Source organism: Halobacillus halophilus, assembly GCF_020171985.1.
Lineage (GTDB): Bacteria > Bacillota > Bacilli > Bacillales > Halobacillaceae > Halobacillus > Halobacillus halophilus_A.
In genome coordinates this window covers 115,343-346,028 of record NZ_JAIVAL010000001.1, presented here as the reverse complement: position 1 = coordinate 346,028, position 230,686 = coordinate 115,343, and the positions used below count along the sequence as shown (strand labels likewise).

The following is a 230,686-nucleotide window of genomic DNA, read 5'->3' as shown; positions in this document are numbered from 1 at the left end:
GAAAGGAGTGGATAATTGCGATTCATCTAATTTAGGAGCACTTGAAATATAATAAGCGAACAATCCTCCAGTACTGATCATTAATACAAGACCAACGATTAAGATGGTTAATAATATTTTCTTAAATAACGGCTTTCCTTTCTTTTTCTTAGAAGCCTTCATCTGATTTCTTCTTGCTGTACGTGATTGGCTTTCATTTGCCATTTAGTTCTCCTCCAATTCAGAAATAAGCTTATCCAGAGCAGCAGCGTAATCAACTCGTGCCTGGAAATGGAAAGGAATGTGGTAACCTTCCTTTTTAATAAAAGCGTAGGGAATTGATTTTCTTCCGCCTTTCCACTGCTCATCCCAAAATATAAATAGTTGCTTGGAAGGAAGTAAATATACTTCCTCAAGCGGAGCAAACTTGATGATCATAAAAGAGATGCCACCTTGTTGATCCACTGCTTTCATATGGTCAATTTGGTGTTGATGGACGTTGCTTAATGGAAATGACGTCTTATTTCTTGTTTCTTTAGCTTCGAAATCAATATACTTACCGCGATAAACCCCATTAAAATCTGTGGTAGAAGCCTGCTTAAAATAGGCTTCTTTTATTACAGCAGCACTTCTTTTGGGATAATCCACATTAACAATCTGGACAGGGGTTGGTTTCTTATGAACTACTGCGATTTGAGACTCTAAGTAGTATTGGTTCGTTACACTGATATCTTCTTCCAGCGTCATTCCACGATTGCTGAACGTAGTCTTTTTTTGCTGTAAAGGTGTGGAACCTTTTTTTGCATTAGCCGACCGTTTTCCATTGGGATATTTCATTCATTATACCTCCCTGCAGCCATGAGAGTATCATACCAAAAAATGACCTCCAAGGATATATGTGAAGACTTCAATTTTTTAGACGTATAGACAACTAAAAGGTTTCATTTATTTTAAGTATTCGACAAAAAGTTCAAATCATGGACAATTATACCATTTATTTTCCGAACTAATTATTCTATTCGAAAAAAATAACTTGTTTAAGGGGGATTAAAAAAAGCTGCTGCTAATTAATTCAGCAGCAGCCCTTTTATTAAGTGGATGGACGGTTTTCACCAGCAAGCTTCGGGTTATCTGTTTTCGCGGGTTCAGGTTTTTTAGGCTTTTGTTCTTTCTTTCTTGGCATAAGAAGTCCTCCTTTACTGTCGAAGGTATTTGTTCAATTTGACTTGTTTTGTAGCATTAGTTCTAGTCTTGTCATTGAGGAAGGAGTTATACATAAACAGGAGAATTAAAAGGGTATCAGGGTAGAGGAGGAGATGAATGTGCAAATATATCGCACTTCTTCAGAATTCGAGGAGCAGCTGCTTAAGTTGAAAGATAAAATGTCAGGTTTAAAGCATCAGGTAGCCATAAAAACGGATGAGACGATATTTAGTATGGCTGTAGCCCATAGAAAAGAAATGGATGATCTTTATGATGGATTATTTCATTTAAAACAGCAGATTGAAGAAGTAAGGCTTGACCAGGAAGCTCAAGTTAGAGAGAATTATCATCTGCCAAAGGATCAAGTTTCAGCTATATGATTCGTTGATATAAAAGATCTTATCGTGGTAAGGTAAACTAAAAAGGTGTGAACATATTTTGGCTTTAGAAAAACATACAAAAGATTTGAAACAACTGATCGATCAACTCCATACTCAATTTCTTGAAACGGAGGGTCCCGTCGATAAAAAAAATCACGCTTTTTTTGAAAAAGTGAAGGAAGAAACCTCACCTATGTTTGAACTTAACCGTGTGTGGAGTGAAGAAGCTGAAGAGTATGTGAAAAATCGAGGGGCAAGCGTACATCCTAATCAGATTAAGTCTACGAGTGAAAATATCGAGATGATCATTTTGCACAGCTATTATGTGGATGTACACCGTAAAAGGTTTAAGGAACTTTATCAATCTGTTCACTACGTTCTGGATATGATATTGAACGATATAAAAAACAGCTAGTAAAGCTAGAAGCCTCAGTGTAGCCACTGAGGTTTTTTACTGGTTTACGATGGTTTTCATAAGAGGGGAGAGGCTGATAATCTTCGTTGAAATAGGTTTGATGGGGGTGAATAGTAAAGGACAATTCGAAGCTTACAATATAAAAAGCTGCCGGGGCTGCCGGCAGCTAAGTTTTTCTAGTAATGTTAATTCTTTTTAAAACATAGAAGCTTTATTCGTGTGTTGTTTTCTTTCCCGTAATTTTTACGATAATTAAATAGAAGGCAGGTACGAGTAACAGGGTGAGTATAGTTGAAAATAATAAGCCAGATACAATAGATACCGCAAGTGGCTTAAATAAGACATCCCCTGTGAAAATAATCGGCGTCAAAGCTGCAATTGAAGTGAGAGAAGTAAGGACAATTGGTCTAACTCTGGCACGCCCGGCTTCTATAACAGATTCAATCGTAGACGAATAGGTTTCTTTATTCTGCTCAATAAATTCAATCAATATAACAGAATTGCGAACAACAATACCCGATAATGAGACAATTCCCAGAACGGCTAAGAAACTTAGTGGCTCGCCGGAGACGAATAGACCAATAATAGCTCCTGTAACGGCCAAAAATACAGTTCCGGTTATTAATACTGGCATTAATAACGAGTTGAATTGGATTGCGATGGTCAAGTAGATCAGGAATAAGACGATTACAAACAGTTTAGCAACTTCAACAAAGAACTCTGTCTGGGCGTCTGTTTCTCCGCTTTCCACAAGAGAATAACCTTCTGGTAAGTCTTCTTTAATGGCAGATACAATATCATTCGCCTTACTAGTAAATGCTTCTTCAGCACCCTCTTTTGGATAAGCTTCGACCGTAATGGTACGTTCGCCATCCAGATGAGGAATAGCCCCAACCTGTTCTACCTCTTCCTCGGAAATGAGTTCATCTAAGGAGAGGGAAGCAGGTGGTTGACCTTCACCTGGATTCTGCTGGCTGACCACGGTTAAATTTTCTAAATTAACCCCATCTGGATCTCCGTCATCAAGTATAATTTCCAGAGGTAGACGTTCCACCCCATTATCAAAGGTTCCAAGGGGCACCCCTGTGTTAGCAAGCTGAAGCTGAGAAGTAATCTGACTGATCGGTATATTATTATCCGCTAGCTTATCACGGTCTGGATTAAATTGTGTAAATGGTTGTCCGGCTCCAGCATTAATGGTGGCAATTTCTGCTTCATCGATGTCGGCGAGCCGATCCCTTGCATTTCTCGCTTCCTGGATGAGCGGCTCTAATTCTGGTCCCTGAATTTTCACCTGAACCGGTGGGGATGGAGGAGGACCAGACACGATGGTTTCCAGAAATACTTCTGCATTTGCAAACTCTTCTCTAAGAGGCTCTTCCCAATCATTAATGAAGGTAGATGCGCTGGTTTCTTCACGATCTACTCTAACTAAAAGCTGCCCTGTATTCTCGCCTGAACGAGTCAGGGAGGAATTGAAAATACCAGGAAGTCCTGTACCCGTATAGATCGCGGATTCCGTAATATTATCTTCCTTACTAGTTAAGAAGTTATTCATTTTTTCAAGCTGCGCTTGTGTTTCTTCAATAGGCGTTCCCTGAGGATATTCCACCGATATCGTCACTTCTGGACGATCTGCAGAAGGAAAGAACTCAAATGGAATGCGAACAACAAGTGTGGCAAGCAGGGCGCATAATATTAAACCTGTAAGCGCAGTAAGCCATGGTTTTTTAGTAGTCTTAGGCAGAATGGAATCTGCGTAAACACGTTCAATCCAATTAAAGAACCCGCCAAGTAGACCTGCTTTTGATTTTTTCTGCTTTTTCTGCCTGCGTTTTCTTGCATATTGAACGGTTGGGACAAAAGTTAAAGCAATAATAGTTGAAGCAAGGATCGTAAAGATTAGCACGGTAGGCAAAGCCCGAATAAAATCACCGTTTGACCCTGATAAGAAAGTTAATGGAAAGAAACTGAAGATGATCATAAGCGTAGAGGTAACAATCGATTTTCTTACCTCTTTAATTCCGCGTATAGTACCTTCTAAAGGACCATCCCCAAGCTGAAATCTTCGCTGAATATTATCATTAACCACAATCGCATCATCCACAAGTATTCCAATAGCAATAATCATTCCAATAATGGAGATCTGATTTAAATCTACTCCTACATAAGGGAGTGGAATAAGTCCAATAATAATGGAAATCGGAATTGACAAAGCTACCAGAATAGCAGAAGAAATAGGTAACCCTAACACCATAATGACAATTACTGCAAAAAAGGAGATGGAGAACGAAGTAATTAAATTTGTAAAGACCTCTTCTATAATTGTACTTTGAGTGTAGAATTGATCCACCTCAATAGCAGATGGTAATTCGCCAGAGAGGGTATTAATTCTAGAGGTGATACTATCCTGTAAAGCAGATATATTTACTCCTTCCTTGGCTAGTATTGTTACTGATAACGCGGCTTTTCCATCATAAGAGATCAGATCATCTACTTCTTCGATGATCACATTGATAGATCCTATATCTTCAATAGTTATACTTTCACCTTCATTATTTTGACCAATGGATAGTTGAGATAACTCATCAATATTGGAGTATTTATCAAGGATAAGCTGATAAATTTTGTTATCTTCCTGCTCAGTTCCTATGGCCGCAGGTGCAATTTCGTTCTGGATAGATGAGATGACCTGTGAGGGAGATAATTGATTTTCTTTAAGCTGATTATTATCTAAACTGACGGATACTTTCTGCCCAGGCAAGCCTTTAATAAGAATAGACTCTACGCCGGAGATTTCAGTTAATTCTGCCCGCCAGGTTTCTAATGTATCTCTAAGATTATATAGGTCTTCCTCATTGTCAGCGAGTAAATGATAGGAAGCGACAGAGGACGAATTAAGGTCTGTATTTACATCAGGATCCTGTACTTCTTCGGGGAACCCGCGTGAAACGTCAGAGACCACCTGTCGAATTTTTGAATTCACTGTATTCGGTTCAGCGTCCCCGGTAAGTGTAGTGGTAATAGAACCAAAACCAGTGGTGGACGCTGATGTGACTTGGTCTACCCCTTTAATGTTTAATAATTCTGTTTCCAATGGATTAATAACGGTTCGTTCTACTTCCTGAGGAGTGGCCCCTGGGAATACGGTAGAAATCGATGCTACATTAACATTAATCTCGGGGATTTCTCTTTTTGGGAGCTGAAGATAAGTAAAGATACCTGTGAAAATTAACAGAATGATGAAAACCCAGATGATCTTATTGAATTGCAGTATTTTGGACATCTCTTTTCCTCCTTATTACCTAAAATATTAATCATCTATTTTATGTGATTATATCAAGTATAAACTTTTTTTTGACACATGTGTCAAATATTAATGTCCTGAATGTGTTTTTAAAAGAGATTTTTTCATTTTGTAATCGCTTTACATATATATTGAATTGTTTTATAATTATCTTCCCAATAAAAGGGAGGTTATATTATGAACCAGGAACAGTTAATTCAACATGCTAAAGACATTCGGGAAAAAGCTTATACTCCCTATTCTAAATTTCCAGTAGGAGCAGCACTGCTTACAGCAGATGGCACTCTGTACACCGGATGTAATATTGAGAATGCGGCTTACCCGGTAGCCTGCTGTGCAGAGAGAGTGGCCATTTTTAAGGCCATTTCAGAGGGTCACGTTAAATTTCAGGAGCTGGCTGTAGTTGCAGATACAAAACGTCCCGTTCCACCATGTGGTTCATGCCGTCAAGTAATGAGTGAATTCTTTGATTCTAACGTGAAGATTCATGCTTCTAATCTCTTGGGAGATTACAAAACGGTATCTATGGATGAATTACTGCCATTTTCTTTTTCATCAGACGATCTGCCGGAGGAATCTTCTTAGGTAATAGCTTTACATAGAAGGAGGGATCTGATCCTTCCTTTTTTTCTTTTATGATTGAAGGGGAAGTTCTTAATTAATATGATAATATCGCCCAGTACATCTTGAAGATGCATGACATACGCTGATAAGGAATAGACGATAAGGAGTGAAAGTTGTATGCATCACCATTCAATGCAAGGTCAAGGCGCTCATTCCTGCGATAGGCGTCCGATCGTTTGCCCGGTTCAGCAATGTGTAGTAGACAATTACTTTGTAGAAAATCAAGATTATATTCACCCGACGCACATATTAGTTCAAAACCATCATTTACTAAATAATTTTCATTATTTCCCTTATATGACTTCGGAGGCTAACTCGTTCCAAACTCAGGATTACGCCTTTCCTCAAGGATCTTCCCCGGATTATAACTGGATGGATTACATGTCTCAAAACCAGATGGGTCAGGGGCAGATGCCAATGATGCCTCAGGAGCAAATGGGAATGGGTCAGGGGCAGATGCCAATGATGTCTCAGGAGCAAATGGGAATGGGTCAGGGACAGATGCCAATGATGCCTCAAGGTCAAATGGGAATGGGCCAGGGTCAAATGCCAATGATGCCGCAAGGACCAATGGGACCAATGGAATAAATTAAAATAAGCCACTAGCCGTGGCTTATTTTTTCATATAGGAAGAATGAAAGGTTTCTTTTTCTGTCTAATTAAACAAAAGGGAGACAAATCATGAAAACGATTGTTGTTACAGGCTACAAACCTATGGAACTCGGGATTTTTAACCCTGAAGATGCGAAAGTAAGCTTTATAAAAGAAGCCATTAAGAAAAGGATTCTATCCTTATTAGATGAAGGACTGGAATGGGTACTGATTTCTGGCCAGATGGGAGTAGAACTCTGGACCGCAGAAGTTGTACTCGATTTAAAAGAAGATTATTCGATTAATCTGGGTATAATACCGCCATTTGAAAATCAGCAGGAAAGATGGAAAGAAGTTTACCAACTGGCATATGAAGAAGTAACGATGATGGCGGATTTTTATAAGCCGGTATATAATAAAGGATATGAAGGGCCTTATCAGTTTCGAGCGAAAGACCAGTTTTTAGTGGAACATTCCGATGGATGCCTGGTATTGTATGATGAAGACACTAAGGGGAGCCCGGATTATTTTTTAACAGCGGCTTCTAACTATGCTGCTTCTCATACTTATCCTATTCTCTACATAACTCCATTAGATTTGGATGATATAGTGGAAGAACTGAGGATGTCGAACCCAGATTACTGGACCCAATAATTTTTTCTAAATACTAAATTGACATTTCCGTCAGCTTTTGAAAAAATAAACGTAATGTGCTGAACAGAGGTGAAGATAATGAACTTAGAGAATATCCACTTAACAAGTAAAGAGATTCTTGAAAAAGATTTTAAAACGTCCATGAGAGGTTATAACCAAGAAGAGGTGGATGAATATTTAGATTTAATCATCCAGGATTATGACCTTATGCAACAGGAAATGGAAAGATTACAGCAGGAAAATGATCGGTTGAAACGTATGTCATCCAGAGAATCGACACAACGTGTAAAACAACCCGCCAATAATAATCATCAGGTTAATTATGATATCTTAAAGCGTGTTTCTAATCTGGAAAAAGCCGTATTCGGAAATAAATTTGCTGATTGATTCCACTAATTGCCACGTGACAGCGTGGTGAGAATCTGGTACACTGATTTAGTGCGTCTCTTAAAGACGCTGACGAATCCAATGCATAAAGTAATTTTGAATACTCGGGTAATCGCTGTATGGTTTTCATACAGAGGAAAGTCCATGCTCGCACAGTCTGAGACGACTGTAGTGTTCGTGCCTGACGAAACCATAAGTCAGGGTAGCTTACGTCTAAGCTAACGGCAAGGAAAATTCCTAAGTCTATTTTAGATAAGGAATGAATACTTTGAAAGTGCCACAGTGACGAAGCCAAAATAGAAATATTTTGGGTGGAACGAGGTAAACCCCGCGAGTGAGCAACCCAAATAAAGGTAGGGGCACTCTCTTAATGGAAAATGAACCAACCGAGAGGCCGGCAAACAGTCGGCAGATAGATGATTGCCACCGGAGTACGAGGTTGACCGCCGTTTGCAGTACAATGGAACAGAACATGGCTTACAGAGTATTCAAAGGTCACTTTAATTATTACAGCACACACCCTTCTGAAAAGCCATCATTGCTTTTTAGAAGGGTTTTTTTATGATACATAGTGGAGGAGATGAAGAAGATGGATCAACAAGTTACTTTGATTGCTACTGCGGCCATGGGCCTTGAAGCAATTGTTAGTAAAGAAGTGAAAGAACTTGGTTATGAAGACGTTCAAGTAGAGAACGGCCGGGTAGTATTTACAGCAGATGTATCAGCTATTCCAAGGGCTAACCTCTGGTTAAGAACGGCTGACCGCGTTAAATTGCTGGTGGGTAAGTTTAAAGCTGTTACATTCGATGACTTATTCGAGCAGACAAAAGCTTTACCATGGGAAAATTTTATTACTGAAGATGGTGAATTTCCTGTGGTCGGTAAATCAGTAAAATCAAAGCTGTACAGTGTACCTGATTGCCAATCTATCGTAAAGAAAGCCATCGTTGAGCGTTTGAAGCAAAAATACGGTGTGGCTTCCTGGTTAAAGGAAACAGGGGCATTTTATCGTGTGGAAATTGCCCTTCATAAAGATGAAGCATTACTGACTATTGATACATCAGGCAGCGGCCTCCATAAACGAGGCTATAGAGTAGGACAGGGGGAAGCTCCTTTGAAAGAAACTCTGGCTGCTGCACTCGTTCAAGTGACGAACTGGCACCCGAATGAACCTTTCGTGGACCCTTTCTGTGGATCAGGAACCATAGCGATTGAAGCTGCCTTAATCGGCCAGAATATTGCTCCAGGTTTCAACCGGGAATTTGCTTCTGAGGATTGGTCGTTTATTCCACAAAAGGCCTGGGATGAAGCCTTTCAAGAGGCTGAGGACAGTGCAAACTATGATCAGCCTTTAAATATTACAGGATCAGATATAGATCCGGAATTAATTGATATTGCTAAAAAAAATGCTATGGAAGCGGGTCTTGGTGATCTTGTGACTTGGAAACAAATGCAGGTAAGGGACTTCAATCCTAAGCAGGAAAATGGTTATTTAGTTTCAAACCCTCCTTACGGTGAGCGAATGGGTGAACGGCCGGAGGTGGAAGAGATGTATCGAGACCTGGGTGTTATTATGAGAGATCACCCCTCCTGGAGCGTGTATATCCTGACTTCCCATGAAGGATTCGAAAAACTTTATGGGCAGGAAGCTACGAAAAAGCGTAAGCTATTCAATGGATTCATTAAGACTGATTATTATCAATACTTTGGAAAAAAGATACGTTAAATATAGAATGATGGATTAGACTCTCCATAATTATAGTTTCCTTTTATTTTAGGTTTGATTTGAAAATTATATAAATCATTAATACTTCTGGTAAAGGTGGGTGACCGCAGTGACGCAAACTGTTAAAGAAAAATTTCTTGACCTTTTGAAAGAACAATCTTCTTATGAAGAAGCCATTGGTTTAATGGCGTGGGATATGCGCACAAAAGCTCCAAAAAAAGGTATGGATAATCGTTCTGAGGTTTTAGGAGTGCTATCAGAGAAAGTACACGAAATACAAACCTCTGATGAAATGAAATCTTATATCGATGAATTGAAAGGGAAAGTTGAAGATCCAGTACTCGTTAAGTCACTGGAAGAAGCAGAAGAAACTTATAACAAGACAGCTAAAATTCCTGGAAAAGAATATCGTGACTATGTAACGCTGCAATCAAAAGCGGAATCCATGTGGGCAGAAGCAAAAGATAAGAACGATTTTGAAAGTTTTCGTCCTTATTTAGAGAAGCTGGTGGAATTTAACAAGCGGTTTGCGGAATACTGGGGCTACAAAGAACATCGCTATGATGCTCTTCTTCACAATTATGAACCAGGAATTACCGTATCTAAACTAGAAGAAGTTTTCCCAAGAGTGCGGAAGGCGTTAACGGATTTGTTAGATCGAATTAAAAAAGCACCTATGCAGCCCGATCCTTCTGTGCTTGAAGGGCATTTTCCTAAGGCTCAACAGGAGAAATTCAGCGAAGAAATACTAAAGCGAATGGGGTACGATTTTGAAGCCGGCCGTTTAGATGAAACCGTTCATCCTTTTGCTATCGGTTTAAATAGCAATGACGTTCGTGTTACGACTAAATATGATGAAAAAGATTTTAGAACCGCTGTATTTGGTACCATCCATGAAGGCGGCCACGCACTATATGAACAAAATATAGATCCTAAACTCACTTTTACTCCACTTGCAACTGGAACTTCCATGGGTATTCATGAGTCCCAGTCTTTGTTCTGGGAGAACTTTATTTCAAGAAGGGAAGCCTTTTGGCAGAATCATTACGAGTTGTTCAAAAGACACGCACCGGAAAAATTCGAGTCACTGCCACTGGATCAATTTTACAGGGCGATTAACGAGGTAAAGCCGTCTCTTATCCGAATTGAAGCTGATGAATTGACTTATTGTCTTCATATAATGGTTCGTTACGAACTCGAAAAAGCTTTAATAGGCGAAGAAATAGAAGTGAAGGATCTGCCGGAGTTATGGAATAAAAAAATGGAAGAGTATTTGGGTGTTAAGCCTGAAATGGATTCCGAAGGCGTGCTGCAGGACATTCACTGGGCCGGGGGAGATTTTGGATATTTTCCGTCTTATGCTTTGGGGTATATGTATGCAGCCCAAATTGAAAAACAAATGAGTAAAGAAATAGATATTAATCGAGTAATTGAACAGGGAGATTTCAAACAGATACAAGAATGGTTGACCTCTCGTATACATCAGTATGGCAAGATGAAAAAGCCGCTTGAACTCCTGGAAGAAGTAACTGGGGAAGGGTTAAACCCTGATTATCTAGTAAACTATCTAACCAACAAGTATAAACACATTTATCAATTTGAATATTGATATTAGTTACAAAACCCAGCTGTCAGTCCTGACAGCTGGGTTTTATTTAATTAAGAAAATTCTTTTTTTAATTCAGGTTTTAATAATCCAGCATCTTCATAAACAGGAGCTATTTGTTCTGTAAACTCCGAGAATTTTTCATCAGCTTGCGATAAATCTGCCTCTTCTACGTTAGACTCTAGTGCACTTGCAACTTCTTCGTAGTAAGATTTAAGAGAAGGAAGGGCTTCTTCATATGTAGTGACTACATCTTCAGGCAGGTCGGCTTCTATTGAATAATTTGACGCTGCATCGGCAGCTTCTGCTGCGGCTGCCTGAGCTTCTTCTCCAGCAGATTTAATAGCTTCTGGGTCCGGCTCTTCGGCCACCATGGCTTCTTCATAAGCAGCAATTTTAGATTGATATGGCTGGAAAGTGTCCTGCATATTCATCTGGACGCTCATGATTTCTTTCTTCATTGCCTGATCATCGTTTTTGCTATCTTCTTCACCTGATGATTGCTCTTCCGACTGATTTTCAGAATCACTGCTTGATTCCTCAGAAGAGTCATTATTACATCCGGCGATAACCAGCGTACCAGCGATGCCCAGCATCAGTAACCACTTCTTCATAATAATCCCCCTTTGATTTATGTATCACGTTTATTCTAGGGGAGGCAGGAATGAATGTAAAGAAATTGCAAAAATGTTATAATATACTGAAAATTTAATTTTATTTTTACCTAGGGAGGCCTTAGTAATGTATCTACCAGATTTTCGATTAGATAATAAACTTGCTGTTGTCACAGGCGGCACAAAAGGCATTGGAAAAGCAATCGCTCTTGCTTATGCTGAATCAGGAGCCGACGTAATTTTAATTGCTCGCAATGAGAAGCATCTCAACAAAATGAAAGACGCAGTTGAATCTCTAGGTCAGCAAGCTTATACGATTTGTAAAGATATCCAGCAATATGATGCGATTAAAGAAGAAGTGGAAGAAATCCGTGGTGATCGAGCTATAGATATTTGGGTCAATAATGCAGGGATGAACATACGCTCAGAAGCTGAACACGTAAGTGAGGAAGAATGGGACCAGATTGTTTCAACCAACATGAAAAGTGCGTTTTTCTTGTCTCAGTATGCCGGGAGGGTAATGAAGCAGCATAAACAAGGGAAGATTATTAATATTTCTTCCGTAGGCGGTCATACCGCGTTAAGAACCGGAGTTGTATATGCTATGACCAAGAGTGCACTTATTCAAATGACGAAAAATCTTGCTCTGGAGTGGGGAAAGTATCAGATTAACGTGAATGCAATCGGTCCGTGGTACTTTCCGACTTCATTAACGGAGCAGTTGTTACAAGATGAAGATTATGTTCAATCCATTCTTGAAAGAACACCGTTAAATCGAATAGGGAAGCTTGAAGAACTTTCGGGTGCCGCAGTATTTCTTGCTTCAGATGCAGGTAACTATATGACAGGCCAGACGCTGTTTGTAGATGGCGGAATGACGATTTATGGATTTTAAGTGTATCGAGCAATCAACTCTGGTTGATTGCTCGTTTTTATTTTAAGTTGAAAAGTGTAAGGCAGCTTTCTTTAAGCTCATAATCAAGCCGGGTTAGGAGCATATTAAGAATAAGGAGGTTGTCAAATGGCCTATATACTTTCAACCGGATTGCAGGAAGCTGAATACGAATATACTCAAGACACAGTACAATCACTTATTTACAATCTTTTCCCTCTCAAATCACATGAAAAAAAACGGCTGCTTCCAATCTTCGAGCACGCTCAAATAGATAGAAGGCAGTTCTCAGCAAGTTTGGAGTGGTTCGAACACCCGCATGGATTAAAGGAGAGAAATGAATTATTTCACGACAAGGCGTTGAAATACGCTAAGGGTGCTATTGAGTCGTGTTTATCTAATCTTCAATTCTTAAAGCAAGAAGTGAATCCTTCTATAATAGACCATATTATCTTCGTATCTTCTACTGGGATCAACACCCCTACATTGGATACTTACTTTATTAATGATTTAAATTTCAAAGAAACAGTAAAAAGGACTCCCATGTTTGGATTAGGATGCGCCGGAGGTACGAGTGGAGTGGCAAGAGCGTATGAATGGCTTCAAGGTCACCCTGAAAAAAATGTTTTAGTAGTATGTGTGGAACTTTGCAGTTTAACCTTCCAATTAACCGATCAGCGAGTGAGTAACTTTGTAGGAACTGCCTTATTTGGAGACGGTGCATCAGCGGTCCTCATGAGTGGAGAACGTTCAAATCTTCGAGAAATGGCTTGCCTGCCCACAGCTAAGGTATTGAATTCAAGTTCCAGACTTAAGCCATTCAGTACAGATGTAATGGGATGGAGAGTAGTGGATACAGGATTTGAAGTGATTTTTAATAAAAGCATCCCCAAATTAGTGAAATCTTTTTGGAGTCTTCATATGAAGGATGTGTTAGATAAAAACCTTTGGGAAAGCAATGAGTTACCGTTTATAGTTGCTCATCCCGGTGGAAGGAAAGTGCTGGAAGGTTACAAGGAAGTGTTTGAATTATCCGATCATACGTTAAAATTTTCAGAGAATGTGTTGAGGAATCACGGAAATATGTCTTCCCCTACCGTGCATTTTGTATTAAAAGAAGCAATGGCGAGTGAACCTGAAAAAGGTACAAGGTCCTGTATGACGTCTCTCGGGCCTGGTTTTAGTTCGGAAATAGTAAGTTTGGAGTGGGTTTAATGGAAGGGTTTTTATGGATTCTTTTTACATTTTTGGTTATTCAAAGACTAGCAGAATTAGCTGTGGCCAGGTCAAACCGAAAATGGATGTTGACCAGAGGAGCCATTGAATCAGGAGAAAATCATTACATTTTGTTTATTGTGCTTCATACGTTGTTCTTTGTTTCCCTTTTTACAGAGTTTGCTTTTACTTCCTATCATTATAGTCGTTTTTTTTATCTCTTTCTAAGTATTTTTATCCTTCTACAATTGTTAAGGATATGGTGTATCTCAAGTTTAGGGCGAAGGTGGAATACACGAATTCTAGTCTTGCCTGATGAAAAGCCTATCATAAAAGGCCCATACAAGTATATTCCTCATCCCAATTACGTTATAGTGTTTTTTGAATTACTATTTATTCCTCTGCTGTTTCAGGCCTATATAACGGCAATTGTTTTTCCATTTCTGCATTTGCTTGTGCTCATGGTACGCATACCAGCAGAAGAAAAGGCTCTGGAAGAGAGAGTTTAAGACTTATGGACAGTTGCTTTTTACAGAACAGATCTGCTATAATCTAATTAGTATTGAAAATCATTATCATTTAGAAGGGTGCGGGAACATTATGATGGTGCTCATCTTCTTAGTTGTCGCTGTTTATAGTTACTTGATGGTTTGGGTATTGGCAAAGGTGGGCTCAATACCTGCTCGCTCGGTTATGGATATAGTAAAAGGGAATGTAAAACCAACTCCTTCACAAAATAGAAAATCATATGAACGAACAATTTCAGCCAGGTAAATACACCTGGCTTTTTATTTTTGCTATAATAGAGAATAAGAAGGAAAATTGTCGAAAGCTGATTACTGTCTAATTCATTAGAATAACTTTTAAAATTTTGAATTAATCTTACCTTCGTGTTCCTAGTTTAAAGAAGCGCTGGTCGTTTATACATATTAACCGTTAAGCGTAAACGACCGATTTAAAAGGCAGTAAAATGTAAGGAGTGACTTATGAAAAAAAACCATGCATTAGCCTACTTTTTAGAGGATTTGTGGACGAGGGGATTTAAATTAAGTGATGAAGATGTAAGATTTATTTATTTTGGGAAGAATTCAACCAATGCGTCCGAGTGGAAAACCATTATTGCAGTAAAGATTACATTAAAATTCCAGCAAGCTTTTGATCCAAGTTTTTTCATAAGTGTATTAGAACATATTGCTAAGCCGCATATTAATACGAAACATCAGGCTTATCGCTCTATAGAAGAGCGCGTTTCTTCTTCGGGACTTCCTTTAAATTAAGGATCTGTAAACTTTCTGAAACGATATAATAGGAAGCAGGTCTCTGTTATAAAGCAGTACGTTAAAAGTACATACCCTATCTGTGGAACTTTTACTTATCCTCTTGCTCTTTCCTCGCGCATTATGGCATGATAAGCGTTAAAACAGATAAAAATCTTACCTAAGTGATCATGCTGAATCAACCACTTATCAAAAATCCTCTTGGGCATAAAATAAAAACTTGTAGAGAAAGCTGGGTTTCTCTACAAGTTTTACCATCTGTTTTCAGGTTTTGTATATTTTAAGAGCGCAGCGCGAGCAATTCGATCTGCGTTTTTATTTTGCTTTTCTGGTATCCACTTATAAAATACGTAAGGAAACGATTTTTCTAATTCCTGGATGGTCTTAAGAAAAAATGAAAACTTTTCATTTTTGGTATAGCCTTTTTCAATGGTATCAATAACTATTTTTGCATCAGATCGAATAGATATGATTTCTTCAGGGAAATCTTGTCTGCATACTTCCAGGGCCTTAATTACGGCTAAAAATTCAGCTTCATGGTTATTTCTTTCATTTAAATAGAAGCTATGTTCTATAAGTGTGGCTCCTTGTTTGATAATTACTCCAGCAGCACTAGGGCCTGGATCACCGCTTGCCGCAGCATCTGTATAAACTTCGATCAATTCAAACAGCTCCTTCAATATTCAGCGTGCTTAAACCTTTTGGCTGCATATAAAAATGGGGTATCGATAGCAGCTACAATAAATTTAATAATATAAGTTGTCAAGAATATTTCCAGCCAAACTTCGAAAGGATAGAGTCCTAAGAACGCAATAGAGCAGAAGATTGCGCTGTCTAAGAGCTGGCTGACCATTGTGCTTCCATTATTTCTTATCCAAAGTGTTTTATTACTTGAGAATAATTTCTTCAAGCTTGCGTACATCCATACGTCAAAATACTGACTGATAATATAAGCTGTCAAGCTTCCAAGAGCAATTCGGGGGACGATGCCGAACAAACTCTCTAGAGCGGGCTGAGCCACATCATTTTCTCCTGGCGTGAACTGAATAGCCAGCTGCATCATGATGGTTAAAGCAATCAGGGTAGAAAATCCCATCCAAACAGCTTTACGGGCATCTTTCTTTCCGTACTTTTCATTTAATATATCTGTGGCTAAAAAGGCTGTTCCATAAATGATATTTCCAAGCGTAGCATTTAAGCCGAATAACTCTATTGTTTTGACTACCTGAATATTGGCCACTACCGTGGACATTCCTATCCATACAAAAAGACCGGGTTTACCAAAGATGCGGTAAACCATTAATAGTAGGCTAAAATTTATGAGAGCGAATAAAATCCATAACCACTCATTACTCATTTAATTACCTCCTTAGTTTTGATAACGCGGGAGTTTGCGAACCGCGCTCCTAGACTAACAGCCGTTAATTATACGAGGGAGGGCTTTTTTTTTCAAGGAAAACATAAAAAAAGCAGCCTCTTTTAGAGGCTGCTTTGGAATTTTAATTATTGTTTTTCAACATTAGCTGCTTGTGGTCCGCGGTCGCCTTCAACAATTTCAAAAGAAACGGTTTGACCTTCTTCTAAAGATTTGAAACCTTCTTCTTGAATTGCAGAGAAGTGTACGAATACATCGTTTCCACCTTCTACTTGGATGAAGCCGTAACCTTTTTCCGCGTTAAACCATTTTACTGTACCGTTTTGCATGATATGAATCCTCCTAAAAACTTCTTACACGTAATACGTGATAAATTACAAATGATGATGAGAACATGAAAAATCCATAGAAACTCGGAACAATAAACTCCAGAGTACTTCTATGGGAACTACCTTGCATTTATGTTTCCGATCACCTTATTTGCTTATTTATAATATAACGTATCGATAAAGTGACGTCAACAATATGAATATGATTTTTTAAGGGATAACTAATGAAAAGTTAATGATGTTTACTGCTAGCTTCCCTGAAGCTTGAAAGAGCGTGATCTATGGAAGTCCATTTCTTATTCGCGTTAAGTAAAGTATAGGCAATAAGTTTCAAGTTAAGTCAGCTTCTAATGAGACCAGTCTAAACTTTTTGAAATGATGTAAAAAAAAGGTAAGATGGTTATAAAGGGAGTGAAATTATGAAAACAGATATCGAAATTGCTCTTGAAGCCAAGATGAATCCTATTTCCTTAATTGCAGAACAGATGGGACTGACAGAAGAGGATTGGGAACCTTTTGGACATTATAAAGCCAAGTTATCCGATCAGCTGCTAAACAAACTGGATGATCGACCAAATGGAAAGATTATTCTTACCACGTCGATAAATCCTACTCCTGCTGGTGAAGGTAAATCCACTGTAACGGTAGGACTGGGGCAGGCGTTAAACCAGTTGAATAAAAAAGCGGTTATTGCATTAAGAGAGCCTTCACTTGGGCCAACGATGGGTCTTAAAGGCGGTGCTTGCGGAGGGGGGCATTCCCAGGTTGTTCCTATGGAAGAGATCAACCTGCATTTTACTGGGGATATACATGCTATAACAACTGCAAATAATGCGTTATCCGCATTTATAGATAACCATATTCATCAGGGAAATCAGCTGAATATAGATCCTAGAAGAATTACATGGAAACGGGCGTTAGATATGAATGACCGCTCTTTACGCCAAGTCGTGGTAGGTTTAGGTGGTGCGGTTAGAGGAGTTCCCAGGGAAGATGAGTTTACAATCACAGTGGCTTCTGAGATTATGGCCATACTTTGTCTGGCTGCTGATCTACAGGACTTAAAAAGGAGGCTTTCCAGAATTATTATTGGCTATACATATAAGCAAGAGCCGGTCACTGTTAATCAGCTGGGTTTTCAAGGTGCTTTAACTTTATTATTGAAAGACGCCATGAAGCCCAATCTTGTCCAAACATTGGAAAACACACCTGCCATTATTCATGGAGGACCATTCGCAAATATTGCTCACGGGTGTAACAGTGTAATGGCTACAAAGATGGCTGCAAAGTTAGGTGACTTTGTGGTAACTGAATCTGGGTTTGGGGCTGATTTAGGCGCAGAGAAGTTTCTAGACATCAAAACCCGGGCGGGAGATTTTGAGCCTGATGCTGTCGTAATAGTAGCTACGATTAGAGCGTTAAAAATGCATGGCGGTTTGAATAAAAAGGATTTGCACCATGAGGACTTGAGTGCTCTCGAAAAAGGAATGGAGAATCTTGAAAAACATCTGGAAACGGTTCGTCAATTCAATCTTCCTTTTATTGTAGCTGTTAATCAATTTTCTTCGGACACTCAGGCAGAACTTGATTACTTACGGAAATGGTGTGAGGAAGAGGGTGCACCTGTATCGGTCATTGATGTATTTACTAGAGGAGGGGAAGGAGGCATTGATCTAGCTGAGAAAGTGATTAAGGTCTGTGAAAGTAAATCTGCACCTCTTACTTATACTTATGATTTATCCGACAGCATAGAGGAAAAGATCCAGAAGATTGCTTTGAAAGTGTATGGAGCGGAAGGAGTTCATTTTTCCACTCAAGCGAAAAAGCAATTGCATCAAATAAAACAGTTAGGATATGGACAATTGCCCATCTGTATGGCCAAAACCCAGTATTCTCTTTCGGACGATCCCTCTCAGCTTGGCCGGCCGAGAAACTTCCATATTACAGTTCGTGAGTTCAGACTTTCTGTAGGGGCTGGTTTCATTGTTGCTATGACCGGTGAGGTAATGACCATGCCAGGTCTCCCTAAAAAGCCGGCAGCTCTTCAAATGGATGTAACCGAAGATGGTACGATTAAAGGATTATTCTAAAAAGTGTCAGCCCCTGGCTTTTTCTAGTCAGGGGGATGTTTTTTTTGCTACAATGATTTTAATTACATAAGAGGACAAGGAGGAAGAGGATTGGCTATTCAAATTGGTTTGACTGGCTGGGGAGATCATGCTTCCCTATACTCGCATCAAACAAAAGGAAATGAAAAATTACCTGAATATGCTTCTCACTTTCCTGTGGTAGAAGTAGATACCGCATTTTATGCAATACAGCCGCAGTCCCACTACGAAAAGTGGATGAAACAAACCCCGGAATCATTTAGATTTGTTATAAAAGCTTTTAGCCATCTGACAGGACACGATAGACAGGAACGTACAAAACAAGAAGTAAAAGAATTAATGAAGCAGTATGAAGAATCGATACAACCCGCCTGGGAAAAAGGTAAAATCAATGCTCTTTTATTCCAATTTCCACCGTGGTTTGATGTAAAAAAACAAAACATACAAAAACTGCGCTTTATTAGAGAGTGGCTGTCCGATTATCCTCTTGCTCTTGAATTTAGAAACCAAAGCTGGTTCCAGCCCCAGTATAAAGAACAGACCTTATCATTTATGAAAGATCAACAGTGGATTCATACCATTTGTGATGAGCCTCAAGCTGGAGAAGGTTCTGTGCCCCGCGTTTTAGAGCCCACCCACCCGAGTAAATCACTTGTCCGCTTTCATGGCCGTAATATTCACGGATGGAATAAGAACGGCAGAGAAGATTGGAGAAAAGTTCGTTTTCTTTATAGATATAATGAGGAAGAACTGAAGGAATGGGCTGAAAGAATCCATGAACTAAAAAAACAAACCCCGGACATTACTTTACTTTTCAATAATAATTCCGGCGGCGATGCTGCGGATAACGCTAAACAAATGCAGGACATTTTAGGGGTCACTTACAACGATTTGAATCCTAGACAAATGGACCTGTTTCAATTTTAGGAGGATTTATGGAGAAAGACCACCGACTCAAAAGAATGGAAACGTATGTAAAAAAACAGTTCGAGCAGGATACGACAGGACACGGTTTTGACCATATGAAGCGTGTGGCACTCTGGTCCCGTAAGCTCGCTGATGAAGAGGAGGTTGATCCAGTACTTGCAGAAGCAGCAGGCTGGCTTCATGATATAGGAGATGAAAAATTATTTATAAATCCTGATAAGGCAGTAGAAGAGAGGAATCGATTACTACTCGAATGGAATTTCACACCTTTCCAAAAAAATGAGATTGAGAAAGCTATAGAGACCGTTTCCTTTCGAAAAGGGAAAAAGCCCTCGTCCTATTTGGGCGCTGTTGTTCAGGACGCAGACCGGTTAGATGCCATCGGTGCTATCGGTATTGCTCGTGCATTCACATATGGAGGAGCAAAGGGCCAGAGGATCGATAATGAAGAAGGGGATGCTTCCTCTTCTATCCAGCATTTTCACGATAAATTATTAAAGCTTTCCGGGATGATGAATACAGAAAGTGGACGACAGGAAGCTGAGCGCAGACATCGTTTTATGGAAGAATATTTACTGGAATTTAAGAGAGAAAAGCAGCTAGATTAAAACATTCACCCAGAGGAGGAAGCATAGTGGTTAAAAATGAACAAGCGTATTTAGATTTATGCCAGCACGTCCTGGATGCAGGACATGAAAAAGGAGATCGAACAGGAACGGGAACCTTTTCTGTATTTGGACACCAGCTCAGGTTTAACCTTGAGGACGGTTTTCCGCTTTTAACGACCAAAAAAGTACCCTTTCGGTTAGTAGCAAGTGAATTGCTGTGGTTTATCAAAGGTGATACGAACATTCGTTATCTTCTTCAGCATAATAACAACATATGGAATGAATGGGCTTTTCAGGCGTGGGTGGAAAGCGATGAGTACCACGGACCAGATATGACCGATTTTGGAAGAAGAAGTTTAAAAGATGAAGCATTTAAAGGACAATATAATGAGCAAATGGAACATTTTAAAGAAAAGATTCTCACAGATGATTCGTTTGCTGAACGATTCGGTGACCTGGGTAACGTTTATGGAAAGCAGTGGCGTGCGTGGAAAACCTCTCAGGGTCAGACGATCGATCAGTTGAAAAACGTTATTGAAGGGATTAAGAGTAATCCCGATTCAAGGCGGCATATCGTAACAGCCTGGAATCCGGAGGATGTACCATCTAACATGGCTTTGCCGCCCTGCCATGCAATGTTTCAATTTTATGTAGCTGATGGGAAACTGTCCTGCCAGTTATATCAAAGAAGTGCGGATATATTCTTAGGCGTCCCGTTTAATATTGCTAGTTATGCACTACTCACCCATTTAATCGCCCGTGAATGTGAGCTGGAACCTGGAGAGTTTGTTCTTACTCTTGGAGATGCCCATATTTACAGCAATCATATAGAACAAGTGCACAAGCAGCTGAATCGAACACCTAAGGCACTGCCGAAAATCTCATTAAATCCTGAAAAAGATCGTGTATTTGATTTCGAGATGGAGGACATTTCCATAGAAGGGTATGATCCGTATCCTGGAATCAAAGCTCCCATAGCTGTATAAAATCAAACGAGGTGAAGGTAATGATATCATTTATTTTTGCAATGGATAAAAACCGCTTGATCGGAAAGGATAATGATCTTCCGTGGCATATTCCGAACGACTTTAAATTTTTTAAGGACAAGACCTGGGGACAAACGATTATCATGGGAAGAAAAACATTTGAATCATTTGGTAAACCTCTTCCGGAGAGGAAGCACATCGTAATAACGAGCAATGAAAATTATTCTCGTGAAGGTTGTGAAGTTATTCATTCGATTGAAGATATAATTAATCTGGAAAAAGAACATCCCGAAAAAGAATGGTTTATCATCGGAGGAAGCGTACTTTTTGAGAAAATGTATCCTTATGCTGATCGGATGTACTTAACATATATTGATGCTGAGTTTGAAGGCGATACGCATTTTCCACCATTTAATATAGAGGATTGGAAACTCATTGATGAAAACAAAGGAAAAAAAGATGAGAAAAACCCGTACGATTATTATTTTAGAACCTACGATCGGAAAAAAGCATGAGTAAAGAGTTAAACGCTTGCGGTGTTATCCTTGCTGGCGGAGGCTCCACGAGGATGGGAAAAGATAAAGCCTGGCTGAATTTGGGCGGGCAGCCCGTAGTGGCCCGTATATTAAAAGAACTGCAAAAATCTGTATCAACTGTAGTGATGAATCAGAATAAAGGGCCGGATTTACCCATTCCCTCCATCCAGGATATTTATCAGGATGCCGGGCCGCTTGGTGGTCTTCACACCGTAATGAATGCTAGAGGGGAAGAATGGTTTTTCTTATCAGCATGCGATACTCCGTTTATTCATGAGAGCGTCTATAACTACCTATCCTCCTTCGCAGACCAAACGATTGATGCTGTAGTCCCGGAATATGAGGGTCGTCTTCAGCTGCTATCTGGTATTTACCGTAAATCCTGTCTTCCGATTATTGAAACTTTACTTCTTAATGGAGAGCGCAAGGTAAGTCTATTGCTTGAGCAGGTCCATTCGGTTTATGTAACTGATTTTCAACCTCTTTCGAGGGAAGTGGTGAACCGCCATTTTTTTAATATGAATACCCCGGAAGATTATCGGAAGGCTCAGGAGATTTGCAAAATTTTATGAAACCAAGACATTTGGACAAGATCGTGATATGATAGGAAAAGAGCCGTTAAATGACAATTTGATGTGTAGTTTTTCTATATAACGATTGATCATCCAGATTTACTATTAAAAGGCGGTGAAAGATATGCTCTCAAGTATTGGAATCCCAGGCTTGATATTAATTTTAACCATTGCACTTGTTATTTTTGGACCTAAGAAACTTCCGGAGATTGGCAAAGCAGCGGGGGAAACGCTGAAGGAGTTTAAGAATTCCGCTCGTGACTTGACAGATGAGGAAAAAGATAAACCGTCTGACCAAAAAAACATTTGATACTTAAGTTACCATACTGCGAAAGAACATAAGAATTGGAGGGATGAACTATGTTATCGAGCATTGGTGTGCCAGGACTCATCCTGATATTAATTATTGCGCTGGTTGTGTTTGGACCATCGAAGCTGCCGGAAATTGGCAAAGCTTTTGGCAGTTCCCTGAAAGAGTTTAAAAAAGCGACTGGGGACATTATGTCCGATGGAGACAGCAGTAATAAATCCGAAAACAAAAATAAAGACGAATAAATGAATAAAGAAGGTGTAAGGGCCTGATCCTTACATCTTCTTTTTGTCAGGCTGCGTCTTAAAGCCTGGAGGTGGATGATTTGGCAGCAAATAAAATCAGTCAAGATATAGAAATGAATGTAACGGATCACTTAACCGAATTAAGAAAGCGGATTATTTGGACGCTTGTATTTTTTATAGCGTTCTTTGCAGCTGGCTTGTATTATGTCAGGCCGATCCAGGGATTTTTTGTGAATGACCTTCCTTTCGAACTTCATATGACAAGCCCTGGGGAAATTATATGGATTGTTTTTACGATTGCTAGTCTTATTGCAATTGTAGGAACGCTGCCTATACTAACTTTACAAATCTGGCTGTTCGTTAAACCGGCGCTGACCCCTAAGGAAACGCGGGTGTCTTTATCTTATATTCCGGCTATTTTCCTGTTGTTCATAGGTGGTTTAGCTTTTGGTTATATGGTGTTTGTTCAGTTCATATTGCCGTTCCTTTTATCCTTAAACGATGGCATGTTCAATGAAATTTTCACGGTGGAAAGATATTTTCGTTTTTTATTTCGAGTAACGATTCCATTTGCGGTTCTCTTTGAAATTCCTATTCTGACCATGTTTCTAACGAGTCTTGGAATAGTGAACCCGGTATTGTTAGTGAAAATCAGGAAATACGCATATTTTGTACTCGTAATTATTGGCACCATTATTTCCCCGCCTGACTTTATTCTTCAGCTGGTAGTGGCTGTGCCATTAATTGTGTTATATGAAGTAAGTATTATACTATCGCGTATCGTTTACCGAAATAAATTAAAAAACCATCAGGAATATATGGAAAAAGAAGAAGAATAGCAAAGTAAGAATCCTCTGAAAAACTTAACGGGGATTCTTTTTTATAGGTATCATTTTGAAGTTATGGGGTGTCCATGATAAAACTAAGGTACAAAAATTCAGGAGGAAAATTAATGAGATCCTTTTATCACTATATGATGCGTTACCGAGGAAACCGGACAGAGAATGATGAGAAAAAGCTGGCAGATTGGATGTTTCAGGATCATAGCTTCCCTAAACAAGCCAAGACGTACGATGAGATCAGCCGGTACTTAGAGTGGAATATCCCTTTTCCGAGCGCTCTATCGGTGTTTGATCGCTTATATGACACCTATTTGATAGAGGAAGACAATTAAAAAGAGAAATGATTGCGAGAAAGGAGTATAGCTAACATGAAAATATTGCACACAGCGGATTGGCATTTGGGTAAAATAGTAAACTATGTCCATATGACGGACGATCAAGCGTTTATTTTGGATAGATTTATAGAGATGGTGGAGGAAGAACAACCGGATGTGATCATTATTGCCGGCGACCTTTATGATCGTTCGATTCCTCCTAAACAGGCCGTTGATCTACTGAATCAAGTGCTAACCAAATTAATCAATGATTTTCAAATTCCTGTGCTCGCGATTTCGGGCAATCATGACAGTCCCGACCGATTGGAGTTTGGATCCCAATTGTTTCGGAGACAAGGTTTGTTCTTAGATACAAAGTTAAAAAGATCCCGTGAGCCCGTTACTCTTTATGATTCGCATGGACCTGTACATTTTCATCTTATTCCGTATGTAGAACCTGCAGAAGTGGCTGCTTTATTTGAAGATGAAGAGATTAAGAGCCACCAGGAGGCGGCCTCCAGATTAATAGAGGATATCCAAAAGAGGTATAACATGGCGGAAAGGCATGTGTGGGTCGGTCATGCTTTCTTAGCAGGCGGAATGGAGAGTGAATCCGAGGAACGGTTATCCATGATTGGCGGGAGCCCCTACATAGATGCACAGCTGTTTAAAGATTTTTCCTATGTAGCTTTAGGTCATCTTCATCAACCTCAAAGAGTGGCCTATGATCATATACGATACAGCGGCTCCATTCTTAAATACTCATTCTCAGAGGTGCGTCACCAGAAATCTGTGACCATTATCGATTTGCAGGAGGATAACGAGCTTACTTTTAAAAAGAAACCTTTATACCCCATCCGGGATTTTGAATTAGTGGAAGGGTATTTTGAAGATTTACTCTCTGGGGAGGCAGCAGCAAGTCCTCATAACTATCTTCATATTAGACTATTGGATGATGGGCAGCTGATTGATCCCATGGGAAAACTTAGAAAAGTATATCCGAACATTCTACACCTCGAGAGGCGAAGATCGTCTGTAAATACGCAGATCGATGAATTAAATAAGGTTAAAGAGCGTCAGAGACTTTCTCACGAAGAATTGTTCCGCTCATTTTATGAAGATATTAAAGGGGACGCGATTTCTGAACATAGAAAGAACTTAATCAATCAAGCAATTGATGCTTTGAGAGAAGAAGAAAGGGGGCAGTAACCTTTGAGAGCCATTACATTAACCATGCAGGCTTTTGGTCCCTATCGAGATAAACAAAAAATAGACTTTTCCTCCCTTGGAGAAGAAGCCATCTTCTTGATTACGGGCCCTACAGGGGCGGGTAAAACGACGATATTTGATGCGATGTGTTTCGCCCTATACGGTCGTGCAAGCGGAAGTGATCGTGATCAAGACTCTATGCGCAGTCATTTTGCGCAAGAAGGCGAGTCTACCTATGTTGAATTTCTCTTTGAACTAAGAGGAAAATTGTATCGTATTGTCCGCATGCCTAAGCAGATGAGAAGGAAAGAGCGTGGCGAGGGCTGGAAAGAAGAACCAGCTAGAGCAGAACTCTACATCACATATTTGGATAATGAAAAACTTTTGGCAACTAAAGTAAAAGAAGTAAATGATTATATTGAAGAAGTAATGGGGCTTGACTATGATCAATTTCGGAAAATGATTATGATCCCTCAAGGTGAATTTAGAAAGTTGATTTCAGAGAATAGTAAAGAGCGGGAAGATATACTGCAAAAAATATTTAAAACACAATTCTATTCCGAGTTAACCGATTACTTGAAAGATCAGTCCAAAACACTTGAGAAAGAAATTGGACAATTTCAATGGAAAATTGAACAGGAAGTCGGCAAAATCCATTGGGGAACGGAAGCGGAAGTTACTTTGGAACAGGAAGAACCGCGTAAAATTATCGACTTACTAAGCAAACGAATGGAGCGACAAAATAGTTTAATCAAACAGGAACAAAATCAATTAGATCTTTTGTCGTCATCTGCGGATAAATTACAGACCCAATTCCATGAAGCGAGACAGCTGCATGAACAATTTACTGAACAGCAAAGACTCTTAGAAGAGAAAAAAGTCCTGCAATCGCAGGAAAACTCAATGAATTCTATTCAAGAAGAGCTCAAATGGGCCAGACAGGCAGATGAAGTGAAGGGGTTTGAACAACAGTGGAAAGATCGAGAAGAGGAAAGAAAGAAAGCTGAAACAGACCAGGAAGCAAAAGCCCAGCATAGAATACGTATGGAAGATGAATATTCTAATATAGAAAAGGAGTACAAAGAACTTGAAGAAAAGGAAGAAAAACGCCAGAATTTAAAGAAAAAATGGGAGCAAAAAGAGGAAGAAAGAAAGAAATTAACTCATTTCCTAAAACTCGAAAGCCAGTTATCTGACATGACTCAAAAACTTACCAGAAGCAAGGAACAAGTAACTTCTTTAGAGCAAGAGCTTAAGCACCTAAAGTCAGAACGGCATAAACTAAAAGAAATAAGTAAAGATGAGCGTAAAGTTACCAGTCAACTGTATGAAGTTAAGAATGATGTTGTACAACTGACGAAACAGTTGAAGGATTTAAAGCGTTTAGCAAAAGAGTGGGATGTATTAAAAGAGATGAGAACATCCTATCAGCAGTTTATGAGAGAGTTCAGGCAGATAGAGAAAGAGCAGAAAAATGCTGAAAGCTATTATGAAAAAGCGCTCGAAGAGATTCGTGAGCACCATGCTTATACCCTGTCTCTCCAGCTGGAAAATGGGGCTCCTTGTCCGGTTTGTGGAAACTCTCATCATCCTTCACCGGCTGTTCAGCCTGCCCAGGTTGTCAGTCAGACCCGGCTTGAAGAGTTAAAGCAAGAGGCTGATGAAAAACAAAAATCCTTTCAGCAGATGCAGGAGGAAGCGGTCCAAGTTAAGTCCAGAGGAGAAACGCAGCGGCAACTGATGGATACTCTTTTTGAGGAGTATAAAGAAGTGATAGGTGCTATGGATGAACCCTCAATTCAAAGCGCGGTCAAGCAAAGTGAGCAAAGCTTAGATACCAAAAGGAAGTATTCGGAAGAGCTGGCCAGGCAGGCTGAGGAAATGGAGCAGTCTGTGAAAAAGCTTGAAAATATAGAAAAGCGTGAGGAAGAGCTGAATAGTAAAATTGAAAAGGCTCAGCATGAGTGGCAAACGAGCTATCAAGAGCAAACTCGATTACAGACACAAAAAGAGTCTTTCCAGGAAAACTACTCTTTTGAAACGACCAACCCACAAAAATTAAAACAACTAACAGAACAAGCAGAAGCTTCCTATAAAGAAGAGCTTAAGAAGTGGGAAAACGTTCAAAAAAGCTATACTAAACTGCGCGATAAGCTGCAGCAGGCTAAAGTGGCTGAAGAGGAAGGCAATAAATATGTAAAGCAGGCACAAGAGGCAGAGGAAATTCGAAAGCAGAAGTTTAATCAAACGCTCGTTCAATTTCAGTTTTCCAGTGTCGAAAGTTATCATAATTCTCTGCTGTCTAAGGAGTCTATTGATGAAAAGCAGGAAAAGATTGATCAGTATAAGCAGCAGAAAGCAATTATTCAAGAACGTCTGCATAGTTTAAATGAAAAGCTGGCTGATCAGGAAAAACCTGATTTAGATGTTCTTCATAATGAATGGGAAGTAGAAAAACAAAAGTTGACTAAACAGCAGCAGACCGTGAATGAATTGGAAATGGCTTTGTCACAAAATAAACAGGTGTACAGCACTATGGAAACGTTGTTATCAGAACAGGGTGATTTAGCTCAAGCCTACTATGATATTGCAGAACTTGCTCAGTTATCCAGAGGTGATAATCATCTTCGCTTGTCACTTGAACGATATGTTTTAGCTGCTTTTCTAGATGAAATAATCGTTCAGGCAAATATAAGACTTGATCAGATGACAGACCATCGTTATCAGCTCGTGCGCAGTGATGCTCTAGCTAAACGAGGAGCGCAAAGCGGTTTGGATCTCGAAGTTATTGATCATCACACGGGCCAAAAACGTTCCGTGCGGACTTTATCTGGAGGAGAAGGATTTAAAGCTTCACTTAGCCTGGCGCTTGGCATGGCCGACGTTGTCCAGTCACACGCGGGAGGAGTGCAGCTTGACACGTTATTTATAGATGAAGGGTTCGGTACTTTAGATGAGGTATCGCTGGAGCAGGCTATCGATTGTTTAAGAAGTCTTCAGGATGGCAATCGAATGTTAGGAATTATTTCTCATGTGCCGCAGTTGAAAGAAGAAATTCCGGCTAAGTTGCAAATCCAATCAGGACCTTCTGGCTCCTCAGTCGAATTTGTCTTTCAATAAGAGAAGAAAGAGAGGGGAAGAGGAGATGGCCACACCTTTATCAATGGAATGGATTTTGATAACGAATGGGAAAGAACAAAGGTTAAATGAAGAAGATAATTTATTTGAGATCGTGTTTGAGGGATATCGAATATTTCCATTAAATGAAAAGCTGGACATTAAACGCACGTTACAATCTGAACAGCTGGGGGCGGGAATAATCGAGGAATTAACCTTTAAAAATCATTTCACCTATTGTAAATACCGTCTCGTTTCATTACATTCCGTCAATTAGTGATTAAATGTGCAGGGGTAGATGTCGCATTATGCGCTTACCCGGGAAATAGTAGACCGATGATAAAGGAAATAATTTCACTCTTCCACCTTCGCACTACGATATTCTAATAGAATGAGAGGTTATTTCCATGAAAGTTCTGGAAAATGATTGGGGAAATCTTCTGGAAGAAGAATTTCATAAACCCTACTATTTGGATCTTCGGGAAAAATTAAAAAAAGAGTATGGCAATTATGATGTGTATCCTGATATGTATGAGATTTTTTCGGCTCTGCAATATACATCTTATGAAAACGCAAAAGTCGTCATTTTAGGGCAGGATCCTTACCATGGACCTGAACAGGCCCATGGGTTCAGTTTTTCTGTTAAGCCAGGAGTAACCATTCCTCCTTCCCTGAAAAACATTTATAAAGAATTAAAAGAAGATCTTGGAATCGAACCACCTTCTCATGGCCATTTAGTTTCCTGGGCTAAAGAAGGAGTGCTCTTACTTAACAATGTACTAACGGTAAGAGCACACCAGGCACATTCTCATCAGGGGATGGGGTGGGAAAAGTTCACCGACGAAGTGGTTCGTATGTTAAACCAGCGGGAAAAACCTGTTGTCTTTATTCTTTGGGGTAAACACGCTCAAAAGAAAGGGAAATCCATCGATCGCTCTAAACACAAAGTTTTAACAGCCCCTCATCCGAGCCCGCTATCGGCTCATCGAGGTTTCTTTGGAAGTCGTCCTTTTTCACAAGCGAACCAATACTTGGAGGAGATTGGAGAGGAGCCCGTTAACTGGGCGCTTCCTGCAAATCCTAAAGATCCGTAAGCCCATACCAAGTTACGGAATCGGGCATATGCTACAGTATCTTAAGTTACGGAGGGGTTATGAATGTTTCCAATAGGTCAACCGCCTTTCCCTCCTATGGGTATGTTTCCCGGACCACAGTCATACATGGCACCACAGGGTATGATGAGGTCAATGGCACCTTTATTTAATCAAGGAGTTAGAAGTGCTGGAGGTTTTCCTGGTTTTGGTGCAGCGGGAATCGGCGCCCCAGGATTCGGGGGCGCAGGTTTAGGGACACAAGCTTTAGGAGCGGCTGGCAATGCAGCTAAAGCAGGCGGGGCAGGATGGTTAGGGCATATGCAGACGGCATTAAAAGCTATGCAAAGTGCGGCACCTATGGTGCAGCAGTATGGACCGATGGTAAAGAATATTCCTGCCATGATTAATATGATGAAAATTATGAATGAACCAGATGAAGAAGATGGGGAAGAAGCAGAAGAAAGTCTCGGGTCTGAATCCATATCAAGCGCGAAATCTGAATCGTCCGGACAATCCAAAAGCACCAGTTCTTCTTCTAAAAGAAGGCGTCAAGGCACATCACAGCCCAAGCTTTACATCTAGGCTGTGCGTGTGGCTTGATTTTTTTTCTTTTATTAGCAAGAATAAGGACATGCTTACATGTAGCAACCTACGCATTGGAGGTTTTATTAATGAATAATGAATTGAAAATAGCAACATTTGCAGGTGGATGTTTCTGGTGCATGGTTGAACCATTTGATGAAAGACCAGGAATTGACTCTATTGTTTCCGGATATACAGGAGGTCACACGGAAAACCCTACCTATATGGATGTGATCACCGAGCAGACGGGTCATAAGGAAGCGGTGCAAATTACGTATGACCCCAACGTTTTTCCATACGAAAGACTGGTCGAACTATTCTGGCAGCAAATTGATCCAACTGACGATGGCGGTCAGTTTGCTGATCGCGGAGAATCATATACGACAGCGATTTACTATCACGATGAAGAACAGCGTCAAGTCGCTGAAGCAAGCAAACAAAAGCTTATTGAATCAGGTAAATTCAAGCAGCCAATCGTCACTCCAATTCTTCCTGCTGAGACATTCTATCCAGCAGAAGATAAGCACCAGGACTATCATAAGAAAAACGCTTTTCATTATAAACGGTATAAAAAGGGGTCTGGGCGTGCAGGTTTTATTAAAGAACACTGGGGCTATAAAAAGGATCAGGAAGAGTTGAAGAAGCGCCTGAGTGATATTCAATATAAAGTTACTCAGGAAGATGCTACGGAAAGACCTTTTCAAAATGCCTATCATGATCATGAAGAAGAAGGTATTTATGTTGATGTTGTCTCGAAAAAACCTTTATTCAGTTCCAAAGATAAATATGACGCGGGATGCGGCTGGCCGAGTTTCACGAAACCTATCGAAACCCAGGAAGTAAAAGAGAGTATGGATACTTCTCATGGAATGAGACGAACGGAGGTGCGAAGTGAATACGCTGACTCCCATCTTGGACATGTTTTTGATGATGGACCGAAAGAACAGGGGGGAATGCGTTACTGCATTAACTCAGCTGCTTTAGAATTTGTTCCTAAACATGAAATGGAAGAAAAGGGATATGGATATCTAACTTATTTATTTGAATAGAGAGCGAGAATAACCGTTCCTTTTAACATGTATAGAGCTTATCCTCCTTCCCTCTGTTTTTGCAGGTAGATGCTATAATAATATAAGAGGGGAGGGGTTCTTATTGGGACGAAAGAAAGCTTTAACGAAGCAGGATGTATTAGATGTAACGGGAGAAGTACTGCAAGCAGAGGGCTTACATGGTGTGCATTTCAAAAAGATAGCTGATTTACTGGAAGTTGGACGAAGTACACTCTATGAATATTTCAAAAACAAAGATGAACTTCTGCTGGCCTATATGAAAAATATGATGAAGGAAATGAATGATAAAGTTGATCGAATTCCTTCTGATGATCCTCCTAATCAGAAATTGTTCCAATTGCTGCAAATCATTTTAGAACACGCTCAAATTTATCAAATTGACAAGATGATTCAGGATCTGCAGTCAAGCGATAAAAGTGCAGCGATACATTACAAAAATGAATTAGATGTAGATCTAATGAAAACCTATGATCTGATGATGCTTTGGATTTCTGACGCAAAAGAATCGGGCATATGGAATGAAAATACAGATTCAGGTTTGATCGGTGACTTGATTTTTCACTCCATTCTATTCCCTAACCGAAAGAGAATGGGAGTAGATGAATTAGCTACACAGCTTTTTAGGATGATTGAACATGGTGTTGCCCATAAACCTGGTCAATAAAAAAGCCGCAGCCAATACTGGAAGCGGCTTTTTCCTGAATTAACTGTAAAAGGGGTTGCGCCATTCTGTTAGTAATCCGTAATGGCAGGACTCTTCATCCTGAATGTAATCAGCCATCGGTTTGATGGGGGAACGACCAGATTTTAATAAAAATGTTATTACCGGGTCCTTAATCTCTGCCCGGATGACAAGATTCACATATTCTTCAGGGGTGAGTTCCTGATGGTATTTATGGTACAGGGGCATCCTTGCACCACCAACTAGACGTTCAAGATTCAAATGAACGACGTTCTCATACATGGCTTGAGTGAGCTGCCGGCCAAGACCCAAAGAACGGTACTCGGGGTCCACACATAGATCAACTACATAAAGAGTATTTCCTTCTGGATTATGCGTGCTCATGGTTCCTTCACCGGTCATTGAATCCCAGGAATGATCGATGGTTTCATTGGTCATATCCGTTATCATTGTGGTCATTGAACCTGCTACGACCCCATCTACCTCTATGCAAATACATCCCTGTGGGAAAATTTCCAAATGATTAGCCAGTTGTTTTTCGTTCCACCATAGTTCTGGTGGAAAAGGGGGAGGAAAGGCTTTTTTTTGAATTTGAATTAAATCTTCAAAGTCACTCTCGAAATAATTACGCAGGTGTAGATGATTAAAACGGGAGCGAGCACGATCGTAACCGTAAATCCATTTATCCATTTAGCAAACTCCTTTCTAAACTTATTATATATGTACAGGATTGTGCGAACAGTTTGTGAGGTCCAATTAGAGAAGTGAGGAGGTGCTATATATTTCTATCCAAAAGTCTATTCTTACCTATGGGTTAGCATTAATTGCCGGGATACTATTCTGGCTGCTGAAGCTTCCTCTTCCCTGGATTCTTGGTCCAGTGGCCGGGCTGGTGTTGCTCAAATTCTGTTGGAATTATGAAACAACTAGTCACGTATCGCTAAGAAACGTAGCATTTGCACTGCTTGGTATTCAGATAGGTCTCACTTTTACAACACAAACGTTTGCTTTAGTTGTTCCTTATTTTATTCCTTATACATTACTCTCTCTTGTGCTTATTTCTCTCAGCATGTTTTTAGCCTATCTCATCTCAAGAAAAACAGCAATCGATATCTCAACCAGTTTAATTGGGAGTGCACCTGGAGGGCTTTCTGCGATGATGGCAGTCAGTGAATCATTAAAAGCAAATACAGTTCTCGTTACTATATTTCATACCATACGCTTGATATGTGTATTATTTATTATTCCCTTTGCAGCTACCCATTGGTTTTATCAATCCTCTTCTTCAATAATGAACTCCAACATGCAGGAAGAATCGTTATGGACTATAGCCATCTATGGCGGAGTATATTTTATCGCATACTTCCTAAAATCAAGGATTCCAGCGGCTTTAGTTATTGTTCCTATGCTCATTATAGGCCTGCTTCAATCTATTGGTACTCCGCTCTATGAAATGCCGGATTTATTCTTTGTTGCTGCGCAAATCATGATAGGTGTTCATCTCGGCCATTCCGTTTCTATAAACGATATCGTGCAAGCGGGGAAATATTGTCTGCTTTATTTTGGATTGGCTATTATAATTATAGCAATTGGAATTGCTCTTGGATTTTTGCTTTCCGGGTGGACAGGTATGGATTTGGTAACCGCTGTGCTAAGTCTTGCTCCAGGCGGATTGGTAGAAATGGCTCTTACGGCTCAGGCAGCAGGTGGACAGCCGGCCATAGTAAGCTCATTGCAAATGATACGTCTCCTTACTATCGTAATCATCCTTCCAATTTTTTACCAAAAGTTCTTACCCAAAAGCGCATAGATCTTCTTTTTGACTATATCTCGAATTAAAGATAAACTGATAATCGACGATAACCTAGTTAAAGAATAACGCAAAGGAGAAGCGATCTACTATGAAAATGAAGCATATATTCGAGCAGGGAAAGCCTGGAAATGAACGTGTCCTTCTGTTGCTGCATGGCACCGGCGGAACGGAGAAGGATTTACTTCCTGTCGCTTCCATGATTGATCCTGACGCCTCCGTCTTATCAGTCAGGGGAAACATATTGGAAAATGGAATGCCGCGTTTCTTCAAACGTTTACGTGAAGGAGTTTTCGACGAAGAAGACTTGCTCATTAGAACGAGAGAGTTAAATGAATTTCTTGCTGAAGCTGCAAATGCGTACGATTTTGACCGCAATAAAGTAGTAGCTATTGGTTATTCGAACGGAGCCAACATAGCTGGAAGTTTGCTATTTCATTATGAAAAAAGCCTGGAAGGAGCCTTATTATTTCATCCAATGGTTCCAAGGAGAGGTATTCAGCTCCCTGATCAGGAAGCCTTGCCTGTATTTATTGGAGCGGGCGAAAATGACCCCATTTGTCCAGCTCAAGAAACACTTGATTTAAAACAACTACTGGAACAAGCAGGCGCACAGATCACAGATCACTGGGAAAGCTCAGGACATCAGCTGACCGAATCAGAAGTGAAGGCAGGTAGAGAATGGTATGAAACATACCTAACCTAATCTGTTGATGAAAGTGTTTGGAATGAATGATTGAGTCCTTTCTCCATTTCAAGGTATGATAGAAATACAGAAGAATAAGGAGGATGAAAAGTATGATTCATAAGACTTGGGAAAACAACCCGACTATTAAGCAAATTGAATGCGTCCATAATAATGCGGCCAAATTCGTAGTAGACAATGTTTTAACGCCTGGTAAAAGGTATGATGTAAAAAATGAAAGTGAAGAATTTTATTTTGTTATTGATAATTCGGGTCGTATGGGCGGCTTTTACAAAGACTACTTTAAAGAAGTATAATCTCACGGCAGTGCTCACGCGCTGCCGTTATTTATGTTTAGTGTGCAGGATATCGGGAAGTTAAGGATATAGAATATTAGGTATAAAGGAGCAATTATTATGGTAATAGATAATGTTAGAATTTACGATCCATCAGCCCAATACGATCAAGACACCCGATATGCTGTAGAAATAGAAGCGGACAAAATTGCGGCCATTTATGACAGTCCTTATAAAGGAGATAAACAGGTGAAAGATGGAGAAGGGAAGGTGTTGGCCCCTTCTTTTAATGACAGCCATATGCATTTGTTAAGGTTTGGTCTCTTAAAGAAGGAATTGGATTTAACAGAGGTAACCAGCTGGCAAGAAATGAAGAACCTTGTAGAGACCCACTATGATGAGTTGGAAGAATATGATTGGATTTTCGGAAAAGGTTTTAATGATGCTCAATTCGATGATATTGATTATTTGCTGACAGCAAAGGACTTAAGTGAAATACAGGTGAACTCTTATATTTACTTCATGCATCAGGATGGACATGAGTGTGTCATTAGTGAGCAGGCTATGGATCTGCTTAGAAACGATAAAGGATTTGAACAGGAACCAGAAGAATTTAAGGAAAAAGATGATCAAGGGAACTGGACCGGTCGTTTCAAAGATACCGCCGTCCATTATATCAAACACCATTTCTGGGGACGTTCAGTAGAGGATGCGAAAGAAGCCTTAACAGCTGCAGTCCCTTACTTAAGCGAAGTGGGTGTTACTTCCGTACACAGTGACGACATTAATTTTATAGGTTCTTATGACAAACTATGGCAGGCTTATACTGAATTAGAGCAGGAAGGTACGCTTCCGATTGATGCACAACTCCATCACTATATCTTCAATATAGATGATTTGCATCGTTTTCTAAATAAAAGCACTATGCGAACAGGAGATGGAACGGATCAAGTAAAAGTGGGTGCTATTAAAATCTTTCTAGACGGCACACAGCGTTTGTTTACAGCAGCCATGAGAAACCCTTACCCAGAAGCTCCAGATACACAAGGAACATTAATTTATTCCCAGTCGGAGTTAAACGAGATGGTAAGAACAGCTTCCGAAAACAACATGCAGGTTGCTATGCACGCCATAGGTGACAGGGCAGTGGAACAAGCTATCGAAGCCCTTGAACAGGATGGAGTGGATACTAGCAGCCGCAGACATCGGATCATTCATGCTCAGACACTAGCTCCTGATCTGTTCCGCCGATTAACAGATTTAAAACCCTATATCGAAACCCAGCCTTCTTTTCTTTTAGGTGAATGGGACAAAAAAGAAAAATGGACGCCTGAAGAACTTGTTCCTTACTGCGATGCTTTTCAAAGCTTATATAAAGCTCAAATTCCCATTACACTCAGCTCAGATCTTCCGATTGGAGCTATTAATCCGCTAGTTTCCATTTATACGGCAGTGAATCGGATGGATCTGGATGGTCAGCCGCCAGGCGGGTGGATGCCTCAGGAAAAACTTTCGGTGGACGCTTCATTCTCTGGTTTCTACAATACCCCGGCAGAACTTGAATACAGAGAACAAGATAAGGGCAGAATAGAAGCTGATTACCAGGCTGACTTTATCTTATTAGATCGGCATCCTAAAGAAGTTGCTGTAGAAGATCTTAATACTATAGAAGTTGTAGAAACCTGGCATAGAGGGAAAAGAGTGTATAAAAAGTGACATTTTATCCTGAGCTTCCTTGTCAACACTCCTCCCATCAGCGATAATAAGGATAAGGTTAATTTAAGGGGAGGATGGAGAAAATGGACAAATTGATTTTAGTACGCCATAGTGAAACAGAAGGGCAGCACGAGGATTCCCCGCTGACGAAAACTGGGGTCCGCCAGGCTCAGGTATTAGCTAATTTTCTTGACCAATCCGGTTATGAAATTGATCATATAATTTCAAGCCCTTTTTTACGAGCGATCGAAACAATTAAGCCTTTTGCCTTAAGTAAAGGATTGTCCATAAAAACGGATGAGCGTCTAGAGGAGCGAATCCTAAGCCATGAACCCCTTGATGACTGGGAAGAAGTTCTGCATGATACGTTCAAAGACCCTGAATTAAAGTTTTCAGGCGGCGAGTCATCCCAGGAAGCTAAAAAGAGAATCCTCTCCCTGGTAGATGAGCTTGAACAAGAGGATTGTGGGAATGTCCTGCTTGTAACACATGGAAACCTTCTTGCTTTGCTGCTGCAAAAATATAACCGGGAAATCGGTTTTTATGAATGGAAACGTCTATCGAACCCTGATATGTTTTTAGTACAAAAGCAGGGAGGAGAATACATGGTAGAGCGAATTTGGCAGGAGAGTTACTAGACCCCGGGAAATTTGTTCAATTTAGTCGAATTTTAGCGGAAGTAATTGCTAATTTATACTATAGTCGTTATCATAGAATTTAGTGTTTATCCAAACTAGTTAACGTGAATAGTTACGTAAACACATTTAACAACTAGAAGGAGGAGAATATCTATGGCATTTGTAATTACATCCCCTTGTAAAGATGAAAAAGCCGGGGAATGCGTGGATGTGTGTCCTGTAGATTGTATAGAAGAAGGTAAAGATATGTTTTACATTGATCCTGACATTTGCATCGACTGTGGCGCCTGTGAAGCTGTATGTCCGGTTGAAGCGATTTATATAGAGGATGAAGTACCAGAAGAAGAAAACAAATACATCGAGTTAAACCGTAAGTTCTTTGAAGAACAATAACATCCATACTTAAAACCGTCTCTATTTATAGAGGCGGTTTTTTATAGTTCTCGACTTTGCGATCGTCCCAGGTATGAATAAGATTGAATTAAAAAGGGTAAATATCTTGAGAAGCTTTTAATAGGAGGGAACATTATGACTACACTAAGCAATAAAGTAGCGATCATTACAGGGGCAAGCAGTGGAATAGGAAAAGCTATTGCCCATCATCTTGCAGACACAGGTGCCAATGTGGTGCTTGCAGCACGGCGATCCGAGAGATTGCAGGAATTAGCGAATGAAATTACAGAATCCTATAATGTTGAAGCTAAAGTAGTGGAAACAGACGTTACCAAAAAAGAGGATGTAGAGCAGCTTGTAAAAGATACAAAGGATCAATTCGGAAGCGTTGATATCCTTGTTAATAATGCCGGTGTCATGCTCTTATCCTTCTTAAAAAATGACCATGTAGATGAGTGGGAGCAAATGGTTGATGTGAATATTAAAGGAGTATTGTTCGGCATTCATGCCTCTCTTCCTGTTATGCTGGAACAGGATGCTGGACACATAATTAACGTTTCTTCTGTGGCCGGACACGAAGTATTTCCTTCCAGCACAGTTTACAGTGCAACGAAATATGCTGTCCGTGCTCTATCCATGGGGATGGAAAAAGAATTGTCACGCTCTGGAGTACGAGTGACAAACATTTCCCCGGGAGCGGTAGATACAGAATTGACCGATCATATAACAGATGGAGAAGTGCTGGACATGTTCAAGGACAGCAGCATGGATCCACTGGAAGCGAACGACATTGCACGAGCACTAGCTTATGCGGCAACGCAGCCTGCTAATGTCAATGTGAATGAAGTTATTGTGCGGCCAATGCACAAAAAATAATAGAAAATAAATAATCTTGACCGCAGGTTATCCTGCGGTCAAGATTATTAAATGGTTCGAAAACTATCATAACTATTGGTTGCTTCTTTCTCGGTAATGTCTAAAGCTTCAACTTTGGCAAAGGGAGTAGGACCTTCATTTATTTTATCTATGAATTTCTTTAACTGATGGTCTTCGCCTTCAGCATCAATTTCAACTGTTCCATCTGACTTATTTTTAGCCCAGCCTGTTATATCAAGCTGGTCAGCAATTTGCTTGGCTGAGGCTCGAAAACCTACGCCTTGTACTCTGCCATGAACAATTAAATGATTTCTTTCCATTTAGAAGCACCTCCTGCATTTGATATATTGAAGTTTTCCCCATTCTTTACTACATAAAAACTAAAAGGGGCGAAAGATATGAAAAAGATCGAATTAAAGGACATAGAAGGGTTCCATATCGGTCAGGCTAAAGATCCTCATGCGATTACAGGTTGCACCGTCATTATTTGTGAGAGAGGAGCAATAGGAGGTGTTGACGTTCGCGGGGGTTCACCTGGTACTAGAGAAACAGACCTGCTCCGTAGTGAAAATCTGGTGGAGCAAGTACACGCTGTGTTTCTTTCGGGAGGAAGTGCATATGGGCTCGATGTGGGAACGGGCGTGATGCAGTTTCTTGAGGAGCGCGGCATTGGATTTGACGTGCAGGTTGCCAGGGTGCCGATTGTACCTGGTGCCATTCTGTTTGATCTTCATACAGGTGATGCAGGGGTTCGACCGGACCGGAAAATGGGTTATCAAGCCAGTACAAACGCTTTTGCTTCTATTCCTTTTAAAGAGGGTGCAGAAGGAGCAGGCGCAGGCGCAACGGTTGGGAAAGTTCTCGGGGCGGAGCATGCCATGAAAGGCGGAATAGGCAGTTATGCGGTTCAGGCAGGAAATTTAAAAATAGGAGCTGTCGTAGCTGTGAATAGCTTTGGTGACGTCATTAATCCGGAAACAGGACAAATTGTTGCGGGTGTTCAGAAGGATGGGCGCTTTTTAGGAACGGAGGATGTGCTGATTCAATCCATAGAAAAGACAGATACAAACCGATTTAGTGGAAATACAACAATAGGATCTGTTATAACTAATGCTAAATTGACCAAACCACAAGCTAATAAAATAGCTGCCCTTGCTCACGATGGACTTGCAAGAACCATTCGTCCTTCTCATACATTTGTAGATGGAGACACATTATTTACATTAACTACAAATGAAGTAGAGGTGGATCTAAATGGTCTATCAAGCTTAGCGGCTCATGTTGTAGAGCAAGCTGTACTTCGTGCCATTCAAGGGGTTCAAGCTATAAATGATAGTTGAATTGGAGTTAATGTAGAAACAAGGAGGCAGGAATTTGTACGCGTTTGTTTATGGATCATTACGCAAGAATGAACAAAATCACCATTTCCTCGAAGGAGCTTCACTTATATCAGAACAAGCCTGGACCACTGGCGAGCTTTATTCAGGATCTTCTTATTATCCCCTCTTAATAAAAAATGAGGCTTCTCTTGCTTATGGGGAATTGTACGAAATTAATGAAGGAATGTTACAACAGTTAGATCAACTGGAAGGATACCGAGAGAAAGACCCAGATTCACTCTTTAAACGAGAAACAGCAGAGGTTCATACGCAGCAAAAGAGCTATTCTGCTTATGTTTACTATTATCCGCATCCCCCGGAAGGAAAGCGTGTTGCCCATCAGGACTGGAAGGTGGAGCAACTATTAAAAAAGGAATCTTATTATTATTTTGCTTTCGGTTCATGTATGGATCAGGAACGATTTTGCAGAAGCGGCGTGCAGGAATTATTTCAGGAAATTGAAGGCGGAGCGGAATTGAGAGGGTATCATCTCGGCTTTTCTTACCACCGTGCGGACGGAGGGCGAGCAGACATTATTGAGAGAAGCGGAGACGCAGTTGAGGGCGTAGTATACAGGATTACCGGAGAAGCCCTGGAATATTTATATCGTCGTGAAGGTGTAACGAACCAAGTCTACAGACCGGTCGTAGTTGAAGTGACTCTTCATGATGGCCCTGTGATAGAAGCTCTTTCATTTACGGTTATTCACAAAAAAGAAAGTCTTACTCCTCCCCTGCATTACGCAAGAGAGATTCACCGTGGAGGACGTTTTTATCTAAGTAAAAATTACATGGAACGATTGGAACAGCGGCTTCAGCATGAACTCCCTGTAAATGAATTCACAAAATACCTCCAGCAAATGGAATAGAGGAGATCAAGGCATGGTACAAACCAACTGGAAAACATATATGGCAAGAGATTTTTCCCATTTACATTATGTCTCTTTTGAAAAAGCCAGACCAAAAAATCGAGCTGTGATCCTAATCCATGGCATTACCGCTGAGTTAAACCATCAGGAAAAATTTGCTGAATCAATGGAATTGGAAGCTGACGTTTTTTTACCCATATTAAGAGGATATGATCAATTGAACCCTCGCGGCGACCTTTCTTATATGGAGCAGTTTGATGATGATCTGTTTGACTTCATCCATTTTGTTAAGAAAAAAGGGTATGATCAAATATTATTAGTTGGTCATTCGATGGGCTGTGCTAATTTGTTAAGGCTGATTCATAAGAATCCAAAGGCAGCTGATCATTACTTATTTATTTCTCCCTTTTTTCACCCTGCCCTTTCTGTTTACCGTAATGATGCTACGGATCAATTTAAACCTTCTACAGATGTGGACTATGTGGTGTATCAGAAAAAGGCAGGAACTCTTATGGTATTGTACAAATTAGGAGTGAAGCGCATAGTAAATTGGACGGTTGCTCAAATCCCGGACGAATTCCATCATTCAGGAAGACTATCCCTCAGCTTCCGCTTGATGATGTCCCGCTTTCTGGAGAGTGTGCCTTCAGACTTATTTTGCGGAATGGAAGATCGAGTATATACCTATGTAGGAGAGCATGATGAAGTAGTGGACCCAGAGCGTTTAAGCGAATGGTATAAAAATACGTTTGGAATGAACCTGACGATTGTTAAAGACACCGATCATAATCATATTCTGCACAATCCTGCTTTTCACACGTCTGTTAAAGAGTGGATTAAAGGGTAGGAGCTCAAGGAGATAAAGATGAAACAGATTTATTCAGACGTTATTCAGTTTAAGGGAAGTCATTATGCATTCGGGCGTTTTCAGGCCGAGCAGCTAAAAGAAAGTCTGCTGCTAACGAAATACCGAAAGCGAAGAACCAAATCCGTGCGTAAATACAGGGTCAATCAAATAGAAGCCAAAGCTTTTTTTATGAAATATTCAAGCGGGCTTTGGGCTGAATTAGAAGGAATTTCAGCAGGTTTAGGGTGGCCGCTGGAGGAAGTCGTTCATGAATTCAGCGGCTGGCAGCAGGATTGGGTACAATCAGGATGCTCCATCATAGCTAAAGAGAACTTCTTTGCTCGTAACTACGATTATCACCCGAAAACCTATGAAGGACGTCTTGTTCTATTTCAGCCTTCGGAAGGTCCTGCTTTGATTGGTCCTTCTCAACGTATTATCGGAAGAACAGATGGAATGAATGAATACGGTCTTTGCGTAGGGTATAATTTTGTTAATCGAATTAAACCAGGAGACGGTTTGATCTGTTGTCTTTTAACACGAATATTACTTGAAAATTGTAAAACAACGGATGAAGCGGTGGAGTGGTTAAAGGAGCTTCCCCACCGTCATTCCTTTAATTATGTACTTTATGATCGGAGCGGGAATTCAAGAATTGTAGAGGGTTCGCCCAGGGGGATTCGTGTACGGCAGGAAAGTGTATGTACGAATCACTTTGAAGTCATTCCTCAGGAAAACCGTCGCCACGTGGAAGAATCCCATACCCGACTCCGTTCGTTGAGAGAAGGACATCCGCAAATTTCCACAGGAAGAGAAGCTTTTAAGTACCTGAATGACACGGGGAACCCTATTTTTTCAAAGCGGTACAGCCAGTGGTCAGGTACTATTCATACAGCTTGTTATTACCCTGAGTCTCTATCTATGCTTTTCGGGCTTGGCGGGGATAGTAAGCCTGTCACATTTAATCTGACCGATTGGATGAAAGGGAACAGGTCACCGATTAAACAAGTGATCGGAAAGTTAGATACGAAAGAACCATTTCCTTATATCGACGAATGATTTTCTTGAATAATCTTGTGAATCATACTCCATCGAACTAATAACATGATACACTATACTCAAAAAGGGGAAAATGGCATGACAGCAACGAGAGAGACCGTTACACAATTACAGAATCTCTATCAATACTTAAAAACAGAAGATCCTGCTCAGAGTGAGAAGGTTCTGGATGTAATCAATAAATTAATGCATGAAAAAGTGATGGTAGGGTTTGGGGGACATTTTTCCGCTGGTAAATCCACGTTAATTAATCATCTGCTCGATAAACAAATGCTGCCTTCAAGCCCCATACCAACCAGCGCCAATATTGTGGAAATTAAGGCTGGTGAACCTTATACCATGACGTATTTCCATCATGATCTTCCGGAAAAGTATGAGGGGGAAACGGATTTTGAAACAATACAGGCCTTGTGTAAGAATGGGAGTGATATATCGAGGGTTGTTATCAGCCGTCCTGACTGCAATTTGCCTGAGCATGTCACCGTATTGGATACTCCGGGAGTAGATTCGACGAACGACGCGGATCGCTTAATTACAGAATCCTCCCTGCATTTAATGGACGTTCTGTATTATGTAATGGATTATAACCATGTACAATCCGAAGTCAATGTAAAGTTTTTAATGGAGATGCAAGAACGCGGCACGCCATTCTCTGTGGTGATTAATCAAATTGATAAACACAACGAAGCGGAACTGTCATTTGAAGACTTCAAACAGAGTGTCGAACATTCGTTCTCATCTCGTGGAATTAAGCCTGAAGCCATTTATTATATCTCTCTAAAGGACTTTTCTTATGATAAAAATGAGTATGAATCGTTAAAAGAAGCGTTTACCCAATTGTATTCTTCTTCTTATGTTCGGGTACAGGAGCAGGCGCTTAAGGCTGCAGAAACCATTATTGAGGAAAGTGTACATAATCAATCGAATGAATTTTTTCAGCGGAAACAGGACTTAAAAGCTCGTAAAGAATACTTAGATGAAAGTATGAGTGAAAGCTATCTTACTCAGGAAGATCGAAAAGATACAGAACAAGTCATTTCAGAAGCTGCTGATTTTTTTAAGCGGCGTGTATCTTCATTTATTCCGAACGCTTATCTCATGCCGAGTTCTTTACGGGACGAAGCAGAAAAATTTCTTGAATCCAGACAGAGAGGCTTCAAGGTAGGAGTATTATTTGCCAAAAAAAAGACAGAAGAAGTGAAAGAAGAGAGAGAATCTGCTTTTTATGCCGAGGTTCTCGAGAGCATTGAAAAGAACTTAAAATGGCCGCTTAAAGAACGTCTTCTGGAGGTTACGGAAGAGCTTTCGATTACTGATGAAGAGCTTCAGAATGACATCCAGCGTTTTAATTTTATTTATGAGAAAGCTAAACTTCAGGATATGATAGAACCAGGTGCTTCTGTCACTGGTCCTTATATTCTTCGATATACGGACCAATTGTCCAATGATATCAAGAAAGAAATGCGACAGTATGTGAATCAATGGTGGGAGCAAGTCGAGAGACATATACGAAATGAAAAGAAAAGAGAGTACGAAAAAAACAAGACTGTATTTCAGGCTATGGAAGAAAAAGAGCATATTGTAAAAGAATTGGAACAGATGGAGAAAAATCTTACTTCCTACCGAAAGAATTTGTACAAGAGCCTTGAAAATGAGACGCTTTCTTCCATGGTTAAGGATTCGGTTAAGAACGACTTGGAGGAGCGGGCAAAACGCGTTCAGCATAAACAGATTACAAATGAATCGTTGACAAAGAGTGTAGAAGGAAACTTTGATGAAAACCCGGCTCCGGAGTCTTCGCTCACCGAGGGACCTGCCTCCATTGATTCCACAATGGAAAGAGTAACAGAGGCTCTATCGATTGTAGAAGATGTTGAAGGCATGGACGAGTTCATTCAACAGCTTCGGGATAAACAGGATCGATTACGTAATAGACATTATACGGTAGCTTTATTTGGAGCTTTTAGTGCAGGGAAATCATCCTTCGCCAATGCTCTTCTAGGAGATACTTTGTTACCAGCCTCTCCCAACCCGACGACGGCGACCATTAATAAAATATCGCCTTCGAGCGACGATCATCCTCATGGATCGATTCAGGCGGTTGTAAAGAAAGAAAAAGAATTGTTAGATGACTTAGAACCGATTTTTACAAAGTTGGAATTGCGCAGTGAGACCCTTTACGGTTATGTAAAACAGTTGGAAACTGTACAGAGTTGGAGCCGCCTGGAGCACAAATCAGCTTCATTTTTAGAGGCTTTTTTAAATGGATATAACTCGATGAAAGATGATTTAGGTCAGTCAATTTCCATCCCGTGGGATGAATTTTCTATGTACGTAGCTGAAGAATCTAAATCGTGTTTTATTGAATCTGTCGAAATCTTTTACGATTGCTCTTTCACGGAGGCAGGAATTACGCTGGTGGATACTCCAGGCGCGGATTCAGTGAATGCCAGACATACCGATGTATCCTTTGAATATATTAAGGATGCGGATGCTGTCCTTTTTGTCACATACTATAACCACCCATTCTCCAAAGCTGATCAATCTTTTCTTACGCAATTAGGACGTGTCAAAGATAGTTTCGCTATGGATAAGATGTTCTTTATTATTAATGCGGTGGATTTGGCCTCATCAGAAGAGGAAGTAAAGTATGTAGAAAACTATGTGGCTGATCAGCTGGGTGGCTTTGATATTCGGAATCCACGTCTTTTTTCCCTATCCAGTCTGAAGGGGTTACGAGAAAAAAAGGGAGAGCCTGGCCAATCTTCCGGTATTAACAAGTTTGAAGCTCAGTTTAATCAGTTTTTGCATGGAGAACTTGCTGAAGTTTTAACTCAGTCTATGGAGCGGAACCTAAGTGAATTAAAAGATACACTCGCCACGTTTATTGACAACAATCAACTCAACGAAGAAGAGCGGAAGCAGTTCCTGAAGAAAGCAAGAGCACAGCGCGAGGAAGCGCTTGATGTAATAAAAGACTTCGACCGCATGAAAGAAAAAGAATCCCTTAAGAATAAAATAGACAAACAGCTCTATTATGTTCATCACCGTATGATGCTGAATTTTACGGATTATTTTAAGCATCATTTTAATCCGGCCACCATCAATGGAAAAGATCAACCTATTCCCGATCAACTTAGAGAAGCACGTGATAATTTGATTCAGGAAATAGAATTCGAGATGAATCAGGAGTTTAAAGCGGTTGGCGTTAGAATTGAGCGTCTGCTTGATGGTTTGATTGATCAAATACAACAGGAATCTGAAGCCGAGTTGAAGAAAGTAAGAAATCATCTTAGATTGGAGCGCCGGGAATGGACATCGATTCCTTTGCCATCGTTCTATGGAGAACTTGTGATCGATGAGCGGCAAACCTCATCCATATTGAAAAAGTTTAAAAGTGCCCGTGCTTTTTTTGAGCTTAATGAAAAAGAGGAGATGAAAGATGAACTCGCTGACCTTATCTCTCCCATCTTAAAAAATCAGCTCGACAAAGCGAATAACATTATGAAGGACTATTATGAGCAGCAATGGCTATACCTGTTGGACGAACACGTACATGAGTGGCGGCATCAAATTGATGCTTCCTTCAACAGCCTGCTATATAGTGTAGAACACCCGGCTGATATTGCTCCTCTAGAGAGAAAGTTTGAACAGATAAAAAAATTGGTCTAATCTGAACAAATTATTCATAAGCTAGAGCAAGTGAAAAGATATCTATGTGTAAGGACTTCTTCCTCCTTCTTACACAGCGAATCTTTGAAAATCACATCTCTGTAAAGGGTCTGAATTTCTTTCAGGCCCTTTTTGTATGTAGACAGAGAGTAACCATCACTTATGCGATGTAATGAATTTACTATCATGAAGTCTCTAGGTTAAGCATATTTATAAGGACAAAGGAGGTCGAAGAGTATGTATTCGTATTATTCCTACTCACCTTACAGGACACCTTATACTTCCGAGACGGCTAAGGTAACTTTTAGGAGCAGTCCGCTCGCACCCGATTTAAAAGGGGCCATGTATTTTTATGAAATGCCATATGGGGTGGAGGTCTTTGTGCAAGTCGAAGGTTTACCTGAATTCCAGATACTAAAGGATGGAACGCAGGTCGGCCCTCATGGATTTCACATTCATGAAAAAGGAATTTGTGAATTAGGAGAAGGGAAAGATCCATTTGCTTCGGCCGGAGGCCATTGGAACCCAGATCAACAACCACATGGAAACCATGCAGGTGACTTCCCCGTGTTGTTTTCTAATCAAGGAAGGGCTCGAATGATTTTCTTTACGGACCGTTTTCGGGTTAGGGATATTATCGGAAAATCGGTCATCATCCATCAACAGCCGGATGACTATCGGTCTCAGCCTAGCGGGAATGCCGGAAAGAGGATTGCCTGTGGAATCATAGAAAAATCTTGAAAAAGAGGAATAAATATTTTCAGAATTGGATATACTTAACTGTATAAGATGTTAAGAATCACTACTTGACTTAACCGGTGAGTCATAGTATTATATTCTATATAAGAAATACCGCTTACCAATTAATAAGAATCACCTATTATAAAGAGTGATCAAGCGTTATTGGTACTTTTTATAATATGTGATTTTTTCAGTATGGTAAGCACATATTAATTTTAGAAATATTGGAGGATCCATTCCTATGAAAACAGGTACAGTGAAGTGGTTTAACGCGGAAAAAGGTTTTGGTTTTATTGAGGTTGAAGGAGAAGACGATGTATTCGTACACTTCAGCGCGATCAACGAAGAAGGCTTTAAGTCTCTAGAAGAAGGTCAATCTGTGGAATTCGAAATCACAGAAGGTAACCGCGGACCACAAGCTGCAAACGTAACTAAATTATAATTTAAAAAATAGAAAGAGACTGGCTTCAGAGTCAGTCTTTTTTACATAATTTATGTCTAGAGGAGGCTTCAAACATGGCTTTCGGTAAAAAGAATCAGGCAGAAATTAAAGAAGAAGAAACTAAAATTTGGGTTTGCACATCTGACGACTGTAACTGTTGGATGAGGGATAACTTCAGAACAAATGAAGAAAATCTTTGCCCTAAATGCGGCAATCCGATGGAACAGGAAAACAAAGTCCTGCAAGTAGTAGAGAACAATAGCTTGTATTATAAAAATTAAGATAACGAAGCGGCCGCCTTTCGAGCGGTCGTTTTTTTGTTTATAATGAAGCATGAAGTGGAGAAAGTGACAACAATTATTCATTATTCATGGGAGGGGTGCTATATGGATCCGCAGCTGGAACATATATTATCAACCAAGAAAAGACTCAGAAAAAACACACTGGGCACGATACTTGAGCAATTCGACGGAAGTATTATGAAGTTATCCCAGTCCAGCCGCAAAAAGAAATATCAGAAAATGAGAGAAGATTCTTACAGCTTTTTTAGAGGCAGCGCATATTTATTCTTCTTTGATGTGACTGAATACCCCTTTACCTTTCACACTCCAAAAGATAAACCCACGTGGATTATGGGAGACATGCACTTTGATAACTTTAGTGCCTTCTTAAATGAAAACCATGATATTGTGTTCGATGTAGATGATTTTGACGAAGGTTATTTAGGGTCTTATTTATACGATATTCTTCGAATGGTTGTCAGTATCCGCCTTATGTCTGAAAAGCAAGGATTTTCAGATAAAGAGGAAGATGAACTTGTTGATCAATATTTAAAAGCGTATCGTAAGCAGCTGAAAGCCTTTCAAGAAAAAGACGAGGACCCTCAAACCCTTCAATTTACTTCTGAGAACACAAAAGGACCGATTAAGAAAACTTTGAAAAAAATTGAAGAAAGACATGCTTCTCATGAACTTGATAAACAAACCGTAGTCGATCATAACTCTATCCGCTCATTTGATATTGGAAAAGACAAACTTTCATCCGTATCGAAGCAGGAAAGGAACAAACTTGAATCCGCTTGGAAAGAGTATTTGTTATCTATAAATCCAGAAACGAAAAAAAATGATTCATTCTACAATATTAAAGATGTTGTAAAGAAGAACGGTTCAGGTATTGGATCGACAGGCCTAAAGCGTTATTACATCCTGATAGAAGGTCAAGAGGATGAGGTGCACCACGATGATATCATTTTAGAAGCTAAAGAGGCACGATCTCCGATTCCAGCTTATTTCTTCCCTTATGATGAACAATTTTGGGAAGATAACAAACATCAGGGAAGAAGAGTTGCACACACTCAGCACGCCATGCACCATCAGGCAGATCCATATTTAGGGTACTTTCGAATGGATGGGCATGATTTCTATGTGCGTGAAAGGTCACCTTTCTCTAAGGACTTAAGGGAAAAGAATCTGGATGATTATAAGAAATTTACACAGACGATCAAAACAATGGCTAAAATTAGTGCGAAAATACATGCGCGCGCAGATGCAGATATCGAGAATGGGATTATGGATTATCACAGCGAAAAAGCCATTCTTAAAGCGATAGGCTCTAATCAGAAATTGTTTCGCCATCAACTAGGTTTATGGTCTAGACATTATAAAGAAACAGTGGAGAATGATTTTGAGTTATTTAAAGAATGGTTGATTGAACAAGATTATTTTAAATCATAAGTGAGACCTGTTATATCTTTCGTATGAATGGTATAATGTCTTAATGTTATACATTCGAATACTGGAGGATTTTTAATGTTAAATGTAAATAATGTTAGTCTTCGTTTCGGCGATCAAAAGTTATTTGAAGACGTCAATATAAAGTTTACCCCTGGAAATTGTTATGGACTAATTGGTGCTAATGGTGCAGGTAAGTCGACTTTCCTGAAAATTCTAAGTGGAGAGCTCGAGCCTCAGACTGGTGAAGTTTCCCTAAAGAATAACCAGCGTCTGTCTGTTTTAAAGCAAAACCATTTTGAGTACGATGAGTATCAAGTTCTGGAAACAGTCATTATGGGTAATACTCGTTTGTACGAAGTCATGAAAGAAAAAGATGCCATTTATATGAAAGGTGATTTCACTGAAGAGGATGGTATGCGAGCAGCTGAACTAGAAGGTGAATTTGCGGAAATGAATGGTTGGGAAGCGGAATCAGATGCCGCTCGTCTTCTAACAGGTCTTGGTATTAAAGAGGATCTGCAAGAGAAAAAGATGAGTGAACTTGCAGGATCTGAAAAAGTAAAAGTTCTGCTTGCTCAAGCTCTATTTGGCAACCCGGATGTTCTATTATTGGATGAGCCTACCAACCATCTGGATATTAAAGCGATTCAATGGTTAGAAGACTTCTTAATCGATTTCGAAAACACCGTTATTGTAGTTTCTCACGACCGTCACTTTTTGAATAATGTGTGTACTCACATTGCTGACCTTGACTATGGCAAGATTCAGGTTTATGTCGGGAACTATGACTTCTGGTATGAATCAAGTCAGCTTGCCACAAAAATGGCTGAGGAACAAAATAAGAAAAAAGAAGAGAAAATCAAAGATTTAAAAGAGTTTATAGCCAGGTTTAGTGCAAATGCTTCCAAGTCTAAACAAGCTACGTCACGTAAAAAACTGTTGGATAAAATTACGCTGGATGATATTCAGCCTTCATCGCGTAAGTATCCTTACATTGCTTTTACAGCTGAACGGGAAATAGGCAACGATCTACTAACAGTAGAGAACTTATCTAAAACCATTGATGGGGTTAAAGTTCTGGATAATATCAGCTTTACACTTAATAAAGATGATAAGGTGGCATTAGTCGGAGCTAATGAAACGGCCAAGACTACTCTCTTTCAAATTCTTATGGGTGAAATAGAGCCTGATGAAGGAACGTATAAGTGGGGTGTCACTACTTCACAGAGTTATTTCCCGAAAGATAACTCGAAGTTCTTTGAACGCTCTGATTTGAACCTCGTTGAATGGCTTCGTCAATATTCTCCTGAAGATGAAACAGAAACGTTCTTAAGAAGTTTCCTTGGACGGATGCTGTTCTCAGGAGAAGAAGCTTTGAAGAAAGCAAATGTTCTTTCAGGTGGAGAAAAGGTTCGTTGCATGCTCTCTAAGATGATGCTTTCTAAAGCCAATGTGTTACTATTAGATGAACCTACCAACCACTTGGATCTCGAATCCATTACTTCTTTAAACAAAGGGTTAATTCGATTTAAGGGATCTGTCATCTTTGCTTCCCATGACCATGAGTTCATCCAGACAATTGCCAATCGAATTATTGAAATTACTTCGAATGGTATTGTGGATAAAGAAATGAGTTACGATGAGTATTTAAATGATCCAGAGGTTCAAAAGCAAGTAGCAGCATTAGCTGAATAGTAAAAAAGCCTGGCCCATGAGGGCGGGCTTTTTTTATGTTTAAGATGGGGTTTAGAACTATCCGATCAGTTATCCGATCAGTTTGTGGAATAATTGGAAAGTTATCTATCTCATCATTAAGAAAAGCTGAATTTGTCATAATTTCACTGGTATACATGTTTAATGCAGAGGTTTGTAATCTATATGAAACATAGATGTTACCTTTGAAATCAAACTGTTAGGTGTTTGTTCTTAAAATATAAAGAAATTCTGATAGTCTTGTAGTTAGTGAAATAAACAACGTGTTTTTTGGAATTAATTAGAGGAGGCATTAACTACATGAAAAAGAAAATTTTCTCAGTAGCAGCTACAGTAGCATTAACAGGTGCATTCGCGACTTCTGTGAGTGCTGAAGAATATACGATTGATAAAGGTGACACGCTTTGGGGCATTTCAAAAAAATATGATGTATCCGTAAATCAATTGAAATCTTGGAACGACTTGAGTTCAAATTTAATTTACCCTAACCAACAGCTTACGGTATCAAAAGAGTCGAGTTCTTCTTCTAAAAAAAGCAGTAATGACACTACTTATACGGTTAAATCCGGTGATACTTTATACAAAATCTCTAACAAATATGGTATTAGTGTAGATGATCTTATGGATTGGAACAATCTTGATTCCACTCTCATCTATCCAGGAGATAAGTTTAAAGTAAGTGGACAAGCTTCTTCTGAACCTGAAGTTTCAGCGAGCTCAACCAACCATGATGATTCATCAAGTAATGAAGCGGCTTCTGAATCCAAATCTGAAGAATCTAGTGATTCAAGCAGTGATGTAGTGAAAGAATTCACGGCAGAAGCTACAGCGTACACCGCGTTCTGTACTGGTTGCAGTGGAGTGACGGCTACAGGTGTAGACCTTCGCGCTAATCCTGATCAAAAAGTTATTGCAGTGGATCCTGATGTGATTCCACTAGGATCTAAAGTATATGTAGAAGGTTACGGTGAAGCTATTGCAGCAGATACAGGTGGAGCAATCAATGGCAACCGCATTGATGTCTTTATTCCAGAGCGCGAAGATGCTCTTGATTTCGGCAGACAGTCTGTGCAAGTTAAAGTCCTAAGTGAATAATAACAGCATTCTCCCCCTAAGAAATTGCTATTATTCTATACTCAAGCCCATTTCTGTTCATTACAGAGATGGGCTTTTATATATTCTATAGCTGGCAGGTGCAGGTAAAAGGAGAAAGCTTACAGGGACAACTTCGGTTTTCACAATGGACTGTCGCCGTTATACTCGTCAATCATTTAAGAGAGCCGTCTAGTTTTTCTCAGAAGCTTTTCTGTAAAATAGTTTTTTTAAAGGCTTGGCAAACAGCTCATGTGTAAGTAAATGCCTAGAAAAAATGCCAAACCATCTCCTCTATAGCAATCTAAAGTTACCGACACTACGAAGTTTAGAATGGAATTGTTTCAATAACCGTTTTAAAGGAAAAGAAGGCATCCATGGAGAGTGAGATGCTCTCTCCCTAAAACTCTTTAAGTAACCTGCAACAGTGGGAAGTAGTGGATAGTTCCCAAGTTAATTGATAGACTTGTTAAGAATCATTCATTGGAAGGAGTGCTGAATATGAAAGCAATAGTACATGAACAAATAGTTGGAATCGAAGGGTTAACGGTAAAAGAAATGGAAGAGCCGAGGCTAGGTGAAAAGGAAGTGAAAGTTAAGGTACATACAGCTGGGTTGAACAGGCGTGATTTGGCGGTCATTACTAAACGACACCAGCCGGAAGATCCTGCGTTAATTCCAGGTTCAGATGCCGCAGGTACAGTGATGGAAGTCGGAGATAAAGTAAGCAGATTTCAAATCGGTGATGAAGTTGTAGTTAACCCGGGGTTAGGCTGGAAGAAAAACAGCTCCGCCCCTCCGGAAGGATTCGAAATCGTAGGCCTGCCAGATCACGGAACATTTGCGCAGTTTTATACTAGTGATGAAAATCACTTCGAGGCTAAACCTTCACATTTAAGCTTCGAGGAAGCCGGAGTTTTATCTCTAGCTGCTTTAACGGCTTATCGAGCTTTATTTACTCGAGGTAATTTGCAGAAAGACCAAACGGTTATGCTTCCTGGGATAGGCAGTGGCGTACTGACTTTTGCTTTAAAATACGCAAAAGCTATAGGAGCACGGGTTATAGTTACTTCTCGTTCTGAAGATAAGCTTCAACAGGCGCTAGCCTTAGGTGCGGATCGAGCTATTCATACAGAAGACGGCTGGAATGAAGCACTTCATGATGAGTCTATTGATTTATTAATTGAAAGTATAGGGAAGGCCACATTTGATAAATCACTGAATATTATACGAAAAGGAGGAACGATCGTAACATTTGGGGCTACGACAGAAGATCAAATTCAAATTGATATTCGAAAGTTTTTCTACGGACAGTACAATTTGCTGGGTTCTACTATGGGCAGCGCAGAAGAGTTAAGAGAGATGCTTCAATTTATTGAGAAACACAACATAAAACCTCAATTAGATCGTGTATATTCATTAGATGAGTACAAAAACGCCTTTGAATACTTAAGAGACACAAAAAACTTTGGAAAAATTGGAATTTCATTCAAATTAGATTAAATGGCTGTAATGTAATCAACATGTTCTTTCTTCAAACTTAGTAGCAACTCCGAAACAGTAAAAAAACACCAAAATAACCGAACGAATGTGCGTAATAGTAGACAAACCATCTACTCTTTATTGTAAAATGGAGGAAGAAGCTTATACCTAAGGAGTGGATAAGGATGTCTCATAAAAATAATCCTAAGCGATTCGCCTTAAACATGAGCGCCGCTCAATTTACGAAGTTTTATATAATGCATTTACTTCAAATTCATCAACCAATGATTAGTGAACATTTTAAAACAGAGTTTAAACAATTAACGAAGAACTGGATTCCCGCACCTTCTACATTACTGGATACTCTTCACGAGATGACGGAAGAAGGTCTTCTATACAGACGAGAAGATTATAAGTCTCATGATAAGAAAAGACAAAAAGTGTACTGGTATTACCTGACTGATAAAGGGAAAGAAGAATTTGATGTATTAAAAAAACGGTACAAACTCTTATTTGAGGAGCAGTTACAAATCTTACAGCAAATCATGAAAGATGTATATAAATAAATTTTACGGTAACTGCTGGTTTACTTGAAAGGAAGATCATCATGAAGCTCAGTGTTTTAGATCAAAGTCCTATTTCTAAAGGAGAAACTGCAAATGTAGCCCTCCAGCATTCGATTGAACTTGCAAAGTTTACAGAGGAGTTAGGCTACCATCGTTATTGGGTGGCTGAGCATCATAGTACAAATGGTCTAGCGAGTTCTTCTCCTGAGATTCTCATCAGTCAAATCGCCCAAGCTACTAATACTATTCGTGTGGGGTCTGGAGGCGTCTTACTCCCTCAATATAGCCCATTGAAAGTAGCCGAGAGTTTTAGAATGCTTGAAAATTTCCATCCCGGGAGGATTGATTTAGGTTTGGGCCGTTCACCTGGCGGGGGCAAGAAAACCAGATTAGCTCTTACAGATGGTATTGAAAAGCCCTTAAGTTCCTTTTCAAGACAGGTGAAAGAACTTCAAAAGTTTTTATTTCAGTCTATGGAAAAGGGAGATCCCTATTTTGGTGTTACGGCACGTCCAGATAGTTTATATCAGCCGGAAATCTGGATATTAGGTTTAACGGAACGTGGAGCCAAACATGCAGCTTTGCATGGAACAGGTTTTACTTTTGGTCATTTTATTAATCCGGATCATGCCGCCGAAACGCTGCAGACCTATCGAGAAAAATTCAAGCCTTCTTTAGCTCGTAGTCAACCTGCAGTAAATGCTTGTGTGTTTGTGGTCTGCGCAACTACACAAGAGGAAGCAGAAGAGATCGCCAAAAGTCAGGATATGTGGCTCTTACAAGTTGAAAAAGGTCTGGAGACTAGAATCCCTCCTGAGAACGAAGTTCGTCATGATACTTTGACGGAAATGGAAAAGGATAAAATACGTAACAATCGAAGAAGATGTATCATAGGAGATCCTGTACAAGTAGTAGATCAATTGGAAGGATTAGCTGATGAGTATAGTATTGATGAATTTTTATTGATTACCAACATTTTTGACTTTGAAAAAAAGAAGTCTTCTTATCAACTGATTGCCAATGAATTTGCAAATAGGGCAAGCCATAACTGAGAAAAACTCCTCCATTCACCCATACCGTCTTTCAAGCTTCTGCATATATAATTAGTGAAAGGGGGAATTAATGTGAGTAGAGGATATGGTGGAGGCTTTGCGCTAATCGTCGTGTTGTTTATTCTCCTTGTTATCGTAGGAGCTGCGTGGTTTTATTAATCGTTGAAAGTGTGGCATACGCCACACTTTTTTCTATGGATTTCAAACTGGAATAGACGTAATAAGTTAAGTTCTCAAGATCTTTGTTTTAAAAAAATTTCATCTAGGCTATAATGGGTTACATTACGTTACAAAGGAGCGAACAATCCCCATGGATCATTCCCTGATTGGAACAATACAGAATTGTAAAGTATCAAAGAAAATAACCAATGGATTTATATTGAAATACAATGACACAGAAATTGTGCTGCCGGATGAAGCAGTACATAAAGAGATTGATTTAGATCAATTTATTACGGTATTTCTATACACAAATAAAAAAGGACAAGCTGTTGCAAGCATGACTATTCCTGAAGTAACCCGTCATTCCTATGGCTGGGCCGAAGTCGAAGAAGTCGTGCCAAACATGGGTGTGTTCGTGAATATAGGGTTAGAGGATAAGGAGATTCTTGTTTCAACGGATGACCTTCCACTTCTAAAATCAGTCTGGCCGAAGAAAGGCGACTTTTTATTTGTCAGCTTAGAATTAGATAAAAAAGGGCGTCTTCTAGCTGAACCTATTACCGAGCAGGAAGTTTGGGATGATTTAGAACCCGCACCCGCTTCTATTTTAAATACTGAGACTCAAGGAAGAGTCTACCGCTCAACAAAAGCTGGCTCATCTGTGTTAACAGAAGAAGGGTATAGAGGTTTTATCCACCCCAATGAACGAAAAGAGGAACCAAGATTAGGAGAAACTATAATAGCAAGGGTAATTGATGTGAAAGATGATGGATCAATTAACTTATCTTTACGTCCAGTTAAGAAAGAAAGTAGAAAAGAAGATGCTGACGTGATCCTTGAGTACTTGAAGGAAAACGATGGAATCGTCTATTTAGATGACAACAGCGATCCTGAGAAGATACGTGATACTTTTCAAATTAGTAAGTCAGCATTTAAAAGAGCCGTAGGCAAATTAATGAAAGAAAATCAAGTGGAGCAGAAAAATGGAGCCACGAAATTAACCCATAGTTCTGATTAATACTTAGTAGCAACTCCGAACTAGAATTAAAAAATAAACCCTCAATAATATTAAAACCGCCAGCTGTGATAACAATTGGCGGTTTTAATACTTAATCCTCGTATGTTATTTCGGTACCATCCTGATAGGTAACTTCTAATTTGAATTCCTTATAAGGAGCTTCGAGTCCAAGCACTGTTAGCACTTCTTTAATTACTTCGTCTTCTGGTGTCTCCTCATCAAAACTCATTTCTTTAAAATGGGGGGAAAGCTGGTTAAATGCTTCTTCTCCAGTAACTTTCTGCCGATCGAAATCGTCAATACGCGCTTCTTTTCTGTTTTCTAAATTAACATAATCGACGTGGTAAGATAGGCGATCTACATAATCAACTTCCAGCTCAAACCGATTAAAGTTAAAAGGCCGTGTCTCATTAATTTGCTGATAAGAAATACTTTCTGGCGCTGGTTCATTTTGAGAGGGTTCACTGGATTGATTATTCGCATTGTTACATCCTACTAACAATATAAGCAGCAAGATAAAACCGGTACTCCATAATTTCACTAAAATCACTCCAATCTTTAATTATCTATAGGATTACCAAAAAAGTCGGTTTTCATAATTTATATTCCAAGCACAATAATTAGCTGGAGCGTTTGCTCATGTTATGATTAATATATAGTCGTAATTCCTCTAAGACTATTAAAGGAGAATCTGCCCATGAAGAAAAAAGTTTTATATGGGATGTTGTTTGTATTAATCGGGTCATTAATTACAGTGTCTGTAGCAAGTGGACACTTATCCGGACAAGAAAAACATCAGAACGAAGAGGAAGGTGATCTAACCATGACTAACTATAACGGAGAAACTGTCACTTATTCCAAAAAGGAATTAAAAGACATGTTAACGTCAGTTCAATATAAGGTTACGCAAAAAGATGGTACGGAACGAGCTTTTGAAAATAAGTATTGGGATAACACCGATGAGGGAATCTATGTAGATATCATTTCGAAAGAACCTTTATTCAGTTCCGTGGATAAGTACAAATCTGGAACTGGATGGCCAAGTTTTACTCAACCGCTTTCGGAAGAGAACATTGTAACTAAAAAAGATCAAGGTATATTTGGTTCCCGAACTGAAGTCAGAAGTAAGGAAGCAGATTCTCATCTTGGCCATGTATTTAAAGACGGTCCCCAGCCAACAGGTCTAAGGTACTGCATGAATTCAGCCGCTCTAGAGTTTATTCCAAAAGAAGAGATGGCTGAACGTGGCTACGAAAAATATTTGGATGAATTCGAACAGTAAATATTAAGAAGCAGGAATATCCTGCTTCTTTTTTTATGTTGCAATGATAATGATTATCATTGACTTTCTAATTATCATTCTCTATACTGACTATTGATAATGATAATCTTTATCAATAGTCAGTGATACATATAATTGCTGAATTACTCCAACTGAAAAAGGGGATTAAACTTTATGAAAAAGCTTAGCATTTTAGGAGTAGTGTTATTTTTAGGCATTTTGGTGGCATGTAGCGATAATTCCGCCCCATCAAGTAAAGAGGAAAAAGCCGCTTCGACGGATTCCGAATCAATTGAGGATAATAGTACAGGCTCTATCACATTTGAAGACGGAGTAGGTACAATGACTATCGATGGGGTTCCTAAAAAGGTAGTTGTATTAGAGTGGACATATGTAGAACACTTATTACCATTAGGTGTGGAGCCTGTAGGAGTTGCAGACCTGGAAGGTTATAAAAAATGGGTGAACGTGGGAGAGCCTCTAAGTGACTCTGTTACGGACGTGGGCACAAGATCAGAGCCCAATTTCGAGGCGATTTCCCGATTGGATCCTGATTTAATTATTGGTGCGAAATATCGCCATGAAAGTTTTAAAGATCAATTGGAGAGTATTGCTCCTACCGCCTTATTTGCTCCATATTCTGAAAACGGGGCGGAGAATCAATACCAACATCTCCTAAGCGAGTTTAATACGCTGGGTAAGGTATTCAATAAAGAGGAAAAAGCAAAACAGTATATCAAACAAATGGAGGCAACTTTTAAAGAACAGGGAGAACGTATTCAAGAAGCTGGTTATGAAAACTTGAATGCAGTAGTAGCGCAGGCTTTTACTTCTCAGAACACACCTACTATGCGGTTATTCACCAACAACTCGGTGCTCGCTGGAGTTCTCAATAAGATGAATGCAAGTAATGCGGTTAAAACCGAGAAACCTGAAATATATGGTTTCATCTCGACCAACGTCGAAGCCTTACAGAATTATCAGGACTCTCACTTTTTTTATCTAGTCCAAGATGACGATCCTATCTTCGATAACCTGGCGGATAATCCGGCGTGGACAAATCTTAATTTTGTGGAAAAAAATCATACTTATGAGTTACCAGGAGATATGGGAACATTTGCAGGACCGCTTTCAGCAGAAAGGTTTTCTAAAGAAATAGCAAATGCACTAGTAGAAAAACAATAGGTTTAAAAGAGGACCACTTTGATATTAAAAGTGGTTTTCTTATTATAACCAGATTTTGTCCTAAGTTTTCTAATATTGTACTATATTATATACAGGGAGGTTTCTTATGAAATTCGAAGGGTTTTCAGCTTCACAAATTAGAGTAGCGAGGCCAACCGATCAATTACCAGAAATTATATCTTTTTATGAAGAAGGAATAGGATTACCTAAATTAACTTATTTTATTAATCATGCTGGCTATGATGGTGTGGTTTTCGGCTTACCCGATTGTCAGTATCAATTAGAGTTCACTACTCATGAAGAAGGGAGTCCATGTCCTGCTCCCAGTAAGGATAATTTATTGGTGCTTTACATAGCTGAAAAAAAAGAAATCCAATTGATAGAAAGCCGATTAGCTAATCTAGGTTTCCATGCGGTAGCACCCGAAAATCCCTATTGGGAAGAAAAAGGGATAACTATTGAAGATCCTGATGGTTGGCGACTGGTACTTATGAATACCGAGGGTATATGAGAGGGGGAATTTAGTTTTATGCTTAATTTAAACGAAATGAAGCCAATAGTCTTCGATGAATTAATGAAAGTGGAAGTACAAAATTATGCAGATGAAAAGGTTAAAGCTGGAACCTGGACGCAAGAAGAAGCTCTACAGAAATCAAAAGAATCATTTCAACTTCTCTTACCGGAAGGGCTTAAGACGGTTGATCATTATTTATTGTCTTTGAGTAAACCTGATACGAACGAATCTATTGGGTATTTCTGGTACCATTTTGATGAAAATCACCCTCAAAAGGAAGCTTTCATTTACAACTTTGTAATTTTTGAACCATACAGAGGACAGGGTCTTGGACGGAGAGCCCTAGAAACCTTAGAAAAGCATGTAAAAAAGCAGGGAGTAAAGAAACTTTCCTTACACGTTTTTGCTCACAACGAACGTGCCATCCATCTCTATAAAGAGTCTATGTACCACATAACAGACATTACTATGTCAAAAGTCATTAGATAACTAATTGACATTGCAAGTGAGAATGATTATCGTCTATGTTAGAAAAAAATTATATAAATGTAGGTGAAACCATGGATCAAAATAAAAGTGAATTAGCCAGAATTATTCGTGAACGCCGCTCCGTAAAAAGTGGTTATGTAGATAAAGAAGTTCCTGAATCCTTAATTAAGGAACTCTTAGAAGATGCTCGTTGGGCCCCAACACATGGATTAAGAGAACCTTGGCGTTTTATATTTATTCCAACAAAAGAAAAAGATCAGTTTGTGGAAGATATTGTGCAGACTTTTCCGAAAGATAGGCAGGAAAATAGAAGAAATTATTACAGCCAGCCTAAAGCTTTTTTAATTGCTGTAATGGATGAAGATCCTCGTCAGAAACAATGGGAAGAGAATTTTGGGGCCATCAGTTCTCTTATACAAAATTTCCAGTTACTGGCATGGGAAAGAGAGTTAGGAGTTGTTTGGAAAACAAATCCACAAATCCACGAGCCAAAGGTTCGTGATATGCTGGGGGTGCAAGCTGGTGAGAAAATAGCTGGCTTTCTCCATCTGGGTTACTTTGATCAGAAGCCGAAAACCAAACGTAGAACTCCTATAGAAGAAAAACTTACTGTATATAAAAAGAAATAATGTTTACCGGCCTCCTTATTACAGGAGGCTTTTTTAGATCTATACACTATAGAAACCACTGTAGTAGAAGCAGACTTATGTCAAGTCGAAGTGAATGTAACCATATCAAAGAATTGAAGTCTATTAATCGTACACGAAGACTTTATGATAGACTCAAGGCATAGTTGGTTTTATGATAAAAGTAAAGATGTTCATAAAAGGGGATTCTCAATGAATTTTGTAGCACTTGATTTTGAGACAGCCAATTCCTCACGAGGGAGTGTCTGTTCAATCGGATTAGTAGAGTATGAAAACGACGAAGTAAAACATGAATACTATCGTTTGGTAAAACCTAAAAAAAATTATTTCTCCTCGCGTAATGTGAGTATACACGGGATAACCAAGGATGATGTAGCTGATGCGTACGAGTTTGATATCTTGTGGAAAAATGAAATCCAACCAATGGTGGAAGGTAAGTTTCTAGTGGCGCATAATGCGCAATTTGATATGGGTGTGCTACGTGCCGTTCTCGATGAATACCTGCTTCCATATCCACTGCTTGCTTATAACTGTACTTTAAATATCTCTAAGAAAACTTGGGAGCTGCCGCGTTACAATTTAAAGTCTGTATCAGATCATATTGGTTTTCGATTTAATCATCACCACGCGCTGGAGGATGCACAAGCCGCAGCTCATATTTTACTTAAGGCTTGCGAAGAGCTAAAGGTTGATGATACTAAAGATCTTGTTGAGAAGACACAGACAACGAACGGCATGATGTATGATCAGCAATATGAACCTGCACGATTGAATAAGAAGAAAAAAGCAAAAAAGCCTTATAGTTTAAGTTATGCCGCAGCAACTAAAGAAACCGATCCGAGCCATACCTTCTATGGTGCTTCATTTGTGTTTACAGGAAAGCTATCATCTATGAATCGGGAAAAGGCTATCCAGACTGTAGATAACTTTGGCGGCCATACCTATTCAACGGTTGAAAGCAATACCAATTACTTAGTGGTAGGTAACAAAACGTACGAACAATATCTACAGGGAAAGAAAAACAGTAAGCTAGATCGTACAGAAACGTTACTAAGTCAAGGTCATTCCATAGAGATTCTTCCTGAAAATGAGTTCCTAAAATATTTATAAGGATTATGAGACTTTAAATTACAAGTTTTTAGCCACACAGTTCAAGTGTCTTTTATCTTTTAATAAGATCGGGTGAATGGCTAGGGAATGTTCTGATAGGCGTCCTAAATTTATACCTGCTCCAAAATAATAGGACTGCCACACAATTTTTGTACAATATTGTTCATGATCACTATAGCCGAGCGGTGTGAATACTTTATAAGCCGCTTTTGGATAATTGGTATGAAGATAGTCAAGGTATGCGCAGGCTTTCATCCCACTTTGGGGTTCTTTAGCAGAAAAAATAGTAATCGATCGGAATTTATTAAAATAACGGCTAATAGGGTCTTTCATTAATCCGGAAGGGATGGAGTGAATAACTTCTCTCCGGGAATTTACTATTCCGACATGGCCAGCATATTTTGATTCGCTTTTTCCAATGGGAGTAAATAATAAATCACCCGGGGTTATAATTACATTTGTACCAGGATACGTAAGAGATATCATATTCTCATTAGTCGGGGCTTGAACTTTTCTAGGCTTTACTGCATAAGCTGCTACTCCTGCAAAAACTGCTAGGAAAATAGAGTATAGGCGTTTTTTCATAACTTTTCCTTTCTAATTATAAATATTTTTACATTCATGATATCACATTAAGAATTTAACGGGTGAGGAGGGAAGGTAATTTCATATGGGAGGGTAATGTGATGAGATCAGATAAAGAGATGATGCAACTGATTCTATCGGTTGCTGAAAAAACCAGTTCTGTTAGAGGGGTAATAATGAATGGATCACGAGTTAATCCGAAGGTTAGTCCTGATCCTTTTCAGGACTATGATATTGTCTACGTGGTTACGGAGTTATCCCCCTTTTTGGCAGATCATTCCTGGGTAGATGTTTTTGGTAAGAGACTTATCATGCAGATGCCGGATGATATACAATTGTACCCCGGTGATCATGAACAGGGGTACAAATTTTCCTACTTAATCCAGTTTATGGATGGAAACCGAATTGATCTCACGTTATACCCTGAAAATTATCTTCCCAAGAAGCTGGATAGTTTGAGTGTTGTTTTAATGGATAAAGATAACAAACTGCCTGAATTACTAGCACCTGATGAACGGGATTATCTAGTTAAGAAGCCATCTTATGATGATATTAAGCACTGTACTAATGAATTTTGGTGGGTAAGCACATATGTGGCTAAAGGACTGGCCAGACAACAATTTCCATATGCCAAAGAAATGATGGAAGGCCCCGTAAGAAAAATGCTTAAACGCATGATCAGCTGGTACATAGGTGCAAATAATAACTTCCAGGTAAACGTCGGCACTGCCGGTAAATACTTCGAATATTTTTTAGCAGCTGACGTTTGGAAGGATTATAAAAGCACGTATGCAGATGGAGATTATCATAATATGTGGAAGGCATTATTCCAAATGTGTGAGTTATTTATAGTCATAAAACGAGAAGTTACTTCTTATTTGGATTATACGTACTCAGAATTAGAGGAAACTCGCGTTTATGAATACTTAAAGCGCGTTTTTAACAAATCAGCTCAGCAGGACTAAAATCAATCAATAGGATCTTCTGCTTTCCCGTATCGGATGACATCATATACAGCCAAGCCGTCGCTTGGTTTTCCGTCGTCATCTCGGTAAGGAAAGAGTGAAAAGAAAATAAAGTAAACTGAGAAATATGAATATTGATAGAAAAATAAAGCAGGCGGCAATATATCTGCAAAGATAAGATAATTAATCGTTAGAATGACTATCATGTTAAAGACACTACCAGCCAAATATATACTGACATGCGCCCACGTTTTATTATAAGTTAAGTCTTCATATTGGCACCACCCTTCCATGAAATACTTCTTCTTAACTTCTAATTTTCCAATATTGAAAATCGTTTTCCCTGTACCAATACAAAAATGAATCTTACCACCAAACAAACGGGCTATCCAAACATGCCCTGCTTCATGGACGAGAGTAACGATTGGTAATATGAAAAAGAAATTTATAAAGAACATCGGTAAGTCACTTAAAGTAAACATCTGCAAAACCTCCATATTTTAGCATTTTCCAAATTCCTTTAATAGTAAGACACAAGGCAAAGCTTACCCCAATTTCTTAAATAAAAACTATTTTTCTCGAAAATAATGATAAATAGGAAATATATCACCGGTTATTTTTCAAATATAGGAATATTTTTTTCAAAAGTGCCTTTTATCGGATTTATTGAAAAGGGTTATGGATCATTTATTATATAGAAAAGGTAAATGAAGGTTAGTTTAGTGAATATTTTTTAGCTTAGTGCCAAATTTACAGGTCAGGAACATATGTTCCTGTTTTAATGTTTAGAAAAGTCATCCTTTAAATAAGGATGACTTTTATGTTTGAGCCATTTAATTAATATAAAGCTCCAGTTGTTAAAAAAGCTTTTATGAAAGGACTACGGAACAATATAAACGACCATAGTATGTAAGATAATATTTAGAAGCAAAAGGCGAGGATTAGCTACGTAATGTAAACTTTCGTATAACATATTTTCAAATATACGCAGAAGATGGTACTTAAAATCTAAAAAAGTAAATGAACTATTTAAAAGTTTTAATCATTAAGCTTTCCTGTCAGGTTTACTGCTTAAGAGAAGGTAGCAAATTTAACTCTACAATATAATAAAATGCTAAAATCACGGGATAGGAACAAAAGTTCGTAATGAGGATATTTGGTGAATGGAATGAATGGATTAAACAAACTCAAATTTATTCAAAGAACTATAAACAATTTAAAAAAGTAATCCAGAAGAAAGATGAAAACAAACTAATGTAAGAGATACATGAACGCTTCAAATTCTAGTATAACTTGCAATCTTCACATGACTCGTAACGTTCAATTTGTGTCACACAAGAAAGAAGAAATACTCGCTCCAGGATTTATGATGAGTATGTATAAACAGGTATTGCTGAACTCGAAAAACGATCTATCATTTTAGCGGGTGGAGTAGGTATTAAATAAAATGTTACATGTAATGATTATTTTTAAAATCCTAGTTTACATAATATATATTATAGGAAGTTAATTAAATTCAAACTATTATGTCTCAAAAATCAAGTTTACTTATGATAGTGAGACAGAATGAAATTTCATTGTAGATCATAAAATTTTTGGATTATCTGGTATCCATACTGCTTATGATCAGTCAGTTCGAATCAAATTAACATTTAACCAACTAATATTATGATTCATTGTTTTATCTCTTCAGCTTTAAATTCTCACTATGCGATTATTACTTAAATAATTATTAGTTTCTCGTTACATTATATTCATTCCAGCCAAGTATTTTTGCAGCTCGCCTGTTTATATACTTAATTTGCGCTTATTGTGTTTATCTAATCATTTATTTTCTTTGGAACCTTTTGTTACTTAATTAATATTTTATTGACTATTAAATTTTTTTGCTCTAGATTTTTTTGTTTAAAAATGTTTATTGTATTTATGGATTGTTTTTTATTTTGTTTTCGGAGTTGCTACTAAGTTTTAAGTCAAATCATTTAGCATTATTACCCCCTGCTACGGTTAGCCAGATTGTTTTATTAGGTTTTACTATTAAAAGTTGTCTGGATCCCGTCTTTAACAACCTATACTTTTATGCTTCGTCCTTCTGGCACTACTGTTTATTTGTTATTTTCTGTTTAATTATGTATTCTGTTTTTTTATAATTTAATTGGAGTTGCTACTAAGTTGTATGTAAGAGTTATAAAGCTTATATCTTTTACTATTTAATTCGTTATAAAGAACGTTTAAACTAACTTCGTTTTACCCTTCATTTCGGAGTTACTACTAAGTAATTTGTAGTACTATCTCTCCAATTTATTGGAAATTCCCCACTCAAATTAAAAGTCACAGAGTATTTACTCTGTGACTTTAACCTTTGATTTTTTAGTCGAGTACTCTTCATTTTCTCCAAATACCCGTAAGGTTTCATGGTAATAATCCAGTATCTGTTCAGATGGTTTTTGCCAACTGTGTTTTTCTGCTTCGGCTCTTGCGTTTTTACATAAGTACTTATAAAGCACTTCGTCTTCCAGACGGTTAATAGCATCAATCATACTATCCGTATTTTCATTTTCAAAAAGAATGCCTGTTTTTCCGTCTTCCACCTGTTCCATCGTAGGGCCGCTTTTTGCAGCAATAACCGGAAGGCCTGAAGCCATGGATTCTAAGATGACGAGTCCCAAAGTTTCCGTTACAGAAGGAAAAATCAGAGCGTCCGATGAAGAAAATGCTTCTCTTAGTTCTTCCCCATGTAAAAGACCAGTAAAGACGGTATTGGTTCCCTCAAAGGTGTATTCAAGTTCTTCTTTAACAGGGCCATCCCCCACAATAGCTAAGGATAAGTCTTCCCTTTGATCAAGCAATGGTCTGATTTTGTGAATTTCTTTTTCGGGCGCCAAACGACCGACAAACACGAGTAATTTATTCTCAGGTTTTCCGCCAGAAAGCCGCTCACGCATTTCTTCTGTCTTATGCTTCGGGTGATAATGATCTACTGCAACCCCGCGATCCCACACGTTTACATTATGGAAGTTTTTGTCGTCGAGCTCTCTTTTGATTGCTTTAGAAGTGCATAAATTAACGTGCGCATAATTGTGAAGTTTACGAAAATACCACCATACGAGAGGCTTAAAGGGATATAGTCGATAAAAATCCAGATACTTAGGCACATGCGTATGATAAGAAGCAATTAACGGATAATTGAGCTTATTTGCGTAATACACTCCTGCCACCCCAACGATAGCTGGGTTAACGACATGAACAAGATCCGGATTATGTTTTTGCAGTAAGTCTTTTACCTTCCGTTGAGGTAAGGAGAACTCTTTCGAACGATAAAAAGGCAATTTTGTTGCTTTAACCCCTTCTACAATCGCACCTTCATACTCCTTCACACCAAGGTCCGGAGCTATCACGACCACTTGATGTTCTTGACTTTGCAGGTATTTGATGGCTTCCTTCAGTCTGGTTACCACTCCATCTGTTGATGGGAGGAACGTTTCAGTAATGATGGCGATTTTCAAAGTGGAAAACTCCTTACTTCCAAGTGATTGATGGTAATACGTTTTCAGCAATAATACGGTCTTTATGTTCAACTGCTGTACGCAGAATATCTCGAATAACGTCATCTGTTAATAGATGAGGTTCTAAGCCTAGATCGCGAAGTTTCGTGTTAACTGCATTATAATAATGGTCTTCATTCTCAATTCTAGGGTTCTCAATTTTCTTAACTTGAGTATCCAAACCTTCTTCATGAGCAATCTTTTGTACACGGTCAGCTAGTTCCTGTACAGAGAACCATTCAGTAAACTGGTTAAATACACGGAATTCTCCGTTGTCAGCCGGGTTTTCTGCAGCAATTTCTACACAACGAACAGTATCTTCAATATTAAGGAAAGCTCTCGTCTGACCTCCTGATCCATAAACCGTAATGTCATGACCAATGGCTGCCTGATTAGCAAAACGATTCAAGGCTGTACCAAATACTCCATCATAATCTACGCGGTTTACTAACATTGGATCAAGTTTTGTTTCTTCTGTATGTAGTCCATACACGATACCCTGGTTAAGGTCTGTCGCACGGATACCCCAGATCTTACAAGCAAACATAATATTGTGGCTATCATGAACTTTGGAAAGATGATAGAAAGAACCAGGTTGTTTAGGGTAAGGAAGCGTATCTTTTCTCCCCTTATGCTCTATTTCTATATATCCTTCTTCAATATCAATATTTGGAGTTCCGTATTCTCCCATCGTACCTAATTTAATTAAATGGCACTCCGGAGCGAATTCTTTAATGGCATATAGTACATTCAAATTTCCAATAACATTATTGGTTTGTGTATAAGCAGCGTGCTCACGATCAATCATGGAATATGGAGCTGAACGCTGTTCAGCAAAGTGAACGAATGCTTCAGGCTGCACCTGGCGGAATACTTCTCTTAAGAAATCATAGTGATTTAAATCGCCAATGAAAGTACGAATTTCATTTCCCGTTACCTCTTTCCACTTAGCCACTCGGTCTTCTAATGAAGCTATGGGCGTTACTGAATTGGAATGAAGTTCTTCGTCGATTTTTCTGCGTGCTAAATTATCAACAATAGTTACATCGTGTCCTTGTTTGGAAAGGTATAATGCCGTTGGCCAACCGCAAAAACCGTCTCCTCCTGCTACAATAATTCTCATAATCTACCTCCTAGTTACATCTAGCCTTATCGTATTCCCATTATAGAATAACATTCTTTTCTTAATGAATGGTAATGTTTTAATGCCGGGCTCTTGAGCCTTATTCTACAACAGTAATGAGTATCTCCGATTTTGACTTTACCATTAATTTAAGTTTGAAACAATTAATTAATTGTTAAAGTCCCTCGAAAGAAGTCGATATTTAAATTATTTGGAATCTTTTATCCAAATTAAGGGGATTTTCGTGAGAAACACTATCTTTTTACAAATTTTTAAACACCTGAATCTTTGAACGTTATTATTACCAAATTTTTTTAGAATACACTTTTTATTCAGGTTTATATCCCATGAATCACCCTTGTGAAAAAAGTACAATCATTCATTAAAGCCTCCATCTCCGGTATAATAGAAGGTGAGATTAAAGTACATTAAACTGGAGGCGGAAATCTACATGAATACATATGAAAAAGCATGGATTCCATCGAAAAGTCAAATTAACAGTACGCGGTTGTATCAATGGATGCAAAAATTAGGATACGAAGATTATGATGCTTTTCACAAAAAATCTATAGAAGAAATAGAATGGTTCTGGGATGAAGCCTTGAAAGAATTAGGAATAGAATGGGACCAATCGTATGGTAAAACGGTTGATTTATCCAGAGGAATTGCTTATCCGAAGTGGTTTACTGGAGGAAAGATGAATGTAGCCCACAATGCTCTCGATAAATGGGCCACAAATGATAACAAAAAGGACACCGTGGCACTCTACTGGGAGGGTGACAACGGAGATACGATTCAATTTACTTATAAAGAGTTACTCCAGGAAGTAAATCGTGTCGCCAATGGATTACACAAACTGGGGATTGGCAAAGGAGATATTATTACGCTTTATATGCCTATGATCCCGGAAACTCTCATTTCAATGCTTGCCATCTCAAAAGTAGGGGCAATATTCTCTCCCGCATTTTCAGGCTATAAAGCGGATGCGATTGCTACAAGAATTCAGGCTGCCCGCTCCAAAGCTCTTATTACAGCTGACGGATTCTTTAGAAGAGGAAAGACCATTCCGATGAAAATGGAAGCAGACCTTGCCTGTGACCAATGCCCTTCTTTAGAACATGTAATAGTAGTCGAGCGAGCTGACTGTGAAATTGATTGGAATGAATACAGAGATACCCCATGGTCTCGATTGCTCGAAAATGAAACCGTTTACAATACAAAGAGTATGGAATCAGATGATCCTTTTATGATTATTTATACTTCAGGCACCACAGGGAGACCAAAAGGAGCTGTGCATACGCATTCGGGCTTTCCAACAAAAGCAGCATTTGATGCTGGAGTATGCATGGATGTTACCAGCGAGGATACTCTATTTTGGTACACGGATATGGGTTGGATGATGGGCCCCTTTTTAGTTTATGGTGGCCTGGTTAACGGTTCATCTATAGTCATGTTTGAAGGCACCCCTGATTTTCCTGAGCCTGATCGCCTGTGGAGTTTAGTAGAAAAATATAATGTAACCCATTTAGGTATTTCTCCTACTCTTGTTCGATCCATGATGAAGCACGGGGAAGAATGGATTCAAAAACATAACTTAAGCTCTCTTAAACTAATTGGTTCCACAGGAGAGCCCTGGAATCCTGAACCATGGCGCTGGCTGTTTAAACAGGCAGGCAACTCCAACGTCCCTATCTTTAACTACTCAGGGGGCACTGAAATTTCAGGAGGTATTCTTGGGAATGTGCTGATAAAGCCTATTCAGCCGGTTACATTTAATGCTGCTTTGCCAGGAATGGATGCAGATGTTTTCGATGAAACAGGAGATCCTCTCAAGAATCAAGTAGGTGAATTAGTGTTACGGAAACCCTGGGTTGGCATGACCAGTGGGTTCTATAACGAAAACGAACGTTATGAAGAGACCTATTGGAACCGCTTCAAAGATACCTGGGTCCATGGCGACTGGGTCATTCTTGATGATGAAGGTTTTTATACTATAACAGGCCGCTCCGATGATGTTCTTAATGTAGCGGGCAAGCGGCTCGGTCCGGCAGAGGTTGAATCCGTACTAGTTGAACATCCTTCCATTACAGAAGCGGGAGTGATTGGTGTACCACATGAAGTTAAAGGAGAAGAGGCAGTAGCATTTGTCGTACTTAATCCCAACACTAAAAGATCAGATGAGCTAATAAGTGAATTTAAAAGCCACTTAGCTAATAAGTTAGGAAAAGCCCTTGCTCCAAAAAAAATCTATATTGTTGATGATTTGCCTAAAACGAGAAATGCAAAAGTAATGAGACGAGCTATTAAATCTGCTTATTTAAACAAACCTGCAGGTGATTTAAGCGCTCTAGAAAACCCGGACACCATAGATCAGATACAAATGATTGGAAAAAAATCTACTCCATCTACCTAAATACAAAAAATCTCCTGATCAAACTGATCAGGAGATTTTTTTATACAGGATAGACTCCGTGTTTTCTTTCCGTGAAAGTTACATCTTTATTCTGGTAGGCTTCATATCGAATTGCAAGTTCTTCTCTCAGCCGGTCAGGCTGGATAATATCATCGATCACGAGTTCAGAAGCTAAGCGATAAATATCGATATTCTCTTTATATTCTTCGTGTTTTTCTTTAATAAACGCGGGTCTTTCTTCTTCAGGAAGTTCAGCTATTTTGTTCGCATATACTGCATTTACAGCCGCTTCAGGGCCCATTACAGCAATTTGAGCTGTTGGAAGAGCTATACACGCATCCGGCTCAAAGGCAGGACCTGCCATAGCATAAAGCCCTGCACCATAAGCTTTTCTTACAATAACAGAGATCTTAGGAACGGTCGCTTCACTCATGGCTGACAACATTTTAGCTCCGTGCCGGATAATACCCGCTCGTTCCACCTTCGTACCAATCATGAATCCTGGAATGTCGACCAGGAATAATAAAGGGATATTAAAGGCATCGCAAAGCTGAATAAATTTAGCGGACTTATCGGCCGAGTCCGGAAATAGCACTCCGCCTTTGGCTCTCGGCTGGTTGGCTATAATACCGACCACGCGACCGTCTATTCTCGATAAACCGGTAATAAGTTCCGGGGCAAATTTCTTTTTAATTTCACAAAAAGAACCTTCATCGATAATACGGTCAATTAACTGATACATATCAAAAGGGGCATTTTGATTTTCTGGAATCAATTCTTCTATGGATTTTTCAAATGCTACTGGGTCAATACTTTCTTTTTGAGCTGGAGCTTTTCGGTAATTCGCTGGAAAATAACTCATGTATTTTCGTGCAAATGATATAGCTTCCTGCTCATCCTTAGCAAGTACATCCCCACATCCCGAAACGGAGCAATGCATCTTTGCCCCTCCCATTTCTTCAAGGGATACCTTTTCTCCAATCACTTTCTCTGCCATTCTCGGTGATCCAAGATACATCGAAGCATTTCCGTCGACCATAACTACAATATCGCAGAAAGCAGGTATGTAAGCTCCTCCAGCGGCTGAGGGTCCGAATAATAAACAGACTTGAGGAACCCGGCCGGATAACTTTATCTGGTTATGAAAAATGCGGCCGGCTCCCCTCCGATTAGGAAACATATCTACTTGATCGGTGATTCTGGCTCCAGCAGAATCTACGAGGTAAAGCATCGGTAGCTGCAGTTTCATAGCTGTTTCCTGAATTCGAATGATCTTTTCAACAGTTCGTGCTCCCCATGATCCTGCTTTAACAGTAGAATCATTGGCCATGACACAAACCTGTTCTCCGTTAATTTTACCTATGCCTGTAACCACTCCATCAGCAGGAAGTTTATCGTCCTGATTATTGGCGAAAAAAGCATCCTCAATACTCATATCATCATCGAATAATAACTGTAGACGCTCTCGTACAAACATTTTTCCTTTTTCTGCATTTTTAGCATGGTACTTTTCTGCTCCACCCGAGGAAATATGCTTTCTTTTTTCTTCTAACGTCTGATTCTTCGCCATTCTTTCCCCTCCTTACTTTCCTTTATATTCTGGTTTCCTTTTCTCTTTAAATGCTTTCAGACCTTCTAGCCGGTCCTCTGTGTCAATCGTTTTTTGATAGCATTCCTTTTCAATTTGAAGCCCTGCAGATAATTCCTTGTCATATCCATCATGGATAGCTTTTTTAGCCTGTCTAAGTGCAATAGGCGCATTGCGTGCAATGGAAAACGCAATGTCTTTTGCTTCTTCTAACAGTAACTGAGGCTCGTACACATATTCCGCAAGTCCGATCGCATGGGCCCGCTGAGCTTCGATTGGGCGGGCTGTGTATATCATTGCTTTCGCTTTTCCGAGTCCAATTAACCGGCTGAGCCGCTGGGTTCCTCCTGCTCCAGGTATGATTCCAAGAGAGGTTTCAGTGAGCCCCACTCTTGCTGAATTACTCATAATACGCAAATCGCAAGCTAAAGCAAGTTCAAGCCCCCCTCCAAAAGCAACCCCATTGATCACAGCGATGGTAGGCACAGAGATTTGTTCGATCATCTGAATGGTATTGCCAATTTTTTCAACCGTTTGAATAACTTCCTGCTCGGACATATTCGCGCGTTCCTTTAAGTCTGCTCCAGCACAAAACACTTTCGTTCCGCTTCCCGTAATCAATACTGCCCGCACGTCAGTACGCTGGTTAATTTCTTTTGCTCGAGCTGCTAGCTGATCCAGTAACTCCCTTGAAAGAGCATTTGCTGCTTCTGGACGATTTAAAGTTAGTAATAAGACATGCTCATTTACCTCTTTTAACGTAACAAGTTCGCTCATCTCACAGCCTCCTTTCTCACCTTGATCGTTCTATCTGCATCACATGACTGGCTAACGGTTTATTTAATGTACGTTGAATAAAGGAAGCAGCCTGTCTGAGTTTAGGTTCGTCTATACCCGTTGATACACCCATCTGGTGCAGCATATGAACGAGGTCCTCAGTAGCCAGATTGCCTGAAGCACCCTTTGCATAAGGACAGCCTCCAAGTCCACCAAGCGAACTGTCAAACGTGGTAATCCCATGATCTAACGAAACCAGAACATTTGCTAGAGCCATTCCTCTCGTATTATGAAAATGCATAGCAATATCCTTGAAGGATAACTGCTTCCGAATTTCGTATAGGGCCATGTCTACCTGCTTAGGATTGGCAACCCCAATGGTGTCCCCTAAGGAAAGTTCATCTACCCCCATATCAAGCAACTGTTTGCTAACGTCTATGACCTGTCTAACCGGAATATGGCCTTCATAAGGACAGCCAAATACGGTAGATACATAGCCGCGGACCGTTTTTCCAGCGCCCTTTGCTTCCTGCACAACTTCCCTCAGGACAGGATAAGTTTCTTCGATCGATTTGTTTATATTTTTTTTATTATGACTTTCACTAGCTGACATAAACACAGATACTTCATCTACGTCTGTTTCCAGCGCTGTTTCAAGCCCTTTCATATTGGGTACCAGTGCTGCGTAAGTTATACCTGGTTTTCTCTCAATAGATGAAGCTACTTGTTTCGCATCCTTTAACTGGGGTATCCATTTCGGATGGACGAAAGAACTAAATTCAATGTAGGAATAACCGGCTTCTGACAATTGATTTATCCAGGAAATTTTATCTTCTGTCGGAACTTCCCTGGACTCATTCTGTAGGCCATCCCGGGGACCTACCTCTTTGATCGTCACTTCTTCTGGTAACTCCAGCATAATATCCGCTCCTGTTATTCTATAATGGCAATAACGTCGCCTTCATTCACAAAATCACCTTCACTGACCTTTAATTCTTTTACACTCCCTGATGATTCTGAAGGGATGGGGATTTCCATTTTCATAGATTCTAAGATAGCTATGTCCTGACCTTCACTGACTTCTTCGCCTTGCTGAACGACTAATTTCCATACACTTCCTGCCATCGATGCTTTTACTTCATTCATCATTCATCTCTCCTTATTGGTTGGTTAACGTAGGTAAGTAATAATCCTGGATAAAGGTTGTTTTTGTATTTCCTTTTTTGTATTGGTCGTGCGTAATAATACGTTTTAACATAGTTAAGTTTGATTTAATTCCTTCAATTTCATATTTATGGAGAGCCTTTGCCATCAGATCAATCGCCTGCTCTCTCGTCTCGCCATGTACCACCAGCTTCGCAATCATCGGATCGTAAAAAGGAGTGACCTTCGAACTTCCATTTACAGCCAGTTCATGCCGGATGTTTTCACCTTCCGGCAATTCCAGCTTTGTAAGCTGGCCCGGAGAAGGATAAAACGTGTTCGGATCCTCTGCATAAATACGAACTTCAATCGCGTGACCTTGAATCGAAAGATCTTCCTGTTTAAGAGAAAGAATCTCGTTTGAAGCGACTCTTAACTGCTGCTCGACCAGATCTACACCTGTAATTTCTTCTGTTACGGGGTGCTCTACTTGAAGACGTGTATTCATTTCAAGAAAATAATAGTTTTCCTGTTCATCTACCAAAAATTCAATGGTTCCGGCATTGGAATAACCAAGTCTTTCTACTGCTTTTAATGCGCTTTCCCCCATTTGACGTCGTGTTTTCTCAGTAAGTACAGGTGAGGGAGCTTCTTCCACCACTTTTTGGTGCCGTCTTTGAATCGAACATTCTCTTTCAAATAAATGCACAGCATTACCATGGTGGTCAGCAAGCACTTGCATTTCGATGTGCCTTGGATTCTCAATTAGTTTTTCAATAAACATTTTCCCGTCGCCGAAAAACGTCTGCGCACGCTTGGAATTCCCCTCAAAGGCCTTCTCAAGTTCTTCATCGGAATAGACGGCCTGCATCCCTATACCGCCTCCGCCTGCTGCCGCTTTTAACATGACAGGATAACCAAATGATTGAGCGATAGATAAGGCAGCTTCAGCAGAGGCTACTGCTTCATCTGTCCCGGGTACGATCGGTACACCAGCCTGACTCATCTCATGACGAGCTGCAATTTTGTCTCCCATCTTAGCAATGACTTCTGGTCTTGGTCCTATAAATACAAGCCCAGCTTTAGTTACTTTTTCAGCAAATTCAGCACTTTCACTAAGGAGCCCGTAGCCTGGATGAATAGCCTCTGCCCCCGATTCCCTGGCAGCTTTCAAGATTTTATCGATATTTAAATAGGATTCACTTACCCTTGGCTTCCCTATTAAATAACTTTCATCCGCTTCTTTTACATAAGGGGCCTCCTGGTCCGCTTCTGAATAGACGGCTACAGTGCTTATATTCATCTTTTTACACGTACGTATGACACGAGCTGCTATTTCTCCCCGATTGGCAATGAGTATTTTCGTAAACACCATTCTCCACCCCTTTTTACGATTTCAAATCCATCATGTCCAGCGCATCTTCCCTCAGTTTAAACTTTTGAATTTTCCCACTTGCGGTCATCGGATACTCATCTGTAAACATGATGTATCTTGGAATTTTATGCTTAGAAATTTGACCTTCACAAAATTCACGAATATCAGTTTCTTCGATTGACTTTCCTTCCTTAGGAATGATCCAGGCCATGATCTCTTCTCCGTATTTCTGATCGGGAACACCGACTACTTGAACATCCAGCACATCTGGATGCTGATATAAGAACTCTTCAATTTCACGTGGATATACGTTTTCTCCGCCACGAATAATCATATCCTTCATGCGCCCGGTAATTTCAATATATCCATCTTCATCCATCACAGCAATATCACCAGTATGAAGCCATCCTTCTGGATCAATTGCTGTATCCGTAGCTTCCTGGTTTTTGTAATAACCTTCCATAACAAGATAACCCCGAGTGCAGAGTTCTCCAGGTATCCCTGCTTCTGCTTCATCTCCAATAGCCGGGTCAATGATTTTCACTTCTACGTTCGGATGTGCCTTTCCGACACTGGAAACACGAAGCTCAATTGGATCATCCGCCTTGGTCTGGGTAATAACGGGAGAGGATTCAGTTTGACCATAAGCAATGGTAATTTCCTCTGCTCCCATATCCTCCATCACACTTTTCATAACTTCCATAGGACAGGTGGATCCTGCCATAATTCCTGTTCGAAGAGTGGTCGGTTTCCATTCTTTAAACTCAGGGTGATTAAGTTCAGCAATAAACATCGTGGGCACTCCATGAAGCGCTGTACATGCTTCTTCTTTTACCGCCTTTAAGACCTGTAAAGGTTCAAATTGTTCAAGAATAACCATGGTTGCTCCTTTAGATACCGCAGCAAGCGTTCCTAATACACAGCCAAAGCAATGGAAAAAAGGAACAGGGATGCACAATCGATCTTCATTGGTGAGCCTCATACAGTCCGCGACCTGATTGCCATTATTGACAATATTATAATGGCTCAGCATCACACCTTTAGGAAAACCTGTCGTTCCTGAAGTGTATTGCATATTGATCACATCTTTGTAAGATAGAGATTTTTTACGTTCTTCTAGTTTTTCTTCACTTGTGGATCGGCTCATATCAATTAAGTCATTCCACGTGTAGCAACCTGGATGTTCCTTATCACTTAAAGTAATAATATTTTTCAGATGAGGAAGCCGCTCGCTTTGCAAATCTCCTTTTAAAGAGGAGGAAAGCTCTGGGCAGATCTCTTTCAAAATATCAATATAGGAGGTGCCTCTAAAATCTTCCGCTAGTATTAAAGTGGTTGCATCAGATTGTTTTAAAAGGTATTCAAGTTCCTGCGCTCTGTAATTTGTATTTACGGTAACGAGAACCCCGCCCATTTTTCCTGTGGCAAACTGAGAAAGAAGCCACTCCGGCTTATTATCTGACCATATAGCTATGTGTTCTCCTTTTTCTATCCCTAATGACATGAGACCTTTAGCTGTCTTATCAACCATGTCATTAAATTCCTTATAGGTCTTTCGCAGTTTCTTCTCAGGGTAAACAAAAGCTTCCTGTTCAGGAAATTGACGAGCCTGTTCCTCTAATAGTTCTCCTACGGTTGCTTCCAAAAGGGACATATACGAATTCCTCCTCTTTATTTATTAGCAGCCTAGCTGACGAGCGATAACCAAACGTTGAATCTCAGACGTTCCCTCTCCAATTTCAAGCAGTTTAGCATCACGAAGATAACGCTCTACTTCATATTCCCTCATATAACCGTAGCCTCCGTGTATTTGGATGGCTTGATTGGATGATCGGAAAGCGGTTTCAGAAGCGAACAGCTTAGCATACGCTGATTCTTTCGTGAAGTTTTTCCCTTGATCTTTTAACCAGGCAGATTTTAGTACCATATTTCGAGCTAGTTCCACTTCCATGGCCATATCCGCTAATTTAAACTGAATGGCTTGAAAATTGGAAATTGGCTGGCCAAATTGTTTTCTTTCTTTTGCGTAGGCCAGAGCACGATCCAGCGAAGCCTGCGCGATGCCTACAGCAAGAGCAGCAATGGAAATTCTTCCTCCATCTAGCGTGTAAAGGAACTGTTTAAACCCTTTTTCTGGATCTCCAAGAAGATTTTCCTTGGGTACTTTCACATCTTCCAGGATGATTTCGGAAGTATTGGATCCCCGGACACCCATCTTTTCATAAGGACTGCTGATCTTCATGCCCGGAGTATCTTTAGGGATGATGAAAGCTGAAATAATATTTTTACCATCTTCCCGTTTACCCGAGACGGCCGTTACAGTGATAGATCGAGCATATTCTGCATTCGTAATCCAGCATTTTTCTCCATTTATAACGTAATGGTCTCCTTTAAGTTCAGCTCTTGTTTTCGTTCCCCCTGCATCAGAGCCAGCATTTGGTTCTGTTAGCCCAAAAGAGGCGAGTGCCTCTCCCTTGGCCAGTGGAGTTAAGAATTCCTGTTTCTGTTCCTCTGTGCCGAAATAATAAATGGGGCTTGCTCCAAGAGAAACGGCAGCTGCATAACTAAGTCCAGTAGAACCGCAGACACGACCAATTTCTTCCACAGCTAAGGCATAAGTAACCGTATCCCCGCCGGATCCACCATATTCTTCTGGAAATGGTATACCAAGAAGCCCGAGTTTTCCCATCTCTTTAAAAATATCTTCTGGAAATTCTGCTTTAGTATCAATATCTACCGCGCGCGGATGAATAACCTCCTCAGCAAAATCACGAACCATTTTTCTAGTCATTTCCTGTTCTTTCGTTAATTCAAAATTCATATGATTCCTCCTCAGGGAATTAAGACCGACTGGTTGGTCGGTACGTAGTCAAAAAAATATATGAAAGCGTTTACTTATTTTCATAAAAAAAAGGAACGTGGATCAGTTGATTCAAGTAATCCGTCTCTTCTTTCCCGGCCAGTAAAAAGTGCAAAATCAAATCCGTGAAAACATCTGAAATCTCATGGATCGAATGTGGGCCATCCCGTTTATACCACTTATAAATCCAATTCACCATTCCCAGAATCGCCATACCTGTAATAGACACTGGCAGTTCTTTGCGAAAATGGCCCGACTCCTGTCCTTCTTCGATGACTTGAAAAACCATCTTTTTAAACTCATCCCGTTTTTGCTTAATCTGTCGTTCGTATTCAGGTTTAAGATAATTACTCTCCTGATAGAAAACAGATATATGAGGTTTGTATAGATCGAAAACTTGAACAAACGCATGGATGATAGCCTGAATCTTTTTTACAGGAGAAGAGTGAGTGACATTAGCTGATTGAGCTTCTTTCAATACATATGTAATGAAGGTATCGTGAATGACGAAAAGGAGTTCGTCTTTGGAGCTGAAATGATGGTAAAAACCGCCTTTAGACGTACGGGATAATTCTACTATTTGATTGACACTCACGCCGTGAAAACCATAACGATCAAATAATTCAAGCGAGGTTTGAATTATGTCTTCTTTTAAATCTCTCATACACCATCCCCAATCCGCTGAACTTACATTCATTTTAGCATAATTTTTTGAAAATACAAACGAATCTAAGGAAATATTGGTAGTCAAGAACTTTTAGAATATAGTAAAAGACAGCCTCCATAGAGACTGCCTTTTCTTTAATTGCTATCCGGATCCTTAGATTGAAACGGGTTTTCATAAACAGGCTTAACCCATGCTTCGGATATTTTTCCGTTCTGGTCTGTATCCATAACATAAGAGCCGTTACTGTAACGGTCGTTAGCTTTGAAGTCCATGACGTTCAACGTAATCGATACCTCTTTTTCCGTTTTCAATATCACTTGATCATCTCGCTGAACTAAATGAACATCAATCAGACGGTGAGGATTGTTTTTTAATTCGCGCAGCATAATGACACCTCGTTTAGCACGAGAAGCCTTTTCAAACTCTTTCAGACGCATGCGTTTAACGGCAGCACGATGCGTAGAAAGAAATACGGAAGGATCTTCATCTTTTTGGAAGATCTGCCCTGAAATAACTTCTTCTTCTTCTTTCAAATGAATAGCTTTTACCCCGGCAGCACGCTGACCCACAGCATTAACTTCTTCCTCAGAATACCATAAACCATAAGCCTTGTTGCTGGCAATGAAGATTTCAGAATGACCATCCGTGACGTGCACATCCACTACTTCATCATTTCCTTTTAGATTAATAGCTACGAGAGCCTTAGAATGTCGCTGAGCCTGATACAGCTTCAATTCACTTTTCTTTACCATCCCGTTTTTGGTGAAGAAAAGTAAATACTGGTCTTCATTGAATTCGCGGACCGGGATCGCTTCCACAATAAACTCATCTTTCTCCACCTGGACAATGTTCGAAATATACTGACCTAAATCCTTCCATCTGATGTCTGGAAGTTTATGAACAGGCAGGAACAGGTATTTACCGAGATTCGTAAACAGCAAAATAGTATCCGTTGTATTGATTTCAAGAAGTCTTAAGAGATGATCGCCTTCTTTTGAAGCGAAATCTGCTCCGTTAGAGGCCGCATATGAACGAAGGCTTGTACGCTTCAGGTAGCCGTCTTTTGTAACAGAAACAAGTACATCTTCGCTGGCCACCGTTACTTCAAGATCCACTTTAAGTTCTTGTACTTCATTTTCTATTTTGGTTCTCCGGTCTTCGCTGTATTGTTTTTTCATGCTTCGAAGGTCGGACTTGATAACTTTCATAAGTTCATGTTCACTGGCGAGTAATTTCTCTAAATAAGATATTCGCTTGCGAAGCTCGTCCGCTTCCGCTTCAAGAGCCGTAATATCCGTATTCGTTAAACGATAAAGCTGAAGCGTGACGATGGCCTCTGCTTGAGCTTCTGTAAACGAATACTGATTCATTAATTGCTGTTTGGCATCTTGCTTGTCTTTAGAGCCGCGAATGGTCGCTATGACTTCATCAAGAATCGAGATGGCTTTGATCAGTCCCTCAACAATATGCGCCCGCTTTTTAGCTTTGTTCAAGTCATAGACGGCCTGACGGGTGACAACTTCCTTCTGGTGGGATATATATGCATCCAGCATCGTTGGCAAACTCAGGAGTGTAGGAGTCCGATCATGAATAGCAACCATATTAAAGCTATATGATATTTGAAGATCTGTATGCTTATAAAGATAGTTAAGCACACCTTCACTATTGGCATCTTTTTTCAGTTCAATCACGACCCTGAGACCAGTCCGATCCGTTTCGTCTCGTACTTCCGAAATCCCCTCTACCTTACGATCAATACGCAGTTCATCCATACGCTTAACCATGGTAGCTTTATTAACTTCAAAAGGAATTTCATCAATGACAATCTGCTCTCGTCCACCGCGGACTTCCTGTATTTCCGCACGTCCTCTAAGTACGATTTTTCCTTTTCCGTTCTCATACGCTTTCTGAATACCTTCCACACCCTGAATCGTTCCTCCGGTCGGGAAGTCAGGACCTTTCAGCTTAGTCATTAATTCAGGTACGTCTGCTTTTGGTTTATCAATCTTCATAATTACGGCATCAATAACCTCGCCGAGATTGTGCGGAGGTATTTCAGTGGCATAACCTGCCGAAATACCTGTAGAACCATTCACAAGAAGATTTGGAAATTTAGCTGGTAGAACAGTCGGTTCTTCAATAGTGTCATCAAAGTTTGGTATGAATTCTACGGTTTCTTTTTCGATATCGCGCAGCAGTTCGGATGAAATGGCGGAAAGTCTGGCTTCGGTGTAACGCATAGCGGCTGGCGGATCTCCGTCCACGCTTCCATTATTTCCGTGCATTTCCACGAGAGGTTTTCGTAATTTCCACGTTTGGCTTAGACGTACCATCGCTTCATAAACAGAAGAGTCTCCGTGCGGGTGGTAATTACCAATTACAGTACCGACTGTTTTAGCCGACTTTCTGTATGCCTTATCATGTGTATTTCTTTCCTGATGCATTGCAAATAAAATACGACGCTGTACGGGTTTTAAACCGTCCCTCGCATCGGGAAGAGCACGTTCCTGGATGATATATTTACTGTACCGTCCAAAACGATCTCCAAGAACTTCTTCCAATGGTAAATCTAAATATTTCTCTGCCTCTGCCAACAGAATATCCCCCTTTTATGTTTGAATTTTGTCGTTTTCCAAAATATTAGCTTCGTCTTCCATACCGAAGGCGACATGGGATTCAATCCATTTGCGGCGAGGTTCTACTTTATCGCCCATCAATGTGGTTACACGCCTCTCTGCGCGTGCCAGATCATCTATTGTTACCCTTATCAAGGTTCTGGATTCAGGATTCATCGTGGTTTCCCAAAGCTGATCGGCATTCATTTCACCAAGACCTTTGTAACGCTGAATGGAGTAGCCGTTCTTGAACTCTTTAAGAAGCTTATGCATTCCTTCTTCATCCCAGGCATATTCGGTTTGTTCTTTCTTGCCTTTACCCTTAGATACCTTATAAAGCGGAGGCAGTGCAATGAATATTTTCCCTGCTTCGACAAGCTGTCTCATATAACGGTAAAAGAATGTCAGCAGTAATACTTGGATATGGGCTCCATCCGTATCCGCATCCGTCATAATGACAATTTTATCGTAATTACAGTCTTCCAGGGTGAAATCGCCGCCTACACCGGCACCGATGGTATGAATAATCGTGGAAATCTCTTCATTTTTAAAGATATCAGCTATTTTCGCTTTTTCAGTATTGATAACTTTTCCTCTTAAAGGTAAAACCGCTTGGAATTTACGGTCTCGTCCCTGCTTAGCAGAACCTCCTGCTGAATCTCCCTCCACGAGGTAAAGTTCATTTTTCTGAGGGTTTCTGGATTGAGCAGGCGTTAACTTCCCACTCAGTAAAGTATCTTTTCTTTTTTTCTTCTTTCCGGATCTTGCGTCTTCACGAGCTTTACGTGCCGCTTCTCTTGCTTCCTTCGCTTTTACAGCTTTCTTAATAAGCATAGAAGCTACATCAGGATTTTCTTCAAGAAAATAAGATAATTGCTCAGCCACTACAGCGTCCACCGCTGAGCGTGCTTCTGAAGTTCCTAATTTACTTTTGGTCTGACCTTCAAATTGAAGAAATTCCTCAGGGATTCGAACAGAGATCACTGCGGTGAATCCTTCACGAATATCATTTCCTTCCAGGTTCTTATCTTTTTCCTTAATTAATTGAGCACGACGCGCGTAGTCATTAAAAATTCTTGTAATCGCCGTTTTCGCACCTGATTCGTGCGTACCTCCATCTTTTGTACGAACATTATTAACAAAGGAAAGGATATTCTCTGCGAAACCATCATTGAATTGGAATGCGAAATCAGCTTCGATGTCTTTATAGCTACCCTCGAAGGATACTACGGGGTGAAGAGTATCTTTCTCTTCATTGAGGTAAGAAACGAAGGATTCAATGCCATCATTATACTGGTAAACCTCTTTAACCTTCTCACTACGTTCATCAATTAAATTGATTCGAAACCCTTTTAAAAGAAAAGCAGCTTCCTTCAAACGCTCCGATAAAGTTTCGAAACTGAACTTCGTTACTGAAAAGATGCCTGGGTCTGGTTTAAAACGAATGGTTGTTCCTGATTTCCTTGTCGTTCCCTTATGCTCCAGGGAAGTTACGGGGAGGCCTCCGTTTTCAAAACGTTGATAATACCTTTCTCCATCCCTGCATATATAGACTTCCAGCCATTCAGACAAGGCATTTACGACAGAAGCTCCGACGCCATGAAGACCTCCGCTTGACTTATAGCCCCCCTGTCCGAACTTTCCCCCCGCGTGAAGCACAGTCAAAATTACTTCGGGTGTAGGCTTTCCTGTCTGGTGCATTCCGGTCGGCATCCCTCGCGCTTCATCCTCTACAGAAACACTGCCGTCTTTATGAAGAGTTACCGTCATTTGATCTCCATGCCCGGCTAATGCCTCGTCTACAGCATTATCCACGATTTCGTGTACCAAGTGGTGGAGGCCGCGGTGATCTGTAGATCCAATATACATCCCCGGTCGTTTTCGGACCGCCTCCAAACCTTCTAGTACTTGTATGGAATCATCTGAGTATGTTTGATTCTGCTTCGCCAATTTACCATCGGCTCCTTTCTCGTCAACTTCATCTACTACTATAATAGAACAAACGTTCGTTTGTGTAAACGCTCAATAAAAAATGCTGCTTGTTATATTGTAGCGATTTTATAAGGTTTCGCAAACATTATTCTAATATCAACATGAAAAAACCCCTGTTTAGACAGGGATTTTTTTTAAAAAAAGTATATTCTTTTACATATAAACTGCATGGGCAACTTTAATGCAAACATCCATGATCACGGTCATATCTTTGTCCTTTAACTCGTCGTAAGCATCTTCGTGAATAACCCCTTGCTGCCCCCAAAAAGCTTGAGCAGGGATAGCAGAAGCCTCTTTAGCAACTTCAGGAAGAAATTCTGACCTTCTGAACACGTTTATGATATCAATAGGTTCGGTAATATCACTTAATCGAGCCACAGCTTTTTCACCTAATGCTTCACTGATGGTTGGGTTCACAGGAATAATACGGTATCCCGCTTCCTGCATAGCTTTACTGATTTGATAAGAAGTGCGGTGCGGCTTGTCTGATAGACCGACGACCGCAATCGTTTTAGAATTTCTTAAAACTTCCGCAACTTTTTCGCGTGAAGGATTTTTAAATGTCATATTCTACCTCCTATTCTTCAATTAAGCCTTCGCTCACTAAATACTCGCGTGCAACTTCTTCAGGGCTTCGATCTTCATAATCTACTTCATAGTTCATTTGACGCATTTTATCACCAGTTATTTTTCCGCCTAATTGATTAAGAGCATCTTTTACTTCAGGATATCTATCCAAAGTCTCCTGCCTCATTAGGGGGGCGCCCTGGTAAGGCGGGAACAAGTTCTCAGGATCTTCAAGAACCTTCAAGTTTAAGTCTACCATATATCCTGATGTGGCATATGCATCAATAATATCCACACTGCCATCTTTGATAGCGCCCTGACGCAATCCCGGATCCATCGTTCGCACTTCATCAATATTTAAATCATATACTTCTTTCATTCCCTGATAACCATCCTGACGATCATTGAACTCAAGAGTGAAACCGGCAGTGATCTGGTCTTCCACCTGTTTTAAATCCCCAATCGATTCTAAGTTGTATCTTTCAGCAAGCTCCTGTGTAGTAGCTACAGCATACGTATTATTAAATTCCATAGGCTCTAAGAACGCCATATCATAGGTTTCAGCCATGCCCTCTTTAGCCTGCTGATAAACTTCCTGCGGCTCATTGCTATTCGCCTGTTCATCCAGCAAGGATACGATAGCCGTTCCTGTAAATTCGGGATATATGTCTATACTGCCCTCCTGTAAGGCACTGAATACAAGATCTGTTTTCCCTAAGTTTGGTTTTAGTCCTACAGAAAGATCTGTTTCTTCTTCAATGAGCATTTCATACATGTTAATCAAAATAGCAGGTTCCGAGCCTAATTTTGCTCCAAGCACGAGATCATTTTTAGCCTTGCCGCCAAACGCTAATGGACCTACAGCTATTAATGCTGCAATAACCAAAAGACTTACGAGAGACCGAAAACCAGACTTGGCGGATGTTCTCTCGAATAGTCGGAGGATCACATCTAATATAATAGCTAATAGAGCGGCTGGTACAGCTCCAAGAAGGATGAGGTTCACATCACCTCCGCGGTCAAGTCCGAGAAGAATTAAATCACCTAAACCTCCAGCACCAATTAAAGCAGCGATGGTGGTTGTACCTACAATTAAAACCATAGACGTACGAATTCCCGCCATAATGACCGGCATAGCAAGTGGTAACTCTACACGGGATAAGCGGCGAAAAGAATTCATTCCCATCCCTGTAGCTGCTTCTTTAAGAGCAGGATCTACTTCTTTAATTCCTGTGTACGTATTTCTAAGTATAGGCAGCAGGCCATAAGCTGTTAAGGCAATAACGGCAGGCGTCTGTCCAATACCGAACAAAGGAATTAAAAACGCTAAGACTGCGAGACTCGGGATGGTTTGTAGAATCGCGGTGACCCCAATAACCGGTTCAGCAACTTTGTGCTTTCGAGATAATAGTAATCCTAGAGGTACGGAAATAAGCGTAGCAATCACTAAAGCAATAATGGAGATCTGTAAATGTTCCCAAATCTTTTCGAGTAAGACATCCTGGCGTTGAATAAAAACCTCTTTAAATTGGTTCATAGCTGTCCCACCCCTTTTTCATGGTGGTTTTCTTTCAAATAAAAGACGATATCTTTGTAAGAGAGGGTACCTAGAAGCTGATCCTGTTTAACTACAGGAAGCATTGGATAATCTGTTTTTTCAAAAACGGCTGTAGCCTCTTTTAAAGTCATTCCATTTTCCAGAGCAGGAAGGTCCAATGTCTTGCCATCATGAACCGCAGTGGCATAGGTACCATCAGGATTTTTTAATGCAAATGTTCCTTTATGAGGAACTGTTCCTTTCTCTAATTCTGCCACAGGGTACATTTGATTTTTTGTCCGGTCCATAATGACGTCCACCGCTGTTTCCCATGGAGTTTTACGGCTTCCTATGAAATCTTTCACAAATTCATTTGCCGGATTTAGAATTAAATTCTGAGGAGTGTCTAATTGAACAATCTCTCCAGCCTGCATCACGCAAACTCTGTCACCTAGAGCCATAGCTTCATCCATATCATGAGTCACAAATACAATTGTCTTCTGAATTTCCTGTTGTAACTGTCGAATATCCTTCTGTAGCTGCTCACGACTAATTGGATCCAGGGCACTGAACGGTTCATCCATTAATATAATATCCGGATCAGCAGCCAGAGCCCTTATCACTCCTACCCTTTGCTGTTGACCGCCCGATAATTCGCTTGGTTTCCGCTTCCGGTGCTTTTCAGCATCTAACCCTACCATACGCATCAGTTCATCAATACGGTTAGAAAGGTCTTTCTTTTTCCACTTCTTCATTTCAGGAACAATAGATATGTTCTCTTCTATCGTCATATGAGGAAACAAAGCAATTTCCTGTAATACATAACCAATATTCCAGCGGAGCTCGTGAATGTTATATTCGCGAATATCTTTATTATGTATAGTTATCGACCCTTCTGTAGGATGGATCAATCGGTTAATCATCTTCATCATTGTAGTCTTACCGCAGCCACTGGGACCAATTAGCGTTAACAGCTCCCCGTCATTTACGTGCAACGCAATGTCTTTCAGAGCTGTGGTCCCGTCAGGATACGTCTTTGTTACGTCTTTAAACGTAATCATGGTCTTCCCCCTCTTTAATCTAATAAAATATGAATTTTATATTTCCACAATTCCACAATTTCAAACATATTGCAAAGATTCGAAATCATTCAGAACACATTGAGAAATTATTTTTTATATCTTCTCCTTACTGGAACTTTGCGAGAAACTTCTTGTCACACGGTTATGAATTGGTATAATAGGAAGTTGTTACAACTAGGAATTTTAATACATAAGTTCTGATCTATTAATCGTAAATTGAAAATAACTTTAATTGCTTAAATCTATACGTTTAATCTTTACAATGAAGCTGCCGGGTTCTTTCATCAAATCTCTCATGGTAAAATAGAATAAAGCAACGAAGGAGATGAGCGGCATGGAATACGCTTTATTTGCTATTATCGCGTACTTGCTTGGGTCCATTCCATCAGGTCTGATAATAGGGAAATATGGCTATGATACAGATATCAGAGAGCACGGAAGCGGTAATTTGGGTGGGACCAACACTTTTCGTGTATTAGGTATTAAAGCAGGTTTAATTGTAACTTCAGCGGATATCCTTAAAGGGACATTTGCAACCGTCCTTCCTTTACTGTTTGGAGCTGAAGTCATTACCCTAATCATCGGGATTTTTGCCGTGATTGGTCATATGTACCCAATCTTTGCAGGTTTTAAAGGCGGAAAAGCTGTTGCCACGTCCGCAGGCGTGATATTGGGAGTTAATCCTATCATTTTCTTTATACTATTAGCCACTTTCTTCCTGGCTTTATACATTAGTAAATATGTATCTCTATCTTCTATGATCAGTGGTGTCGTCGGGATAGTGGCTACTCTTATCGCCCGGGATTTCGGGTTGACCATTGTCATTACTCTTTTCACGCTATTCGTGATCTACCGTCATCGATCGAACATTAAAAGGATTATGAACAAAACGGAACCAAAAATCACTTGGATGTAACCTGCTTTTCACGAGGTCTGTGCTAAAAAGCATAGACCTCCTTTTTTGTGGAAACGATAGTAAAACAACCATGGGGACAGGTTCTATCCTGTTTTTACCAACACATTAATAAAAGCATTAAATTGTATAAATAGATTTACATATTGTATACTTTGACTTAGAAATGAAGGCCTGAAAGGAGTCTTTTACTATGAACAAAACTGAACTAAACCATAATAAGCAATTACCTTCCAAAGAAGAACGCCACCAATTATTTGGATCTGTGAAACCAGGTCCACGTACCAAACCGGTGGATAAAGATAAAATGGCTGATTTACAAAATTCGAAAAAAGATTTCCTTTTTGATATCGATATGGTAGGAATTTCAAACGTCAAGCATCCTATTCGTATTCCAAGCAAACTGACGCCGGAAATTCAGACAACGATTGGCACGTTCTCCTTTGGCTCCTCCATTATGAAAGGAAGCAAAGGCACGAATATGAGCCGCTTCACTGAACAATTAGATAAATATCACAACGAAGGATTTGCCATTGATATTGCGACTTTGAAAGGTTTTACCGAGGAACTTGCTGGTCGTTTAAAACAAAAAGATGCTGAAGTGGAAGTACATTTCCCCTGGTTCTTTGAAAGAAAAGGGCCTTATTCAGATCTTACTGGTATGAACTATGCAGATGCTACCATCCGTGATGAATATAAAGAAGAAACCGGGCATGATGTTACCGTTACGTTAACGGGCAAAATTACGACTCTTTGTCCTTGTTCAAAAGAAATCAGTGAGTACAGCGCCCATAACCAGCGAGGAAATGTATCTATGACTGTTACCTTAACGGATGATTTCGACGAACAGAAAATTGACTGGAAAGCCGCTTTGCTTGAGGCTGCCGAAAGTAATGCAAGTGCCCGCATTCACCCCGTTTTAAAAAGACCAGATGAAAAAATGGTTACGGAGCAAGCTTATGAGAATCCTCGTTTTGTAGAAGACATTGTTCGTTTGGTTGCAGCTGATTTATATGAATATGAATTTGTGGAAGCCTTTAGTGTAACTTGTCGAAATGAAGAATCTATCCATCTGCACGATGCAGTAGCCACTCTAAGTTATGATAAAAAACAAGAGATTGAATAAGGGCTTATTTTATGAAAAGTGTCATGATTGCACTTATAAAATTTTATCGTAAAGGAATCAGCCCTTTCTTCCCTCCCAGCTGCCGTTTCCAACCGACTTGTTCCGAGTATGGGCTGGAGGCCTTCAAGAGGTTTGGTTTTTTAAAAGGGGCTTATTTGACCATTAAGCGGATTTTGAAATGCCATCCTTTTCATAAAGGTGGTTTTGATCCGGTTCCTGATAAAGATAAGAAAGACAACCATCTGTAGGTGATTGTCTTTCTATTTTATTAGGTTTATCTATACCTATTTCCGGATACATCATATAAGACGACCATAGAATAGAAGGAGTTGAATAATGAATGGATCTTACCGTCACAGAAGAAGCAGCTAAATGGTATGAAGAAGAACTAGATGTAGATGACAATACAAACCTTCGATTTTATGTCCGTTATGGAGGAACAGGTGGTCTCCAGCCAGGATTTTCTTTAGCAATTCGCATAGAAGAACCATCTGAACCTATTGCGGAAACAAAAGTTGGAAAGATCACTTATTTTATAGAGGAAGATGATGAATGGTACTTCGGAGGACACTCATTACAAGTAGAATTCAGCTCTAAATGGGAAGAACCAGACTTCCAGTACCAATAGTCCTTACATCAAACCAGAAACTCTTCAGCTCTAAGCTGAGTTTCTGGTTTTTCTTCATCTATTACGAAGTTCCCTTCTTTTGGATAAAAAAAGCCGCCCCAAAAGGGCAGCTCCACAACAAAATTAAGGACTTAGATTGAAGCGTTCAATATGTTCCCATTTTTGTTCTTTCATTAAGATTTTATATTGGTGGTCCCCAAATAAATCGAAGTGAGGAAAGCGCGGATCATGATGAATCCAACGGGCATTAAGCCCATATTGAGCTCCCCATTGAGTTAATTTCTCAATATCAGAACAGCCCACTTTAGTAACCGTATCGCACCCCGGGAACCGATCATCAAGCCAGAAGTGAGTTAAAAACGCTATTTCCCCTCTCTCTACTTTTCTTTTCCAGTCAACTAATTCCTTTCTTTTCACCCCAAAAGCCATTAGTGCTCTCCTTCCATAGCCGCTAAATAAGCTTCATGCCAATCTGGAAAGCTTCGTCTTATAGAAACTGGGCGGAAGTTTTCTTTTTTTACAATGACATGCTTCGTTTGTCCTGACACGGCTAGACTTCCATCTCCATGAACGACTTCATATCCATAGGTGACACGCAGACCATCATACTCATCGACCCATGTTTTTACAACGGCTTCATCACCATAGCGAACAGGATGTTTAAAGCTTATATTAGCATCAATAACAGGAGAAACAACTCCTAGTTTCTCAATTTCCGAGTATTTGAAACCAAGCTCTTCAATAAAAGCAGTTCGACCAATTTCAAACCATACTAGATAATTGGCATGATAAACTACGCCCATCATATCTGTTTCTTGATACCTTACCTGTATCGGTGTTTCTACGACTTTCATCTTTTAGGACTCCCTTCGAACGGCCTGCCAGGCTTTTTCAAGATCGTTTACGATTAATTCATTCATATCTGCAGCATCATTTTCTACAATTCGCGTCGCCTGATACTGAATAGCTTCATTAACAAGATTATTTACAAATCGTCCGTTTCCACGAATTCGGTGATTTTTATATTTCTCAAGCAGGAACTCTTCCGTCCACTCGTTAAAAGTGTACGCAAATTGGTGCGCTTGGAAATGGGTCATTTCCAATAGTTCCTGTTCATTGTAATCAGGGAAATGAAAATATTTCTTAAACCTCGAAGATAGTCCTGGATTGCTTTCAACAAGCTGTTCCATTTCATGCTGATAGCCGGCCAGAATCACGACGAGGTTTTCATTATGCTTGGTCATTTCATCAACCAGGGTTTCAATCGCCTCTTTACCAAATTCATCCCTTCCTCCGTTATAGAGAGAATAAGCTTCATCAATAAAGAGTACTCCTCCAAGAGCTTCCCGGATTTTCCGCTTCGTTTTCATTGCCGTTTGGCCGACATATCCTGCCACAAGATCGCTTCTGGATACAACAACCATGTGACCTCTTTTAAGAAGACCACACTGTTTTAAAATATCCGAATAGATTTCTGCAACGGTCGTCTTACCCGTACCTGGATTTCCCGAAAACACAGAATGCAATTGAATAGGTACGACCGGATATCCATTCTCTTTCCTCTTTTGCTGAGCCTGGACAAAAGAAGATAATTTTCGCACCTCCGCCTTTACGTTATCGAGGCCGATTAATTCATCTAAACGATTTCTGGGTGATGTCTTCTCGTCGGCAGCCGAAGTGTCCCATGCCAGGTCATTTTCATCAATTCTCATATGATCGAGCCAGTGAGTTTTATCACGCTCTGCCTCCTGGGCCCCTTTTTGGAAAATTGTTTTCATAACCAGATTTTTTACAGTCCTGGCATTGCCAAAGGAATCGTCCACACGCTCTCGATCAATGAGAGAGGTAAACTCATTTAGTGCGCTTACTGTAAAAAAGAAATCATTATCAATAGCCGTCTGTTCGGCAATAGTAATCAATTCTTCCATTTTATAATCAGGAAGAGAGATGTGGTTTTGTTCAGGAAAACGGCTTCGCAGCCCAGGATTTGACCATAAAAACTGCCGCATCTCTTCTGGGTACCCTGCTAATATTACAGCGAATTTTCCTCCAAACTCTTTTCCAGTCATGGCTGACACCAGCGTATCGATCACAGCTTGTCCATAATCATTACCCGTCTGGCCCTCGCGCTTTAAACTGTAGGCCTCATCAATAAAGAGAACTCCACCAATTGCTTGCTTCACATAATTCATCGTATTTTCTTCACTTTGACCGACATAAGAGCCAACCAGATGGGAGCGGTTGACTTCTACAACTTCTTTAGTATCAAGAATCCCCAATTCGTGATATATATTGGCTAGTAAACGAGCCATCGTCGTTTTGCCTGTCCCTGGATTGCCGGTAATAATCATGTGCAGACCTGGTTCATCTACCATGGAGAAACCAAAATTTTTTCGGTGCTGCTGGTATTTTAGAAAATGGTAATACCGTCTAATATACGTCTTTACGTCTTTTAGACCTACCATCTGATCAAAAGCTTCCAATGGATTACCAGAAGAAGCATCTGTTAAAAACCGGGGCAGTTTTCTATACAATTCATCCTGGTGGTCAGAAAGTTCTCTAGTACGCTCGTTAATTTCTTTAACCGGGAGACGAATTCGCCGATTTTCAATTGAATTAAGCGCCTCCGTCATTATCTTTTCTAAAGCGTCTAATTGTTCATATACTTCCTGATATAATTTCATACGGTTAGTAGCGTCTATTAATGTTTTAGAAGCTAATTCTGAATCCCATTGGGCTTTCAGTTTAGTTACATCTTCATATATAGATCGAGCTTTTTTTGCTTTAGCTGAATCATGGTCTGTTTCATGAAGCACCCACTGTTCAAGTGGTGTGCGCTTTAAGTGAGTATAGGCTTGCATCATCTGCTTCGATTCATATAAATCCGTGACCAGTGAATGATTACCTGCGAGCACCCTTGCTTCATCGATAAATTGATCAGCTAATTTCTCGTGCTCTGGATGACGTTTGATCCGATGATAGGCTAACGTCACATAAAGGAGAGCCTTTAGTTCTGTGTCTTGTATTTCCTCTTGATTAAAATAACGAAGAGCTTCTACTTCTGAAAGCGGAGGCTTTTCGTCGATGCTTTTCCATTGTTTTAACTGTTCGATCATGTCTTCACTTCCTTTCCTATCACCGTTATATATTTTATCATAGTGAACTGTTTATGTAGATGAACTCGATTCCCAACCTATTCTTTCAATACATGATAAAACCGCTCCAGCTAAGCTAGAAGCGGTTTTATCATTAATACTTTTGATTACGAGCCTCGTCTTTAATCTCTTCACGCATTGCATAAATAGATTGGTTTCTCCGTTTGTTTTTATCTTCGATGTTCTTTTTTTCTTCTTCTGTAGCAAACTTAAGAGAGTCATGGGAAGCTTCAATGTTTTCAATGGTATTGGTTACTTTTTCCTGCAATTTCCCTACATTATCCGACCGGTTATCTGGATTAGATCGATGTGTCATGAGTTCGCCTCCTTCTAAACCTTAGTTTGGCTTTGTTTAATAAAGCCAATCCTTAATTTTCCCACTTGGAAACCTTTTATACCATACAAAAATCCCACCGTTTATGATGGGATTTGCTTTATTCTTTCATTATGTCTTTGTTCTATCCGCTCATCAATTTGATCCATCAACTGCTGATCTTCCTCTATAGAGCGAATGTTCTCTTTAACAAGATCTTCAAAAGATAACGTTCTCTGTTTTCTCACGGAAATCTCTCCTTTTTTGTTAAGGATTTCCATTTAAAACATGTATTATACCTATTCTAAAGTATTTTTCATTTCTATCATGAAATCATACGACATCGGACCAACTTTTCTGGGTTCCTGGATTACTCCATTTGTTCCTATAAAATAAGTGGTGGGGATGGAAATCGTTTGATAAGTCTGGTGTAACTCTAAATCTTTATCCAGGAGTATAGGAAAGCTATAACCGCCCTTATCTATATATGATTGGACCTCACCTATACTGGTTTCAGACCCTGTTCCATTTACAGCTAGTACGGCGACTTCCTCACCATACTTCTGTTGAAATCGTTCCATTTCAGGCATCTCGTCACGACAAGGCGGACACCACGTGGCCCAAAAGTTCAAAAAAACTTTCTTTCCTTTGTAATCCGAAAGCTTAACCTCTTCACCTTTTAAGGTCTCTAATGTGAAGTCCGGAGCTTTTTCGCCTTCCTTTAATCCGCTCGGAGCATCAGGAGAAGTCATGCCTGTACCTTTTTCTTCCTTGCTGGCTTCATATGTCTGTAATTCGCTGTCTTCAGGGCTTGTCTCTCTTTCACTCCACACGTTATAGGCAACAAGAGATAAGAGAGCCAATAAAAATACAGAAGCAAGAATTTGTTTAATCAATTGGTCCACTCTCCCAAAATCATTCTACATGTACTAAGTATAAGAATATAGAAATCCAAATATGTCTGTAAAGATAAATGAAGAAATACTAGAAATATTGTCACACTCGTATGCAAAAAAGCCGCCTTATGAATAAGGCGGCTTTCCAATAAGAAAGTTAACTGATTTTGTTACGCAGAACCATTTGAAGAATGCCTCCGTGACGATAGTAGTCAACTTCAACTTCACTATCAAAACGAGCTACAACTTCAAATTCTTTCTTGTTACCATCTTCATCCGTTGCTGTAACTGTAACAAGATCGTGAGGTTTTACATCTTCCCCAATTTGTACATCGTAAGTTTCACGGCCAGTTAACCCTAGAGATTCAATTGTATCTCCAGATTTAAACTGTAGAGGAAGAACGCCCATCATAACCAGGTTAGAGCGGTGAATACGCTCAAAGCTTTGAGCAATTACCGTCTTAATACCTAAAAGATCAGTACCTTTAGCAGCCCAGTCACGTGAACTTCCCATTCCGTAATCATCACCTGCGATAACTAGAAGAGGTGTTTCGTCCTGCTGGTATTTCATAGCAGCTGTATAAATCGGCATAACTTCTTCTGTAGGCCAATAAGTAGTGAATCCGCCCTCAGTGCCTGGCGCTAGTTCATTACGAATACGAATATTAGCAAATGTACCACGCATCATAACTTCATGATTACCACGTCTTGATCCATAAGAGTTAAAGTTACGCGGACTAACTCCTTTTTCCTGCAAGTACTCACCAGCTGGCATGTCTTTAGGGATAGCACCTGCCGGAGAGATGTGGTCTGTTGTTACAGAGTCACCGAATTTACCGATCACCCGCATCCCGTTAAGCGGTTTAACGGACTCAGGATCACTTGATAATCCCTCAAAGAACGGCGGGTTCTGGATATAGGTAGAATCATCATTCCAGTCGTAAAGCGGCTCATCCGTTGTGTCAATCTCGTTCCATTTATCATTGGAGTTGAAGACATTTTCATATTCTTTACGGAAAATCTCTGGAGTAACAACTCGTGCAATCTCGGCTTTGATTTCTTCCTGAGAAGGCCAGATATCGTCAAAGAATACATCATTTCCATTCTGGTCTTGACCGATTGCTTCTTTTTTAAGGTCAATATCCACAGTACCTGCTAAGGCATAAGCAACTACTAATGGCGGTGAAGCCAAATAGTTAGCTTTAACGAGCGGATGAATTCGACCTTCGAAGTTTCGATTACCGGAAAGTACAGAAGAAGCGATCAAGTCATTGTTAGCAATCGTTTCTTCAATTTCAGGAAGAAGTGGTCCGGAGTTACCTATACATGTAGTACAACCGTAACCTACCAGGTTAAACCCTAGTGTATTTAAATGCTCCATCAGACCTGAATCCTCTAAATAGCGGGTAACTACTTTAGATCCCGGCGCAAGAGAAGTTTTTACGTAAGCTGGTACATCAAGACCTTTTTCAATAGCTTTTTTAGCTACAAGTCCTGCGCCGAGCATAACGTGCGGGTTTGAAGTGTTGGTACAGGAAGTAATAGCGGCAATAGCCAGTGCTCCCGTCTTCATAACCGCTTTTTCCCCACTTTCAAATTGAACTTCAGCTTCTTTTTTGAATTCTGATTTATCAAGACCAAAACCATGATTTCCGGCTGGACCTGTTACAGCATCTTCAAAAGAATTTTTCATTTTGGAAAGCGGAATTAAATCCTGCGGACGCTTTGGACCAGACAAGTTTGGTTCCAATTCTCCGAGATCGATTTCAACTAGTGAAGTAAACTCTGGATCTTCTTGAGATGGATCATACCATAACTGGTTTTCTTTACAATATGTCTCTACCAGAGAAATTTGTTCTTCGCTGCGGCCTGTTAAACGTAAGTATTCAAGTGATTCTCCGTCTACTGGGAAGAATCCGCAAGTTGCTCCATATTCAGGAGCCATGTTTGAGATCGTAGCACGATCAGCCAGCGGCATTTCCTGTAACCCAGGACCAAAGAATTCTACAAATTTCCCAACTACATTCTGCTCACGAAGTTTTTGCGTAACTTTCAGAGCCAGGTCGGTAGCGGTTGTTCCCTGTGGGAAACTTCCATTCAATTTCACACCAATAACTTCTGGCGCCGGGAAGTATGAAGGCTGTCCAAGCATTCCTGCTTCAGCTTCAATTCCACCTACACCCCAGCCAAGAACTCCTAGCCCGTTGATCATAGTGGTGTGGGAATCTGTACCGACAAGTGTATCGGGATAAGTATCATAAGCACCGTTGCCATCCTCTTTAGCATGGACAACATTCGCGATATATTCAAGGTTTACCTGGTGAACGATTCCTGTTGCTGGTGGTACGGCACGATAGTTATCAAAGGCTTTCTGAGCCCAGTGAAGAAATTCATACCGTTCCTGGTTACGTTCAAACTCGAGCTCCATGTTAATGTTAAGAGCATCTGCTGTACCATATTTATCAACCTGTACAGAGTGGTCAATAACGAGATCTACCGGAACTTCGGGATTAATCTTGTCAGGACTTCCGCCCATGTCCACCATTGCTTTTCTAAGAGAAGCAAGGTCTACTACAGCTGGTACACCAGTGAAATCCTGCAGTATTACACGGGAAGGCTTAAATGGTACATCTTCCCCTTTAGATTTACTAGTTCCCCAGTTTGCAAGACTCTCCACGTGCTCATCTTTAATCACACGGCCGTCATGTTGGCGCAGAAGAGATTCAAGCAGAATACGGATAGAAAAAGGCAGACGGGAAATCTTGCCCTGCCCCGCATCTTCTAAGGCTTTTAAGTCGTAATAGTTGTACGTTTGGCCATTTAGTTCAAATTGTTTGCGAGAATTATATGGATTGCTAGCCATACTTCCTTTTACCCCCTCATCATAATTTAATGGAGAGCCGTATAAAATGGCTTCCCCATTCCCCAATTATAGTACATTTGCGACCTTTAATTGGATAAGTTCACAAATCTGCACCCCTTATTGTAAATGAAAACGATTTATAAGTAAAATAATTAGACACTATTTTTTATATTTCGACTTATCCTTGGAATAGTACAAGTAGCATCCTTCTTTTCGTTGTCAACGTTCTTGTATTTCCTGGAGGTTCCTCTTATAATTAAAGTAAGTTTATATATGAATGAAACAGGTGATAATATGTCAGGCGGATTTGCCCTTTTTATCGTTGCTTGGACCGTTGTTTTAATTACGTTAATGGGGATCGGCGGCTTCTTTATGTTTCGTAAGTTCTTAAAACGGCTCCCTAAAGAAGACGGGAAATCGATCATTGACTGGGAAGAATACTACGTGGATAAAACACGTAAGATGTGGACACAGGAACAAAAGGATCTCTTAGAAGAGTTAGTTTCTCCGGTTCCAGAATTATTTCGTGACGTAGCCCGGCAGAAAATTGCCGGAAGAATTGGTCAGGTAGCTTTGGAAAAAAGACGGAAAAAAATAACCCAAGAAGTGATTATTGAAGGTTATATTTTAGCAACTCCCAAACGGGATCATAAATTTTTAATTAAAAAACTTGAAGAGAAAGATATCGATCTGGAACCATATCAGCCATTATTTGATCGTTAAGAAGACCCGGCACACCATCTGCCGGGTCTTCTTTTATGTTTCTATCGATTTTTCAAGCCGCAAATATTGCCGGAGCATAGCGAGCCTCCAGGTAAGAATCATTCCTAAAGCAAGTAAAAAGAACATTCCGCTCGTTTCACCGAAGGAAATGGTTTGTCCGATTATTAATTTCAGGATAACGCGTAGAATGAGTAACCCGAATAAGATAAATACAAACGCTTTAGATGGTTTAAGATAGATATCACCCTCTCGCACCTCCAATTTGGAAGTGCGAATCAAAAAGATTGAAAAAAGCATTCCTACTGATACAGCTTCAATCACCTGGGTCCACTCCAGCCGGAAAGCAGGAAAAATGAACATAAAAGCACCAGTACTCATAAAAAACGGCGGGAGAATGATTTTTTTTATACTGGCCGGCTGCCTGGCTGCCCTCATTCTAATAAAAATCATAGCAGTAGCCATACACGCCGCAACCAGTGTACTTGCTATTAACCAAAACATAAACATTCACACTTTCTTTTCTGATCGTCCGTACCTAACTTAACACACGTTCAATGGCTTCGAGTACCATTCTTTCATCAAATGGTTTAGCAATGAAATCTTTAGCACCTTTTTCTATCGGTTCAACAATCAATTTTTGCTGACCCATAGCAGAACACATCACCACTTTGGCATGCTGGGACTGAGTCTTAATTTGTATAAGAGCTTCAAGCCCGTTCATCCCGGGCATGGTAACGTCCATGGTTGTCAGATCTGGCTGAAGCTCAAGATGCAACTCTACCGCTTTTTTACCATCTGCCGCTTCTCCTACAACTTCGTGATTCGCTTTTTGAAAAATATTCGTAAGCGTCAAGCGTGCAAACTTGGCCTAGTATCCGAGCCATACAAACTCCCCTTCAACATCTCAACTTCGATCATTTGCAATTGTCAGTATAATAGTCATTGTTATACCAACAACCGTTAGATACACACCCAGATCAAACAGTAAGGCTGTGGCAAGTTCCGTTTTACCTAGGATTGGAAGTTGAAAGTAAGCGTATGTTTGACTCAAAAAAGGCTGACCAAAAATAAATGAACCAATGCCTGTTCCTAAAGCAATGATTAATCCAGCAGGAATGATATAGCGAAAGTTAATCGGCAGTATCTTTTCCATAGAACGTATGCCATACGCCATATACATAAGTACAAAAGCAGCGGAAGTCATTAAACCGCCGATAAAACCGCCTCCCGGGGCATTGTGTCCAGCAAAGAACAAGTAAATGGAAAATCCTAAAATAATAAACGCGATTAGTGTAGTGGTAGCTCGTAAAATAATGTCATTGGTGCGGGTCATATTCATACTCCTTTACTGTTTTATTCCTGAATTCATCATAATATAAAGTTTCTTCAAAATCCATTTCTTAAAAGCCCTGAAATCCAAATAAACCAACTAAATAAGACGTCAAGGCTGTCATCCAGTCAAAATATAAAGCGATTCCCATCATAATCATAATATAACCACCTACTCTCACAATAGTGCCACTGTGCTTTCTTACCCAGTTTAGTTTTCCTACAAAGAAGGATAGTACTAAGAAAGGAACTGAAAAGCCGAGTGAATAGGCAAGCATCATAACCATAAATAATTCAGGACTATCAGCAGCTAAAACTAAAACAGCTGACAAAATTGGACCTGTACAGGGGGTCCAACCTAAAGAAAAAGTTAGTCCAATTAGAAAAGAGCCAATAAAGCCTGCAGGTCTATTTTTAAAAGATATTTTTCGATCTTTCATTAAGAATTGGAAATTGAATACCCCAATGATTACAAAACCGAAGAAAATAATTAAAATAGCTCCTAACCGCCTTATGATGGTATCATTTTGGATAAGAAACTGAGATAAAAAGGATCCTGAAAACCCTAGCACTAGAAAAATTGTAGTAAACCCTATTAAAAATGATATCGTGTGCAATAAGCTTTTCCGCTTCAGCATGGCGTTTTCTTCTTTTAACTCACTTACACTCATTCCTGTTATGTACGATAGGAATGCAGGGTATAAGGGAAGTACACACGGAGATATAAATGATAAGAAACCGGCCCCGAAGGCAATAAATATATTTATTTCTGACATAATGCTTCCTCCAAAATTATACTAGATCACTATTGTATCAAACCGTATTTGAAAAAACGATGAATCAAGTGTGAACTTTAGATTAACTGAACCATAAGAAAAGCCTTCTTTCCTTAAACAGAAAGAAGGCTTTATTTTGATTATTTCATTTGATTGTTCATGGAACGCATCATTTGATTAATCTTCTTCTGCGATGGCTTCTGTCCCATCTGCATCATCAATGTGCGAAGCATTTGCTCATTAATTGGCGGGTTTTTCTTCAAATAGTTCATCATATACTTTCTGGCAATGAAAAAGCCAAGAGCTACTCCTCCGATGAGAGTGAGTACAGCAATGACGATAACCCATATAATACCCAAAGTCATGTCTTCGTCTTCCTCCTTCGTGTTATCTCCCATAACAGTATAGTAAATGGTCCACAGAAATACAATAGTCGTTTACGATAATAAACTTTCGCCTGCCAATGGGAATACCCAGCCATAATGATCTTCGTCCAGTCGACGTTAAAAAATGAGCGGGAAGACATCCTATAATGGCTTAAACACGACATTATCTGTCTGCCACAGACTTTCACACTGAAAAAGACAACAATAATTCTTATTATCTATTATATCATATTGTGAGTTTTTATCGAACAACGGAAACGAAGCTGATAGGTAATTTTTTATCCATCAACTATCTTATTTTACCTCAGAATGTGTGAGAAGTTTATGGAGAATAATTTTAAACTTATCTATCGATACGTGCGCTGTTCACTACCCGGAGGTTATATATAAAACAAGCTGCCGGATATACCGACAGCTTGTTTATATGATCTTTAGGCGTTCATTAGGTTCTCAGCGTGTTTAACTACATTGTCTACAGTAAACCCAAAGTTTTCGATGATTGTATCACCTGGGGCTGAAGCTCCAAAGCGGTCGATGCCGAGCACCGTACCGTCGAGGCCTACGTAGCGTTCCCAGCCAAATGATGCAGCCATCTCTACAGCTAGACGTTTACGAACGCCGGAAGGAAGGATGCTCTCTTGATAGTCTCTGCTTTGAGCATTAAATCGATCGAAAGAAGGAATACTTACGACGCGAACGTCATATCCTTTTTTCTTAAGTTCATCTTGTGCTTTAACAATTAATTGTACTTCAGATCCTGAAGCTAATAAAATGGCATCTGGCTCTTCCTTATCAGAATCACTCAAAATATACGCACCATGCTTAACCCCTTCATAAGCGTTTTCTGCCGTGCCTTCAAGTGTTGGAAGACCCTGACGAGTTAATACTAGCGCATTTGGAGTGGTATTAGATTCTAAAGCCAACTGCCATGCCGCACTGGTTTCATTCCCATCAGCGGGACGGATTACGGAAAGATTTGGCATTGCACGAAGAGATGGCAATTGCTCAATTGGCTCATGAGTTGGTCCATCTTCTCCTACAGCTACAGAGTCGTGGGTAAAGACATAGTTTACCGGAAGATTCATTAGTGCAGAAAGACGCAGTGCTGGTCTCAGGTAGTCACTAAATACAAAGAATGTTCCGCCATAAACTTTAAGTCCACCATGTAAGGCCATACCATTTAAAGCTGCGGCCATTGCAAATTCTCTTACGCCAAACCAGATATTTCGGCCGGCATAGTTGTTGCGAGAGAAATCTTCCTCTTCTTTTACAGTTGTTTTGTTTGAACCTGCCAAGTCTGAGCTTCCTCCGAAGAAATATGGAACTTTAGCGGAAAGAGCATTAATAACATCACCTGACGCAGCACGAGTTGCCGGGCTGTCTTCACCTGCTTGATAGGTTGGAAGTTCTTGCTTCCATCCTTCAGGAAGCTCTCCTTTAATAGCCGCTTCAAGTTCTGCAGCCAGTTCAGGGTAGCTTTCTTTATACTGTTTCATAAGTTCATTCCAGGATTGTTCTTTCTCTTCTCCATTTTGTTGAACTTTTTCATTGAAATCCTGATATACTTCCTCTGGTACATGAAATAGTTCTTCATGCTCCCACTCATAATGAGCTTTCGCTGCAGTAACTTCTTCTTCTCCAAGGGGAGCCCCGTGAGAAGCAGACTTGCCAGATTTATTTGGTGAGCCGTAGCCAATTACTGTTTTAACTTCGATCATCGTTGGTTGATCCGTGTTCTGCTTGGCTTTTTGAATCGCGTTTGCAATTTCTTCGGTATCTGTTCCGTCCTCGACACGAATAACTTGCCAGCCATATGCTTCATAGCGCTTTTCAACGCTTTCACTAAAGGAACGGTCTAAATCTCCATCTAAAGAAATATCATTTGAATCATACAAAACGACTAATTTGCCAAGTCCAAGGTGACCTGCTAAAGAAGCAGTTTCCTGGGAAACACCTTCCATTAAATCACCATCACCACAAATAGCAAAAGTGTAATGATCCACTACGTTATAGTTCTCACGATTGTATTTAGCACCTAAGTGAGCTTCAGCCATTGCCATACCGGTCGCCATGGATAAACCTTGACCAAGTGGGCCCGTAGTTGCTTCCACCCCATCTGTATGTCCGTATTCAGGATGCCCTGGAGTTTTAGAGTCCCATTGACGGAAAGATTTAAGATCATCGATCGTCACATTGTATCCTGATAAATGCAGCAGGCTATATAAAAGCATAGACCCGTGCCCCGCTGATAGTACGAAGCGGTCGCGGTTAAACCAGTCAGAATTCTTAGGATTGTGGTCCATAAACTTTGTCCAAAGGGTATACGCCATAGGAGCTGCTCCCATTGGCATTCCTGGATGACCAGAGCTTGCTTTTTCAACGGCATCGATTGTGAGTGTTCGGATCGTATTTATTGAAGTTTGTTCAAGGCTGTTTGCCATAATCGTCTTTCCCCTTTCTTTTTCGAAAATATGTACAAGTATTATCCTATAATGAATTTAGGTTTGAAACAAGCACAGGGGCAATATTTCAAAAAATCCCAGTACTTAAATTAATTTTTCCCTGAAAAGGGTTTCTTAAACAAAATAAATCCGTACATAAGCTGTACGGATTTAAAACTCAATTTTTCTTTTCGTTTTCCTGCATTTCTCTTAATTTCTTAGGTGTCACATCTTTTCCTTCAGGGTCAATAACAGTAACACCTTTTAACTGGTTCTTAAAGGATTTACGAACATTTTTCAAGTATTCCTGTCTTAACTCCTGTTGTTCTTCTTTTTCCTTGGCAGTTAATTCCTCTTGTTTTGATTTATTAGCCAGTTCATTTATACGATCAATCTTTTCTTTAGATAACATAGATCATACCCCTTTATATTTATATTGTGACTTACAGGATCGATTCATGTGTGAACAAGAAAAAGACAAGAGGCCACGTGACCCTTGTCATTTATTTAATCGTAACCTTTGTCTTCGTTTTTTTCAAGTAATACGTGCTCCTGATATCTTCGATGGACTGTTGCTTTTGATACATCATATCCAAGTCCACGAAGAGTGGCGGCTATATCTTTAAATGACAGCTTGTTCTGGCGCAAGCGAACAACCTCGTGTATGGGAAATTCAATCCTTTCGCGACCAGGAGCCAAGTGCTGATTTGAAAGATTAGATGCAGGATTATAACCTTCCTCGACCGCCTTCCTCATTCCTCTGCGGATCTTCATATTATGTATTTTACGCTGATATTCTTCTACGATGCCCACTATTTGTAGAACCATAGAGTCAGATTCGGCTATCTCCAGTTCTCCTTCATGGGAAAGTGAATAGATTTGAACCTTTAACTTATTTAATTGATGAAATAAAGCAATTTTGGTGTTTCCTCGTCCTAGCCGCGTTTCATCTTGTATTAATAAGGCGTCTGCTTCCCCGCTTGAAAAATATTCAAGCAAGCGGAAAATTCCCTCCCGTTCGATTTCATACCCGCTTGCTTGTTCCTCTATACAATCTATCACTTCCATGCTATGGTGTTCGGCCATCTGATTTAATTCATTTCTCTGCCTGTTCAATGAAGAAACTTGCGCTTCTTTTTCTGTACTAACGCGACAATATAGGATAACTCTCATGATGTTCGGCCCTTTCTATTAAGTGTACTTATTAAGCATATAATAGATTATCCAATGGAGACCATTGAAAAGTAAAGAAAGGCTAAACTTGCGATAAACAGTACAAGGTACGTGATATCAAGCTTTGACAGTTTGTTGAACATGATTAGACCCTCCAATTTAGGAACGAACGTTCTTAAGAACTAATGTTCGCTTTTTCTAATACCTATTATATACGAACAATAGTTCTTGTCAACCTGGTTTTTCGAACGCTTGTTTGTATTATTTAAGTAAGCATGGTACAATGTGGTTACTATAAATCCTATGTACGAGGTGTAAATCTATGAGTAAACTTTCAAAGAGGCAACAGGAAATATTAGATTTTATTAAAGAGCAAGTCATTATGAAAGGTTATCCGCCTTCGGTCCGCGAGATCGGTCAATCCGTTGGCCTGGCATCCAGTTCAACGGTTCACGGCCATCTATCCCGTTTAGAAAAAAAGGGGTACATTCGAAGAGACCCTACTAAACCAAGAGCTATTGAAGTGATAGAGTTAGAGGAAGATCACAGTATTCCTAGAAGCGAAGCCTCCTATGCACCTGTCATTGGTAAAGTTACAGCTGGTTCTCCGATCACCGCAGTAGAGAATATTGAAGAATACGTGCCCCTTCCGGACTCTTTAGCCGGTACGGACGATAATACGTTTGTGCTTGTAGTACAAGGTGAAAGTATGATAGAAGCTGGTATTCTGGATGGTGACATGGTAATTGTAAGACAGCAGCAGACTGCTCAGAACGGCGACATTGTAGTAGCCATGACTGAGGATGAGGAAGCTACAGTTAAGCGCTTCTTTAAAGAGAGAAACCATATCCGCCTGCAGCCTGAAAACGCTACGATGGAACCTATTCTTCTGAATGACGTATCGATTTTAGGACGGGTAGTAGGTCTTTATCGTACTGTTCATTAATTAAATAAAAAGGGCAGCTCTTAAGAGCTGCCCTTTTTTTGCGCCTTTTTCTATTAAGTACTGCTGAAGAGTAATTTTAAAAATAAGTTCCTGTTCCGTTCTTCCTCTACAGTAAGGTTGAGTTTCCTTAAAAAGAGATGGTTTACCAAATGTTTGATTCAGGGTACGTAAATTCAAACGGTTTACCGAAGTTAAGGTCATCCTTAAAGCATGATTAATAATAGATAAGGAGTTGAGTAATATGGGATTAAAGTCAAAACTCTCAAAAATCCTTAGAATCTGGAACGATGTGGATGCTGTTCGTCATAACCGAATTGGCCAGCGAGTCAGCAGAAGAGCTGCAGGTAAAGTCAGCGGAAAGCTAATTCGTAAGATATTTAAATAGGAACTTCCTATAATCTAGAGATAGTAAAAGCCCTTAATTAAAAGGGCTTTTTTTGTTTGTATCATTCTATCCATTTATTTACTTCATACCGTTATTCCTTAAGTAATCAATTAAAGCGAATAATATCTGTTCTTTACGCTCTTTATAATGAGTATCCATTTTTATACGCTGGCTGCTGAAAAGAAAAGCATCATGCAAATAAAAGATGCGAGGCGTAGCTTGCCAGGTATGCTCAGTAATCCTATTCCAAATATAAATTTCAAACTTTTCAGAATAATTTTTTTGTTTAATACAGGAGCGTACGTCCGTTTTTTTAACTTCTACAGATCCTTCAAACATATTTTTGCGAGCAATTTCCCACCACATTTCAGCTCTATAAAATTCTCGAGCATCATCTTCTTTCACAACATTTGTTGCATTTGATTCTTTTGATTCTTTGACCAGTGTACGTTCCTCGATGAACGACCATAGATCATCTTTATTAATTCGCCAGCCGTCCTTTCGTGTCGCAGGTTCTACGCCTTTAATAGTGCCATTTCTCAGCCACCGTCGAAGGCTCTCCTTATGTGTCGTAATTTTATATTGGATTAACTTTTCCAGTGCTTGGTCGACAGTGTATTGTTCCATTCTACATCCCCTAACAAATCAATTGTTGTATATAAATCATAACACAACACGTGTTGCAATACACTTAAAAGTGGGTTGTGTATATGGTTTTGCTTATTTTTATAGTAAAATTCAGCAAGGAGTTAGACATAATGAACAATGTCGTTTTGGATAGACGCCACTTTTAATTATCCAATTTTTCGAGGGGATTTTCAGCATGCCTCTGCTAACTAATTGAAGGACAAATCTTCTGAGGACTATCGATTATCCCGGATATTAAAATAAAGGATTTTTAAATCTCATTCATCATCAAACTTACCAAGCACTCCCTATAAATTTAAGAGAACACTGGTTGTTATTGAAAAACTCTATATGTATATTCTCACTAATTTAATAAATACAATATTCTGCCATAGGCTATGTAGAACGGGTGAGTTTAGTATTAACGTAAAAATATAATTTTCGATTGAAGTTGGTGTGAGGTATAAGGATAGAACTTCTAACTTCTAGTCCCTTGATATATGAAAAACCCTGACGCTTCAGCGTCAGGGCTTGATGAGGTTTAATATGTTTGTAGATATTGTTCGCGCTCCCAAGGATGTACTTGCGTACGGAACATATCCCATTCAATTTCTTTCGCTTCAATAAAGTGTTCAAACAGGTGCTCGCCAAGAGCTTCGACCATAATTGGATCTTCCTGCAATTCTTCCAGTGCATTGTAAAGCGTGGCAGGCAGGTCTTTAATGCCGTGTGCTTCACGTTCTTTCTTATTCATAACATAAATGTTGCGGTCAACAGGAGTTGGGGCTTTCAATTTATTTTCCACACCGTCAAGACCTGCAGCTAAAAGTACAGACATTGCCATATATGGGTTTGCGGCAGGGTCTACACTTCTTACCTCTATACGAGTACTTAACCCACGAGAGGTAGGAACGCGTACAAGCGGACTGCGGTTCTGGCCGGACCAGGCAACATAGCAAGGTGCTTCGTAACCAGGCACTAGACGTTTGTAAGAATTTACCGTAGGGTTTGTAATCGCTGTGAAGTTTGTGGCATGTTTAATGATACCAGCTGTAAACTGATAAGCGATTTCGGATAATTCTTTATCACCGTTTTTATCATAAAAGGCATTTCCATCCTCATTAAACAATGACATGTTTGCATGCATTCCCGACCCGTTCACACCAAATAAAGGTTTAGGCATGAAAGTAGCGTGAAGACCGTGCTGACGAGCGATCGTTTTTACAACTAGTTTAAATGTCTGAATATCATCACAGTGTTTCACAGCATCGGAATATTTAAAATCAATTTCGTGCTGGCCAGGCGCTACTTCATGGTGGGAAGCTTCTATTTCAAATCCGATTTCTTCAAGTTCAAGCACAATATCCCGTCGGCAATTTTCACCTAAATCAGTTGGCGCAAGGTCGAAATAACCGCCTTTGTCGTTCAGCTCCATCGTTGGTTCGCCTTTTTCGTCCAGCTTAAACAAAAAGAATTCAGGTTCTGTTCCTATGTTAAACGCTGAAAAACCAAGCTTCTCCATTTTTTTAATATTACGTTTTAAGTTATAACGCGGGCACCCTTCAAAAGGTGTCTTGTCCGGGTTGTAAATATCACAAATGAAGCGGGCTACTTTTCCTTTTTCAGATGTCCAAGGAAAAACCACGAATGTATCCAGATCTGGTACTAAGTACATGTCAGATTCCTCGATGCGTACGAACCCTTCAATAGATGAACCATCAAACATCATCATACCCTCTAAAGCCTTATCCAATTGACTTAGCGGAATTTCGACATTTTTGATAGTCCCAAGCATATCCGTAAACTGCAATCGAATAAAACGGACATTTTCCTCATCAAGTTTCTTGTAAATTTCTTCTTTCGTTAACCCCATAGTTCCAGTCTCCTCTCAACACAATTTAATGGAAGAATCTAGATAATTCCCCCTGCCTAATTCCAAGTTTACCTTGCCTTCCCGCGGTGAAAAGTTCTTGCTGCAGCATACGACGCAGTTCTTTCTCTGTTAGTTCACTATGAACTTCCTCGACTCGCTTCTCGTCGTATACCTCGTTCTCCGGCTGATCTGTCAGCTTAAGAACCTGCTTTATCCCTGCCATATTAACGCCTTGTTCAATGAGGTCTTTAATTTCCAGCAGTCGATCTACATCATTGAATGAAAACAGCCGGCGGTTCCCTTCTGAACGGGCAGGTTGTACTAGCTGGTGCTGCTCATAATAACGGATCTGCCGGGCAGAAAGGTCTGTCAGTGATTGAACAATCCCCATCGGGAACAACGGCATGGAACGACGAATCTCATCACTCATCGTGTGCCACCTCCCCATAAGAATGATACTGCTTTAATTATACGATAAGTAGAGGATATGTCAACATATGTGAGGAATGTTCACACATATATATTGATATAGTAAATAAGGTAAGAAAACCTCTCATTTTCAGGGTGAACTAACCTTCACATACCCCTCTTCCATAAGACGTTTAATTGCTGCAGTTACAGCTATCTTTACGTGAGAATAGGTTAGCCCGCCTTGGATAAAAGCCGTATATGGAGGTCTTATAGGGCCGTCGGCCGTGAGCTCAAGACTAGCCCCCTGGATAAATGTACCCGCAGCCATGATGACATGATCATCATATCCAGGCATTGGGCTAGGCTCTGGACTAACATGCGAATTTACCGGAGAAGCACGTTGAATGGACTGGCAAAATCGAATCATTTGCTCAGCTGAATCAAAATTCACAGACTGAATTAAATCAGTCCGTGCAGCATTATATGCAGGGTTCGTGTCAAAACCAAGCAGGCTAAGAAAATGAGCCGTAAACACCGCTCCCTTTAGTGCTTCTCCTACTACATGAGGTGCTAGAAATATGCCTTGATACATTTCTTGAAGGCTATTAAGGCTCGCTCCCGTTTCTTTGCCTAATCCAGGAGCCGTTAAACGGTAGCTGCATAGTTCAATCAGTTCTTCCTTACCGGCTATGTAACCTCCCATTCTAGCAATTCCGCCTCCGGGGTTTTTAATTAATGACCCGGCGATTAAATCAGCTCCTGCTTCAAGGGGTTCTTTTATTTCAACGAACTCTCCGTAACAGTTATCAACAAAAATAATAATATCCTCTTTCACTTCCCTGATTTGTTCGATGATAGAAGTAATATGTTTAATAGTGAACGATGGTCGATCTTCATAGCCTTTGGATCGCTGAATTCCTACCATCTTCGTAGCAGAAGAGATGGACGAAAGAATTTCCTCAACCTGAAAATCCCCATCCTTGGTTAACGGTATGGACTGATAAGAAATCCCAAAATCTCTAAGCGATCCCATGTCCTTTTTCCGCCCTGTCCCTATAACATCCCTGAGAGTGTCGTAGGGATCCCCAGTGATGTATAAAAGCTCATCCCCGGGCCGAAGAACGCCAAATAAAGAAGTCGTAATCGCATGGGTACCTGAAATTAATTGCGGCCGGACAAGGGCGTCCTCTGCCTTAAAAATTTCTGCATATAGAGATTCAAGTGTATCTCTCCCAAAGTCATCGTAGCCATAGCCGGTTGTGGGGTTAAAATGAGAATCACTTACCCTTAATTTTTGAAAAGCATGGAGTACTTTCTCCTGATTAAATTCAACAATTTGATCAATTCGTTTATGCTCGGGTGCTATTTCTTGTTCACTTTTCATTTTAATGGTTTCGATATTCATGATGGTGTCTTCCTAACTTTTTATAGTATCTGGTGTTTCAGCGGATGGTCCGGATGTATGAATCCATGAAGAGCATACCCCTCTTTATCTTCATAGAAATCCATGCTGGTAATCATGCTGAATTTTTTGAATTGCTGCAGACGTTTTCCTTCTGAGGCAGGAATAAACACATCGTATTCATGCCACTCTTCCTTTAAGACCATTTCTATCTTATCTAAGATCCTCTTCAAATCAATCCGGTCGTGTACACTAACGGTTAAAGATGGATGAGTTTCGGGGATAAAATCCTCACGAAGTAAGTCCTTTTTGTTATAGACCGTAAGCATTGGCAACTGACCTGCTCCTAATTCATCAAGCAGCCGCAGAACTGTTTTTTCCTGCTGCAGGTGGTCAGGGTGAGAGGCATCCACCATATGAAGAATAAAATCCGCTTCAGTCACCTCTTCAAGTGTGGACCTGAAAGCAGCAATCAAGGTAGTCGGCAGGTCTTGAATAAAACCTACAGTATCGGAAATAAGGGCTTGAAATCCTGATGGAAGACTCATTTGTCTCGTCAAAGGATCAAGAGTAGCAAACAACAGATTTTCTTCATATGAATCACTTTCCGTCACACGATTAAAAAACGTAGATTTCCCTGCGTTGGTATAACCTACAATCGCAATTTGAAAAGCCTTATTTTCTTTACGACGCTGGCGATACTGTTCCCTCTGTTTGACTACAGAATTCAAACGCTTCTTAATATCATCAATTCGGCGTCTTATGTGACGGCGATCGGTTTCGAGTTTTGTCTCTCCTGGACCACGTGTTCCGATTCCTCCGCCCAATCGGGAAAGCTCTGTACCCTGCCCTGCCAGACGAGGCAATAAGTACTGCAGCTGGGCTAATTCTACCTGAAGTTTACCTTCCTTAGTGCGGGCACGGCTGGCGAATATATCTAAAATAAGTTGACTTCTGTCAAGCACTCGTCGTTCAACTTTATCTGAAATATTCCTTAGCTGGCCCGGAGTAAGCTCGTCATTAAAGATTATTAACTCAGCTTCTGTTTCCAAAGCTGCCGCTTTAATCTCTTCTAACTTCCCCTCACCCAAATATGTAGCCGGGTGCACCCGGTCCCTTTTTTGTGTGATTACTCTGCAGACATCTCCATCAGCCGTTTCCGTTAAGGATTGGAGTTCTTCTAGAGAGGAATGAAAGCGATCTTCTTCCTCGTTAGGATCTTTTCTGGCTACTAGGATCACTCGTTCTTTACCTTGCATAAATCCACCTTCTTTTCTATATACCTGAATGATTCCATTCCTATCATACCAAAAAGTACCGCAGATAGATAACGGTACCATTAGGGGGACGGGAATGAGTTTGTTACCGAAAAATCTTCCGCTTCTAAAGTCATTAATGCTTCTTTCTTTTGATTCGGACTGCTAATTACACGCCAGGCGTGTTTGCGTATGGCTTCTTCTATTACATTGCGTACGTACCGAGCGTTTGAAAAATTACCGGCTTTACGGGAACAAACATAGGATAAATGCTGATATAATTTCCTTTCTGCGTCAGCTGTCAGACAATAATCACGATCACGAAGCATGCCGTGTGCAATAGCTGCTAATTCGGAGGCGGAGTAATTCGAAAAAGATAATTGAATAGGAAAGCGGGAGGCTAAGCCCGGGTTGATTTGCAGAAAATCATCCATTTCTTCCGGATATCCCGCTAGAATAATAATGAATTGATTATGATGATCCTCCATGCATTTCACTATCGTATCAATAGCTTCCTTGCCGAAGTCCTTTTCCCCGCCTCTTGCCAAAGAATAAGCTTCATCAATAAAGAGGACGCCTCCGAGTGCCTTATGGATTAAGTCTTTTGTTTTTTTGGCCGTATGCCCTATATATTCTCCAACAAGATCACTGCGGTCCACTTCGATAAAATGACCCTTCTCAAGCACTTCAATTTCATAAAATAGCTGGGCTACCATTCTGGCAATCGTTGTTTTCCCTGTACCCGGGTTTCCTTTATAAACCATATGGAGTACCTGTTGATCAGATTTTAAACCTAGTTCTTTCCGTTTATGAGCAATTAATACCTGAGCATAAATTTCTTTAATGCGAACTTTCAAATCCCCAAGACCCACGATCGATGAAAAGAAATCATCAATTCTACGAAAAGGTGTTAAAGGCTGCTCTTTAGGGCGAACGTGCTGGATGGGCACAGCTTTAGGCTTCGTATCATTTAGAACAATGTTAATTGTTCCTGGCTTAGCTGTTTTTGCTTGTGAGTGCACATGGATCCCTCCTCGTTTCCATTCATCATACGCACTTAAAACCAAACCTGTGACAAAAGCCTATATAAGAGTGGCCAAAAACGGTCAAAATAAAACGGACGCTTAAACAGCGTCCGTTCTTTAAATATTCTATTCTTTCTCCAATGAAACATTTTTCATCGGAGCAAACGTTGAAATTGCATGTTTGAAAATTAACTGCTGCTTCCCATCGGTCTCGAGAAGGACAGTAAAATTATCAAATGCCTTCACAGTCCCGCGAAGCTGGAAGCCGTTAAGCAGAAAGACAGTCACTTGCATACGATCTTTTCTTAGTTGGTTTAAGTAGTTATCTTGGATATTTACGGATTGAGCCATGGATTTTCCTCCTCTATTCTATCTGTATTAGTACCATTCTATTTCTCACTTCATCATTCCTGCTAAATCATTTAAAATTGTTTCAAATTTCTCCTCATACTCCTGCTCTGAAATCAAATACCAGCGGACATTCATTTTATTACGAAAATAAGTGTACTGCCTCTTAGCATAGCGTCTGGAATTCCTTTTGAGCAGCTCCACTGCACGATCCACATTGTATTCTCCATTAAAGTAAGGGATAAACTCTTTGTAACCAATGGCCTTCATCGCCTGTGTATGTTCATATCCTTTATCGTATAAACATTTCACCTCTGCGATTAAACCCTCTTCTACCATTTGATCGACCCTTCGATTAATTCGGTTATACAACTCTTCTCTTTCCATTTCAAGACCAACAATGACAGGGCGGAAAGGTGATTCATTGCTCTGCTGTTTCTGATAATCACTCATCACTTTGCCTGTAGTTTCATAAACTTCCAACGCTCTCAATACACGCCGTTCATTGTTTGGGTGGACTTTTTCTGCCTGTTCAGGATCGACCGATTGCAAACGTTGGTACAGAGCTTCCATACCATACTCGGAAGCTTCCTTTTCCAGACGCTTGATCACCTGCTCATCCCTTTTTTCCTCAGAAAAATTAAAATTGTAAAGCGTAGCCTGTATGTATAATCCGGTACCGCCAACAATCACGGGTACCTTTCCCCGAGAACTGATCGTCCGTATAAGACTTTGAACCTTATTCTGAAATTCAGCTACAGAAAAACTTTCGTCCGGTTCTTTAATATCAACCAGGTGATGAGGAATACCTTGCATTTCCTGTTCCGTAACCTTAGCCGTTCCAATATCCATCGATTTATAAATCTGCATTGAATCTCCGCTGATGACTTCTCCTCCAAAACGTTTCGCAATTTCAACCCCAAGTTTTGATTTACCAACAGCCGTTGGGCCAACTACAGAAATGACTAATGGCTTCATATTTTCACACCTCCATCACTGTTACCCATTATACATGAATCGCATAGGAATCATACCTCAGAGCATAAACTAACGTAATCCGTTACCACTACTAACGAAATCCGTTAGTATAAATCAAAATATTCGTTAGTTATACTATCGAGATTCGTTAGTTTGTGTTATAGTATAAAAAAGGAGGCGTCCACAGTGGTTCATGAAAGAATTCGTTCATTAAGAAAAAATCGAAGGTTAACCCAATCGAACTTGGCTGAAAAGGTCGGTGTCTCTCCGCAGGTCGTGTCAAACTGGGAAAGGAATTACACTTCTCCAGATTTGAGTGATTTAACAAAGATTGCTCACGCGCTTCAAACCACTGCCGATTACTTACTGGGTATGAGCGATGAAAAAGAAGATGAAATTAGAGAGATCAAACAGCTCCTTGAAACAAAAGGATATGACAAACCTGTCTTTTTTGATAAAAAGGCCTGGTTCGGCATCCAGCCTGATGATATAAAACAAATTGACAATTACTTCCGATTTTTATTACAGCAAAAAAATATATCGTAAGCCCCCCTCCCCTATAAAGCGGATAAAAAGCCAACCTTAATTGATCATAAATATATTATGTCAATTAAAGTTGGCTTTTTATTTTTCTGGAATATATATCCATAAACAGGTAATTATTAGTTTCTGTCGAATCCTAGTATAAAGGAGGAGATATAATCTATGGATGCTAAAGAAAAATTTAAAGGTCAAAAAGTGAATTTGCAGTGTCCTCATTGTAATGAAGACATAGAGATTGGTACGAGCTCCGTTTTCGGAACGGACCAAACCATCACCTGCCCAGCATGCCAGACTGAAATTCATCTGGAGAATTCTGAAGCCTTGAGTAAGCTCAGAAAACAATTGGACGGATTGAAAAAATGGACAAGATCTTAATAATAAAAAAAGGTCAGCACCCGCGGTATAGGTGCTGACCTTTTTTAAGTGTCCATTACATAACCCTTTTAAACATCTTCTCCATTTCATACTCTGAGAAGTGAACGATAATTGGACGCCCGTGCGGACACGTAAATGGATCGGTGGACAATCTTAAATCCTCTAATAACCTGGACATCCCCGCCTGATCCAAATAATGATTCGCTTTAATGGACCGTTTGCAGGACATAAGAATAGCTGCTTCTTCCCTTAATTTAAGCACATTAATCCGATCTTCATTCATTAACTGATCAATTATCTCGTGAATAACTTCTTCTTCGAAACCTTTCGGAAACCACTGTGGATGACTTCGGATAATATAACTTTGCTCTCCGAATGTCTCAAAGAATAAACCAACTTTTTCAAGCTCATCTTTGTATTCCTCAATTTTTAATGATTCCTGTCTACTGAAATCAAAAGTGAGCGGCACTAGTAATTCTTGAACTTCATGATCTACTTCTGCTAGTTTATCTCTGAAAAATTCATATTTAATTCTTTCTTGTGCGGCGTGCTGATCTACGATGTACATTCCATCTTCATTTTGAGCAATGATATAAGTGCCGTGCACCTGCCCAACAGGATGCATTGCCGGTACACGGCTTGGCACCTTCTCTTCTTTTATAGAAATGTCTTCGCGATCCTGTTCTTCATTGACAGGGCTTTCCTCAGTCTCAAATACAGGCACTTCTTCTTTTACTAGTGTATCCTGCTGTCTGTAAAGGGAAGCCCCCTCCTGTGCATCCTTATAATCTGAGACATCATTTGTAATAGAATCCATTGAACGCCTTGCAGCATCTTGAGCTGCGCTTTTATGCTCCGTATAAAAATCAAAAGACCCTTGAGTGGATTTCTCTTTCTTTTCCGGTTTAGGGTTAGCATGCTGAACCTCAGGAATTAGTCTTTGCTCTCGAAATGCTTTTGTAATGGATTCCTGCAAGGCTTCAAATAATTCCTTTTCTTTACTGAAGCGGACTTCTAATTTAGCGGGATGCACATTCACATCTACCAGTATGGGGTCCATTTCAATATTAAGCACCACAATTGGACTTTTCCCAATCGGGAGTAAAGTGTGGTACCCCTGTAATATTGCTTTGTTCAAGGGAACGCTGCGAATAAAACGTCCATTAATAATAGTTGACATATAACTACGGGAAGCACGGTACACTTCAGGTTTTGCAATATAGCCAGTTACTTTGAAGTCCAGCGTCTCCGCTTGTATAGGGATCATTTTCCTTGCTACATTCACACCATATATTTTTGCAATTACCTGTAGCAAGTCTCCCCTGCCATTGGTCTGAAATATTTCTTTATCATTATGAATGCATTTAAATTTAATTTCTGGATGAGCGAGCGCCATACGGTTTAGAACATCCGTAATATGACCAAGCTCTGTGTGGATCGTCTTCATATATTTTAAACGAGCCGGAGTATTAAAGAACAGTTCTTCGACGGTGATGTCCGTTCCCTGCCTGGCATCACTTTTGCTTTTGTTCATTAATTTTCCGCCCTCTAAGTCGAGTTTCGTTCCAGCTTGGTCTCCTGTAGATGTTTGAACCCTCAAGCGGCTTACGGCTGCAATACTGGCCAGTGCTTCCCCGCGAAAGCCCAATGTCCGTACGTGAAATAGATCATTCTCACTACTGATTTTACTCGTAGCATGACGGTAAAAAGCTCTTTCACAGTCTTCCTCTTCCATCCCTGCCCCATTGTCTGTAATGCGTATCTTTTGTAAACCAGCTTCCATTAGTTCAATTGTAATCCAAGATGCGCCTGCATCAATACTGTTCTCAGCGAGTTCTTTGACAACAGAGGCTGGCCGCTCCACAACTTCTCCAGCAGCTATTTTATTGGATAAATGGTCAGGCATAAGTTGAACATGCGCCATCTCTGTTCCTCCTTTATGATTTGATTCGTTTTTGTAATTGATATAGCTCATTCATAGCATCCATCGGTGTCATTTCCATTAAATCCAGTCCTTTAAGGTAGGATTCTACATTTGACTTTGATTTCGTTCCTTTTTTCGCGTTAGGTTTCTGCTCTTCTACAAACATGGTAAGCTGCTCCTCTTCTAAGGATGCGCTCGATTCTGGAGAAGACGAATTGGAATTTTCGAATTGCGTGAGAAGAGCGGTGGCGCGATTAATTAAAGAATGAGGGAGATCTGCAAGTTTCGCTACGTGAATACCGTAACTCTCATCTGCCGGGCCATCTTTAATCTGATGGAGAAACACCACATTTCCTTCGTATTCTTCCGCACGAACATGGACATTTTTCAATCGCTCAAGCTGGTCTTCTAGAGAAGTTAACTCATGATAATGCGTGGAGAACAATGTTTTTGCACGTATATGCTCGTGGATATGCTCCACGATCGATTGTGCAAGTGCCATACCATCGTAAGTGCTTGTACCGCGTCCTATTTCATCAAGCAGGATCATACTGTGTTCTGTCGCATTACTAAGCGCATGGTTCGCTTCAAGCATCTCGACCATAAAGGTACTTTGACCGGAAACAAGATCATCCGCCGCTCCGATTCTAGTAAAAATTTGATCAAATATTGGAAGAGTAGCAGATTCACAAGGTATAAAACTACCCATTTGGCCAAGAATTGCGATCAGCGCAAGCTGCCTCATGTACGTACTTTTACCTGACATATTCGGGCCCGTAATAAGAAGAACGTCTGTATGTTCATTCATATAAATATCATTAGGAACGAAGGTTTCATCTTTAAGAACATTTTCTACCACAGGGTGACGCCCCTGCTTGATGTCGACTAATCTGGCTTCTCGGTATACAGGGCGGACATACCCATTTGTTTCAGCAATTTGAGCAAATCCCTGAAGTACATCAATACGACTAATTTGTTCAGCTAATCGCTGAAGTTCCTGAACATACGTTTTCACTTTTTCCCTTACTTCAAGAAAAAGTTCATATTCTAAATCCACACTTTTCTCCTGGGCTTCAAGAATCATAGTTTCTTTTTCTTTTAACTCAGGTGTAATAAACCGTTCGGCATTCGTCAATGTCTGCTTCCGTTCGTACATTCCTTCAGGAAGGTGACGCAAATTCGCCTTCGTTACTTCAATATAATATCCGAACACACGATTGTAGCCGATTTTAAGAGACCTGATTCCAGTGGCTTCTCTTTCTTTTTTCTCAAGTTGTGCAATCCATTGCTTCCCATTTCTTGAAGCATCCCGATATTCATCCAGCTGCTGATGAAAACCGTCTTGAATTAGTCCACCTTCTTTAATCGTGATCGGCGGGTCCTCCGCTATACTGCCTTCTAATAATTCTTTGAGTTCATGAAGCGGATCTATTTTTTCGTAGAGATGCTTCATAGAAGGGTGATTGAAGGATCCTAGCGTTTCCAGAATTTCAGGAATTTTTCGCAACGAATTTCGCACTTGAATTAGATCTCTGGCATTCACATTACCGTAGGCTACACGACCCGCGAGCCGTTCGAGATCATACACTGAAGTTAATTGCTCTCTAAGGGTTTCCCGCTCGAAAAACTGATCCAATAACCCTTCTACCTGATCATGCCGATCTTCTATCGCTTGCTTTGTAAGAAGAGGACGTTCCATCCATTTCTTTAACATCCTTGCTCCCATAGCTGTAATTGTCTTATCAACCACCGACAATAAGCTGCCAGACTTTCCTTGTTTACGGAGAGTTTCGACTAACTCCAGATTTCTTTTTGAATACATATCAAGGGTCATATACTGATTTAATTCAACGACTCGAACAGGCTGCAAATGATCCAGGGAGCGTTTTTGAGTTAATTGAATATATTGCAGCAAACGGCCAAAGCCAATCAGAAGCTTGTCTTGATGAACCTCTTTTACTAGTTCTTGAAATTCTTCTTGTATGGATGTTTCATCCTGATGAGAAATAGTATAACCGAGTCGATCTTTAAGGATTTCCTGCTGTTCGTGATTAAAGTCACTTGCTACCACAATTTCTTTCACAGGTCGACTGTACAATTCACTGATTGCTGCATCAAACCCTCCAGTAATTAATGCCACATTGTTTTCTCCTGTGGTCAGGTCGTTGTAGCTTACCGTGTACGTACCATCATTAAACTCACTGAGGGATGCAAGATAGTTGTTTTCCTTTTCCTCAAGCATACTGCCTTCCATGACTGTCCCGGGAGTAATCAGCTGTACTACCTCACGCCTTACCACTCCCTTGGCCACTTTTGGATCTTCCACTTGCTCACAGATCGCTACTTTAAATCCTTTTTCAACTAGTTGCTTTATGTAATTTTCAGCCGAATGATAAGGAACTCCGCACATGGGTATCCGATCTTCAGCCCCGCCATCCCGGCTTGTTAATGTAATTTCGAGCTCTTTGGAAGCACGAAGCGCATCGTTAAAAAACATTTCATAAAAATCTCCGAGACGAAAGAAAAGAAAAGCATCTTTATTTTCAGCTTTGATCTTTAAATATTGCTGCATCATAGGTGTATATTGTGCCATAAAGTCAATCCTCCAAAACGTTCTGTGTTCATACTGCTCCAATTATAGCACACAACCTTATCTCTCTTGAACGAAAGCATACTCAACTCAAGAAAGGAAAATGTTACCCTCCCCTTTCTAAAAAAACCTGTCGTCAACTTTCAGAAATCCTTAGAGTTACGATACATCTATGCTAAGCTTTGACTGTTAAAAAAAAGAAAATCCTCGCTGAAGTCAGCAAGGAATCTGTATCTAATCGTGCTTATCGTCGTCACTGCTGGATGAAGGAAGAAAATCAGTTTCAATAGTTGAAAAATCATCAGATGATAGCTCATATTCATAATCTTCATCCTTATCACAGCCATGCGGGTCAACTTTCACACAAAGTTTAGTTTCTCCAATAACATCCACTGTAAATTCTCTTTCCACTTCTACCACGATCTTTTGACCATTGGCCGTTATATTTGCCTCTAAGCAATTAGGCTGTTGAACAACTTTAGCAATAACTTCCACGTCGTCATGAATACAATTGTCATCTTTAATAGAGAGTTTAACAAGATCACAATAGTTCACTCGTTCTGTGACTACTTCGGTTTTCGTATTATCATTATACGAATACCAGACATTTACATCATAGCTTCCCGAGACCTCCACATGCTCCCCTTTTTTCTTTGCATTGTAAATGTGATTGATGACCCAACAACCCAGGATACTTGTCGGGCGGTGCGAGGGGCTGATCGTGTGCGTGGATTCTGTAAACTTTTTACCTTTCCCAATTACAGCTTTAGTAATGATCTCCCTGTAATCACGCTCAAAAAAAGACATAGGGTTTCACTCCTCCTTATTCTACCACCCATCCTATGCAGGGGTTGGGCGAATGGTTACTAACATGATAAAGACCTAAGGACGTGTTTAATTCATTCTATGCAAGAGCCCAAAAAACTGTACGAAAAAAATTCCGCCAAAGGGATAAACCCTATGGCGGACATGTATTTGAGCGAAAAAAATATTTTTTTGTGATATCAAATCAGGGAATTAGCCGCAGCTGCTTCCTTTTGTTTTTGATCCCGTTTCACCTTTAAGCAGGTCCCCGCCTGTAGAGCGGATGACTTCGTTTGTCACTTCACGCGAAATGGTGCTCGATACCATTTGCAGGATATCATTAATGACGGTTTGACTTTCTTTAAATTCAGCTACTACAGGAATTTCATCCAGCTCATCCTGCAGACGATCAATTTCTTTTTCTACACGCTCTAATGCTTCTGACTTTCCATAAGCCTGGAAGTTTACAGCTTGTTTTTGTAACGCTTTAATCTTTTTTATATGAGATTGAACTTTCTGGTTTTCATTCAACTTCGCTTCCAACTGCTTGAAGCGGTCGATTTCTTCTATATTCGCCATCATATTGGCTAGTTTGTGAGCTTCATCTACTACTTGCTTTCTAGTGTACTCTGCCATTTACTTCACCTCTACGCTTGCTTCCACCATTTCTCCATCTAGAGACCAGGTTTTCGCTTTAGTTATTTTCACCGGTATAATCTGCCCGATGGATGATCTAGGAGCACGGAAATTGACTAGTTTGTTTCGCTTCGTGTATCCAGCCAGTACTTCCTCATTATTTTTACTTTCACCCTCCACAAGCACATGAACGATCTCGCCTTCATATTGCTTCATCGCTTGAGCTGATTGTTCATTAACCAGCTTATTCAAGCGTTGCAGACGATCTTTTTTCTCTTCCATAGAAACGTTATCTTTCATTTTAGCAGCTGGAGTATTTTCTCTTGGAGAATAGATAAATGTGTAAGCCGCTTCAAATCCAACTTCTTCTACAAGGGACAGAGTATCCTGGAACTGTTCTTCAGTTTCATTTGGGAAACCAACGATAATATCTGTCGTGAGAGTAGCGTCGGGCATAGCTTTTCTTATTCTTTTCACAAGCTCCAGATATTCTTCTCTGGAATATTTACGGCCCATGATTTTAAGGACATCTGTATTACCTGACTGGACAGGAAGGTGAATATGATCAAGCATATTACCGCCCTTGGCAAGCACCTCAATGAGACGATCATCAAAGTCACGAGGGTGAGAGGTCGTAAACCTGACGCGCGGAATATCTATGCTTCGCAGCTCATCCATCAAGTCCCCAAGGCCGTATTCTAAATCAAGGTCTTTACCGTAAGCGTTCACGTTTTGACCAAGTAACGTAATTTCTTTATATCCCTGGGCAGCCAAGTGCCTTACTTCCTGAATTATATCAGCTGGTAATCGGCTGCGTTCTTTGCCTCGTGTATAGGGAACAATGCAATACGTGCAGAACTTATCACAGCCGTACATGATATTCACCCATGCTTTAATCTTGCCTTTACGGGAACGCGGAAGGTTTTCGATGATGTCTCCCTCTTTGGACCAAACATCAATAACCATTTCTTTTCCGAACATAGCTTCTTTTACAAGCTGAGGCAGCCTGTGAATGTTATGTGTCCCAAAAATCAAATCAATGAATGGGTGTTTCTTCAAGATTCGATTTACAACGGATTCTTCTTGAGACATACATCCACAAACCCCAATGATTAAATTCGGGTTTTCCATTTTTAATGGTTTTAAATGACCAATTTCACCAAAAACCTTGTTCTCGGCATTCTCTCTTATCGCACAAGTATTAAGAAGGATAATATCCGCTTCTTTTGTATCCGAAGTAGACTCATATCCCATTTCTTCAAATATTCCGGCCATAACCTCTGTGTCATGTTCGTTCATTTGACACCCGTATGTACGGATCATATATTTTTTTCCTTTACCAGACTGATCCATATCTTCAGGTATTGTAAAATCATAATGCACATCTGTTTCTTTTTTCTTTCTGCGCTGCGCATCCCTCATATTTGGAGGCTGATAAGTAGTTTCAAAATATTTCATGAAATCTTCACTAGTTTTCTCTTTCAGACGATTCAAATTATCTCTATCTGATGCCGATTCTTCGGGATTAACCTGACGAATTTGCGACATGTCTTTTCGCTGTTGTTCGTTCATTGCGATCTCCTTTCAAGCCGAGCCTTCTAACTGTCTTATTATATCAAGTTTTTCTCTGAATTTTAAGTAGAATAGAGAATTTATCTTCATTCTCCAAAATAGTATCAGTTTTTATGAAAAAAAGCCACCATGACTAATGATCATAGCGGCTTACCAAGTAATTATATAATCCCTAATTTTTTACCAACGGCTTCAAATGCATCCAATGCTTCTTTAAGCTCTTCTTTTGAATGCTCTGCTGTTACGATGGTACGAACCCTTCCCTTTCCACGCTGTACAGTTGGGAAGACAATCCCTTGAGCGAATACCCCGTGTGCAAATAACTCATCAGAGAATTTATGGGTCAGGGCATCGTCTCCAATCATAACAGGCGTGACTGGGGTCTCACTGATGCCTGTATCAAACCCGAGAGAAGAGAGTCCGTCTTTAAAGTATTTTGTGTTATCCCAAAGCTTTTCAATTAATTCCGGTTCATCCAGAAGTACATCGATAGCTGCATCGTTAGCCGCTGTAACTGCAGGCGGATGAGAGGTGCTGAACAAAAATGGACGTCCTTTATGAATTAAGTATTCCCTGAGTGTTTGCGTACTGGCAACATATCCACCAAGTACCCCAATCGCTTTACTTAAGGTACCCACTTGAATATGAACACGACCATCAAGATTAAAATGATTTACTGTTCCGCGTCCATTATCTCCCAGAACACCGCTCGCATGGGCATCATCAACCATAATAAGGGCATTATACTTTTCGGCAAGATCGACAATTTCCGGCAGCGGTGCAATATTACCATCCATGGAAAACACTCCGTCCGTTACGACCAAACGTGTACGGTATTCAGAACTTGCCTGCAGGGCTTCTTCTAAAGACTTCATGTCCACATGCTTATAAATTTTTCGATCTGCTTTCGTTAAGCGAATGCCATCGATAATGGAGGCGTGGTTCAATTCATCAGAAATAACTACATCTTCTTTTCCTAAAATGGAAGAAAGTACTCCCTGGTTGGTAGTGAATCCGGATTGAAACACAAGAGCTGCTTCTGTGTGTTTGAATTTTGCAAGTTTCTTTTCAAATTCTTCATGCATTTGCAATGTTCCCGCAATGGTACGAACAGATCCTGTACCAACCCCGTATTCTTCGTTAGCTTTTTCCGCAGCCTTCTTCATCTTTGGATGAGAGGTTAAACCTAAATAATTATTAGAGGAAAGCTGAATGACTTCTTTTCCTTTAATCTTCACTCTCGACCCTTGAGCTGACTCCAAAGGAATCAAACTTCTAAATGTTCCTTCATTCTTCATTTCATCTAATTGTTCCTGTAAATATTCAAAACCCTTCATGATAATTCCTCCTTAACAATTATGGGTGCAGTACAACTTTCCCGCATTCGCCTTGATTCATTAAGTCAAATCCTTTTTCAAACTCTTCCATTTTTAAGTGATGAGTAATCATTGGTTTCACATCCACCTGTCCTGATTGAAGCAGGCGGGAAACTTGCTGCCACGTTTCATACATCTTGCGGCCTGTTATGCCTTGAACTTCTATTCCCTTAAAAACAATGTCATTTGTTACATCAAGGCTCACTCTTGTGGTGGGCAGGCTTAAAATGGACACGCGTCCTCCGTTTGTGATCATTTTAAATCCCTGATCCATGGCTACAGGATGGCCGCTCATTTCACAAACCACATCTACCCCATGTCTATCGGTTAAATCTTTAGCTTTAACTACAGGATCTTCCTCCCTTGAATTAATCGTTGTAGTAGCTCCCATTTTTTCAGCTAATTCCAGACGATAATTGTTGAGGTCAAAAGCCATGACCTGGGACGCTCCCGCTGCTTTAGCAACACCCACAGCCATTAAACCAATAGGCCCACACCCAATAATAGCCACAGATTTACCTGCCACATCGCCGTTTAGGACAGTATGTACAGCATTGCCCATCGGCTCCTGAATGGAGGCTATATCTGTCGGGAGATCACTAGGATTACGCCATAGGTTACTAGCAGGCAGTGCTACATACTCTGCAAAGCATCCTTGCGTATCCACTCCAATAATCTTAGTATTTTCACAAATATGAGATTTACCCGTCAGGCACTGGGGACAGTGACCGCATACTAAGTGTGTTTCTGCACTTACATAATCACCTGCTGTGAAGTTATTTACTTTTTCTCCAACTTCAACGATTTCACCTGCAAATTCATGGCCGAAAACATAAGGCGGCTGAACCCGGCTTGCGGACCACTCATCCCAATTATATATATGAACATCTGTTCCACATATGGAAGTTGCCTGAACACGTATTAATACTTCATCATCACTAATCGAAGGAATCGCCACTTCTTTAAGTTCTGCTCCCTTACCGCGATGGTGTTTAACAATTGCTTTCATTGTTCCATTCACAGTGAACACCCCTAATCATTAATTCAAGTTATAAAAGCTGTTTATATCACAATTTTAACATGATTAGTTTTTTTATCAACCTAACCTGTCCACTCTAAAAATACATATGCACATAAAAAAAGTCGTACTCCAGAGAGTACGACTTCGGCTTGTATGAAGGTAAGCTTTATATTAATGCTATCGAGGTTCGACGATCAATTTGATCGCCGTACGTTCTTCCTCGTCGATCATAATGTCAGTAAAGGCTGGAATGCAAATCAAGTCTAATCCACTAGGGGCTACAAACCCTCTAGCAATTGCCACTGCTTTAACTGCCTGGTTTAATGCACCTGCACCAATGGCTTGAATTTCAGCAGTGCCGCGTTCTCTCACAACGTTGGCTAAAGCTCCTGCTACTGAATTAGGTACGGATTTAGCTGATACTTTTAATACTTCCATTACTAGCTCCTCCTTCAATCACTATAGTTGTTCCATAACTACTATATTCTTGGAGATGTAGAATATTACCTTTTCATTATGAATCAATTTGTCACAAAATTCAAATAATCATTCGAAGAAAGGATGATCATCATTGATCTGAATTCGATTTACCTTTTTAGCTTTTCCTGTCCGTTCGTCCACATCTACCAAAAATCCACTTAATTGTGATCTTCCCTTTTTTGGAACTTCAAAACGTACAGGTAGATTTGTTAGAAAGCGTTTAAGTACAGCCTCGCGATCCATTCCAAGAATTCCATCGTAAGGACCCGTCATTCCCACATCCGATATATAAGCCGTGCCACCAGGAAGGATCCTCTCATCTGCGGTTTGAATATGAGTATGGGTCCCGACATTCACACTTACTCTTCCATCCACATACCAGCCCATCGCCTGTTTTTCACTTGTAGCTTCAGCATGAAAGTCTAGAAAAATAATGGACGTTCGTTTTTTTGCCTCTTCTATTAATTCATCTACTTTTCTAAAAGGATCATCATTTGGAGACAGGAAAGTTCGCCCTTGCAAATTAATGACGGCTACCTCAGTTTTAGGGGTTTTAACAAAGGTTAGACCTTTTCCAGGAGTACCTTCTGGAAAATTAGCCGGACGAACGAGGTACTGTGCATCGTCTATAAAGTCAAAAATCTCTTTCTTATCCCAAGCATGGTTTCCTAAAGTTACAGCCTGAGCTCCTTTCTCCAGAAAACGACGATAGATTTTTTCTGTGATTCCTTTACCTGAAGCAGCATTTTCTCCATTGATAACCGTTACAGTAGGCTGGTATTTTTGTTTCAGTTTTGGCAAATACTCATCCACCATATCTCGGCCTGGTGAGCCTACTACGTCTCCTATAAACAATATTTTCATTATTGATCCCTCTCTATTTCTATTATCATTGTATTGAAAACATAAATGAAGCGGCCGCGCGGGCCGCTTCATATCTTTTATTTCGCATACTCCACCGAACGTGTTTCACGAATAACTGTTACTTTAATATGACCTGGATAATCGAGTTCTCCCTCGATTCGGTTTCGAATATCTCGGGCTAATCTAGTAGCTTCAAGATCATCAATTTCATCAGGACGAACCATTATACGTACTTCACGACCAGCTTGAATGGCAAATGATTTTTCGACCCCTTCGTAGGACTCAGAGATTTCTTCGAGTTTTTCAAGACGCTTAATATAATTCTCAAGTGTCTCACTTCTAGCACCCGGACGAGCCGCTGATAAAGCATCCGCAGCAGCTACTAGTACAGAAATGATTGAGGTAGGCTCTTCATCACCATGGTGTGAAGCAATCGCATTGATTACCGTTTCATTTTCTTTATACTTGGTAGCCAGTTCTTTACCAATCTCTACGTGACTTCCTTCGACTTCGTGGTCAATCGCTTTACCTATGTCGTGCAGCAATCCTGCCCGGCGGGCAAGCATTTCATCTTCACCTAACTCTGCAGCAAGTAAACCTGATAAGTAAGCAACCTCTGTTGAGTGTTTAAGGACATTCTGACCGTAACTTGTACGATACTTCAAGCGACCCAGAATTTTAACAAGGTCAGGGTGTAAACCATGCACTCCAACTTCAAAGGTCGTTTCTTCACCTACTTCACGAATGTAGTCATCTACCTCTCGGCGTGACTTGTCCACCATTTCTTCAATACGTGCCGGGTGGATTCGACCATCCTGCACAAGTTTTTCGAGAGCCATTCGGGCAGTCTCACGGCGGATTGGGTCAAACCCTGAGAGAATGACAGCTTCCGGTGTATCATCAATAATCAAGTCAATACCTGTTAACGTTTCTAAAGTACGGATATTACGACCTTCACGGCCGATAATACGTCCTTTCATCTCATCATTTGGCAAATTGACTACTGACACAGTTGTTTCTGCCACGTGATCGGCAGCACATCGCTGTAAGGCAAGTGAAAGAATGCTTTTCGCTTTTTTATCAGCTTCTTCTTTAGCACGGTTTTCTGCTTCTTTAATCATAAGAGCTGACTCGTGTGATACTTCTTGCTCAACTCGTTCTAAAATAACCTGTTTCGCCTGGTCTGATGTCAAGCCTGATATGCGTTCAAGCTCGGTTTGCTGCTCTTGAAGCATAGCATTCACTTTGCTTTCCATTTCTTCAATTTGTTGTTGTCTCTCGGCAAGAGTTCCTTCTTTCTTTTCGAGTGAAAGATCACGCTGGTCCAGCATATCACTCTTACGATCGAGATTCTCTTCTTTCTGTGTTAAACGATTTTCAGTTTTCTGCAGTTCCATGCGGCGTTCGCGGTTTTCACTTTCCGCATCCTGGCGTAGTTTCTGATTCTCTTCTTTAGCTTCCAGAAGAGCCTCTTTTTTAGCTGAATCTGCATTACGTCGACCTTCTTCTACGATCTGTTTTGCAAGTTCTTCAGCACTTGAAATTTTCGCCTCCGCAATCGATTTCCGAATAAGATAACCAACAACAGAACCGACGATAAGGGCAAGCAAAATGAAGATGAGCGAGGATATTATATCCATATTTTCACCTCCTCTTGCTATGAACTTGGTCCGTTTGTCGGTAGTACAAACGTTTCATTTTCAATGTGTGATTAAATTTAAATAAGGTTATAAAGATGAAAATGATACACATTCATTTTATGCCTGCCAATAGGGAATGTCAAGGAAACGTCCAATCCAGCCCACAGATTATTTGAAATATTTCAAACAGTCAGTCTTTACACTTCCACTTTATCGTTCCCGCTATCAAGTTTAGACTTATGTATAAAAAAGACAGAAGCAGTGCATGACAGCCACTGCTTCTATTTGTAAGTGTTTATGGAATCAGATATCGTTCGCCCAAAACCAGCTCAGATTAGAAGCTCCAGACAGGTTATACGTCAAGAGTTTCCTGACTGTCTGATTTTTTTTCTTCAGTTTCTTCTTCTTTAGGCTCCATTTGGTAATGATCACGAATAATGCGCTTCACTTCTTCATATACATGATTATTTTCCTTAAGGAACTGTTTAGCATTCTCTCTTCCCTGACCTAATCGTTCACCTTCGTAAGAGTACCAGGAACCGCTCTTCTGTATCAAATCAAGATCGGTACCAATATCAAGTAACTCTCCTTCTCTGGAGATCCCTTCCCCGTACATGATGTCGACTTCTGCTTGTTTGAAAGGAGGGGCAACTTTATTTTTTACGACTTTAAGACGTGTTTTATTTCCGACCATTTCGTTCCCTTGCTTTAAGGTTTCCGCTCGGCGCACCTCTAGACGAACAGATGAATAGAACTTAAGAGCGCGGCCACCCGGAGTCGTTTCAGGATTACCAAACATAACCCCAACTTTTTCACGAATCTGGTTAATGAAGATTGCCGTTGTCTTAGACTTGCTGATTGCGCCTGATAGCTTACGTAGAGCTTGAGACATTAGACGAGCCTGCAATCCTACATGCGCGTCTCCCATTTCCCCTTCAATTTCTGCTTTCGGTACCAGGGCAGCTACGGAATCAATAACGACCATATCTACTGCGCCGCTTCGTACAAGCGCCTCTGCTATTTCCAGTGCTTGTTCCCCTGTATCAGGCTGAGATAACAGAAGTTCTTCGATATCTACACCTAAACGGCGTGCGTACACCGGGTCAAGCGCATGCTCTGCATCGATGAAAGCTGCCGTGCCGCCTTTTCTCTGTGCTTCTGCAATAGCATGAAGAGCTACTGTGGTTTTACCGGACGATTCCGGTCCATATATTTCTACAATTCTACCTCGAGGATAGCCGCCTACTCCAAGTGCAACATCAAGTGCCAGCGACCCGCTGGGCACTGTGTTTACTTTCTGTTCGCTTCCATCTCCCATTTTCATGATAGAACCTTTACCAAATTGTTTCTCTATTTGACGCAAAGCTGAATCTAATGCTTGTTTACGATCACTCATATAAATATACCGCCTTTCAAAATTTCTAACCCTATCATAACTTGTTTTTGATAGTTTGCCAACTAAAAAGCGAATAAATGTTCCCTTTTATTGAATTACTTTTCCATACATAATGCCATTTCTTCTTAAGAAAAAAAGAATTATGATATAGGGTCCTATTAGTCATTTTTTAATCTTTGATATGGTGAAAAATTAATTCGTATCCTTTTTTTACAGCACGGGAACGAATCTTATCTCTGCTTCCTTCAAATTGAAACTGATATACTGAAGGACGCTCATCTGAGATTTGCAGTCCGATAAACACTGTGCCCGGATCATATCCTTCACTGGATTCTGGTCCAGCCACCCCTGTAAAGCTGATGGCAACATCTGCTTCTAAAATCCTTTTAGCATTTACAGCCATAGTTTCAGCACATTCATTACTGATCGTTCCGTGCTCCTCAATGAGAGAAGGAGCTACCTGAATCACTTTCTCTTTCATAAATGGCGTGTAGGCTACAAGGCTTCCCTGAGTCACGGAAGAAGCACCAGGCAGGGCTATCAGCTGCTCAATAAATTTACCTCCTGTAAGGCTTTCAGCTGCCCCGAGACGATAGCCTCGTTTTTTAAGTAAGTCCCGCACCGTGGTCTGAATAGACACATCGTCACTTCCATAATAATAAGAGCCCACGATTTGTAATATGGTCTCTTTCATTACGGCAATTTTCTCTCTTGCCTCGTCGCCTGTCTCACCCGTTGCAGTAATTCGCAGTCCCACTTCCCCCTCACTTGCCAGCGGAGCAAGTGTAGGGTTCGTCTGTTGCGATATTAATTCGGAGAGTTTATTTTCCAAAGTTGATTCACCGATCCCTATGAAATACATCATTTCGGAAACGATGTCAGACTGCAGTTTATAGGAACGCTGCAGATATGGCAGCACTCCACTTTTCATAAGTGATTTCATCTCAGAGGGCACTCCCGGAAGAAAGATCCACGCTCTTCCGTCATGTTCTACAATTTGACCTGGCGCCATCCCTTCTTGGTTTGGAAGTACAATACCCTTTTCGAAGACTAACGCTTGTTTTCGGTTGTTCGCTGTCATCGTCTGTTTGTTTTTTTCGTAATAAAGAGCTATTTTATCCATTGCTTTTTGATCTTCTATGAGGTTCTGTCCGATTATTTTCTGGGCAGCTTCTCTAGTTAAGTCATCCTCGGTTGGGCCTAATCCGCCTGTAACGACAATAATGTCCGATCGCCTGTGAGCAGCTTGGAAACTATCTTCCACTCTTTTCATGTTATCACCAACGACGCTATGCTGATACACAGGTATGCCCAGGCTTGCAAATTCTTTAGAAATCCACTGTCCGTTCGTATTAGCTATTTGCCCAAGTAACAATTCAGTACCTACTGCTATAATTTCTGCCTTCATTTAGAATCCCTCATAACATGCCAGTTTTTCTGGAAGTACTCATATCCAGAATAAAAAGTAATAATTAGTGCTAAGTAAAGAGTAATTATTCCAAGGGGTAGATTTAGGTAAGCAAACGGCCAGTTGTGAAGAAGCAAAAGAGAAATGGAAATAATTTGTATCCAAGTTTTCAATTTTCCCATTTGACTTGCAGCTAAAACACTTCCTTCGCCTGCCGCAACAAGTCTAAGCCCCGTTACCGCGAATTCACGGCTAATAATAACAATTACAATCCATGCAGGAGCAAGACCAATCTCGACCAATACAATTAAGGCGGCACTAACTAAGAGTTTATCAGCCAGCGGATCTAAGAATTTCCCAAGATTCGTTACCAGATTATATTTTCTTGCAATATACCCATCAATCCAATCAGTCGTTGAAGCCAAAATAAATAGTATGGCACCAGCCAGATGAGCCACAGGTAATTCCCGATCCCCCATTTGAATAGATCCCCACTCAAACGGGACACTCATCAAAATGATAAAAATGGGAATAAGTAGGATTCTTGAAATCGTAATTTTGTTCGGTAAATTCATTTTTGTCACACTCCTAAAATCCACTAAAATAAAAGGCTGCCCTTATAATGATGGAAGATGATCATCTCCTCTATGATCCACCTTCAGGACAGCCTTCTCGAATAATTTCACTTAAAATTAAGCAAAAGCTTTTGGGTAGCCTGCTGAGTTTGAAAATCTATTTGTTCACCGTTGATTTTAACAATGGTGCCAAGAGCATTCCCTGTTTTAATAAAAACTTGTTTCTTATCCGAAACATCAACCTTTACCGGAGAATCCTCCGGGCTGTATTCGATAGGTGAGATTAAATTTTCTCCATTTTTTTCCCCTTGTACTTCCAAATAGGCTGTGCCTTCCAGTTCAATAGTCAAAGATTTTTCTTCTCCAGTTGCGATGTTATAGGTGTGTTCTGGAAAACTGCCTGTTCCTTTTTCAGCAAGGGAAACTTCAGAAGACTCCTGGTCTTCAGATTCTTCTGAAGAAGTCTTTTCTCCCCCGTCTTGACCTTCTGCGTCTTCTGCATCAGTTGGGTCTGAACTGACCGGAGTACTTTCGGTATCCTCTGCATCAGACGCCTCTGGAACATTAATATCGTTGTCAGACACTTCCTGGTCAGCTGCCCCGATTCCCAAATCATTATTTCCATTCTTGATAAAGGTGTAAGCAACAAACAACAGGCCAATTACAAGCACAAACGTCATGACGGTAGGTAAGTATTTGGAAACGTTCGTCCTCTTCGCAGAGGGTTCTTTCTGTTTCTGTACCCTTTTATATTGAGCTGCTTCCTCTTTCTCAAATGAAGGCATCTCATCTTTATGCTCTTCCATCATCTCTTCAGGATCAATACCCACAGCTGATGCGTATTCTCTTATAAAAGCACGTGTATAAAACTTTCCTGGCAGTACACTAAAATCATTCTCTTCAATAGCGTGAAGATAGCGTGTTTTAATTTTAGTTGTTTCCTGCACTTGTTCAAGTGAAAGCCCTTTAGACTCGCGTGCATTTCTTAATCGAGCTCCGATCTCCTTCTCCATGTAAAACACCATCCATTAAGTTAAAAATCAAACATGGAAAACCCGTCACCCATCGACATATCTGGCTTTTCCACCGTTTCGTACGTGATTACTTCATCATCGTTATTTCTTAATTCAATAATGTAATCAAAATCATCGAGTTTATACTCTGTTTCCTGTACAAAAATGTCTGGATGTTCAATCACTTTGGTAGCTGGAAGCCTCATAATTTCCCTCACAAGCTGCCAGTGCTGTTCACTTGCACGTCTGGCAGAAACAATTCCATCAATAATATAAAGGTTATCTTCCCTGTACTCTTCATCGATTAATTGACTTCTGACTGTCTGCTTTAAAAGAGTACTTGAGACAAAAAGCCACCTTTTGTTAGCACATACACTTGCCGCTACTACAGACTCTGTTTTACCAACGCGGGGCATTCCACGAATTCCTACAAGTTTATGCCCTTCTTTCATGAACAGCTCAGCCATAAAATCAACTAGTACCCCTAAATCTTCACGATTGAATCGGAAGGTTTTACGGTCATCCACATCACTATGTATGTAGCGTCCATGCCTGACGGCAAGACGATCTCTTAATTTAGGACGGCGCAATTTTGTAACTTTAATGGTATCCATGGTATCTAAAATTGATTTTAATCGAATAATCTGCTCTTCGTCTTTGCATAGGAGCAGCATTCCCCTGTGAGAGTTTTCTACCCCGTTAATTGTAACAATATTAATCGCCATCATCCCGAGCAAAGAAGAGATATCTCCAAGCAGACCTGGTCGATTATACTGGATTTCATATTCTAAGTACCATTCTTTTTTCTCCATGACAAAACTCCTCTGGAAAATGTCATTTTTTGTCCTTTAAGGACTCTGCAACTCACTTTCTATCATAAAGGATTTTTATTGAATAGGAAAGTCAGGAAATGGATTATCTTTGAAAAATAGCAAAAACCGCACAGTGAAATGTGCGGTTTTTTAGCAATTTAAGCTTGAGTTCCTTCGTTACGTACAAGTTTCACCATCATATTAGCAATAGCGTGTTGTTCCTTTTGGTCAGCTACGTTCCAAAGATCACGAAGAACTGCTTCCTGATCATTTTCTGCATCTACTGAATTGGCAAGATATCCACCAATTTCGTATGCAAGGTCTGATACTGCTTGTTGATCCATTCCTTGCCCTTGAGCCTGATGCAAACGATCGCCAAGAAAGTCTTTCCAAGAGTCAAAATTTTCAAGAACAGACATTGTTGTTACCTCCTCTAAGTTTTTCATACTTAGTATGAGAGGAAACAAACTTTTTATACACACAATTTTATGTCCATCCGCCATTTACCCGCAGTACATGACCCGTAACATAACTTGATTGATCACTCAATAAATAGCTGATGGCGTCAGCTATTTCATGAGGCTGTCCAGCTCTCCCAAGTGGTATTTCTCCTTCTAGAGTATTCCATTCTTCAGGAGTGAGCATTTCATTCATTTTTGTTGCAATTACACCTGGTGTCACTGCATTAACTCGAATTCCGCTTGGAGCCACTTCTTTAGACAATGCTTTAACAAAGCTTATTTGTGCCCCTTTTACAGAGCTGTAGGCAACTTCCATACTTGATCCTTCTTCGCCAAATATGGAGGAAACGGTCACGATATTGCCAGCTTTATGATGGATCATAAAAGGAAGAACGTGTCGGGAAATCATCCAGGGAGCTTTAAGATGAACATGATATAGTTCATCCATTTCCGCTTCAGTCATGTCCTGGAAAAGGCCTTTCCACAGATGTCCTCCACAAAATACAATAGCTTCCCATTCGTTGGAAACGACATGTAAAAAAGCTTGAATTCCTTTAGTAGTAGATAAATCAGCCTGCTGAGATCCGAGCCATTGGGCTGCTGGAATTTGACTTTCCAGTTGTTCAATTCTACGTAAATTCGAGAAATATTGCAGACCGACCCGATATCCTTTTTCTACAAGTGTCTGGGTGACACTATATCCAATTTCACCGCTTGCTCCAATGATCAGACAACGCTTACTCATTTTCCTGAGGTTTGACCTGGAAGACCGAAATTGCTTCTTCATTAATCCAGTGCTGCAGGTATTCCTCTGCATCTTTAGAGGTAAGAGATTCAATAACCGGCAGAACGTCAAATAGATCTACACCAAGCGTGTGATAATGAGTAAACTGATTAGCAATGAACTCCAAGGAATTTAAAGCCCGCATGAACTGGCCGATTTTCTTACGCTTCATTCGGGTGAAGTCTTCATCAGAGATGCTATTTTCTTTTAGTTCATGAAGCATCTCTTTTACACGTTTAGTCATTTCTTCGGGCTTCCGTGTATCCCCGCCAAGGATCGTGAATCCGAATTGACGATCCAGTTCTGTTTCAAACTGAAAGCTGTCATCAATTAAATCGTTACGGTATAGTTCTTCATAAAACGCACCACTCTTAGAGAAGTAGTAATCAAGGATCATGCTGGAAAGCAGCTCGGCTCTAAGTAATTCCTTACCTGTTAAGTGAGTGACTTTTTCCTTAACCCCAACCATGGCTTTAGCTGTCGTGATGGGCATCGTAATTGAGTTATTGGCTTTTGCGACTTCCGTCGGCTCTTCCGGATAGGATCGATTAATTTCCGGAGCAGCGGGAAATTCTTTACTGTTTTGATTCTCGCGAATTTGCTTCATCATCGCTTCTGGTTCTATATTACCTGCTACGAATAAGACCATGTTAGAAGGATGATAAAACGTTTCATAGCAAGTATAAAGATCATCTTTCGTGATGTTTTGAATGGAATCCACAGTTCCTGCGATATCTACTTTTACAGGGTGCTGGTGATACAAACTTTGAATAGTTCCAAAAAAGGAACGCCAGTCCGGCTGATCATCGTACATGCGGATTTCCTGAGCAATGATGCCTTTTTCTTTTTCGACTGATTCCTCGGAGAAATATGGATCCTGCACAAAATTAAGCAAAGTCTCCACATTTTTTTCTATTTGACTGGTGGCTGTAAATAAATAAGCCGTTTTGGTAAAGGAAGTAAAAGCATTGGCGGATGCCCCAAGTTTTGTAAAGTCTTGAAAGACATCACGGTCTTCTTTTTCAAACAGTTTATGCTCAAGAAAGTGTGCAATTCCTTCTGGAACGGTCACTTTCTCATCCTGTCCTATAGGTGTAAAGGTCTGGTCAATGGAGCCATAATTCGTGGTAAATATACCGAATGTTTTAGCCATCTCAGGTTTTGCAAGCAGGAACACCTTTAATCCGTTATCCATTGTCTCGGTGTACACGGTTTCATTGATCTGGTCATAGACTAGTTCTTCCACAGTTATTCCCCTCCCTCAAGGCTCGTTAAAAAGTAAATGGTATCCAGTTTAATTTTATTTGCTATAGCAACGACATCCTGCTTCGTTACTTTTCGGATTTGTTCAATTAAATCATTAACGGGCATTTCAGCTCCGGAAATCATTTGATGATACAGGACTTCAATAATCCCATTAGCATTATCCATCGTCTCCTGCAGTTGATGAATCACTTGTTCCTTCGTTTCTTCTACCTGTTCTTCGGTGAAATCTCCGTCTTGCATAGCATCCATCTGTTCTAAAATAATGGATTTTGCTTGTTGGTAGTCTTTTGGATCAACACCACTGAAAACAAGAAGTAAACCTTTATGACTTTCAAAACGAGATGCTGCATAGTAAGCCAGGCTGTGTTTTTCACGCACATTCATAAATAACTTAGAGCTTGGAAATCCTCCAAATAACCCGTTAAAAATCTGCAAGGCATAATAATCAGAATCACCGAATTTGGTGTACGTACGGTATCCAATATGAAGTTTACCCTGATTCACTTCTTCACGTTCCACAACTTCATTTACCTCTTGGACGTCTTTGGAAGTAGATACCTGATCGTTATCCTGATTACTGCTGTTCTCACGGATGAAATACTGATCGGTCATTTTCTCGATTTCAGCTTGATCTATGTCTCCAATAACATAAACATCCAGAAGATCATTTTTGATCATCGAACGGTAATACGTATAAAGACTTTCCGGAGTGATTGAAGAGATATCCTCTTGATAACCACTAACATGTAAAGAATAAGGTTCGTCTTTACACATGTGATCCATTAAACGCATATTGGCATAACTCATTTTATCGTCTTTTACAGACGTGATCTTCTGCTCTAGCGTTTGTTTTTCACGTTCTACAATGGACGAATCGAACCCTTCGCCTTCCACTTTAGGAGCATAAAGAACTTCATTGAATAGTTTTAGAGCTTCTTCCAATATAGGCTCCTGATCATTGAGGTAAGCTTCGTTAACCACTTCCATACGGAAACTGATAACATGATTCTCGCCTTTTTTCGTCCCATCACTGGATAGCACCGTACCATATAAATTCTCAAATGATGATTGGAACTCTCTTACATTCGGATGATTATTGGTAGCTTTTTGCAGAACATGAGGAAGCAGAGCCCTCTCTGTAATGCCTTCTCTTCTTAATGGTGTTTTAAATTTAGCCACGATTGAAATGGTTTTATATTTTTTACTAGGTAGAATATGTAATCGATATCCTTGTTTTTCAAGCAGTACTTCTTCCTTAATTTTCATTTCCCATCCTCCTTATCGTTTCTATACTATTATAGACTCACTCCACATAATTCATCCATAGAAAGCTAAGTCCTATGCTAAGGTATATGTTTCAAAATGTAAAAAATTAAGCCCGGTGTAAGGACCGGGCTTAACTTATTCTAACGGTTTCCTTTAACATATGCCTCACCGAGAGACTTGGGAGCTTCCGCTCGCCCTATAAATCCTGCAAGAGCCAAAATGGTCAGAACGTAAGGGGCAATTAATAAAAATATTTGAGGAACGTCTTCCAATAAAGGCAAACTGGATCCCACAATACTCAAACTTTGGGCTAGTCCAAAGAAAATAGCTGCTCCTAATGCTCCTAACGGGTGCCATTTTCCGAAAATGACGGCTGCTAGGGACATAAACCCCTGGCCTACAATAGTAGCGTGAGAAAAGTTTAAGGCTATGGTTAAAGCATAAACGGAACCGCCAAGACCACCAAGCGCACCTGAAATCATAACGGCTACGTAACGCATAGCATAGACATTGATACCATTGGTGTCCGCAGCCATCGGATGCTCTCCAACTGATCTCAGACGTAAGCCAAATGGAGTTTTATAAATGACGAACCAGGCAGCAAAAGCTAGGATAATAGCTAAATAAGAGGTTAAATACCACCCTGAGAAAAACAGGTCACCCAGAATTGGAATCTTATTCAGCACAGGGATATCGATGGTATAGAAAGGACGATCCACCATATCGGTTTGTCCTTTATCATACCATTGCTTTGTAAGAAACAGACCGATTCCTAGAGCAAGAAAGTTTATGGCCACTCCACTAACCACCTGGTCGGCTCGGAAGGTGATCGATGCTACGGCGTGAACAAGTGCAAAAATAGCCGAGACTATCATTGCTACTAAAATTGAAACCCAGGGAGTTGCATCACCTAAAACTTCATGAAAAGTTAAATTAAAAACAATACCTACGAATGCTCCCATTACCATAAGACCTTCGAGTCCTATGTTAATAATTCCAGAACGTTCACTAAATACACCACCCAGGGCTGTAAAAATCAGAGGGGATGCAAAGAAAATGGCAGGTGGAATAATTCGGGCAAGGATATCAATGAATTCCATTTATTTCCCCTCCTTTTTAAAGCGTAAAATAATCCAGCGGATCATATAGCTTGATGCTACAAAAATAATGATAAGAGCAATGACGATTTCTACTAACTCTGTAGGAACGCCTGCTACAGTAGGCATATTCAGGGCACCAATTTTAAGAGTACCGAACAAGAAGGCTGCGAGTACTACTCCAAGTGCCGTGTTTGCTCCAAGAAGAGCCACAGCGATTCCATCGAAACCGATATTCGTAAATCCTGATTTAACAGACATGTAGCCAAAAGTTCCCAAACCTTCCATGGCCCCCGCTAACCCTGCGAAAGCTCCTGATATAACCATCGCAAGCACAATATTTTTGCCCACACTCATTCCCGCATAGTTAGAGGCATGCTGATTAAAACCAACTGATCTCAATTCAAAACCGCGGGTCGTTTTATTTAGAAGAAACCACATGACCAGTGCCATAAATAGGGCAATCAATAAACCCCAGTGAAGCCGTGAATAAAATGTCATCCCAGCCAGCCATTCAGAGGCAAGAGAAGCCGTGGGAGCAATAGAATCAGTGCGGTCTTTACCGTCTGTTATCACATTTCTAACAATTTCATTTGATAAATACAGGGCGATGTAATTCATCATAATTGTGACAATAACTTCGTGGACGCCAAGTTTAGCTTTTAAAATACCGGGTATAAACCCCCAGAACGCCCCTGCTAATGCAGCTGCCAGTACAGCTAAAGGAAGGTGCAGAATCATAGGCAGTTCGAAAGCTACTCCCACCCATACAGATGCAACCCAGCCCACAAAGACCTGGCCTTCCACACCAATATTCAAAAGACCTGTACGAAGTGCAAAGGCGACAGCGAGCCCTGAAAGAATGTAAGGCGTAACCTGTCTCAGGGTTTCGCCTAAGAAATAAGCATCACCAAATGCGCCTGTCCATAAAGCAGCGTAACCTTTCAAAGGATTATAACCAAAAACGAGCATAATAACAGCCCCTGATAATAATCCGAGCAGTACGGATATTATAGGAATTAGGATATTAATTGTTCGATTGGCAAACATTTAGCTTCCACCCGCTTTCTGTGGAGTATTTCCTGCCATCATAAGACCAAGATCCTGTTCATTTGTATCTTCGGGTTTGACTTCTGAAATAATTCTTCCATCGAACATGACCGCAATTCGATCACTTAAATTCATAATTTCTTCCAGTTCGAAAGAAAGTAATAGGACTGCTCTTCCTTTATCCCGTTCTTCAATCAATTTCTTATGAATGAATTCAATTGCTCCAACATCAAGTCCTCGAGTAGGCTGTGCAGCTATAATTAAATCCGGAGAACGGTCAACTTCACGTCCAATAATCGCTTTTTGCTGGTTTCCGCCTGACAGCGCTCGAGCTTTCGTGTAAGCATTTGGAGTTCGTACATCATACTCTTCAATTAGTTCTTGAGCTTTTTTATATATATTCTTAAAATTCATAACCCCTTTTTTGGAAAAAGGTTGTTGATAATAACTTTGAAGAACCATATTTTCCCCAACCGGAAAATCAAGTACCAGCCCGAATTTATGACGATCCTGCGGAATATGAGATACCCCGGACTGCGTTACTTTTCTAGGTGATAAGTTCGTAATTACTTGATCGTGTAGTTTTATGCTTCCAGACTCACTTTTTCTCAGACCTGCAATCGCTTCTATGAGCTCAGATTGCCCATTGCCATCAATACCTGCAATTCCGACAATTTCTCCTGCTTTTACTTCGAGATTTAATCCTTTAACCATATTTACCCCGCGCACATCCTTTACAAATAAATCCTTGATGGATAAGAAGGTTTCCTTAGGATTTGCTGGAGTTTTTTCAGTAGAGAAGCTTACTTCTCGTCCCACCATCAACGAAGCTAATTCGGTAGGATTGGTATCGGCTACTTTAACGGTTCCAATTCCCTCTCCTTTTCTAATAACAGTGCACCGGTCGCAGACTTCCATTATTTCCTTTAATTTATGAGTAATCAGAATAATGGATTTACCTTCTTTAACGAGACTGTGCATAATCCCTATTAACTCCTTGATTTCCTGAGGGGTCAAAACGGCAGTAGGTTCGTCAAGAATTAATATTTCGGCTCCACGATAAAGCGTTTTTAATATTTCAACCCGCTGTTGCATCCCCACAGAGATATCACGTATCTTTGCGCCTGGGTCCACATTTAAACCATACCGTTCAGAAAGCTCTTTTACTTCTTTTTCAGCTTTCTTTATATCTACAGTGCCGCCCTTTTTAGGTTCACTACCTAGAACGATATTCTCAGTTACCGTGAATGTATCAACCAGCATAAAGTGTTGGTGAACCATTCCAATGCCAAGCTTATTCGCTACGTTAGGATCTGTTATTTTAACTTTTTCACCTTTTACTTTTATTTCGCCTTTTTCAGGCTGATAAAGACCAAATAAAACATTCATTAAGGTAGATTTTCCTGCTCCGTTTTCACCGAGCAAAGCATGGATTTCGCCTTTCTCAACTTGAAGATTTATATTATCGTTAGCTACGATTCCTGGAAATTCTTTACGGATGTTTAGCATTTCAATAACGTATTCCATTGCTGCCCTCACTCCTTTTCTGTCTTAGATGAATCCATCTACGCTCCAGTCCGAACTCTCTCTTTAAAAATCATCAAATGAAGAGGGCCGGGTTTAACAACTCTTCATTTGATGATTTTTGGTCTATACAGTAAAAAAAGGCCGGCTTACACCAGCCTTTTTTTCATACTTATAAGGAATTCACATAAGTTTCTAATTCTTCACGAGTACTTGGTACATCTACATCGCCATTGATGATCTTTTCTTTCCAATCTTCAATAGCTGTAATAATGTCGTCAGTCAGAGCTTCTTCATTTGTACGTGCCAGGCTGATAGCGTCATCATCAAGGCCGTATTCAATGGTTTCTCCAGCTGGGAATTCACCATTCATGGCTTGTTTAGCCACATCCTGTACGGCAATATCCACCCGCTTTACCATAGAAGTAAGCGTTACATTATTGTCTCCAATTGCACCTTCTTCATGTTGGTCACGGTCAACACCAATAACCCATACGTCTTCATCTGGGTTATTTTTCTTAAGGTCCTTAGCTTGAGCAAAAACCCCGTTACCCGTTGCACCAGAAGCGTGGTAAATAACATCTATTCCTTTTGAATACATATCAGAAGCTATCAATTTCCCGTCATCTGGAGCATCGAACGCCTCTGCATACTGTACATCCACTGTAATATCAGCATTTACAGACTTAACACCGGCCTCAAAACCAGCTTCAAATTTGTTGATTAATGCTCCGTCTACTCCTCCAACAAATCCAACTTTATTCGACTTGGTTTTCTTTGCTGCGGCAACGCCAGCCAAGAAAGAACCCTGATGTTCTTTAAAAAGAATACTCGCAACGTTGTCACCTTCTGCGCCAGAATCAACGATTGCAAAATTTGTATCTGGATATTGAGCGGCAACTTCTTCAATAGCAGGTTGTAATAAGTATCCAATTCCAAAAATTAAGTTATAATCTTGACGTACCAGGCGGTTCAAGTTGGTTGTATAATCTGCATCACTTTCTGATTGCGCATAATCAAAACCTTCACCTTTTGACATTCCATTTTCTTCACCAAATGCTTGCAGCCCTTCCCAAGCAGACTGGTTAAACGATTTGTCGTCCACGCCGCCTACATCTGTAACCATAGCTACTGAGAAATCTTCGTTATTACCATTTTCAGAAGAGTTTTCCGTGTTGTTATTACTATCTCCACCTGAATCCTCTGCGGAGTCTCCTCCATCATCAGAAGCACCACATGCTCCAAGAACTAAACCAATGACTAATAAGAGCGAAAAAACTAAAAGAAAACGACGATTTTTAAACAAAATAACTCCCCCTAATTTATTAAGTTTGACGCCTGAAACCCTTTGGAGTGGTTCTTTTACCCTTTATCAGCAAGCCTCACCTCCCAAAAATAGTCACTGGTACATACTATTGAAAACGCTTACACTCTTTTTCTTAAAACATGGAAACTGAATTTGTCAGCCCTAAAGTAATTCGAAGACAACAGCATTGGTTCATCATCAACTGAGTAATGCATTTGTTTTAATAAAAGTAATGATTGTTCTGGTTCGCAATTTAAGATTGGTGAAATTTTTTCATGATAGCCAATAGGTTCGATGTGAGTAACCGCATAGCTGATCGATTTCCCTGTATATGCTTCAAGGATTCCAAACATAGAATCTGCTTCCCGAATTTGGTCAATGGGAAGAAGTCCCTCAGGAATTTTATCAATGCAATAAACCACCGGCTCCTCATCTGCTGTGCGGACACGTTCCACTTTTGCTAAATTATGTAGATCAAGAACAGCAAATCGTTTACGATCTTCTATCGTAGCCTCCACAAGATCAGCTGTGAGATATTGCGTACCTGGACGCATGCCTGACTTTGCAATCATCCCTGTTACACTATCAAGTTCCTCTATCCCGGAAGTGAAAAGTGGCTTTGGATTAACAAAAGTCCCTACGCCATGCCGTCTAGTTACTACTCCTTCTTCTTCCAGAATTCGAAGTGCTTCTCTTAATGTCGCTCGTGAAACTCCAAGAGATTTAGATAATTGAAACTCAGAGGGTAATTTCTGCTTTTCAATGAAGATACCGTTTTCAATATCTTTTTTTATTTGTTCAATCACCTGCAAATACAGGTGACGTGTATCGTGCTTTATGGACATTATCTACACCCCAAGTCTATTAAACTGCAATTAAGTGATCTGACATCTGACGTTTGACACATCATAATTTTTAATTAATATAACACTATTCTGCAAATAAATAAATAGAGTTAGGACATTTTTCTGTTTTGCCCTAACTCTATTTATGACTTAATGACTATTTGCAGCTATATGAGCTGCTCTGATGATCAATTAAGAGGATTGTTCTTCCGATACTTGGGAGACAAGTACAGACCTTGGCTTACTTCCTTCGTAAGGTCCTACAATTCCATTATCCTCCATAGCATCAATTAACCGGGCAGCTCGTGTATAACCCACTCTGAATCTCCGCTGAATCATAGATACGCTGGCACTCTGCATTTCAATAACCATTTGTACCGCTTCAGGATATAGATCATCATCTACTTCCTGTTTCACTTCATTTTCTTCCTCAGGAATCATCTCTTCCTGATATTGAGCTTTCTGCTGTTCTACGCAGAAATTGACCACACGTTCTACTTCTTCATCTGAAAGAAAAGCTCCCTGTACCCTGGTTGGTTTATTAGATCCAACTGGCGTAAAGAGCATGTCCCCGCGACCTAACAGTTTCTCTGCTCCTCCTGAATCCAAAATAGTTCTGGAATCTGTTTGAGAAGATACGCTAAAGGCAATCCGTGAGGGAATGTTAGCTTTAATTACCCCTGTAATAACATCAACTGAAGGACGCTGAGTAGCGATAATTAAATGAATTCCGGCAGCACGTGCCATTTGGGCAAGTCGGGTGATCGCATCTTCCACTTCATTAGAAGCAACCATCATTAAGTCGGCCAATTCATCTACTAATACCACGATATAAGGAAGCTGAGGCTGGGTGTCATCACTTTCTTTATTGTGTTTCTTAATATATTCATTATAACTTTCTATATTTCTGGTACCCGTATCTGAAAATAAGTCGTAACGCCTTTCCATTTCAGACACAACTTTTTTAAGAGCCCGTGAAGCTTTTTTAGGATCAGTTACCACTGGAGCCAGTAAATGAGGAATCCCATTATAAACATTTAACTCTACTTTTTTCGGATCAATCATCATCATTTTTACCTCGTGAGGTTTCGCTCGCATTAGAATGCTTGTAATAATACCGTTGATACATACACTTTTACCACTGCCTGTAGCTCCAGCTACAAGGAGGTGCGGCATCTTGTTTAATTCGGACATTACAGCCTCACCGGATATATCCCTGCCCAGAGCGAAACCTAATTTTGCCTCTGTGTTGGACTTCCCGGTTTCTAGTACCTCCCTCAAAGAAACCATAGATATTTCCTGGTTAGGAACTTCTATTCCGACAGCAGACTTCCCGGGAATGGGAGCTTCAATACGAATATCCTTCGCTGCCAGCGCCAGTGCCAGGTCATCATTTAAATTAACTATTTTACTTACTTTAACACCGGTATCTGGATAAACCTCATACTTCGTAACGGCAGGGCCAACGTGGACTTTGGTTACTTTCGCTTTGACCCCGAAACTTTGAAATGTTTTTTCAAGTTTACGAACGGTTGCCTGAATGTGTGAGCGTCCCTGACTTTGAGGACTCGAAGTGGGTTCATCCAAAAGCTCCATACTAGGGAGTTGATAGTCGAAATTCTCCAATTCAGCGGTCGGCATGGATTTCTCCAAACCTGGTACTTCTCCGTCATAATCTTCTTTAGGGGAAATATTTTCGGATAATTGAGTTTCTGTTTTATCTTCATTTGCGTATGCATGATCTGTAAAGTCCTGAATGATCGGTTCAGCTGAATTTTCATATTCACTAGTCTCAGGCTCGTTAATTTCAATAACCGTCGTTTCTTCAGGCTGTTTTCGTTGCGATTTTTTTTCTTTTGGGTGAGCCTTTGATTCTTTCATACGCTTGAGCTGGTCCTGTAATATGTCTTTTCCTTTGTTCCCAACTATGCTTACAAAGTTGCCAATTGACCATTCACTAATAAATATGATCCCAATCAAAAATAGGAAGAACGATAAAATAGCCGCTCCCGTACCTGAGAAAAGAAAATAGGTTATGGATAGCAGGAAGGCCCCGGAAAGTCCGCCGCCTATACTATAGAATGAAAGGTCCCCCCGCATCATGCCGGTAATTCGCTCCCAGGTCATAGCTAAAATCGAACCTTCTCCTGCTGCCAGTTCATCAGATAAAGTTTCTAAGTGAGTAAACAATAAAAGCGAGACAAAAACAATATACACTCCAATTAAACGTTTATGTAGAAAAGACGGCCAACTCCTCTTAACCATTAAGAAGACACCTAGTATAAGAAAGAATAGTGAAGCTGCAAAATACCAGACCCCGAAGAAAAATTGCCAGATACGCTCAAGTCCGCCGGGCACAGCTCCATCGCTGATAGCTGAAGCTCCACTTCCAAATACAGCAATTAAAATAAACAGCAGTCCCATCAATTCAAACTTAACTTGCTGTTTTAATCCAGACTGTTTTTTCTTAGATTTTGAAGAAGATTTTCTTTTTCTAGCCATTAGAATAGACACCTCCATAATTAGTTGTTTTTACTTCTGCACGCCGGAGCAGTCTGTAATTTATCTATGGTCTCAAAATAGTTTCTAAGAATAATAGAAGCTGCTTGAAAAGAGAAGGATGCCGACACATGTGCGGCATCCTGACTAGCCAATATTATTATATCACATGAAAAGAGCGTCTTACGAGTCCAACCATTGTCCCGGCTGCAGGGATGGATCCATATAATGCGCGGGATCTGTGGATAAAATCTGCACAATTTGTTTTTTTCCATCACCCATATCCTGACATTTTACAGAACACTTTTTGTTCTGATTGTAAATAATTTGCTGCTCTTTTTCATGGGAAGGGAAGATATCGTATTCACTAAGCGGTGTATAATGAATCATTGAACAACCTTCTTCTCATTTTCTTTATTATGTTCAATTAATTCATTCAGTTTACTCATTGCTTCTTTAACTCCTCCTACAGCATCGATAAGGCCATGGTCTACTGCTTGTTGACCGACAACATTTGTGCCTATATCACGTGTAAGATTACCTTTTGCAAACATAAGTTCTTTAAATTTCTCTTCGTCCACATTAGAATGTCTGGTAACAAAATTAACCACTCGATCCTGCATCTTATCCATATATTCAAATGTCTGCGGAACACCTATAACTAGTCCGGTCATGCGAATTGGATGAATGGTCATAGTAGCTGTTTCAGCGATAAATGAATAATCAGCAGAAACAGCAATTGGAACGCCAATGGAATGTCCACCACCGAGAACAATGGAAACAGTAGGCTTAGATAAAGAAGCAATCATTTCGGAAATCGCAAGTCCCGCTTCCACATCTCCACCCACAGTATTTAATAGTACGACTAATCCTTCGATTTTCGGATTTTGCTCAATTGCTATAAGCTGGGGAATCATATGTTCATATTTCGTTGTTTTGTTTTGAGAAGGCAGTTGGACATGACCTTCTATTTGACCAATTATCGGAAGCACATGAATATTGGAATCAGCTGGCTGAGGTACATTGGATTGACCAAGCTGCTGGATCTTATCGACAATGGACGATTGCCCTTTGGATTTATCCTTTTCCTGTTCTTGAGGAGATTCTTTCATAAGACAGGGCTCCTTTCGCTCTTTTCACGTAGTATGACTCAAGAATGCTGCTATCATACATGTGATTAGTTTAAAGAACCCATCCTATTTCGTGCCCATAAAGAAACCGAAAAGGGATTAAACTCCCTTTTCGGTTCCATTTGATTTTACCTTATTCATAATCTGATGAATGGATTCAAGATCTTTATCCGATAAAGGTACTAAAGGTAAGCGAACTCCTCCGGTATCGATTCCAATCATCTTCAAAGCAGCTTTCACAGGTGTAGGAGAGGGTGCACTGAACATCCCCTTCATTAAAGGCAGGAGTTTTCGGTGAAGAGCAGCAGCTTCCTTATCTTTTCCTTCTTCATAAAGCTTAAGCATCGTCTGCATTTCACTACCAATGATATGGCTGGAAACAGAGATAATGCCATGAGCCCCAATTGCGTATGAAGGCAGTGTAAGATTGTCATCTCCACTATATAACGAGAAAGAATCATCTGTTCGAGAAATAATTTCAGACATACCGTCCAGATCTCCCGTCGCTTCCTTCACAGAAACAATATTATTAATATGAGAAAGAGATACAATAGTATCAGGAGTCAGCCGAACAACGGATCTTCCTGGAACATTGTAGATCATTACGGGTAAATCAATAGCTTCCGCAATGGTTTTAAAATGTTGATAAAGCCCTCTTTGATCCGGTTTATTATAATAAGGAGCTACCAGCATGACGGCGTCGACGCCTGCTTCTTGTGCCCGCTTGGATAGATGAATGGACTTATCCGTACTATTGCTTCCAGAACCTGCAATTACAGGCACACGCCCTTTAACTACCTGAACCACCTGTTTCCAAAGTTCCACTTTTTCATCCTCTGACAGAGTAGGCGATTCACCAGTAGTACCCGCCACTACCAATCCATCTGTTCCATTGGCTAATAAATAATTAATCAGTTCAGCTGTTTTTTCTAAATCAATCTTCCCATGATTATCAAAAGGGGTAACCATAGCTGTTAAGACTTTTCCGAAATTCATGATGTTCTTTCCCCTTTCACCGTTTCTACGTTGAGCTGGAAAGATTCGTGAAGCGAATTAACAGCCTGAACAAGATCCTCTTCTTTAATCAGTACCCATATCGTTGTATGGGAGTCGGCTGATTGAAGAATCTGGATACCGGAGTCTGTTAGAGACTGAACAATTTTAGCCGTTACGCCAGGAAAACCGGCAATCCCCGCTCCTACCGTAGAAACTTTTGCACACTTTTCTTTAATTTCAGGTTCATACCCTAAACCTTCCAGGATACTGACTGCTTTTTTTGTATAAATATGATTGATGGTATAAATGACACCGCTTGGAGAAATGTTAATGAAGTCAACTGAAATGTTGGCAGCAGCCATGGACTTGAATACATCGGATTGTAATTTAGAGGGATCTTCTTTTGAGAGAACTTTAATTTGAGTCAGTCCCATCATGTGGGCAATTCCTGTTACAACACGATCAGAAATATCTTTACCCGCAGGTGGTTCCTTTATTCCAGTTACCAGCGTTCCTGGCAGGTCTGAATAGGTTGAACGAACACGAAGAGGCACTTTAGCGTACATTGCAATTTCAACTGCTCTAGGGTGGATAACCTTTGCTCCTTGATAGGCTAAATTACAAATTTCATTATACGTAATCACATTTAAAGCCCGAGCAGATGTAACCACTCTTGGATCTGCCGTCATAATTCCTTCTACGTCGGTAAATATGTCAATGAACTCAGCTGATAATGCCGCTCCTAGTGCTGCAGCGGAGGTATCGCTGCCTCCCCGGCCAATCGTGGTCGTTTCTCCTTTATCCGTCTGTCCCTGAAAACCGGCCACCACTACAACGTCATGAGATTCAAGCTCTTTATATATTCTTGCCGGATTCATTCGAATAATTTTGGCCCTCGTAAAATCATCATTTGTTAAAAATCCTGCCTGTGCTCCTGTTAAAGAAACAGTTGAAATCCCTTCATTTAATAACTCATGTGTAAAAACAATGGAGGAGATTGTTTCCCCGCACGACATGAGGAGATCTTGTTCTCGCTCTGAAATTAGAGTATCTGGATAATTAACCAAGCTTAAGATCGTATCTGTCGCATAGGGATTCCCTTTCCTTCCCATTGCGGACACGGTAACAACAACTTTGTATCCTTCATGAAGGGCTTTTTTGACATGAGTGATAGCCCGGGACCTGCTTTCCCGATCCCGGACCGAAGTTCCTCCAAATTTTTGTACAAGCAGCTTCATTCGGCCACCTCAACTCATATAAAAGTTTACAGCCATTGATTAGCAACTATTCGCTCTGCAATTTGAACTGAATTCCATGCGGCCCCTTTTAAAAGGTTATCAGAGACTACCCAAAGGTGGAATCCGCGGTCTTCATCCAAATCTTTACGAATGCGTCCAACAAATACATCCTTTTTTTCAGCGGAACTTAATGGAGTTGGATAGGTTTGCGTGGCAGGATCATCCTGCAGCACAATACCTGGAGCTTCTGCTAATAGACGCTGGATTTCTTCCACTGATACACCGTCTTGTTCAATCTCAATATACACACTTTCTGCATGAGATGTGAAAATCGGTAAGCGAACACATGTGGCTGCAACAGATAATTTTGGCATATGCATAATTTTCTTAGTTTCATTGATCATTTTCATTTCTTCAAATGTGTATCCATTATCTTGAAAAACATCAATTTGGGGCAGGGCGTTAAAAGCAACCGGATAATGCTTCTCATCTCCTTTAACAGGTAAAATATTAGCTTCAAGCTCTTCCCCGTTAAGGAACGCCTGAGATTGTTCTCTCAGTTCATCATTAGCTTCATTACCAGCACCTGAAACGGCCTGATAGGTGGAAACGATCACCCGATTAATCCCCAATGAATTCCTGATAGGTTCCAGGGCAGCTACCATTTGAATCGTTGAACAGTTCGGGTTGGCTATAATACCTTTGTGGTTTTTAATGTCTGCTTCATTCACCTCAGGAACTACAAGAGGTACATCTTCAGCCATACGGTACGCACTTGTATTATCGATGACTACAGCACCTTTTTTTACGGCTTCCGGAGCTAGTTTTTTTGAGACGGACCCACCAGCTGAGAATAGTGCAATATCTATACCTTCGAAACTTTCAGGAGTCGCTTCTTCTACTACGTACTCTTTTCCTTTGAATGTTGTCTTGAGTCCAGCAGAACGACTGGATGATAATAGCTTTAATTGATTAATTGGAAAGTCTCTATCTGCAAGTGTTTCAAGCATCTTTTGACCGACAGCTCCTGTAGCACCTACTACAGCAACGTTATATGTGTTGGATTGGCTCATCATTATTAACCCCTTTTCTATATTTATTATTAGAATAGTTGAATTTGTCACTATTTTTGCTATTTTATCATATTACCACCGTAAGTTGGCGTGAAACAGGAAATTTACTCTTGATAACGTTCAATTAATACCGGCTGGAGCTGTTTGCCTTCGATCGCTTTCTCAATCGTCTTCGGGATAAGCGTCATATCCGCTACTAAAGAATTTGGTTTTTTATATGGATGGTCCTGACCCAGGGGCACAAAATATATATTCTTCGTGGCCATCAGCCGCATCACATTTACCCCATTTAATCCTAAAGCATCGTTTGTCGAAATAGCTACCACTACTGGACTTTCATTTCTGAGAGTCGCTTTTGCAGCCATTAGTACAGGTGAATCCGTTAATGCATTAGCAAATTTACTGGTAGAATTACCTGTCATTGGAGCGATTACCATACAGTCGAGTGGACGTTTTGGCCCAAGTGGTTCAGCGTCTGGTATGGTCATAATCGGTTTCTCCCCGGTAATCTCTTCAATCGTTTTCAAATGATCAGCAGCATCCCCAAAACGAGTATCCGTTTTTTGAACGGTATACGATAAAATTGGAACTACAATCGCTCCCAAACTTACAAGTTCACGCATGACCGGAAATACTTCGTGATACGTACAATGAGAGCCAGTCAGTCCGAACCCTATTGTTTTTCCTTTTAAACTATGCGTCATGATCGATCTCCTTTCTAATGTTCTTACTCAATAAGCGATAGACCACATCAGCGATGATCTGCCCCGCTGTTTTGGGTGCTACAATACCAGGGAGACCGGGTGCAAGAATAGCCTTAATTCCTCTTTTATCGGCGTAGGAGAAGTCGGTTCCCCCTGGTTTGGAAGCAAGGTCCACTATTAAGGCATGGGAAGGAAGCTGCTTTATCATAGAAGCATCAACAACAAGCTGTGGAACAGTGTTTAAGAGAATATCACATTCCAGGTCTACGTCTTGCAGGTTTGTCATATCAATCGGAGTCAAGCCCATCTCATAAACCCTTGCTGCACTTTTAGATGATCTCACTCCTACGGCCACTTCAGCCCCAAGGTTATCAAATGTTCTGGCAAGCCCCATTCCTACGCGTCCTAATCCAAGAACAATAACTCTCGATCCATGAATGGTGAAATCCGTATGCTGAATCACCAGCATGAGTGTACCTTCCACAGTGGGAATAGAGTTAAATATAGCGACATCGTCACGATCCATCAATGGAATAAGTGATCGATTCACTCGTTTGGTTAAATCATTTAAATAGTTATTTGAAATCCCCGTAAAAATCAAGCAATGTTCAGGGGTCTTCTTAAGCCAATCTTCCGAAATTGATATCAGACGGTTTGAAAAAATCCCGTCCACATTCCCTTCTTCATCCATTCCAGGAATCGGGAGGATAATCGCATCCAATTGTTTTACCTGATCACTTTCAAAGTCAAGGTCGATGGCCTCCGTAAAACTTTCATTCAACTGATTGAAGCCGGCTATATAAACAGTTGCATCCCAACCATTCAACCTTCGAATGATTTCGATCTGTCGGGCATCGCCCCCTATAACCGCTACATGAAATCCTGTCAGCATGCCGGATGTCTCCTTTTTTCTATGATCTCATCTCCTTGTATCCTATGCCGTACCATGCAGTTAGTGAAAGCAAATCAATGGGTGTCGTTCTAAGAAATAAAAATCAATAAAAAAAACCATCTTATGTAAAAGTTAAGATGGTTTTGTTGTATTCACTTTTAGGGTTTATTTCCTTAGCTTTTGGTATATTTGTATGGCTTTCTACACCTGCGCTAAAGGAAATCGAATTAATGCGATCGATTCCAATAGCATTACTAAACGGAGTCCTTCTAAAACAGCAGCACGATTACAGAACTATTTTTTTAACAAAATCGTATGTTCACCAATTGTCTGGATTTGTTCCCAATCAATGATTAATTCTTTCCTGGCAGGACCGATACCTGTGATTCCATTGTTTTGAATAACAATAGAATTTATTTTCCCTGTATTCGGTTCAAATATAAGGTCCGCTCTTCCAAGTACACCCAGTTTTTGGCCATTTTCTACATCAATTACTTCTTTTTTAGCTAGTGATTTTAACCTCATCATGGTCCACCCTTTCCTTAACGTTCTTCACTGAGCAGGGTCGGAAGAGAACCGATCCGGTAATTTTCTTTCTTAATCGACTCAATAAGATCAGGCAGACTTGCAGCAGTAACTTCTGTAGGATGCATTAATATAGTAGCTCCATTATGAATGCGTCCCATCACTCGGTTTATCAGAACGTCTTGAGTCGGTTTTTTCCAGTCAATGGTATCCACAGTCCATAGTATCGTTTCCATTCCCATCTCGTCAGCTGCTTCAACCGCCGCCATGTTATAACTGCCTGACGGGGGTGCAAAGTATTTAACTTTCGTCTTGGTCAGTGCAAATAACCATTCATCTGCTTGTTCCAGATTGTTTCTTGCTTCCTCTTTCGTCATCTGCCCCATATCTTTATGGTTGTAGCCATGAGTGCCAATTGTATGCCCTTCTTCTTCAATCATTTGAACCAGTTCATTAAATTTCTGGGCAAATGCTCCATCAATGAAGAAAGTAGCCTTCACCTGATGTTTATTTAAGGTTTCAATCATATCAGGAATATATTCTTCGCCCCAGGATACATTGATAAGAAATGAAACCATTGGCTTCTCTGGATGCCCCCTGTAGATAGGTGAAGGAGGTAGATCACTCAGTGAAACCTTAGGCTTAATCAGCTTAAATACGAGAAGTTTCGGATCAAATTCCCCTTTTTCCTTCATCTTTAAATAAGAAGCTTCCACATCTACAGAACGACCAATAATGCCAGGGGTTTTCTTCCAAACAGAGTCAATCTTTGCATCTTCAGCTTTCCATTCATAACCACTTTTTTTCTCTTCGATCTCCTGATAAAGAGCATCACTTCCTGAAACCGGAACTTCAGTCCTGCCAGCTGTCAGATAAGCCAGTCCAATTCCTGCAATGAGAAAAATAACCATAAAAAAAAGTCCAACTTTTCTTACTTTCATAAGATCCACTCCTAAAAAAAGTGTATGAAAGTAAAAAACTAGTTAGACCCTTACAACGAAAAAAAGAAACTGGCAAGCCAGCATCTTTATTTTCATTCAAAATTGGAGTTACTGTTCTGTATTAGCTTCCTGTTTCTTCTTCTCTTCTACGAGAATTGCTTTACGGGAAAGATTAATGCGTCCCTGATTGTCAATTTCTTTGACTTTCACTTTAATAGTATCGCCTATAGAGACAACATCCTCAACTTTACCGATGCGTTCTTCCGCCATTTCAGAAATGTGCACGAGACCTTCTTTTCCTTTGAATAACTCTACAAAGGCTCCGAATTTTTCAATGCGCTTCACTTTACCATCGTAAACTTCTCCTGCTTCTACTTCACGAACGATGTCTTCAATGATTTTCTGTGCATTAGCGTTCATATCAGCATCCGTAGAAGAAATAAAGACGGTTCCATCCTGCTCAATATCGATTTTAACACCCGTATCTTCGATAATCTGATTAATTTGTTTTCCGCTTGGTCCAATAACATCACGGATTTTATCTGGATTAATCTTCATTGTCATAATCTTCGGAGCATATTGAGAAAGTCCACTGCGGGTTTCAGGAAGTGTTTCAAGCATATGACCCAGGATTTCCATGCGGCCTTTTTTAGCTTGAGCTAATGCTTCTTCAAGGATTTCACGGGATAACCCTTCTATTTTAATATCCATTTGAAGAGCTGTTACACCTTTTTCGGTACCAGCTACTTTAAAGTCCATGTCTCCAAGTGCATCTTCCATTCCCTGGATATCCGTCAATATCGTATAATCATCACCTGATTTTACAAGGCCCATGGCAATTCCAGCTACCGGAGCTTTGATAGGAACGCCTGCATCCATCATGGCAAGTGTACTGGCGCAAATACTTGCTTGTGATGTAGAACCATTAGATTCCAGCACTTCTGATACAAGACGAATTGTATAAGGAAATTCAGTTTCTGATGGAATTACCACTTCAAGAGCACGCTCACCTAAAGCACCATGTCCTATTTCACGGCGGCCAGGTCCACGGATAGGACCAGTTTCGCCCACAGAGAATTTAGGAAAATTATAATGGTGCATGAAACGCTTGGATTCTTCTAAATCAAGTCCGTCTAAAATTTGAACATCACCTAAGGCACCTAAGGTACATACACTAAGAGCCTGGGTTTGGCCTCTTGTAAACAACCCTGAGCCATGCGTACGAGGAAGCAAACCTACACGTGAAGTCAAGGAGCGAATTTCATCAACGCCTCTTCCGTCTGGCCTAACTTTATCCTTCGTAATAAGGCGGCGCACTTCGGTTTTTACGATATTCTCCAGAATGGCCCCAACTTGTTTAATTGTTTCTTCATCTGCTTCTTGTTCTTCATAAGAAGCCATTACGTCACTTTTAGCCTGCTCAATCGCATCTTCTCTGGCTTTTTTCTCTTCTGTTTTAATAGCAGAAACGATGGAAGCGGTGGCTTCTTCTTCAACTTTTTGTTTCAGTTCTGTTTCAAGATCGAACAACTGAACTTCCATTTTTTCACGGCCGACAGCTGCAATAATTTCTTCCTGAAACTCAACCAGGCGTTTAATCTCTTCATGCCCAAACATAATCGCTTCTAACATGTCTGCTTCCGGAACTTCCTGAGCTCCAGCTTCTACCATGTTGATCGCATCTTTCGTTCCGGCAACTGTTAAGTCAATATCACTTTTCTCTTGTTCTTCGACAGTCGGATTTATAACAAATTCTCCGTCTACTCGTCCAACAATAACACCAGCGATAGGTCCTTCAAAAGGAATATTAGATATACCAAGGGATATAGAAGAACCAAGCATGGCTGCCATTTCTGACGAGCAATTCTGATCCACACTCATCACGGAGCTGATGACTTGAACATCATTACGGAATCCTTCAGGAAAAAGAGGACGAATAGGACGGTCGATCAAGCGGGAAGCCAAGACAGCTTTATCACTTGGACGGCCTTCTCGCTTAATAAAACCTCCCGGGATTTTACCAACCGCGTATAAACGCTCTTCATAATTAATAGTTAACGGGAAAAATGGAAGGTCCTTAGGTTCTTTGGACCCCGTTGCTGTAGAAAGAACGGTTGTATCTCCATAATGGATAAGAGCGGCACCATTAGCTTGTTTCGCTAATTCGCCTACTTCCACAGAAAAAGTACGGCCGGCCACATCAATAGAAAACACTTGCTTTTCATCTGCCATATAAAACTTAACTCCTCTCAAAAATAACTCATTAGTACAAGTAAGGGTTTAGTCTCAGTTTACACCCTTATGTATGTAAACATACAGAAAAAGCGGGAATACTCCCGCTTTTTCTACCATCATTAACGACGCAAGCCAAGACTTTTAATTAAATCACGGTAACGTGTAATGTCATTATTACGCAGGTAGTTCAATAGGTTACGGCGTCTACCTACCATTTTAAGCAAGCCACGACGAGAGTGGTGGTCCTGCTTGTGAGTACGTAAATGCTCATTCAATGCATTAATCTTAGCTGTAAGTACAGCAATCTGTACATCAGAAGATCCTGTGTCATTGTCATGAGTCTTGTACTCATTGATTAGTTCTTGTTTACGTTCTTGTGTGATAGCCATTATAGCTACACCTCCTGTAAAAATTTAAAATTCCCATTCCCCGAGCGGACGTCGGAGTTACGTGCCGCCAAGCGAAGGTTCCATAGTAAAGAGTACAATTTTTGAAGGCAAAATGCAAGGATAACCTTTAACCTATGCGAAAAAACTGCCGTATATCCTCTTTGGCTTTTTCCCTTTGACTGCTTCGTTCACTCAATTGACTAGAGAGATTTTCTTCTCTAATCAATTTATGAAAATAAACGATAAACTCTTCAGGAACATTAGAGCCTGGAGTTTCAAGGAAGTGAAGACAAACTTTCTGATTACTAGTTTCACTTCTTGTACGATCATCGTCCTCTATGATCGCCATTCCTTTGTAGTCCCTATGATGATCAGAGATCGTAACAGCATAAATGCCAGGATGAGGAAGGTAATATGAAGAGCTGATATCGATGGAAAAACACGTTTTTGAAATCTCTTCACTTCTTCCTCCTCTGATCGAGAACTTTCGCCCTAAAAGCTTCTGAACGTCAGAAACATTGCCTTCATCAAGCAAGGAACGTATTCTTGTAGAACTAATCTTATCCTCATTCTGAGCAACTTTTTTCACAACAGTATGAGTGAAACGCCCCTTAGCATGTTCAGGAAGTGTTTCCATCGATCCCTTCCCTTTATGGCCATAACTGAAGTCATATCCTGCTACGACATGCTGAACTTTTAAACTAGCAAAATATTTATCTACGAATGATTGAGGAGATAATCCAGCAAGATCTTTATCAAAATGAATGACAAATAAATAATCTACTCCCATATTTTCAAGAATCTCTTCTTTTTCTTTAAGGGGCGTAATGTAGCGGACATGCTGTTTCTCTTTCTTTAAAACGACAGAGGGATGAGGATCAAAGGTCATAACTGCACTTTTTAAGCTCAATTGCCGGGCTTTCTTTATAGCCGCACTAATCACTTGCTGATGCCCCTTATGAATCCCGTCAAAGAAACCTACAGCTGTAACATTTGGTTCCACTTCGATTGAGTTCGATGACGATTGCGACAGACGAAACGTTTTCAATTCACTCACCTGCTTTATTACTTATTATTAAAAGACTCGTAAGGGCTTTACATATCCAGCTTTGGTTGGATGCTGCTGATATATGGCTAACGCTTCTTCTTCATAAAGTACTAAAAAGGTATTCGCATCAAGATGTTCAGGCTTATCTAATACCCTCCCATGTTGAATCAGCGTTTTCATATCTTCCGTTACCTTCCAAGATGGCATATGAGAAAGCCCTCTTTTAATGGGTAATAGCAGCTCGTGATGGTTATGTTCATCCACTTTACGTTGAATCTCTTCAAATCGATAACACTCTTGCTCAGAAATATCAGCTGTTTGAGTACGCACAAGGGAAGACATATGAGAAGGATACCCAAGTGCTCGTCCAAGATCCGCGCAAAGCGTTCGGATATAGGTTCCTTTTGAACATACTACCCGGATAGAGAAAGAAGCGGTTTCTTCTTCAAATTCTAAATCACGACTTGTTACATCTATTTGTTCAATTCTAACCTGACGCTTAGGTCTTTCGACTTCAATGCCTTCTCTAGCATATTCATATAACTTCTTACCTTTTACTTTAACAGCTGAATACATAGGAGGAATCTGAATAATATCCCCCTGAAAAGAAGGTAATTCCTCTTTAATTTTTTCTAAGCTTAGTGAAGGACTTACTGCTTTTCTCTCGATTATTTCACCTTCAGAATCTTCAGTGGCTGTGGAGTAACCAATCCTCACCGTAGCTTCATATACCTTGGTCGTATCCGTCAAAAACGGAACGATTTTAGTTGCTTTTCCTACACATAATGGTAGTACTCCTTCTACTTGCGGATCAAGCGTTCCTGTATGACCGATTTTTTTAGTTTTTAACATCCCTCTAGCTTTACTAACACAATCATGGGAAGTAAATCCTTTAGGCTTCCATAATGGAAGAATCCCATCCATGAAACCACCTCAGAGTAAGTTTTTTATACACATAGAATCCGTGCTGCAGGAGCACGGATTCGTTATAATTTCAGCTATCTGTGTCATTTAAATCACGAAGAATTGTTTCAATACGATTCCCTCGTTCAATCGCCTCATCAAACTCGAACATAATTTCCGGAGTCTTACGAAGACGAATACGCTGACCGATCTCAGAGCGTATGAACCCTTTAGCTTTAGCTAACCCAACAAGGGTATCATGTTTTTGTTTTTCATCTCCTAATACAGAAATGTAAACTTTAGCTTGTTGTAAATCGCCAGTGACTTTTACTTCCGTTACTGTAACAAAGCCTACACGAGGGTCCTTGATTTTTTTACCGATAATATCGCTTAATTCTTTTTTCATTTGTTCTCCGACACGATTAGCACGTAAATCATTCATAACTTCTTCACCTCTTCTAAACGAACGTTATAGCCATTCCAGAATGGTTTCCGTTCTTTCCAATTCTGGAAAAGAATCGATGAAGGACAGGGTCCTTTGAATGGTTTGTTCGGCTATAACCTTATCACTGGCTATCGTAACTAAACCGATACATGTGCGCTGCCAGAGATCTTGATAATCAAGTTCACTGACAGCTACATTGAATTCGTTTTGAATCCTTGTTTTCACACGCTTGAGGACAGACCTTTTTTCCTTCAGCGACTGAGCATCATAAATGATGCATTCGACCTCAGCACTCAAAATCATGTGCGTTCGATTTCCTGCATTTCATACGGCTCGATAATATCTCCAACTTTAATATCATTAAAGTTTTTGATCGTAATTCCACATTCATAACCTTGCTGGACTTCTTTAGTATCATCTTTATAACGTTTAAGGGCATCGATCTCACCTTCAAATATAACTACGCCATCACGAATAATACGTACTCCGGAGTTACGGGAGATCTTTCCATCTGTTACATAAGAGCCAGCTATTGTGCCCACTTTGGAAACTTTGAAGATTTCCCGGACCTCAACTTGACCTATAATTTTCTCTTCATATTCAGGATCAAGCATTCCTTTCATCGCTGCTTCAATCTCTTCCATTACTTTGTAGATAATGTTATGAAGTCGAATCTGTACATCTTCGGATTCAGCAGCTTTTCGGGCATTACCATCTGGACGGACATTAAATCCAATAATGATCGCGTTAGAAGCAGCGGCCAGCGCCACATCCGATTCTGTGATAGCGCCCACACCAGTATGGATGATTTTAACTTTAACGCCTTCAACGTCAATTTTCTCAAGAGAACCCGCTAGAGCTTCCACAGAGCCTTGAACATCACCTTTAACAATCAGGTTGATATCTTTAATATCCCCTTGTTTGATTTGTTCAAACAAATCGTCCAGGCTTACTTTAGCTGTAGAGCTTCGATTTTGTTCAAGAGCCTTCTGGGCACGTGCTTCACCGATAGAGCGTGCTTTCTTCTCATCTTCGAACACGAGGAATCGGTCGCCTGCTTGAGGCACATTATTTAAGCCTGTTATTTCCACAGGAGTTGACGGTCCTGCCACTTTCACGCGGCGTCCGATATCATTCACCATGGCACGTACACGACCATACGTATTTCCAACGACTACGGAGTCACTTACGTTAAGTGTTCCATTTTGGACGAGAAGGGTTGCAACAGGGCCACGACCTTTATCGAGCTCTGCTTCAATAACCGTTCCATACGCAAGACGGTCAGGATTAGCTTTCAACTCTTCCATTTCAGATACAAGGACGATCATTTCAACTAGCTCGTCGATTCCTTCACCCTGAACAGCAGACATTTTTACAAAAATGGTTTCTCCACCGTAGTCTTCAGCAATTAATTCATATTCCATTAATTCCTGCATGACACGATCAGGGTTTGCCCCTTCTTTATCCATTTTGTTCACCGCAACGATAATAGGAACTCCAGCCGCTTTTGCATGACTGATGGCTTCCTTCGTCTGCGGCATAACACCATCATCCGCTGCTACTACTAAAATAGCAATATCCGTAACCTGCGCACCACGGGAACGCATGCTGGTAAAGGCAGCGTGACCTGGTGTATCAAGGAAAGTAATTTGCTTCTCATCGTGTTCGATTTGATAAGCACCGATATGCTGTGTAATTCCGCCAGCTTCTCCTTCAGTTACTTTCGTATGACGAATTTGATCGAGCAAAGTAGTTTTACCATGGTCTACGTGACCCATAATGGTTACGACAGCCGGACGTTCTTTCAAGTCTTCAGGGTTGTCATCAAATGTCATATTTTCAATATCCGTTTCGTCAACGATCACTTCTTCTTCTACTTCCACATTAAATTCATCGCAGATCAATTCAATGGATTCAGGCTCTAGTTCCTGATTTTTGGTAGCCATTACACCGAGAAACATTAATTTTTTGATGATTTCAGAAGAATCTTTGTTTAACTTTTCCGCCAGCTCTCCTACTGTTAGGCTCCCGGAAAATGTAACTTTATCTGGAGTTTGTTTCTTCTGCTTTTTCTGTGGAGTCTGCTGCTGGTTAGAAGACTTTTGATTTTTCTGGTTTCTATTCTTATTGTTCTTCTGGTTTTTCTGATTTGGTTTTTGCTGTTTATTAGATGGTTTATTATTCTTTTGGCCATCTGTCTTTTTGGCTTCAGTTTTTGGCTGATTCTTACCAAAAGCCTGATCCAATTGTTTCGCCACATCATCCTCTACGGTTGACATGTGGTTGGAAACTTCAACATTCATCTTCTTCAACTGCTCAATTACTTGTTTGCTAGCTAATTCATTTTTCTTGGCATATTCATATACGCGCATTTTAGTCATATATATCTTCACCCCCGAATAGATTCATCGAGTAGCGATTGCAACTTTTTCGCAAATCCTTGGTCAAGAACTGCGATCGCGACTCTCCCTGCCTTTCCGATGGCTTGTGATAGTGTTTCCCGATCATCCACCATATAGCAAGGTATATCATAAAAGCTGCATTTATCTGTCAGCTTTTTTTTTGTTTGTTTTCCTGTGTCCGAAGCGATAAGAACGATTTTAGCTCTTTTTTTCTGGATATCCCGGACTATCGCTTCTTCTCCAAGCGTACACTTTCCAGCTCCGAAAGCTAAACCTAATAAATTTAAATATTGTGTGTTCATATGTCGTCAGCCTTAATTGCTGCTTTTAGTTCTTCATAAACGGCTGCATCTACAGATGTATTTAAATGGCGATTTAACACCTGGTGTTTTTCTGCTTTTTCTATAACATCAAGGTCTCTTGAGAGGTATGCTCCTCGTCCGTTTTTTTTACCGGATTCATCTACAAAGACTTCTCCTTCTTTATTTCGGACGACCCTGATCAACTGTTTTTTCGGGTACATTTCCTGAGTTACTATACACTTTCTGAGTGGTTGTTTTTTAGAACGGGCCATAAGTACCCCTCCTTACTCATCAAACAATTCATCTTCTATTTCTTCGTCAACATCACTATGGTCACTTTCATCAAGCAGACCTTGCTCACGTGCTTCACTTTCACTCTTTATGTCAATCTTCCAGCCAGTTAGCTTCGCTGCAAGACGTGCATTCTGTCCACGTTTACCGATTGCAAGTGATAGTTGATAATCAGGGACGATAACCGTTGTAGCTTTATCATCTTCATCGACAAGGACTTCTACAACTTTGGAAGGACTCAGGGCGTTAGAAACATATTCAACAGGATCTTCCGACCACTGGACAATATCAATTTTCTCACCCTTTAATTCATTAACGATAGTTTGTACACGCTGTCCTCGCTGACCCACACATGATCCGACCGGATCAATTTCCTGGTCTTCAGCGTAAACAGAGATTTTTGAGCGGTCGCCCGCTTCACGTGCTACAGATCGTACTTCTACGGTGCCATCATAAATTTCAGGAACTTCCATTTCAAATAATCGCTTTAAAAGTCCAGGATGTGTGCGGGAGACATAAATGTGAGGACCCTTGTTACTATTTTCCACCTTCGTAACAAATACTTTTAACCGATCATGAACTTCATAAGTTTCCGTTGGCATTTGTTCGCCTTCAGGCAGCCTTGCTTCAATTTTTCCAAGGTTAACGTAGACAAAACGTGGATCTTTACGCTGAATTATGCCAGTCATGACATCTTCCTCACGATCCACATATTCTCCATATATGATGCCGCGCTCAGCTTCGCGGACACGCTGAGTCACTACTTGTTTCGCTGCCTGAGCTGCAATCCGTCCAAAGTCCATTGGTGTAACTTCAACTTCAATTACATCTTCTTCTTCATAGTTAGGATCGATTTCTTTCGCACTTTCTAAAGAAATTTCCTGCTGTGGATCCATTACTTCATCCACAATTGTTTTTCTGGCAAACACTTTCATGCTGCCTTCCTCTTCATTAATATCTACTCGAACATTAGTGGCTGAATTAAAGTTCTTCTTATAGGCAGAAATTAACGCAGCTTCAAGTGCTTCCAACAACAAACCTTTGTCGATGCCCTTTTCCTTTTCTAAATAATTCATGGCATCAAATAGTTCACTACTCAACAGTCTTCTCCCCCTTAGTTAAACGTGACAGCCAGATTCGCCTTAGCAATTTTGCTGAATGGTACTTCCAGCTGTTTCTTTTTAGTTTTTATTCGAATTTCTACTATGGCAGTTTCATTTTCAAAAGAAACGAGTGTTCCTTCGAACTCTTTTTCTTGATCGATAGGTTCGTATAATTTCATATATACATGTTCGCCTACATACTTTTTAAAATCTTCTTGAGTTTTTAAAGGTCTCTCAGCTCCGGGTGAGGCTACTTCTAAAAAGTATGGAAACTCAATAGGGTCTTCTTCATCAAGTTTTTCACTCAGTTTTTCAGAAACCTGCCCACACTCTTCTATATCTACGCCTTCAGGTTTATCGATAAAGACACGAAGGTACCAGTTCTTCCCCTCCTGTTTATACTCGACCTCTACCAACTCCAGGTTCATCTCTTCCAAAATTGGCTGTACGAGCTTTTCTGTGACGGCCGTTACATGATGATGACTCATGATCTTCCCTCCTTTAAAAACACTTTCATACATTTTAAATTAGTATGGCATTCAATCATTGATTTCATTTCAATCCTGCTTAAGCGGTGAAGACTAAAGAAGGTCCACGAGAAACCGCTATGAAATAAATCATAGCGGTCGAGTCACACGGGCTTGAAGCCTCTAATGGTTCCGGTTTCTTAACAGTCATCAGCGTTAAATATGACGAAAGAGTGGGTTGCCCCACTCTTCTGGTCGTTCATATCGCTCTTCTCACCATAAAAAAATATACCATAGATGCTTAAAATATGCAATAGAGGAAGAATGACACCACTCTTTAGTGGTTTACACACTTCCTTTGCTTTCCCTAAAACAGGGAGAGCTGATTCTCGTCCGGCATTCCTTCCAAACAACCGAAGTTGTCCAAATATTCAAGAACAGTTTTTGAAATTCGGCTTCTTTCTCTTAAATCCTGTTTAGATAAGAATTCGCCTTCTTTTCTTGCTTTCACAATGTTAATAGCCGCGTTCGTGCCCAATCCATCGACCGCATTAAACGGAGGAATCAATTGATTGCCTTCCACAATAAAGTCAGTTGCGCTTGATTCATACAAGTCCACGTTCTTAAATCCGTAGCCTCTTTCACACATTTCCAGGGAAAGTTCCAACACGGTCATTAAGCTTTTTTCCTTCGGTGTTGCATCAAGCCCTTTTGCCTGAATCTCCTCTATGCGCTTTCGGATAGCTTCTGACCCTTTAACCATAGTTTCTAACTCAAAGTCACTGGCTCGTACTGTAAAATAAGCAGCATAGAAATAGATCGGATAATGAACTTTAAAGTAAGCAATACGTACAGCCATCAGTACGTAAGCTGCAGCGTGAGCTTTAGGGAACATGTACTTGATTTTTTTACAAGAATCAATATACCAATCTGGTACACCATGTTTCTTCATTTCTTCAATCCATTCGTCCTGTAGCCCCCGGCCCTTACGAACAAATTCCATAATCTTAAAAGCCAGAGAAGGCTCAAGACCTTTATGCATGAGATATACCATAATGTCATCACGGCAACCGATAACTTCAGGAAGCGTACAAATCCCGTCATTAATCAGCTGTTCAGCATTTCCAAGCCAAACATCTGTACCATGAGATAGACCAGATATAATGACTAATTCAGCAAACGTGCTGGGTTTCGTATCCTCAAGCATCTGCCGTACAAATCTTGTGCCAAATTCAGGTACACCAAGCGTCCCTGTTTTGCACATAATCTGTTCAGCATTAACCCCCAGTGCTTCGGGGCCACTGAATATTTTCATCACTTCGGGATCGTCCACAGGGATTTCCTTCTGATCAATTCCACTTAGATCCTGAAGCATACGAATGACCGTGGGATCATCGTGCCCAAGTATATCAAGCTTCAGGAGGTTATCGTGAATCGAGTGGAAGTCAAAGTGTGTAGTCCTCCATTCCGACTTAGTATCATCAGCAGGAAACTGAATAGGAGAAAAATCATATATCTCCATATCATCCGGTACTACGATAATACCTCCAGGGTGCTGGCCCGTCGTACGCTTAACACCTGTACACCCTTGTACTAAACGGTCAATTTCCGCATTCTTATACTGCAGCTGGTGGTCACCCGCATACCCTTTCACATAACCATAAGCGGTTTTTTCCGCTATAGTTCCAATCGTTCCAGCACGAAATACATTGTCTTCACCAAATAGATATTTCGTATAGTTGTGGGCTTGTGGCTGGTATTCACCTGAGAAGTTTAGATCGATATCCGGTACTTTGTCTCCTTTAAATCCTAGGAATGTTTCAAAGGGGATGTCCTGACCATCTTTACGGAAAGCCGTACCACACTCAGGACAATCTTTCTCGGGCAGATCAAACCCGCTTCCCACAGATCCATCAGTGAAAAATTCATGGTACTGACATGATGGACAAACGTAATGTGGCGGTAAAGGGTTTACTTCGGTAATATCCGTCATTGTTGCCACAAAGGAAGACCCTACAGAACCACGTGAACCAACGAGATATCCGTCTTCCAGAGATTTGGTTACGAGCTTTTGGGAGATTAAATAGATGACAGCAAAACCGTGACCAATAATACTCTCCAACTCTTTTTCAAGTCTCTTTTCAACAAGCTCCGGAATTGGATCGCCATATAGGCTCTTCGCTTTGTTATAAGACATCTCGCGAATTTCCTGATCTGCACCTTCAATATTAGGGGTGAAAAGATCTTCTTTCACTGGAGTTACTTCCCCAATTTGAGACATAATTTTCCGAGTATTCGTTACTACGAGCTCTTTAGCTTTTGCATCCCCGAAGAATGACAGCTCTTCCATCATCTCATTTGTGGTTTTGAAGTGAACATCAGGCAGCGTCTGGCGATTAAGCGGGTTTCCACTTTGTGAAGCAATCATAATTTGCCGGTACTGCTTTTCATGAGGCTCGACATAGTGGGTATTGCCTGTAGCCACCACTGTTTTTCCAAGGCGTTCTCCCATTGCAACCAGTCTTTTCAGAATGTCATAGATTTGAGCTTCGTTCTGCACCAGGTCTTTCTCGAGTAAATGATAGTAATTTCCAGGGGGCTGAATTTCGATATAGTCATAAAAGTCAGCTACCTTTTCTGCTTCCTCTTCTGATTTCTGCATGATCGTTTCGAAGACTTCACCCTTATCGCACCCAGAACCCACAAGAATTCCTTCTCTGAGTTTAGCTAAGCGTGACCTTGGTATCCTTGGCACACGGTAAAAATAGTCCACATGCGCCTCTGAAACTAATTTATAAATGTTTTTAAGACCGGTGCTATTTGTAGCGAGAAGAGTGCAGTGAGAGGGACGTGACCGCTGATAAGCTTTTCCTTCGCCCATATAATCATTTAAGTTCTTATGATTGGTAATGCCACGCTCCATCGCTCGTTTAACAAGCTTCCACAACAAATAACCGGTAGCTTCTGCATCATAAATAGCCCTGTGGTGCTGAGTTAATTCAATATCGAATTTTTTACATAGTGTATTTAATCGATGGTTCTTAAGCTCTGGTACAAGAAATCTCGCCAGTTCAAGCGTATCAATAACCGGGTTTTGAGCTTTCTCATATCCAAACGCAGTAAAACCTGCATTCAGGAATCCCATGTCAAAGCTTGCATTATGGGCAACGAGAATATCGTTTTCCATCCATTGATGGAAGTCTTTTAATACCTCTTCTATCTCAGGAGCATCCTTGACCATGTCATCTGTAATTCCAGTTAAATCCACAGTAGTTTGAGAAAGAGCCTGGTGAGGATTTGCAAAGGATTCAAACCGATCAATAATTTCTCCGCCCCTCACTTTAACAGCAGCAAGTTCAATGATCTTATCATAAACAGCTGACAGCCCAGTGGTTTCTACGTCAAAGACGACATAAACATCAGATTCAAGATCCCGGTCCTGTTCTTCATACGCAATCGGAACACCATCATCAACCAGATTGGCTTCAAGGCCATAAATAACTTTAATCCCGTTTTTTTCACCGGCCGCATGAGCATCCGGATAAGCCTGAACAACAGCATGGTCTGTAATCGCAATGGCTTCGTGTCCCCATTCAGCTGCCTTAGCGATAAGTCTACCTGGAGAAACCGGAGCATCCATTTGGCTCATTGTAGTATGGGAATGAAGCTCGATTCGTTTTTCTCCTTCTGGAGCTTCGTCTTTGCGCAGGGTCGGTTTAATTTCGTTAATATCATTAGCCATCATAGTAAGTTCGCTTGTGAAATTATCCGTTTGAATACTCCCCCGTGCCTTGATCCACAGACCTTGTTTCACATGCTTAAACATCTCGGCGTGATCATCTCCACGCGAGAACATCTTTATAGAGAAAGAATCCGTGTAATCCGTAACTTTAAGAAGCAATAGGAACCGACCTGAACGCAGTTCTTTCACTTCTGCATCAAACACATATCCCTGGACAATTTTTCGTCGCTCTTCTTCCAGGATATTTTCCATAGGCTCAGGGTCCTCTTGAATTTTGTATCCAATTTCAATAGGTCCCTTCGGCTTAGAATCGTCTTTTTCCTTGGCACGCTCTTCTTGATCTTTCACGGCCTGCTGGACAATTTTCTTATCCTCTTTCTGGCGCTCTTCCTGGAATTTCTTAATTTGCTCCTGTTCTTCTTTTACACGAGTTGAGACCATATAAGGAGGAAGTCCTGACTTAACACAAAAGCTCTGTAATGGTTCTTCCAATTTCTTCTTAACAGCATGACTTTCTGCCAAATTCCTGCAAGTTAACATAATTTTATTTCCCGTTATCTCGGGCTGCTGCTCTAACAGCAAATCTTTATACCCCGGAGACAAATTGGTCATTGTTTTGATAAACCCGTTCCAATATTCAAGCGTATCACTTTCTTCGATTTCTTTATTATCTGTATCAATAGTCCATTTTACTTCAGCAATAGCTCTGAAAGTGGATTGGAGTTTTGTCGTAAATAATTCATAAACTGCCGGCGGCAATGGCTGCGGCATTTTAAAATGAAAATGCCATTCTTTTGTTTCACGGTAAACAGTAAGCTTTTCCATCGTACTATCTCTAAAATGAGGTTCAATCAGTTCGTGTGGAAACTGGATCTGTTCCAGTAAATAATGCATTTTATCCTGATTGGTCACACCCAATGTGATTCCTCCCCTATTATCCCCTGTGCAAGGAGTTTACATGAATATACCCCTGCTTCACCTTTAAGCAAGGGTATATAAAAACTGTTTAGGAAGTCAGGACTTATACCAGTTGGTTACATAGTTCAAGACTTCTTCTTGTTCCAAATCAAATTGATCACTGGACATTCGTTCTTTTACTTCTACAACACCTTCAGAAGCACGCTTACCTACTGTAATACGCAGCGGAATTCCAAACAAGTCGCTGTCCGCAAACTTAACACCGGCTCTCTCTTTACGATCATCATACAGAACTTCCACTCCTGCTTCAATAAATGTGTTGTAAAGAGCATCGGCTAATTCCTTCTGATCCTCTTTTTTAGGATTTAAGGATAACAAGTGTACTTGATAAGGTGCAATATTAGCCGGCCAGGTGATCCCCCGTTCATCATGATATTGCTCTACAATAGCTGCTAGCGTACGGGATACACCGATACCATACGAGCCCATAATCATGGTTGTAGCTTTACCTTGATCATTCAGGAAAGTAGCTTTCATTCGTTCTGAATAAAATTCTCCCAGTTTAAATACGTGGCCTACTTCAATCCCTCGGGCAAATTGAATCTTGCCTTCACCATCTGGAGAAGGATCTCCTTCCTCAATAAAACGAAGGTCGGCATACTGACTGACTTGAAAGTCCTTGCCGGGAGTAACATTGGTGAAATGATACCCTTCTTCGTTAGCACCACAGGAAACGTTAACCAGGGATTCTACTGCAAAGTCAGCTACAACTTCCACATCTTCAGATACGTCAACAGGTCCTAACGAGCCGAAGCCAGCACCTATGACCTCTCTAGCTTCTGCTTCACTTGCCAGGTCAATAAGTTCAGCATCGTATAAATTTTTAAGTTTAACATCATTTACTTCATGATCCCCGCGGGTAATGGTCATCACAAACTTCTCATCTACTTTAAACAAAATGGACTTTAACCCTTTTTGAAGTTCATGACCTAGGAAGTCTGCTACCTCCTTCATTGTTTTCTGATCAGGTGTATGGACCTTTTCCATCTCTAAAGGAGTTTCATCAGACTTAGCATAGGTCCGGTTCACAGGCGCCATTTCAATGTTTGCGGCGTAACGGGAGGTATCAGAATAAGCTATTACATCTTCTCCTACTTCAGAGAGCACCATAAATTCATGCGTATCTTTACCACCCATAGCACCTGAATCTGCAATAACTGCTCTAAAATTAAGCCCGCACCTTCTAAATACATTTGAATAGGCTTCAAACATTTGTTCATATGTTCGATCCAGACTTTCATAGGATTCATTAAAGGAATAAGCATCCTTCATTAGAAACTCGCGCCCTCTCAATAGACCAAATCGCGGACGTGCTTCATCACGGAATTTTGTCTGGATCTGATAGACACTCAATGGTAACTGTTTATAGCTTTTTACTTCATTGCGAACCATGCTGGTAATTACTTCTTCATGAGTTGCTCCTAGTGCAAACTCTCGCCCATGACGGTCGTTTATTCTCATCAGTTCGGATCCAAAAGTCGTCCAGCGTCCAGTTTCTTTCCATAATTCCGATGGTTCAAGTGCAGGCATCAACATTTCATGGGCACCAATCTTTTCCATCTCTTCTCTCACAATAGCTTCTACTTTAGAAAGGACCCTTCGTCCGATTGGCAAGAAGCTATAGATTCCTGAAGCAAGCTGACGTATGTAACCAGCACGAACGAGGAGCTGGTGGCTCATAATTTCGGCATCTGCAGGATTTTCTTTCAAAGTAGGGATCAGCATTTGACTTTGTTTCATTAGATGCACCTCAGTTCTGTGAATTAATAATAATACTTTATATGTTCATTTACTCAAAAAGCAAGCCGGAAGCAGGAGAGAGCTGTGGTCTCTTCAGGCTTCCAGCTCTTTATTTTACAAGAATAATCTTTGGATATCGTTCCATGTAACAAGCAACATCAACAACATTAACAAGGCAAATCCGATAAAGTGCACAATCCCCTCTTTTTGAGGATCTACCGGTTTTCCGCGTACCCCTTCTAAACCAACAAACAGCAAACGGCCACCATCAAGGGCTGGAAGTGGGAGTAAGTTTACAATACCAAGGTTAATGCTTAGAATCGCTGTCCACATAATGAAATTTGTTAAGCCTGTTTTCACCACTTGGTCTGTGGCGTCATATATACCTACAGGACCAGATAACATGTCGAGGGAGAATTGGCCGGTTACCAGTTTACCAAGGTTCGTTAATATTAGAGAAGACCATTCATAGGTTTGAGTGAAGCCAAAGGTAATCTTTTTAAAGAAAGAATCTTCAAAAGTCTGTGCTACCCCTACCTGACCAATCTTCATATCCTGGTTTTCCAATGTTACTGGAGTAACTGATATCTGCTCAGTCTGACCCCCTCGTTCAACAGTTATTACAATTTCTTCAGATGGGTGACTACGCACTATAGTTGTAAATTCTTCCCAACTGCTTACAGATTCACCATCAATGGCGATGACTTCATCACCTTTTTGCAGCCCAGAGGATTCTGCAGGAGAACCTTCTTGAATTTCACCAAGTACTGCTTGATTGGATGGAACACCTTGAATGAACCCAAGAATCATGAAAAGAACAATAGCCAGTACAAAGTTCATAAGAGGCCCAGCGAAAAGCTGCATCGCTCTTTGCGGGACGGATTTAGAGGCAAATTGACGATCGTAAGGGGCGATTTGGGTTTCTTTTTCGTCCATGACGAACATAGCTTTCGGATCGACTTCAAATGCCAGCCGCTCATCCTCATCAATTTCGTAACCTTCAATCATTAAACGATGATCAAGGTCCGCCCTCTCCACCTCAATGACCCGCGAATAGGGATGTTTGGATTTATTATTCACAATAATCCGATTTACTTTCCCTTGATCATTAAACTCAAGACCTACATGATGCCCAGCTTTTAATTCAACTAGTTCAGGATCCTCGCCAGCTACACGTACATACCCGCCTATAGGCAGAAGACGAATCGTGTACAATGTCTCATTTTTTGTGAAAGCAAATATTTTTGGCCCAAAGCCAATTGCAAATTCACGTGCAAGCATGCCCGCTCGCTTGGCAAAAATCAGATGCCCCCACTCATGCACAAACACCAATAGTCCGAACATGAGTACAAATGCAATCACTGTAGTCAAATGAAGCACCTTCCTTTTAATTTAAATGGAAACGAACTCGTTTCCTGGTTTCCTCGTCAATAGAAAGTATGGTAGACAAGTCAGGGTTATGAATACGATCGTGCATTTCTAAAGATTGTTCAATTTTCTTTTCTATATCCAGAAATGAAATTTTTCCTTCTAAAAACAGCTGAACGGCTTCTTCATTTGCTGCATTCAACACAGTAGTCATTGACCCTCCTGCACGCCCTGCTTCATATGCCATCCTCAAACACGGAAAACGCTCAAAATCCATTTTCTCAAAGTTCAGAGTAGCGATTTCTTCTAAATTAAGCTGTTTGGTAACAGGTAAATTCAAACGTTCCGGATAAGTTAAAGCATATTGGATTGGCACCTTCATATCGGGTGTTCCAAGCTGTGCCATGACACTACCATCTACATACTCGACCATCGAGTGAATAACACTCTCTCTATGAAGAATAACATGGATCTGGTCATAAGGTACATCAAAAAGCCAATGCGCCTCAATGACTTCTAATCCCTTATTCATCATAGATGCAGAATCAATCGTAATTTTCGCTCCCATATTCCAGTTTGGGTGATTTAATGCTTCTTTAACCGTAACTCCTGCAAGTTCTTCTCTAGTGTTATCCCTGAAACTCCCACCTGATGCCGTAATTATTAACTTATGGATGTCTTCCTTACGTTCACCATTTAGGGATTGGTATATAGCGGAGTGTTCACTATCTACAGGTAATAATTCTACGTTGTGTTTATGTGCTTCTGCCATAACAAGATGCCCGGCGGTTACAAGTGTTTCTTTATTAGCGATGGCAATTAACTTCTTAGCCTGGATTGCTTTGAGTGTTGCAGGCAGACCTACACTTCCCATTACAGCGTTTACTACTACATCCACCTCATCTGCAACGCTTGCTTCAATCATACCTCCGCTTCCTGTAAGAATAGGAGTTCCATTCACATGACTTGCTAATCTTTTTTTTGTCTCTTCATCTTGTACAACAATTAAACGAGGCTCAAATTCCTTAATTAAGGGCAGGGCTTTCTCGATATTCCGTCCAAAGGCCATAGAATGGAGGGAGAATTCTTCAGGGTGCAGGCGGATTACATCAAGGGTTTGCAATCCAATAGACCCTGTTGCGCCTAGCAGATTTATGTGCTTCATCATTTGCTCTCCTCTCTATATTGAGATGAAATTAATGAGGTGAAGAATTGGCAGAATGAATATCAAACTGTCAAACCGATCAAGTACTCCACCATGTCCAGGGAGAATTTTCCCTGAATCTTTAACCGCATAGTGACGTTTGAAAGCTGATTCCACTAAATCTCCAATTTGCCCCGCTATCGAAACGAGTACAGTAACAAGAATTACGATGAAAAGAGAATGGCTCAGTGGAGCAATTAATTGAAAAATTATAGCAACCAAAACAGCCAGAAGGACACCGCCGACGGAACCTTCAATTGTTTTTTTAGGACTAATCTGCGGCCATAATTTGTGCTTTCCAAAAGTTCTTCCAAACACATAAGCCCCCGTATCCGTAGACCAGACTACAAATAAAGCAAAGAAAATATAGGAAAGGTCTGCTTCACGCGTTTCTATCAAGTAATTAAAACCCATTCCAATATAGATAGCTGATAATAATAAGAATCCGGCATCATCAAAAGTAAAACGATTTTTTACGAGAACTGTGTAGCTAAGCAGCACCAGTACAGCAAGTAATGTAATTTCCGATTTTGTAATTAAATTTTCCGGATCCATATAAGCACCCAGGTCCCTGTAGGGGAACATAAGCGCCCACATTAATAACAACCCCAGCCCAGAAGGAACAGAGTAACGTGAAATCTTCTTCATTCTTACAAGCTCCAGTAGAGCAATACTTGCAATAATATAAATAAAAATTCTAAATAAAATTCCACCGGTCATAACGATCGGTAAGAAAATCAAGGCCGCAACTACAGCCGTTATTGTCCGTTGTTTCATAACATACGTTCACACCTTATACTCCGCCATAACGACGTTTCCTTTTTTGGTAATCTAGCAGCGCCTTTTCGAAATGGCTCTCATCAAAATCAGGCCAGTACACTTCAGTGAACCAGAATTCTGCATAAGCTAACTGCCATAATAAAAAGTTGCTCAAACGCTGTTCCCCGCTTGTACGAATTAATAAGTCAGGCTCAATCAGTTCACATGTGTACAGATTAGACGTAAATAATTCTTCATTGATATCTTCACTGCTAAGTTCTCCCTCTTCTACTTGAGCAGCTATTTGCTTCACTGCATTGATCATTTCATAACGGCTGCCATAGTTTAAGGCGAAATTAAGAATAAGCCCATCGTTATGCTTCGTCTTCTCTGTAGCTTCCTGAACTGCTTTTTTGGTATGGGGAGGCAGAACATTAAAATCACCAATTGTCCTGACTTGGACATTTCTCTCAATGAGTTCTGGCAAATATGTATTTAGAAAATCTACAGGTAATTTCATTAAGAAATCAACTTCATTTTTAGGACGCTTCCAGTTTTCAGTAGAAAATGCATAAAGAGTTAAAACTTTGACACCAATATCTGACGCATGACGTACAATCCTCTTAACCACGCCCATGCCTTCTTTATGTCCGGCAATTCGAGGCATATTACGGTTTTTAGCCCAACGTCCATTTCCGTCCATGATAATTGCTACATGCTGGGGTAAATGGCTTTGTTCAAGACCTAGAGGCTGTGATTTAATTTCTTTCTTGTTTTTTGTAAATGGAAACTTGAGTGGCATACTTGATCCTCCAGTCCGTTTCTTCCATCTTTCTATTATATACTATAATCCTACAACATGCTGAGCACGACATAAAGACCTGTGCAAAAGAAAGCGTAGAGGCTGAAATTTGTTCTTTTTTAAACGCTTAGGGAACAAGAGCTTTTTGATCCTCAAAATTGCTGCCTTAACACAAAAAGCCGCGCTGCCTAACATCTACAGCGCGGCTTTTTATACCTATTGGCATATCTGAAAATGAAGCAGATTATACTTCCATGATCTCTTCTTCTTTCGTTTTAGCCAACTGATCGATTTTCTCAACGTGCTTATCTGTAGCTTTCTGCACGTCATCATGATAAGAACGGAGATCATCTTCAGTTAGTTCTCCATCTTTTTCTAGTTTTTTCAAACGATCATTGGATTCGCGACGAATGTTTCGAACCTGTACTTTTGCTTCCTCCGTATATTTGCCAACTACTTTAGCTAAGTCCTTACGGCGTTCTTCGGTCAAAGCTGGAATGTTAATACGGACAACATTACCGTCACTAGAAGGAGACAATCCAAGGTCTGCTTTTTGAATTGCTTTTTCAATTTCTGCAATTGCTGATTTATCATACGGAGTGATAACCAACAAGCGTGGCTCTGGTGCGCCTACTTGAGCTAATTGATTCAAAGGTGTTGCAGCACCATAATAGTCAACATATACATTGTCCAGAATAGCAGGGTTTGCACGGCCTGCTCTTACAGTAGCAAGCTGACGAGAGAAAGCTTGTACGGCTTGTTCCATTTGTTGATTTGTCTCATTAATCACTGCTTTAGACATGATTATTTCCCCCTTACAATCGTTCCAATATTTTCACCCATTACGGCTTTCTTGATATTACCTTCCTCCATAATAGAGAATACCAGTAAATCAATATCATTGTCCATACATAATGAGGATGCTGTTGAGTCCATTACTCCAAGCCCCTCATTTAGAACATCCATATAGGAGAGCTGGTCGTATTTCGTTGCATCTTCATTCAGCTTAGGATCGTCGTTGTATACGCCGTCTACATTATTCTTTGCCATAAGAATAACATCTGCTTCTATTTCGGCTGCTCTAAGTGCTGCAGTTGTATCAGTTGAAAAATATGGGTTTCCTGTTCCTGCCGCAAAAATCACAACGCGTTTTTTTTCTAAATGACGTATAGCTTTACGTCTAATATAAGGCTCAGCTACTTGTCTCATTTCAATAGAAGTTTGAACACGGGTCGGGATTCCCTGGTTCTCTAAACTGTCCTGCAATGCAAGAGAATTCATTACAGTAGCCAGCATTCCCATATAATCGGCATTGGCACGATCCATCCCCATTTCACTGCCGACTTTTCCTCGCCAGATGTTGCCGCCACCGACAACCACGGCAATTTCTACGCCGAGCTCGGCCACTTCTTTCACTTGACGTGAAACAGATTGGATAATACTTGGTTCTAGTCCGAAACCAGCTTCGCCGCTCAAAGCCTCTCCGCTAAGTTTCAGTACAATACGACGATAACGAGCAGTAGTCATAGTAACCTCCCGTGTAATTGCTATTGTTTAAGTTGGTCTGCTACAAAGTCTTTAACGTTATGTAGCCTTTGAAAATAGGGAACACGCCATGTGTGTCCCCTACCTTCAGCAGTCATTATTTTTTAACTTGGCTCATTACTTCATCAGCAAAGTTTTCTTCACGTTTCTGCATTCCTTCTCCTACTTCAAAACGTTGGAAAGAATTAACAGACCCGCCGGAAGACTTGACGAACTGCTTCACTTTTTGATCAGGATCTTTAACAAAGTCCTGCTCAAGCAAGCAAATCTCCTGGAAGAATTTATTCAGACGGCCTTCTACCATTTTCTCAACAATATTTTCAGGCTTTCCTTCATTAAGGGCCTGAGTTTTGAGCATTTCGCGCTCACTGTTGATTTCTTCTTCAGGAATAGCGTCTGTAGAAACATAACGAGGATTTACAGCTGCAATGTGCATAGCTACATCTTTTGCTGCAGATTCATCTGTAGAACCTTCAAGTACAGTAAGAACACCGATGTTACCGCCCATGTGAAGATAAGCGCCAAAAGCGTCATTATCAGTTTTCTCCTGGATAGAGAAGCGGCGCAGGGATATTTTCTCACCAATTTTAGCTACTACATCTGTAATATAGCTGCTTAGTACTTCGCCTTCACCGTGAAGTTTCTGCTCTAGAGCTTCTTCAACTGTTGCAGGCTTTTGATTCACAAGGTGTTGTCCAAGTTCTTGAAGCAATTTTTTAAACTGGTCATTTTTTGTTACGAAATCTGTTTCACAGTTTACTTCGAAAAGAACAGCTGTGTTACCAGAGATTTCAATTGCAGCAGCACCTTCAGCAGCTACACGGTCTGCTTTTTTCTGTGCTTTGGAAATTCCTTTTTCACGAAGCCAAGCCATTGCTTCTTCCATGTTTCCGTCTGTTTCAGTTAGTGCTTTCTTACAATCCATCATTCCAGCACCAGTTTTTTCACGAAGTTCTTTTACCATTTTAGCGTTTACAGCCATTGTAAAGCCTCCTTATGAGTTGAACTAATATTATTATGTTTTAGCACCTTGTACCGAAGTCCAGGTGCATTTCTTCTTTAAAAAAGGTGATAAAAGGAAATCCCCCTTATCACCTCCTGAAACTTCATTACTCTTTAGCAGCTTCTACTTGAGCTTCTACTTCTTCTGTAACTTCAGTTTCTTCCCCTTGCTTAGCTTCAAGGACAGCATCTGCCATTTTAGAAGTAAGCAGTTTAACGGCACGGATTGCGTCATCGTTTGCTGGGATAACGTAATCGATTTCGTCCGGATCACAGTTTGTGTCAACAATTCCTACAACAGGAATGTCCAATTTATGAGCTTCCGCAATTGCAATACGCTCTTTACGAGGGTCAATGACAAACATTGCATCTGGAAGACTCTTCATTTCTTTAATACCACCTAGGAATTTAACTAGACGATCTTTTTCTTTAAGCATGTCAACAACTTCTTTTTTAGGAAGTACATCTGTTGTACCGTCCTCTTCCATGCGCTCAATATCTTTCAAACGATTGATACGCTTACGGATTGTTTCGAAGTTTGTAAGAGTTCCGCCCAACCAACGCTGGTTGATGTAATACATGCCGCAACGAGTAGCTTCGTCACGTACAGTATCCTGGGCTTGTTTTTTTGTACCTACGAAAAGAATGTTTCCACCATCAGCGGCTACATCTTTTACATAATTAAATGCTTCATCTACCTTCTTAACGGTTTTCTGAAGGTCGATGATATAAATTCCGTTACGCTCCGTGAAGATATATTTTTTCATCTTCGGGTTCCAGCGACGGGTTTGGTGTCCAAAATGAACACCAGCTTCTAAAAGCTGTTTCATAGAAATTACAGACATAATTGTTCCTCCTGTTTGGTTTATTTTTAGTATCCTCCGCCTATATCATTTTCTTTTACAAACTCTATTGTAAGAGCAACCTATAAAAGAATCCAAAGACGTGTGTATTGACACCGACAGTAAATATACCATACCACCGTGGCTCTATCAAGTTTTTCACCTAATGTTTTTGATTAAACTTAATAAATAGTTCAATTTCTGTTTTCCCTCTGTCTAATTTCTTCGCGATCTCCTCTGCAGAATATCCCATCCTTCTTAATTCTAAAATTCGGGAGTTGTCGCTTCGTTCAAAAAAGTCTCTCTGCATGTTTGAAAGCGGCGGTGAATAAGTAGTGTGCTCTTCTGAAGATTTAACTTTATAATGCTTAGGAGATTCAAATTCTTCGACAATTGCCTTTTCACCTTCTGCTGCTTGTTCATTTGTTGAGTGATTTTCGGGCTGAAGCCAACTGCTCATTCGTTTGTTCTCTTCTTTAATTTCCATTAAATATGAAGTAAACATATCTTCAATTTCTCTTGCTACTTCCTCCTGGCGCATTTCAAGCTCTTCGTTTTTTTTCACTCTGTTCGAGATCGTTAAAAGAGCAAGTATGATGACCCCGTCAATAATAAAGCTGATGACTAATAAGAATGTGGACATTATGATTTTCACCTGCTGAACACGATTGGTCCGTAAAACCTTTTCGTTTGTTTTAATTATTTATGAACCCGCGAGTTGAATCTCCTGGATAAAAAACTATTTTCGCCAATATAAATTATATTTACTACCATGATGCAGATACATTTAACCCGGAATTCATAAAGCCCAGATTCTAACCGTACCGTTATCAAAGAGTTAACGTTCTGACTGCGTCATGGCTTCTTTAAAACTTTAATTGTAGACTGTTTTTTATGCTTATCTAACTAGATAATTTTTTCTCTTCTCTTCAACATTTCTATTCAAACTGCTAAGAGTCGTTCCCATTATACAAAAAGAGATATTTTTTCTTTCAATAGAAGAAGGGTATTTCTCAATGGACTTTACCTGGGTGAAAATCTAATATTTTTATGTAAGCTTCTATCTTAACGTGTGAAACAGATACTTTCATTCTGTTCTCTTATTTTGCCCACTTTAACATCGTATTAATAGTTCATCATATCGCTTAATGCTGATTTCAGCTTAAATATTGCCTTTGCGTGTATTTGAGAGATTCTTGAAGTAGTTAAGTTAAGTACTTCACCAATTTCCGTCAAGGTAAGCTCCTCATTGTAAAATAAACTTATCACCAATTGTTCCTTCTCATTAAGCTTTTCAATTTGAGCCGCAAGCTCCTGGTAGTTCTCGCCTTGGATCATTGAAGCAGAAGGTGTCATTGTCTGTTCATCAGGGATCGAGTAACCAATTCCTTCTTTATGCTCCTCACCACCATCTTTAGATCTTTCTTCCATTGAAAGAACATTGGCATATAAAGAATCCTTTACCGTTTCTTCCACTTCTGCCGCTGTCATGTTTAATTCTTTTCCAACTTCCGCCGAAGTAACCGGCCGCTGAATACGCTGCTCTAATTTTTCAGTTACCTGCTCAATCTTTTTTGCCCGATCCCGTACCGAGCGTGGCAGCCAGTCTTCTTTTCTTAGACCATCCATAATAGAACCGCGGATTCTGAAAGAGGCATATGTATCAAATTTTAAATCTCTTGTAGTATCGAATTTCTTAAGGGCATCATATAATCCGAGCATGCCTAAGCTTCTGACATCGTCCTTACTCACGCTTTTGGGTAAGTGGGCAGATATTCTCTGCACATGGTAGCTGACTAAATAATCATAAAGCTGAACTAATTGATTAGCAGCTTCCCCATTTTTATTGGTTGTCCATAATTCCCATAGTCTTTCTTCTTGAAGAGATGAACAGTGTGCCATGATAACCCTCCCTGCTCTTTTTATAATCAATCACTTATCCTGTGTTTTTAACTTCTTTTAAACGTATTTGAGTGTTTCTTAAATTCCTTTTGAAAAAACACTTTTGCTCTATTTCCTAACTGAAACCTGCAGAGCTTTGGCAGTCAGCTACTTTATACCCCTTTACTTATCTTATTTTTAACAACCGTTGAAGACATAGAAGAACTTGGACCGCAAGAAACGTGAGTGGTTTCCCATAGAATAGACGAGTGGGAACGAGAGTTATAAAATTGCTAGCTGTACATTTCAGTTAATAGAGCCACTTATTAAATAATTATTTCTTCCTTATTAACTGTTTTTATATGAAGATTTGAAGTAAGTGGATTAAATTCAATGGTTCTGCCACTTTGTCCTCCTACATCCTGAGCTTCGATAGGTATACGCAAACTTGTAAGCTTTTTCGTTACAGCCTCAACATTCCTGGGACCTATCCTCATCATTTCACTTGCAGGTGTAAATTGAAACATTTGGGCTCCTCCTGCAATTTTTGCTTTTAACCGAAAGCTGTCAGCCCCTGCTCGACGTAATTTAATAAAAAGATCTTCTATAGCTGTATCCGCATATTTAGATCGATTAAACTCTCCCTTTCTGGCTAATGAAGAATCAGGAAGCATAATATGAGCCATGCCTGCAGCCTGAAGGGATCCATCATAGAGTACGATACCTACGCACGAACCGAGCCCTGAGGTGCGAAGTTTTTCTGAGCTTTTTGTTACTTTTAGATCAGCAATTCCCACTTTAATCATTTGGATCATCTTAGTCATAAGCTGATACTCCAAGGGCTTTAAACAACGTACCATATGAATCAGGGTCCGGAAATAAGAAGAAGTGCCCTTCTACAGATTCTTTAGTCTCATCAGATGGGTCTCTCAGACAAGTCTCGATTACAATGCCCTGATCACTGACTACTGATAGTTCCAGTAACCCAAAACTTAAGATAGCGCCTGCCATATCTATATTTAGTGAAGGAACAGAGGGGTAAAGCGTCAATTGCGTGAAATCTGCTAAGGCTGTAAGGTAAGATCCAGATAGAATATTCCCTAATTCTTTAAGAGCTGATACACCAATTTCCATAGAGTCAGAATGATGAATAGTAAAAGAGTCATCTCCAGTCATGATTCTCACAAAACGTTCAGCTTGAACGGGAGGCAGAATGAAAAACATTCCTCCTGGCGCATCGCCTTCTATTTTTAAAAACACACTGACAACAACCTCTTCTGCACTCCCAGAAAGTTCCACCACTTCGTCAAAGTCTGCCAATTGAACTGAGGGCACAAACATTTCGATTTTACGTTCAAGTAAATGAGAAAGAGCAGTAGCCGCGTGTCCAGCTCCGATGTTGCCCACTTCCTTCAGTACGTCTAATTGAACATCTGAGAATTGATCACTGAATGTCATAGTTTTACCTTTTTCAGGTCATCTACATCATCAATAGACAGCACCTTTTCAAGATTCAAAAGAACCAGCAACCTTCGTTCAAGGTGGACGACTCCCTGTACAACTTCTAAATTTTCAGTTCCTACCGCTTCAGGAGAAGGTTCAATTACTTCTTTGTTGATGTCGAGAAGGTCATTAGCTCCATCCACGATTAATCCAACAGCCATATCAGCTACTTTGGCTGTAATAATCCTGGTTTGCTCATTTACTCTGGCAGCGTCTATTCCTAATCTTTCACGCAGGTCTACTATTGGAGTAACTATCCCTCTTAAGTTAATCACTCCTTTTACAAACGGAGCCGTTCCAGGAACCCTGGTAATCGGCATGACCCTCTCAATGGAACCTACTTGATGAACAGGAATTGTATATTCTTTCCCATTTAACTGAAAGACAATTACCTTTAAAAACGAATTCCGTTCTTCCATTCTCATTCCTCCTCTAATGAATAAGTGCATGACTATCAAGAATTAACGCTACTTGCCCGTCCCCTAAGATGGTAGCTCCTGAAATCGCGTAGGTCCCGCTCAAATAATTACCAAGAGATTTTAAAACGACTTCTTGCTGTCCAATAAATGAATCTACTACAAGTCCTGCCATTTTATCTTTCTCCCTAATAATCACCAGAGAGAAATATTCATCTTCTTGATGTGATGAAGGTACTTCTAACACCTCTTTTAAAAAGACAAGTGGAACTACTTTCCCTCTAAAGTCGATCACTTGTTTTCTATGAGCTGACATAACATCTTCTTTCTTAACAATAGCCGTCTCCATTATCGAACTAATTGGAATCGCAAACTTCTCCTTCTGAACTTCTACAAGCATGACAGATATAATGGATAGGGTAAGAGGAAGCTGCACGGAAAAAGTACTGCCACGGTCAAGTTCAGAATCTATCGTAATGGTACCACCCAGCGATTCGATCGTACTTTTAACTACGTCCATTCCCACCCCTCGGCCGGAAACATCAGAAACTTCATCGGCGGTCGAAAATCCACTTTCCATTATTAATTCATAAACCTGATTATTGCTCATGTTTAGGGATTGGTTTTCAGTAACGACGTGGTTACTTACTGCCTTTCGAATGACCTTATCCCGGTTAATCCCTGCACCGTCATCTGCTATCTCTATATACACATGGTTGCCGCTATGAAAAGCTTTCAACTCCAGTTTCCCAGAAGGATTTTTTCCTTTTCTTTCTCTTTCATCTGGACTTTCTATTCCATGATCAAGAGCATTGCGAATTAAATGAACAAGAGGATCTCCAATTTCATCGATAACCGTTCGATCAAGTTCTGTTTCTGCCCCAACTATACTCAAGCTTACTTGTTTATTTAGATCTCTTGAAAGCTGCCGCACCATACGAGGGAACCGGTTAAACACTTGTTCCATCGGCACCATCCTCATATTAAGAATAATGCTTTGCAAATCTCCTGAAATCCTCGACATGTGTTCCACTGTTTCCTGAAGGGCAGCATCATTCAATTCACTAGAAATTTGTTCCAGTCTTCCTTTATCAATCACAAGTTCCTCGAACAAGTTCATCAGTGCATCCAAACGATCTATATTTATACGGATCGTTTTATTACCAGTCTGCTTATGGTTTGTTTTTTCTGAAGCTGTTTCCTCTTCAGATTTCCTGTTGTTGCTCACAAGTTCTGAGGAGTTATTCTCTTCCGGAGAGGATAATTCAGTTGAGCGTGAATCAATCAGGAATTCAGCGACCGCAACTCTATCTATTTCCGAAACTTTATGTATCTTTTTTTCTACTTCTTCCATGTCGGAAGTTGTCACTAATAGAACTATAAAACTTTGTTCAAATTCTTCGTTCTCCAACTGCTCCACAGTTGGTACAGAAAGAATAACTTCTCCTAATTGTTCAAGCACCTCAAAAACCATATAGACTCGAGCTGCCTTCAATAGGCAATTCTCTCTTAAAGTAACTTCGACCCGATAATTTTGCTGACCTTGCTCTTTAGACTGCTCTAAAATGGTCCGGGTAAATTCGTCTATAGATAAACTTACCGATGTGTTCGCCGTATGGTCTGGTTCCAAAGCAAAAGTTGTCGATTCTTCACCTGTTTCAATACCTTCGAGCATCTTCACAACCTGTTTAACCTCTCTATTTCCAGCTCCACCAGTTGCTATATCCATAACCATCGCTTCTAAATCATCCACTGAGTCGAATACGATATCTAACATCTCAGCATCTACTTTAATTCGTTCATTACGCACCCCATCCAGAACGTTTTCCATCTGATGAGTTAACTTAGATAGATCCTGATACCCCATTGTGGCTGACATACCTTTCAGAGTATGAGCCGATCTGAATATTTCATTAACGATGGACAAATCTTCAGGGTTTTTCTCTAACCATAATAGATAATCATTCATCGATTGAAGATGCTCTTTACTTTCATCTATAAAAACTTCTAGGTATGGGTTATTATCCATTTATCTTCCCCCCTCTTTAATCTAAGAGCTTTTATTATACTACTGCCAATTTATGACAAAGGAATAAAGACCTCACAAATACCGAATATCCACTACCTAACTTTTATTTTTTCATCGTCTTGCTCTTCACTAATCAACCTTCTCAATTTACATACAAATTCTTGAGGGGCAAGTGTATTTTCAGATAGTTTAATAAAGTGACAAACTATAATACTAATAGCTTTACTTGCCTGAGCATCAGGAAACTGAATCGTAAAAGGTTTCCTTTGAATTATTGATTGGATAACTGCACGATCCTCAGGTATGGACCCTAAATATTGAACTTGAGTCTTAAACTGACGGTGAATGACTTCTTGAAGACGGAAGATCGTATCTTCCTTCTTCCTTTCCATAGACAAACGATTATGGAGTATCGAAATCGGAAACTTCTTTTCCTTGGTTAGTAAACCTTTAACAAGTCTATATGCCCGTGTAATGGAAGCGGAAGATAGTGTAGTTACAATAATTGCTTCATGAACAGAAGTCATAAATCCTGTGCAATTCTCCTCTACACTTGAGCTCATATTAAATAGAATGTAATCATAGCTCCTGTTTAACTCTTCAAACTGAGATTGAAAATATTGAAACTTCCATTCATCAAGCTTTGAAAACATTTCGAACCCAGTCCCTCCGGCGAGATAAGATAAAGATGATGGAGACTGCTCGATAATATCATGAATGGTTTTTCCTCCAGAAAAAAGATGGACCAATGAGTGTGAAGCACAGACTTCTAATAATCGGCTTATTGTCCTCTTACCAGCATCTAAATCAAAAATTAAGACACGATTATTCTGTTCCATAAGTTTAATGCCAAAGTTAACAACGAAGGTGGATTTTCCTTCTCCTTCTATTCCGCTTGCAATAGCAATGGTCCGTGCTTTAGAATCCACAGCCCGGTTCCCCATCATACGCAGCCTTAATTGTTCAGCTTGGTCATGCATGAGGGTATCCCTCTGTAACTTTCCGAGCCATAATCTCAGGCGAAGCTTCTTCAATGTCGTCTGGAACATTTTGCCCATTCGTTAAGTAAGCAACACCAAGTTTGTGGCGAACCAACAAGTTAATTGCACTTCCATACGTAGAGGTTTCGTCCTCTTTTGTAAAAATTATTTTGCTAATTGGAATATCCTGAAACTTCTCATAAATGCTATTCATATCAGGATATTTACTTGTTAGCGATAATACTAAAAAAGTTTCGGAAGTATCATCAAATTTTAGTAGCTGGTTTAATTCTTCGATATAAGATGTCTGCAAGTAATTACGCCCTGCAGTATCCACTAATACAAGATCAAAATCTTTATACTTTTCTATTGCTTGTTCATAGTCTTCGAGGTTGTAAGCTACTTCAAGCGGAACGTTCAGTATTTTCGCATAGGTTTTCAATTGATCAATTGCCGCAATCCGGTATGTATCCGTGGTAATAAAGGCAACGTTTAATTTTTGATTCAAAACAGCATCCGCCGCTAATTTAGCTGCAGTTGTTGTTTTTCCAACCCCGGTAGGTCCTACTAAATGCACAAATGTATTACTCAAATGTTTATGTCCAAAAGGATATGGATTCAGATGCTTTTTGATCTGGGCCGTTAATAACCTTTCCATCCCTTCCTTTTGACCTGTATTGTCGGGCCATTTTTTCTGGTCGATACTCTGCACAATACTTCTAGCAAGATCAGGATCTAGTTCTTGCGCAATTAGATGTTCATACCAGGCTGAGAACTTACCAGTACCCGGTGAGTGGTCATTCTTAGATTCCATCATCGAGCGGAGCTGCCTCAACTCGTTCATAATCGCTTCATTTGATAATGGTGCCGATTCATTAGAGCTTAATGCCTTCGTGCTTTTGGAAGACTTCACCTTCCTCTGGACCGGTGCGGGCGGATCTACGGCTGCAATAACTTCAATAAGATCCTTCTTGAATCTTCTGAATAATCCCCTTGCTTTTACGGTTTTTGTATTCAAAACCACCGCTTCGGTTCCTAATTCACTTTTCACCTTTTTCATGACGTCCGCCATGGTAACAGCCTGAAACTTTTTCACCTTCATGCGACATTCACTACTCCTACACTTTGAACTTCAACGGTTGGTTCTAATTCGTTATAAGATAATACAACTACTTGTGGTAAGAATCGTTCCAGCAGCTGTTTGATGTACATGCGAACAGCCGGCGAACACAGCAAAACCGCTGTTTCTTCCTGAAGTGAAACTTGTTCAACCTGAGCTGCCACGGCACTAATAATAGACTGCTGACTTTCTGGATCCAGTGCCAGATAACTGCCATGTTCTGTTTGTTGAATGTTGTCTGCAATTATTTTCTCTACCTTACCGGATACGGTGATGACTTTAACACTTTGGTCTTCTTTCATATATTGACGGGTGAGCTGAGCAGCTAATGATTGTCTCGCATATTCAGCAAGCAGATCCGTATCGGTTGTCATTCTGCCGAAGTCAGCCAGCGTTTCGAAAATCACGGGTAAATTATTAATGGACACGTTCTCACGCAAAAGCTTTGCCAATACCTTTTGGACATCGCCAACTGATAAAGGCTCTGGTGTAACTTCGGCAACCAGAATTGGATAGGATTCTTTCAAATGATCAATCAACTGCTGTGTTTCTTGACGTCCAAGGAGAGAATGGGCATGCTGTTTTATAACCTCAGTAATATGAGTGGATACAATAGATGGAGGATCAACTACGGTGTATCCAGATAATTCAGCTTCATCTTTTTGATCCTCAGTAATCCATTTGGCCGGTAAACCGAAGGCAGGTTCCTGCGTTTCGATTCCTTCTAACTCCTCATCTTCGTCTCCAGGGCTCATGGCTAAATAATGGTCAAGCAGAATCTCACCACGTGCTGTCTCATTTCCTTTTATCTTTAACCGATATTCATTTGGATGCAGCTGGATATTGTCTCTGATTCTTACTACAGGGATGACAATTCCTAATTCAATGGCTAACTGCCTTCGAATCATGACGATCCGGTCTAATAAATCCCCTCCCTGATTAGAATCAGCGATGGGAATAAGCGCATACCCGAATTCGAACTCAATCGGATCCATACTTATTAAATTAACCACATTTTCGGGGGATTTCATTTGATCACTTTCCGTTTCATCCAGTTGTTCAGGCTCACTTTCAACTGGTTCCTCCACTTCTCTAGAAAGCCAGTAAGCCCCAAATCCTAACACGGAAGCTATGAGAGTTGTAAGCAAAAATGGAATTGGAGTTAAACCTAATAGAAAAATTGTTCCAGCAGCTATATATAGCAGTTTAGGGTAACGGAGCAGCTGACTAGTTATATCTGTACTTAAATTACCCTGAGAAGCTACACGTGTTACTACGATTCCGGTAGCAGTAGATATAAGCAGGGCAGGTATTTGACTGACAAGACCATCCCCGACGGTTAATCGCATATAGGTATCAATAGCTTCATTGAAGGACATGCCCATCTGGACCATTCCTATAATTAAACCGAAAACTATATTAATAAGTACAATGATAATCCCGGCTATTGCATCTCCTTTAACAAATTTACTTGCTCCGTCCATCGCTCCATAAAAATCAGACTCGTTTTCAATTTTTTCTCTGCGCTCTTTAGCTTGATGTTCATTAATCATACCTGCATTCAAATCAGCATCTATACTCATCTGTTTTCCGGGCATAGCATCTAAAGTAAACCGTGCGGCTACTTCAGATACACGCTCTGCCCCCTTAGTGATCACAAGAAATTGAATAATCACCAGAATGACGAAGACAACAAATCCAACCAAAGGATTTCCGCCGATAACGAAAGTTCCAAATGTAGCTATGACTCCCCCTGCTTCGGCTTCAGACAGAATGGAACGGGTGGTTGACACATTTAATCCAAGCCGAAATAACGTCAGTAATAATAACAGGGTTGGAAAAACAGCAAATTGGAGCGCTTCTTCCATATTCATTGAAACTAGAATGACAATTAGAGCAAGCGTTATATTAATGAGAATAAAAAAACTAAGGAGCCACCCAGGAAGCGGAATAACCAGCATAACGATAATCAGGATCACGCCTAATAAAACGGATAAATCTCTTGCTGACATTAGTGGACCTCCTTTTCTTTAAATTTTTTTCTCCAATTGATACACGTAAGCAAGAATCTCTGCTACTGCCTTGTAGAACTGCTCATCGATAGGCTGATCGATTTCAGTGTCTTTATACAAAGCTCTTGCCAGGGTACGATTTTCCACGGTAACTACGTTGTTTGCTTTAGCTACTTCTTTAATCTTTAAAGCGATAAAGTCAACCCCTTTAGCTACAACATAGGGCGCATCACCCTGATCCTCCCTGTACTTTACAGCAATTGCATAATGGGTAGGGTTCGTGATGACAACATCCGCATCAGGGACTTCACTCATCATGCGGGAAGCCGACATCTGCCGCTGCTTCTCTTTGATTTTTGCTTTAAACTGCGGATCCCCTTCCATGTTCTTGTGTTCATCTTTAATGTCTTTTTTAGACATCCGTATATTTTTCTCATGATCGTAGCGCTGATATGTATAATCGATAACGGAGAGAATAAGCAGGGCGAGTGCTGAAGCAAGTCCCATTAGAATAGTAGTGTTACCAAAAAAAGCAAGAGCTGCCTGTACGGATTTCTGGGACATCAGCATCATTTCATCTTTGTTAACCCAGATAATTGCAAAAGTTATAGAACCCACTATGGCAATTTTCAGCAAAGACTTTACCAATTCGACGAGAGCACGGGCAGAGAATATTTTTTTTGCTCCCTGAATTGGATCAAGTTTTTTTAAATCCACTTTTAATGGTTCACCAGTAAACATAATGCCTACCTGTAACAGATTAGACGCTACACCTGCTACAACAGCCACAGCCATTATGGGAGCAATAACCTTACTAATCTCCCAAGTCATTTCAACAAAAATCGTATGAACTTGCATTTCAGTTACATTCCAGTGGATATATTCTTGAAACGCATGTTCATACATTCCGGTCATGGTTGACTTCATTGGGCCGCCCAGTAAAAACAGGGCGCCAAATACCATTAATAGAAGAAAACCTGTATTCACATCCTGGCTTTTGGGGACCTGGCCTTTTTTTCGGCTATCCTGTCTTTTCTTAGGCGTGGCTTTTTCTGTTTTTTCATCTGCAGCAAAGAACTGCAGGTCTAAATGTAAGAAATGCATAAGCAGCTAGCCTCCGAATATTTGCATTAAACCACGCATTGTAGTAAGCATAGTTTCAAATAATTGTTCAATCAGCATCATATAAAAGGTCATTGCTATTACTAGAACGGAGAGAGCTATGAATATTTTAAGTGGTAAACCAACTACAAATACGTTTAGCTGAGGCACCGTCCGGGCTACTATCCCAAGGGCAATATCTACAAGAAACAAACAGCCTACAATAGGAGCAGCCATTAAAAAAGCTATAACAAACATCTGGTTGAAAGTCTCAATTACAAATTGAATCCACGCTTCGTCTTGAAGTGGCAGCAATTGATCAATCGGAATCAGGGAGTAGCTGTAAAACACTCCTTCAATCATCAGGTGATGCCCATCGACAGCCAAAATAAACAGCAGAGTAATAATATTAAAATACTGGCCGATTAAAGGACTTTGAGCTCCTGTTTGCGGATCGATAACATTAGCAATCGCGAACCCCATTTGAAAATCAATAAAACCACCTGCAATTTGAATCGCTGCCAGGACAATATAAGCTAATAAGCCTACTGCTATACCAACAGCTGCCTCTTTGAATAAAAGTAAAAAATATTCCTCATCAATAGCAAGCTCAGGGACAGAAAGCGTGAAATACATTAGAAGTGCAATAAAGAAGCTAAAACCAACTTTATGCTGATTAGGTACATTGCGATAAGAAAAGAGCGGAAGTGTGACAAAAAAGGAGGTTACTCGAATGAATATTAATAAAAATGCGGGAAGGCCCGCTAGATTAATCGAATCCAGCATAGCTACCCTACCAACATATTTAAGTTACTAAATATGCTGGCCGCAAACTCTACCATATTTGTCAGCATCCAGGGCCCAAAAAATATTAAACCTACCATTACGGCTACAATTTTAGGAATAAAAGCAAGCGTCTGTTCTTGGATTTGCGTTGTTGCCTGAAAAATACTAACCAGGAGGCCGACCGCTAAAGCTAGAATCAGCAAGGGACCGGTAATCATTAACACGGTATAAATACCTTCCTTCGCGAATGAAATGACCATTTGATCGTTCATATTATTGACCTCCCTCCTAAAACCCTTCTAATAAAGATTTAGTAATTAAGAACCATCCATCAACCAGCACAAATAATAATATCTTAAAAGGAAGTGAAATCATGACAGGAGGCAGCATCATCATTCCCATGGACATAAGGACACTTGCAACAGCCATATCAATAACGAGAAAAGGGACAAATATCATGAACCCCATTTGAAATGCCGTTTTAAGTTCACTGATCGCAAAAGCTGGTACAAGTGTAGTGAGTGGAACATCTTGAATGGTCTCCGGCCGCTCCATACCAGAATAATTGATGAATAGAGCTAAGTCCTTTTGCCTCGTGTGTTTCCCCATAAAATCCTTCATAGGAATACTTGCTTCTTCATAAGCTTCATCCAATGTAATTTCCTCATTGAACAAGGGCGTTAAGGCCTGATCGTTAACTTCCTGTAAGGTAGGTGCCATTATAAAAAATGTTAAAAAAAGAGCAATACCAACCAAAACTTGATTGGGCGGCATTTGTTGAGTCGCAAGTGAAGTCCTTACAAAAGAAAGTACGATCAGAATTCTTGTAAAACTTGTCATCAAAATCAATATCCCAGGAGCAAGGGACAAGACCGTCAACAAAAGCAGTAATTTAACGGAAGTAGAAATGTCTTCAGGATCTGACCCGGAGAAGATCTCGATAAATTCATTCATGATCTCTGCCCTCCTGATCCTGTTTTGATGCATTTTTTCTTTTTTCTTTCATATCTTTAAGCTGCTTCTCAAATAGTTGCTGAAACTGTGTAGTGGAAGTACTCCGTTCCTTTCCTTCATCCTTTCTCCATTTTCCAAGCCATTTATCAAAAGGGAAAGTTTTTTCCATTCCATGGTGTTTATCCCTTTGGATCAAAGCGCTTTTAGTGGAAGGATCTGAGATTTCAGTAATGATTTCCACTGAATCCCCGACCCCGAGAATAAACACTTGTTCACCAATACGCACAGCCTGTATCGAACGGTTAGGCGCAAGGTTCATCCCTCCCAGGTTTTCCATTGTTCGATTCTGATTGAACACTTTATTTCTAGAATTAAAAAATTTTAATAGTCCATATATGAGAGCCAATACCAGTAATAGAACCAATACCAGTTTAATAATATTCCAAAGTAAGGAACCTTCTGCTTCTTCTAATTGAGAGGGATTGCCTCCAGAGGGAGCCTCAGAATCTTCTGCTGAGTTAGAAGATGGGCATCCTTCAAGCTGAGGATTCTCTAAACACTCAGCGGCAGATGGTGCAGCTTGAACGAACCCTGCACTGCCGAGAAAAATAGTAATTAAAGCGATCATGAAAGCTATCCATCTAGTTGTTCGATACATAAACATTCCTCTTTAACTTAAGGCTTTTTGAATGGCTTCGATAACACGATCAGCCTGAAAGGGTTTAACGATAAAATCTTTAGCCCCTGCTTGAATAGCATCGACAACCATTGCCTGTTGTCCCATAGCAGAGCACATAATTACTTTAGCATTTGGATTATGCTGCTTTATTTCCTTCAGTGCTGTAATTCCATCCATTTCTGGCATAGTAATGTCCATCGTTACGAGATCAGGGTTTGTTTCCTTATATAATTCCACCGCTTTTTTTCCATCCTCTGCTTCAGCTGCAATTTCATACCCATTTTTCGTAAGAATGTCCTTTACCATCATTCTCATAAAAGCTGCATCATCTACAATCATTATTTTTTCTCCCATTTTTACTTCCTCCTTTATTAACGTAATTTACTCAGTCGATCTTTGGGACTCACTATGTCGGTTACCCGTACACCGAAATTCTCGTCGATCACTACAACTTCTCCCTTAGCCATCAGTTTTTCATTTACAAGAATATCAACTGGTTCGCCTGCTAACTTATCCAGTTCTACCACAGAACCTGCTGATATTTCTAAAATATCTTTTATTGTCCTTTTCGTGCGACCAAGCTCTACGGTAACTTTTAATGGAATGTCCATCAGCATATCTAAGTTTCTCTGTTCACTATTATTAAGCTGCACAGATTCAAAGTTTTGGAATTGAGCGGTCTGAATATTCGCTTCATTAACATTTTGCCCCACTGGTCCTCCTACGTACTGAGGTTCAACTTCATCCTGAGGTACTGATGTACTTGAACCCTTGTGATAGTCACTGGTTGTAACAGTTTTGTTGGGCTGCTCTTCTCCTCTTAAATCCGAAGATTTTTCCAGAGATTTTTGATGGTATTCTTTTTCCTCAGGATTCATTAACTGATCCACTAACTCTCTAGCAAAACCTACAGGAAGCAGCTGCATAATACTAGAATCGATCAGTTTCCCCACTTTTAGCTGGAAAGAAACTTTCACAAGGGTTTCGTCATTTGGAATCTGATCCGTCCCCCGGTCTTCCTCAAGGTTTAACACATCAATGGTTGGAGGAGAAATATCTACTTTTTTATTAAATATAGTTGACATACTGGTCGCTGCTGACCCCATCATTTGGTTCATAGCTTCCTGGACGGCACTTAAAGAAATTTCATTTAATTGGTCATCAGGAGAGCTGCCATCTCCGCCCAGCATAAGGTCTGCAATAATAGCCGCATCTTTAGTGTTAATAACCAAAACATTTTCACCTGAAAATCCATCCGTATAAGTAACTCCGACGGCAACATAAGGTTTTGGAAATTCATCAGAAAGACGATTACGGTTTACAACGGTGATTTTCGGTGTTGTGATTTGGACTTTTTGGTTTAACAAGGAAGACAAAGCTGTTGCAGAACTTCCAAAAGAAATATTGCCGATTTCACCTAGTGCATCTTGTTCAAGTATTGATAATTCTTCTGCCGAACCTTGACTAGAAGGTGAACGTTTAAAATCTTCACCGGTACTGCCATTCAAAAGGGCATCTATTTCATCCTGGGATAACATATCGTCACTCATTTCTTTCGGCCTCCCCTCGATAGTCTTCTAGTACTTGCACAGCGAGTTGATTTTTAATGGTCCCCGGCTGCACATAAAACTTTTGTTCGTTATCTACTTTTAACGTCATAGGTTTGTCAATTTGCTGACTTAATCGAATCACATCATTTTCCTTCAACCCTAAAAACTCCTGAATCGATATATTCGATTCCCCGAGCAAAGCTCTTATATCTACTTCTGTCCCTTTAATAGTGCTTGTTAGTGCTTCATATTCTTCAGGATCTCTATCTTTCGGCTGTTGCTTTTGCATCCAATAATGAACGGACAGCTTCGGAATGATTGGTTCTAACACTACGTGAGGGATACAAATATTAATCATACCGCTCGATTCCCCAATAGTTGTATTTAAGGAAACAACTACCACCGTCTCATTAGGTGATACCATTTGAAGAAATTGAGGATTCACTTCAAATTCTTCCAGTATTGGGTCGATTTCTACTATAGAACCCCAGGCTTCCTGGTAGTTATCGAGGGCTTTCTCAAATAAGTGAGACATAATAGTCGTTTCAATTTCTGTTAAGTTGTCCACTTTACTTGCACTGCTACCTCTGCCTCCCAATACTCGGTCCATCATCGCATACGCTACATTAGGGTTAATTTCGAGCAGAATTCTTCCTTCTAATGGGGATACACTGAATATATTCAGTATCGTCATTGTTGGAATAGACCTGATAAATTCTTCATAAGGGAGCTGGTCTACTGAAGCGACTTCGATATTTACATAGGTTCTTAAATGTGCTGAAAAATAAGTAGTAAGCAATCTGGAGAAATTTTCATGTATTCTTGAAAGACTTCTAATTTGGTCTTTTGAGAATCGCAGCGCTCTTTTAAAATCGTAGGATCGAACTTTCCTCTCCTTTTCTTCATTCTTTAATTCCTCGGCATCCATTTCACCCGTTGATAAAGCGGATAGCAAGGAGTCTATTTCATTCTGAGAGAGAACTTCTTCTGCCACACTCTCACCCCCTCACCCAGATTGTTAATTATTGTAAGACTTTGTCTACTGTATAAACATCAGTAACGGTCCCCTGGCTCATAACCTCATTCAATTTTTCTTTTAACTGGTCCTCAAGATCACCAAGCCCCGATTGAAAAGATTCAGAATCCATAACCGCAAGTTCTTTAATCAATATATTTTGCATCTGGAAATCTCTCTTTTGTAATTCTTCTAAAGATTTCTTGCTGTCTGTTACAACACGGAAGCGGATGCGTACAAAGTCACCATTCTTTAAATCCGTTGTAATATCCTCCGTTAGCATGGATGACTCCCGCATTTCATCAATAGATCTTTTTCCTTTTACTTCATCTGTCCCATTTAGATTCATGACGATAATAAGAGTCGCTGCTCCAAGTAAAGTAAGCGTACTTAGAATAATAATCATCGTCTTAAAGACTCGATTTTTAATCGTCATCACCTGCCTGTCCAGCTAGTCTAAAAAGCCCTACTTCTCTATAAAACCTTTTAATTTTCTTTACAACAATTTCTTCCTGCTCTTTAACCAGAAGCTTTTTTCCTTGAGTTGTCGTAATCATAGTGTCCGGATTAGATTGAATTTGCTCTATGTAGATGGCATTTAAGGTAAACGGATCCCCGTTCAATTTCGTTAAAGCTATCATCTTGATAGGGGAGGCTATATAGTCAGCCTCCCCGCCCTCCTCTCCGGTTAACGTTTCAAGTTGACTAATTCCTGAAGAATTTCATCTGAAGTAGTAATAATCCTTGTATTGGCCTGAAATCCTCTTTGTGCCGTAATCATTTCAGTGAACGATTCAGCTAAGTCCACATTAGACATCTCAAGAGCCCCTGCGACCATTTGCCCTGTTCCATCGCTTCCTGCAACAGACAAGTCATCCAATCCCTCAATCGGCTCTCCAGCGTTAGTGGTATAGCGATAGGTATTGCCGCCAATTTTCTCGAGACCGCTTGGATTAGCAAAGTTAGCCAGTCTGATTTGCCCAGCTACTCTAGGTGTACCATCAACATCTACATAACTGACTGCACCGTCCGGCTGTATACTGAAACTCTGGGCGTCTTCAGGAATGGTAATCATTCCTGCATTGTTTTGGGCGGTATTTGGCGCGTTCTGGTTTATAGTAAAAGGCTCTCCAACTAAATATTTTCCTTCATTGTTCACGATTGCCCCTTCAGAATCCAAATAGAAATTTCCAGCTCTTGTAAAGCTCGTATTCACATTGTCAAGATTAAATGCTTTACCATCCGTATTAATGTCATCTGTTCCACCCTCTGCAAGCATAAACATCCCGTCTCCTTCAAGAGACAAATCCAATGGACGATTGGTTGTCTGGCGGTTACCTTGAGTATGGATTGTATCAATGGATCCTGTTTGGGAACCCAGCCCTACTTGTGAAGGGTTCAAACCTCCGCGTGTATTGCCGTTTGCTCCTTCTGTAGGTCCTTGGGCACCTGTCATTGTTTGACTCATCATATCTTGAAATGTAACGCGCCCTTTTTTGTATCCGTACGTATTTACATTAGCAATGTTATTTCCAATCGTATCTAACTGTGTTTGAAAACCTTTCATTCCGGAAATACCCGCATACATTGAACGTAGCATGTTGCAACATTCCTCTCATTTTTTATTTTGATCAGCCGCTTCCATCAGTCAGCGGTAGTACGGCCTCCCTTGAGGGTCCAGCCTAATCTTCTAACACAATGGTGCCATTAATGTTTGTAAAAATTTGAGATGCAGCTTCTTCTCTTCCAAGCGCTGTTACAACGGTGTTATTTTTAGTACTTACTACAAAAGCAGCCTGGTTAGTAATGACTAAACTATCCGTTACACCTTTGGACTTGGCTTCTGCCATCTTATTTGAAATTTCATTCCATTTATTCTCATCAATTTCTATATTCCGTTGTTTCAAACGCTTTTCTGCATGTTTGCTTATTCTTAACGTTTGAGCCTCATTAAGAACATTTTGAAAAGAGATATCTGTTTTCGTTTTTTTCCTTTGAGGTGCTGCTTGGAGTGGTTGGTGAAATTGATGAATGCGGGGATCCATTCTACTCACCGGAACTTGCTCCACCTATTCCACTAACAGATGTAATTTGATTGACTGGCAGTTTTAGACCTGACTTCAACTCAAGGGAGGTATCCCCATCTTTTTGAACGACGGATGTAACTACTCCTTTTTCCAGCCCCTCTTCAGCTCCAGTTTCTTCATTAACTATCGGATAGGCAACCTCCTTACCAATTAAACTGCTATACTGGATCAGTGGCGGTAGACTTTGAGTGTCTAAGAATTGCTCTATAGCTTGTGACATATTTGTCATCTGTTCCAAATTAGAAAACTGGGTCATCTGGGATATAAACTCTTTATCTTTCATCGGGTCAAGAGGATTTTGATTTTGAATTTGCGCCATTAAAATCTTTAAGAAATCATCTTTTCCGAGCGAGGAATTTGCGCTATCTGCAACTGACTGATTTTTTAAATAGTAGGACGAATCAATCGTATTCATGTCATCACCTAAACTTTCTCGTTCATTAGAATATCGTAAAAAGACATTTCTTCCTCAGACTTATCTTCATTATCCGAATTTAACTGATTTGATTGTTTTTCTTTTTGTTCTTCCTGGCCTTCTTGCTCCTCATCGAATGAATAAAAAGTCTGCTGATCACTTAAACCGTCATTCTTTTCAACTACGACCTGCTGGGGAGAGAACATGTGCCTCAACTGGCTCATATTACTTTCCAGCATATCTTTCGCCGCTTGACTGCTAGCTATAAACTTCACGGTAATTTCTCCATTAATTTGCGCAAGCCTCACCTTCATCTCTCCAAGATTGTGAGGCTTAAGTTTTAACTGCATTTCCATACTGCCTGGCTTGCTGGTAATCCAGCGGCTGGATTGTAGAATACGTTCCAGTTCTTTCATAAACTGGTTTGGGAAAGAAGAAGACGGCTGGTTCTGATGGATTTGAATTACATGTTGTTCTACTTTTGACATCGGCATGGTTTGAAGAGAAGGTGCAGAGTTTTTAGTATTATCCGTATGCTTTTCTATATACTGCGAAATCCACTTCCCCATTTCCTTTCCATTAATAGGCGACAATCTTTGATAACCAGGCGGAACTGTTTGTCTATTATGGTAAGTATTCCATATACCTTTAAACAGCTTATTTTCAAATTCAGTTCCTTGCTCGGATAGTTTGCTCAGCATGGATTTCCATTTTCCCTCAGGCACTTGATTGGATATTTGGGAGATCGATTGAATGACATCTTTAATAACTAATACTTTGGTTGTATAACCATTGACCTTGGAATGGGAATCCCTATCATTGTAGTCAAGACTATGAAGGGTTTGTTGGAACTTAACCCATAATTTTTGAAGATCCGTCTCTTTCTGCTCAAAATTATTAAGTAATTGATTTTTTTCCAATTGTGTCTGGCTCGTTGAAATAGGGATAGTGAAAAGGTGAATGTTATCCGACATTTTCTTTTTCTGCCCCTCAGCGTCTTTAAGTACGTGTTGAGCCAAATTTGTGTTTTCATTGATGGTTTGAAGAAGATCTAAAACTCTTTGGTCTTTATCAAAGTAAGTCTCTTCTTGCCAATTATCACCTTCTGCTCCATCTGGTTTCATTACTCCATAAAGCATTTTAAGAGCAGACTGCAGACTATTTAGTATGTCCAGACCTGAAGGCATATCCGCATTACCTTCAAGCTGATTTTGGAGATCAGTCAGCTGTTCAAGTAACTTCAACTCCTGTCCAATTCCTAGATCAATTTCTTTATGATAGGAATTCAGTTCGGTAAATAATTCAATCAATTCGCTTTGAAGATTCTGAGCCTTTTCAATAATTGGATCTATATCTTCTTTCTTTGAACCACTTAAACTCTCCCCATTCTCTTGAAGGGCATATAATAAGTCTTGAAATGCTCCCTCGGTATTCTTACCTTCTGATTGTGAGTTAAATAGAAGCAGCGGACGAGACCCTGTAGTGCTAAACAACTGATCGACAAGATTCATTGTTTTCACCTCCTTTCAAGTAGACAACTCTTAATCTTCAGATGAATCAATAATTTCACCAGCGATTCCTGCGGCTGTTTCTGGATTCATTTGACCAAAGATTAATCCTCTTTCTTCGCTTGCTACATTCTCAAGCACCTCTATAGCAAGATCTTGACTCATGTTCTCTACAATAGGCGCAGCTTCTTCCGGCTCCATTTGCTGGAAGGAAGCAGCCATGCTCATCACTTTCTCATTTTCAGGTTTTGCTTCTTCTGCTTCCTGGGCAGATTCCACAACAGCTTCTAATTTAACTACCTTTTGCTCAAGTTCATCAATCTCTGTTTGTTTTGCACTTAGTTCTTCTTCGAGCAGATCGATATCTTCATTCCTGGCGTCAAGAGTAGTCTCAAGTTCCTTGTTGTTTGATTTGATGTTTTCTTCCTCTGGAGAAGATGCATTTTGAGCTATCCACGGCACCTTACTTACATACTTCTCAGTTTGTTCTGTGACATTCACACCGAGTAGAGTTAAGACAATCCAGGCTAAGGTGATGGCAAACACTATGGGAATGATAATTACAAAGAAGAACCATTGTAATTTACTGGCTTGCTGCTTATCAGTAATTTGCTTTGCCATAACCTCACCTACCTTGAAAATTTAAAAACTGCCTCATAGACATATCATCCATTTGTTTATTTTCTTCATCTTTAACCCATTTTTGATGCTTTTTTTGCTTTTGTGCGATGAGTTTTTCAAATTTCTTCACTTCTACATAAGCGTCTGTTAATTTTTCCTGAGAGTGGTACATGGCCTGACGGGCTTCTTGAACTTCAGGCTGCAGCAAATCTATACGTTCTTCTAAGCGCTCTATGTATTGCTGGTGCTGAATAAAAGTCATTGCCTGAATCGTTCTTTTAGAAAGGGTCTGATGGAATGAATGCTCGGCTTCTTCTTTTTCCTTCAATACCTCATACAGCTGGGTCGCTTTTTGTTCAAATGCTTCTACTCGAGATTGATGATGTTTCTCTTGCTCAGCTCTCTCCCGATCCCTTAAATCCATAATTTTATGAAAAGCACGCAAATGAGCCATACAAATTCCACTCCTATGTAAATAACTGTTTTAGCAAATCCTCGGATCCTTCAAAACTTGACGGTTCTTGTACACCTTGCTTCAAAAAGTTAATAATGGAAGGATGATAATGAATGGCCTGATCGATATCCTTACTGCTGCCTTTTTTATAAGCTCCTATTTGAATCAGCTCACTATTTTCCTCGTACCTCGCAAGCAATGCTCGAAGGCGTTCTGCTGATTGTTTATGTTCATCTGATGTAATCTGCTTCATTACCCGGCTGATTGATTTTAATATGTTTATAGCTGGAAATTGACCCTGTTCCGCAAGGTTTCGATCCAGTACAAAATGTCCATCAAGAATCCCTCTCACCGTATCTGATACCGGCTCATTCATATCGTCTCCGTCCACCAGCACTGTGTAAAAAGCTGTAATCGTTCCTTTACTGCTTGTTCCCGTTCTCTCGAGCAGCTTAGGTAAGAGTGCAAATACAGATGGTGTGTAACCTTTGGTCGTGGGAGGCTCCCCTGTTGCAAGTCCGATTTCACGCTGGGCCATGGCAAAGCGGGTTACGGAATCCATCATAAAATTAACGTTGTAGCCGAGATCTCTAAAGTATTCACTTATCGCAGTAGCAGTATAGGCTCCTTTAGTCCTCATAAGAGCTGGTTGATCAGATGTAGCTACGATAACAATGGAACGTTTTAGTCCCTCTTCCCCTAGATCGTTTTCAATGAATTCTCTCACTTCTCTTCCGCGCTCACCAATAAGGGCTATAACATTTAAATCGGCAGAGCTGTTTCTTGAGATCATTCCCATAAGAGTACTTTTACCCACACCGCTTCCTGCAAATATACCAACCCGTTGTCCTTTTCCAACCGTTAACAAAGAATCAATTGCACGAACTCCTACTTGAATCGGCTCTTTAATAGTGGGTCTTGACAACGGGTTAGGAGGGGACTGATCCGTGGGGTACATCGTTAAACCTTTGGGGAGTAAACCACCGTCCAGCGGCTGTCCTGTCGCATCCAAAACCTTTCCAATCAATCCTGTTCCTACTTTAACTTTCATTGGTTCTCCAGTTGCCTCTACTAAACTTCCAGGACTGATATCTCTCATTTCTTTATAAGGCATAAGGAGAATATTCTCTTGATTGAAACCAACCACCTCAGCAGCAATAGACTGGTTCCGATCAGAATGAGAGTGGATATAGCATAAATCTCCAATTGAAGCTTCCGGACCCTTTGACTCCACCATCAAACCTACCACTCGGTGAATGCGGCCGTAGCGTTTAAAGGTATCTGATCGATCAATAACTTGTAAATAAGTATTCTTATTCATAAGCTCCCGCCTCTTCTTGAACAACACGAAAAACTTTCTCTCTCAATTCTTTCAGCTGACTGTCAATCCCAGCATCAATACGTCCAAAAGGGGATTCAATCACGCATGAAAAAGGTTCCATCTCATCTTTCACGTAGATAGACAAATTGGTTTTCAAACTCGTCATTCTCTGCAATTCTTCTGCCTGGGACTGAAGATCACTATATTGATCAGGATGAACATAAATAGCTATTTCAGGCTGCTCTTGAACTTCTTTAACTACTTTTTTAACCAGATATAAAAAAGACTCAGGGTGGTCTTGCAAATGGCAGTTCACTATCTTTTCAGCTGAACGAAGAGCAATTTCAACAATGGTTTCTTCACTTGATGCAACAATCGAGTGATATGATTGGTTCGCCTTCGCAATAATGAGGTTTGCTTCCTCCAACTTTTCCGTGTAATCGTGATATCCCTGAGTTACACCAGTCTCGTAACCTTCTCTCTCTGCGGCTTGAACCAATTGAATTCTTTCTTCCTGCCACGCTTTCTTATCGGCTTCGATTTTATGTTCTGCTTCCTGCAGCAATTGCGAAGCCTCTTCCCGTGCCTCCTCCAAAATCTTTTCGGCTTGCTGTCTCTTTTGCAATGCAAGCTCTTGTTCATTGTAAAGATGTTCTTCCACAGATACAGTTGAGGTTAGCTTTTCGACTGGCTTAATATGAATAATACGTTGAGAACTTTGATTGCTAGACAATAATGTCGTCACCTCCACCTCGTGCAACTACAATTTCTCCCACATCTTCTAAACGTCTAATAGTAGCCACAACTCTGGTTTGAGCCTCTTCTACATCACGTAAGCGTACTGGTCCCATAACTTCCATCTCTTCTTCAAACGTTTCAGCCATTCGCTGGGACATATTGGAAAATACTAGATTTTTAACTTCATCACTCGAAATTTTCAAAGATAAGCGTAGGTCTTCATTTTCAACTTCTCGTATGACCCTTTGAATTGCTCGATTATCAAGTGAGACAATATCCTCAAAAACGAACATACGTTTTTTAATTTCCTCGGCTAGCTCTGGATCCTGAATTTCTAAGGAGTCTAATATTGTTCGTTCCGTACTCCGGTCAACTCCATTGAGCACTTCGACCACTGCTTGAATACCACCTGTTTCCGTATAGTCATGAGTTACTGTAGCTGAAAGTTTTTTCTCAAGTATCTGCTCCACCTGATTGATAATTTCAGGAGAAGTGGATTCCATCGTAGCAATTCTTCGTGCAACATCGGCTTGCAGCTCCTGAGGAAGTTCAGAGAGAATCTGGCCGGACTGTGCCGCATCTAAGTAAGATAAAACGAGAGCAATCGTTTGAGGGTGTTCATTTTGGATAAAATTCAAAATCTGAGCAGGCTCAGCTTTTCTAGCAAAATCGAAAGGCTTCACTTGGAGAGAAGAGGTTAAGCGTCCAATAATGCTGGATGCTTCGTCTTCTCCCAAAGCTTTTTCAAGAATAGTTTTGGCATAGCCAATCCCTCCTTGAGAAATATAATCCTGCGCCAAAGCGATCTGATAGAATTGTTCTACTATTTCTTCTTTTTCTTTTGAATTTACTTTTTGAACTGATGATATCTCGAGTGTTAATTGTTCTATTTCTTCTTCATTTAAGTGTTTGTATACCTGTGCAGCTACATCCGGTCCTAAGGAAATTAAGAGGACGGCAGCTTTTTGCTTTCCAGATAACTCTGACTTTTTCAAGGCCATTGAAGAACCCTCCCTTATTCTTCCGCGATCCAAGATCGCAATAATTTAGCAAATTCTTCCGGATTTTCTTTTGCCATTTTTTCTAATTGTTCTCTTTGTTGAGTAGAAGCGGTTACCTTTTCTTCAATGCCCGGAACAAAGGGAGGGATTTCCTCTTCTACAGTATCTTCGTAAATTTCTTCTTGTCTTTTTCTTCTCATTAACAAAACGATTAGCACCACAATAACAATTACAAGAACGGCTCCTGTTACGTACATCCACATTGGAATTCCAGACGTCGGTTCGGGAGAGGAAGGCTGCTCACTGAATTCTTGAAAAACAATTGATATTTTTTCCTGAGGGTTTACTTCTCCGTAACTTTCATTAATGGATGTCGTAATCATTGAGTTAAGAATTGACTGCACGCTTTCCTCAACAGTTTGCTGCTCTTCAGCAGATAACAGTTCAACAGATCCTTGTTCATCAGCACCTTTTGTACGATCAATAGCTACCTGAATTCCAAGATCCCTTACTTTAAAAGGGCTCTCTTCAATATTTCTCTTAATTCGGTTAAATTCGTTATTGATCGTTTCACGGTTCATTTCATAATCCCCGTTCGAGCCTTCTGCGTCAGCAGGATAGTTCGCTACATCTTCCTCCCCTGCGCCAGGCACTCCCCCTTCAGGTATTCCCCCTTCGTAGGTTTCTTCGATCCGTTCAATACTTACTGGAAGTCCCTCCATAGTTTCAGGGTCGACAGGTTCTACGAGTTCCTCTACGCGATTTTCTTTTGTAAAATCAATATCTGCTGTAACGGTTGCTATCACTTTTTGCTGACCAATCATCCTGCCAAGCATACGCTGGACATCTTGCTTAATGTCACGCTCAATATTTTTTTTCACATTCTGCTGATATGTATAAGCGTCTTGGCTTTCAGGTGAATTTGAATTATTTAAATCAAAATACTTAAAGTTTTGATCCATAATTACGATATTATCTTTAGACAAGTTGGAAACAGATTTTGAAGCCAGGTTATAAAGGGCTCCTATTTGACTGTCCTCCATCTGATATCCGGGTTGTATAGTCAGTACGATTGAAGCGGAAGCTGTTTGCTCAGTTTCGGATGCAAATACCTCCTCTTCTGGAATGTTGATCATAACTTTTGCATCCTGAATTCCACCGATTCCCTTCATCATATTGGCCAGCTCGCTTTGCATAGCGTCCAGCTTAATCATATTAAACTCATTATCCGTCATTCCCCATGACGTGTTATCACTAAAAAATCCATAATCTATCGAACCGCTGCTAGGAAGACCTGCCGCAGCTAAATCTACAAGCAACGTCTCTGCTTGAGGTTCTGGGACCAAGATGGATGTACCACTTTCTTCCAGTTCATATGGAACTCCTCTTGTGTCCAGCTCTGTTTTAATTTGGCCGATTTCCTGGATCGTTAAATCCTTATAAAGAGGAACCATTTTTGTACTGGATGCAAAAATGCTAACCACGGCTACTATTAAAAGGACAGCTGCGGCTCCACCAATGATGGTAGCTTTCTGTCCTCTACTTCTTTCATTCCAAAACGAAATACTACGATTTTTGTACTGTACTAGTTTTTCTTTCATAATTGCCCCCAAAAAAAGCACGATCACCGCGAATATTGTAACAACTTATTTAACGTGTGCTACACTTGCATTCGCATAATTTCTTTATATGCTTCTACTACTTTATTTCTCACTTCAATAGATGTTTGCATCGTGATACTGGCTTTCTTTGAAGTAATCATCACTTCATGAAGGTTCTCCACTTCACCGTTTGCCAGGGCTTTAGTTTTCTGATCTGATTCGAGTTGAGTGTGATTCACTTGATCGATTGCATTTTTCAATTGATCAGCAAATTTGACTTGAGCCTCTGCAGGAGAACTACCCGGGTTAATTTGAGGTGAGAAAGTATTTGATTGGATCGACGGTAATCCCTTTATAGTATTTAGATCTGGCATTTAATCTCTCCTTCTCGCTATCTTCCTATTTCCAGTGCTTTCATCAGCATACTTTTAGAGGCATTAAGAGAGGTCACATTAGCTTCATAAGAACGTGTAGCACTCATCATGTCCACCATTTCCTGTAAAGGATCTACATTAGGAGTCTGGACATAACCTTCTGAATTAGCATCAGGATGGTTGGGGTTAAACACTTGTTTGAAAGGTGTCTCATCCTCCGCAATCGTTGAAGCTTTTACACCCTGACTGCTTCCGTGATGAGTTGAACGTCGAGAGGCGTTTTCCAGGTGAGACTTAAAGCTTACGCTATTTGGTTCAAATACGACCATTTTTCTGCGATAAGGTTCCCATTCTCCCTCTTCATTACGTTGAGCTCTTGTGGAATTTGCATTTGCTACATTAGAGGAAGCTACATCCATTCTCAGCCGCTGGGCTGTTAATCCACTGGCACTTGTGTTCATTGCATCAAAAATCCCCACCCTTAGTTTCCTCCTTTAATAACGGATTCCATGCTTCTGAACTTACCACTCATGCGATCAGCCAGAGCTTGATAGTAAATTTGGTTCTGAGCCAAGCTGCTCATTTCCTTATCAATATCAACGTTATTTCCATTGTGATTATATGTAGTACTATTGTTTGTGGTCGTTTTGTAGGAGGCGGATTCTCTGTTCTGAAAATCGAAATGCTTTAAATTGGTTTTTTTTGCTGAGAGAGAAGCCTCTGCGCGGTTTAAGTGATCTTTAAACACAACATTTTCAGCTTTATAACCAGGCGTATCCACATTGGATATATTGTTAGATATGGCACGGTTCTTTTCTGAGGCATAATTTAAGGACTTTTCTAACGTGTTAAAGGTATCATTAAATAGTTTCAGTATAATCCCCCCTATTCGACATGTTTCTAGGTTCACAAACCTAATTGTAAAAAAATATGTATACCTGTGTCTATGTAGTACAACGGTATTTTTTTGCTAACTACACAAATAGAACTAATATACCAGGACTTTTTACTTAAAAACACGACATTTAATGGTTTTTGTCGAAAATACTATTATAATGAACATTATTACACAGTTCGTTCGGTAAATAAATCAGATTTACATAAATTTTATAAAATTATACTTTAATGGATATATAACCTTGTTTTTCCAATTTTAAATATAAGAAAACCGCTGCTTTTGAGAAAGCAGCGGTTTTCTTATATTTAACTTGTACGAAGTTTTTGAAGTTCAACAAGGAAGTTATTGTTCAAGACTTTAATATACGTCCCTTTCATACCTAAAGAACGAGACTCAATTACTCCGGCACTTTCTAACTTACGTAGAGCATTCACAATTACTGAACGGGTAATTCCTACGCGATCCGCTATTTTACTGGCAACAAGCAGACCTTCGTTTCCTTCCAACTCTTCGAAAATGTGCTCAATTGCTTCTAGTTCACTATAAGACAAAGAACTAATCGCCATTTGCACAACAGCTTTACTGCGAGCTTCCTGTTCAATCTCTTCTGTTTTCTCATGAAGGATTTCCATACCGACAACGGTTGCCCCATATTCTGCAAGAAGAAGATCGTCGTCATTAAAGCTTCTATTAATGCGACTTAGGATTAAAGTACCTAATCTCTGTCCTCCACCGATGATCGGAACAATGGTAGTCAATCCCTGCTCAAACAATTCTCGGTTTTCAACAGGAAAAGCCGTGTATTCACTATCGATATCAATATCAGGAGTCGTTTCCTGGATATTAAATAAGTTCTGAGTATATTCTTGTGGGAATTGGCGTTCAGTCAGCATCGACTTCATTCGCTCATTCTCAATTTCCTGATTAATAGCAAATCCAAGAAGTTTACCTCGGCGGCTCAATACAAATGTATTTGCTTCAATAACATCTCTCATTGTTGCGGACATATCATTAAAATCCACCGATTTCCCTGTAGTTTTCTGTAGCATAGCATTAATTCTTCTGGCACGATCTAATAATTTCATCTGTTATTCCTCCTTATGGTATGTCTATAAAATAAAACGACTAAGATCCTTATTTTTCACAATAGAAGACAGTTTGCTATCAACATATTGTGGCGTAATTTCAATAGTTTCCATCGTTACATCAGGTGCTTCGAATGACAAGTCCTCTAATAACTTTTCCAAAATGGTATGAAGTCGTCTCGCACCAATATTGTCCGTCTCCTGGTTCACCTCATGAGCAATCTCTGCGAGTCTAGTAATAGCATCGTCAGAAAATTCAACCTTTATACCTTCAATTTCCAATAAAGCCTTATATTGTTTTAATAAAGCATTGGAAGGTTCCACTAAGATGTTTCGGAAGTCCTCCACGTTAAGTTTATTAAGTTCAACACGAATCGGGAATCTTCCCTGCAGCTCAGGTATTAAATCCGAAGGTTTGGCCATATGAAAGGCGCCAGCAGCAATAAATAAAATGTGATCCGTTGAAACGGCTCCATATTTAGTCACAATGGTAGAACCTTCTACAATGGGAAGGATATCACGCTGAACTCCTTCTCGGGAGACATTAGCTTGATTGTCACCTTTAGCAGCTACCTTATCAATTTCATCAATAAAAATCATACCTGACTGTTCCACTTTGTTTACGGCTTCCTGTCCTACTTCATCCATATCTACTAATTTACTCGCTTCTTCCTGAGTAAGGACTTTACGCGCTTCAGAAACGGGAAGCTTTCTTTTTTTGGTTTTTTTAGGCATGAACTGGCTGAAGGCATCTTGCATGTTCATCCCCATTTGTTCCATTCCTGATCCTTGCATCATGTCAAACATAGAGGATTGCGATTCTTCCACTTCAATAGTAACCATACGGTCCTCAAGCTCCCCCATATCCAACTGCTGACGAATACGGCTTCGCTTAGTTTCGATTTCTTTTTCTTCCTGATTTGGCTGGGGTTCACTTTCCTGCTGATCTCCCTGATTAAAGAACATTTCCAGAGGGTTTTTAAAATTATTCTGCTGCTTTTTCTTAGAGGGAACAAGAAGTTTTACAAGTTTTTTATTCGCCTGCTCTTCAGCCCTTTCCTTCACTTCTTCCATTTTTTCTTCTTTTACCATTCGTACAGCCATTTCCACGAGATCACGAACCATTGATTCAACATCACGACCCACATAGCCTACTTCAGTAAACTTTGTGGCTTCTACCTTAACAAATGGCGCCCCTACCAATTTGGCAAGTCTTCGGGCAATTTCTGTTTTTCCTACACCGGTTGGACCCATCATAAGAATATTTTTAGGTACAATTTCGTCACGGATTTCACCGGTTAGCTGCATACGGCGATATCGATTCCTAAGAGCTATAGCAACTGATTTCTTTGCGCTATTCTGTCCTATAATATATTGATCGAGTTTTTCAACTATTTGTTTAGGTGTTAAATTCAACGACATTGCAAAGGTCCCCCTTATTTGAGAACTTCCAGAATAATTTGATCATTTGTGAAAACGCAGATTTCTCCTGCTATTTCTAACGCGGCTTGAGCAATTTGTTCAGCTGACTGATCAGGTGAATAGCGTTTAAGGGCACGACCTGCACTTAAAGCGAAATTACCACCGGAGCCTATAGCCAGAATTCCATCATCCGGTTCTATGACTTCCCCAGTACCGGATACGAGAAACATGTGATTACGGTCCATTACAATAAGCATAGCTTCAAGCTTTCTCAATACACGATCACTGCGCCACTCCTTGGCTAACTCCACAGAAGCTCTTGCTAAATTACCATCAAAACTTTCAAGCTTTCCTTCAAATTTTTCAAACAAAGTAAAGGCATCGGCTACAGATCCTGCAAAGCCTGCTAAAACCTGATCATTGTAAAGCCGGCGTACTTTTCGTGCTTTATGCTTCATAACCACCTGATTCCCAAGTGTTACCTGCCCATCACCACTCATCGCACACTGACCATTGTGCTGGACAGCAAATATGGTTGTTGCGTGGAATTGTTGTTCCATATTCTCACCTCATTTATTTGCTCTTGGATGGCTGTTCATATAAACATGCCTTAATCGATCTTTTGTAACATGGGTATAAATCTGTGTTGAAGATAAATGCTCATGGCCCAATAATTCCTGCACCGAACGGAGATCTGCTCCTTCATTAAGCATATGAGTAGCAAATGAATGCCTCAGTTTATGTGGGTGAATATCCACGGTTAACGCAGCATCTTCTACCATTTTATTGAGAATCATTCGAATGCCACGGGCCGTTAAAGGTGCTCCTTTAGAATTCAAAAATAGTACAGGAGTAGAATTGGAATTCTTTTGCTGAAGTACCCTTCTTCCATCTTCTATATAGGATTGCATGGCCTGACTGGCAAATTGTCCAAATGGCACATACCTTTCCTTCCTGCCTTTTCCGTGGACGAGTAAAGTGGAAAGAGAAAGATCTATATCATTCAGTTCGATCCGGGTCGCTTCGCTTACACGAATACCAGTACCATATAATAATTCAATTAATGCTTGATTTCGCTGTCCCAGAGGATTTTTTTTATCGCTTACCGTAAACAAGTGCTTCAATTCCTCCTGATAGAAGAAATCAGGGATAGGATTCGCTTCCTTAGGGAGTGAAACATTTAGAAAAGGGTTTTTTGTAACAATTTGTTCCCGCTCAAGAAACCGAAAAAAACTTCTCAAGCTGGATATCTTTCTGGATACCGTTCTTCTAGAAAGTAAATTCGCATGTAGTTGGGATAAATAAATACGTATGGATGAATATTCACAATTTACAAGTTCCAGTTGTTCCGCTTGTAAAAACTTTGCAAATTCATCCATATCAATAGAATAATTTTCCACTGTTAGTGGCGATGCATTTTTTTCTATTTGTAAGTACTCAAGATACATTTGCTTATAAGTTTGAAACTCTTCCATAGTTCACCTCACAAAGGCGTTTAAATTTTATCACACTTGTAATCGTAATCACAATGATATTAATAAAAATGTAACAAAATTCTGAATTGTTTCCAAATGAATTGAAGAAAATAACTCATAATGGAAATAAACAGCGATAAGGTGGAATCATTTACCTGTCAAGTATTTATTCTTACCAAACCGTAATTATAGCTGTCCATAAGTAGTGTGTCAATTCAAGACTGAGTAATTTAGAATTAAAGGTCTGTTCAACTCCTTTAATATTGAATATGCCATCACTTTATAAGGTATAGGGTGGGGGAAAAATTAATCATCCTAAGGAACGCACCACAACTGTATAACTTCTTATTCAAAATCTCGAAACTGGTTTTTTACTTAATCGAAAGCTGATCTTGTACCTTTTAGATATAGATTTATCTTAGCTAAAATGAAAAGAGTCTATAACTATCATAATAGTCATAGACTCTCCCTTTTATAACCACAGGCTATGATTGTGGTTCTTCTTTATAGTCACAATTGGTACATGTAATTTGAGTACCTTTTTTAGCCCGCTTCTCCACAAGCAGGGAATCACATTTAGGACATGGCCGACTGATTGGTTTATCCCAGGAGATGAACTCACAATCCGGATAACGGTCACAGCCATAGAACTTACGGTTTTTCTTGCTCTTCCTTTCGACAACGTCCCCTTTTTGACACTTCGGACATGTGACTCCGATTTTTTTAAGAATCGGTTTTGTGTTACGACATTCAGGGAAGTTCGAACAGGCTAGAAATTTTCCATAACGTCCCATCTTATAAACCATTTCATGACCGCAATTCTCACAGTCAATCCCTGCCGGTTCATCTTTAATTTCTATCTCTTCCATCTCTTTTTCTGCTTTTTCCAGGCGAGGCTGGAAATCTTTATAAAAGTCACCAATGATGGATACCCAGTCTTCTTTGCCTACTTCAATTGCATCTAAGTCATCTTCCATTTCTTTAGTGAAATCGAGGTCAATGATCTCAGGAAAGTATTCAATAAGCTGTTCAAGAACAATTTCACCTAACTCGGTTGGTACGAAACGTTTATTATCCAAAGCTACATATCCGCGACGCTGGATGGTATCAAGAGTTGGTGCGTAAGTTGATGGACGCCCAATCCCTAGTTCTTCCAGAGTTTTAACCAGTCGAGCTTCCGTGTATCTCGGAGGTGGCTGAGTAAAGTGCTGATTAGGCGTGATTTCTTCAGCTTTTACGGTCATTCCTTCTTCTAAATGAGGAAGCAGCTTATCTTTTTCTTTTTTATTATCATCTCTTCCTTCAATATACACTTTCATAAACCCTTTGAACTTCACTTCAGAACCTGTAGCACGGAACTCGACCCCCTGGTTATACAGGTGAACAGTCATGGTATCCAGTACAGCTGGTGCCATTTGACTTGAAACAAAGCGGTCCCACACCAATTTATACAAGCGATACTGATCTCTTGAAAGAATACTCTTCATTGCCTTAGGGTCTCGATCAGCTCCTGTAGGACGGATTGCTTCATGAGCATCTTGGGCCCCTTCTTGTTTCTTGGCCTTTTGATTATTACCCAGGTACTCACTTCCGTAATTGCTTTCTATATATTGTTTAGCATCATCTTTTGCGGAGTTGGATAAGCGTGTGGAATCGGTACGCATATAAGTAATTAAACCAGTGGTACCTTGCTTCCCGCCCAGATCAATTCCCTCGTATAACTGCTGCGCAATCATCATCGTCTTTTTCGCCCGGAAATTCAGCTTACGGGCTGCTTCCTGTTGGAGGGATGAAGTGGTGAATGGTAAAGAAGGGTTACGCTTTCTCTCTCTTTTATTTACCTTTTCTACAGAGAAATCTTTCCCTGATATGCGTTGTTGAATGGTTTTAACGTCATCTTCGTTTTTTAAATCCTGTTTCTTGCCATCAACACCGTAAAATGAACCTTCGAATTTCTCTTTATCCTTTAGGAAATCAGCTTCAATCGTCCAATATTCTTCAGGCACGAATTTTTTTATTTCATTTTCACGGTCAACGATAATTTTAAGCGCTACTGATTGAACACGACCGGCACTTAAGCCTTTTTTAACTTTTTTCCATAAAATAGGACTGATGTTATACCCCACCAAACGATCCAATATCCGTCGAGCCTGCTGAGCGTCTACTAGATGAGAATCAATGGTCCGAGGCTGCTTGAAAGAATCTTTAATAGCTTCCTTCGTAATTTCGTTAAATACCACTCTGCATTCAGATGATTCATCTATATCCAAACTATGAGCTAAGTGCCAGGCAATAGCTTCTCCCTCTCTATCAGGGTCGGCAGCGAGATATACTTTTTTAGCTTTCTTGGCTGCAGTTTTTAGATCCTTTAAAACAGGTCCTTTTCCGCGTATGGTTATATATTTCGGTTCAAATTCATTGTCAACATCTACACCCATCTGACTTTTGGGTAAATCACGGACATGCCCGAGGGATGCTTTGACTTTATATTTCTTTCCTAAGTATCGTTCGATCGTTTTTGCTTTCGCAGGTGATTCGACGATTACAAGATAATCTGCCATATCGGTTCCTCCCATAGAGGTGTTTTCTCTATCATCATTACATAAATTAAATCTTCCCTATTATTAAATACAATGAAACCGTTTGTCAAACATACCTTTCCCTCGTATTAGAAAAATTACCATCAATTGACCTTGAATGTAACACCTTTAATTCCTATTTTTCAAATTTTTTCTAACCAGTCTTCAAGAATATCCTGATAACTGTGTACAAGTTTAGCCCCTTGATTAATCATCTTATGACAACCTTCGCTTGTAGCCTTTCCTGGAAGTCCGGGCATAGCATATACATCTCTTCCTTGTTCCAAAGCCTGATCCACAGTAATAAGGGATCCACTTTTCAAGCGTGCTTCTACTACAAATGTTGCCCCTGTCAACCCTGATATAATCCGGTTTCGTTCTGGAAAATGATATTTTTCAGCTTTTCGATCTGGAGGGTACTCACTGATTACCAGTTGCTTTTCAGATAAGTATTGATACAAAGCTATGTCATTAGTGGGATAGATATGATCAAAACCAGAACCAAGCACAGCAATCGTCGTGCCATTGTTTCGGGTGGCGAGATGATGAGCATATTGGTCAATTCCCTTCGCCATCCCACTGACTAATGTAAAACCAAATTGAATCAAGGGAATAAGAATCGATTTCATAGCTGGTAGAGAGTAAGAGGATGGGGTGCGTGTCCCTACGACGCTTAGAGCTAATGAATTGGTTAGAAGCTTTGTATTACCCGTCATATAAAGTACAAAAGGAGAGTCTGGAATAGCCTTTAACAAGGGCGGATACAAATCATCCATTAACGTAACACATTCATATTTTTGTAGATGATTGTCGAGTTTCCTCATTATATTAGTGTCATGAACATGATGAAGAATAGATGTCGCTCTAGGCAGCGGAATGGATAATAGACGGGAAATTTGTTCGGCAGTAGATGTAAAAGGGAATTGAAGTTGAGGATCGATTTGAAACATTTTTCTAAGGAGAGGCCTTGTTACTTGAGGGGCGTGATGGAGACGTATTAAATTTTCTTTTACTGATTGCATACCAAACCTCTTTTCATTTAATAGAACCGTGCCTTTATAGACACGGTTCTTAATAACATTACACTTCGATTATCGTTGGTCCATTGATTAAAGGACATACGAGCAGAATTTTTCATTATTCTCACGTTAACGTATTCGTTCCATGAAGAAATCAATCCGTTTAAACTGTTTTACACTTCTCTAGTAGACCTTGATCTTTTAGAACATTAATTAAAGTATCTCCCATAACAGAAGGTGTTTCTGCTACTTGAATACCACATTCATTCATCACACGTATTTTCTCGTCAGCTGTTCCTTTTCCACCAGAAATAATCGCACCGGCATGGCCCATACGTTTTCCTGGAGGAGCAGTGCGTCCGCCGATAAAGCCAACCACTGGTTTGTTCATATTTTCCTTAACCCATTCAGCAGCTTCTTCTTCAGCAGTGCCTCCAATTTCCCCAATCATGATGACCGCTTCTGTATCATCATCTTCATTGAAAGCTTTCAATACATCGATAAAATCTGTTCCGTTCACAGGATCTCCGCCGATCCCCACAGCTGTAGACTGTCCAATTCCAGCTTCTGAAAGCTGATGAACGGCTTCATAAGTAAGTGTTCCTGAACGAGAGACAACACCTACATGACCTTTATTATGAATGTACCCAGGCATAATACCGATTTTACATTCATCAGGAGTAATTACTCCCGGGCAGTTAGGTCCTACAAGACGCGTTTTCTTACCTTCCATAAATCGTTTCACTTTAATCATATCTAAGACCGGAATGTGCTCTGTGATGCAGATCGCTAAGTCCATCTCAGCATCTGTCGCTTCCATAATCGCATCTGCGGCAAATGGAGCTGGTACATAAATAACAGAAGCATTAGCCCCGGTCTTTTCTACAGCTTCAGCCACTGTATTAAAAACAGGAATACCTTCAACTTCTGTACCACCTTTACCAGGTGTAACTCCGCCGACGATCTGAGTACCATACTCCATCATCTGTTTTGTATGGAACAAAGCGGTAGAGCCTGTAATCCCTTGTACAATAACTTTTGTATCTTTGTTAATATATACACTCATCTGATTTCCCCGCCTTTCTTTACTTTACTAATTCTACGATTTTTTGAGCGCCTTCCGCCATGGAGTCTGCAGAAGTAATATTTAATCCGGATTCATCCAGAATTTTCTTACCTTGTTCAACGTTCGTGCCTTCTAAACGGACTACAAGAGGAAGTGTCAACCCAATTTGTTTGGTCGCTTCTACAACACCTTCAGCAATTACATCGCACTTCATAATGCCTCCGAAAATGTTTACATAAATACCTTTTACATTCTCATCAGACAAGATGATTTTAAATGCTTCCGTAACTTTTTCAGTGGTCGCACCGCCGCCAACATCAAGGAAGTTAGCTGGATCGCCTTTATAATGCTTAATTGTATCCATCGTTGCCATCGCAAGACCTGCTCCGTTAACCATGCAGCCAATATTTCCATCAAGTGCAATATAGCTCAAGTCATACTTGGAAGCTTCTACTTCTTTTGGATCTTCTTCTTCAAGATCACGCAACTCGGCCACATCTTTTTGGCGGAACAATGCGTTGTCATCAAAATTCAGTTTAGAATCAAGTGCCAATACTTCACCGTCACCGGTAGTAACGAGCGGATTGATTTCGGCAACTGAGCAATCTTTTTTAACGAAAACATCGTAAAGACCAAGCATAAATTTAACTGCTTTGCCTAAAGATTCTTTAGGAATGTTAATATTAAATGCTAATCTGCGAGCCTGGAAAGGGGTTAAACCTGTCACAGGATCAATAACTTCTTTGAAGATTTTTTCAGGTGTTTTTTCCGCCACTTCTTCGATCTCTGTGCCGCCTTCTTCAGAAGCCATCATCGTGATTTTGCTTGTGGCACGATCAAGCACTAAGCCTACATAATATTCGCTTTGAATATCACAGCCTTCTTCAATCAGCAAGCGCTTTACTTCTTTACCTTCCGGCCCAGTCTGATGGGTCACAAGCGTCTTACCAAGAATTTCTTCAGCGTATGTACGCACATCGTCAAGATTTTTAGCAATTTTTACTCCACCGGCTTTACCTCTGCCGCCTGCATGGATTTGTGCTTTTACAACAGTTACACCGCTGCCTAGTTTCTGAGCTGCTTCAACAGCCTCATCTACGGTATAAGCTACATGGCCATTTGGCACAGAAACGCCAAATTCGCGCATTATTTCTTTACCTTGATACTCGTGAATGTTCATGTTTCATCCTCCCATCAAATTTCACTGCATGTACATTGTATAAAAAAACGCTATCAATTGTCCACACAAAGGCAGATATCTGTCGAAAAATTCACTGAATTGACCAAAAAATGATTATGTAAACAGAATGAAATATTATTTATCTATCTTGATATAACCTGATTTAATTATGCTTTATAATCTTTATCTGCTTTATAGATAAAAGCGAAAACCTCTGCTACTACGTGATACAATTCCTCGGGAATCTGTTCATTAATATTTAATTCTGATAGTAGTTCCACTAATGTTGCGTCTTCCTGAATGGGTACTTGGCTGTCTTTCGCTTTCTCCATTATATTTTCTGCTATATAGCCTTCTCCTTTTGCTACAACCTTTGGAGCCGCTTCGTTATCAGATTGATAACTGAGAGCAATTGCTTCTTTCCGCTTATCTTTCATATTCGAAGATCAATTCCTTCCTTATATTCAGGTAGAGAGTTGTCTTTACTAGAGGTGTTGACCGCATTGTTCATTTCCTTAATATGGATGGAAGTCAATTCATACCCCATATCCTTAAGTCCGCTTTTAAGAGCAGTTTGATGTGTTTCCATGACTTGTTCTATGAATGAATCATGATTAAATATAGTTACACCTACCCGTCTCGCGACTATGTTTAAGTTAATGATTGTTTCTTTAAAGTTGTCCAAGTTTAAATAGAACATAATCTGACAATAATCAGGATCAATGTTACCTTCCTTCGTTTTTCTACCTTCCATATTCAAATAAGCATCGTTTTCTGAGCCGATTAGGTCACCTGGAAATTGTAGCGACATCTGCAGACTCTGGCTCGTTTCATGCTGCGCTGTCAGTTGTATTCCATTTAACATCTGAATCATTTTTTTAGCTGTTTCTGGACGAATGGTGCCGTTTGTATCCTGAAGACTTGAGAGCAGCAAGGTTTTCAGCGAACTTTCCTGAGTAGTAGCTTTTTCTTGGACTGACGTAGATTTTAAACTAGACTCTTCTTGCAGGCCAGTCAAATCTAGTATGGTCCTCATTTTAACAAGAATAGCTTCTTTCTCTGATAAGGTTGAAAGTTCAGCAGCTGATCTTCCAATCCATTCCGTCAGGGTTTTGCGAAGAATTGGAGACAGCTGCCTGGTTTGCCATTCCTTTAAAACAGACAAGCTTTCCCTAATAACCTGCTTCTCCGTTGAGCCACCTTCGATAAACAAATTGGCGGTACCCAGGAAGTCCTGTAATAGTTTTTTATTTTTTTCATCGATGTAAAGGCTGCTTATTTTTGTTAAGACTTCGCGTTCTTTCAAAAAATGAAAATCTTCAGTTATGGAATGGTTGACTCCAATCTTAATTTGCTTATTACCAAGAGAAACATTTTCAGATGATATATCCTTGGCTAAGACTTTTTCAACTTGATTCATAACACGATGCAAGGAGTGTTGTTCAGGGGCTTCAAGTGGAATCTGCTGATGGAAGAGCTGCTTCAGCCTATCAGCCAGCTTTTCCATTGCCATCGGAAATGGAGGTGCTGACTTTTCAGTAAGGCTGGCTAAATAAGGAAAAGAGAGATTTGTGTTACCTTTACTATGAGCTCCTGCCCATTCTTTCCAGGTGTTTTGAAATGAGGAGTAAGAGACCTTGGAATCAAGAATCCCGGCTTTTTTAAATAATTGAAAAGAGTTCTGGCTGTTACTATCTATTTCTGTCATAAGCTTCACTACAGATGACTCCTTAAAAGGTATAGAAGCCTCCCCTCCCTTTAAAGATGCTAAAAGAGACATAACTGCCCTGTCTGCATCTGTTTTACTTTTAGAAGCCTCTATATGCATCTGCTTTATGATTTGAGTTAAACTATCCATCTTTTTAGTATGTAAAGCATTATAAACGGAAGTTTTAATCGGAAACTGCTTTTGAAGCATCTGTATTAAAATTTCACTGGCAGCTTTTTTGTTATCCGCACGTTGATATAATGCAGCCGCCTGCTTAAGATCAGTCCCCTGAAAAGGGACACTTTTCTTTATAAGTCGAGAAGTAAGCAGACGGTTTTCTTTCGTAGGTTTAATTCCAAGCTCGTTCAATAGCTGTTTTACCGTTGAATTCCCTTGACTATCGCCTAACTGAGTGATTACTTTCAATTGAATTTTTTGATCTATTGAGCCAACTTTAAATAAATAAGATTTTCCTTTTGTAAGAGAAGTTTCTAACTGGGCTTTCACTTGTTGAGAGCCCAGTTGTACAACCGCACGATTCTGTGGAAGGAGTTCAAGAATTTTTCCGTTTATCACCTGCCCTGTCTTAGGAAAAGCCTTCACCTCTGGTTGTTGAACTAATTTGCTCAGGCTTGAAATCAAATTCATTGCTTGTTTCCCTCCTCATATTCAGCGGTTCTCTTTGACAGGTGCGAAGCTTTTTCGATGAAGCGGGGACACTCCGTATGTTTTTAAAGCTTCTAAATGTTCTTTAGTGCCATACCCCTGGTTGGACCGAAAATGGTACATAGGATAGTTCTCGTGCCACTCAGACATAATGCGGTCTCGAGTTACTTTTGCGATAATACTTGCTGCTGCGATTGATATACTACGCTGATCGCCTTTTACTATATAAGTCTGTGGAACTTCTGTGTCCTCCAAATACATCGCATCAATGAGTAGATGTTCAGGTAACTGGTTAAGATCCATAACCGCCCTCTTCATAGCTAATTTAGTTGCTTGATAAATATTATGTTGGTCGATTTCTTCATTAGATACAATTCCTACTCCACAATCTGCATAGGCTTTTAAACTCTGAAAGAACTCCTCGCGTTTAGCAAGCGGTATTTTTTTGGAGTCATAAAGTCCCTCCAAATAATAATCCTCTGGCAGAATAACGGCAGCTGCAACCACAGGGCCCGCCAGCGGTCCACGTCCGGCTTCATCAATACCTGCTATTATATGAGATCCTTTTTCTCTGCAGGAGTACTCAAAAGACTTCATTTGTTCGAATTGGTGTTTATATTCAAGCTTCTGCGCCTGTCTTCTATCGTATTGTTCAAGTAATTTTTGTACTCCTTTGCGCTTATCGCTACGCAGCAGATTCAGATCTTTTTCCTTTACACTTTCATCTATTAATTCTTTTTTGATTTGAGCAATCGTCCTGACAGTCATTGTATGTAAACCTCCGCTATTTTCTTTATCGGATAAATTCCTTAGCATTGTAATGAAAAAAACGCAAAGTGAGTCTTCTCACGTTGCGTTTACGTTCCGTTTATTCTGGACGTTCAAAACTGATAAGACCTAGTTTTCCATTTCGTAGATCCTGTAAGATTACATCTGAAACCTTATCGAAATTAATACGCCCTCCGCTTTCCAGACAGCCTCTCTTTTTTCCGATTGTTTCAAAAGCCGTCATGATATCATCATATCCATCAAATCCATAGCGTTCTTCAAGCATTGCTGGATAATAAGCTTGTAAATAATCCAGCACATAGGCAGCCACATCTTCGGTAGGCAATATTTGATCCTTAATCGTTCCAATCGAAGCAAGGCGGTAGCCGACTTCCTCTTCTTCAAACTTGGGCCATAAAATCCCAGGAGTGTCGAGCAGATCAAATTCATTTTTCACTTTAATCCATTGCTGCTTCTTGGTCACCCCAGGTTTATCTCCGGTCTTTGCAATGCTTTTATTTGCCAGTCGATTGATCAAGGTAGACTTCCCTACGTTAGGTATGCCTAGGATCATAGCTCTGGAAGCTCTCGGGCGGACGCCTTTAGCTTTTAATTTTTCAATCTTTTCATTACCAATGCTTTTCCCAAGGTTGATAACGGCTTGAATATCCTGTTTATTATTTGCTTCAATTGCAATGGAAGGAAAACCATTTTCTTTGAAATGCTTCAGCCATTCTTGTGTTACCTTGGAATCCGCCAAGTCTTTTTTCATAAGGACCATCATTTTAGGCTTGTCTCCCAATATTCCTTGAAGCATGGGATTTTGCGAAGAAAGTGGAGCACGCGCGTCAACTAGTTCGATAACAAAATCAACTAGTTTTAAATTTTCTGATGCTTCTCTCTTTGCTTTAGCCATGTGTCCCGGATACCATTGTATCGTCACGCTATCACTCCTAATTCATGAATTTGATACGATTCAAAGGCCAGTATAAAAATACGGCTTCACCTACTACCTGCTCTTCAGGAATCGTACCAAGCATTCGACTGTCTGTTGAGTTCTTACGGTTATCCCCCAATACTAACAGCTCTCCCTCCGGAACTTCTTCATAACTCCCCGGCAATTGATCAATCGAAAAGTCTCTGGTCAATTCTTCCCCTTCTGGCAGTTCTTTTTTAAGCTCCTCTAAATAAGGTTCTTCGAATGCTTCACCATTTATGTATAACTGGTCATTACTGTATCGGACCGTATCTCCCGGAAGACCAATGATTCTTTTAATGTAGTCTTTTCTCTCCGTAGCGTGAAAGACTACTATATCAAATCTCTCAGGGTTCCCCAGAGTATAATTAATCTTACTTACAATTAAATGGTCATCACTATGAAGAGTATTCAGCATGGAAGGGCCTTCCACCACGACTGGAGCCAATAGAAAAACACGCACAACAACTGCTAAAATAGCTGCTATGGCAAAAGCTTTAATCCACTCTAACCATTGCTTTTTCATCCATCCCCGCTCCCTTAGAAAGATTAGAAAAAAGGAGCTTGGCAAATGCAAGCTCCTTTCTACTAAAATTAGATAATTTCTTTAATACGGGCTGCTTTTCCGCGCAGGTTACGTAGATAGTAAAGACGTGCTTGACGTACTTTACCACGACGAGAACGCTCAATCTTAGCAACTCGTGGAGAATGTACCGGGAATGTACGCTCGACACCTACACCGTAAGTAATCTTACGAACGGTAAATGTTTCGCTGATCCCGCCATTCTGACGTTTAATTACAACACCTTCGAATACCTGGATACGCTCACGGCTTCCCTCTACTACCTTCACGTGCACTTTAACCGTGTCACCTGGACGGAAGTTTGGGTGATCCGTACGAAGCTGTTCTTTTGTAATGTCATGAATAAGTTGTTGCATCGTATTTCACTCCTTTTTAACTAATGCTCTTGCCCTCTAGGAGACAGCGGAACATCGTTTTCCACTTAAACCGAACGTTTAAGCACAACGTATAATATACCATACAAGCTGTTAAACTTCAACAATCATCAACGATTTTTCCATTCATTAATCCATTTTTGTTCTTTTTCGGAAAGTTCTCGGTTCGTTAACAAATCAGGACGTCTTTCATACGTTCTTCTAAGGGATTGGTAATGACGCCATTCATCAATTTTAGCATGGTTTCCTGAAAGTAGTACTTCCGGGACCTTTTCACCTCTAAAATCAGCCGGGCGTGTATAGTGCGGATGTTCAAGTAAGCCGTTCGAAAAAGAATCCTCCGGCGCTGACTGCTCATTTCCAAGTACCCCCGGAAGCAATCGGACTACGGAATCCATCACAACCATTGCTCCAAGTTCTCCCCCGGTCAATACGTAGTCCCCAATAGAGATCTCATCCGTAACAAGCTCTTTCCGAATCCGCTCATCATACCCTTCGTAATGACCGCAAATGAACACCAGGTGTTCTTCTTCTGATAATTCTTCAGCTTTTTTCTGTGAAAAAGGTTCACCTTGGGGACACATTAAGATAACACGTGGTTTATTAGAGATATTGGCTTTAATATGGTTGACTGCATCAAAGATAGGCTGGGGAGTCAAAACCAATCCAGCTCCGCCTCCATAAGGATAATCATCGACTTTATTATGCTTGTTAACTGTAAACTCACGAAAATTAACATATTGGTAGGAAAAAGCTTCTCGATCCTGTGCCCGTTTCATAATCGACGTATTTAGTACACCTTCGAACATTTCAGGGAACAAAGTAAGTATATCAATATGCATCAGTCCAGCAGCCCCTCTATTGGATCAATGATGATCTTTTGTTGGGAAGGATCCACTTGTTTGACGACGGGCTCAATATATGGAAGAAGGAGATCGGAATTGTCAGCCCTTTCAACCACCCATACATCATTCGCTCCGGGAGTAAGTATTTCTTTCACCCGTCCTATTTCTTCACCAGATTCAAGATAAACCTTGCATCCGATTATTTCACGAAAATAGAACTCGTGCTCCTCAAGTTCTGCCTGTTCATCTTCAGAGACCATCAGCATGCCATTCTTGTAACCTTCTACATCATTGATGGATGGATGTTCTTCAAAAGCAATCAGGTCATACCCTTTATGAATACGGTGGGAACGTACTACAAGAGAAACAGGTTCACTCGTATCATTTACCCAATACAAAAGCTGACCAGGCTGAAAACGTTCATCGAAGTCTGTGATACGATGTACCTTCACTTCACCTTTAATGCCGTGTGTATTTATTATTTTCCCTACATTAAACATTTGATTTTCCATGAATTTTATTACCTCGCTCGTATAACTTTTCCATCTTTGATGATAATTTGCTGCTCGGTCACGGCTTTTTTCCAGTCATCGCCTTCTTCTACTGTAAGTATAGCTTCCACTTCATCTGTCTCCAATTCACTCTGGTCAGGAAGAATGGAAAGCTGCTTAAGCTGGCCGGCGATCCACTGCATTTGATGTTTCCTACGGTCAATCTCCTTGGAAAAGCGTTTCTCTACTTCTTGTTTGGACATTCCAGGCTTTCGCTCAAGCTTTTTTTGTTCAAAAGCTAATTGGCGGCATTCCTGATCCAATTGATTGGATTGCTTTTCAAAACGCTGCCTTAAAATTTCACGGCTGGATTCAGTTAAGACTTGCTTCACTGGAACCTTCCGGATGATCTGCATCCACGAACCGCCTTTCTCTTTTTCTCTCTAAATGGTAAAAAAGGGAAAGGTTAGCCCTCTCCCTTTCACATGAAAAGAAATGTCAGTGCGGTCGACAAAGTCTGACTTCGCTCCCTTACACTCGTTCATTCTTACATAATATCCAGATAGATTCTTTTTTCAGAATCGGAACCGGCCGCGTAAACGACCGTACGAATCGCTTTTGCAATCCGCCCGTTTTTTCCGATCACCTTTCCTACGTCATCAGGGTGGACAGAAAGATGATAAACAATTTTATGCTCCTCTTCCTTCACATCCACTTTTACAGCGTCTGGCTGATCGACAAGCGGCGTAACAATCGTTTCGATCAAGGCTTGCATGATATCACCACTACTTTATTTTTGGTTTTTCTTTTCGTGGAACTGCTTCATGATGCCTTCTTTTGAGAATAAGTTACGTACCGTATCACTTGGCTGAGCACCATTAGACATCCAGTCCATTGCTTTATCAGCATCAAGTTTAACCTCGATTGGGTTAGCTACTGGGTTATATGTGCCGATCTGTTCAATGATACGGCCATCACGTGGAGCACGTGAATCTGCAACTACTACACGGTAAAATGGGTTACGTTTAGATCCCATACGTTTAAGGCGAATTTTTACTGCCATTTTTAACAACCTCCATATTTCTATAAATGTTTCACACAGATAAAGATTTTAGCAGATCTTCAATTGTGTGTAAAGGACTTTTCCATTACATAAAAGGAAAATTCATTCCTTTTCCTTTTTTGCCTTTAGTATTACTCATTTGTTTCATCATTTTCTTCATTTCTTCAAACTGTTTCAATAGACGGTTAATTTCTGAAACCGAGGTGCCAGATCCTTTAGCAATCCGTTTTTTCCGGCTTGCGTTCATAAGCGATGGGTCCTGGCGTTCTTTTTTGGTCATCGACTGAATGATGGCTTCGACGTGGACGATTTGTTTATCATCAAACGAAGCATTCTTCAGTCCTTTCATTTTGTTAGCGCCAGGGATCATGTTTATGATCTCATCAAGCGGCCCCATATTCTTCACTTGCTCCATTTGGTCCAGGAAGTCTTCGAATGTAAACGACGCGGTACGCATTTTCGATTCAAGCTCTTTCGCCTGTTTTTCATCTACTTGCGTCTGGGCTTTCTCAATTAGAGTAAGCATGTCACCCATTCCAAGAATTCGTGAAGCCATTCTTTCAGGGTGGAATGGTTCGAGCTGATCCAGCTTTTCTCCCATACCTGCGTACTTAATTGGTTTACCTGTTACAGCTTTAATCGATAGTGCAGCACCACCACGGGTATCGCCATCCAGTTTCGTTAGAAGAACTCCAGTAATATCAAGCTGATCATCAAAACTTTGTGCCACATTGACAGCATCCTGACCAGTCATGGCATCGACCACAAGGAAAATCTCATCTGGATTAACAGCTTCTTTTATCCGCTGAAGTTCCCCCATCAATTCTCCATCAACATGTAATCGGCCAGCTGTATCCACGATGACGTAATCATGATTGTCTTCTTTAGCTTTTTCAATTGCATTCTTTGCAATGTCTACCGGGTCTGCCTCAGTGCCTTCTGAATGAACTGGCATTGTCAGCTGCTTACCGATGGTTTCCAGCTGTTGGATAGCTGCTGGACGATAAACGTCGGCAGCTGCCAGAAGCGGTTTACGGTTATGATTTTTTCGCAGTACATTGGCAAGTTTACCGGTCGTGGTTGTTTTACCTGCACCCTGGAGGCCAACCATCATAATCACAGTAGGTGGACGCTTAGCAACGGCAATCTTGCTCTCATCACCGCCCATTAAATCGGTTAATTCTTCCTTAACGACTTTAATAACCTGCTGACCTGGTGTCAGACTTTCCATAACCTCTTGCCCAACAGCACGTTCCCGCACGCGCTTCACGAAGTCCTTAACGACTTTAAAGTTAACGTCGGCCTCGAGGAGGGCTAAACGAACTTCACGAGTCATCTCTTTTACGTCTTGCTCGTCTACCTTCCCTTTGCCTTTGATTTTCTTAATCGTTTCCTGCAAACGGTCGGATAATCCTTCAAATGCCATCGAAGAGACCCCCCTATTCTAAATCTTGTAGTTGCGCCAGCCAGTCCTGAAAACGGGAAGGAAGATCACTTTTATTAACTTCTGCTTCCATTTCCTTAAGGACCTGCTGCCGCTTACTGAATTTCTCGTATAATAGCAGCTTTTTTTCGTATTCTTCCAACATTGTTTCTGTTCGGCGAATATTATCATAAACCGCTTGACGGGAAACGTCGAAGGTTTCTGATATCTCACCTAATGAGTAGTCTTCTAAAAAATATAATTCCATATAGTTTCTTTGTTTCGGAGTCAACAATGATTGATAAAAATCAAACAGATAGTTAACGCGTGTCGTTTTTTCAAGCACCCTTGAAGCACTCCTTGTTAAGTGAAATACCTTTACATAAAAATACTAACGGAGGCACTCAGTACCTGTCAAGGTTTAAGCCTGATTTTCTTCTTCATCCTCATCGAATTCTTCAACCATATCAGCGAATAATCCATAAACAAACGCATGAGCATCAAATGGTTCCAAGTCTGTTACTTTTTCACCTAGCCCAACGAGTTTAACAGGGATTGAAAGTTCTTTTCGTATCGCTAAAACAATTCCGCCTTTTGCTGTACCGTCCAATTTCGTAAGGACGATGCCTGAAACGTCGGTTGCTTCTGCGAACGTCTTTGCCTGGCTCATAGCATTTTGTCCTGTAGTCGCATCAAGCACAAGAAGAACTTCATGGGGAGCATTTGGAATTTCACGTTCAATAACGCGTTTAACTTTTGATAGTTCGTTCATCAAGTTTACTTTATTTTGAAGGCGACCGGCTGTATCACAAATTAATACATCAGCATTTCTGGACTTAGCCGATTGAATCCCGTCATAAATGACGGCTGCAGGATCACTGCCTGCACTATGCTTAATCACATTAACTCCTGCTCGCTCTCCCCAGGCGTCCAGTTGCTCAATAGCACCTGCTCGAAAGGTATCACCTGCAGCCAGGGTAACTTTCTTGCCTTCAGATTTAAGGCGGTGAGCAAGCTTACCTATAGTAGTCGTTTTCCCAACACCGTTCACCCCGACAAACAAATAAACAGTAGGTCCGTCCGGATTTTCATTTAGACCTTCTACCTCTTCAGCTTCATCGTTTCCATAATAAATCTCTACCAGTTTTTCAGAAATAACTTCTTTTACCTGGCTTGTATCTTTAATATTTCTTCGTTTAACCTCCATTTCCAGTTCATCAATCATTTCCATAACCGTGTTGACTCCAACATCGGCTGAGATCAGTATTTCTTCTAATTCCTCAAAGAAATCTTCATCTACGGTCCGGTATTTTGCTACTAAATCATTAATTTTAGTTGAGAAAGAGGTCCTGGTTTTTTCTAATCCTTTTTTAAACTTGGAGGCTATATTGGCTTCATCCGTAGGCTCGGAAGGTACGGAAAGCCGATCAAGTTTATCCTCGTAAGTCTCTGTTTCTCCGTCAAGTGATTTCCCTTCAGCCTCTAAGGCTTCCTTTCGCAGTCTTTCCTCTTCTTCTGCTTTCGAGTATACTACTTCTCCACCCTTATACGCTTCCCCTGTGTAAGGGTTAAACGAATCAGCTTCTTCCAATGATTCATTTTTGGGCTCGTTCTGGGAAGTACTTTCCTGCTGTTCTTCTTCACCTTTTACAAATCGATCTTTTAATTTCTTAAAAAAACTCATCAACTCATCCTTTCTACGCTTCTAATAATTCAGGTGTTTCTTCCAGGCGGACCGATACTAGTTTTGAAACCCCTGATTCCTGCATCGTAACTCCGTATAGGACGTCTGACTCTTCCATGGTGCCTTTGCGGTGCGTAATAACGATGAACTGTGTATCTGCGCTAAACTCTTTCAAGAATCGAGCAAACCGGTCCACGTTGGCTTCATCTAATGCTGCTTCTACTTCATCGAGCACACAGAATGGTACCGGACGCACACGCAAGATGGAAAATAAAAGAGCTATGGCAGTAAGGGCACGCTCTCCACCTGAAAGCAAACTTAAATTCTGAAGCTTTTTCCCAGGTGGCTGGGCAACGATATCCACGCCCGTTTCAAGCATATTTTCAGGATCTGTTAATTTAAGATCCGCACGTCCCCCTCCAAACAATTCTCGGAAAACTTCTTCAAATTCGGCACGAATTTTTGTAAAAGTATCTTCAAAACGGCGCTGCATTTCTCCGTCCATTTCACCGATAACACTATGAAGAGTCTGTTTAGCTTCCAGCAAGTCATCCTGCTGACCCTTTAGAAATTCATATCTTTCCAAAATACGCTCATACTCTTCAATCGCTCCAAGATTGACGGTGCCAAGTTCTTCAATGGATCTTTTGATCAGCTTGACATCGGTGGATGCCTGATCAACATCCTCTACAGGAGGATAGTCATTCTTAGCTTTTTCGAATGTGATAACGTACTCCTCTTGTAGATAGTTCAGTAGATTTTCAAGCTCCACATCCAGCCGGTTTGCTTTCACTTCTTTTTGCTGAATATCCTGAGTGAAGTTTTGCTGACGTCTTTTTTGTTCTTTCAACAATTGTTCAGCCTTCTGGATTTCCTGTCCATGTTGATTTCTCTCTTTTCTTCTATCCTGAATGAGTGAAGACGTAGCTTCTTTTCTCTGTTTTGTTTCCTCAATGGATGCCAGGACTTCTTCTTCCGTCTGGTTAGAATTAAATACTTCCATTAAACGTTTGTGTTCCTCTCGATTTTCTTCCAGTTCGGCTTTAACGGAAGCTAGTTCCTGATTATAACGGTCAGCTTTTTCCTGTTGATTTTGGACAGATGATTCCTGTTCAGCCAATTGAATCTGGAGCTCTTGTCGTCGGCTCTGTAAATTAGCTTCATCCACTTTTTGCCGGTCCTTTGCCGCTGTTAAGTCGTCAATTTCTTTTTGAATATTTTCCAGTTTCTGCGTTAATGCTTTTAGATCTCTATCAAGCTCACTCATTAGATTACCAGCCTGGTCCCTGTCTTGTTCAAACTGAGCCTGATCCTGATCAAATAGCTGAAGCTGACTATTTAAGTGATCCATTTTCACTTGTTGTTCACGCTTATCAGACTGTCTCTCATATTCTTCATTTTTTAGCTCTGCTACTTCCTGGCTCACTCGCTCTATCTCTTGCTGCTGGTTAGTGGTTTCATCCTTTAAAGTTTTAACTTTTTCTTCCACTTGCTCAGTCTTGGATTGAAATTCTTCAATTTTATCTCTAAGTTCCAATAGCTCTTTTTCCCGAGTGAAAAGCGACTGTCCCGATCTTTTCTGAGCTCCACCTGACATGGATCCACCAGGGTTTACCACGTCTCCTTCAAGCGTGACAATCCGGTATTTGCGATTTAGGAATTGAGCAATCGAATTGGCGTGCTGTAAGTCTTTTGCGATAACTATATGTCCTAGAAGGTGTTGGATCGCTTTTTTGAAACGACTGTCATACGTTACGAGGTCAGCGGCGATTCCTACAAAGCCTTCCTGCTCAGGGAGTTTTGAAGCCGCCTGGTTATGCACGGATCGCGGCTGTATTGAAGTTAAAGGTAAGAAAGTGGCACGGCCTTTATTATTTTTCTTAAGCCAGTGAATCGCCTTTCTGCCAGCTTGATCATCTTTAACAACAATATGCTGAGCCTGGGCTCCAAGAGCCGTCTCAATAGCAGTTAAATAATCCCCCGGGATATCGATCAGTTCCAGCATAGCACCTTCAATGTCCATAAGCTGCTGGTTTTGTCTTGCTTTTAATACTTCACGAACACCCTGATAATAGCCCGAGAAATCTTCTTTCATATCTTCCAGCATTTCTTTTTTTGATCGCAGCTTTTCTAAGTATTGGTAGCCTTTATACAATTTCTCCTGCCAATCCTGATAGGACTGTTGATTTCCTTCCAGTTCTTTTTGAAGACTGGCTAAATGTTTTTCCTTCTTCTCGCGCAGATCGGATATATTCTTCAGCTTTTCTGCAGCTTCAGTTAAGCTGGTTTCCAGCGCTTCTCGTTCGTCCCTTAGGTCACTGAAGCGTGTTTGTTGATGGTTCTTTTTATTATTGATCTGTGATACCTGCTTTTCCAGGGACTGCTTTTCATTTCTCTTGGCTGCCTGTTCGTTCAGAAGATCAATATAGTCACTTTTAAGGTCTTCGATCTGCTCTTCAATAACCTCTATATCTTCACTAAGCGCCTGGTTCGTCTGCTCAAGATCATCTTTGGTCTGCTTTCGTTGCTGCTTGAACGCATTTAATTGATTTATTTCCCTTTGTGCTGTGCTTTGAAGTTCAGCCAATTTACTCGAAAGCTCTTCATAATCTTGTTCGACTTTTGTTTTATTCTCTTCGAAGTGCTTATGACGCTCTTTCATAAGTTCTCGTCTGCCTTCAAGATTTTCCAGCTCTTTAGTTAGAACAAGAAGGGTTTCCTGTAGATCCTCTATTGATTCATCAAGAGCCTGCATCGTATCCCGCTGCTTCACAATAGCAGTTTCTTTTTCTTCGATATGTGTACGCAGTTCGGATTCCTGTTCTTTAACCTCAGCTAATTCTTTAAGGAGTTCCTGCCACTCTCCGTGAAGGTTTTCTATTTGTGTGATTAATAGGGAAACCTCTATTTGTTTCAAATCTTCCTTTTTATCTAAGTAGTCTTTAGCTACAGCCGCTTGTTCCTTTAGGGGTTCGAGCTGTCCATCTATTTCATGAATAATGTCTTCTACCCGATTTAAGTTCTCCTGAGTTTCTGCTAGTTTATATTCCGCTTTCTTCTTTCTCTGTTTGTATTTTAAAACTCCTGCAGCTTCTTCGAAAATCGAGCGCCGCTCTTCTGCTTTTGAGCTTAAAATTTCTTCAACTTTACCCTGACTAATAATGGAAAAAGCCTCACGCCCGAGACCTGAGTCCATAAATAAATCAACAATATCTTTTAATCTGCATGTTTGATTATTAATATAAAATTCACTTTCTCCTGAACGGAAGACTCGCCTCGTCACACTAACCTCCTGATAATCAAGAGGAAGGGTCTGATCTGAATTATCAAGCGTCAAAGTGACTTCAGCCATGTTCTGCGCTTTTCTTGTGTCGCTGCCTGCGAAAATGATATCTTCCATTTTCGATCCTCTGAGAGATCTGGCTGACTGCTCTCCCAGCACCCAGCGTATAGCATCCGTAATATTACTTTTGCCGCTTCCGTTTGGACCGACAACTGATGTGACGCCCGGTACGAAATCGACGGTTACTCTTTCAGCAAATGATTTAAACCCTACGGTATCTAACTGTTTGAGGAACATATTCATCCTCCTGTATATTCACAATCTTTCACTCAACTAATTTATTTTATCATAAACATCCGCCCTACGGTAGGAAGTGATGACGAGCCGTAAGAACTTTCATTTTTCCTAAAAGCCAGGGTTTTAAAAAGCGGAAAAGTATTTTATTATATGTATTAGCCCATAATAGGAGCTTTGAAGGAGGATTTGTCTTGAGTTTAGAAGAACCTACGCGCGAGAATCTTGAATTCATTATTAACGATATGGCGGATCGGCTACAAGTTGTGAACCGCACCATCATGGATCCTGATGACTACGATTTAGAAAAGTACGACGAGATTAAGGAATTACATGATATTGTTCAAATGAAAGGACAGTTAAGTGTGTCTGAAATTCAAACCTTTGTTCAAGAATTGGGTAGATTTCGGAAGCCTCAATAAATAAGTTCAAGAATAAAAAGGACAGGCTAGAACTTTATTCGAGTTCTAGCCTGTCCTTTTTTCAGGAAAGGGCTCCGTGATTTTCTAATGCTTTTTGTGCAGCTCGCTGCTCTGCCTCTTTCTTTGTTCTGCCGACCCCGATTCCACCAACTTCTCCCTGGATCCGTACATGAGCAATAAATTCTCTGCTGTGGGCAGGTCCTCTTTCTTCTACAATTTCATATTCTATCTTACTATTCTTATCCCGCTGAATATATTCCTGGAGTTGACTTTTAAAATCCATCGCATGAGAAAAAGCACCTTTTTTAACTTTAGGGTAAACATACTTCTCTAAGAATGTAACCACCTCTTCAAAGCCTTGATCCAAATATAAAGCTCCAATGAAGGCTTCAAATACATCGGCGAGCAAGGCTGGCCGGTTGCGTCCACCTGTTAATTCCTCTCCTTTGCCTAATAAAATAAGCTCGTGAAAGTTAAGGTCTTTTGCGAAATCTACGAGAGATGCCTCACAGACTATAGAAGCCCGAAACTTGGTAAGTTCCCCTTCTGCCATATCAGGAAACTCCCGATACAGGTATTGGGATACACCTAATTCCAAAACAGCATCCCCTAAAAATTCCAGACGCTCATTATCCTTGCGTTCCGTTTTACGATGCTCATTCACATAAGATGAATGTGTGAAAGCTTGTTCCAGTAACGAGACATCCTGGAAGTGGATATTGACTCTCTTCTGGAAACTGGAAAAATCATCCATAAATCACCTTGTCCTTTGCTATAAATTTCTCATCAATAGGAAAGGCTGCCTGCTTTTACACAGACAGCATGTTTGAAGGGTTATAGTACACTGTTTATGTAATTCACAGCGTCCCCAACTGTATTGATTTTTTCAGCTTCTTCGTCTGAGATTTCCATATCAAACTCATCTTCAAGCTCCATTACAAGCTCTACTACGTCTAAAGAGTCTGCTTCTAAATCTTCTTTGAAGGAAGCCTCCATTGTTACTTTAGATTCCTCAACGTCTAAACGATCAACGATGATTTGTTTTACTCGATCAAATGTATCTGCCATTGGACTTCACCTCCCTTCAGTCATTATAGTAAATTTTCTAGCGAAAAACCATATTATTTTTACATGACCATTCCGCCATCTACATGCAAGGTCTGACCAGTCATATAAGCAGCGTCTTCTGAAGCTAGAAAACGGACAACACGAGCCACGTCTGCCGCTTCACCAAGACGGTTCAAAGGAATTAAGGATAACATCTGTTCTCTTTGTTCGAATGTAAGCGAATCTGTCATATCTGTAGTTATATAGCCTGGTGCAACGGCATTAACCTGAATATTCCTTGAAGCTAATTCTTTGGCGTTTGACTTAGTCATGCCGATCACCCCTGCTTTTGCAGCTACATAATTAGCCTGCCCAGCATTTCCTGAAACCCCTACGATAGAAGCGACATTGATGATACGACCATACTTTTGTTTCATCATCTGACGCGTTACGCCTTTGGTACAAAGAAATACGCCTTTAAGGTTAGTATCAATAACGGAATCGAATTCTTCTTCTTTCATCCTCATAAGTAAGTTATCTTTCGTAATACCCGCGTTATTAACTAGAATATCAAGGCTTCCGAATTCATCTACGACAGTTTTAATCATTCGTTTAACGTCGTCTTCACTCGTTACATCAGCCTGGATTTTAATAGCTTCTCCACCCTGATCAATAATTTCCTGCACAACTGCTTCTGCTTTATCTTCACTTCCAGCATAGTTAACGGCGACTTTCGCCCCTTTAGAAGCGAGTTCCATAGCAATGGCTCGTCCAATTCCGCGGGATGCCCCTGTAACAAGAGCTGCTTGTTGTTGTAACATTAAGAGTCCTCCTTATACCATTGGGTAAATTGCTCGACTGTTTCAGGATCCTGAACATTAAATGTTTTCATTCTACGCTTAACTTTTCGTACAAGTCCGCTCAAGACTTTGCCATGACCAATTTCTACGATCGCATCAACATCTTCTTCTACAAATGCTTCAAGTATTTGCTGAAAACGAACCGGGGAATATAACTGCTTCACAAGCAGCTTTTCAATTTCATCCGCTTTTGTAACAGGACCTGCGGTAACATTTGCATAGACAGGAACAGACGCTTCCGAAATCGAATTCTCAGACAAATGGTCGGCAAAGTCATCACTTGCGGGTTTCATGAGACGGGAGTGGAAGGGCCCGCTCACATTCAAAGGAAGTACACGCTTAGCTCCAGCTTCGGACAACTGTTCTGATGCCTGCGCTACTCCGTCTTTTGTTCCAGAAATGACAATTTGCCCAGGGCAATTAATATTCGCCAGGTCAACTGGATCCTCGTCATTAAACCCTTCAAGAACTTTCTCGATTTCCTCCTGAGAAAGTCCCAGTACGGCAGCCATTGACCCTTTCCCCGTCGGGTAAGCTTCTTCCATCAGCTTCCCTCGTGTGTGCACAAGCTGAACAGCTTCCATTGGGTCAAGGGAACCAGATGCTACAAGAGCACTATATTCACCCAGACTATGTCCCGCTGTCATAGAAGGTTTGATGCCTTCTTCTTTTAAGACATGGTTAATAGCCACACTATTTAGCAATAAAGCTGGCTGAGCGTTCTCCGTTTTAGTTAGTTCTTCCTGGGGACCTTCGAACATAAGCGTGGTCAATGAATAACCGAGTACATCATCGGCATCGTCAAACATTTTTTTAACAGAAGGATAGAAGTCATACATTGCTTTACCCATTCCTACTTCTTGTGATCCCTGTCCTGGAAAAATAAAAGCTGTTTTTTTCACTTTTCTTCCTCCTCTGACTGAATGGTCTTCAGTGTATTTGAAATGGTTTGAGTGACATCAAGTTCGATCATCTCACAAGCCTGGCGGATAGCGTTATAAGCGGCCCGTTCGTTAGAGGAGCCATGCGCTTTAATCACTGGCGCTGCCAGGCCAAACAGCCCCGCACCTCCATACTCCGAATAATCCAGCTGACCTTTAAGTTTTCTCAGGTCATTTTTAGCTAATCCTGCAGCAATTTTTGTCTTAATATTGCTCATAAACGTTTTCTTCATCATGGAAAACATGGTCATTGCGGTTCCTTCTATAGTCTTAAGTGCTATATTGCCGGTAAAACCATCCGTTACAACGACATCCGCCGCACCATCCAGAAGGTCACGAGCTTCTACATTTCCAATGAAATTTATTGGAGCCTCTTTCAAAAGCTGGAACGTTTTTTTAGTAAGGTCTGTCCCTTTTCCATCTTCAGTGCCTACATTGAGTAAGCCTACACGCGGCTTGGATATTTTCCGTACGTTTTCTGCATATATGGATCCTATAACTGCGTATTGGAGAAGGTGCTCAGGCTTTGCATCTACATTGGCACCGACATCAAGCATTAAGAATCCCTGACCATCCTGGGTAGGCAATGTCGGGCTGAGAGCTGGACGCTCTACACCTTCCATGCGTCCCACTACAAACAGACCGGCGCTCATTAAAGCTCCCGTGTTACCTGCAGATACACAACCGTCTGCTCTTCCTTCTTTCACTTCCTTAGCCATTAAGACCATGGAAGCGTTTTTTTTCCTTCGGACCGCCCTGACAGGCTCATCTTCCGAAGTTATCACTTCTGTTGTATGTACCACTTTAATATTAGACTGTCCTTTTAGAAAAGGGTTAATCTGTTCTTGATCTCCGACCAAAGTAATTTCGACGCCTTCAATTTCTTCAGCCGCATGAACAGCCCCTTTCACGATGGCTTCTGGTGCGTGATCCCCGCCCATAGCATCAATAGCTAGTTTCATAAACAGATCCTCCTTCTATTGATTCGAACGGAACATCTCAAATGTACCCGCAAACACTTCTTCATTTCCAACATAGCTCTGAACACCGACAATGGTGTGACCCCGGGAATCTTTCCCTTCTACATTGGCTTTTGAAACGACACGCTCTCCAAGCTTCACTTGTCTCCGAAAATGGATATCCGAGCGAGCTGTTAAAGCAAGTTCATCATTGATTACGGCCACCGCTAATGAATTTGCCTGAGCAAAGAGGTGATGCCCTCTCGCTATATTATTTCTGGAAAATACGTGCTCTGGTCTAATATCTAAAATAGAAATAGCTCGTTTATCCAACTCTAAGTCCACAACTTCACCAATGACTTCTTCGATCGGCAGGGCTTTTACAGTTTCATTCCACTCCTGGGTAGCTACTGATTTAATTCTTTCTCTCAATTCTGGAATGGACATCTCCATCCGGTCCAGCCGAATGGTTTGTATGCTGACTCCAAAACGGCGAGCTAGCTCCTCGTCGGTAGTAAATGGCGAAACCTCAAGCGTCTCTTTCAACTCTTTTTGTCTCATCTTTTTAGACTTCTTCATCGTAATTCCACCGTCCAATTAATCAAAAGCAGTTGCTTTATGACTAGGTACTAATAGTAATATATAATACCACATTCATTTTCGCAAGGATCATGTGCTGCACAAGCTAACCTCACGTCACACCTGTTTCGAATTCTACGACTAGAGAGATCGTATCCAAGTAAACTCTCCCCCCTATAGGAATACCATAGTTGGGCGTACAGTGTCCGGCCGGGAATCCCTGAAGAACTGGAATGTTATAGGGGGCAAAAAACTGACGGAGCAGCAATTGAGTTTCAACAAACTCAGAAGCTTCAAGATTGAAATCGCCGAGAATGACTCCTTTCACACGCTCGAACTTTCCTGCGAGTTTCAAGTGCATAAGCATAGCGTCAATTCTGTAGGCAGGTTCATTGATTTCTTCAATAAATAGAATTCTGTTATCTGTATTCAGTTCAAAATCAGTGCCTAATGAATCTGCAAGTACAGTTAGATTTCCTCCAACAAGTATCCCCTCTGCTTTACCGTTTTGAATTGATTTGAAAGAAAAGTCAGGATAGCGGTAAATTGTATTCTTTGGAATGAACAGTTGGCTCAAGGAGACGGTGGTTTCATTATTAACCGAATT

At 40.3% G+C, this 230,686-nt stretch carries 237 protein-coding genes and 1 other RNA gene (2 of these 238 cut by a window edge); 71 read left to right on the top strand and 167 right to left on the bottom strand.

Annotated features, from left to right (window positions below; genetic code table 11):
* Both LCM11_RS01745 and recU read right to left on the bottom strand, forming a co-directional pair.
* Positions 1-204, bottom strand: partial view of a transglycosylase domain-containing protein gene (locus LCM11_RS01745; protein WP_224892566.1) — the 5' portion only. It extends 2,487 nt beyond the left edge of the window; the window shows 204 of its 2,691 coding nt (coding positions 1-204); its start codon is at positions 202-204; its stop codon lies off the left edge, out of view.
* On the bottom strand, positions 205-816 hold the full coding sequence (gene recU, locus LCM11_RS01740; protein ID WP_224892565.1) for a Holliday junction resolvase RecU: 612 nt from the start codon (positions 814-816) through the stop codon (positions 205-207).
* A gap of 485 nt (positions 817-1,301) precedes the next feature.
* Between recU and LCM11_RS01735 the strand changes: the two genes are divergently transcribed.
* A complete protein-coding gene (locus tag LCM11_RS01735; RefSeq protein WP_224892564.1) occupies positions 1,302-1,562 on the top strand; it encodes a hypothetical protein in 261 nt (86 codons plus the stop codon).
* A gap of 58 nt (positions 1,563-1,620) precedes the next feature.
* Positions 1,621-1,977 carry a YppE family protein gene (locus LCM11_RS01730; protein ID WP_224892563.1) on the top strand — a complete coding sequence of 119 codons (357 nt, stop codon included), beginning with the start codon at positions 1,621-1,623 and terminating at the stop codon, positions 1,975-1,977.
* A 211-nt stretch (positions 1,978-2,188) separates the two neighbouring features.
* Here LCM11_RS01730 and LCM11_RS01725 read toward each other — a convergent pair whose 3' ends face one another.
* Positions 2,189-5,263: an efflux RND transporter permease subunit gene (locus tag LCM11_RS01725; RefSeq protein ID WP_224892562.1), complete on the bottom strand. Its 3,075-nt coding sequence runs from the start codon at positions 5,261-5,263 to the stop codon at positions 2,189-2,191.
* 198 nt (positions 5,264-5,461) lie between these two features.
* Between LCM11_RS01725 and LCM11_RS01720 the strand changes: the two genes are divergently transcribed.
* The 7 genes from LCM11_RS01720 (at position 5,462) to LCM11_RS01690 (ending at position 10,875) form a co-directional block, all read left to right on the top strand.
* On the top strand, positions 5,462-5,869 hold the full coding sequence (locus LCM11_RS01720; protein WP_224892561.1) for a cytidine deaminase: 408 nt from the start codon (positions 5,462-5,464) through the stop codon (positions 5,867-5,869).
* Positions 5,870-6,025: 156 nt separating this feature from the next.
* Positions 6,026-6,496: a CotD family spore coat protein gene (locus tag LCM11_RS01715; RefSeq protein WP_224892560.1), complete on the top strand. Its 471-nt coding sequence runs from the start codon at positions 6,026-6,028 to the stop codon at positions 6,494-6,496.
* A gap of 93 nt (positions 6,497-6,589) precedes the next feature.
* On the top strand, positions 6,590-7,153 hold the full coding sequence (locus tag LCM11_RS01710) for an SLOG family protein (protein ID WP_224892559.1): 564 nt from the start codon (positions 6,590-6,592) through the stop codon (positions 7,151-7,153).
* Positions 7,154-7,231: 78 nt separating this feature from the next.
* Positions 7,232-7,540, top strand: coding sequence for a cell division regulator GpsB (gene gpsB / locus LCM11_RS01705; RefSeq protein ID WP_224892558.1), 309 nt, complete (start codon positions 7,232-7,234; stop codon positions 7,538-7,540).
* 100 nt (positions 7,541-7,640) lie between these two features.
* Positions 7,641-8,025, top strand: an RNA gene (gene rnpB, locus LCM11_RS01700) — RNase P RNA component class B.
* 104 nt (positions 8,026-8,129) lie between these two features.
* Entirely contained in the window at positions 8,130-9,266 is a 1,137-nt protein-coding gene (locus LCM11_RS01695) for a THUMP domain-containing class I SAM-dependent RNA methyltransferase (RefSeq protein WP_224892557.1), read from the top strand.
* Between the two features lie 109 nt (positions 9,267-9,375).
* Entirely contained in the window at positions 9,376-10,875 is a 1,500-nt protein-coding gene (locus tag LCM11_RS01690) for a carboxypeptidase M32 (protein WP_224892556.1), read from the top strand.
* 50 nt (positions 10,876-10,925) lie between these two features.
* On the opposite strand, the gene LCM11_RS01685 is transcribed toward LCM11_RS01690, so the two are convergent.
* On the bottom strand, positions 10,926-11,486 hold the full coding sequence (locus LCM11_RS01685; RefSeq protein WP_224892555.1) for a hypothetical protein: 561 nt from the start codon (positions 11,484-11,486) through the stop codon (positions 10,926-10,928).
* A gap of 127 nt (positions 11,487-11,613) precedes the next feature.
* Between LCM11_RS01685 and LCM11_RS01680 the strand changes: the two genes are divergently transcribed.
* The 4 genes from LCM11_RS01680 (at position 11,614) to LCM11_RS01665 (ending at position 14,870) form a co-directional block, all read left to right on the top strand.
* Complete coding sequence (locus LCM11_RS01680; protein ID WP_224892554.1) at positions 11,614-12,381, top strand: SDR family NAD(P)-dependent oxidoreductase; 768 nt, start codon at positions 11,614-11,616, stop codon at positions 12,379-12,381.
* A gap of 126 nt (positions 12,382-12,507) precedes the next feature.
* Positions 12,508-13,593, top strand: coding sequence for a type III polyketide synthase (locus LCM11_RS01675; RefSeq protein ID WP_224892553.1), 1,086 nt, complete (start codon positions 12,508-12,510; stop codon positions 13,591-13,593).
* A complete protein-coding gene (locus LCM11_RS01670) occupies positions 13,593-14,102 on the top strand; it encodes an isoprenylcysteine carboxyl methyltransferase family protein (protein ID WP_224892552.1) in 510 nt (169 codons plus the stop codon). Before LCM11_RS01675 ends, LCM11_RS01670 begins: the two co-directional genes overlap by 1 nt.
* A gap of 477 nt (positions 14,103-14,579) precedes the next feature.
* The gene (locus tag LCM11_RS01665) at positions 14,580-14,870 is read left to right on the top strand and encodes a DUF6123 family protein (protein WP_224892551.1); all 291 of its coding nucleotides are present in this window, start codon (positions 14,580-14,582) and stop codon (positions 14,868-14,870) included.
* Positions 14,871-15,121: 251 nt separating this feature from the next.
* On the opposite strand, the gene LCM11_RS01660 is transcribed toward LCM11_RS01665, so the two are convergent.
* From LCM11_RS01660 to LCM11_RS01650, 3 genes are all read right to left on the bottom strand, one after another.
* Positions 15,122-15,532, bottom strand: a complete 411-nt coding sequence (locus LCM11_RS01660; protein WP_224892550.1) for a ribonuclease HI family protein — start codon at positions 15,530-15,532, stop codon at positions 15,122-15,124.
* 14 nt (positions 15,533-15,546) lie between these two features.
* Complete coding sequence (locus LCM11_RS01655; protein ID WP_224892549.1) at positions 15,547-16,227, bottom strand: queuosine precursor transporter; 681 nt, start codon at positions 16,225-16,227, stop codon at positions 15,547-15,549.
* Between the two features lie 146 nt (positions 16,228-16,373).
* Positions 16,374-16,574 carry a cold-shock protein gene (locus tag LCM11_RS01650; protein ID WP_014643463.1) on the bottom strand — a complete coding sequence of 67 codons (201 nt, stop codon included), beginning with the start codon at positions 16,572-16,574 and terminating at the stop codon, positions 16,374-16,376.
* A 419-nt stretch (positions 16,575-16,993) separates the two neighbouring features.
* On the opposite strand from LCM11_RS01650, the gene LCM11_RS01645 reads away from it, so the two are divergent.
* The 17 genes from LCM11_RS01645 (at position 16,994) to LCM11_RS01565 (ending at position 31,758) form a co-directional block, all read left to right on the top strand.
* Positions 16,994-18,664: a formate--tetrahydrofolate ligase gene (locus LCM11_RS01645; protein ID WP_224892548.1), complete on the top strand. Its 1,671-nt coding sequence runs from the start codon at positions 16,994-16,996 to the stop codon at positions 18,662-18,664.
* 90 nt (positions 18,665-18,754) lie between these two features.
* Positions 18,755-19,609, top strand: a complete 855-nt coding sequence (locus LCM11_RS01640) for a DUF72 domain-containing protein (protein WP_224892547.1) — start codon at positions 18,755-18,757, stop codon at positions 19,607-19,609.
* Positions 19,610-19,617: 8 nt separating this feature from the next.
* On the top strand, positions 19,618-20,217 hold the full coding sequence (locus LCM11_RS01635; protein ID WP_224892546.1) for an HD domain-containing protein: 600 nt from the start codon (positions 19,618-19,620) through the stop codon (positions 20,215-20,217).
* Between the two features lie 26 nt (positions 20,218-20,243).
* Positions 20,244-21,203: a thymidylate synthase gene (locus LCM11_RS01630; RefSeq protein WP_224892545.1), complete on the top strand. Its 960-nt coding sequence runs from the start codon at positions 20,244-20,246 to the stop codon at positions 21,201-21,203.
* 20 nt (positions 21,204-21,223) lie between these two features.
* The gene (locus LCM11_RS01625; RefSeq protein WP_224892544.1) at positions 21,224-21,718 is read left to right on the top strand and encodes a dihydrofolate reductase; all 495 of its coding nucleotides are present in this window, start codon (positions 21,224-21,226) and stop codon (positions 21,716-21,718) included.
* Positions 21,715-22,311 (top strand): molybdenum cofactor guanylyltransferase, encoded by a 597-nt coding sequence (locus LCM11_RS01620; protein WP_224892543.1) that lies wholly within the window; start codon positions 21,715-21,717, stop codon positions 22,309-22,311. The genes LCM11_RS01625 and LCM11_RS01620 overlap by 4 nt, the downstream gene beginning before the upstream one ends.
* A 124-nt stretch (positions 22,312-22,435) precedes the next feature.
* Positions 22,436-22,621: a twin-arginine translocase TatA/TatE family subunit gene (locus LCM11_RS01615; RefSeq protein ID WP_224892542.1), complete on the top strand. Its 186-nt coding sequence runs from the start codon at positions 22,436-22,438 to the stop codon at positions 22,619-22,621.
* Between the two features lie 50 nt (positions 22,622-22,671).
* The gene (gene tatA, locus LCM11_RS01610) at positions 22,672-22,866 is read left to right on the top strand and encodes a twin-arginine translocase TatA/TatE family subunit (protein WP_014643454.1); all 195 of its coding nucleotides are present in this window, start codon (positions 22,672-22,674) and stop codon (positions 22,864-22,866) included.
* Between the two features lie 80 nt (positions 22,867-22,946).
* Positions 22,947-23,705, top strand: a complete 759-nt coding sequence (gene tatC / locus LCM11_RS01605; RefSeq protein ID WP_224892541.1) for a twin-arginine translocase subunit TatC — start codon at positions 22,947-22,949, stop codon at positions 23,703-23,705.
* A 113-nt stretch (positions 23,706-23,818) separates the two neighbouring features.
* Entirely contained in the window at positions 23,819-24,040 is a 222-nt protein-coding gene (locus tag LCM11_RS01600) for a YozE family protein (RefSeq protein WP_014643452.1), read from the top strand.
* A 36-nt stretch (positions 24,041-24,076) separates the two neighbouring features.
* Complete coding sequence (locus LCM11_RS01595; RefSeq protein ID WP_224892540.1) at positions 24,077-25,231, top strand: exonuclease SbcCD subunit D; 1,155 nt, start codon at positions 24,077-24,079, stop codon at positions 25,229-25,231.
* A gap of 3 nt (positions 25,232-25,234) precedes the next feature.
* On the top strand, positions 25,235-28,351 hold the full coding sequence (locus tag LCM11_RS01590; RefSeq protein ID WP_224892539.1) for an AAA family ATPase: 3,117 nt from the start codon (positions 25,235-25,237) through the stop codon (positions 28,349-28,351).
* A gap of 25 nt (positions 28,352-28,376) precedes the next feature.
* Positions 28,377-28,625, top strand: coding sequence for a DUF2584 domain-containing protein (locus tag LCM11_RS01585; RefSeq protein ID WP_224892538.1), 249 nt, complete (start codon positions 28,377-28,379; stop codon positions 28,623-28,625).
* A gap of 130 nt (positions 28,626-28,755) precedes the next feature.
* Positions 28,756-29,442 carry a uracil-DNA glycosylase gene (locus LCM11_RS01580; protein ID WP_224892537.1) on the top strand — a complete coding sequence of 229 codons (687 nt, stop codon included), beginning with the start codon at positions 28,756-28,758 and terminating at the stop codon, positions 29,440-29,442.
* Positions 29,443-29,505: 63 nt separating this feature from the next.
* Positions 29,506-30,024, top strand: coding sequence for a YqfQ family protein (locus LCM11_RS01575; RefSeq protein ID WP_224892536.1), 519 nt, complete (start codon positions 29,506-29,508; stop codon positions 30,022-30,024).
* An 89-nt stretch (positions 30,025-30,113) separates the two neighbouring features.
* Positions 30,114-31,073: a peptide-methionine (R)-S-oxide reductase MsrB gene (gene msrB / locus LCM11_RS01570; RefSeq protein ID WP_224892535.1), complete on the top strand. Its 960-nt coding sequence runs from the start codon at positions 30,114-30,116 to the stop codon at positions 31,071-31,073.
* Positions 31,074-31,176: 103 nt separating this feature from the next.
* The gene (locus LCM11_RS01565) at positions 31,177-31,758 is read left to right on the top strand and encodes a TetR/AcrR family transcriptional regulator (RefSeq protein WP_224892534.1); all 582 of its coding nucleotides are present in this window, start codon (positions 31,177-31,179) and stop codon (positions 31,756-31,758) included.
* Positions 31,759-31,797: 39 nt separating this feature from the next.
* Here LCM11_RS01565 and LCM11_RS01560 read toward each other — a convergent pair whose 3' ends face one another.
* Entirely contained in the window at positions 31,798-32,466 is a 669-nt protein-coding gene (locus LCM11_RS01560; RefSeq protein WP_224892533.1) for a GNAT family N-acetyltransferase, read from the bottom strand.
* An 82-nt stretch (positions 32,467-32,548) separates the two neighbouring features.
* On the opposite strand from LCM11_RS01560, the gene LCM11_RS01555 reads away from it, so the two are divergent.
* From LCM11_RS01555 to LCM11_RS01525, 7 genes are all read left to right on the top strand, one after another.
* The gene (locus tag LCM11_RS01555; protein WP_224892532.1) at positions 32,549-33,586 is read left to right on the top strand and encodes an AbrB family transcriptional regulator; all 1,038 of its coding nucleotides are present in this window, start codon (positions 32,549-32,551) and stop codon (positions 33,584-33,586) included.
* A 97-nt stretch (positions 33,587-33,683) separates the two neighbouring features.
* Positions 33,684-34,292, top strand: coding sequence for an alpha/beta hydrolase (locus LCM11_RS01550; protein ID WP_224893069.1), 609 nt, complete (start codon positions 33,684-33,686; stop codon positions 34,290-34,292).
* 92 nt (positions 34,293-34,384) lie between these two features.
* A complete protein-coding gene (locus LCM11_RS01545; RefSeq protein WP_224892531.1) occupies positions 34,385-34,588 on the top strand; it encodes a DUF6501 family protein in 204 nt (67 codons plus the stop codon).
* A 99-nt stretch (positions 34,589-34,687) separates the two neighbouring features.
* Positions 34,688-36,283: an amidohydrolase gene (locus LCM11_RS01540; RefSeq protein ID WP_224892530.1), complete on the top strand. Its 1,596-nt coding sequence runs from the start codon at positions 34,688-34,690 to the stop codon at positions 36,281-36,283.
* Positions 36,284-36,366: 83 nt separating this feature from the next.
* Positions 36,367-36,921, top strand: a complete 555-nt coding sequence (locus LCM11_RS01535; RefSeq protein WP_224892529.1) for a histidine phosphatase family protein — start codon at positions 36,367-36,369, stop codon at positions 36,919-36,921.
* 153 nt (positions 36,922-37,074) lie between these two features.
* Positions 37,075-37,314, top strand: a complete 240-nt coding sequence (locus LCM11_RS01530; RefSeq protein WP_014643438.1) for an indolepyruvate ferredoxin oxidoreductase subunit alpha — start codon at positions 37,075-37,077, stop codon at positions 37,312-37,314.
* A gap of 135 nt (positions 37,315-37,449) precedes the next feature.
* Entirely contained in the window at positions 37,450-38,190 is a 741-nt protein-coding gene (locus LCM11_RS01525) for an SDR family oxidoreductase (RefSeq protein WP_224892528.1), read from the top strand.
* Positions 38,191-38,237: 47 nt separating this feature from the next.
* On the opposite strand, the gene LCM11_RS01520 is transcribed toward LCM11_RS01525, so the two are convergent.
* On the bottom strand, positions 38,238-38,510 hold the full coding sequence (locus LCM11_RS01520) for an acylphosphatase (RefSeq protein WP_224892527.1): 273 nt from the start codon (positions 38,508-38,510) through the stop codon (positions 38,238-38,240).
* A gap of 78 nt (positions 38,511-38,588) precedes the next feature.
* On the opposite strand from LCM11_RS01520, the gene LCM11_RS01515 reads away from it, so the two are divergent.
* The 16 genes from LCM11_RS01515 (at position 38,589) to LCM11_RS01440 (ending at position 56,016) form a co-directional block, all read left to right on the top strand.
* Complete coding sequence (locus LCM11_RS01515) at positions 38,589-39,530, top strand: P1 family peptidase (protein WP_224892526.1); 942 nt, start codon at positions 38,589-38,591, stop codon at positions 39,528-39,530.
* Between the two features lie 34 nt (positions 39,531-39,564).
* Positions 39,565-40,437 carry a gamma-glutamylcyclotransferase gene (locus LCM11_RS01510; RefSeq protein ID WP_224892525.1) on the top strand — a complete coding sequence of 291 codons (873 nt, stop codon included), beginning with the start codon at positions 39,565-39,567 and terminating at the stop codon, positions 40,435-40,437.
* Between the two features lie 13 nt (positions 40,438-40,450).
* Positions 40,451-41,284 (top strand): alpha/beta hydrolase, encoded by an 834-nt coding sequence (locus LCM11_RS01505; protein ID WP_224892524.1) that lies wholly within the window; start codon positions 40,451-40,453, stop codon positions 41,282-41,284.
* A gap of 18 nt (positions 41,285-41,302) precedes the next feature.
* Entirely contained in the window at positions 41,303-42,343 is a 1,041-nt protein-coding gene (locus tag LCM11_RS01500; RefSeq protein ID WP_224892523.1) for a C45 family autoproteolytic acyltransferase/hydolase, read from the top strand.
* A 78-nt stretch (positions 42,344-42,421) separates the two neighbouring features.
* On the top strand, positions 42,422-46,015 hold the full coding sequence (locus LCM11_RS01495) for a dynamin family protein (RefSeq protein ID WP_224892522.1): 3,594 nt from the start codon (positions 42,422-42,424) through the stop codon (positions 46,013-46,015).
* Positions 46,016-46,252: 237 nt separating this feature from the next.
* A complete protein-coding gene (locus LCM11_RS01490; protein ID WP_224892521.1) occupies positions 46,253-46,756 on the top strand; it encodes a superoxide dismutase family protein in 504 nt (167 codons plus the stop codon).
* A 241-nt stretch (positions 46,757-46,997) separates the two neighbouring features.
* The gene (locus LCM11_RS01485; protein ID WP_014643429.1) at positions 46,998-47,198 is read left to right on the top strand and encodes a cold-shock protein; all 201 of its coding nucleotides are present in this window, start codon (positions 46,998-47,000) and stop codon (positions 47,196-47,198) included.
* A 74-nt stretch (positions 47,199-47,272) separates the two neighbouring features.
* The gene (locus LCM11_RS01480; RefSeq protein ID WP_224892520.1) at positions 47,273-47,479 is read left to right on the top strand and encodes a cold-shock protein; all 207 of its coding nucleotides are present in this window, start codon (positions 47,273-47,275) and stop codon (positions 47,477-47,479) included.
* Between the two features lie 105 nt (positions 47,480-47,584).
* A complete protein-coding gene (locus tag LCM11_RS01475; protein ID WP_224892519.1) occupies positions 47,585-48,931 on the top strand; it encodes a DUF2252 domain-containing protein in 1,347 nt (448 codons plus the stop codon).
* Between the two features lie 75 nt (positions 48,932-49,006).
* Positions 49,007-50,626 carry an ABC-F family ATP-binding cassette domain-containing protein gene (locus tag LCM11_RS01470; protein ID WP_224892518.1) on the top strand — a complete coding sequence of 540 codons (1,620 nt, stop codon included), beginning with the start codon at positions 49,007-49,009 and terminating at the stop codon, positions 50,624-50,626.
* A gap of 318 nt (positions 50,627-50,944) precedes the next feature.
* Complete coding sequence (locus tag LCM11_RS01465; protein WP_224892517.1) at positions 50,945-51,739, top strand: LysM peptidoglycan-binding and 3D domain-containing protein; 795 nt, start codon at positions 50,945-50,947, stop codon at positions 51,737-51,739.
* A gap of 498 nt (positions 51,740-52,237) precedes the next feature.
* Positions 52,238-53,239 carry a zinc-dependent alcohol dehydrogenase family protein gene (locus LCM11_RS01460; RefSeq protein WP_224892516.1) on the top strand — a complete coding sequence of 334 codons (1,002 nt, stop codon included), beginning with the start codon at positions 52,238-52,240 and terminating at the stop codon, positions 53,237-53,239.
* Positions 53,240-53,403: 164 nt separating this feature from the next.
* Positions 53,404-53,784: a helix-turn-helix transcriptional regulator gene (locus tag LCM11_RS01455; protein WP_224892515.1), complete on the top strand. Its 381-nt coding sequence runs from the start codon at positions 53,404-53,406 to the stop codon at positions 53,782-53,784.
* Positions 53,785-53,825: 41 nt separating this feature from the next.
* Positions 53,826-54,836: an LLM class flavin-dependent oxidoreductase gene (locus LCM11_RS01450; protein WP_224892514.1), complete on the top strand. Its 1,011-nt coding sequence runs from the start codon at positions 53,826-53,828 to the stop codon at positions 54,834-54,836.
* A 72-nt stretch (positions 54,837-54,908) separates the two neighbouring features.
* Positions 54,909-54,995, top strand: a complete 87-nt coding sequence (locus tag LCM11_RS01445; protein ID WP_318246136.1) for a YjcZ family sporulation protein — start codon at positions 54,909-54,911, stop codon at positions 54,993-54,995.
* A gap of 151 nt (positions 54,996-55,146) precedes the next feature.
* Complete coding sequence (locus LCM11_RS01440; protein ID WP_224892512.1) at positions 55,147-56,016, top strand: S1 RNA-binding domain-containing protein; 870 nt, start codon at positions 55,147-55,149, stop codon at positions 56,014-56,016.
* Between the two features lie 91 nt (positions 56,017-56,107).
* Here LCM11_RS01440 and LCM11_RS01435 read toward each other — a convergent pair whose 3' ends face one another.
* Positions 56,108-56,557 carry a YusW family protein gene (locus LCM11_RS01435; RefSeq protein ID WP_224892511.1) on the bottom strand — a complete coding sequence of 150 codons (450 nt, stop codon included), beginning with the start codon at positions 56,555-56,557 and terminating at the stop codon, positions 56,108-56,110.
* A 156-nt stretch (positions 56,558-56,713) separates the two neighbouring features.
* Here LCM11_RS01435 and msrB (LCM11_RS01430) point away from each other — a divergent pair, with 156 nt between their 5' ends.
* The 6 genes from msrB (LCM11_RS01430) to LCM11_RS01405 all read left to right on the top strand — a co-directional run bounded on the left by msrB (LCM11_RS01430) (position 56,714) and on the right by LCM11_RS01405 (position 61,243).
* Positions 56,714-57,298: a peptide-methionine (R)-S-oxide reductase MsrB gene (gene msrB, locus LCM11_RS01430; protein ID WP_224892510.1), complete on the top strand. Its 585-nt coding sequence runs from the start codon at positions 56,714-56,716 to the stop codon at positions 57,296-57,298.
* Positions 57,299-57,472: 174 nt separating this feature from the next.
* Entirely contained in the window at positions 57,473-58,483 is a 1,011-nt protein-coding gene (locus tag LCM11_RS01425; protein ID WP_224892509.1) for an ABC transporter substrate-binding protein, read from the top strand.
* Between the two features lie 106 nt (positions 58,484-58,589).
* Entirely contained in the window at positions 58,590-58,994 is a 405-nt protein-coding gene (locus LCM11_RS01420; RefSeq protein ID WP_224892508.1) for a VOC family protein, read from the top strand.
* 18 nt (positions 58,995-59,012) lie between these two features.
* Positions 59,013-59,486, top strand: coding sequence for a GNAT family N-acetyltransferase (locus LCM11_RS01415; protein WP_224892507.1), 474 nt, complete (start codon positions 59,013-59,015; stop codon positions 59,484-59,486).
* 71 nt (positions 59,487-59,557) lie between these two features.
* On the top strand, positions 59,558-60,115 hold the full coding sequence (locus LCM11_RS01410) for a nitroreductase (protein WP_224893068.1): 558 nt from the start codon (positions 59,558-59,560) through the stop codon (positions 60,113-60,115).
* Between the two features lie 210 nt (positions 60,116-60,325).
* On the top strand, positions 60,326-61,243 hold the full coding sequence (locus tag LCM11_RS01405; RefSeq protein ID WP_224892506.1) for an exonuclease domain-containing protein: 918 nt from the start codon (positions 60,326-60,328) through the stop codon (positions 61,241-61,243).
* Positions 61,244-61,261: 18 nt separating this feature from the next.
* Here the strand turns inward: LCM11_RS01405 and LCM11_RS01400 are convergent, their stop codons facing one another.
* Positions 61,262-61,828, bottom strand: coding sequence for a hypothetical protein (locus tag LCM11_RS01400; protein WP_224892505.1), 567 nt, complete (start codon positions 61,826-61,828; stop codon positions 61,262-61,264).
* A gap of 101 nt (positions 61,829-61,929) precedes the next feature.
* Between LCM11_RS01400 and LCM11_RS01395 the strand changes: the two genes are divergently transcribed.
* Positions 61,930-62,793 carry an aminoglycoside 6-adenylyltransferase gene (locus tag LCM11_RS01395; RefSeq protein ID WP_224892504.1) on the top strand — a complete coding sequence of 288 codons (864 nt, stop codon included), beginning with the start codon at positions 61,930-61,932 and terminating at the stop codon, positions 62,791-62,793.
* A gap of 2 nt (positions 62,794-62,795) precedes the next feature.
* On the opposite strand, the gene LCM11_RS01390 is transcribed toward LCM11_RS01395, so the two are convergent.
* From LCM11_RS01390 to LCM11_RS01380, 3 genes are all read right to left on the bottom strand, one after another.
* Positions 62,796-63,275 (bottom strand): site-2 protease family protein, encoded by a 480-nt coding sequence (locus LCM11_RS01390; protein ID WP_224892503.1) that lies wholly within the window; start codon positions 63,273-63,275, stop codon positions 62,796-62,798.
* Between the two features lie 1,860 nt (positions 63,276-65,135).
* On the bottom strand, positions 65,136-66,299 hold the full coding sequence (locus LCM11_RS01385) for a glycosyltransferase family 4 protein (RefSeq protein WP_224892502.1): 1,164 nt from the start codon (positions 66,297-66,299) through the stop codon (positions 65,136-65,138).
* A 13-nt stretch (positions 66,300-66,312) separates the two neighbouring features.
* Positions 66,313-67,461, bottom strand: coding sequence for an NAD-dependent epimerase/dehydratase family protein (locus tag LCM11_RS01380; protein ID WP_224892501.1), 1,149 nt, complete (start codon positions 67,459-67,461; stop codon positions 66,313-66,315).
* 451 nt (positions 67,462-67,912) lie between these two features.
* Here LCM11_RS01380 and LCM11_RS01375 point away from each other — a divergent pair, with 451 nt between their 5' ends.
* A complete protein-coding gene (locus LCM11_RS01375; protein WP_224892500.1) occupies positions 67,913-69,874 on the top strand; it encodes an AMP-binding protein in 1,962 nt (653 codons plus the stop codon).
* Between the two features lie 40 nt (positions 69,875-69,914).
* On the opposite strand, the gene LCM11_RS01370 is transcribed toward LCM11_RS01375, so the two are convergent.
* From LCM11_RS01370 to LCM11_RS01310, 13 genes are all read right to left on the bottom strand, one after another.
* On the bottom strand, positions 69,915-71,444 hold the full coding sequence (locus LCM11_RS01370; RefSeq protein WP_224892499.1) for an acyl-CoA carboxylase subunit beta: 1,530 nt from the start codon (positions 71,442-71,444) through the stop codon (positions 69,915-69,917).
* Positions 71,445-71,456: 12 nt separating this feature from the next.
* Positions 71,457-72,239: an enoyl-CoA hydratase gene (locus tag LCM11_RS01365; RefSeq protein WP_224892498.1), complete on the bottom strand. Its 783-nt coding sequence runs from the start codon at positions 72,237-72,239 to the stop codon at positions 71,457-71,459.
* A gap of 16 nt (positions 72,240-72,255) precedes the next feature.
* Positions 72,256-73,158, bottom strand: coding sequence for a hydroxymethylglutaryl-CoA lyase (locus LCM11_RS01360; RefSeq protein ID WP_318246130.1), 903 nt, complete (start codon positions 73,156-73,158; stop codon positions 72,256-72,258).
* A gap of 14 nt (positions 73,159-73,172) precedes the next feature.
* Positions 73,173-73,385, bottom strand: a complete 213-nt coding sequence (locus LCM11_RS01355; protein ID WP_224892497.1) for an acetyl-CoA carboxylase biotin carboxyl carrier protein subunit — start codon at positions 73,383-73,385, stop codon at positions 73,173-73,175.
* Between the two features lie 13 nt (positions 73,386-73,398).
* Positions 73,399-74,754 carry an acetyl/propionyl/methylcrotonyl-CoA carboxylase subunit alpha gene (locus LCM11_RS01350; protein WP_224892496.1) on the bottom strand — a complete coding sequence of 452 codons (1,356 nt, stop codon included), beginning with the start codon at positions 74,752-74,754 and terminating at the stop codon, positions 73,399-73,401.
* 16 nt (positions 74,755-74,770) lie between these two features.
* Positions 74,771-76,411, bottom strand: coding sequence for an AMP-binding protein (locus tag LCM11_RS01345; protein ID WP_224892495.1), 1,641 nt, complete (start codon positions 76,409-76,411; stop codon positions 74,771-74,773).
* Positions 76,412-76,435: 24 nt separating this feature from the next.
* Positions 76,436-77,578 carry an acyl-CoA dehydrogenase gene (locus LCM11_RS01340; RefSeq protein WP_224892494.1) on the bottom strand — a complete coding sequence of 381 codons (1,143 nt, stop codon included), beginning with the start codon at positions 77,576-77,578 and terminating at the stop codon, positions 76,436-76,438.
* A gap of 70 nt (positions 77,579-77,648) precedes the next feature.
* Entirely contained in the window at positions 77,649-78,281 is a 633-nt protein-coding gene (locus tag LCM11_RS01335; protein WP_224892493.1) for a TetR/AcrR family transcriptional regulator, read from the bottom strand.
* Positions 78,282-78,418: 137 nt separating this feature from the next.
* Positions 78,419-80,878: a DNA topoisomerase IV subunit A gene (gene parC, locus LCM11_RS01330; protein ID WP_224892492.1), complete on the bottom strand. Its 2,460-nt coding sequence runs from the start codon at positions 80,876-80,878 to the stop codon at positions 78,419-78,421.
* Between the two features lie 15 nt (positions 80,879-80,893).
* Complete coding sequence (gene parE, locus LCM11_RS01325) at positions 80,894-82,849, bottom strand: DNA topoisomerase IV subunit B (protein WP_224892491.1); 1,956 nt, start codon at positions 82,847-82,849, stop codon at positions 80,894-80,896.
* Positions 82,850-83,044: 195 nt separating this feature from the next.
* Complete coding sequence (locus LCM11_RS01320; RefSeq protein WP_224892490.1) at positions 83,045-83,458, bottom strand: CoA-binding protein; 414 nt, start codon at positions 83,456-83,458, stop codon at positions 83,045-83,047.
* A 10-nt stretch (positions 83,459-83,468) separates the two neighbouring features.
* Positions 83,469-84,995, bottom strand: coding sequence for an ABC transporter permease/substrate-binding protein (locus tag LCM11_RS01315; RefSeq protein WP_224892489.1), 1,527 nt, complete (start codon positions 84,993-84,995; stop codon positions 83,469-83,471).
* Positions 84,992-86,056 (bottom strand): ABC transporter ATP-binding protein, encoded by a 1,065-nt coding sequence (locus LCM11_RS01310; RefSeq protein WP_224892488.1) that lies wholly within the window; start codon positions 86,054-86,056, stop codon positions 84,992-84,994. The genes LCM11_RS01315 and LCM11_RS01310 overlap by 4 nt, the downstream gene beginning before the upstream one ends.
* 355 nt (positions 86,057-86,411) lie before the next feature.
* Here LCM11_RS01310 and plsY point away from each other — a divergent pair, with 355 nt between their 5' ends.
* The 4 genes from plsY (at position 86,412) to LCM11_RS01290 (ending at position 88,744) form a co-directional block, all read left to right on the top strand.
* Positions 86,412-86,993 carry a glycerol-3-phosphate 1-O-acyltransferase PlsY gene (plsY, locus tag LCM11_RS01305; protein WP_224892487.1) on the top strand — a complete coding sequence of 194 codons (582 nt, stop codon included), beginning with the start codon at positions 86,412-86,414 and terminating at the stop codon, positions 86,991-86,993.
* A 190-nt stretch (positions 86,994-87,183) separates the two neighbouring features.
* A complete protein-coding gene (folE2, locus tag LCM11_RS01300) occupies positions 87,184-88,116 on the top strand; it encodes a GTP cyclohydrolase FolE2 (protein WP_224892486.1) in 933 nt (310 codons plus the stop codon).
* Positions 88,117-88,127: 11 nt separating this feature from the next.
* The gene (gene yidD / locus LCM11_RS01295; RefSeq protein ID WP_224892485.1) at positions 88,128-88,364 is read left to right on the top strand and encodes a membrane protein insertion efficiency factor YidD; all 237 of its coding nucleotides are present in this window, start codon (positions 88,128-88,130) and stop codon (positions 88,362-88,364) included.
* A 92-nt stretch (positions 88,365-88,456) separates the two neighbouring features.
* Positions 88,457-88,744, top strand: coding sequence for a HesB/YadR/YfhF family protein (locus LCM11_RS01290; protein WP_224892484.1), 288 nt, complete (start codon positions 88,457-88,459; stop codon positions 88,742-88,744).
* 123 nt (positions 88,745-88,867) lie between these two features.
* Here LCM11_RS01290 and LCM11_RS01285 read toward each other — a convergent pair whose 3' ends face one another.
* The 7 genes from LCM11_RS01285 to acnA all read right to left on the bottom strand — a co-directional run bounded on the left by LCM11_RS01285 (position 88,868) and on the right by acnA (position 95,971).
* Positions 88,868-89,173, bottom strand: coding sequence for a hypothetical protein (locus LCM11_RS01285; RefSeq protein ID WP_224892483.1), 306 nt, complete (start codon positions 89,171-89,173; stop codon positions 88,868-88,870).
* Positions 89,173-89,598 carry an acyl-CoA thioesterase gene (locus LCM11_RS01280; protein WP_224892482.1) on the bottom strand — a complete coding sequence of 142 codons (426 nt, stop codon included), beginning with the start codon at positions 89,596-89,598 and terminating at the stop codon, positions 89,173-89,175. The genes LCM11_RS01285 and LCM11_RS01280 overlap by 1 nt, the downstream gene beginning before the upstream one ends.
* Positions 89,599-89,601: 3 nt before the next feature.
* The gene (locus tag LCM11_RS01275; protein ID WP_224892481.1) at positions 89,602-91,860 is read right to left on the bottom strand and encodes an AAA family ATPase; all 2,259 of its coding nucleotides are present in this window, start codon (positions 91,858-91,860) and stop codon (positions 89,602-89,604) included.
* A gap of 133 nt (positions 91,861-91,993) precedes the next feature.
* Positions 91,994-92,215 carry a small acid-soluble spore protein Tlp gene (tlp, locus tag LCM11_RS01270; protein ID WP_224892480.1) on the bottom strand — a complete coding sequence of 74 codons (222 nt, stop codon included), beginning with the start codon at positions 92,213-92,215 and terminating at the stop codon, positions 91,994-91,996.
* A gap of 101 nt (positions 92,216-92,316) precedes the next feature.
* On the bottom strand, positions 92,317-92,460 hold the full coding sequence (locus tag LCM11_RS01265; protein ID WP_224892479.1) for an FbpB family small basic protein: 144 nt from the start codon (positions 92,458-92,460) through the stop codon (positions 92,317-92,319).
* Between the two features lie 51 nt (positions 92,461-92,511).
* Positions 92,512-93,117 carry a TlpA disulfide reductase family protein gene (locus LCM11_RS01260; protein WP_224892478.1) on the bottom strand — a complete coding sequence of 202 codons (606 nt, stop codon included), beginning with the start codon at positions 93,115-93,117 and terminating at the stop codon, positions 92,512-92,514.
* A 148-nt stretch (positions 93,118-93,265) separates the two neighbouring features.
* Complete coding sequence (gene acnA, locus LCM11_RS01255; protein WP_224892477.1) at positions 93,266-95,971, bottom strand: aconitate hydratase AcnA; 2,706 nt, start codon at positions 95,969-95,971, stop codon at positions 93,266-93,268.
* A 294-nt stretch (positions 95,972-96,265) separates the two neighbouring features.
* Here acnA and LCM11_RS01250 point away from each other — a divergent pair, with 294 nt between their 5' ends.
* A complete protein-coding gene (locus LCM11_RS01250) occupies positions 96,266-96,694 on the top strand; it encodes a DUF2621 domain-containing protein (RefSeq protein ID WP_224893066.1) in 429 nt (142 codons plus the stop codon).
* Between the two features lie 33 nt (positions 96,695-96,727).
* Here LCM11_RS01250 and LCM11_RS01245 read toward each other — a convergent pair whose 3' ends face one another.
* The 8 genes from LCM11_RS01245 to LCM11_RS01210 form a co-directional block, all read right to left on the bottom strand.
* Entirely contained in the window at positions 96,728-97,195 is a 468-nt protein-coding gene (locus LCM11_RS01245) for a CcdC family protein (protein WP_224892476.1), read from the bottom strand.
* 34 nt (positions 97,196-97,229) lie between these two features.
* Complete coding sequence (locus LCM11_RS01240) at positions 97,230-97,547, bottom strand: response regulator (protein ID WP_263622224.1); 318 nt, start codon at positions 97,545-97,547, stop codon at positions 97,230-97,232.
* A 51-nt stretch (positions 97,548-97,598) separates the two neighbouring features.
* Positions 97,599-98,027 (bottom strand): Na(+)/H(+) antiporter subunit B, encoded by a 429-nt coding sequence (locus tag LCM11_RS01235; RefSeq protein WP_224892475.1) that lies wholly within the window; start codon positions 98,025-98,027, stop codon positions 97,599-97,601.
* Positions 98,028-98,094: 67 nt separating this feature from the next.
* Entirely contained in the window at positions 98,095-98,799 is a 705-nt protein-coding gene (locus LCM11_RS01230; protein WP_224892474.1) for a cytochrome c biogenesis CcdA family protein, read from the bottom strand.
* A 140-nt stretch (positions 98,800-98,939) separates the two neighbouring features.
* Positions 98,940-99,158, bottom strand: coding sequence for a YneF family protein (locus LCM11_RS01225; RefSeq protein WP_173380447.1), 219 nt, complete (start codon positions 99,156-99,158; stop codon positions 98,940-98,942).
* A 458-nt stretch (positions 99,159-99,616) separates the two neighbouring features.
* Complete coding sequence (tkt, locus tag LCM11_RS01220; RefSeq protein WP_224892473.1) at positions 99,617-101,626, bottom strand: transketolase; 2,010 nt, start codon at positions 101,624-101,626, stop codon at positions 99,617-99,619.
* 178 nt (positions 101,627-101,804) lie between these two features.
* Positions 101,805-102,038, bottom strand: coding sequence for a DUF896 domain-containing protein (locus tag LCM11_RS01215; RefSeq protein ID WP_014643373.1), 234 nt, complete (start codon positions 102,036-102,038; stop codon positions 101,805-101,807).
* Positions 102,039-102,133: 95 nt separating this feature from the next.
* Positions 102,134-102,799, bottom strand: a complete 666-nt coding sequence (locus tag LCM11_RS01210; RefSeq protein ID WP_224892472.1) for a recombinase family protein — start codon at positions 102,797-102,799, stop codon at positions 102,134-102,136.
* A gap of 322 nt (positions 102,800-103,121) precedes the next feature.
* Between LCM11_RS01210 and lexA the strand changes: the two genes are divergently transcribed.
* Positions 103,122-103,745 carry a transcriptional repressor LexA gene (gene lexA, locus LCM11_RS01205; protein WP_224892471.1) on the top strand — a complete coding sequence of 208 codons (624 nt, stop codon included), beginning with the start codon at positions 103,122-103,124 and terminating at the stop codon, positions 103,743-103,745.
* Positions 103,746-103,986: 241 nt separating this feature from the next.
* Positions 103,987-104,130 (top strand): hypothetical protein, encoded by a 144-nt coding sequence (locus LCM11_RS01200; protein WP_224892470.1) that lies wholly within the window; start codon positions 103,987-103,989, stop codon positions 104,128-104,130.
* A 78-nt stretch (positions 104,131-104,208) separates the two neighbouring features.
* On the opposite strand, the gene LCM11_RS01195 is transcribed toward LCM11_RS01200, so the two are convergent.
* The 8 genes from LCM11_RS01195 to miaA all read right to left on the bottom strand — a co-directional run bounded on the left by LCM11_RS01195 (position 104,209) and on the right by miaA (position 112,050).
* The gene (locus LCM11_RS01195; protein ID WP_224892469.1) at positions 104,209-104,757 is read right to left on the bottom strand and encodes a hypothetical protein; all 549 of its coding nucleotides are present in this window, start codon (positions 104,755-104,757) and stop codon (positions 104,209-104,211) included.
* A gap of 541 nt (positions 104,758-105,298) precedes the next feature.
* Complete coding sequence (glnA, locus tag LCM11_RS01190) at positions 105,299-106,630, bottom strand: type I glutamate--ammonia ligase (protein ID WP_224892468.1); 1,332 nt, start codon at positions 106,628-106,630, stop codon at positions 105,299-105,301.
* A gap of 25 nt (positions 106,631-106,655) precedes the next feature.
* Entirely contained in the window at positions 106,656-107,060 is a 405-nt protein-coding gene (locus tag LCM11_RS01185) for a MerR family transcriptional regulator (RefSeq protein WP_089751049.1), read from the bottom strand.
* A gap of 129 nt (positions 107,061-107,189) precedes the next feature.
* Positions 107,190-108,446: an aminotransferase class I/II-fold pyridoxal phosphate-dependent enzyme gene (locus tag LCM11_RS01180; protein WP_224892467.1), complete on the bottom strand. Its 1,257-nt coding sequence runs from the start codon at positions 108,444-108,446 to the stop codon at positions 107,190-107,192.
* Positions 108,447-108,466: 20 nt separating this feature from the next.
* Positions 108,467-109,702 (bottom strand): GTPase HflX, encoded by a 1,236-nt coding sequence (gene hflX / locus LCM11_RS01175; protein WP_224892466.1) that lies wholly within the window; start codon positions 109,700-109,702, stop codon positions 108,467-108,469.
* Between the two features lie 80 nt (positions 109,703-109,782).
* Entirely contained in the window at positions 109,783-110,721 is a 939-nt protein-coding gene (locus tag LCM11_RS01170) for an AAA family ATPase (RefSeq protein WP_224892465.1), read from the bottom strand.
* 129 nt (positions 110,722-110,850) lie between these two features.
* Positions 110,851-111,075 carry an RNA chaperone Hfq gene (hfq, locus tag LCM11_RS01165; protein ID WP_089751040.1) on the bottom strand — a complete coding sequence of 75 codons (225 nt, stop codon included), beginning with the start codon at positions 111,073-111,075 and terminating at the stop codon, positions 110,851-110,853.
* Between the two features lie 45 nt (positions 111,076-111,120).
* A complete protein-coding gene (gene miaA, locus LCM11_RS01160; RefSeq protein WP_224892464.1) occupies positions 111,121-112,050 on the bottom strand; it encodes a tRNA (adenosine(37)-N6)-dimethylallyltransferase MiaA in 930 nt (309 codons plus the stop codon).
* Between the two features lie 186 nt (positions 112,051-112,236).
* Here miaA and LCM11_RS01155 point away from each other — a divergent pair, with 186 nt between their 5' ends.
* A complete protein-coding gene (locus LCM11_RS01155) occupies positions 112,237-112,596 on the top strand; it encodes a helix-turn-helix domain-containing protein (RefSeq protein WP_014643360.1) in 360 nt (119 codons plus the stop codon).
* A 159-nt stretch (positions 112,597-112,755) separates the two neighbouring features.
* Positions 112,756-112,968, top strand: a complete 213-nt coding sequence (locus LCM11_RS01150) for a hypothetical protein (protein ID WP_224892463.1) — start codon at positions 112,756-112,758, stop codon at positions 112,966-112,968.
* 55 nt (positions 112,969-113,023) lie between these two features.
* Here LCM11_RS01150 and mutL read toward each other — a convergent pair whose 3' ends face one another.
* The 110 genes from mutL to smc form a co-directional block, all read right to left on the bottom strand.
* Positions 113,024-114,892 carry a DNA mismatch repair endonuclease MutL gene (gene mutL / locus LCM11_RS01145; protein WP_224892462.1) on the bottom strand — a complete coding sequence of 623 codons (1,869 nt, stop codon included), beginning with the start codon at positions 114,890-114,892 and terminating at the stop codon, positions 113,024-113,026.
* A gap of 13 nt (positions 114,893-114,905) precedes the next feature.
* Positions 114,906-117,485, bottom strand: coding sequence for a DNA mismatch repair protein MutS (mutS, locus tag LCM11_RS01140; RefSeq protein WP_224892461.1), 2,580 nt, complete (start codon positions 117,483-117,485; stop codon positions 114,906-114,908).
* A 231-nt stretch (positions 117,486-117,716) separates the two neighbouring features.
* A complete protein-coding gene (locus LCM11_RS01135) occupies positions 117,717-118,289 on the bottom strand; it encodes an outer spore coat protein CotE (RefSeq protein WP_224892460.1) in 573 nt (190 codons plus the stop codon).
* A gap of 210 nt (positions 118,290-118,499) precedes the next feature.
* Positions 118,500-118,922, bottom strand: a complete 423-nt coding sequence (locus LCM11_RS01130; RefSeq protein WP_089751029.1) for a RicAFT regulatory complex protein RicA family protein — start codon at positions 118,920-118,922, stop codon at positions 118,500-118,502.
* Positions 118,923-120,494: a tRNA (N6-isopentenyl adenosine(37)-C2)-methylthiotransferase MiaB gene (miaB, locus tag LCM11_RS01125; protein ID WP_224892459.1), complete on the bottom strand. Its 1,572-nt coding sequence runs from the start codon at positions 120,492-120,494 to the stop codon at positions 118,923-118,925.
* Positions 120,495-120,655: 161 nt separating this feature from the next.
* Positions 120,656-121,831, bottom strand: coding sequence for a glycine C-acetyltransferase (locus LCM11_RS01120; RefSeq protein ID WP_224892458.1), 1,176 nt, complete (start codon positions 121,829-121,831; stop codon positions 120,656-120,658).
* 19 nt (positions 121,832-121,850) lie between these two features.
* On the bottom strand, positions 121,851-122,891 hold the full coding sequence (tdh, locus tag LCM11_RS01115; RefSeq protein ID WP_224892457.1) for an L-threonine 3-dehydrogenase: 1,041 nt from the start codon (positions 122,889-122,891) through the stop codon (positions 121,851-121,853).
* A 177-nt stretch (positions 122,892-123,068) separates the two neighbouring features.
* Complete coding sequence (locus tag LCM11_RS01110) at positions 123,069-123,329, bottom strand: stage V sporulation protein S (RefSeq protein ID WP_089751022.1); 261 nt, start codon at positions 123,327-123,329, stop codon at positions 123,069-123,071.
* A 108-nt stretch (positions 123,330-123,437) separates the two neighbouring features.
* A complete protein-coding gene (locus LCM11_RS01105) occupies positions 123,438-124,235 on the bottom strand; it encodes a TIGR00282 family metallophosphoesterase (RefSeq protein ID WP_014643351.1) in 798 nt (265 codons plus the stop codon).
* A 77-nt stretch (positions 124,236-124,312) separates the two neighbouring features.
* Positions 124,313-125,875: a ribonuclease Y gene (gene rny / locus LCM11_RS01100; RefSeq protein WP_224892456.1), complete on the bottom strand. Its 1,563-nt coding sequence runs from the start codon at positions 125,873-125,875 to the stop codon at positions 124,313-124,315.
* 352 nt (positions 125,876-126,227) lie between these two features.
* Entirely contained in the window at positions 126,228-127,271 is a 1,044-nt protein-coding gene (gene recA, locus LCM11_RS01095) for a recombinase RecA (protein WP_224892455.1), read from the bottom strand.
* A 169-nt stretch (positions 127,272-127,440) separates the two neighbouring features.
* Positions 127,441-128,679, bottom strand: a complete 1,239-nt coding sequence (locus tag LCM11_RS01090) for a competence/damage-inducible protein A (protein WP_224892454.1) — start codon at positions 128,677-128,679, stop codon at positions 127,441-127,443.
* Positions 128,676-129,254, bottom strand: coding sequence for a CDP-diacylglycerol--glycerol-3-phosphate 3-phosphatidyltransferase (gene pgsA, locus LCM11_RS01085; RefSeq protein WP_014643347.1), 579 nt, complete (start codon positions 129,252-129,254; stop codon positions 128,676-128,678). Before pgsA ends, LCM11_RS01090 begins: the two co-directional genes overlap by 4 nt.
* Positions 129,255-129,361: 107 nt before the next feature.
* Entirely contained in the window at positions 129,362-130,267 is a 906-nt protein-coding gene (locus LCM11_RS01080; protein WP_224892453.1) for a helix-turn-helix domain-containing protein, read from the bottom strand.
* Between the two features lie 20 nt (positions 130,268-130,287).
* The gene (locus LCM11_RS01075; RefSeq protein ID WP_089751013.1) at positions 130,288-131,079 is read right to left on the bottom strand and encodes a DUF3388 domain-containing protein; all 792 of its coding nucleotides are present in this window, start codon (positions 131,077-131,079) and stop codon (positions 130,288-130,290) included.
* A 158-nt stretch (positions 131,080-131,237) separates the two neighbouring features.
* Positions 131,238-131,498 (bottom strand): DUF3243 domain-containing protein, encoded by a 261-nt coding sequence (locus LCM11_RS01070; RefSeq protein ID WP_089751011.1) that lies wholly within the window; start codon positions 131,496-131,498, stop codon positions 131,238-131,240.
* 67 nt (positions 131,499-131,565) lie between these two features.
* Positions 131,566-132,285, bottom strand: a complete 720-nt coding sequence (ymfI, locus tag LCM11_RS01065; RefSeq protein WP_224892452.1) for an elongation factor P 5-aminopentanone reductase — start codon at positions 132,283-132,285, stop codon at positions 131,566-131,568.
* Complete coding sequence (gene yfmH / locus LCM11_RS01060) at positions 132,278-133,570, bottom strand: EF-P 5-aminopentanol modification-associated protein YfmH (protein WP_224892451.1); 1,293 nt, start codon at positions 133,568-133,570, stop codon at positions 132,278-132,280. Before yfmH ends, ymfI begins: the two co-directional genes overlap by 8 nt.
* A 2-nt stretch (positions 133,571-133,572) precedes the next feature.
* Positions 133,573-134,856 (bottom strand): EF-P 5-aminopentanol modification-associated protein YfmF, encoded by a 1,284-nt coding sequence (gene yfmF / locus LCM11_RS01055; RefSeq protein ID WP_224892450.1) that lies wholly within the window; start codon positions 134,854-134,856, stop codon positions 133,573-133,575.
* Between the two features lie 140 nt (positions 134,857-134,996).
* A complete protein-coding gene (locus tag LCM11_RS01050) occupies positions 134,997-135,956 on the bottom strand; it encodes an ABC transporter permease (protein WP_224892449.1) in 960 nt (319 codons plus the stop codon).
* The gene (locus tag LCM11_RS01045; RefSeq protein ID WP_224892448.1) at positions 135,957-137,003 is read right to left on the bottom strand and encodes an ABC transporter permease; all 1,047 of its coding nucleotides are present in this window, start codon (positions 137,001-137,003) and stop codon (positions 135,957-135,959) included.
* The gene (locus LCM11_RS01040) at positions 137,004-138,530 is read right to left on the bottom strand and encodes an ABC transporter ATP-binding protein (protein WP_224892447.1); all 1,527 of its coding nucleotides are present in this window, start codon (positions 138,528-138,530) and stop codon (positions 137,004-137,006) included.
* Positions 138,531-138,699: 169 nt separating this feature from the next.
* Positions 138,700-139,833 (bottom strand): BMP family lipoprotein, encoded by a 1,134-nt coding sequence (locus tag LCM11_RS01035; protein WP_224892446.1) that lies wholly within the window; start codon positions 139,831-139,833, stop codon positions 138,700-138,702.
* Positions 139,834-139,952: 119 nt separating this feature from the next.
* A complete protein-coding gene (locus LCM11_RS01030; RefSeq protein ID WP_224892445.1) occupies positions 139,953-140,678 on the bottom strand; it encodes a GntR family transcriptional regulator in 726 nt (241 codons plus the stop codon).
* 192 nt (positions 140,679-140,870) lie between these two features.
* Positions 140,871-143,180, bottom strand: coding sequence for an FtsK/SpoIIIE family DNA translocase (locus LCM11_RS01025; protein WP_224892444.1), 2,310 nt, complete (start codon positions 143,178-143,180; stop codon positions 140,871-140,873).
* Between the two features lie 180 nt (positions 143,181-143,360).
* Positions 143,361-143,567, bottom strand: coding sequence for a YlzJ-like family protein (locus tag LCM11_RS01020; RefSeq protein WP_224892443.1), 207 nt, complete (start codon positions 143,565-143,567; stop codon positions 143,361-143,363).
* Positions 143,564-144,289, bottom strand: a complete 726-nt coding sequence (locus LCM11_RS01015) for a ClpP family protease (RefSeq protein WP_224892442.1) — start codon at positions 144,287-144,289, stop codon at positions 143,564-143,566. The genes LCM11_RS01020 and LCM11_RS01015 overlap by 4 nt, the downstream gene beginning before the upstream one ends.
* A 117-nt stretch (positions 144,290-144,406) precedes the next feature.
* A complete protein-coding gene (gene dapA, locus LCM11_RS01010; protein WP_224892441.1) occupies positions 144,407-145,303 on the bottom strand; it encodes a 4-hydroxy-tetrahydrodipicolinate synthase in 897 nt (298 codons plus the stop codon).
* A complete protein-coding gene (gene dapG, locus LCM11_RS01005) occupies positions 145,300-146,541 on the bottom strand; it encodes an aspartate kinase (protein WP_224892440.1) in 1,242 nt (413 codons plus the stop codon). The genes dapA and dapG overlap by 4 nt, the downstream gene beginning before the upstream one ends.
* A gap of 26 nt (positions 146,542-146,567) precedes the next feature.
* A complete protein-coding gene (gene asd, locus LCM11_RS01000) occupies positions 146,568-147,614 on the bottom strand; it encodes an aspartate-semialdehyde dehydrogenase (RefSeq protein ID WP_224892439.1) in 1,047 nt (348 codons plus the stop codon).
* 104 nt (positions 147,615-147,718) lie between these two features.
* Positions 147,719-148,318 (bottom strand): dipicolinate synthase subunit B, encoded by a 600-nt coding sequence (locus LCM11_RS00995; protein WP_224892438.1) that lies wholly within the window; start codon positions 148,316-148,318, stop codon positions 147,719-147,721.
* Positions 148,308-149,210 carry a dipicolinic acid synthetase subunit A gene (gene dpaA, locus LCM11_RS00990; protein ID WP_224892437.1) on the bottom strand — a complete coding sequence of 301 codons (903 nt, stop codon included), beginning with the start codon at positions 149,208-149,210 and terminating at the stop codon, positions 148,308-148,310. Before dpaA ends, LCM11_RS00995 begins: the two co-directional genes overlap by 11 nt.
* Positions 149,211-149,504: 294 nt before the next feature.
* Positions 149,505-149,735: a YlmC/YmxH family sporulation protein gene (locus LCM11_RS00985; RefSeq protein WP_224892436.1), complete on the bottom strand. Its 231-nt coding sequence runs from the start codon at positions 149,733-149,735 to the stop codon at positions 149,505-149,507.
* A gap of 17 nt (positions 149,736-149,752) precedes the next feature.
* Positions 149,753-150,676, bottom strand: a complete 924-nt coding sequence (locus LCM11_RS00980; RefSeq protein ID WP_224892435.1) for a polysaccharide deacetylase family protein — start codon at positions 150,674-150,676, stop codon at positions 149,753-149,755.
* Positions 150,677-150,784: 108 nt separating this feature from the next.
* Complete coding sequence (gene pnp, locus LCM11_RS00975; RefSeq protein ID WP_224892434.1) at positions 150,785-152,908, bottom strand: polyribonucleotide nucleotidyltransferase; 2,124 nt, start codon at positions 152,906-152,908, stop codon at positions 150,785-150,787.
* 122 nt (positions 152,909-153,030) lie between these two features.
* Positions 153,031-153,300, bottom strand: coding sequence for a 30S ribosomal protein S15 (gene rpsO / locus LCM11_RS00970; RefSeq protein WP_014643322.1), 270 nt, complete (start codon positions 153,298-153,300; stop codon positions 153,031-153,033).
* A gap of 127 nt (positions 153,301-153,427) precedes the next feature.
* Positions 153,428-154,348: a riboflavin kinase gene (locus tag LCM11_RS00965; protein ID WP_224892433.1), complete on the bottom strand. Its 921-nt coding sequence runs from the start codon at positions 154,346-154,348 to the stop codon at positions 153,428-153,430.
* A 27-nt stretch (positions 154,349-154,375) separates the two neighbouring features.
* Entirely contained in the window at positions 154,376-155,272 is an 897-nt protein-coding gene (gene truB / locus LCM11_RS00960) for a tRNA pseudouridine(55) synthase TruB (protein ID WP_224892432.1), read from the bottom strand.
* A gap of 70 nt (positions 155,273-155,342) precedes the next feature.
* Positions 155,343-155,693 (bottom strand): 30S ribosome-binding factor RbfA, encoded by a 351-nt coding sequence (gene rbfA, locus LCM11_RS00955; protein WP_089750966.1) that lies wholly within the window; start codon positions 155,691-155,693, stop codon positions 155,343-155,345.
* Positions 155,694-155,720: 27 nt separating this feature from the next.
* Positions 155,721-155,999: a DUF503 domain-containing protein gene (locus LCM11_RS00950; protein ID WP_224892431.1), complete on the bottom strand. Its 279-nt coding sequence runs from the start codon at positions 155,997-155,999 to the stop codon at positions 155,721-155,723.
* On the bottom strand, positions 155,996-158,077 hold the full coding sequence (gene infB / locus LCM11_RS00945) for a translation initiation factor IF-2 (RefSeq protein WP_224892430.1): 2,082 nt from the start codon (positions 158,075-158,077) through the stop codon (positions 155,996-155,998). Before infB ends, LCM11_RS00950 begins: the two co-directional genes overlap by 4 nt.
* Positions 158,078-158,085: 8 nt before the next feature.
* Positions 158,086-158,400: a YlxQ family RNA-binding protein gene (locus LCM11_RS00940; RefSeq protein WP_224892429.1), complete on the bottom strand. Its 315-nt coding sequence runs from the start codon at positions 158,398-158,400 to the stop codon at positions 158,086-158,088.
* Positions 158,397-158,672 (bottom strand): RNase P modulator RnpM, encoded by a 276-nt coding sequence (rnpM, locus tag LCM11_RS00935; RefSeq protein WP_224892428.1) that lies wholly within the window; start codon positions 158,670-158,672, stop codon positions 158,397-158,399. The genes LCM11_RS00940 and rnpM overlap by 4 nt, the downstream gene beginning before the upstream one ends.
* Before the next feature lie 12 nt (positions 158,673-158,684).
* The gene (gene nusA / locus LCM11_RS00930) at positions 158,685-159,791 is read right to left on the bottom strand and encodes a transcription termination factor NusA (RefSeq protein WP_224892427.1); all 1,107 of its coding nucleotides are present in this window, start codon (positions 159,789-159,791) and stop codon (positions 158,685-158,687) included.
* Between the two features lie 14 nt (positions 159,792-159,805).
* Positions 159,806-160,282: a ribosome maturation factor RimP gene (gene rimP, locus LCM11_RS00925; protein ID WP_224892426.1), complete on the bottom strand. Its 477-nt coding sequence runs from the start codon at positions 160,280-160,282 to the stop codon at positions 159,806-159,808.
* Positions 160,283-160,628: 346 nt separating this feature from the next.
* On the bottom strand, positions 160,629-164,921 hold the full coding sequence (locus LCM11_RS00920; protein ID WP_224892425.1) for a PolC-type DNA polymerase III: 4,293 nt from the start codon (positions 164,919-164,921) through the stop codon (positions 160,629-160,631).
* Between the two features lie 96 nt (positions 164,922-165,017).
* Positions 165,018-166,721: a proline--tRNA ligase gene (locus tag LCM11_RS00915; RefSeq protein WP_224892424.1), complete on the bottom strand. Its 1,704-nt coding sequence runs from the start codon at positions 166,719-166,721 to the stop codon at positions 165,018-165,020.
* Positions 166,722-166,835: 114 nt separating this feature from the next.
* Entirely contained in the window at positions 166,836-168,092 is a 1,257-nt protein-coding gene (rseP, locus tag LCM11_RS00910; RefSeq protein WP_224892423.1) for an RIP metalloprotease RseP, read from the bottom strand.
* A gap of 16 nt (positions 168,093-168,108) precedes the next feature.
* Entirely contained in the window at positions 168,109-169,254 is a 1,146-nt protein-coding gene (locus LCM11_RS00905; RefSeq protein ID WP_224892422.1) for a 1-deoxy-D-xylulose-5-phosphate reductoisomerase, read from the bottom strand.
* A gap of 15 nt (positions 169,255-169,269) precedes the next feature.
* Positions 169,270-170,070, bottom strand: coding sequence for a phosphatidate cytidylyltransferase (locus LCM11_RS00900; protein WP_224892421.1), 801 nt, complete (start codon positions 170,068-170,070; stop codon positions 169,270-169,272).
* Positions 170,071-170,086: 16 nt separating this feature from the next.
* Positions 170,087-170,854 (bottom strand): isoprenyl transferase, encoded by a 768-nt coding sequence (locus LCM11_RS00895; protein ID WP_224892420.1) that lies wholly within the window; start codon positions 170,852-170,854, stop codon positions 170,087-170,089.
* 244 nt (positions 170,855-171,098) lie between these two features.
* Positions 171,099-171,656 (bottom strand): ribosome recycling factor, encoded by a 558-nt coding sequence (gene frr, locus LCM11_RS00890; protein ID WP_224892419.1) that lies wholly within the window; start codon positions 171,654-171,656, stop codon positions 171,099-171,101.
* 2 nt (positions 171,657-171,658) lie between these two features.
* Positions 171,659-172,381 (bottom strand): UMP kinase, encoded by a 723-nt coding sequence (gene pyrH, locus LCM11_RS00885; RefSeq protein ID WP_224892418.1) that lies wholly within the window; start codon positions 172,379-172,381, stop codon positions 171,659-171,661.
* A 115-nt stretch (positions 172,382-172,496) separates the two neighbouring features.
* Positions 172,497-173,381: a translation elongation factor Ts gene (gene tsf, locus LCM11_RS00880; protein ID WP_224892417.1), complete on the bottom strand. Its 885-nt coding sequence runs from the start codon at positions 173,379-173,381 to the stop codon at positions 172,497-172,499.
* Between the two features lie 127 nt (positions 173,382-173,508).
* Positions 173,509-174,246, bottom strand: a complete 738-nt coding sequence (gene rpsB, locus LCM11_RS00875) for a 30S ribosomal protein S2 (protein WP_224892416.1) — start codon at positions 174,244-174,246, stop codon at positions 173,509-173,511.
* A 160-nt stretch (positions 174,247-174,406) separates the two neighbouring features.
* On the bottom strand, positions 174,407-174,886 hold the full coding sequence (locus LCM11_RS00870; protein ID WP_224892415.1) for a DUF6115 domain-containing protein: 480 nt from the start codon (positions 174,884-174,886) through the stop codon (positions 174,407-174,409).
* A 482-nt stretch (positions 174,887-175,368) separates the two neighbouring features.
* Entirely contained in the window at positions 175,369-176,145 is a 777-nt protein-coding gene (locus LCM11_RS00865) for a FliA/WhiG family RNA polymerase sigma factor (protein ID WP_224892414.1), read from the bottom strand.
* A gap of 305 nt (positions 176,146-176,450) precedes the next feature.
* Positions 176,451-176,948 (bottom strand): chemotaxis protein CheD, encoded by a 498-nt coding sequence (locus LCM11_RS00860; protein ID WP_224892413.1) that lies wholly within the window; start codon positions 176,946-176,948, stop codon positions 176,451-176,453.
* The gene (locus tag LCM11_RS00855; protein WP_224892412.1) at positions 176,941-177,582 is read right to left on the bottom strand and encodes a chemotaxis protein CheC; all 642 of its coding nucleotides are present in this window, start codon (positions 177,580-177,582) and stop codon (positions 176,941-176,943) included. Before LCM11_RS00855 ends, LCM11_RS00860 begins: the two co-directional genes overlap by 8 nt.
* Positions 177,579-178,046 (bottom strand): chemotaxis protein CheW, encoded by a 468-nt coding sequence (locus LCM11_RS00850; RefSeq protein ID WP_224892411.1) that lies wholly within the window; start codon positions 178,044-178,046, stop codon positions 177,579-177,581. The genes LCM11_RS00855 and LCM11_RS00850 overlap by 4 nt, the downstream gene beginning before the upstream one ends.
* A 13-nt stretch (positions 178,047-178,059) precedes the next feature.
* Positions 178,060-180,072, bottom strand: a complete 2,013-nt coding sequence (locus LCM11_RS00845; protein WP_224892410.1) for a chemotaxis protein CheA — start codon at positions 180,070-180,072, stop codon at positions 178,060-178,062.
* Positions 180,073-180,164: 92 nt separating this feature from the next.
* Positions 180,165-181,052: an AAA family ATPase gene (locus tag LCM11_RS00840; protein WP_224892409.1), complete on the bottom strand. Its 888-nt coding sequence runs from the start codon at positions 181,050-181,052 to the stop codon at positions 180,165-180,167.
* Positions 181,045-182,154, bottom strand: coding sequence for a flagellar biosynthesis protein FlhF (gene flhF / locus LCM11_RS00835; RefSeq protein WP_224892408.1), 1,110 nt, complete (start codon positions 182,152-182,154; stop codon positions 181,045-181,047). Before flhF ends, LCM11_RS00840 begins: the two co-directional genes overlap by 8 nt.
* On the bottom strand, positions 182,151-184,184 hold the full coding sequence (flhA, locus tag LCM11_RS00830) for a flagellar biosynthesis protein FlhA (protein ID WP_224892407.1): 2,034 nt from the start codon (positions 184,182-184,184) through the stop codon (positions 182,151-182,153). Before flhA ends, flhF begins: the two co-directional genes overlap by 4 nt.
* Positions 184,185-184,202: 18 nt before the next feature.
* Positions 184,203-185,288 (bottom strand): flagellar biosynthesis protein FlhB, encoded by a 1,086-nt coding sequence (flhB, locus tag LCM11_RS00825; protein ID WP_224892406.1) that lies wholly within the window; start codon positions 185,286-185,288, stop codon positions 184,203-184,205.
* A 6-nt stretch (positions 185,289-185,294) separates the two neighbouring features.
* A complete protein-coding gene (gene fliR / locus LCM11_RS00820) occupies positions 185,295-186,071 on the bottom strand; it encodes a flagellar biosynthetic protein FliR (RefSeq protein ID WP_224892405.1) in 777 nt (258 codons plus the stop codon).
* Between the two features lie 2 nt (positions 186,072-186,073).
* A complete protein-coding gene (gene fliQ / locus LCM11_RS00815) occupies positions 186,074-186,343 on the bottom strand; it encodes a flagellar biosynthesis protein FliQ (protein ID WP_089750916.1) in 270 nt (89 codons plus the stop codon).
* A 16-nt stretch (positions 186,344-186,359) separates the two neighbouring features.
* Positions 186,360-187,025: a flagellar type III secretion system pore protein FliP gene (gene fliP / locus LCM11_RS00810; RefSeq protein WP_224892404.1), complete on the bottom strand. Its 666-nt coding sequence runs from the start codon at positions 187,023-187,025 to the stop codon at positions 186,360-186,362.
* Positions 187,018-187,683, bottom strand: a complete 666-nt coding sequence (locus LCM11_RS00805) for a flagellar biosynthetic protein FliO (RefSeq protein ID WP_224892403.1) — start codon at positions 187,681-187,683, stop codon at positions 187,018-187,020. The genes fliP and LCM11_RS00805 overlap by 8 nt, the downstream gene beginning before the upstream one ends.
* 12 nt (positions 187,684-187,695) lie before the next feature.
* Positions 187,696-188,058, bottom strand: coding sequence for a response regulator (locus LCM11_RS00800; RefSeq protein WP_224892402.1), 363 nt, complete (start codon positions 188,056-188,058; stop codon positions 187,696-187,698).
* A gap of 17 nt (positions 188,059-188,075) precedes the next feature.
* Positions 188,076-189,254, bottom strand: coding sequence for a flagellar motor switch phosphatase FliY (gene fliY, locus LCM11_RS00795; protein ID WP_224892401.1), 1,179 nt, complete (start codon positions 189,252-189,254; stop codon positions 188,076-188,078).
* On the bottom strand, positions 189,247-190,248 hold the full coding sequence (gene fliM, locus LCM11_RS00790; RefSeq protein ID WP_224892400.1) for a flagellar motor switch protein FliM: 1,002 nt from the start codon (positions 190,246-190,248) through the stop codon (positions 189,247-189,249). The genes fliY and fliM overlap by 8 nt, the downstream gene beginning before the upstream one ends.
* Positions 190,249-190,276: 28 nt before the next feature.
* A complete protein-coding gene (fliL, locus tag LCM11_RS00785; RefSeq protein ID WP_224893065.1) occupies positions 190,277-190,705 on the bottom strand; it encodes a flagellar basal body-associated protein FliL in 429 nt (142 codons plus the stop codon).
* On the bottom strand, positions 190,695-190,892 hold the full coding sequence (locus tag LCM11_RS00780; RefSeq protein WP_412098119.1) for a flagellar FlbD family protein: 198 nt from the start codon (positions 190,890-190,892) through the stop codon (positions 190,695-190,697). The genes fliL and LCM11_RS00780 overlap by 11 nt, the downstream gene beginning before the upstream one ends.
* Positions 190,893-190,957: 65 nt before the next feature.
* Positions 190,958-191,869, bottom strand: coding sequence for a flagellar basal body rod protein FlgG (gene flgG / locus LCM11_RS00775; protein ID WP_224892398.1), 912 nt, complete (start codon positions 191,867-191,869; stop codon positions 190,958-190,960).
* Positions 191,870-191,951: 82 nt separating this feature from the next.
* Positions 191,952-192,314, bottom strand: a complete 363-nt coding sequence (locus LCM11_RS00770) for a TIGR02530 family flagellar biosynthesis protein (protein WP_224893064.1) — start codon at positions 192,312-192,314, stop codon at positions 191,952-191,954.
* A gap of 1 nt (position 192,315) precedes the next feature.
* Entirely contained in the window at positions 192,316-192,771 is a 456-nt protein-coding gene (gene flgD / locus LCM11_RS00765) for a flagellar hook assembly protein FlgD (protein ID WP_224892397.1), read from the bottom strand.
* 8 nt (positions 192,772-192,779) lie between these two features.
* Positions 192,780-194,282 carry a flagellar hook-length control protein FliK gene (locus LCM11_RS00760; protein WP_224892396.1) on the bottom strand — a complete coding sequence of 501 codons (1,503 nt, stop codon included), beginning with the start codon at positions 194,280-194,282 and terminating at the stop codon, positions 192,780-192,782.
* Between the two features lie 30 nt (positions 194,283-194,312).
* On the bottom strand, positions 194,313-194,900 hold the full coding sequence (locus LCM11_RS00755) for a MotE family protein (RefSeq protein ID WP_224892395.1): 588 nt from the start codon (positions 194,898-194,900) through the stop codon (positions 194,313-194,315).
* A 4-nt stretch (positions 194,901-194,904) separates the two neighbouring features.
* Positions 194,905-195,354, bottom strand: coding sequence for a flagellar export protein FliJ (gene fliJ / locus LCM11_RS00750; RefSeq protein ID WP_224892394.1), 450 nt, complete (start codon positions 195,352-195,354; stop codon positions 194,905-194,907).
* A gap of 13 nt (positions 195,355-195,367) precedes the next feature.
* Positions 195,368-196,675: a flagellar protein export ATPase FliI gene (gene fliI, locus LCM11_RS00745; RefSeq protein ID WP_224892393.1), complete on the bottom strand. Its 1,308-nt coding sequence runs from the start codon at positions 196,673-196,675 to the stop codon at positions 195,368-195,370.
* Complete coding sequence (gene fliH / locus LCM11_RS00740; RefSeq protein ID WP_224892392.1) at positions 196,668-197,408, bottom strand: flagellar assembly protein FliH; 741 nt, start codon at positions 197,406-197,408, stop codon at positions 196,668-196,670. The genes fliI and fliH overlap by 8 nt, the downstream gene beginning before the upstream one ends.
* Positions 197,401-198,414, bottom strand: a complete 1,014-nt coding sequence (gene fliG / locus LCM11_RS00735; RefSeq protein WP_224892391.1) for a flagellar motor switch protein FliG — start codon at positions 198,412-198,414, stop codon at positions 197,401-197,403. The genes fliH and fliG overlap by 8 nt, the downstream gene beginning before the upstream one ends.
* Positions 198,415-198,428: 14 nt before the next feature.
* The gene (fliF, locus tag LCM11_RS00730; RefSeq protein WP_224892390.1) at positions 198,429-200,015 is read right to left on the bottom strand and encodes a flagellar basal-body MS-ring/collar protein FliF; all 1,587 of its coding nucleotides are present in this window, start codon (positions 200,013-200,015) and stop codon (positions 198,429-198,431) included.
* A 59-nt stretch (positions 200,016-200,074) separates the two neighbouring features.
* The gene (gene fliE, locus LCM11_RS00725) at positions 200,075-200,389 is read right to left on the bottom strand and encodes a flagellar hook-basal body complex protein FliE (RefSeq protein ID WP_224892389.1); all 315 of its coding nucleotides are present in this window, start codon (positions 200,387-200,389) and stop codon (positions 200,075-200,077) included.
* Between the two features lie 17 nt (positions 200,390-200,406).
* Positions 200,407-200,868: a flagellar basal body rod protein FlgC gene (gene flgC / locus LCM11_RS00720; protein ID WP_224892388.1), complete on the bottom strand. Its 462-nt coding sequence runs from the start codon at positions 200,866-200,868 to the stop codon at positions 200,407-200,409.
* Positions 200,869-200,870: 2 nt separating this feature from the next.
* Complete coding sequence (gene flgB / locus LCM11_RS00715; protein ID WP_263622303.1) at positions 200,871-201,263, bottom strand: flagellar basal body rod protein FlgB; 393 nt, start codon at positions 201,261-201,263, stop codon at positions 200,871-200,873.
* A 329-nt stretch (positions 201,264-201,592) separates the two neighbouring features.
* Positions 201,593-202,372 (bottom strand): GTP-sensing pleiotropic transcriptional regulator CodY, encoded by a 780-nt coding sequence (codY, locus tag LCM11_RS00710; RefSeq protein ID WP_224892386.1) that lies wholly within the window; start codon positions 202,370-202,372, stop codon positions 201,593-201,595.
* Between the two features lie 24 nt (positions 202,373-202,396).
* The gene (hslU, locus tag LCM11_RS00705) at positions 202,397-203,794 is read right to left on the bottom strand and encodes an HslU--HslV peptidase ATPase subunit (protein ID WP_224892385.1); all 1,398 of its coding nucleotides are present in this window, start codon (positions 203,792-203,794) and stop codon (positions 202,397-202,399) included.
* 14 nt (positions 203,795-203,808) lie between these two features.
* The gene (gene hslV / locus LCM11_RS00700) at positions 203,809-204,354 is read right to left on the bottom strand and encodes an ATP-dependent protease subunit HslV (protein WP_014643265.1); all 546 of its coding nucleotides are present in this window, start codon (positions 204,352-204,354) and stop codon (positions 203,809-203,811) included.
* A 9-nt stretch (positions 204,355-204,363) separates the two neighbouring features.
* A complete protein-coding gene (xerC, locus tag LCM11_RS00695; RefSeq protein WP_224892384.1) occupies positions 204,364-205,269 on the bottom strand; it encodes a tyrosine recombinase XerC in 906 nt (301 codons plus the stop codon).
* Positions 205,270-205,754: 485 nt separating this feature from the next.
* Positions 205,755-207,830, bottom strand: a complete 2,076-nt coding sequence (gene topA, locus LCM11_RS00690; protein ID WP_224892383.1) for a type I DNA topoisomerase — start codon at positions 207,828-207,830, stop codon at positions 205,755-205,757.
* A 161-nt stretch (positions 207,831-207,991) separates the two neighbouring features.
* Positions 207,992-208,870, bottom strand: coding sequence for a DNA-processing protein DprA (gene dprA, locus LCM11_RS00685; protein ID WP_224892382.1), 879 nt, complete (start codon positions 208,868-208,870; stop codon positions 207,992-207,994).
* A gap of 160 nt (positions 208,871-209,030) precedes the next feature.
* Positions 209,031-209,933, bottom strand: a complete 903-nt coding sequence (gene sucD / locus LCM11_RS00680; RefSeq protein ID WP_224892381.1) for a succinate--CoA ligase subunit alpha — start codon at positions 209,931-209,933, stop codon at positions 209,031-209,033.
* Between the two features lie 19 nt (positions 209,934-209,952).
* Positions 209,953-211,113 (bottom strand): ADP-forming succinate--CoA ligase subunit beta, encoded by a 1,161-nt coding sequence (gene sucC / locus LCM11_RS00675; RefSeq protein WP_224892380.1) that lies wholly within the window; start codon positions 211,111-211,113, stop codon positions 209,953-209,955.
* A 167-nt stretch (positions 211,114-211,280) separates the two neighbouring features.
* Positions 211,281-211,550, bottom strand: coding sequence for an EscU/YscU/HrcU family type III secretion system export apparatus switch protein (locus tag LCM11_RS00670; protein WP_224892379.1), 270 nt, complete (start codon positions 211,548-211,550; stop codon positions 211,281-211,283).
* Positions 211,547-213,469, bottom strand: coding sequence for a hypothetical protein (locus LCM11_RS00665; RefSeq protein ID WP_224892378.1), 1,923 nt, complete (start codon positions 213,467-213,469; stop codon positions 211,547-211,549). Before LCM11_RS00665 ends, LCM11_RS00670 begins: the two co-directional genes overlap by 4 nt.
* 21 nt (positions 213,470-213,490) lie before the next feature.
* Positions 213,491-214,255: a ribonuclease HII gene (locus tag LCM11_RS00660; protein WP_224892377.1), complete on the bottom strand. Its 765-nt coding sequence runs from the start codon at positions 214,253-214,255 to the stop codon at positions 213,491-213,493.
* A 100-nt stretch (positions 214,256-214,355) separates the two neighbouring features.
* The gene (gene ylqF, locus LCM11_RS00655) at positions 214,356-215,198 is read right to left on the bottom strand and encodes a ribosome biogenesis GTPase YlqF (protein ID WP_224892376.1); all 843 of its coding nucleotides are present in this window, start codon (positions 215,196-215,198) and stop codon (positions 214,356-214,358) included.
* A gap of 10 nt (positions 215,199-215,208) precedes the next feature.
* The gene (gene lepB, locus LCM11_RS00650; RefSeq protein ID WP_224892375.1) at positions 215,209-215,757 is read right to left on the bottom strand and encodes a signal peptidase I; all 549 of its coding nucleotides are present in this window, start codon (positions 215,755-215,757) and stop codon (positions 215,209-215,211) included.
* Positions 215,758-215,825: 68 nt separating this feature from the next.
* Entirely contained in the window at positions 215,826-216,170 is a 345-nt protein-coding gene (gene rplS, locus LCM11_RS00645) for a 50S ribosomal protein L19 (protein WP_014643254.1), read from the bottom strand.
* Between the two features lie 128 nt (positions 216,171-216,298).
* On the bottom strand, positions 216,299-217,030 hold the full coding sequence (gene trmD, locus LCM11_RS00640; protein ID WP_224892374.1) for a tRNA (guanosine(37)-N1)-methyltransferase TrmD: 732 nt from the start codon (positions 217,028-217,030) through the stop codon (positions 216,299-216,301).
* Positions 217,030-217,545, bottom strand: coding sequence for a ribosome maturation factor RimM (gene rimM / locus LCM11_RS00635; protein WP_224892373.1), 516 nt, complete (start codon positions 217,543-217,545; stop codon positions 217,030-217,032). Before rimM ends, trmD begins: the two co-directional genes overlap by 1 nt.
* 8 nt (positions 217,546-217,553) lie before the next feature.
* On the bottom strand, positions 217,554-217,940 hold the full coding sequence (locus tag LCM11_RS00630) for a YlqD family protein (RefSeq protein WP_224892372.1): 387 nt from the start codon (positions 217,938-217,940) through the stop codon (positions 217,554-217,556).
* A 131-nt stretch (positions 217,941-218,071) separates the two neighbouring features.
* Positions 218,072-218,299: a KH domain-containing protein gene (locus LCM11_RS00625; protein WP_014643250.1), complete on the bottom strand. Its 228-nt coding sequence runs from the start codon at positions 218,297-218,299 to the stop codon at positions 218,072-218,074.
* 15 nt (positions 218,300-218,314) lie between these two features.
* Complete coding sequence (gene rpsP, locus LCM11_RS00620; RefSeq protein ID WP_014643249.1) at positions 218,315-218,587, bottom strand: 30S ribosomal protein S16; 273 nt, start codon at positions 218,585-218,587, stop codon at positions 218,315-218,317.
* An 85-nt stretch (positions 218,588-218,672) separates the two neighbouring features.
* A complete protein-coding gene (gene ffh / locus LCM11_RS00615) occupies positions 218,673-220,013 on the bottom strand; it encodes a signal recognition particle protein (RefSeq protein ID WP_224892371.1) in 1,341 nt (446 codons plus the stop codon).
* Positions 220,014-220,026: 13 nt separating this feature from the next.
* Positions 220,027-220,356, bottom strand: coding sequence for a putative DNA-binding protein (locus tag LCM11_RS00610; protein WP_224892370.1), 330 nt, complete (start codon positions 220,354-220,356; stop codon positions 220,027-220,029).
* Positions 220,357-220,431: 75 nt separating this feature from the next.
* The gene (gene ftsY, locus LCM11_RS00605; RefSeq protein WP_224892369.1) at positions 220,432-221,694 is read right to left on the bottom strand and encodes a signal recognition particle-docking protein FtsY; all 1,263 of its coding nucleotides are present in this window, start codon (positions 221,692-221,694) and stop codon (positions 220,432-220,434) included.
* A 13-nt stretch (positions 221,695-221,707) separates the two neighbouring features.
* The gene (gene smc, locus LCM11_RS00600; protein ID WP_224892368.1) at positions 221,708-225,274 is read right to left on the bottom strand and encodes a chromosome segregation protein SMC; all 3,567 of its coding nucleotides are present in this window, start codon (positions 225,272-225,274) and stop codon (positions 221,708-221,710) included.
* A 191-nt stretch (positions 225,275-225,465) separates the two neighbouring features.
* Here smc and LCM11_RS00595 point away from each other — a divergent pair, with 191 nt between their 5' ends.
* On the top strand, positions 225,466-225,693 hold the full coding sequence (locus LCM11_RS00595) for a DUF1128 domain-containing protein (RefSeq protein ID WP_014643244.1): 228 nt from the start codon (positions 225,466-225,468) through the stop codon (positions 225,691-225,693).
* A gap of 61 nt (positions 225,694-225,754) precedes the next feature.
* Here the strand turns inward: LCM11_RS00595 and rnc are convergent, their stop codons facing one another.
* The 7 genes from rnc to LCM11_RS00560 all read right to left on the bottom strand — a co-directional run.
* A complete protein-coding gene (gene rnc / locus LCM11_RS00590; protein WP_224892367.1) occupies positions 225,755-226,447 on the bottom strand; it encodes a ribonuclease III in 693 nt (230 codons plus the stop codon).
* 80 nt (positions 226,448-226,527) lie between these two features.
* Positions 226,528-226,761, bottom strand: coding sequence for an acyl carrier protein (gene acpP, locus LCM11_RS00585; RefSeq protein WP_089750844.1), 234 nt, complete (start codon positions 226,759-226,761; stop codon positions 226,528-226,530).
* Between the two features lie 59 nt (positions 226,762-226,820).
* Positions 226,821-227,561, bottom strand: a complete 741-nt coding sequence (gene fabG / locus LCM11_RS00580; RefSeq protein WP_224892366.1) for a 3-oxoacyl-[acyl-carrier-protein] reductase — start codon at positions 227,559-227,561, stop codon at positions 226,821-226,823.
* Positions 227,561-228,502 carry an ACP S-malonyltransferase gene (fabD, locus tag LCM11_RS00575; RefSeq protein WP_224892365.1) on the bottom strand — a complete coding sequence of 314 codons (942 nt, stop codon included), beginning with the start codon at positions 228,500-228,502 and terminating at the stop codon, positions 227,561-227,563. Before fabD ends, fabG begins: the two co-directional genes overlap by 1 nt.
* A complete protein-coding gene (gene plsX / locus LCM11_RS00570) occupies positions 228,499-229,503 on the bottom strand; it encodes a phosphate acyltransferase PlsX (protein WP_224892364.1) in 1,005 nt (334 codons plus the stop codon). Before plsX ends, fabD begins: the two co-directional genes overlap by 4 nt.
* A gap of 15 nt (positions 229,504-229,518) precedes the next feature.
* The gene (fapR, locus tag LCM11_RS00565; protein WP_224892363.1) at positions 229,519-230,079 is read right to left on the bottom strand and encodes a transcription factor FapR; all 561 of its coding nucleotides are present in this window, start codon (positions 230,077-230,079) and stop codon (positions 229,519-229,521) included.
* Positions 230,080-230,191: 112 nt separating this feature from the next.
* On the bottom strand, positions 230,192-230,686 hold the 3' portion of the coding sequence (locus LCM11_RS00560) for a S66 peptidase family protein (protein WP_224892362.1). Its footprint extends 423 nt past the window's final position; only the last 495 of its 918 coding nucleotides appear in the window; the start codon falls outside the window, past its right edge; it ends in the stop codon at positions 230,192-230,194.

What these genes read in the sequence shown, in the direction of transcription:
- recU (WP_224892565.1), bottom strand. Translation starts at nt 816, where the DNA reads ATGAAATATCCCAATGGAAAACGGTCGGCTAATGCAAAAAAAGGTTCC.
- LCM11_RS01725 (WP_224892562.1), bottom strand. Translation starts at nt 5,263, where the DNA reads ATGTCCAAAATACTGCAATTCAATAAGATCATCTGGGTTTTCATCATT.
- LCM11_RS01720 (WP_224892561.1), top strand. Translation starts at nt 5,462, where the DNA reads ATGAACCAGGAACAGTTAATTCAACATGCTAAAGACATTCGGGAAAAA.
- LCM11_RS01715 (WP_224892560.1), top strand. Translation starts at nt 6,026, where the DNA reads ATGCATCACCATTCAATGCAAGGTCAAGGCGCTCATTCCTGCGATAGG.
- LCM11_RS01710 (WP_224892559.1), top strand. Translation starts at nt 6,590, where the DNA reads ATGAAAACGATTGTTGTTACAGGCTACAAACCTATGGAACTCGGGATT.
- gpsB (WP_224892558.1), top strand. Translation starts at nt 7,232, where the DNA reads ATGAACTTAGAGAATATCCACTTAACAAGTAAAGAGATTCTTGAAAAA.
- LCM11_RS01695 (WP_224892557.1), top strand. Translation starts at nt 8,130, where the DNA reads ATGGATCAACAAGTTACTTTGATTGCTACTGCGGCCATGGGCCTTGAA.
- LCM11_RS01685 (WP_224892555.1), bottom strand. Translation starts at nt 11,486, where the DNA reads ATGAAGAAGTGGTTACTGATGCTGGGCATCGCTGGTACGCTGGTTATC.
- LCM11_RS01680 (WP_224892554.1), top strand. Translation starts at nt 11,614, where the DNA reads ATGTATCTACCAGATTTTCGATTAGATAATAAACTTGCTGTTGTCACA.
- LCM11_RS01675 (WP_224892553.1), top strand. Translation starts at nt 12,508, where the DNA reads ATGGCCTATATACTTTCAACCGGATTGCAGGAAGCTGAATACGAATAT.
- LCM11_RS01670 (WP_224892552.1), top strand. Translation starts at nt 13,593, where the DNA reads ATGGAAGGGTTTTTATGGATTCTTTTTACATTTTTGGTTATTCAAAGA.
- LCM11_RS01665 (WP_224892551.1), top strand. Translation starts at nt 14,580, where the DNA reads ATGAAAAAAAACCATGCATTAGCCTACTTTTTAGAGGATTTGTGGACG.
- LCM11_RS01655 (WP_224892549.1), bottom strand. Translation starts at nt 16,227, where the DNA reads ATGAGTAATGAGTGGTTATGGATTTTATTCGCTCTCATAAATTTTAGC.
- LCM11_RS01650 (WP_014643463.1), bottom strand. Translation starts at nt 16,574, where the DNA reads ATGCAAAACGGTACAGTAAAATGGTTTAACGCGGAAAAAGGTTACGGC.
- LCM11_RS01645 (WP_224892548.1), top strand. Translation starts at nt 16,994, where the DNA reads ATGAAAACAGATATCGAAATTGCTCTTGAAGCCAAGATGAATCCTATT.
- LCM11_RS01635 (WP_224892546.1), top strand. Translation starts at nt 19,618, where the DNA reads ATGGAGAAAGACCACCGACTCAAAAGAATGGAAACGTATGTAAAAAAA.
- LCM11_RS01625 (WP_224892544.1), top strand. Translation starts at nt 21,224, where the DNA reads ATGATATCATTTATTTTTGCAATGGATAAAAACCGCTTGATCGGAAAG.
- LCM11_RS01620 (WP_224892543.1), top strand. Translation starts at nt 21,715, where the DNA reads ATGAGTAAAGAGTTAAACGCTTGCGGTGTTATCCTTGCTGGCGGAGGC.
- LCM11_RS01615 (WP_224892542.1), top strand. Translation starts at nt 22,436, where the DNA reads ATGCTCTCAAGTATTGGAATCCCAGGCTTGATATTAATTTTAACCATT.
- tatA (WP_014643454.1), top strand. Translation starts at nt 22,672, where the DNA reads ATGTTATCGAGCATTGGTGTGCCAGGACTCATCCTGATATTAATTATT.
- LCM11_RS01600 (WP_014643452.1), top strand. Translation starts at nt 23,819, where the DNA reads ATGAGATCCTTTTATCACTATATGATGCGTTACCGAGGAAACCGGACA.
- LCM11_RS01595 (WP_224892540.1), top strand. Translation starts at nt 24,077, where the DNA reads ATGAAAATATTGCACACAGCGGATTGGCATTTGGGTAAAATAGTAAAC.
- LCM11_RS01585 (WP_224892538.1), top strand. Translation starts at nt 28,377, where the DNA reads ATGGCCACACCTTTATCAATGGAATGGATTTTGATAACGAATGGGAAA.
- LCM11_RS01580 (WP_224892537.1), top strand. Translation starts at nt 28,756, where the DNA reads ATGAAAGTTCTGGAAAATGATTGGGGAAATCTTCTGGAAGAAGAATTT.
- LCM11_RS01575 (WP_224892536.1), top strand. Translation starts at nt 29,506, where the DNA reads ATGTTTCCAATAGGTCAACCGCCTTTCCCTCCTATGGGTATGTTTCCC.
- msrB (WP_224892535.1), top strand. Translation starts at nt 30,114, where the DNA reads ATGAATAATGAATTGAAAATAGCAACATTTGCAGGTGGATGTTTCTGG.
- LCM11_RS01560 (WP_224892533.1), bottom strand. Translation starts at nt 32,466, where the DNA reads ATGGATAAATGGATTTACGGTTACGATCGTGCTCGCTCCCGTTTTAAT.
- LCM11_RS01550 (WP_224893069.1), top strand. Translation starts at nt 33,684, where the DNA reads ATGAAGCATATATTCGAGCAGGGAAAGCCTGGAAATGAACGTGTCCTT.
- LCM11_RS01545 (WP_224892531.1), top strand. Translation starts at nt 34,385, where the DNA reads ATGATTCATAAGACTTGGGAAAACAACCCGACTATTAAGCAAATTGAA.
- LCM11_RS01540 (WP_224892530.1), top strand. Translation starts at nt 34,688, where the DNA reads ATGGTAATAGATAATGTTAGAATTTACGATCCATCAGCCCAATACGAT.
- LCM11_RS01535 (WP_224892529.1), top strand. Translation starts at nt 36,367, where the DNA reads ATGGACAAATTGATTTTAGTACGCCATAGTGAAACAGAAGGGCAGCAC.
- LCM11_RS01530 (WP_014643438.1), top strand. Translation starts at nt 37,075, where the DNA reads ATGGCATTTGTAATTACATCCCCTTGTAAAGATGAAAAAGCCGGGGAA.
- LCM11_RS01525 (WP_224892528.1), top strand. Translation starts at nt 37,450, where the DNA reads ATGACTACACTAAGCAATAAAGTAGCGATCATTACAGGGGCAAGCAGT.
- LCM11_RS01520 (WP_224892527.1), bottom strand. Translation starts at nt 38,510, where the DNA reads ATGGAAAGAAATCATTTAATTGTTCATGGCAGAGTACAAGGCGTAGGT.
- LCM11_RS01515 (WP_224892526.1), top strand. Translation starts at nt 38,589, where the DNA reads ATGAAAAAGATCGAATTAAAGGACATAGAAGGGTTCCATATCGGTCAG.
- LCM11_RS01505 (WP_224892524.1), top strand. Translation starts at nt 40,451, where the DNA reads ATGGTACAAACCAACTGGAAAACATATATGGCAAGAGATTTTTCCCAT.
- LCM11_RS01500 (WP_224892523.1), top strand. Translation starts at nt 41,303, where the DNA reads ATGAAACAGATTTATTCAGACGTTATTCAGTTTAAGGGAAGTCATTAT.
- LCM11_RS01495 (WP_224892522.1), top strand. Translation starts at nt 42,422, where the DNA reads ATGACAGCAACGAGAGAGACCGTTACACAATTACAGAATCTCTATCAA.
- LCM11_RS01490 (WP_224892521.1), top strand. Translation starts at nt 46,253, where the DNA reads ATGTATTCGTATTATTCCTACTCACCTTACAGGACACCTTATACTTCC.
- LCM11_RS01485 (WP_014643429.1), top strand. Translation starts at nt 46,998, where the DNA reads ATGAAAACAGGTACAGTGAAGTGGTTTAACGCGGAAAAAGGTTTTGGT.
- LCM11_RS01480 (WP_224892520.1), top strand. Translation starts at nt 47,273, where the DNA reads ATGGCTTTCGGTAAAAAGAATCAGGCAGAAATTAAAGAAGAAGAAACT.
- LCM11_RS01475 (WP_224892519.1), top strand. Translation starts at nt 47,585, where the DNA reads ATGGATCCGCAGCTGGAACATATATTATCAACCAAGAAAAGACTCAGA.
- LCM11_RS01470 (WP_224892518.1), top strand. Translation starts at nt 49,007, where the DNA reads ATGTTAAATGTAAATAATGTTAGTCTTCGTTTCGGCGATCAAAAGTTA.
- LCM11_RS01465 (WP_224892517.1), top strand. Translation starts at nt 50,945, where the DNA reads ATGAAAAAGAAAATTTTCTCAGTAGCAGCTACAGTAGCATTAACAGGT.
- LCM11_RS01460 (WP_224892516.1), top strand. Translation starts at nt 52,238, where the DNA reads ATGAAAGCAATAGTACATGAACAAATAGTTGGAATCGAAGGGTTAACG.
- LCM11_RS01455 (WP_224892515.1), top strand. Translation starts at nt 53,404, where the DNA reads ATGTCTCATAAAAATAATCCTAAGCGATTCGCCTTAAACATGAGCGCC.
- LCM11_RS01450 (WP_224892514.1), top strand. Translation starts at nt 53,826, where the DNA reads ATGAAGCTCAGTGTTTTAGATCAAAGTCCTATTTCTAAAGGAGAAACT.
- LCM11_RS01440 (WP_224892512.1), top strand. Translation starts at nt 55,147, where the DNA reads ATGGATCATTCCCTGATTGGAACAATACAGAATTGTAAAGTATCAAAG.
- msrB (WP_224892510.1), top strand. Translation starts at nt 56,714, where the DNA reads ATGAAGAAAAAAGTTTTATATGGGATGTTGTTTGTATTAATCGGGTCA.
- LCM11_RS01425 (WP_224892509.1), top strand. Translation starts at nt 57,473, where the DNA reads ATGAAAAAGCTTAGCATTTTAGGAGTAGTGTTATTTTTAGGCATTTTG.
- LCM11_RS01420 (WP_224892508.1), top strand. Translation starts at nt 58,590, where the DNA reads ATGAAATTCGAAGGGTTTTCAGCTTCACAAATTAGAGTAGCGAGGCCA.
- LCM11_RS01415 (WP_224892507.1), top strand. Translation starts at nt 59,013, where the DNA reads ATGCTTAATTTAAACGAAATGAAGCCAATAGTCTTCGATGAATTAATG.
- LCM11_RS01410 (WP_224893068.1), top strand. Translation starts at nt 59,558, where the DNA reads ATGGATCAAAATAAAAGTGAATTAGCCAGAATTATTCGTGAACGCCGC.
- LCM11_RS01405 (WP_224892506.1), top strand. Translation starts at nt 60,326, where the DNA reads ATGAATTTTGTAGCACTTGATTTTGAGACAGCCAATTCCTCACGAGGG.
- LCM11_RS01400 (WP_224892505.1), bottom strand. Translation starts at nt 61,828, where the DNA reads ATGAAAAAACGCCTATACTCTATTTTCCTAGCAGTTTTTGCAGGAGTA.
- LCM11_RS01395 (WP_224892504.1), top strand. Translation starts at nt 61,930, where the DNA reads ATGAGATCAGATAAAGAGATGATGCAACTGATTCTATCGGTTGCTGAA.
- LCM11_RS01390 (WP_224892503.1), bottom strand. Translation starts at nt 63,275, where the DNA reads ATGTTTACTTTAAGTGACTTACCGATGTTCTTTATAAATTTCTTTTTC.
- LCM11_RS01380 (WP_224892501.1), bottom strand. Translation starts at nt 67,461, where the DNA reads ATGAGAATTATTGTAGCAGGAGGAGACGGTTTTTGCGGTTGGCCAACG.
- LCM11_RS01375 (WP_224892500.1), top strand. Translation starts at nt 67,913, where the DNA reads ATGAATACATATGAAAAAGCATGGATTCCATCGAAAAGTCAAATTAAC.
- LCM11_RS01370 (WP_224892499.1), bottom strand. Translation starts at nt 71,444, where the DNA reads ATGGCGAAGAATCAGACGTTAGAAGAAAAAAGAAAGCATATTTCCTCG.
- LCM11_RS01365 (WP_224892498.1), bottom strand. Translation starts at nt 72,239, where the DNA reads ATGAGCGAACTTGTTACGTTAAAAGAGGTAAATGAGCATGTCTTATTA.
- LCM11_RS01360 (WP_318246130.1), bottom strand. Translation starts at nt 73,158, where the DNA reads ATGCTGGAGTTACCAGAAGAAGTGACGATCAAAGAGGTAGGTCCCCGG.
- LCM11_RS01355 (WP_224892497.1), bottom strand. Translation starts at nt 73,385, where the DNA reads ATGAATGAAGTAAAAGCATCGATGGCAGGAAGTGTATGGAAATTAGTC.
- LCM11_RS01345 (WP_224892495.1), bottom strand. Translation starts at nt 76,411, where the DNA reads ATGTCCCTTTTGGAAGCAACCGTAGGAGAACTATTAGAGGAACAGGCT.
- LCM11_RS01340 (WP_224892494.1), bottom strand. Translation starts at nt 77,578, where the DNA reads ATGAATTTTGAATTAACGAAAGAACAGGAAATGACTAGAAAAATGGTT.
- LCM11_RS01335 (WP_224892493.1), bottom strand. Translation starts at nt 78,281, where the DNA reads ATGAGAGATTTAAAAGAAGACATAATTCAAACCTCGCTTGAATTATTT.
- LCM11_RS01320 (WP_224892490.1), bottom strand. Translation starts at nt 83,458, where the DNA reads ATGACATTTAAAAATCCTTCACGCGAAAAAGTTGCGGAAGTTTTAAGA.
- LCM11_RS01315 (WP_224892489.1), bottom strand. Translation starts at nt 84,995, where the DNA reads ATGAACCAATTTAAAGAGGTTTTTATTCAACGCCAGGATGTCTTACTC.
- LCM11_RS01310 (WP_224892488.1), bottom strand. Translation starts at nt 86,056, where the DNA reads ATGATTACGTTTAAAGACGTAACAAAGACGTATCCTGACGGGACCACA.
- plsY (WP_224892487.1), top strand. Translation starts at nt 86,412, where the DNA reads ATGGAATACGCTTTATTTGCTATTATCGCGTACTTGCTTGGGTCCATT.
- folE2 (WP_224892486.1), top strand. Translation starts at nt 87,184, where the DNA reads ATGAACAAAACTGAACTAAACCATAATAAGCAATTACCTTCCAAAGAA.
- yidD (WP_224892485.1), top strand. Translation starts at nt 88,128, where the DNA reads ATGAAAAGTGTCATGATTGCACTTATAAAATTTTATCGTAAAGGAATC.
- LCM11_RS01290 (WP_224892484.1), top strand. Translation starts at nt 88,457, where the DNA reads ATGGATCTTACCGTCACAGAAGAAGCAGCTAAATGGTATGAAGAAGAA.
- LCM11_RS01285 (WP_224892483.1), bottom strand. Translation starts at nt 89,173, where the DNA reads ATGGCTTTTGGGGTGAAAAGAAAGGAATTAGTTGACTGGAAAAGAAAA.
- LCM11_RS01280 (WP_224892482.1), bottom strand. Translation starts at nt 89,598, where the DNA reads ATGAAAGTCGTAGAAACACCGATACAGGTAAGGTATCAAGAAACAGAT.
- LCM11_RS01275 (WP_224892481.1), bottom strand. Translation starts at nt 91,860, where the DNA reads ATGATCGAACAGTTAAAACAATGGAAAAGCATCGACGAAAAGCCTCCG.
- tlp (WP_224892480.1), bottom strand. Translation starts at nt 92,215, where the DNA reads ATGACACATCGATCTAATCCAGATAACCGGTCGGATAATGTAGGGAAA.
- acnA (WP_224892477.1), bottom strand. Translation starts at nt 95,971, where the DNA reads ATGGCTAGCAATCCATATAATTCTCGCAAACAATTTGAACTAAATGGC.
- LCM11_RS01250 (WP_224893066.1), top strand. Translation starts at nt 96,266, where the DNA reads ATGTCAGGCGGATTTGCCCTTTTTATCGTTGCTTGGACCGTTGTTTTA.
- LCM11_RS01245 (WP_224892476.1), bottom strand. Translation starts at nt 97,195, where the DNA reads ATGTTTTGGTTAATAGCAAGTACACTGGTTGCGGCGTGTATGGCTACT.
- LCM11_RS01235 (WP_224892475.1), bottom strand. Translation starts at nt 98,027, where the DNA reads ATGACCCGCACCAATGACATTATTTTACGAGCTACCACTACACTAATC.
- LCM11_RS01230 (WP_224892474.1), bottom strand. Translation starts at nt 98,799, where the DNA reads ATGTCAGAAATAAATATATTTATTGCCTTCGGGGCCGGTTTCTTATCA.
- tkt (WP_224892473.1), bottom strand. Translation starts at nt 101,626, where the DNA reads ATGGCAAACAGCCTTGAACAAACTTCAATAAATACGATCCGAACACTC.
- LCM11_RS01215 (WP_014643373.1), bottom strand. Translation starts at nt 102,038, where the DNA reads ATGTTATCTAAAGAAAAGATTGATCGTATAAATGAACTGGCTAATAAA.
- LCM11_RS01210 (WP_224892472.1), bottom strand. Translation starts at nt 102,799, where the DNA reads ATGAGAGTTATCCTATATTGTCGCGTTAGTACAGAAAAAGAAGCGCAA.
- lexA (WP_224892471.1), top strand. Translation starts at nt 103,122, where the DNA reads ATGAGTAAACTTTCAAAGAGGCAACAGGAAATATTAGATTTTATTAAA.
- LCM11_RS01200 (WP_224892470.1), top strand. Translation starts at nt 103,987, where the DNA reads ATGGGATTAAAGTCAAAACTCTCAAAAATCCTTAGAATCTGGAACGAT.
- LCM11_RS01195 (WP_224892469.1), bottom strand. Translation starts at nt 104,757, where the DNA reads ATGGAACAATACACTGTCGACCAAGCACTGGAAAAGTTAATCCAATAT.
- glnA (WP_224892468.1), bottom strand. Translation starts at nt 106,630, where the DNA reads ATGGGGTTAACGAAAGAAGAAATTTACAAGAAACTTGATGAGGAAAAT.
- LCM11_RS01185 (WP_089751049.1), bottom strand. Translation starts at nt 107,060, where the DNA reads ATGAGTGATGAGATTCGTCGTTCCATGCCGTTGTTCCCGATGGGGATT.
- LCM11_RS01180 (WP_224892467.1), bottom strand. Translation starts at nt 108,446, where the DNA reads ATGAATATCGAAACCATTAAAATGAAAAGTGAACAAGAAATAGCACCC.
- hflX (WP_224892466.1), bottom strand. Translation starts at nt 109,702, where the DNA reads ATGCAAGGTAAAGAACGAGTGATCCTAGTAGCCAGAAAAGATCCTAAC.
- hfq (WP_089751040.1), bottom strand. Translation starts at nt 111,075, where the DNA reads ATGGCTCAATCCGTAAATATCCAAGATAACTACTTAAACCAACTAAGA.
- miaA (WP_224892464.1), bottom strand. Translation starts at nt 112,050, where the DNA reads ATGAAGCCATTAGTCATTTCTGTAGTTGGCCCAACGGCTGTTGGTAAA.
- LCM11_RS01150 (WP_224892463.1), top strand. Translation starts at nt 112,756, where the DNA reads ATGGATGCTAAAGAAAAATTTAAAGGTCAAAAAGTGAATTTGCAGTGT.
- mutL (WP_224892462.1), bottom strand. Translation starts at nt 114,892, where the DNA reads ATGGCGCATGTTCAACTTATGCCTGACCATTTATCCAATAAAATAGCT.
- mutS (WP_224892461.1), bottom strand. Translation starts at nt 117,485, where the DNA reads ATGGCACAATATACACCTATGATGCAGCAATATTTAAAGATCAAAGCT.
- LCM11_RS01135 (WP_224892460.1), bottom strand. Translation starts at nt 118,289, where the DNA reads ATGTCTTTTTTTGAGCGTGATTACAGGGAGATCATTACTAAAGCTGTA.
- LCM11_RS01130 (WP_089751029.1), bottom strand. Translation starts at nt 118,922, where the DNA reads ATGGCAGAGTACACTAGAAAGCAAGTAGTAGATGAAGCTCACAAACTA.
- miaB (WP_224892459.1), bottom strand. Translation starts at nt 120,494, where the DNA reads ATGAACGAACAACAGCGAAAAGACATGTCGCAAATTCGTCAGGTTAAT.
- LCM11_RS01120 (WP_224892458.1), bottom strand. Translation starts at nt 121,831, where the DNA reads ATGAAGGGTTTTGAATATTTACAGGAACAATTAGATGAAATGAAGAAT.
- LCM11_RS01110 (WP_089751022.1), bottom strand. Translation starts at nt 123,329, where the DNA reads ATGGAAGTATTAAAAGTATCAGCTAAATCCGTACCTAATTCAGTAGCA.
- LCM11_RS01105 (WP_014643351.1), bottom strand. Translation starts at nt 124,235, where the DNA reads ATGAAAATATTGTTTATAGGAGACGTAGTAGGCTCACCAGGCCGAGAT.
- rny (WP_224892456.1), bottom strand. Translation starts at nt 125,875, where the DNA reads ATGGATATAATATCCTCGCTCATCTTCATTTTGCTTGCCCTTATCGTC.
- recA (WP_224892455.1), bottom strand. Translation starts at nt 127,271, where the DNA reads ATGAGTGATCGTAAACAAGCATTAGATTCAGCTTTGCGTCAAATAGAG.
- LCM11_RS01090 (WP_224892454.1), bottom strand. Translation starts at nt 128,679, where the DNA reads ATGAAGGCAGAAATTATAGCAGTAGGTACTGAATTGTTACTTGGGCAA.
- pgsA (WP_014643347.1), bottom strand. Translation starts at nt 129,254, where the DNA reads ATGAATTTACCGAACAAAATTACGATTTCAAGAATCCTACTTATTCCC.
- LCM11_RS01080 (WP_224892453.1), bottom strand. Translation starts at nt 130,267, where the DNA reads ATGGAGAAGGAGATCGGAGCTCGATTAAGAAATGCACGCGAGTCTAAA.
- LCM11_RS01075 (WP_089751013.1), bottom strand. Translation starts at nt 131,079, where the DNA reads ATGGAGAAAAAAGAATGGTACTTAGAATATGAAATCCAGTATAATCGA.
- LCM11_RS01070 (WP_089751011.1), bottom strand. Translation starts at nt 131,498, where the DNA reads ATGTCTGTTCTTGAAAATTTTGACTCTTGGAAAGACTTTCTTGGCGAT.
- ymfI (WP_224892452.1), bottom strand. Translation starts at nt 132,285, where the DNA reads ATGAGTAAGCGTTGTCTGATCATTGGAGCAAGCGGTGAAATTGGATAT.
- yfmF (WP_224892450.1), bottom strand. Translation starts at nt 134,856, where the DNA reads ATGAAAATTAAGGAAGAAGTACTGCTTGAAAAACAAGGATATCGATTA.
- LCM11_RS01050 (WP_224892449.1), bottom strand. Translation starts at nt 135,956, where the DNA reads ATGGAATTCATTGATATCCTTGCCCGAATTATTCCACCTGCCATTTTC.
- LCM11_RS01045 (WP_224892448.1), bottom strand. Translation starts at nt 137,003, where the DNA reads ATGTTTGCCAATCGAACAATTAATATCCTAATTCCTATAATATCCGTA.
- LCM11_RS01040 (WP_224892447.1), bottom strand. Translation starts at nt 138,530, where the DNA reads ATGGAATACGTTATTGAAATGCTAAACATCCGTAAAGAATTTCCAGGA.
- LCM11_RS01030 (WP_224892445.1), bottom strand. Translation starts at nt 140,678, where the DNA reads ATGTCCATAAAGCACGATACACGTCACCTGTATTTGCAGGTGATTGAA.
- LCM11_RS01025 (WP_224892444.1), bottom strand. Translation starts at nt 143,180, where the DNA reads ATGGCTAGAAAAAGAAAATCTTCTTCAAAATCTAAGAAAAAACAGTCT.
- LCM11_RS01020 (WP_224892443.1), bottom strand. Translation starts at nt 143,567, where the DNA reads ATGATTCATTATACACCGCTTAGTGAATACGATATCTTCCCTTCCCAT.
- LCM11_RS01015 (WP_224892442.1), bottom strand. Translation starts at nt 144,289, where the DNA reads ATGAAAGAATCTCCTCAAGAACAGGAAAAGGATAAATCCAAAGGGCAA.
- dapA (WP_224892441.1), bottom strand. Translation starts at nt 145,303, where the DNA reads ATGAATTTCGGAAAAGTCTTAACAGCTATGGTTACCCCTTTTGATAAT.
- dapG (WP_224892440.1), bottom strand. Translation starts at nt 146,541, where the DNA reads ATGAAGCTGCTTGTACAAAAATTTGGAGGAACTTCGGTCCGGGATCGG.
- asd (WP_224892439.1), bottom strand. Translation starts at nt 147,614, where the DNA reads ATGAGCCAATCCAACACATATAACGTTGCTGTAGTAGGTGCTACAGGA.
- LCM11_RS00995 (WP_224892438.1), bottom strand. Translation starts at nt 148,318, where the DNA reads ATGACGCATAGTTTAAAAGGAAAAACAATAGGGTTCGGACTGACTGGC.
- dpaA (WP_224892437.1), bottom strand. Translation starts at nt 149,210, where the DNA reads ATGCTGACAGGATTTCATGTAGCGGTTATAGGGGGCGATGCCCGACAG.
- LCM11_RS00985 (WP_224892436.1), bottom strand. Translation starts at nt 149,735, where the DNA reads ATGAGGTTAAAATCACTAGCTAAAAAAGAAGTAATTGATGTAGAAAAT.
- LCM11_RS00980 (WP_224892435.1), bottom strand. Translation starts at nt 150,676, where the DNA reads ATGAAAGTAAGAAAAGTTGGACTTTTTTTTATGGTTATTTTTCTCATT.
- pnp (WP_224892434.1), bottom strand. Translation starts at nt 152,908, where the DNA reads ATGGCAGATGAAAAGCAAGTGTTTTCTATTGATGTGGCCGGCCGTACT.
- rpsO (WP_014643322.1), bottom strand. Translation starts at nt 153,300, where the DNA reads ATGGCTATCACACAAGAACGTAAACAAGAACTAATCAATGAGTACAAG.
- truB (WP_224892432.1), bottom strand. Translation starts at nt 155,272, where the DNA reads ATGGATGGGATTCTTCCATTATGGAAGCCTAAAGGATTTACTTCCCAT.
- rbfA (WP_089750966.1), bottom strand. Translation starts at nt 155,693, where the DNA reads ATGAATGATTTACGTGCTAATCGTGTCGGAGAACAAATGAAAAAAGAA.
- LCM11_RS00950 (WP_224892431.1), bottom strand. Translation starts at nt 155,999, where the DNA reads ATGATTTTGAGTGCTGAGGTCGAATGCATCATTTATGATGCTCAGTCG.
- infB (WP_224892430.1), bottom strand. Translation starts at nt 158,077, where the DNA reads ATGACTAAAATGCGCGTATATGAATATGCCAAGAAAAATGAATTAGCT.
- LCM11_RS00940 (WP_224892429.1), bottom strand. Translation starts at nt 158,400, where the DNA reads ATGAACACACAATATTTAAATTTATTAGGTTTAGCTTTCGGAGCTGGA.
- rnpM (WP_224892428.1), bottom strand. Translation starts at nt 158,672, where the DNA reads ATGGCCCGTTCTAAAAAACAACCACTCAGAAAGTGTATAGTAACTCAG.
- rimP (WP_224892426.1), bottom strand. Translation starts at nt 160,282, where the DNA reads ATGAGTCATCATCATGTAACGGCCGTCACAGAAAAGCTCGTACAGCCA.
- LCM11_RS00915 (WP_224892424.1), bottom strand. Translation starts at nt 166,721, where the DNA reads ATGAAACAAAGTCAAATGCTGATCCCTACTTTGAAAGAAAATCCTGCA.
- LCM11_RS00905 (WP_224892422.1), bottom strand. Translation starts at nt 169,254, where the DNA reads ATGAAGCACATAAATCTGCTAGGCGCAACAGGGTCTATTGGATTGCAA.
- LCM11_RS00900 (WP_224892421.1), bottom strand. Translation starts at nt 170,070, where the DNA reads ATGAAACAACGGACAATAACGGCTGTAGTTGCGGCCTTGATTTTCTTA.
- LCM11_RS00895 (WP_224892420.1), bottom strand. Translation starts at nt 170,854, where the DNA reads ATGCCACTCAAGTTTCCATTTACAAAAAACAAGAAAGAAATTAAATCA.
- frr (WP_224892419.1), bottom strand. Translation starts at nt 171,656, where the DNA reads ATGTCTAAAGCAGTGATTAATGAGACAAATCAACAAATGGAACAAGCC.
- pyrH (WP_224892418.1), bottom strand. Translation starts at nt 172,381, where the DNA reads ATGACTACTGCTCGTTATCGTCGTATTGTACTGAAACTTAGCGGAGAG.
- tsf (WP_224892417.1), bottom strand. Translation starts at nt 173,381, where the DNA reads ATGGCTGTAAACGCTAAAATGGTAAAAGAACTTCGTGAAAAAACTGGT.
- rpsB (WP_224892416.1), bottom strand. Translation starts at nt 174,246, where the DNA reads ATGTCTGTAATTTCTATGAAACAGCTTTTAGAAGCTGGTGTTCATTTT.
- LCM11_RS00870 (WP_224892415.1), bottom strand. Translation starts at nt 174,886, where the DNA reads ATGTCCACATTCTTATTAGTCATCAGCTTTATTATTGACGGGGTCATC.
- LCM11_RS00865 (WP_224892414.1), bottom strand. Translation starts at nt 176,145, where the DNA reads ATGGCACACTGTTCATCTCTTCAAGAAGAAAGACTATGGGAATTATGG.
- LCM11_RS00860 (WP_224892413.1), bottom strand. Translation starts at nt 176,948, where the DNA reads ATGACTAAGATGATCCAAATGATTAAAGTGGGAATTGCTGATCTAAAA.
- LCM11_RS00855 (WP_224892412.1), bottom strand. Translation starts at nt 177,582, where the DNA reads ATGACATTCAGTGATCAATTCTCAGATGTTCAATTAGACGTACTGAAG.
- LCM11_RS00850 (WP_224892411.1), bottom strand. Translation starts at nt 178,046, where the DNA reads ATGGAAGAACGGAATTCGTTTTTAAAGGTAATTGTCTTTCAGTTAAAT.
- LCM11_RS00845 (WP_224892410.1), bottom strand. Translation starts at nt 180,072, where the DNA reads ATGGATAATAACCCATACCTAGAAGTTTTTATAGATGAAAGTAAAGAG.
- LCM11_RS00840 (WP_224892409.1), bottom strand. Translation starts at nt 181,052, where the DNA reads ATGCATGACCAAGCTGAACAATTAAGGCTGCGTATGATGGGGAACCGG.
- flhF (WP_224892408.1), bottom strand. Translation starts at nt 182,154, where the DNA reads ATGAAGGTGAAAAAGTTTCAGGCTGTTACCATGGCGGACGTCATGAAA.
- flhA (WP_224892407.1), bottom strand. Translation starts at nt 184,184, where the DNA reads ATGTCAGCAAGAGATTTATCCGTTTTATTAGGCGTGATCCTGATTATC.
- flhB (WP_224892406.1), bottom strand. Translation starts at nt 185,288, where the DNA reads ATGCATTTCTTACATTTAGACCTGCAGTTCTTTGCTGCAGATGAAAAA.
- fliR (WP_224892405.1), bottom strand. Translation starts at nt 186,071, where the DNA reads ATGCTGGATTCGATTAATCTAGCGGGCCTTCCCGCATTTTTATTAATA.
- fliQ (WP_089750916.1), bottom strand. Translation starts at nt 186,343, where the DNA reads ATGAACGATCAAATGGTCATTTCATTCGCGAAGGAAGGTATTTATACC.
- fliP (WP_224892404.1), bottom strand. Translation starts at nt 187,025, where the DNA reads ATGAATGAATTTATCGAGATCTTCTCCGGGTCAGATCCTGAAGACATT.
- LCM11_RS00805 (WP_224892403.1), bottom strand. Translation starts at nt 187,683, where the DNA reads ATGTATCGAACAACTAGATGGATAGCTTTCATGATCGCTTTAATTACT.
- LCM11_RS00800 (WP_224892402.1), bottom strand. Translation starts at nt 188,058, where the DNA reads ATGGGAGAAAAAATAATGATTGTAGATGATGCAGCTTTTATGAGAATG.
- fliY (WP_224892401.1), bottom strand. Translation starts at nt 189,254, where the DNA reads ATGAGTGACGATATGTTATCCCAGGATGAAATAGATGCCCTTTTGAAT.
- fliL (WP_224893065.1), bottom strand. Translation starts at nt 190,705, where the DNA reads ATGACGATTAAAAATCGAGTCTTTAAGACGATGATTATTATTCTAAGT.
- flgG (WP_224892398.1), bottom strand. Translation starts at nt 191,869, where the DNA reads ATGCTACGTTCAATGTATGCGGGTATTTCCGGAATGAAAGGTTTTCAA.
- LCM11_RS00770 (WP_224893064.1), bottom strand. Translation starts at nt 192,314, where the DNA reads ATGGATCCCCGCATTCATCAATTTCACCAACCACTCCAAGCAGCACCT.
- flgD (WP_224892397.1), bottom strand. Translation starts at nt 192,771, where the DNA reads ATGAATACGATTGATTCGTCCTACTATTTAAAAAATCAGTCAGTTGCA.
- LCM11_RS00760 (WP_224892396.1), bottom strand. Translation starts at nt 194,282, where the DNA reads ATGAATCTTGTCGATCAGTTGTTTAGCACTACAGGGTCTCGTCCGCTG.
- LCM11_RS00755 (WP_224892395.1), bottom strand. Translation starts at nt 194,900, where the DNA reads ATGGCAAAGCAAATTACTGATAAGCAGCAAGCCAGTAAATTACAATGG.
- fliJ (WP_224892394.1), bottom strand. Translation starts at nt 195,354, where the DNA reads ATGGCTCATTTGCGTGCTTTTCATAAAATTATGGATTTAAGGGATCGG.
- fliI (WP_224892393.1), bottom strand. Translation starts at nt 196,675, where the DNA reads ATGAATAAGAATACTTATTTACAAGTTATTGATCGATCAGATACCTTT.
- fliG (WP_224892391.1), bottom strand. Translation starts at nt 198,414, where the DNA reads ATGGCCTTGAAAAAGTCAGAGTTATCTGGAAAGCAAAAAGCTGCCGTC.
- fliF (WP_224892390.1), bottom strand. Translation starts at nt 200,015, where the DNA reads ATGAAAGAAAAACTAGTACAGTACAAAAATCGTAGTATTTCGTTTTGG.
- fliE (WP_224892389.1), bottom strand. Translation starts at nt 200,389, where the DNA reads ATGCCAGATCTAAATACTATAAAGGGATTACCGTCGATCCAATCAAAT.
- codY (WP_224892386.1), bottom strand. Translation starts at nt 202,372, where the DNA reads ATGAAATTATTAGATCGTGCCAGAAGAATTAATGCTATGCTACAGAAA.
- hslU (WP_224892385.1), bottom strand. Translation starts at nt 203,794, where the DNA reads ATGTCGTTGAATTTAACACCTAAACAAATAGTTGAAAAACTCGATCAA.
- hslV (WP_014643265.1), bottom strand. Translation starts at nt 204,354, where the DNA reads ATGGAACAACAATTCCACGCAACAACCATATTTGCTGTCCAGCACAAT.
- xerC (WP_224892384.1), bottom strand. Translation starts at nt 205,269, where the DNA reads ATGGAAGAGTTTCAAACTTATAAGCAAATGTATCTTGAGTACTTACAA.
- topA (WP_224892383.1), bottom strand. Translation starts at nt 207,830, where the DNA reads ATGGCAGATTATCTTGTAATCGTCGAATCACCTGCGAAAGCAAAAACG.
- dprA (WP_224892382.1), bottom strand. Translation starts at nt 208,870, where the DNA reads ATGCAATCAGTAAAAGAAAATTTAATACGTCTCCATCACGCCCCTCAA.
- sucD (WP_224892381.1), bottom strand. Translation starts at nt 209,933, where the DNA reads ATGAGTGTATATATTAACAAAGATACAAAAGTTATTGTACAAGGGATT.
- sucC (WP_224892380.1), bottom strand. Translation starts at nt 211,113, where the DNA reads ATGAACATTCACGAGTATCAAGGTAAAGAAATAATGCGCGAATTTGGC.
- LCM11_RS00670 (WP_224892379.1), bottom strand. Translation starts at nt 211,550, where the DNA reads ATGAAAGATAAGCGGAAAGAAGCAATTGCTCTCAGTTATCAATCTGAT.
- LCM11_RS00665 (WP_224892378.1), bottom strand. Translation starts at nt 213,469, where the DNA reads ATGAATTTGATTTCAAGCCTGAGCAAATTAGTTCAACAACCAGAGGTG.
- LCM11_RS00660 (WP_224892377.1), bottom strand. Translation starts at nt 214,255, where the DNA reads ATGACTGTCAGGACGATTGCTCAAATCAAAAAAGAATTAATAGATGAA.
- lepB (WP_224892375.1), bottom strand. Translation starts at nt 215,757, where the DNA reads ATGAAAAAGCAATGGTTAGAGTGGATTAAAGCTTTTGCCATAGCAGCT.
- rplS (WP_014643254.1), bottom strand. Translation starts at nt 216,170, where the DNA reads ATGCAACAACTTATTCATGACATTACAAAAGAACAGCTTCGTACGGAT.
- trmD (WP_224892374.1), bottom strand. Translation starts at nt 217,030, where the DNA reads ATGCATATTGATATACTTACTTTGTTCCCTGAAATGTTCGAAGGTGTA.
- rimM (WP_224892373.1), bottom strand. Translation starts at nt 217,545, where the DNA reads ATGGAAAATCAAATGTTTAATGTAGGGAAAATAATAAATACACACGGC.
- LCM11_RS00630 (WP_224892372.1), bottom strand. Translation starts at nt 217,940, where the DNA reads ATGCAGATCATCCGGAAGGTTCCAGTGAAGCAAGTCTTAACTGAATCC.
- LCM11_RS00625 (WP_014643250.1), bottom strand. Translation starts at nt 218,299, where the DNA reads ATGCAAGCCTTGATCGAAACGATTGTTACGCCGCTTGTCGATCAGCCA.
- rpsP (WP_014643249.1), bottom strand. Translation starts at nt 218,587, where the DNA reads ATGGCAGTAAAAATTCGCCTTAAACGTATGGGATCTAAACGTAACCCA.
- ffh (WP_224892371.1), bottom strand. Translation starts at nt 220,013, where the DNA reads ATGGCATTTGAAGGATTATCCGACCGTTTGCAGGAAACGATTAAGAAA.
- ftsY (WP_224892369.1), bottom strand. Translation starts at nt 221,694, where the DNA reads ATGAGTTTTTTTAAGAAATTAAAAGATCGATTTGTAAAAGGTGAAGAA.
- smc (WP_224892368.1), bottom strand. Translation starts at nt 225,274, where the DNA reads ATGTTCCTCAAACAGTTAGATACCGTAGGGTTTAAATCATTTGCTGAA.
- rnc (WP_224892367.1), bottom strand. Translation starts at nt 226,447, where the DNA reads ATGGATGATTTTTCCAGTTTCCAGAAGAGAGTCAATATCCACTTCCAG.
- acpP (WP_089750844.1), bottom strand. Translation starts at nt 226,761, where the DNA reads ATGGCAGATACATTTGATCGAGTAAAACAAATCATCGTTGATCGTTTA.
- fabG (WP_224892366.1), bottom strand. Translation starts at nt 227,561, where the DNA reads ATGTTACAACAACAAGCAGCTCTTGTTACAGGGGCATCCCGCGGAATT.
- plsX (WP_224892364.1), bottom strand. Translation starts at nt 229,503, where the DNA reads ATGAAACTAGCTATTGATGCTATGGGCGGGGATCACGCACCAGAAGCC.
- fapR (WP_224892363.1), bottom strand. Translation starts at nt 230,079, where the DNA reads ATGAAGAAGTCTAAAAAGATGAGACAAAAAGAGTTGAAAGAGACGCTT.